Raw genomic sequence first — 224,353 nt, forward strand, 5'->3', positions numbered from 1 at the left:
GGATCCATCAGGGCATGCAGTGGCAGCAGCGGGCGACGGAGCAGCAGGATCCGCTGCTCGGCGGCGAATACTGGCTGAAGGCCGCGAGCCTGTACAGCATCGCCGGTTACCCGCACCTGAAGGGCGACGAGCTGGCCGAACAGGCGGAGATGCTCGCCAACCGCGCTTACGAAGAGGCGGCGCTGCTTCTGCCGTATCAGCTGAAAGAGCTGGAGTTTCGCATTGAAGGCGGCGCCAGCGTCACCGGCTTCCTGCACATGCCGGAGAAGGGCGAAGCGCCGTTCCCGACGGTGCTGATGTGCGGCAGCCTCGACACGCTGCAGACCGACTACCACCGCCTGTTCCGCGACTACCTGGCGCCGTACGGCATCGCCATGCTGACGCTCGATATGCCGTCGATCGGCTCCTCCTGCAAGTGGAAGCTGACGCAGGACTCCAGCTACCTGCACCAGCAGGTGCTGATCCAGCTGGCCTCGGTGCCGTGGGTGGATCATCAGCGGGTGAGCGCCTTCGGCTTCCGCTTCGGCGCCAATGTGGCGGTGCGGCTGGCTTATCTGGAGCCGCAGCGGCTGCGCGGCGTAGCCTGCCTGGGGCCGGTGGTGCATCGCCTGCTGTGTGACAGCAGCACCCAGCTGAACGTGCCGGACATGTATATGGACGTGCTGGCCAGCCGCATGGGCATGGCCAACGCTTCCGACAACGTGCTGAAGGTGGAGCTGAACAGCTACTCGCTGAAAATGCAGGGGCTGCTGGGGCGCCGTTGCCCGACGCCGATGATCTCCGGCTACTGGGAGCGCGATACGCTCAGCCCGAAAGAGGAGTCGCAGCTGATCGTCACCTCCTCGGTGAGCGGCAAGCTGGTCGCCATCCCGCGCACCCCGGTTTACGACAGCTTCCACCGGGCGCTGCTGCAGATGTCCGGTTGGCTGAGGGACAAAATGCGTTAATTAGTTGCTAAATTTTAACAGTTTGTTAAAAAGAGTGGTCTACATTGAGGAGGTTAGAGAATGACGTTACCGAGTGGTCACCCTAAAAGCCGACTAATGAAACGTTTTGCCAGCTTGGGGCCGTACCTGCGTGAAGGGCAATGTGAAAACGACCGTTTTTTCTTTGATTGTTTGGCCGTCTGCGTCAATGTAAAGCCCGCTCCGGAGAAGCGCGAGTTCTGGGGCTGGTGGATGGAGCTGCAGGCGGAAGAGGCGCGCTTCACCTATTCCTACCAATTCGGCCTGTTCGACAAGGAAGGCGACTGGACGGCGCAAAACATTAAGGATGATGAAGTGAGCGCCAAGCTGGAAGACACCCTGCGCGACTTCCATCGCCGCCTGGGCGAGCTGCTGGCGACCATGGAACTGGGGCTGGAACCCGCCGACGATTTCAAAGAAAAACTGATCAAACTCTCCGCCTGACCCCGTTTGACCACGTATTGTGCTGATTTCGCGTTGTGCCTGTTGGCATAACGCGTCTCTCCTGTTACAAAGACCTTTGCACTCTTCTTCTCATCATTACACACGGCAGAAATACTATGAACGGCAGCCAGACATTGGTTGTGAAATTGGGCACCAGCGTGTTGACCGGCGGATCGCTGCGTCTGAACCGCGCCCACATCGTCGAATTGGTGCGCCAATGTGCGCAGCAACACGCCGCGGGCCACCGCATTGTCATCGTCACTTCCGGCGCCATCGCCGCCGGGCGCGAACACCTGGGCTACCCCGAGCTGCCCGCCACCATCGCTTCCAAGCAGCTGCTGGCAGCGGTGGGGCAGAGCCGGCTGATCCAGCTGTGGGAACAGCTGTTCTCCATTTACGGTATCCACGTCGGGCAGATGCTGCTGACGCGCGCCGATCTGGAAGACCGCGAGCGCTTCCTCAACGCGCGCGACACCATGACGGCGCTGCTGGACAACCGCATCGTGCCGGTAATCAATGAGAACGACGCCGTCGCCACCGCCGAAATCAAGGTGGGCGACAACGATAACCTGTCGGCGCTGGCGGCCATTCTGGCCGGGGCCGACAAACTGCTGCTGCTGACCGATCAGCAGGGCCTCTACACCGCCGATCCGCGCAACAACCCGCAGGCCGAACTGATCCGTGAAGTGCACGGCATCGACGACGCGCTGCGCGCCATCGCCGGCGACAGCGTCTCCGGTCTGGGCACCGGCGGCATGGGCACCAAGCTGCAGGCGGCCGACGTGGCCTGCCGCGCCGGCATCGACGTGGTGATCGCCGCGGGCAGCAAGCCGGGCGTGGTGGCGGACGTGATCGAAGGCAAACCGGTGGGCACCCGTTTCCACGCGTTGGAAACCCCGCTGGAAAACCGCAAGCGCTGGATCTTTGGCGCGCCACCGGCCGGTGAGATCACCGTCGACGACGGCGCGGTGGAAGCGATGATGGCGCGCGGCAGCTCGCTGTTGCCAAAGGGCATCCGCGAAGTGAAGGGCGACTTCTCGCGCGGCGAAGTGATCCGTATCCGCAACCTGATGGGGCGCGATCTGGCGCACGGCGTCAGCCGCTACAACAGCGACGCGATGCGCATGATCGCCGGGCACCACTCGCAGGAAATCAGCGAGATCCTCGGTTATGAATACGGTCCGGTGGCAGTGCACCGCGACGATATGATTGTCAGTTAAGGAGAGAGCATGCTGGAGCAGATGGGGAAGGCCGCCAAGCAGGCCTCCTGGCAGCTGGCGGTACTGAGCACGGCGAAGAAGAATCAGGTGCTGTCGGTGATGGCCGACAGGCTGGAAGCCAACAGTGAAGCGATCCTGCTGGCGAATGAACAAGACATGGCGCAGGCGCGCGCCACCGGCATGAGCGAAGCGCTGCTCGATCGCCTGTTGCTGACCCCGGCGCGGCTGGCGGCGATCGCCAACGACGTGCGCCAGGTGTGCCGCCTGAACGATCCGGTCGGCCACGTGCTGGACGGCAACCTGCTGGACAGCGGGCTGAAGCTGGAGCGCCGGCGGGTGCCGCTCGGCGTGATCGGCGTGATTTACGAGGCGCGGCCGAACGTCACCATCGACGTCGCCAGCCTGTGCCTGAAAACCGGCAACGCAGTGATCCTGCGCGGCGGTAAAGAGACGCATAACACCAACCAGGCGACGGTGAAAGTGATCCAGCAGGCGTTGGAACAGTGTGGCCTGCCGGCGGCGGCGGTGCAGGCGATCGACAGCCCGGATCGCGCGCTGGTGAACGAACTGCTGCGCCTGGATCGCTACGTCGACATGCTGATCCCGCGCGGCGGCGCCGGCCTGCACAAGCTGTGCCGCGAGCAATCGACCATCCCGGTGATCACCGGCGGCATCGGCGTGTGCCACACCTACGTGGATGCCGATGTCGACTTCGACAAGGCGCTGACGGTGATTGAAAACGCCAAGATCCAGCGCCCAAGCGCCTGTAACTCGCTGGAGACGCTGCTGGTGAACCGCAGCATCGCCGCCGAGTTCCTGCCGGCGCTGAGCGCCAAAATGGCGGCGGCGGGCGTGACGCTGCACGCGGCGGAAAACGCGCTGCCGCTGCTGCAGGGCGGCCCGGCGACGGTGGTGCCGGTGAACGCGGAGGATTACGACGACGAATGGCTGTCGCTGGATCTGAACGTATCGCTGGTGGACGATATCGATCAGGCCATCGACCACATCCGCACTCACGGCACCAACCACTCCGACGCGATCCTCACCCGCTCGCTGAGCAGCGCCGAGCACTTCGTGCGCGCGGTGGACTCCTCGGCGGTGTACGTCAACGCCAGCACCCGCTTCACCGACGGCGGCCAGTTCGGCCTGGGCGCGGAAGTGGCGGTGAGCACCCAGAAACTGCACGCCCGCGGCCCGATGGGCCTGGACGCGCTGACCACCTACAAGTGGATCGGCTACGGCGACGATCTGGTGCGCAGCTAAGGCCGCATTGCGGTCATAAAGAGGTCAGGGCGCAGCGGGCTGCGCCCTGATTGTTTTTGGAAAAGGGGGACTGCACGACAGTCTGGTTGCTTGCAAAACAACCAAACGCCCCGGCGGCTATTGACTCATTTCGCGCGCAGGTCTACCTTGTTCAACGCACTTCCGGCTTGCCCCGCAGGCCCGGCTCGATGCCGATATAGCTCAGTTGGTAGAGCAGCGCATTCGTAATGCGAAGGTCGTAGGTTCGACTCCTATTATCGGCACCATTTCAAGTTTCACTGCCTTCCTTAGTAAAAATACGCAGCACTGGCGTCTGCAACGCTTGCGGTTGATATTTCTGCTTATCGCTATGTGGCAATATGCTGCAAGGTATAATACAAACGTGTTTGTTTAATCATTCACACAACCAGCAAGCGTCGTAAGCAGAATAATACGTTGCTACGGTTGAACCTCACCGTCTTTTCTTATCTGGGAAAAGACATTATCGCCAATGTTAAATCACTGGCTTATTTATAAAGTGAGGTTGTTATGCGTGGATGTTTGATTTCAAGAACGAAGGACTTTAACTTTAATGGTCAACGTTATAGGGTTTTTATTGCTCATGACAAGCAAGCGCATGGCGATTTAAAAGCGCTTTACTTTCTCGATGCCAATACTCAATTCTCCAAGCTGACCGAACGCCATCAGAGTAGAAACAACGACAATATTCTTTATGTGGGCATCGGCTATCAGGATGGGGTGGATATACTAAAAGCAAGAACCCGCGACTATACGGTTCCCTCTGATGATAAAGAGTTTATTGACGGTGGCGGAGCGCCGGCATTTTATCAGTTTATCACCGCATGCGTTAAGCCCTGGGTTGAGTCACGCTACTCAATCAATACAGACAAACAAACGCTGGCAGGTCATTCACATGGCGGGCATTTTGTACTTTATACGCTGTTGAACCATCCTGACGCGTTTCAAAATTATCTAGCGGCCAGTCCATCGATCTGGTGGGGGAATGGGGCGTTGCTTCCTGATGGCAAGTTAACAATCGCTGAAAGCGTTAATAAAATAACCCTGATGATTGGCGAGTATGAAGAAAAGGTTCATCCGCAAAGTAATGAAACTGAAAGAGGGCGGGTGACCAGAATTAATGCAACACCCAAATTGCGAGTCAGGCATCTGGCAAAAAAACTGATCGAAGATGAGCAACGCTGTGATTTTATTTTCTGCTCAGGGCGTCGTCACCAAGGGGTCATCAAGGATTATGCACTGATGGCGAATGCGATTGCGGCGCATAATACTCAAAGTGATGGGCTTTAGCGTCGTGATATAATCATTTTTTGAACACCTGCAAGTGAGCTGCTATTAATCGTCTGCAGGCATTCACCAGGGAAACTAAAAATTATAACGATATGCCGATATCAGGCAATGAAAATCTGTTTTAACCTTATCTCTTACAATGACGGCTGCGGGATAATTTTCGCTCATCTATTATGCCGACGAGCTCCTGCGAGCGTGCGTGTTTTTTTGAGCCGAAACCGAGTATCTGTAGCCTCACTTTCCATGCATCCCCCTGCTTATCCTTTCGCCGGTTAAACAACCGTTTAATTAATCGCTGTTATAATTACCCCTGTTGAGCCTTGATGGATGAATGTTTTCCTCCTCAAGCATTGCGATGCGGCGCTCTGTGGAGCGGCATCCGTTTTTAGGCATGCCGGTGGTTCGGTGAGAAGTTAGGAGAAGTGAACTATGAGCAGAAAAGACAAGCTCGCGGCGGCCCTGTTGGCCATCTTCCTGGGCGGACTGGGCATTCACAAGTTTTACTTAGGGATGAAGTGGTGGGGGCTGTTCTACCTGCTGTTCTGCTGGACGGGGATCCCATCGATTGTCGGCTTTATCGAAGGCATTATTTATCTGTTCCAATCGGAAGAGAAGTTCAACCAGAAATACAATCCTGGTCTGATTTAAGGTTTTTTTGACGGCGCTTCCTGTTGCGGGAAGCGCCGTTTTTTATTCCGTTACTGTTTCTTCATCATCATCTTGCCGCGCATCTCTTTGCTCATCATTTTATTCGAGCTGGAGATCACGCAGTTATATTGCTTGCCTTGGTTAATGATCATAAAGGTGCTGACCGGATTTTTAAAATCCTTGTCGATGGTGAAATAAATATAGGCCTGCGGTAGTGCAGCCGGTTTAAAGGCGCCGAAGGCATACATATCCGCCAGGCCCAGCGCAGAGAGATCGACCGTCAGCTCCATGGGTTTCATGGAATCCGGCGATGGGAACATCGACTTGGCCGACATCATCATAGTGCTGCTGTTGATGGTGTAATCGGTTTTGACCTTCATGCCCATATATTTCGATTCCGGCATGGAAAGTTCTTTTTGGCAGGCGGCGTCGTGCTGCGGCGCCGGGCTGCCGTTTTCCATCACGGCGTGCACGTGTTCCAGCATCACTTCCGCGTTGCCGGTGGTAGGCTGCGCATCGGCAGCGTAAGCCGCGCCGCTGAAGGCGGCTACAGAGGTAAGGATAATGCCCGTAACGATTTTCATTGTCGGTCTCCGGAATGCTAATAATGATATTAATTGCGGTGTGTAGCCTATTGGCCTGATAAAACGCAAAGTGACCCGTTCCGTGGAGATAAAATATCCTCGGAATATTGCTGGAAAAGAGTTTTTCTTCCTCGCGGTAAGCAAGGTGGTGTTAATTTTTTAAGCGCCTGTCTGATTTTTTATTCGGTATTTTTTCCTGCATATAAATAGTATGTCTAAACATAGTCAATGTTTAGAATATGTACAAATTATTGCGATTTTTTTCCTCGTTACGCTTTCTGTTTCTTAAGCGAGCAATAAATATTTATTGAGATACAGAGGGTTATGTTTTTATGTTGGAATCACGCAGTGAAGCATTATTTATGTGATCTTCATAGTCACAGAAATAACGCTGAAATTATTACCTTTCTATTTAACGGCTAATTATTCATGGCATAGGCTTCAACCCCACTAACCGCCTGAGCTAGAATCAGGCGGTTTTCTCTTCGAAAAGGATATCGCCATGGCCGCCTGGGCGCTTTTGATCGTCGGTTGGTTATTGATTTGGCAGGATCACTCGGTTTGGGGTGTGCTGTGCATCGCGCTGTTTGCCGTGCTGCAATGGGCGAAGCGCGCCGCTAAAAGCGGGCAAGAACCCGAAGAGGCGACAGAGTGGCGTAAGACCGACTGGCGTTCGCAGCCGATTGAGATGGCGCACGCCGGCGACAGCGACCGGCAGATTGGCGGCGTGGGGGAACTGGGCATGGGCGGCCCCAGCTTTTGGACGCTGCTGCTGCGCGACGGGGCGATTGTGCATGGCGCCTGTGCCGCGCCGCAGGACGTGGACGATGGCAAGCTGCGCCTGATACCGACCCGCAGCCGCGAGGGAGAGGAGCTGACGGTATACGAGCCCGCCGCCCGGGCGATGTATGCGCTGCCTGCGTTGACCGATCGCGAGCTGGGAGCCTTGGCCGCCGGTTCCGTTGAGGCGTTGGTGCGGCTGCGGGCGACGTGTCGGCAGGTGGAAGCCACGCCGTTGCACCTTGTGCGCGGTCTGTGGGTGCCGCAGTGGGTAGCGGATCCGGCGGATCGGCTGGAGATCACGTTGCCCAGCGGCCGCGTGCTGGCGGCGCGCGCGATGTTGCCGGCGGATCTGCGCCAGGCGGACGATCCTGCCGCGCTGCTGCACACGCCGCCTTATGAACTGTTGTTGGATAACAGGCCGACCGATCGCTTCGTGCGCGATCTCGAACGCGTGGCGGAATCCCCGTCGGGTGACGGTTTGAGCGTCGGCGGCTGCCAGTTCCGCGGCGAGCATATCGTCGATGGCCTATACCATCTCTACTTCGCCGGCGAGTGGTTCAGCCTGCTCTCTTATGCGCATAAACCGGCGGGCGGGCGCGGTTCGGACACCACCTTTTTCGTCGAGCGGGTCGAGCCGCAAGACGGCGGGGTGTTTGTGATTGAATGGGATGCCTACAGCGTGGGGCCAGGCGGGCGTGAGCCGCGCGTGCCGGCCCCGCCGGTATTGGTTATCGCGGTAAGTTGGCAGGAAACGCCGCTGCAGTTGCCAACGGCCAACAACCGCGTGACCGTGCGTTTGCCCAACGCCACGGCGTAAGGCTTAGGGCAGCACCCTGACTTCGCCGTCGTGCAAGGTCAGCACCGCGATCGGGCTGCCGGAGAAGCACTCCCTAAAGATCCAGTCGCTGGGCCGAAACGCCGCCGCAGGCAGCCCGGCCTGCCACTCCTCCCACTGCGGGGCCGGCCGATCCGGCGGCAACAAGAAGGTGACCAGCCAACCGGCTTCGCAGTGCACCCTTTGGCCGCTCGGGCGGGTAAAGGTGTGCGCGCTCGCCAGCTCCATCACCGGCGGTAAAACCTCGAAGGCGATGATCGGCACGCCGGCTACGCTCTGTGGCTGAGGAAAACGCACGGCGGTCACGCCGTTCATCGTGATAGGGCTGTCTTCGGTGCCGGGCAGGCGTGGATCCTGGCGGTTTACCCAACTGCCTTTCGGCAGCGTCGTTTCACCGAACGGCTTTGCCTCGTCGAGCGTCAGGTAGCTGCGTTGATTCCAACGAGCTTCCGCCCGCTGGCTCTTGATGTCCTGGATGGCAATGTCGATCAGCATCAGCGCGAACGCCACCGGGTAGATCGCCAGCGCCGAGGCCAACAGATAGCCGCCCCAGGAGAGCGGCGGTCGCGGTCGGCCGCAGCGGGCGGCGATGTAGCGCCGGCCCCACCAGGCGATCAGGATGCCGGCGAGCAGCAGGGCCAACAACAGCGCCAGCAATCCTGCGGCGCCGGCGCCATAGCCTAACAGCATGGCAAGTTCCTTCTGTTCATGGCGTAGTGGAACGATAGCGAACGAAGTAGGGCAGTGGCGGGGTCTTCCCGTCATCGCCATAGTGGCTTTCCGGTTCGATCACGGTTTGGCGTGCGTCGTCGCGCCCGTTGTAGCGGTACTCCAACGGCTGTCGGTAGCGCACGTCGGATGAGCGCAGATCGAAAATCAGCGAAAGACGCGCATCGCCGTTATCCGTTTGGGAGACCAGCTTGTCGTTGCCCGCCCACAGCTGATACAGCGATTTATCGCCGTTTTCCAACAGTACCGCCAACTGCCCGTCGGATTGATAACGCAGGAGCTGATACAGCCCTCTGTCCAGCGTTTGGGCGATCAGGTAGATGCCGCCATCCGGAGCCTGCGCGCTTTCCTTCACGCGCACCGTTAGCCAATGCAGTTCGGCCACCTCGCCGGTTTTGCCGTTAACGGCGATGTGCAGGGCGCCGGAACCGAGCACCGGGTTCATCCAGAACAGCACGCGATCGCCATCAACGGCGGTAAAGATCTCGGGCATGGATTTGCGCTTACCGGCGGCGTTAGCCGTCGGTGAGTCCTCCTCGCCGCGCTCAAAGCCCAGCAGCTGCCGCGCGTCCAGCTGTGCCGGCAGATCCAGCGTTTGCCGCCAATGGGCGCCAAAGTCCGGGCTGTAGAATACGCCTTCGGTGCTGATGAAATACAGCGCGCGTTGCCCCGGCAGCGCCACCAGTTTGCCGCCGATAAAGGAAGGCAGGTTGTCGTCACCCTCCGGCCAGGGGATCAGCGCCCCGAGGGTGCCACGTTGCACATCGACCAGCCGGCGCCCTTTGGACAGAAAAAGCACGCACTCCTGCTCGACGCAAACTGCATCGTAGATCAACTCGTCGAGTTGCCCCAGCATCTGCAACCCCTTCGGGCCGGTGAATAACACCTGGCTGAGGTAGTTTGCCGCCCAGCCGTAAAAGCTATTGTAAGCCCCGCGTTCGCTCCTTTTGCTGATGAGCAGCAGAGCGCCGTTCTGCGCCGGGTAGCTGTGGATGAGATCGTAACGGGCTATCGTCGGCAACGCCTCGTCGCTCTGGGTCCATTGCCACTGCGCATAGCGTTGTTCAGGGGCGAGGAAATAGACGCCCAGCGCGCTGGCCAAAAACAGCGTCAGGATAATAAGGGGTCTTTTATAAAGCGCTAGCGTCATCATTTCAGCTCCGTCACCTGTTCCTGCCGCCATAGCCTGCGGCGCAGATTGCGCAGGTATTTGAACGTCTTAAACGTGCGGTGCTGTTCAAAAGCGTAGAGGCGGCAGATCTGGGCGAAGCCCTCGATCAGCAGCGCCAGGCCGCTGACCATCAGCATCATCAGCAGCAGAATCGGCGGCAACTCACTGCCGAGGCGCTTCAGGGTCCAGGCATCCAGGTAAAAGCCCGCTGGGGTATCGGCGTTATCCCACACGATCAGACCGAGCATCAAACACATCATGATCGCGCCCAGGATGAAAACGACACGCGCGCTCAGGTTAAGGCCGGCTTCGGTGAAGTAGCGATTGCCGCCGATGAGATAGGTTTGGTGGTCGCGATGATTGATGATCCCACGTACCGTAGGCAACTCGGGGACGGTGTCGTTCTCGCAGTACAACACCTGCAGCGGATCGCCCTTAGCGATGAAAAGCGGATGCTGCCGACGAAATACCGGATGCAGTTTGGTCGTGGGGACGTTGAGCGCGCGGGTCGTCACCGCGAAGTGCGTCTCGTTCTGACGCCACGCGTAAGTGTCCAAATACTGCACCTGCCGCGGGATCTCATAGTGGCGAAGTTCGTAGCTCAGGGCGTTGACCGTCTCGATGCCGGAGGCCTCGACGCCGTCAGGAAGGGGAAGTGCGGTCTGCAGCGGTGCGGTCGTCGGCACGGCGTCTTTGCGGACGGCCCGGTATCTGATGCCGGGGATTTTCAGGCTGAGCGAATCGGGCGGCGTGACGTCTTGCCCCAGCAGCACGCGATCCAGCGCCCGGAGCAGGCGCCTGCGGCCGCGGTGCCCGATCAGCAGAAGCTCCGAACCGACGAACAGCACTATGCCGATGCCGATAAGGCCGGCGATGATGGCGATAAAGAACAGGACAATGGTCAGCCAGGAGTCTTCCCGGTCCATGATGAAAAAGGCGGCCGGGAAGCCACCGGCCAGCGCCGCGCCCAGCACCAGCAGGGCGAAGTATTTCAGCTTGTATTTAAGCGTTCTGTCGGGTTCCAGCCGGCCTTTCGTGCCGTGCAGCAGCCAGTGCAGCCAGTAGCTGCCGTCACGCAGGCGGTGAGCGCCGATCTTCACCCGATCGCCGGCGGCGAGCGTGGCCAGCAGATTTTCGCTGTCGCTGAAGTCGTCACGGTAAAAAAAGAACGTCTGGCCGGAGGCGATGATCCTCACCAGATTGTCGGGCGCCGTCTGTTGGCTGGCGCATTGTTCGACGGTCACATTAAAAAATTGGGTTTGCATGTCATTCCCTGTCAGCGGGCGTGGCCCGAAAATTCATCCCTGGCGCCGGGTATTCAGCGTTTTTTCATCAATGGCAGCATGCGCACCAGCGCATTGTCCTTGACGATGTAGTGATGGAACAGCGCGGCGGCGGCATGCAGGCCGATCAGCCAGTAGCCGAATAAGGCCAGCGTTTTATGCCAGCCGATAATCATCCGCGCCTGCGGCCGATCGGCCACGTCGGTGAACGGCATCGACAGGCCGAACAGATACCACTCCTTGCCGCCCAGATAGCGCGAATACACCCCCAGCACTGGCAGCGTCAGCAGCAGCAGATAAATCAGGGTATGCGTCAGGTGCGCCATGCCGGTTTGCCACTTCGGCGGTTTGGGCACGATGGCGGGCGAGGCGTGGCGCCGACGCAGGAGCAGGCGGGCCAGCATCAGCACAAACACCGTCACGCCGCTGCTGAAGTGGGTGACAACCAGCGCGTACCACGGTGCGCTGCCCGGTTCGGCAAAGCCCCGCAGCTCGATGGTGACGCAGGTGATGACCAGCAGGATCGCCACCAGCCAGTGCAGGCGAATTTGCCACGGCATGTAGGTGTTCTGCACCGGGTTACCTTTTGATGTTAAAGGGTCTGTGCGCCGATGGTAACGAAATGTTACATCGGAGGAAAGCGCGTGCGCGCAATTTAGGCAAAACGCCAGGCTCAACTCACTTATTAAGCGATTGGTTTAGTGGGGTATGCGCCAGGCGGTAGAGGGGCATCGTAAGTTGAGAAGCTAATGGACGACAGTTTCAGAGGCTGGCAGCTTATTAAGCGATGAAGCGGATTACGCCGCAGCCCTCGCTGCGGCGCCTGGGATCAGTTCAATTTGGCCTTGGCGAAATCGCTGCCGTTCACGTCCACCACGTAGCCGCTCAGGTTGCTGCGGGTGGCGTAGAATACTTTGCCGGTGGCCAGCGGCAGCCACGGCGCCTGTTTGGCGAAGATCACCTGCGCCTGTTGGTACAGCTTGGCGCGCGCCTGCGGCTGGTTCTCCTGGATCGCCTGCTGGATCAGCCGGTCGTAATCCTTATCGCACCAGCGCGCCACGTTGGCGCCGCTCTGCACCCCGGCACAGCCGAGCAGGGTGGCGAAGTTGTCCGGATCGCCGTTGTCCGATACCCAGCCGTACAGCGCGCTCTGCTGCTCGCCTTTGCGCAGCCCGGCCAGATACTGGCCCCACTCCCAGGTGACGATCTTGGCCTTCACGCCCACCTTCGCCCAGTCGCTCTGGATCATCTCGGCGATGCGCTTCGAGTTCGGGTTGTAAGGGCGCTGTACCGGCATCGACCAGATGTCGGTCTCAAAGCCCTGCTCCAGCCCGGCTTGCTTCAGCAGCTCGCGCGCCTTCTGCGGATCGTAGGCGTACTCCGGCAGTTTATCGTTGTAGCCCAGCATGCCCGGCGGCAGCAGCGAATTGGCCGGCGTGCCGCTGTCTTTGAACACCGCGGCGACGATCGCTTTCTTGTCCACCGCATAGCTCAACGCCTGGCGCACCAGCAGGTTGTCGAACGGTTTTTTCTGGGTGTTGAACGCCAGATAGCCGACGTTCAGCCCGGTAATGTCGTGCAACTGCAGGTTGCCGTCGGCCTTGATGGCGGCGAACTGTTCCGGCAGCGGCGCGGGGATGATCTGGCATTCGTTGGTTTTCAGCTTGGCCAGCCGGGTTTGCGGATCCGGCGTGATGGAGAAGATGAGGTGCTTGCTGGCCACTTCGCCCTGCCAGTAGTGCGGGTTGGCGATGTAGCGGATCAGCGAATCCTGCTTGTACTGTTGCAGCGCAAACGGCCCGGTGCCGATCGGCCAGTTGTCGACGTATTCCGGCGTGCCCTTTTTCAGCATCGCGTCGGCGTACTCGGCGGACAGGATCGAGGCGAAATCCATCGCCCAGTCGGCGACGAAGGCGGCGTTGGGCTGGCTCAGCGTGAAGCGCACGTGGTGTTCGTCCACCGCTTCCACCTTGGTGATCAGCTTATCCAGACCCATGTCGGTGAAGTATTCATAGTTGCCGCCGGAGACCTTGTGATACGGGTTGGCCGGATCCTTCTGCCGCATCACGGTGAACACCACGTCTTCGGCGTTGAAGTCGCGCGTTGGGGTGAAGTATTTGTTGCTGTTGAATTTTACCCCCTGGCGCAGGGTAAAGGTGTAGGTCTTGCCGTCCGGGCTGACGCTCCACTCGGTGGCCAGCGACGGGGCGGGCGTTTTATCGCTTTCGCGCAGCGTCACCAAGCGGTTGTACAGCACCTGCGAGGTGGCGATAAAGGTCGGCCCGGAGCTGGAGAGCTGCGGGTTGAACGATTCCGGCGAGGCAACGGTGCAGTACACCAGCGCATCGGAAGCGGCCAGCGCGCCGCCCGCCGACAGCAGGCCGCAGCCGGCCAGCACCAGCGCGGCGATTGGGTGTTTTAAAAACGTCAAGGCAAGATCCTCAGGTGGAGTGGGCCGTTACCGGCGAATTGATTTAACTATAGATAACGGATGGCGAGACCGGGAACAAGCGTCTCACCTGCGCATTCTGTGCGCCCCGCGTTGCCTGCCTTTACGGCGTAGATCTACACTGCGGAACAATCAGTCACTCGCAAGGATTTCCCGATGAGCCACTTTCGCCCTGTCGCCCTCGAACACGCCAGCCGCCTGCTGAACCACGGCCCGACGGTTTTGATCACCAGCCGCAGCCGCGACGGCGCCAAACGCAACGTGATGGCCGCCGCCTGGTCGATGCCGGTGGAGTTCAGCCCGCCGCGCATCGCCATCGTGGTGGACAAAGGGGCGCACAGCCGGCAAATGATCGAGGAGAGCGGCGCATTCGGCATTTGCGTGCCGGCGGCCATGTTCATCGACGCCACCTACGCGGTCGGCAGCGTATCCGGGCTGGATGACGACAAGTTCGCCCGCTTTCACATCGCCGCAGCGCCGAGCGCTACGCTGCAGGTGCCGCTGATCGAACAGGGGTGCGTGGCGTGGCTGGAGTGCCGCTTATTGCCGGAAAGCGGCGCGCAGGAAAAATACGACACCTGCTTCGGCGAGGTGTTGAGCGCGGCGGCGGACGAGCGGGTGTTCCAGCAAGGGCGCTGGAACTTCACCGCCGCCAATGCGGATCTGCACACCATTCATCATCTGGGGGCGGGCAACTTCGTGCGTAGCGGCGAGACGCTGCGGGCCAAACCGCTTTAATCGGCCTCGCGCCCACGCTCGGCATCATAGCGCTCGCGGGCGGCGTCCAGCTCGGGGAAATGGTATTCCGCCCAGCGGTCCAGCGCCGTCAGCGTCTCGACCAGCGAGCAGGCGACGGCGCTGAGCCGATATTCCACATGTGCCTGATTTTTTTCACTTAAATCCAGCCGCTCGAGCAGCCCGTTGCGTTCCAACTGGCGCAGCGTTTGCGTCAGCACCTTCTGCGAAATGCCGTCGATGCGGCGCAGCAGTTCGCCGTTGCGCATTGGCCGCTGCGCCAGCGCAGGCAGGATCAACATCACCCACTTGCCGGAAATCAGCGCCAGCGCATCGCGCGCGGAGCACTTGCTCGAATAGACGTCGCCGGGATAAGCCATTGGGGGTTACCTTCAGGTGCGTAATTGCCAAGGGGGCGATAAAGCCACAGCATAGCAGCACCACCTTACAACGGGAGAAACAGGATGAACGTGCTGATTGTGCTGGCTCACCCCGAGCCGCATTCCTTCAATGCCCATTTGGCCGAACAGGCGCGGCAGGCCTGCCTGGCGCAGGGGCATCAGGTGAAGACGGTCGATTTGTATCAGGAGGGATTTGATCCGCGCGAGAGCGCCGGCCATTACCCCAGCAGAAAGCAGGCGGACAGATTTGATGCGATGCAGGAGCAGCGCCATCACTGGACGACTCAGGCGCTGCCGGCGGAGATCCGGCGGCATATCGAGCTGCTGCACTGGGCGGATACGCTGGTGTTGCAGTTTCCTTTCTGGTGGTTCGGCGCGCCGGCCATCATCAAAGGCTGGATGGATCGGGTGTTCGTTTACGGCGGGATCTACGACAGCCGCCACCGCCATGAGAACGGCGTAATGCGCGGCAAACGGGCGCTGCTGACCGTCACCGCCGGCGCTTCCGCACAGGCCTGCGCGCCGAACGGGCGTGACGGCGATATGCGGCTGATGCTGTGGCCCATCATGCATGCGTTGCACTATATTGGCTTTAGCGTGCTGGAGCCGTTCCTGGTCTATGGCGTGCGCGGCGGGTTGGCGGGCGAGGCTCTGCAGGCGCAAAATGCCGCGTTGGCGAAGGTGACGCAGGCGTACCGGGACGGTTTGAAGGCGTTTTCCGCCTGGCCGGTGGTGCCGTTCAACCGCAATGAAGATTTTGACGCCGATCTGGCGCTGAAGCCCGGCGCGCCGGTCTACAGTCCGTTCGTGCGGCATTGCGATCCGGATTAGAATCCGGCCTTCAGCAGTTCCTCGCGCAAATCGTCGATAATCGCCGGTTCGATGTCGGGGAACTGCTGCTGAATATCGGCGATGGCTTCGGCCACGCTCGGGCCGGCGAAGGTGCCGGAGAAGGGCAGCAGCGGCAGGTTCGCGTCGCTGTCCGGCAGTTCGCCGCGGATGGTGCCGGTGATCATGCCCGCTTTTTTTTCCGCCGTGAGGTCGTACTCCCCCACGCTTTTGTCGATCGTTTTCATTGGCCGCCTCGCTGTCGGTGAGTGTTTACCCTGTCTGTTAAAGCATAGTGTTTCAGGCAATGAATACCAATCAATGTATATAATATTAATATAAAACAAGGTGATGCGCGTTTTGTCGTTTGACGTTCGCCGGGGGCCGGCGCTATGCTCTTGGCGCTAAAGGAACCTTCCTCACTGACAGGGACAGACGACATGAAAAGACTGAAAAGCGCGGCGCTGTTGTTGCCGCTGTTGGCGCTCAGCGCCTGCACCCATCACCTCAGCAGCGCCGAGCTGCATGCCAAGCACTACATTTATCAAACCCGCGACGATTTCGATCCGCAATTCCGCACCGATGTGAACGGCAGTATTAAGAACGCCGTGCCGATGTTCGAACAGTTCTACCAGCTGGGGAAAAAGGATCGCGCGGCAGGCGTGGCGCGCAGCGAGGCGCAGAAAAAGGCCGACTATCTGGCCAGCCCGGAATTCCAGCAGAACATGGAACACAAAACCATTTTCATCAACCGCACTTACAGCGGCGCCGACAACCCTAAACGCCGCCAGGTGTTCTCGCAGGAAGCGGTAGGCGCGTACTGGGACGGTTACGAAGGGCGCTGAACATAATCCCTCACAAATATACCCGTCATACTTGAAGCTGCATCTGTGTTGACTGCGAGCGCTCACCCCAGTCACTTACTTGAGTAAGCTCCTGGGGACTCCCGCTCTTGCCGCCGTGATGCAACTCCAATTATTTAGGGTATAGAAGGTAATAAAAACTGGTCTTCTGGCGGTTATTTGATTATAAAAACCGCCGCTAAGGACGATGTTCATAGATGAAACCAGGAGTGTTTATGTTGGCAAAAGTTAAGCGTTCGTTCGCCGCCGCCGTCGTATTGATGTTGGCGCTGCCCGCGGTTCAGGCCGCGGATTACCGCGCGGGCGAGCAATATACCCGGCTGGATAAGCCGGTGGCCGCCGCGCCGGCGGTGGTGGAGTTCTTCTCCTTCTACTGCGGCCCTTGCTATCAGTTCGCCGAAACCTACCGCGTAGGCGGCACCGTGGCGCAGGCGCTGCCCGCCGGTGAGAAAGTCACCAAATATCACGTCAGCCTGATGGGCAAACTGGGCAATGAGCTGACCGAAGCCTGGGCGGTGGCGACGGTGCTGGGCGTGGAAGACAAGATTGAAGGGGCGATGTTCGACGCGGTGCAGAAACAGCGCGCCGTCAACAGCGCCGACGATATTCAGCGGGTGTTCACGGCGGCCGGCATCGATGCTGCCACCTATGAAAACGCGCGCCACAGCCTGCTGGTCAAAGGGTTGATCGCCAAGCAGAATGAAGCGGTGAAAGCGTTTGACGTGCGCGGCACCCCGTCGTTCTACGTGGCCGGCCAATACAAGATAGACAATGCCGGCATGGCCGCCACCAGTGTTGAAGGCTACGCCAAAGAGTACGCGGCGGTGGTGCGTTACCTGTTGGACAAACAGCCGTAAACCGGGCCGTTAGGGCCCGGTGTCAGCCGCCGGGTCTATTTCGCCGCGGGTAAATCCAGCGCCTGACGCAGCTCATCACGGGCTTGCCGATACTGCTGCTGGAAATCCTGCTGTTGCGAAAGCTGCTGGCTGATCACGCTGCCGGCGATGCGGCCCATCTCGATATCGGAAGGGTAGTGGATCCCCGCCACCACCCGGTTGTCGCCATATTGCCAGGCGCGCGTCATGATGGCGGCGCGCTTCTCCGGCACCATGTTGGCCAGGGTGATGCCCATCAGCGTGCCCAGCGTGGTGTGGCCGGAAGGCCAGGAGCCGGAGCTGGAGCGCTTGACGATCGGCTCGATGCGGCTGTCCAGCATATGCGGGCGCGGGCGCTTCCAGAAATCTTTCGCCGGATCGACCACCGCCGCTTCGGTCGCTACGATGCGATCGAAGAAAGCGCTCACGGCCGGCAACGCTTTGGCGTTGAACTTCGGCCCCATCACATTGCTGTACACCCAGACGTTCTCTTCCGCATCCGCCTTGGCCTGGCTGGCCATTTCCGGCGTGCGTTTTTGCTGCATGTCGAGGACTTCCCGCAGTTCGCGCTGGGTCTGCGCCGAGTCGTTGGCCGGCGGCGGCGGCAGGATGTGGGTCAGATCCACCTGCTGCGCGGTGGTGAACGGTTGGGCTTCCTCTGCCGCCTGCGCATGGAACGCGGCCAGGGCGCTGGTGGTAAACAAACACAGCGCTAAAACAGATTTTTGCAATGATTTCATCGGGTCATGTCCAGGGTGTCAACGTGAAGGGGGAGCAGCCTGTATCTTTGGCGAGGCCTGTGAAGATGAGATGACGATTTCGTGACGGATTGATGACGACACGCCGGGCGAACTGTGATCGCGGCGCCAAATCCCCCGCTCGCCATTGATTGTGTGTTAACGGATTGTTATGGTGATTTTCTGTTCAACGGCGCAGCGCCGCCGGCGTTTGAAGGGAGAGATCATGACGGCATTGGCAACGCTCCGCGACGCCGGCTTCGAAGAGTGGCTGGGCAAAATCAACACCGCCTGCGGCAGGTTCTGCGCGAAAACGCTGGGGCCGGGTTTCAGCGGGGCGATGCAGGAGTTCCGCGCCCATGCGCTGCGTCTGAGCGTGGTCGACGTGGCCCAGGCCCGGCTGTATCGCACGCCGCGTGAAATCGCCCGCAGCGACGGCGCGCACTTTTTTACCGTCTTCCAGCTGCGCGGCAGCGCGTTGATGGAGCAGGGCGATCGCCAAACGATGCTCTCTCCCGGCGACATGACGCTGATCGACGCCTCACAGCCCAGCAGCTTCACCTTCCAGCGCGATTCGCGCCAAATCTCTTTGCTACTGCCGCGCGGCTGCCTGCCGCTGCCGCCGCCCTGCGCGCAGCGTCTGGGGGCGGAGCTGAGCGCGGTGCGCCTTAGCCGCCAGCTGGTGCTGAGCAGCATGCAGGATCCTCAGCTCGCCGCGGCGGAAAGCGAGGCGGTGCTGAATGCGCTGGCGGCGCTGCTGCGCCCGGCTCTGGCGCTCGAACAGGCGCGGCCGGAAGGGCAGCACCCGGTCTTTGACAAGGCGCTGGCGCTGATCGACAGGCATATTCAGTCGGCGCAGCTGCGTCCTGAGTGGGTAGCGGCCGAGCTGGGGGTATCGTTACGCAGCCTGTATCGGCTGTTCGCCCGTCAGGGGCTGGTGGTGGCGCAGTACATCAGGAACCGCAGGCTGGATCTGTGCGCGCAGGCGCTGCGCAGCGCCGCCGGGCAGGAAAAGCTGGCCGGCATTGGTCTTGACTGGGGCTTCGCCGATCACAGCCATTTCTCGACCGCTTTCAAGCAGCGTTTCGGCATGTCGCCGAGCGAGTACCGTCGGCAGTATCAATAAGTCAGGGCGCGGGCCAGGCCCGCGCCGCTGCACTCAATAGCGGATGCAGACCGATTTCGACTCGGTGTAGGCATCCAGCCAATCCGGGCCGAAATCGCGGCCGCTGCCCGACTGTTTGAACCCGCCGAACGGCATGTTTGGGTCGATCAGCGTATGGGTGTTGACCCACACGGTGCCGGCCTGAATGCGCGGCGTCAGCGCCATCGCCTGCTGCAGGCTGGTGGTCCACAGGCTGGCGGTCAGCCCGAAGTCGGTGTCATTGGCCTTGCTCAGCGCCTCTTCGGCGCTCGCCACCCGGATCAGGTTGACCACCGGGCCGAACACTTCCTCGCGCGTCAGGTTCAGCCGATCGTCCGGGTTGATCACCAGCGTCGGCGGAATGTAGAAGCCGTTGGCGTCCGGCCCGGCCGCGCCGCCGATAAGCTCGGCGTTTTTCGCCCGGGCGTCGTCCAGGTAGGCCGCCACCTTGTTGCGGTGCGCGAGCGACACCAGCGGGTTGATTTGCGCGCCGGTATCCATCCCCGGCCCGACCGACAGCGATTTCACCGCCTGTTCGAATCCGGCCACCAGCCGATCATAAATCGGTGCTTCAATATAAATTCGCGAGCTGGCGGCGCACACCTGCCCTTGGTTGAGGAAACTGCCGAGCATCAGGCCTTCGATCACCTGCTGCGGATCGGCATCTTTCAGCACGATGGCCGGGTTTTTGCCGCCCAGCTCCAGCGTCACGCGGGTCAGGCGATCCGCCGCCGCGCGCGCGATGCTTTTGCCCACCGGCGTGGAGCCGGTAAAGCTGACTTTGGCGATCAGCGGATGTTCGGTCAGCGCCTTGCCGCACACGGTGCCGCGGCCGGTGACCACGTTGAACACGCCCGGCGGCACGCCGGCTTCGCTCGCCAGTTCGGCGATGCGCAGCAGGGTGAGCGGGGTGGTTTCCGACGGCTTGATGACGATGGAGCAGCCCGCCGCCAGCGCCGGCATCACTTTCCACATGCCGATCATCAGCGGGAAGTTCCAGGGCACGATGCCGGCGACCACGCCGATCGGCTCTTTGCGGGTATAAACCTGATATTTGGCGCCCGGCGGCATCGGAATGGAGACGTCCAGCGTCTGGCCGGTGATTTTGGTCGCCAGCCCGGCGGTGTAACGCATCCAGTTCAGGGTGCTGCCGACTTCGAAAGCGCGGGCGATGTTGATGGATTTGCCCTGCTCCAGGGTTTCGAGCTGCGCCAGCTCTTCGGCGTGCTGCTCCACCAGATCGGCGAAGCGCAGCAGGATGCGTTCGCGCTCTACCGGCAGACGCTGCGCCCAGACGCCTTCGCTGAAGGCTTTGTGGGCGGACTGCACCGCCAGCGCGACGTCGTGTTCGTTGGCGTCGGCGGTGGTGGCGATCTGCTGCCCATTGGCGGGGTTATACACCGCCAGGCGGCCTTCCGCAGCGGACGCGCGCCACTGGCCGTCGATATACAGCCCATGCTGACGATCGAGAAAACGCGACACGCTATCCAGCACGGCTACGGTATTGTCAGACATACATCCTCCGATCAGGCTCATCAGGTTATCGTTAACCCTGAGAGTCTAGATCAGCGGTAAAGCGGCGGCTTTGCTCTGCCTGACATTCGATTTGTCCTGCGTGTCATTTTGCCGTGACGGAACAGTAAACCGCGGCCGGCGGGCGCCGGCCGGGAAGGATTACGAACTCAGGGTTGCCAGACGGGTGGCGAAACCGAGGAACAGCAGGCCGATCAGGCCATTGCCGAGCTTCGCCAGGCCTTTCTTGTGGTTGAAGAAATGCGCCAGCATCGCGCCGGAGAAGATCAGCGTGCTCATGTAGATAAAGCTGACGGCTTCGAGGATCAGCGCCAGAATGGTGAACGACAGCCCGGTGTGCGCGTAGTTGAAATCGATGAACTGCACGAAGAACGACACGTAAAACAGAATAGCTTTCGGGTTGGTCAGGCTCAGCGTCAGCGATTTGCGCAGAATGCTGTTGCCGCCCTCAATCTGTTGCTGTTGCGCCTGCGCCTTCTGCACGAAGGTGGCGTAGAGGATTTTTGCGCCAAGGAACAGCAGGTAAATCGCGCCGAGAAAACGCACCAGAGTAAACAGGAACGGCGTGGTGCGGATCAGCGAAGCCACGCCGATATAGGCGCAAAAGATCAGGATCGCATCGCCGATAAACACGCCCAGCGCCGCGGTATAGCCGGCGCGCACGCCGCGCGATATGCCGGTTTTCAGCACGTACAGCGTATTCGGCCCCGGCAGAATGATGATGAAGACCACCCCGGCCAAATAGGTCCATAAATTCAGGACGCCAAAACTCTCTAACACAATAACCTCTCCATGCGCGCAACTAACAGGCAGAAACACTGGCCACGCCCGTGGCCGGCCGCGATCCTAACGCCGTGCAACCGGGTTGGCAACGTAATAAACTTCATGTTGTTGGTGAAAAATTGTCGAAAGATTGTTGAAAACGTCGGCGACGAATTAAAAAGCAAGAGTCGGCGTGTTTCGCCAACGGCCCGTCACTATGCTGGTTAACATCGAAACCGCAGTGAGGAACGGATGATGAAAAACGTAATCGACAGCGCCGATCCGCGCTGGCTGGCGATTGTCAGCCGCGACAAGCACGCCGACGGCCGCTTTATCTACGCGGTGAAAACCACCGGCGTGTATTGCTCGCCTTCCTGCCCGTCACGCCAACCGAATCGGCAAAACGTGGAGCTGTTTGACGACGCGGAGCAGGCGGAGGCGGCGGGCTATCGGCCCTGCAAACGCTGCCGGCAGGGGCTGACGCCGCTGACGGAACAGCATGCGCGGCAGATAGCTGAGGCCTGCCGCTATATCGAGCAGGCGGAAAAAGCGCCGTCGCTGCAGACGCTGGCGCGCCACGTCGGGTTGAGCCAATACCATTTCCACCGGCTGTTCAAAGCGATCACCGGCCTGACGCCGAAAGGCTACGCCGACGCGCAGCGCAGCCAACGCTTACGCGCCGGTCTTACGCAGCGCAGCCAACGCTTACGCGCCGGTCTTACGCAGCGGGAAACGGTGACCGACGCGATCTTCGACGCCGGTTATGGCGCCAACGGCCGCTTCTACCAGCAGGCCAACGCCGCGTTGGGCATGACGCCGAAGGCCTATCGGGCGGGCGGCAAAGGCATGCGCATCCATTTCGCCGTCGGGCGCTGTTCGCTGGGCGAGATCCTGGCGGCCCAGAGCGAGGTGGGCATCTGCGCCATTCTGCTGGGGGACGATGCGCAGCAGCTGGTGCAGGATCTGCAGGACAAATTCCCCAACGCCGAGCTGATCGGCGGCGACGCGCAGTATGAAGCGCTGATGGCGCAGGTGGTGGGCCTGATTGAAGCGCCGGAGAACGGGTTGGCGCTGCCGCTGGATATTCGTGGCACCGCGTTTCAACAGCGGGTCTGGCGGGCGCTGCAGGCGATACCGGTCGGCGAAACCGTCAGCTATGCCGATATCGCTCGGCGCATTGGGGCGCCCAAAGCGGTGCGCGCGGTAGCCGGCGCCTGCGCCGCCAACATGCTGGCGGTGGCGATCCCCTGCCACCGGGTGGTGCGCAACGACGGCGCCTTGTCCGGCTATCGCTGGGGCGTCGAGCGCAAGAAAGCCTTGCTGGAAAAAGAGGCGCAGCGATGAGCGGCGCGCTGGCGGCGCGGCTGGCCGAATTGGACTGGGCGGCAATTGAACGTGAACTCGATGCGCAGGGCTGCGCGCGGCTGCCCGGCGTGTTCAGCCATGACCTGTGCCGCGAGCTGGCGGCGCTCTACCCGCAGGATGCGCACTTCCGCAGCCGCATCGTGATGGCGAAGCACGGTTTTGGCCGCGGCGAATACCGCTATTTCGCCTATCCGTTGCCGCCGCCGGTGGCCGAAGCGCGCGGCCTGATGTATGCGCGGCTGGCGCCGGTGGCCAACCGCTGGAACGCCTTATTGGGCCTGACGGCGCGCTATCCCGCCGAACATGAGGTTTACCTGGCCGAATGCCACCGGGCCGGCCAACGGCGACCGACGCCGCTGCTGTTGCGCTACGAAACGGGGGATTACAACTGCCTGCATCAGGATCTGTACGGCGAGCGGGTATTTCCGCTGCAGGTGGCGTTTTTGCTCTCCGCCCCCGAACGGGATTTCACCGGCGGCGAATTCGTGCTGACCGAACAGCGGCCGCGGATGCAGAGCCGGCCGGAGGTGGTGCCGCTGCAGCAGGGCGATGCAGTAGTGTTCGCCGTGCATCACCGGCCGGTAGCGGGAGTGAAAGGCTACTATCGGGTCAATCTGCGCCACGGCGTCAGCCGGATACGCACCGGCCAACGCCACACGCTGGGGGTAATCTTTCACGACGCGCTATAGCTTGCGCGCCAGCAGGGTGGCGAAGCGCAGCGAGATGCGGTTGCCGGCGGCGTCGGTTTTGTGCAGTTGGCCGACGTCTTCGTTGTATTTGAGGATCTCCCAGTCGCGATAATAATGCTTCAGCTCACCCGGGCTGAAGGTGAACGGGAACGGCAGCGGGCAGGGATAATCCTCGGTATCCATCGCCGCCACGATCAGGTTATGGCCGCCGCGCACGGTGCTGTCCTGCATGTCTTGCACGATATGCGGGATCTGCTGCCGTTCGAGGAACATCAAGACCACGGTGGACAGGATAAAGTCGTATTCGCCGCTGAAGCGGTGGGTGTTGAGATCCTGCACCCCGGCGCTCAGGCGGGTTAATTGCTCGGCGTCGACGATCTGGTTGAGGCGGGCTATCGACGGCGCATGCTTGTCCCAGGCGGTGACATCGAAACCTTTCAGATTGAGGTAGAGCGAATTGCGCCCGCCGCCGCAGCCCAGATCCAGCGCCTTGCCCGGCGCGATGCGCGCCGCCGCCTCAACCACTTCGGAGTGAGTGCGCGTCAGTTCGTATTTCTTGTGGTAGTAATCTTCCGGCGTGCAGTAAAACGCCAGCCGGCAGGTCATGTCGTCCGAAAAGGAAACGATGCGATGCCACTGTTGGGGGGCGATAAACGGCGGCTGGCTTTCAGGGCTGAACTGCCAGGTCTCGGTGGTGGCGCCGTCTTCGGTCATCATGGCGAACGTCAGGCTGCCGCTCAGCACGGTGAGCTTCGCCCAGGTGCCGCTCTGGGTGTTGTGGCGCTGACGAAAGGCTTCCGGCAGCGTTTCGCTGTTCCATTCCGGCAGGGTTTTATAGCAAAGCAACTGCTGCTCCATAGGGGGCTCCTCTGGCTGGGCAAGCAAAGTGATTTATATGATGTATATAAAATACATCTTTATCGATCGTTTGAACATAGCAGCCTGAAGGAAAGGCGCGGGGAGATCTTTATACTGGATTGTGCGCGGCGGCTGGGCTAATTTCAGTGCTGTTCATGTCATCACGTTCAGGGAAAAGATGCCGATACGCCGTTTATGCCACCCGAAGCCCCTCCGTTTGCTGAGCCTGGCCGCGCTGCTGGCGCTGGCGGGCTGTACCAGCAAAACCACCACCACCTCGCCGGCGGCGCGCCCCGCCGACGTCAAAGCGCGACTGATGACGCTGATCCCGGCCAATGCCGGCGATCGTCAGGGTTGGGCCACCGATATCACCGCCGCGTTTGCCGCGCAGGGCATCGAGCCGAGCGATGAGAACCTGTGCTCGGTGCTGGCGGTGACCGAACAAGAGTCGACGTTCCAGGCTAACCCGCAGGTGCCGGGGCTGCCGAAGATCGCCTGGAAAGAGATCGACCGCCGCGCCGATCAGATGCACATCCCTAACTTTTTGGTGCATACCGCGTTGAAGATCTCGTCGTCGAACGGCCAGAGCTACAGCGAGCGCCTGGATAAGGTGCGCACCGAAAAGGATCTGAGCGATATCTTCGATGACATGATCGACCGCGTGCCGATGGGGCAGAAGCTGTTCGGTCATTTGAACCCGGTTCATACCGGAGGCCCGATGCAGGTGAGCGTCGCCTTCGCCGAGGCGCATGCCAAAGGGTATCCTTATCCGGTTGACGGTTCGATTCGGCGCGAAGTCTTCAGCCGACGCGGCGGCATGTACTTCGGCATTATGCATTTGCTGGGGTACCCGGCCGACTATAGCCGGCCAATCTACCGCTTCGCCGACTTCAACGCCGGCTGGTATGCCAGCCGCAACGCGGCGTTCCAAAACGCGGTCAGCCGGGCGAGCGCCATTCCGCTGGCGCTGGACGGCGATCTGATCGACTTTGGCAGCGACAAGCCCGGCTCCACCGAGCTGGCGGTGCGCACGCTCGGCAAGCGCCTGAACATGAGCGACAGCGCCATTCGCCGGGCGCTGGAGAAAGGCGACACGGCCGGCTTTGCCGATACCGACCTGTATAAGAAGGTCTATGCGCTGGCGGGCGGCAAGCTGCCGCGCGAGATGCTGCCGGGCATCCAACTGGAAAGCCCGAAAATCACCCGTAAGTTGACTACCGCCTGGTTCGCCAAGCGGGTGGATGAACGCCGCCAGCGCTGCATGGCGCGCGCCGGCGGTTAACCCTAAAGAAAACGCCGCCGGTGGCCTGAGTCACCGGCGGCGCGATCGCGCATCAGGCGCTGCGGCGCGGGTTGGTCAGGCCGAAGTTAAAGCTGTTGCAACGGTTGCAGAACTCTTTCATCACCGGCGGCGTGTCCATCATCGGCACTTTCACCTCGATAAACGCCAGCCTATCCTGCCGCGAGGCGTGTTCCAGGGCCATTTCCAGCTGTTGCGTGGTTTCCACCGCCACGCTGAACGGCTGCGATCGAGTATTCAGCACCGCCGGCAGTTTGGCGTAGTCCCACGGGCTGATGTCGTTGTAGGACGAGCTTTCGCCGAGGATATAGCGTTCGATGGTGTAGCCGTCGTTATTGATCAGGAAGATGATCGGCTTTTGCTCGCAGCGCAGCAGGGTGGACACTTCCTGCGCGGTCAACTGGAAAGAGCCGTCGCCGATGAACAGCAGGTGGCGGCGTTCAGGGGCCGCCATCAGAGTGCCGAGCAGCGCCGGCAGGGTATAGCCGATTGAGCCCCAAATCGGTTGGTTGACCACCTTGACGCCGTCCGGCATGCGCATGCCGCCGATGGCCGCGCCGGAGGTGCCGTTTTCCACCACCACCACGTCATCCGCCCGGATGAAGCGTTGGATGCGCCGCCACAGATAGGCCTGGTCGATAGGCGCGTCGCTCGGCGTCGCCAGCTTCTCATGTGGGCTGGCCAACGGCGCCAGGGGCTGCGCCGGCGCGTCTTCGCTCAGATCCAACAGCGCCTGCAGCAGATCCGCCGTCGACACCGCCGGGTAGGAGGTGTTGTCCAGCTTCATTGAGAACGGTTGGATGTCCACCTGAGCGGCGGCGGGAATGTGCTGGGAGAAATAGCCGGTGGTGGAATCCACCAAACGCACGCCGAAGCTCAGCACGCAGTCCGAGTGGGCCATGTGTTCATACAGTTCGGGGCGCGACAGATTGCCGCTGTAGCCGCCCATCCAACCGGCGGTGTTTTCCGGGATAATGCATTTGGCGGTGGGCATATTGGTCAGCGGAATGGCGAAGCGGTGAGCGACCGCGATGACCAACTGCTGCAACTGGTAGCGATCCACCATTTGATCGACCAACATGATTGGGCGCTGGGCGCGTTTGATTTTGGTTAACAGCGCCATCGCCGCTAATTGCACATTGTATTTATCGCTGGCCGGTAATTGCGGTGCCGTCGCCGCCGCGGCGATTTCAATTTCCACATCGCAAATATCCGACGGCAGCTGTAAATACACCGGTTTCTTCTCTATCCAGGCGCGGGAAATAACGCGTGGGATTTCTTGTGCGGCATTTTCCGGTGTAATCAAGGCTTGCGCAACGGTGAATTGTTTAAAGCAGTTCATGACGTTGTCGAAATTGCCATCGCCCAGGGTATGGTGCAAGAGCTGGTGATTTTTCATCGCATGCAGCGGCGGCGTGCCGGCGATGCAGATAACCGGCGAAGATTCGGCATAGGCCCCGGCGATGCCGGACAGCGCGGCCAGATCGCCGACGCCGTAGGTGACGATCAGCGCGCCGGCGCCTTTCATGCGGGCGTAACCGTCGGCGGCGTAGGAGGCGTTCAATTCATTGCAGTTGCCGACAAACGCCAGCCGCTCGTCGTTTTCCAGCAGCTCCAGCAGGCTGAGGTTATAGTCGCCGGGCACGCCGTAAATACGATCGACGTTCAGGGCGTGAAGCTGTTGCAGAATGAATGACCCGATAGTTATTTTCATTGATTGCTCCGAATTATTTATCTTTATTTTGTCAGGCGAAAATCAGCAAAAATAAATTGCTGGCGATGTTGTGTCGTTAGCATTAACAGTTATTTAAAGTGTCGGCTTGTTCAAGACAGACGTGGCAGCCGTTGAATAGGCGGTTTGTATTCGGCGCTTTACGCGATTGAATAATGTATAAATAGTGTGGTTATTATGCAGGTGGACAGTGCGGTATTTTTCCCTGGCGGTATATCGACAGAAAAATGGCGGCGTATTGGCATTTATCATGATGCAGGGCGAAGCATCCGGTACTTTTGAGGTCGCGTTAAATCCCATCGGGTGGCGTAACGCTCTTTTGCTGGTAAAGAAAGGCAGAAGCCGGCGCAAAGAGGCATTTTGGTGATCCGCCGCACGCTTATTTCATGAAACCATCGCGCAACCAATCAAAAACAAAAAATTAACAATGTCGCTTTTTTATTCGCGTCGTGTTGTCAGTTTTACTTTACGGGGCTGCAATGCGCGCCGCCTCGGGCCGGCGTAAACAAGCGTCGTTACGGGCGCTAATATAACGTGGCGACCATCACATTCCGTGGAGCCGATACGTAAACTTTTCTCTACGTGCGCCTGGATGGCGTATACCTACCAAAGGGCCTGCGTCCCAGCGGGGCTCGTCTGAGGGGGAAATAGCCATGAAAAGCTATCGACGTGTGCTGGTGCTGATCCACGACGAGCGTGATGGGTTGCCGTTGCTGCGCCAAACGGCGGCGATGGTGCATGGGCTGCCTGTCGCCATCACCGTCGGCCACCTGAACGCCGACTATGCCGAGCTGGAGTACGGCAGCGATGCGTTAATCAAGGATCGCCAGGCGCAGGAGGTGATCGCCGCCAAGGCGATGCTGAGCCGGCTGGTGCGCGCCGTCGATGCGCCGGTGGCGGTGAAGCAGATCGTTACCATTCGCCGCTTTAAGGACGTGAGCGATTTTATTCACCAGGCCGGCATCGATTTGGTGGTGGTCGGGCACCAAAACCGCCTGTTTGGCCTTTATTCCTCGTATTCTCTGGCGTTCGTGAACCGCCTCGATGTCGATGTGTTGGTCAAGCACCTGGCCCGCGAGTAGCGAACGACAAAGCGGACTTTTCCCACGGTTTTGCCGTCCGAAAGGCGCTAACATGCAGATGTCGGTGCAACCCGTTATAAACCAATGCGAATTTTCCGATGCTAAGCTTAACCAAGGCGAAACGGGCGTTGGATAAATTGGATACAGCTTGATCTTGCCTGGGCTATCGGTAAAAATCTTCGGCCGTATTTTTACAGGAGCTTTACCATGTTTCTCAAACGGACTCTGTTGGCATGTTCTCTGGCGTTGATATTTCCTGCACTGCCTTCTTACGCTGAGGTTAGTACAGAAAGTGGCAATACCGCGCAGGCCGAAAAACCGGGTCTATGGCAGCGCTTTACCCATAACGTGTCGGAGACCTGGAACAATTCGCCGAACCACGATCTCTATATTCCGGCCATCACCTGGCATAACCGTTGGACTTACGATGACGAACATATCGATAAGTACAACGAGCGCCCGTGGGGCGCCGGTTACGGCATCTCCCGCTACGACAGCGATGGTGACTGGCACGGCATCTACATCATGGCGTTCAAGGATTCCTTCAACAAGTGGGAGCCGATCGGCGGCTACGCCTACGAGAAGATCTGGCGTCCGTTGGATGACAAGGATTTCCGCCTGGGGCTGGGTTTCACCGCCAGCGTCACCGCGCGCGATAACTGGAAATATATCCCTATCCCGGCGCCGCTGCCGCTGGCTTCTATCGGCTATCAGCGGCTGACGTTCCAGGCGACCTACATTCCCGGCACCTATAACAACGGCAACGTGTTCTTCGCCTGGCTGCGCTGGCAGTTCTAAACTTCCTGAATTCCGAAAAACGGCGCGGCGGCGAGATAAAAGGAACTTGTCGCCGCAGGCGGCGTCGGAGAGGTATCCCGGCGCGCTGCGCCGATTGCATGCCGTTCTTACAGGAGTTTTATCACTATGATCACCAAACATCGTTTACTGCTGGCTTTGGCGCTGTCCGCGACCCTGGCCAGCGGCGCCACCCAGGCCGCCGGTCTGATGGATTCTCTCAGCAGCGCGGCGGGCGAACTGAGCAAGTCTGGCGGCGAAAGCGGCGGCGGCATGTCGCTCTCCTCGTTGACCGGCCTGCTGAACGGCGGCGACAAGGCGTTAAGCTCCAGCAGCATGACCAACGCCGCCGGCATCCTGCAGTACTGTGTGAAAAACAACGTGCTGTCGGCTAACGGCGCCGAAGGGGTGAAAGATCAGTTGCTCAGCAAACTGGGCATCACCAGCACTGAAAACGCCAAGAGCCAGGATTATCAGCAGGGCCTGGGCGGCTTGCTGCAGACCGGTGAAGGCAAGAGCCTGGATCTCAACAGCCTGGGCACCTCGCAGATCACCGAGAAGGTGAAGCAAAAAGCCTGCGATCTGGTGCTGAAACAGGGCAAATCCTTTATTTCATGATCAACCCACGGCGGAGCGTTCCGCCGTGGGTATTTTGCATAAGCTGGAAAAATGAAAAAAACGTTGATGCTTTCCCTGCTGGCAGGGATGACGATGTTGCAGGGGTGTTCCGTGAAATCCAACGATGCGCCGCCACCGCCGCAGGTGAAACCGATCGGCATGGCGAACCCGGCCGACGTGTATTGCACCAAAATCGGCGGCAAGCTGAACGCCAAAGAAAACGCGGCGGGCCAGTATTCGACCTGTACGCTGCCGAATGGGCAGGAAATTGAAAGTTGGGAGCTGTTCCGCCGCGATCACCCGGTGAAAAAGTAACCTCTGCGGCGCCGGCGACTCTGCCCGGTGCCCGATCAGAATTGCCGATCGCCTATCGACTGCAGCTGCAGGCTGCCGTCCTTTTGCAGCGATAACGGTATGCGCCAATCGCTCCGTTTATCCAGGTTGAACGGCCTGGAGCGGAACATGCAGCCGGTCTTGATGTTCTTGATTTTCATCACGTGTTCCGCATCCGCATTCATTTTAACCTCGAAGCTGCCGGCGGCCGGAATAAAGACTTCCGCCAGCTGCTGCGGCGCGGCGGGCGTTTCCATTTTGACCAACACCGCGAAATCGTTGCCTTGATTGTCCAGCGTCAGCCGATGCAGGCCGGTTGCGGGCAGGCCGGTCGGCTGATGCAGATAGCCGGCTGACGCGGGCCAGGGTTGCCCGGCATTATCGTGCAGCGGCCCGCCGCATTGCTCACGTGCTTCGCGCTGCGGCATTTCGCGCTTGATGGCGCGGTTGTAATCGGTGGGGGCGGCGAGGCTGAATTCGTCGTCATACTGGTGGGTGAGCAGATAGCGCTTGACGCCGAGCACCCCGAGGGCGACCAGCATGAAGAACAGAAATACCCTCAGGCGATTTTTAAAAATCAGCCCAAACAGCTTCCCGGGTAATTGAAACAGCCACCTTGCGATCGTCAATAACATCGTTTTCCCTTTACGCCCAAGCCGTTACGTCTGCGGTAACTTCGCTTGCCTCAGTATAGCCAAAGCGTTGCCACCGGGCGGCATGCGCCATGAAATTCCTGTTTTTTTATCCTAAACCTTCTTCCAACAGCAACAGCAGCAAGAAGCCGGCAAAGAACATCGCGGCGGCGAACGGGGTTTCCTTTCCGCCTTCATGCGCTTCGACCAGCAGCTCTTCGGTCACCAGGTAGAGCAGGGCGATCAGGCCAAAGGCCAGAAAGGCGGTCAGCCAAAATGCGCCCAGCATGGCCACCGGCGCCCCCAGCAGGCCGCCGATGGGCAACAGCAGCGCCAGGCCGACTATCGCCGCCATGACGCGCAGCCGCCTGCCGAGAAAGTCTTGCAAATCGCCGACGATCGACAATCCCAGGAACAGCACTTCCAGCGTTAACGCCAGCGTCAACAGCAGGCCGGCTTTGGCGCCGGCCGCGAAGGCAATGCCCAGCACCAGCCCATCGATAAAGATATCGACGCCGACCGCGGCGATAAAACCGACCGGCCCCTGCGCTTTTTCGCCCAGCCGCCGAACCAGCAACATTAACAGCACCCCCACAGCGCCGCCCAGCAACACGGCCACAGGCGACTGCTGTTTGAGATCGGGCAAGATTTCGGTGGCGGCGGCGGCGAACACGATGCCAGCGGTAAAGTGATGGATGACGCGCATCGCGGCGTCGCCGGGGCGGCGATAGAGCGCCACCGCTGCGCCGACGACGGTGGCTGCGGCGGGAAACAGCGTATAAAGCACGGCGGAAGTCATCGCGTCATAATCCCTTATCTGTGATGTCACTTTCAGTCTAGACGAGCGCCGCCGCTTGAGTGTTGCCAAAAAAGTGTTTGTTCGATTATGTACGTTTGTGTACATTTATGATCACTTTAGCATCACCGGATTGACATGATGTCCAAACTGTTACCGAATGAGCGCCATCAGGCCATTCTCGACACGCTCCGCCAACAGGGGCGAGTGCTGGCTCTGGAGATGGCGCAGCGGCTGAATACCACCGAAGCGACCATCCGCCGCGATCTGCGTCAGCTGGCGGCGCAAAATCTGTGCAAACGCATCTATGGCGGTGCGCTGGCGCCGACGCCGGCCGAAGGCCCCGTTGCGGCGCGCATTGCCCTCAGCGGTGATGAGAAGCTGGCGCTGGCGCAGACCGCGCTGGGGGTGATCGGCGAAGAACAGCTGATCTTCCTCGATGCCGGCAGCACCCACCTGTATCTGGCGGATCTGTTGCCGCGCGATCGGCGTTTGACGGTGGTAACCAATGCGTTGAGCATCGCCGGCAAAATGCTGGAACGGCCGGGGATCCGCACCATCCTGATCGGCGGCGAACTGGATGCGCAGGTCGGCGGCTGCGTGGACGCCAAGGCGGCGGAAGAGATCGACGGATTTCATTTCGATCTGGTGTTCACCGGCATTTGCGCCTACGACCCGGCCGGCGGCTTCTCCGCGTTGAGTTACCAGGACGCCACGTTCAAAAAGCGGTTGCTGACGCGCGCCGGCAGCGTGGCGGTGCTGTGCACCCGCGACAAACTCAATACCTACGCCCCTTACCCCTTCCTGCCCGCCGGGCGGGTGGATCATCTGGTGACGGCGCGCGGTGCGCACCCGCAGCTTGAGCAGCAGGTGGCGCAGGGCGGCGGCCAGATCTGGCACAGCGATTTATCGACCGGAGAATGATGATGAAAATAGCCCATGTTGCCCTGTGGACCCGTGACATCGACGCGCAGCTGGCGTTCTGGCAGCGCTATTTCAACGGTGAAGCGGGGGAGGAGTACGTCAGCCGCAATCGGCCGGGGTTCGTTTCCCGCTTCGTCAGCCTGGCGGCCGGGCCGACGCTGGAGATCATGCGCGTGCCGACGTTGCTGCCGGCGCAGGCGCAGGAGGAGCGGGTGGGCTGGGCGCACATCGCGCTGTCGCTGGGGGATGAGCGGCAGGTCGATCGGTTGGCGCAGCGCGCACGGCAGGAGGGCATCTTGCTGTCCGCACCGCGCTGGACCGGCGACGGCTTCTACGAGGCGGTCATTCGCGATCCGGACGGCAACGCGATCGAAATCACCGCCTGATTACTCTTCTTCAATGCTGGCGAACTGCTCACCCAGATAGTCGAGCAGCAGCCGCACCGCCGGCAGCAGGCCGCGGCGCGACGGGTAGACCGCGTGCACCACGCCGCCCTGCGGCTGCCAGCCAGGCAACAGTTGCACCAGCTCGCCGCGCAGCATGTCGTCGCGCATCATCATCGCCGGCAGTTGTACGATGCCGGCGCCGGCGATGGCGGCGGTGCGCAGCATCAGCATGTCGTCGGTGACCAGCCGCGGCGAGTGCTCCCACTCCACCCGTTCACCCTGTGGGCCGGTCAGCCGCCATTGGTGCTGAGCGCGCGCCGGGCCGAGATCGAGCGTCGGGTATTTACGCAGGTCTTCCGGCGTTTGCGCCGGCCCGAGGGTGCGCACCAGCGCCGGGCTGGCGGCGACGCACCAGGTGCGCTGCGCGAGGATCTTCAGCACCAGATCGCTGTCCTCCAGCGGCGGCGGCCGCACGCGGATCGCCAGATCCAACCCTTCCCCCACCACGTCCACCCGGCGGTTGGTGGCCTCCAGATGCACCGTCACCTTGGGATAATCGGCCATAAAGGCTGCCACCATGCTGCCGACGCGAGTGTGCAGGATCGCCACCGGGCAGGACATGCGCACCGTGCCGCAGGGCTCGGCGCGCGTCTGTTCGATCGCCTGCTGCGCGGCTTCCGCTTCCACCAGCATCGCCTTGCAGTGCGCGTAATAGGTTTGGCCGAGTTCGGTCACCGAGAAGCGCCGCGTCGAGCGCTGGATCAGGCGCACGCCCAGCCGCTCTTCCAGCAGCGCCACGCGGCGGCTGAGTTTGGATTTGGGAATGCCCAGCGCCCGGCCGGCGGGGGCGAATCCCTGGTGATCGACCACGCTGGCGAAGAAAAACAGGTCGTTCAGATCGGTCAGCATTGCATCCCTTATCGTTCTACCAGTAGAACGCTGAGTGTACATCTTGCCTACTACTGCAGCAAACCCCGGCGGATTAAACTTCTGACATCAACTTAAGGCCGTGAGGTCTGAAACGGGAGTTCAAGATGAAAAAAATCCTCGGTATTCACAACAGCCCGGAAGCACATTGGGTCGGTAACGGTTTCCTGGTGAATTCGCTGTTCTCTTATAACGATTTGGGAGCGGAAATGAGCCCGTTCCTGCTGCTGGATCACGCAGCGCCAACCAAATTCCGCTCCGCCTCCGGCACCCGTGGCGTGGGTCAGCACCCGCATCGCGGGTTTGAAACGGTGACCATCGTCTATCAGGGCGAAGTGGAACACCGCGACTCGACCGGCAGCGGCGGGGTGATTGGCCCCGGCGACGTCCAGTGGATGACCGCCGCCTCCGGCATTCTGCACGAAGAGTTCCATTCACGGGACTTCTCGCGCAAGGGCGGCACCATGGAAATGGTGCAGCTGTGGGTCAACCTGCCGGCCAAGGACAAAATGGCCGAGCCGGGCTATCAGACGCTGCTGAACGCCGATATTCCGGTGGTTCCTCTGGCGGACGGCGCAGGGCAGGTGCGGGTGATCGCCGGTGACTTTGGCGGGCACGCCGGCCCGGCGCGCACCTTCAGCCCGCTTAACGTGTGGGACATGAAGCTGAATGCCGGCCATACCACCACGCTGACGGTGAAAGAAGGCCATACGCTGGCGCTGGTGATGCTGCACGGCGCGATCCTGGTTAACGGTAAAGACGTGGTGCGCGAAACCCAAATGGTGCGTTTCGACCGGGCGGGGGATTCGATCACCATCGAAGCCAACAACGACGTCGCGCTGTTGGTGCTGAGCGGCGAACCGATCGATGAGCCTATCGTCGGCTACGGCCCGTTCGTCATGAACAGCGACGCGGAAATCCAGCAGGCGTTCCGCGATTTCAACAGCGGCAAGTTCGGCAGCATGAACGCCGAAGCGAGCGCCGGTTGAACCTTGGCGCCTGGGGCGGACCGTGTTCCCCGGCTCAGGCGCTACACTTAAACCTCAACGCCCCTCCCTGCGGCGGGGCGTTTCATCCGCAACATCAACCCCACAGGAGTAAAACCATGACTGCAAATTACAAGCGCCTCGACAAAGACCAGGCCGCCGTATTGCTGGTGGATCATCAGGCAGGGCTGCTTTCGCTGGTGCGTGATATCGATCCCGATCGGTTTAAAAACAACGTGCTGGCGCTGGGTGATTTAGCGAAGTACTTCAACCTGCCGACCATTCTTACCACCAGTTTCGAAAACGGCCCCAACGGCCCGCTGGTGCCGGAACTGAAAGCCCAATTCCCCGATGCTCCCTTCATTCCTCGCCCTGGCCAGATCAACGCCTGGGACAACGACGATTTCGTCAAGGCGGTAAAAGCCACCGGCCGCAAGCAGCTGATCATCGCCGGCGTAGTGACCGAAGTGTGCGTGGCATTCCCGGCGCTGTCGGCGCTCAATGAAGGTTTCGAGGTCTTTGTGGTGACCGACGCCTCCGGCACCTTCAATGAGCTGACGCGTCAGTCGGCCTGGAGCCGCATGGAGGCCGCCGGCGCGCAGCTGATGACCTGGTTCGGCGTCGCCTGCGAGCTGCACCGCGACTGGCGCAACGACATCGAAGGCCTGGGCACGCTGTTCTCCAACCATATCCCGGACTACCGCAATCTGATGACCAGCTACAACACGCTGACGAACGGCAAGTAACGCGACGGCCCTTTACCCAACCTTTTGCCTCTCATCACGTTAAGCGCGTGTAAGCAAAGCGCAGCGGGGCGAAAAGGTAGCGAAAAGCGGCTTTCTCATGTGCCGGGGGCGGGGTAGCGTAATCCCGAACCCGGCAAATGAGGCTAACTCAATGAAACAAGTAATCAAGATCCTGGCGCTGCCCTGCATGGGCATGGCGCTGTTGTTCAGCGCGAGCGCGATGTCTGCCCCCGAGGCGCCTGCGGCCAAAGCGTTGCCGCCTGTGGCGGATGAACCGATGCGCATGCCGCCTTTCCCGGGCGGGCACCCGCCCAAGCCGGGGTTCTGCCGCGGCGGCGAGCTGTTCTGCGCCACCTCGGCCAGCGACAATCCGGTGGAAACCATCAACAAACTGACGGCGGTGATCCCGGCGGGCAGCGCCAAACATTACGAAGTGCGCGTCGCGGTGGTGGCGGTGCCTGACGCACCGCCCGGGCCTTAACACGCCCCGTCATCCCGCTCTGGCTTGGGCGCACCAGGCGCGTTAGGCTAAGGCGAGCATTTTTCGGGAGGCGGGATGACCCCTTTATCACAGCTGCCTTATCTGCAGCCCGGCGATCGCGCGTTGTTGTTCGACGGCGAATGCAACCTGTGTCATGGGCTGGTGAGATACCTTGTTCGCGCCGATCGGCAGCGGCGCATTCTGTTGGCGACGGTGCAATCCGTCGAAGGGCAGGCGATCCTGCAGGCGCTGGGATTGCCGACCGACCGTTTCGATTCCGTGGTCTATGTGGAACAGGGGCGCTGTTGGCTGCGTTCGGCGGCGTTGTTTCGGGCGCTGCGCCAAGTGGGATGGCCGTACCGCGCGCTGGCGCTGGCGCGTTGCTTGCCGCCGCGACTGGCGGACAAGATCTACGATGCGGTCGCCGGCAATCGCTACCGGCTGTTTGGCCGCAACGACGGCAGCGGCCTGCCGGGTGCCGACCAGCCCGGGCGCTATCTGCCTCGGCGGCGGGAGCCGCCGGCCTGAGCTTTACGCTTCTTTACCATCCAACCGCTTGAAATATCAGCACTCCAGCTCCATATAATGGGGCATTCAGCCAACAAGGAGCGCGTATGGGAATCAGTGAAGAAGAGCACATCCGCCGTTTGACCCAAGAGAAAAACGACATGGGCAATACGGCGAAATGGGTGGCGATCGTTTCCGCCGTCTACTTTGCCTTGATGGTGTTTTATGGCCATCCAACCGGCGTATTGGCGATGTCGGGCGCGGTATTCATTGTCTCTACCGCCACCTGGTTGAAAAAGCGCCAGAAGGTCAAATCTTACCGCATGGCGTTGGCCAAAATCAGCGACGATCAGCCCTGATAGTCGCAGCGCTTTAGCGTATACACCAGGCTCGGCGCCGCGCCGGGCACGTCATCCAGTGTATCCACCCGCTGCATGCCGATCTTTTCCAGCACTCGCCACGACGCCTGATTCTCCGCACGCACAATGGCGGAAATCTCCTCCAGCGCCAATCCGGCAAAACCGTATTGCAGCGATGCCCGCGCCATCTCGGTGGCCAATCCCATGCCCCAAACGCGAGTATCGAAGCGATAGCCGAGGTTCACGGTGCGCTGCGCCCCGAGCGGTTTCCGGGACAATCCGCCAAAGCCGATAATCCAATCCGGCCGTTCGCGCAGAGCGATCGCCCAGGAACCGTAACCGTGTTGTTGCCACCCGGAAATCCTCTCTTGCAGCGCCGCTGCGGCCTGCGCTTCGCTGGTGAGTGGACCGGCGGGATTGAAACGCTGCGTTTGCGGATCGCCGAAGATGGCGTAGAAACGCGCGAGATCCGCCATCACCGGTGGGCGCATCTGCAGGCGTTCGCTGAAGAAAGGAGTGGAAGGATTAAAGCTTGTCATCGTTTCTCTCTGCTGGATAAATGAACAGTGTTCACTGTAGACCAGAATGGCGAAACGGGAAATCCCCCTCTGCGGGTGAGAGGGGGCGAAGGGAATTACAGGAAGGAGTCGTCGTCGTCGCTGTAATCGTCGTCGGCGTAGTCCGTGTCGTCCTGATAGTTGGCGTTCTGGAAGCCGTTGTCCTGGTTGAGGAAGCTGCCGCCATCGCCGTTGTTGAAGGTATCCAGGTTGTTGGAGGCGTCGAAATTGCGCATTGCGCTGTCGTCCAGCGGCGCCGGGGTTTCCTCGATAATATTTACGATTTCCTGTGGTTGCGAATGGCGGAACATGCCGGTCAGCATGTCGGCCAATACCACGCCACCGGCGACGCCCGCCGCCGTTTGCAAGGCGCCTCCCAGGAAGCCGCCGGCGCGTGAAGGCGCCGCCTGCTGCGGTGGGGCATAGGCCGGTTGCTGCGGCTGCTGCGCGTTGTTCCAGGCCGCCGTATTTTGCTGCTGCGCCTGATACTGTTCGCGCGGGCTTGGCGTACTGCGGCTGCCGCCGCCGAACAAGCCGGCCAGGAAGCCGCCGCTGCTCTGCTGGCCGTTGGCGGTTTGCTGCAGCTGCGCCACCTGGGCCTCCAGCTCTTTGACCCGCTGATCCATCTGCTTGAGCGCCGCTTCCTGAATAATCATCGCCTGCGCCATGTAATAAGGGGCGGAAGGCTGCTCGCGAATATGCTGGTTGATTTGCTGCTCTGCCTGGAGATCCCGTGGGCCCGTCTTGGTCTCGGCTTCTTTCAGGCGGCCAAACAGACCATCGATAAGGCGTTGTTCTTCGGATTGCATAGGAGTACCTCAGGAGATAAATAACGGTGCTGGATGATCACTATCATCGGTATCAATTACCCTAGCGCGTTTACATGAACCAATAAATAAATGGCGGGTAAACCTGCCTATGAATTTGTTACCAATTGCGGCAGCGGGATCAGCATCACCAGCTTCAGACCGGCGTGCTCCGCCGGATGGAAGGTGAGTTGGCGATAGCGCAGCGCGCCTCGCTGAGGATGCTCGAACGCTCTTTCGCCGCCTTCGCGCGCCATGACGTCATGTTGCTTCCACCAGTGATTAAAGTCCGCGCTGTTGTGCGTCATGTTGCGCACGAAGGCGCGCATCTCTTCGGTATTTTGATGATGGCTGGTCTCGGCGCGAAATTCGGCCACCACGCGGCGCGCGCGCTCTTCCCAATCGCTGACCAGCGTTTTCGCCAACGGGTGGAAGAACATGAAGTGCAGCAGGTTGGGGCTGTTGGCCACATCCAGCCAGCCGCTGAACAGCGCCGCCGCCTGCGGGTTCCAGGCGACGACGTTCCAGCTCACGTCCAGCAGATAGCAGGGCACCGTCATCTGATGCACGCTTTGCAGCACCGCGTCATTGGCGGTTTCTCGGTGCGCTTCCTGCTCGGGGTCGGCGATACGCGCCAGGGTAAACAGGTAGTGGCGTTCGGCCGGGCCGAGCCGCAGCGCTTTGGCGATGCGCGCCAGCGTGAAAGGGGAAATGGACACCTCGCGGCCCTGTTCGATCCAGGTATACCAGGTGGCGCTGATGCCGCTGATTTGCGCCAGCTCTTCGCGGCGCAGGCCGCTGGTGCGGCGGCGCGAAGAGCTGGGCAGGCCGATCATTTCCGGCGTGATGCGTTCGCGGTGCGCGCGCAGAAACGCGCCGAGGGCTTTTGGCCCGGATAAGGCTTCTGATGACATAGCATGGTACCTATTTATACCAGGATAACTGCTCATATTGTACCCGTATAGTAGCCTGATTATAGTAGCCGAAAGCCTTCAGGCACAGGCGCAAGCCGGATAATAACAGGAGCAAACATGAGCAACAGCAACAGCCATAACAATGCGGTAGACCGGCAGTTCGGCGAGCAGGCCAACGCCTATTTAACCAGCGCGGTGCATGCGCAGGGCAAGGATTTGCAACGTCTGGCGCAGTTACTGGCGCCGCACGCCGAAGCGCGCTTGCTCGATCTGGGCTGTGGCGCCGGGCATGCCAGCTTCACCGCGGCGGCCAGCGTAGCGCAGGTGGTGGCCTACGATCTGTCGGCGCAAATGTTGGCGGTGGTGAAGCAGGCGGCGGCGGAAAAAGGCCTGAACAACATTCAGCAGCAGCAGGGCGTGGCGGAGTCTTTGCCGTTTGAGGATGCCAGTTTCGATCTGGTCATCAGCCGCTATTCGGCGCACCACTGGCGCGATGTCGGTCAGGCGCTGCGCGAGGTCAGGCGGGTACTCAAACCGGGCGGCAGCGCGATCTTTATGGACGTGGTCTCGCCAGGGCACCCGCTGCTGGATATCTACCTGCAAACCGTGGAAGTGCTGCGCGACACCTCGCACGTGCGCAACTATGCGCCGGGCGAGTGGCTGACGTTGCTGACCGAGGCCGGGCTGGTGGTACGCGAGGTGACGTCGGATCGATTGACGCTGGAGTTCGGCAGTTGGGTGGCGCGTATGCGCACGCCGGCGCATTTCGTCACCGCGATCCGCGCGCTGCAGCAAAGCGTGTCGCAGGAGGTGGCGGAGCATTTCGCCATCCAGCCGGACGGCTCCTTTACCAGCGATATCATGATGTTTGAAGTGACGAAGGGCTGAAAGCAACGGGGCAGCCGATGAAGGCTGCCCCGTGAAACGCGATCGACTGCGATACGCTTATTTTTTGTCTTCCAGCAGGCAGCGGTAGATCAGGCCGCCGATAATGCCGCCGACCAGCGGCACCAGCCAGAACACCCACAGCTGCTGCAGCGCCCAGGTGCCCTGGAAGATCGCTACGCCGGTGCTGCGCGCCGGGTTGACGGAGGTGTTGGTCACCGGGATGCTGATCAGGTGGATCAGCGTCAGCGTCAGGCCGATAGCCAGCGGGGCAAAGCCTGCCGGCGCGCGCTTGTCGGTCACGCCATGAATAACGATCAGGAAGAAGGCGGTCAGCACCAGCTCAATCACGATTGCGGCTTGCAGAGAGTAACCGCCCGGTGAGTGTTCGCCGTAACCGTTGGAGGCGAAACCGCCTGCCGTGGCGTCGAAACCGGCTTTGCCGCTGGCGATCAAATACAGCACCGACGCTGCGGCGATACCGCCGATCACCTGTGCGATAACGTAAGGGATCACGTCTTTCGCCGCGAAACGGCCGCCGGCGAATAAGCCGACGGTGACCGCCGGGTTAAAATGCCCGCCGGAAATATGGCCGACGGCATAGGCCATCGTCACTACGGTCAGACCGAAAGCGAGCGCGACGCCGAGGAAACCAATACCCAGCTGTGGGAATGCCGCTGCCAATACTGCGCTACCACAACCACCAAACACCAACCAAAATGTGCCAAAAAATTCAGCAAAAAGTCGCTTTGACATAGATTCCATCCTGCGGAATAGACTAACGGGCGTTAGCACTAAAAACTATAGAACAGCTTTTTAAGTTCATGCAGATATTCTATAGAATTTTCTTAATGCACCTTGAATAACGGCGGTATTAAATCCCTGACATTTTATTTTGTCTATGAGAAAAACACCGTTTTTCGCCGTGTTGACGCGCGTTTGCCGATTTTTTTATCTTTGCTATAAGAATTTACCCTAAGCAAAACGGCGGGCTATTTCCGGGCGGTTTTTTCCAGCGGCTTTCTCCATTCAATACGCTCAGGTTAATTGCTAATTTCTATTTGCCAGCCAACCTTATTGCCTGATGTGCATTTGACGAATTGCCTATTGTCATCTAAGTGTCATGCTAAATTAATATCGTCTTCTGCCTGACAACGCTTCATTTAACCTCGGGTAAAAAATATGAAAATAAAATCGCTCTCCCTGCTGTTGGCTTCACTGTTTCCGGTATTGGCTCACGCTGCCGACATTGAGGTGGCGCGTTATGTGGTCGGCTTCCCCGGCGGGGAACGCGTCGCCTATCAGGGGGCGTTCGCCAAGCATTTCCCGCAGGGATTGCCGGTAGGGATCGGCTCCGGATTGATGTTCAACAAGAAGCAGGGCGACGATTTGGTGCTGACGACGCTGACCGATCGCGGCCCGAATGCCGATGCCCCGGCGGTGGGCAAGCAAGAAGCCAAAATTTTCGCCAACCCGCAATTCGTGCCTCTGTTGATGGACATTCGTATCGGCGGCGGCAAGGCCGTGGCCGAGAATGCACGGCCCTTGCATGACGAAAAAGGGCCGATTAGCGGGCTGCCGTTGCCGGGCGAGCTAATTGGCTCCACAAATGAAGTGGCGTTGAATGACGTGTTGCAGCCGCTGTCCGGCGATCGCCGCGGGTTGGATACCGAAGGCATTACCGGTGACGGCAACGGTGGCTATTGGCTGTGCGATGAGTACGGCCCGTTTCTGATCCATGTTGACGGCAACGGTAAAATTCTCGCCAAATACGGCCCAACGCCGCAGGCCGGTGAGCAGGCGGTGGCGAGCGGGTTACCGAACATCTTGAAATGGCGCCAGCCTAACCGCGGTTTTGAGGGGCTGACCCGGATGCCGGATGGGCGCATTCTGGCGGCGGTGCAGAGCACGCTGGATGTCGATGGCAAAAGCAAAAACAAGGCGCAGTTTACCCGGCTGGTGAGTTTCGATCCGCGCAGTGGCAAAACCGCCATGTACGGCTATCCCATCGATATCGACAGTTATAAAAAAGCCAAAGACGCCAAAATTGGCGATGTCGTGGCGTTGGACAACCAGCGCATCCTGTTGATTGAACAGGGAACCGGTAAAGATAAGTCGATGATCAACAAGATCTATCTGGTGGATCTCGCGCAGGCCAGCGATCTGAGCGCGTTTGACGGCCAGGGTAAAGCGCTGGAGTTCGACGATGCGAAAGATCTGGCTAAACGCGGCGTGAAGCTGGCGCAGAAACGGGAAGTGGCGGATCTGCGTCAGTTGGGCTGGCGCCAGGAGAAAGCGGAAGGGTTGGCGCTGATCGACGATCGCACGCTGGCGGTGATCAATGACAACGATTTCGGCTTGCAGGCCACGCTGGTGGATGCGTCGCCAAAGAGCAAGAAAATCGGCGACTATCAGCTGGAGAAAGGAGGGCGGTTGAGCCTCGACGGTGACAAAACCGACGCCCACATCGAATTGCGCCCTCTGGAGCAGCCGGAATCGCTGAGTGAGCTCTGGGTGCTCACCTTGCCGCAATCCTTGAAGTGACCGATATCGGGGGCGATTGCGCCCCCGTCAGACCGTTGACAAAGGAGGGAAAAACGTGGTTTTTCCTCCTTTGTGGCCATCAGTCGAAAATCAATAAATTGATTTTCCTTGTTTTTTTATCCGCTGCTCTCTGCAAACCCGGTAATGGCATGAGGTTTGTCATCAATCTCACATTGGGGGCGATTGCGCCCCCGTTTGATTCAGGCTTGCGCGTGCCGCTGCGGCGCTTTGCCGCGCGAGATGCTCTCCCACGCCGCCACCACCACCATGATCAGCGTCGTCAGGCCATTGACCATCAGCAGGTCGGTTAAATAGGCGATCGGGGCCAATACCGCCAGCGCCAGCAGCCCGACCAGATGCGACAGCGGGAAGCGGCGATACACCAGCCGTTTGTACAGCGCGTTGGCGAACAGGTAAATCGCCGGGCCGAGCAGCAGCACCGCCGCCGTGGCGTGTTGGATGCGGCCGTCGGGATGGGCGATCACCAGCTCGTTGGCCACGGCGCAGACGATGATCGCCCCCACCAGCGCGACGTGCACATAATGGAAATAAGCGCCCAGCTGGCCGGGATTTTCCGCCTGGCTGATGGCGTGGCTGCCGGCTTTGCTGCTGGTGTCGAAGTAAACCCACCACATCGCCAGGCTGCCGAGAAAGGCCACCAGCGAAGCGATGAGCACCGGCAGGCTCCAGCTTTCCATTTCGCTCAGGGTGGCGCCGGTGATCAGAATGGTTTCCCCCAGCGCCACGATCACGAACAGCTGGCAGCGCTCCGCCAGATGGTGGCCTTCGATGGTCCATTCGCTGCTGCTGTCCGAGCGCCCCAGCACCGGCAGGCGAAAACCGAACATCGGCGAGACGTATTCGCACAAGACGGCGATCGCCCACAGCGCCAGGCGAGCATGGCCTTCCGCCAGCCCGCCGGCGATCCAGAAGACGGCGGAGATGCACAGCCAGCCGAGAATGCGGCGAAAGTTATGTTTTAACGGATGATCGGGCGCCAGCAGGCGCAATACCGTGGCGGAGCGCCCGACCTGAATGGCGACGTAGAACAGGGCGAAGATCAGACCGCGTTCGCCAAACGCCTGCGGCAACGCGGCGGCGGCGAACAGCCCCAGCAGCATGATCGCGAACAGCAACAGGCGGATCTGGCGGGTATCCGGATTGAACCAGTTGGTGACCCAGGCGGTGTATTGCCAGGCCAGCCAGACGGCGAACCACAGCAGCAGGGTTTCCAGCGCGCCGGTCAGCGTCAGGTGATGCAACAGATAGTGGGAAAGTTGGGTCACGGCGAAAACGTAGATCAGATCGAACAGCAGCTCGGAAAATGAGACCGACGCGCCCTGACCGTCACGCACGCGCAGCAGGTTTTGCGACATAAGCGTTCTTCCTTAAAAGGGTAAGCCACAAAATTCAGCGTAGCTCAGCGCGCTCCGGCGGGTAAAAAATCTTAAATAGACGCGGCGCGCATTCTTTATCACGCGCCGTCTTTAATTGTTCATCAAATAGGGGTAAGGTGAAGCCTATAAAGTCATTCTCGCCTGAAAATACACACCCGCTCTCACTTCCTCCTTATTCTCCTCACAATGATTGATGTTCTTTACGTTGCATGACGTCCGTTTTCATTGGCTAGCGGATAATTAACATCACTGACAACGAGCGAATAAACAAGAACACCTGGAGTCAATCATGAAATTTATCCCAAGCATCGCAGCCGTATTGATCGCCGCCGCTTCATTTTCCACTTTCGCCGCGCCGCTGTCGTCGGTAAAACAGGTCAACAGCGAGCAGGCCGCCAATCTGCAAAGCCTCGGCGTCGTGTCGGTTTCCGGCGTTAGCGGCTCACCGCATGACGCCATCACCGCCCTGAAAGAAAAAGCCGCGGCGGACGGCGCCAGTCATTATCGCATTATCGGTCTGGACACCCCCGGGGACTCCAGCAACTGGCGCGGCAATGCGGAAATTTATCGCTAAGCGTTAGCTTTTTACCCTCTGGCCGCGGCAACGCGGCCAAAAAAATAAACGGTCGCAATAATTATCTGAACGGTCGGCGCATAAACCGCTTATTCTCAGATCATTATTGCGACCGTTTTTCTTTGCGCGCCGCTGACAAGGTTGCATTTTATTACAACTGTGTCCGCCGCTTTCGGAATCATGTTAATGATTACTTAAGAAATTCGGCTCACATTGAGGGCTTAACCCAAGGAGGCCTCAATGTTAAATGCGACCCGACTGCAACTGATGAATCACTTCGCTTACCTGCAGCAATTTATGGCTTCACCGCGCACCGTCGGTACGCTGGCGCCTTCTTCCCCGTGGCTGTGTCAGGCGATGCTGAATCAGGTTGAATGGACCCGGGCGCTGTCGATCGCGGAACTGGGCGCGGCGGACGGCGTGCTGACCAAACGCATTCTGGGGCGGATGCGCGCCGATGCGGCGCTGGAGGCCTTCGAGATCCAACCCCATTTCGTGCATCGGCTGCGCGGGATTGACGATCGGCGGCTGCAGGTGATGGGCCATTCGGCGACCCGGATGGCCACGGATTACGACGTGGTGTTTTCCTGCCTGCCGCTGCTGTCGATCCCGGTCAGGATCAGCGTGCGCATTCTTCAGCAGGCCCGGCAGCGGCTGCTGGCGCGCAACGGCACGCTGGTGCTGTTCCAATACAGCCACCTGTCGGAAAAATTGCTGTCGCGCTATTTTCACTGGAAGCGCCTGCGGGTGGTGCGCAACTTCCCGCCGGCGCTGGTGTATGTCTGTACGCCGCGTTAGCTACAGTTTTTTCTCCATCACCACCACCTCTTCGTCATGCTGCCGCCGGCGCTCCAGAGGTTGCCAACCCCAGCCGGCGTACAGCGCTTCCGATTTGTCGGTAATGAGATGCAGAACCGAGTGATGGCGCTGCCGCGCCGCCTCGACGATGGCCATTTCAAGACGGCGGGCGATGCCCTTGCGGCGGTGATCGGGATGCACGAAGACGCCGGCCAGCCACGGGGTGAGATCCTGGCGCTGATGGTCGTCGCTGGGCCATAGGCTGGCCATGCCCACCGGACGATCGCCGTCGATCATCATCAGCGTCAGGTGGTCGTCGCCCGGTCGGCTGCATTGGGCGAAACGCAGCTGGGTGCGCTCCAGCGAGCCGCCGCGCTGTGAACCCCACTGGCCGAATGCCCAGGCGGCGCACACATCGGCAAACTGCGGGCAATCCGACAGCGGAATGATGCGTTGAGTCATGGAGGTCTCCCGGTTTTTAGCTGTTTCCCCGTTCTATTTAACCGATTTCCCCGCCATTTTTTTAACTTTTTAAAGCCGTTATTTTAGCGGTTTCGCCGTGTTTGCCGCACACCCGGCGCCGTTTCCCGGATTTCTTTTGGCAATGGCGGCGCGGGATTGCAAGTGCTAATGAGAGTGATTATCATGCGCACATTATTTCCCCCTTTCGGCTCAATCATGCGCAATTTCCTCATTTTACTGCTGCTTTCTCTGTGGTTCGGCGTGTTCTCCGCCCAGGCGAAGACGGTGACCGATATCACCGGCCGTCAGGTTGTGGTGCCGGACAATCCGCAGCGCATCGTGGTGGGGGAGAGCCGCATGTTGTATACGCTGGCGCTGCTGGAGCCGGGCAACCCGGCGCAGCGCATCGTCGGCTGGCCGGCGGATCTGGCGCGTTTCGATGCGCAAAGCTGGCAGCTTTATACGCAGCAGTTTCCGCAGATAGCCCAGATCCCCGTCATCAGCGGCAATAACTTTCGCCAGGTCAATGTCGAAAGCCTGCTGCAGCTGAAACCGGATCTGGTGATCCTGGCGCGCTATGCGCGTGAAGACGGCGACAACGATCGGTTGGTTTCTGCGTTGAACAAGGCCGGCGTGGCGGTGATCTACGTCGATCTGCGCATCGATCTGCTGAACAACACCGTGCCGAGCGTACGGCTGCTGGGCGACGTGCTCAATCGCCAGCAGCGCGCTGAGCAGTTCATCGCGTTTTATCAGCAGCATATGGCTGTGATTCAGCAGCGGCTGGCGGGCTATCAGGGGCCGAAGCCCAAAGTGATGCTGCACCTGCATCTGGGGCGGCGCGACACCTGCTGCACCACCGCCGCGCATGGCAACCTTGGCGATCTGCTGACCTTCGCCGGCGGCGACAACATCGCCAACGCCAGCGTCAAAGGGGTGTATGGCGAGCTGAACCCGGAAACCATTCTGAGCGCCAATCCCGACGTGTACCTCGCCACCGGCATGGCCGGGCCGCAGGGCAAACGGCTGTCCGATCTTCGCCTCGGGCCGCAGGTCAGCCGCCAAGAGGCCGCCGACAGCTTCCGCCGGCTGATCGCCAAACAGCCGATGCTGACCAACCTGCAGGCGGTGAAAAACCACCGCGCCTGGAGCGTCTGGCACAACTTTTACCTCAGCCCGTACCACGTGGTGCTGGTCGAGGTGTTCGCCAAAGCGTTTTACCCGGATCTGTTCGCCGACATCAACCCGCAGCAGACCTTCCAACAGCTTTATCAGCAGTTTTTGCCGTTACCTTTTTCAGGGACCTATTGGAGTCAGTTAGATAATGAATAACAACAAACGCGGTTGGTGGTGCGCATTGCCGTTGGCGGCCTGCGCGACATCGCCGACGTGGGCGGCGGAAAAAACCGCGTCGCAGGAAGAAAGCCTGGTGGTGATCGGCCGCAAAGACGTCGACGGCGTGCAGAGCTATCAGCCGTTGACGAGCGTCACCGGCACCCGCAGCGAAACCAATCTGCTGAACGTGCCGCAGGCGATCGACGTGGTGCCGCAGCAGGTGATTGCCGATCAGGCGGTCAGCAGCCTGGATGAAGCGCTGTACAACGTCAGCGGCATTACCCAGGCCAACACGCTGGGTGGCACCCAGGACGCAGTAATGAAACGCGGTTTCGGCGACAACCGCGACGGCTCCATTCTGCGCGACGGCGTGCGCTCGGTGCAGGCGCGCAACTTCACGCCGACCACCGAGCGGGTAGAGGTGCTCAAGGGGCCGGCTTCGATGCTGTACGGCATGGGGGAACCGGGCGGCATGATCAACATGATCACCAAAAAACCCCAGCTGCAGCAGCGCACTCATGTGGAAGGCTGGGGCAGCAGCTTCAACGGCGGCGGCGGTCAGCTCGACGTTACCGGGCCGCTCGGCACGTCGGGCTTCGCCTATCGCATGATCGTCGATCACGATGAAACCGACTACTGGCGCAACTTCGGCCGCAACCGCCAGACGGTGATCGCGCCCTCGCTGATGTGGTATGGCGAGAACACCACCGTGCGGCTGGCCTACGAGCATATGGAATATCTGGTGCCGTTCGATCGCGGCACCATTATCGATTCGCGCACTGGCAAACCGGTGAATACGCCGCGCGATCGCCGTTTCGACGAAGCCTATAACGCCACCCGCGGCGATCAGGACAGCGTCACTCTGCAGATCGATCAAACGCTCAACGAGCGCTGGAAAAGCTCGCTGACCTACGCCTACAGCCGCAACAGCTACAGCGACAATCAGGCGCGCGCCACGGCGCTGAACCCGGTGACCGGCGTATTGAGCCGCCAGGCCGACTCGACCGCCCATGCCGTCAGCCACGCCAATGCGGTGCAGCTGACGCTCAATGGTGACGTGGATTGGGGCAGCATCAACCACCAGATGCTGTTCGGCTTCGATTTTGAAGATAACCGTACCTACCGCGGCGACATGATCCGCGGCAAAAAGAACAGCGATTTCAATATCTATCATCCGGTATACGGCCTGATGCCACCCTCGACCGCGGTCAGCGCCAAAGACAGCGATCAGCGGGAAAATCTCACCAGCTACGGCTGGTTTATGCAGGATTCCATCCAACTGACCGATAAATGGCTGGTGATGGGCGGGCTGCGCTACGACGCTTTCGACGTCTATGCCGGCAAGGGGCGGCCGTTCCAGACCAACACCGACAGTTCGGACGGCAAGCTGGTGCCGCGCGCCGGGGTGGTGTACAAGCTGACGCCTTACGTGTCGCTGTACAGCAGCTATACCGAGTCGTTCAAGCCTAACTCCTCCATCGCCACCCAAATTGGTTCGCTGCCGCCGGAACAGGGCAAGTCGTGGGAAGTCGGCGGCAAGCTGGCGCTGCCGAACGGCGTCACCGGCACGCTGGCGCTGTTCGACATCACCAAGCGCAACGTCATGGTCAATGAGCTGGTGGAGGGCGAAACCGTGACGCGCACCGCCGGGCGCGTGCGTTCGCAGGGCGTGGAGCTGGACGTGGCCGGTAACCTCACCGACTCGCTGAGCCTGATCGGTTCCTATGCGTATACCGACGCGCGCGTGGTGGACGATCCGGACAACAAGGGCAAAGAGATGACCAACGTGGCGCGCCATACCGCCTCGCTGTTCCTGACCCAGAACCTGGGCAGCCCCGGCCTGTACAGCGGCGATGAGATGCGTATCGGCGCCGGTGCGCGCTACGTGGGCCGCCGCCCGGGCGATGCCGCCAACAGCTTCAATCTGGATAATTACACCGTTGCCGATGCGTTCGCCGCTTACACCATGCCGATCAACGGCTATCGGGTGAAATGGCAGCTGAACGTGAAGAACCTGTTCGATAAAACCTATTACCCGTCCAGCGGCGGCAATTTGCGCGTGGCGGTGGGGGAACCGCGTGAGGTGGTGCTGCGCGGCAGTATCGATTTCTGAGCCGCGGGCGGTGAAATTTGCTTAAATAACCGCCCCAACGTTAAGGAGAACCCATGAGCCTGCAAATTCGTTTGGCGCAGCAGCGGGATATCGCGCATCTGATGGCGGTTGAACGCTCGGCGGCGCAGCTGTTTCGCCAGCAGCCGGCGTGGCGCTTTATCGCCGAAGGCGAGGTGATGAGCCCGCAACAGCACGCCGCGTTTATCGCCGAACGCCGTGAATGGCTGGCCGAAAGCGACAACGGCGAGTGCGCCGGTTTTATCGCCGTGCAGGCTCAGGGGGAAGACTGGCATATCGCCGAATTGTCGGTCGCCGGCGCCTGGCAACGGCAGGGCGTCGGCCGCCGCCTGATCGGGGCGGTGGCGGAAGAAGCCAAACGCCAGGGCGCCGCTCGCCTGACGCTCACCACCTTCATTGACGTGCCGTGGAATGCGCCTTATTACCGGCGGCTGGGGTTCCGGCCGCTCGACGACGCGCGGCTCACGGCCGCCTTGCGGCGGCATCTGGATGAGGATCTGGCGCACGGCTTTGCCGCTGGCAGTCGCTGTGCCATGGAATTTACACTATCGTAAATATTGAAATACAGAGTGGGCGGGGTATGATGCTGCCACCACGCCATCGCACCCGCTCGGTATTTTGGTATGCAATGCACTCAAGTCACCGCATAAGGGACAACCCGTAATGACACAAACCCTGTTCATGATAGGCGCTCGCGGAGCCGGCAAGACCACGGTAGGCAGCGCATTGGCGCTGGCGTTGGGCTATCAGTTCGTCGATACCGATCTGTTTATGCAGCAGGCGGCGCAGATGAGCGTGGCGGAAATGGTCGAGCGCGAGGGCTGGCTGGGGTTTCGTCGCCGCGAGACCATCGCGTTGCAAACCGTGACCAAGCCGTCAACTATAGTTGCCACCGGCGGCGGGGCGATCCTGGCGGAGGAAAACCGCCAGTTTATGCGCCAGCATGGCACCGTTATCTACCTGCGCGCGCCGGCCAGCGTGTTGGCGCAGCGGTTGGAAGAGTACCCGGAAGATGCGCAGCGCCCGACGCTCACCGGCAGGCCGATCGCCGAAGAGATGCTCGAGGTGCTGGCCGCGCGTGAAGCGCTGTATCAGGATGCCGCGCATTACGTGATGGACGGCGCCGCCGATCCGCAACGGGTGGTGGAGCAAATCCTCGCGGTGCTGCCGCGTGAGACGGTGAAATAACCTTTTCTTCTCTTCGGGCGCTGGGCGCCCGTTTTCCTATTCCGTTTGCCGAGCGGCCGCAAAGTACGCCCCGGGCGTGACGCCGAAGCGGCGGCGAAAGGCGGCGATGTAGGCGCTGACGTTGTCGTAGCCGCAGGCGTCGGCCACCTCGGCGACCGCGGCGCCGCGTGATAATCCCTCCAGTGAACGCAATACCCGCGCCTGCTGGCGCCACAGCGCGAAGCTGATGCCGGTTTCCTGCACAAAGCGGCGGCTCAGGGTGCGCGGGCTGAGCCCGGCCCAGTCGGCCCAGTCGCGCTGGCTGCGCAGGCTGGCGGGATCGTTCAGCAGCGCCCGGGCGATGTTCAGCAACCGGGCGTCCTGCGGCAGCGGCAATTGCAACGGCGCGCGGCTTGCCGTGTGCATTTCATCCAGCAGCACCTGCAGCAGCCGCCGTTGCGGCGCACTCAGTGGGCCGGCGGGGAACTGCGCGATGCGCTCCACCAGGGCCTGCAACAGCGCAGAGGCCGTGAACAGCTGCGGCTGCGGCGGCATTTCCGGCACGCTGTCCACCGGCAGATACAGACTCCAGCCCACTACGTCGCCACAGGCCAGCGCCTGATGGGCGCATCCCGGCGGCAGCCAGCCCAGCGCACCGCCGGTGATCGCCCACTGCCGACCCGGGAGTTCCAACGCCAGCATGCCGCGCGTCAAGAGATAGATCTGGCCGCCTTCGTGCCGGTGCCAGGGCGTCAGGTGCTTTTTTTCATGCTGAAGGCGTTGGCTGTGGATCTGCATCATGTTGGCCGTTTAACGTTATTGAAAGTCTTGATGTGGTTATTATGCCATCGCCTGGCCGGGATAGGATCGCCATTCACCCTATTTCGGAGAAACGTGATGACTCAACTTACCCCACTGAGCCTGGTGCTCGATACGCTGCAGCAGGTCGTCGCCAGCCCGGAGCATCGGCCGACGCAGCTTGCCGCCCGTTTTAGCGCAGACTACCGCCAGCAGGTGGATGGCAAGGTGCTGAACTTCGAGCAGTTTGAGCAACATATGGCGCTGCTGAAACGGCAAACCCGCCGCATGACGCTGAGCGTGATCGCGGCGGCGGAGCAGGGCGAGGCGGTGCTGACCCACCATCTGGTCGAGGTGGAAAAGCGCGATGGCTCTTGCAGCCGCGTGCGGGTGCTGGCGCACTTCACCGTGCGTGAAGGCCGCATTTGCGCCTGCGACGAACTGACCGAGCTGTTGGCGGGCGCACCCGGCGATCGCGATCTTGGCTCGCGCGTGTCGGAATGAGGGCGGCTGCTATACTTGCTACTGTGTGAAACACACGGGAGAACGGCATGCGCGAAAATGATCAACCCGCTTATCCACGGAGCGCCCGCGTCGTAGAGGTGTTTCGGGGCGACCCGAACCTGCATCTGCGCCGTTTTGAAGTGCGCACCGACGACATTGAGCCGAATACGCTGCTCAGTGAACATGAAACCGAGCAGGAAGCGCTCGACGCCAAGCACCGCTATGAAGACGAGGCGCTAGAGCTCTGACCTGCAGCCCAGCGGAAACCGGCGCCAGGCCGGTTTCCTGTTTATCCCCGCCCTAACACATATTTCCCAGAACAATATTGATAATGATAATCATTTATGTGATTTTTATCGCCCCTATTGGGTGTTTCACTTCTGGGAAAAGAGATGTCCAATTCCGAGTTGCAGGCGCTGTTTTTGCGCCATATGCGGCCGCTGCAAGCCTATTTGAACGCCAAACTGCGTGACCCTCAGCTGGCCGCGGATTTGGCGCAGGAAAGTTTTACCCGTCTTACCGAGCAGTATCCGCAGGGTAACATTCTCGATATCGAGGCCTACCTGTATAAAACCGCCAAAAATCTGATGCTCGACCATCTGCGGCAGCAGCAGCGGCGGCAAACCGAAGCGGTAGAAGACGACATTCTGGCGCAGTACCCCTCCGGCGAACCGGCGCTCGAACAGCGGGCGATCGATGGCCAACTGCTGCAGCTGTTGCAACAGGCGTTGGCGGGCATGCCGCCGCGCACGCAGCAGATTTTCCGCCTTAACCGGCTCGATGGCTTGACCCAGGCGCAGGTGGCGACGCAGCTGGGGGTGTCGCTCAGCACGGTGGAGAAACACTTGGCCAGCGCGCTGGAGCGGCTGATGGCGCGGATGGGCGAACAATAATGGCAATTTTTTTACGGGTTTATCCGCCCTCAGACGTCTTAACCTATAACCAGAAAAAACAGGGGTCTACGTCATCATGAAACCGTTAACCGCACAGGTGCGACAGCAGGCGGCGGCCTGGGCCGTATGCCTGGCCGAAGGGGCGCTGCCCGACGATCGGCGGCAAGCGCTGGACGCCTGGCTGGCCGATGATCCGCAGCACCCGGCGGCGCTGCGTCAGGCTCGCCTGCTTTGGGCGACGCTGGGGCAGCTGCCGCCAGAGCAGCGGCAGGCGCTACAGCCGCAGGTGGCGGCGCTGAAAACGCCCTCTCGCCATCGATGGCCCCGCTGGGCGGTGGCGGCTGCGGTGGCGATCGCCGTTTCCTTCGGCGTTTATCGCGGGCCGGATCTGTGGAGCGGCCTGCAGGCGGATTATCAAACCGTTCGCGGCGAGGTGCGCGAAGTCGCGCTACCGGACGGCAGCCGGGTGGCGCTGGACAGCGGCAGCGCGATCGCGCTGGCGTATTCTGCAGACGAGCGCAAGGTGCGGCTGCTGCGCGGTACCGCCTATTTTATCGTCGCGCCGCTGGGCGGGTCGGAACGTCGCCCGTTCAGGGTGGAGGCGGAAAACGGCGTTACGCAGGCGCTGGGCACCGAGTTCAGCGTGGCGCGCACCGGGCAGGGCGTAGACGTCAGCGTGCATCAGCACAGCGTGCGGGTGACGCTCGAGCGCGGCGAGCGCTCGCTGGTGGTCGCGCAACGTCAGGCGGCGCATTACCGCAGCGGCCTGCTGTGGCTGACGAGGCAAACGGCCGGCGATGACGCCTGGCGGCGCGGCTGGCTGGTGATCGACCGCCAACCGCTGACGCAGGCGCTCGCGCAGCTCAATCGCTATCGCGAAACCCGCATCGTGGCGGTCAATCCCGCGCTAAGAGCGCGCACGGTGAGCGGCGTGTTCGCGCTCAATAAACTCGACGACGGCGTCGGCGCCATTCGTCAGGAACTCTCCGCCCGCCAACTGAATCTCCCCGGCATCACATTGCTTTACTGAGCGGCTAAAGGCGGGCCGGGATGCCCGTTTCGCCGCTATTTTCACTTTCTGTAAAAAATCTTTACGGGTTTTTGCCTCCCGGAACGTCCTTATGTTTAAACGAGATTGATTTCCATTATCACTTAGTTTGGCATTCTTTCGGGTGGAACACACACGCATGTTTATTCACAAGGGAACCACGCCGGCCGGCCGATTGGCCACGGCGGTACGCGCCGCGCTGGCGGCGATGATGCTGACTCAGCCGGCGGTAGCGCTCACCGCCCAGGCTGATGCGAGCAGCGCGCAGGCCGCACAGCAAAAGAATTTCAACATTGCGGCGCAGCCGCTGCAGAGCGCCATGTTGCGCTTCGCCGAGCAGGCCGATATGCAGGTATTTTTCGACGAGGTGAAGCTCGACGGCATGCAGGCGGCGGCGCTGAACGGCAGCATGAGCGTTGAACAGGGCCTGCGGCGCTTGATTGGCAACAATCCGGTGGCTTTCCGCCTGCAGCCGCAGGGGCAGATCGTATTGAGCCGGTTGCCAGCGGCAAACGGCGACGGTGGCGCGCTGGCGCTGGATAGCCTGACGGTGTTGGGCGCCGGCGGCATCAACGCCAACGATTGGGTTTACGACGAACCGCGCTCGGTCAGCGTCATCAGCCGCGAACAGATGGATAACCGCCCGGCGCGACACGCGGCCGATATTCTGGAGCAGACGACGGGGGCCTATTCCAGCGTCAGCCAGCAAGATCCGGCGCTGTCGGTCAACATCCGCGGCATACAAGACTATGGCCGGGTGAACATGAACATCGACGGCATGCGGCAGAATTTTCAAAAGAGCGGCCATGGCCAGCGTAACGGCACCATGTACATCGATTCCGAGCTGCTGTCCGGCGTGACCATCGACAAGGGCACCTCCGGCGGCATGGGCAGCGCCGGTACGCTCGGCGGTATCGCCACCTTCAATACCGTCAGCGCGAGCGATTTCCTGGCGCCGGGCAAAGAGCTGGGCGGCAAGCTGCACGCCAGCACCGGCGATAACGGCACCCACTTCATCGGCAGCGGCATACTGGCATTGGGCAACGAAACCGGCGATATCCTGCTGGCCGCCAGTGAACGCCACCTCGGCGACTATTGGCCCGGCAACAAGGGCGATATCGGCAACATTCGCATCAATAACGACACCGGCAATTACGATCGCTACGCCGAGAGCATCAAGAACAACAAAATCCCCGACACAAATTACCGCATGCACTCGCGGCTGGCCAAGGTGGGCTGGAACCTGCCCGCCAATCAGCGCCTGCAGCTGAGCTATCTGCAGACCCAGACTGCGTCGCCGATCGCCGGCACCTTGACCAACCTGGGCACCCGCCCGCCCTATGAACTGGGCTGGAAGCGCACCGGTTACAGCGACGTGATGGCGCGCAATGCGGCGTTCGACTACAGCCTGGCGCCGGAAGGCGTCAACTGGCTCGATTTTCAGGCCAAGCTGTATTACGTCGATACTCAGGACGACAGCGACACCTACAGCACCAGTACGCTGCTGGACAACGGCTACGCGACGCGCACTCGTCTGCGTACCTATGGCGCGCAGGCGCAAAACACCTCGCGCTTCAGCCTGGCGCCGGGGCACGACTTCCGCGCCAACTACGGGCTGGAGTTCTATTACGACAAAGCGACCAGCGACTCTTCCCGCCAAGGCATGGAAGGGGTGACGCCGGCCGGCAACCGTTCGGTAGCCAGCCTGTTCGCCAACCTGACCTACGACTACGACGGCTGGCTGACGCTGGAGGGCGGGCTACGTTACGACCGCTATCGCCTGCGCGGCCAGACCGGCCTGAGCTATCCGGATTTGGCTAAGGATGGGCAACGCTACACGATTGACAATCCTTGCAAAGCGCTGCGTCTGACTGGTTGTTCAACCACCACCCGCGAGGATTGGGACGTGGATCGCGATCAGGGCAAACTGTCGCCGACGCTGGCGGTGGCGGTGCGCCCCGGCGTGGAGTGGCTGGAGCTGTATTCCACCTACGGCAAATCCTGGCGGCCGCCGGCGATCACCGAAACGCTGACCAACGGCAGCGCGCACAGTACCTCCACGCAATACCCCAACCCGTTCCTGCAGGCCGAACGCTCGCGCGCCTGGGAAGTCGGGTTCAACGTGCAGCAGCCGGATCTGTGGTTTGAGGGCGATCGGCTGGTGGCCAAGGTGGCCTACTTCGACACCAAAGTGGATAACTACATCAACCTGGCGATAGACCGCAATAAACCGGGGCTGGTGCAGCCGAGCATCGGCAATGCCGCTTACGTCAACAACCTGTCGAAAACCCGCTTCCGCGGGCTGGAGTACCAGCTCAACTATGACGCCGGGGTGTTCTACGCCGACCTGACCTACACCCACATGATCGGCAAAAACGAGTTCTGCTCGAACAAAGCCTGGCTGGGAGGACGCCTGCGCTATGGCGACGGTTCGCGCCGCGGCAACTTCTATGTTGAACCGGATGCCGCGTCCAATGATGCCGTCACGTGCGACGGGGGCTCGCAGTTCGGCACTGCCGCCTATCTGCCGGGCGATCGCGGCTCGGTCACGCTGGGCGGCCGCGCTTTCGATCGCAAGCTGGACGCCGGGGTGACCGTGCGCTTCGCGCCGGGCTATCAGGACAGTTCGGTGCCGTCCAACTACCCGTACCTGGCCGACTGGCCGAAGTACACCCTGTTCGATCTGTATGCCAGCTACAAGCTGACCGACAGCCTGACGCTGCGCGGCTCGGTGGAGAACCTGACCAACCGCGCCTACGTCGTCAGCTACGGCGAGACGCTGGCCAACACGCTGGGGCGCGGCCGCACCGTGCAGGGCGGGGTGGAATACCGTTTTTAAGCAGTAAAAGGGCGTTGCTCATTCTTGAGCACAAGGGCGGCCTCGCAAGGGGCGCCATTCATCAATGGAGATAGAGAAATGGCATTTTCAGTCAACTATGACAGCAGCTTCGGCAGCTACAGCATCCATAACTATCTGAACGAGTGGGCGTCGTCATTTGGCGATATCAACCACACCAACGGTAACGTCACCGACTCCAACAGCGGCGGCTTCTATGGCGGCAGCCTGTCCGGCAGCCAATACGCCGTGACCAGCACCGCCAACAACGTTACCTCGTTCGTGGCGGGCGGCAACCTGACCTACACCTTGTTCAATGCCCCGGCGCACACCCTGTACGGCCAGCTGGATTCGCTGTCGTTCGGCGACGGCCTGAACGGCGGCGGCTCCACGCCGTACAACATCCAGGTGCCTGACGTCAGCTTCGGCGGCCTGAACCTCAGCAGCCTGCAGGCGCAGGGCCACGATGGCGTGGTGCACCAGGTGGTGTACGGCCTGATGTCCGGCGATACCGGCGCGCTGGAAACCGCGCTGAACGGCATCCTCGACGACTACGGCCTGAGCGTCAATTCCACCTTCGATCAGGTGGCGGCGGCGACGGCGGTGGGCGTGCAGCATGCCGACAGCCCGGAACTGCTGGCGGCCTGATCGCGGCCGTTTGCCCGCCGGCGCCGCGCGCCCCGGCGGGCATTTTCTCGTTTTTAGCCGATGGAAAACGCCATGAAAAACGCCGTCAGGCGCGGAGAAGTGATGAGCGTGCTGGCCGCATACCGGCGCGGATTTTGGGGCATCGCGCTGTTTACCGCGGTGATCAACCTGCTGATGCTGGCCCCGGCGCTGTACATGCTGCAGGTCTACGATCGCGTGTTGCCGTCGGGCAACCGCATGACGCTGGCGATGCTGACCCTGATGGTGGTCGGCCTTTACCTGTTTATGGGGCTGCTGGAGTGGGTCCGCAGTCAGGTGGTGATCCGCCTCGGCGCCCAGATGGATATGCGCCTGAATCAGCGGGTCTACGACGCCGCCTTCGAAACCAATCTGAAAACCGGCAACCCGCTGGCGGGACAGGCGCTGAACGATCTGACCAACCTGCGCCAGTTCGCCACCGGCAATGCGCTGTTTGCGTTCTTCGATGCGCCCTGGTTCCCGGTTTATCTGCTGGTGGTGTTTCTGCTCCACCCCTGGCTTGGCGCGTTGGCCAGCGCCGGGGTAATCGTGCTGGTGCTGCTGGCCTGGCTCAATCAGCGGGTGTCGCAGGCGCCGCTCGCAGAGGCCGGCCGGGTCGCGCTGAGCGCCACGCAGCAGGCCAACGGCAACCTGCGCAACGCCGAAGCCATTGCCGCCATGGGGATGCTGACCGACTTGCGCCTGCGTTGGTTGCGGCAGCATCAGCAGTTCCTGCTGTTGCAGAACCGCGCCAGCGAGAAAATCGCCGCCGTCACCGCCTGGTCGAAAACCGTGCGGCTGGCGCTGCAGTCGCTGATGTTGGGCTGCGGCGCGCTGCTGGCGGTCAACGGCGACATTACGCCGGGCATGATGATCGCCGGATCGATCCTGATCGGCAGGGTGCTGGGGCCGATCGATCAGCTGATCGGCGCCTGGAAGCAGTGGTCGTCGGCGCGCCAGTCCCTGCAGCGGCTGGAGGTGATGCTGGCCGCCAACCCGCCGCAGGCGGCGAGCCTGCCGCTGCCGGCCCCCAATGGCACCTTGACCGTGAATCAGCTGGCCGCCAGCGCGCCCGGCGGGAGCGCACCGGTATTGCACGGCGTCAGTTTTCGTCTGGAGGCCGGTGAGGTACTGGGCGTCATTGGCGCATCCGGCTCCGGCAAAACGCTGCTGATGCGCCAACTGGTCGGCGCGTTGACGCCGCTCAGCGGCGACGTGCGGCTGGACGGCGCGGATATCCGGCAGTGGGATAAACAGCAGCTGGGGCCGCATATCGGCTATTTGCCACAGGATATCCAGCTGTTCGCCGGTACCCTGACGGAAAACATCGCCCGCTTTGGCCAGGTTGACGCCGAGAAGGTGGTGGCCGCCGCCGCGCTGGCCGGCGTGCACCAATTGATACTGCATTTGCCCAAAGGGTATGAAACTGAGCTGGGTGAGGGCGGCAGCGGCCTGTCCGGCGGCCAGCGTCAGCGCGTGGCGCTGGCGCGCGCGCTGTACGGTTCTCCGGCGTTGGTAGTGCTGGATGAACCGAATGCCAACCTCGATCGTGAAGGGGAAGAGGCGCTGCAGCGGGCGATCGAAGCGTTGAAGGCGCGCGGCACCACCATCGTGTTAGTGACTCACAAACCGGCGATCCTGGCGACCACCGACAAATTGCTGGTGCTGGCCGCTGGCCAGGTGCAGCACTTCGGCCCCAGTGACGCCATCCTGAAAAAGTTGCCTGGTTTTGCGCCCGCTGCCGTACCGGCCAACGTCGGCCGCAGCAGCGGTGGCTTCAACGTCAACTACGCCAACTTTGCCAAAACGGCCAGCGGTGAACGAAAAGTATGAGCAATCAGAGTGTGATCCCCGGCGATATCGACGCCCTTTCCCGGCAGTTCGACGAAGGGCGCCATCTGCGGCTCGGCGGCTGGCTGGTGCTGTTGGGGTTTGGCGGTTTCCTGCTGTGGGGGCTGTTGGCGCCGCTGGACAAAGGCGTACCGGTCTCCGGCAGCGTGGTGGTGGCCGGTAACCGCAAGGCGGTACAGCACCCGAGCGGCGGCGTGGTGTCGCAAATTCAGGTGCATGAAGGCGACCGGGTTCACGCCGGGCAGGTGCTGCTGCTGATGGATACCGTCGACAGCCGCACCCAGCGCGATGCGCTGCGCAGCCAGCAGTTGAGCAACGCCGCGCAGCGGGCGCGGCTGCAGGCCGAGCGCGACGGCCTGCAGGCGATCGCTTTCCCGGCATTGCTGCAAGCGCGGCGGGAGGAGCCGGAGGTGATGTCGTTGATGCTGTTGCAACAGCAGCTGTTCACCAGCCGCCGTGCGGCGTTGCAGAGCGAGCTGGCGGCGATCGCGGAGAGCATCGCCGGATCGCAGGCGATGCTGGAGGGGATCCGGCAGTCTTACGCCAGCAAACAGCGGCAAAAGGCCATGTTGCAGGAGCAGCTGGGCGGCATGCGCAAGCTGGCGGCGCAGGGGTATGTGGCGCGCAACCGGCTGTTGGATCTGGAAGGACAGTATGCGCAGATTGACGGCCAGGCATCCGAGGATACCGGCAATATCGGCCGCCTGGGGCGCCAGATCCTGGAGCTGAAGCTGCGGGCGATCCAGAGGCGGGAAGAGTATCAGAAAGAGGTCAGCAGCCAGCTGGCCGAGGTGCGGATGAAGCTGGACGAACTGGATAACCGCCTGGCCAAGGCGGAGGCCGATCTGGGCCATACGCAGGTGAAAGCGCCGGTGGCGGGCACCGTGGTGGGGCTGAGCGTGTTCACCGAAGGCGGCGTGATCGGCGCCGGTCAGCAGCTGATGGAGATCGTGCCCAGCGATCGGGGGCTGCAGGTGGAGGCGCGTATCCCGGTCGAGCTGATCGACAAGGTGCAGGTGGGATTGCCGGTCGAGCTGTTGTTCTCGGCGTTTAACCAAAGCACCACGCCGCGCGTCGAGGGCGAGGTGACGCTGGTCGGGGCCGATCGCCTGACCGACGAGAAAAGCGGCGCGCCCTATTACAGCGTGCGCGCCAAGGTCAGCGAAGCGGGGCTGCAACGCCTGAACGGGTTGGAGATCCGCCCGGGGATGCCGGTCGAAGGCTTCATCCGCACCGGCGAGCGTTCGATGATGAACTACCTGTTTAAACCGCTGACCGATCGCCTTCATCTGGCGCTGACGGAAGAGTGAGCATGTCGGTTTCGCCGCTGCCTTTCGCCGCGCCCGGCGCTGCCATGCCCTGGCGCCGTTGTCTGGTGCTGGTGCTGGCGCTGCATCTGCTGGGCGCGGCGTTGTTCTGGCCCTGGCGGGACAAGGCTGAGCCGCAGTGGGTGCCGCCGCCTGCGGCCATGGTGGTGATGGCCGCCGCACCGCAGGCTCCGGCTGAGGTAAAACAACCGCCGGGGCAAAGGACGCCTCCGCCTCAGGTTGAACCGCCGGCGCCCCCGGAGCCGTTGCCGGCGGTGAAAGTGCCTGAAGCCGCGCGGCCGAACATCGCCGTACCGCCGAAGCAGAAAAAACCGCCCAAACCGGTGAAGAAAAACCCGCCGCCCCGCACGCCGCCGCAGGAGAGAACGATCGCGCCGCCGAAGGTTCAGGAGCAAAGCGTCGGTGCGCCGCCGCCGGGCCGGGCGGATAAAACCGCCGCGCCGCAAACTCGCCTGACGCCCTATGCGCAGGCGGGGGAGGACAACTGGCGCAGCCGCATCAGCGGCCGCCTGAATCGCTTTAAACGTTACCCCAAAGACGCATTGCGGCTAAAGCGCCAGGGCGTCGGGCAGGTGCGTTTCACGTTGGACAGGCAGGGCCATGTGCTGGCGGTGACGCTGGTCAGCAGCGCCGGGCTGCCGTCGCTGGATCGCGAAATCCAGGCGCTGGTCAAACGCGCTTCGCCGCTGCCCACGCCGCCGGCGGATGCCTACGTCAACGGCACGGTGGAATTGACGTTGCCGATCGATTTCAGTTTGCGCGGCGCGGGTTTTTGACGCGGTGGTTTCATGCCGACGCCTGGGCGTTGTGCACGGTAACCTTTGCCTCTGCGCCGCGATCGCATTTCGCGCGAAAAACCAGTGACAGATCAACCGCAATCCCCCAATATGGATTTTCCATCAAGATGATTACGCGGGTGCCAGTCTATGCTGAAAGTGAATGAGTATTTTGCCGGAAAAGTGAAGTCTATCGGTTTTGACAGTAGCAGCATCGGTCTTACCAGCGTGGGCGTGATGGAAGAGGGCGAATACACCTTCTCCACCGCGCAGCCGGAAGAAATGACGGTGATCACCGGGGCGCTGAAAGTGCTGCTGCCGGGCGCGCCGGACTGGCAGGTGTTTACGCCGGGCGAGAAGTTCTTCGTGCCGGGGCACAGCGAGTTCAACCTGCAGGTGGCCGACGCGACCGCCTATCTGTGCCGCTATCTGAGCAAATAAATTTTGTTCGTTAGGGGAACGCAGGGCTCAGCGGATGCTGGGCCCTGGTCGTTTCTGAGGCGGGATTAACGCTGGGCTTCGCCGCCGAGCGCTTCGATGGTGTTTTTGATCAACGCCGCCAGCTCGCTGGTCATCAGGATAAAGTCGGCGTCAAAGCGCTGGGCGAAGTCATCGCGATCGATATCGTCGTTCTGCTCGCGCAGCGTGTCGGCGAACTTCAGGCGCTTGAGCGAGCCGTCGTCCGACAGCATCAGCTGAATGCGCTCCTGCCAATCCACCGCCAGCTTGGTCACCAGTTTGCCGGCTTCGATGTGCACCGCGATTTCGTCGCTGATCAGATTCTGTTTTTTGCAGCGGATCACGCCGCCTTCTTCCAGAATCGCTTTCAATTCCGCTTCATCCTGAATGGCGAAGCCGGCCGGCATCTCGCCGGAACGCACCCATTCGGTCAGCGTCAGTTCGATCGGGCTTTCCATCGTCAGCGGCACCACCGGCAGCGAACCGAGGCTTTTGCGCAGCAGCGCCAGCGTATCTTCGGCGCGTTTGGCGCTGGCGGCATCGACCATGATCAGATCGTTGACGGTGTCGATCCACATGAAAGTCTGGTTGAAGCGGCTGAATGCGCGCGGCAGCAGGCTGTGCAGCACTTCATCCTTCAACGCGTCCTTCTCGGTTTTCTTCAGTTTGCGGTGTTGTTCCGCCTCCAGGCGCTCAATCTTGGCCTGCAGCTCTTGCTTGATGACCGGCGACGGCAGGATTTTCTCTTCCTTGCGCGCGCAGATGACGATTTGGCCGTTGACCGCGTGCGTCAATGCATCGCTGTGCGAACCCATCGGGGAGACCCAGCCGGTCTTCGCCATGTCCTGGCTGCCGCACGGCGTGAAGGCGAACGCGCTGAGTTGTTTTTCCATTTCATCCGCGTTTAACGCCACTTCGCGGCTCAAACGGTAAACCATCAAATTCTTAAACCACAGCATAATGTTATCCCTGGCTGGGCGTGCGTTCGGCACGCTGATTCGTCAAAAGCAGGGCGGCATGATAACGAATTGACGCTGAAAAATCGCCCCATTCTCTCTGAATTGCGTCGCTTTACGCAGCGAGAAAGGATGCGACGGAGGGTGGGAAACAGGTGATTCATTCGCGCGCTTACATTAGGCTGTGGCAACGCTGCGCGGCATCGAGGAGAAAAATACGTGCGCATTGGCATCGATTTGGGTGGAACGAAAATTGAAGTGATTGCGTTGGCGGACGACGGGCGGGAGCTGTTTCGCCATCGTATCGCCACGCCGCGCCATGACTACCGGCAAACTCTGGCGGCGATCGCCGGGCTGGTGAAACTGGCCGAGGATCATACCGGCGAACAGGGATCGGTCGGGATCGGCATTCCCGGCACGCTGTCGCCGTTTACCGGGCGGGTGAAAAACGCCAACTCGGTATGGCTCAACGGCCAACCGTTGGACAAGGATCTGTCGGCGCTGTTGGCGCGCGAGGTGCGTATCGCCAACGACGCCAACTGCCTGGCGGTGTCGGAAGCTACCGACGGCGCAGGCGCCGGCGCGCAAACCGTGTTTGCGGTCATTATCGGCACCGGCTGCGGCGCCGGCGTGGCGCTGAACAGCCAGGCGCATGCCGGCGGCAACGGCATCGCCGGTGAATGGGGGCACAATCCGCTGCCGTGGCAGGATGACGATGAGCTGCGTTACGCCCGCGAAGTGCCGTGTTACTGCGGCAAGCCGGGTTGCATCGAAACCTTTGTTTCCGGCACCGGTTTCGCCACCGACTATGCGCGCCTGAGCGGCAATGCGCTGCAAGGGCATGAGATCATGGCGCTGAGCGAGCGGGGCGATGCGTTGGCGGAGCAGGCGATTGGCCGCTACGAAATGCGGCTGGCGAAATCGCTGGCGCACGTGATCAACATGCTGGATCCGGATGTGGTGGTGCTCGGCGGCGGTATGAGCAACGTGGATCGTCTGTATCGCACGGTGCCGCAACTGGTGAAAGGCTGGGTGTTCGGCGGCGAGTGTGAAACGCCGATCCGCAAGGCCGTTCACGGCGACTCCAGCGGCGTGCGCGGTGCGGCCTGGCTGTGGCCGCAACAGCAGGGCTAAGCGTTGCAACAAAGCGCGAGGCTGCTCGCGCTTTAAACCCTTCACTGTACAAAAACTGGACGGCGCTTTATGCTTTAGCTAACTTAGCTAAGGAGGACGCGTATGCCGATTCAGGCCAATATGCACGAAGCCAAATCCAATCTGAGCCAGTTGGCGGACAGAGCCGCGGAGGGAGAAACCGTGATTATTGCAAAAGCAGGGAAGCCGTACGTACAGCTGGTCGCCATCAAGGGGGAAGCGCGCCGCCCTGGCGCCGCCAAGGGCAGGTTCACCGTGCCGGCGGATTTCAACGCCGGGGATGCGGCCATTGCGGCGTTGTTTGAGGGCGATGAATGAAGCGCCTGTTGCTGGATACCCACGCGTTGCTGTGGTGGCTGATCGACGACGCCTGCCTGGGCGTGAACGCCAAAAGGCAGATCGCCGATCCGGGCAATGCGGTGTACGTCAGCGCGGCCAGCATTTGGGAGATCTCGATCAAGCAGGCGCTGGGCAAACTGGCGCTGCCGGAAGACATCTTTGCGATCATCGAGGCCGAGGATTTTCTGTCGTTGCCGATGGACGCCTTTCACTGCCAACAGGCCGGGCAGCTGCCGCCCTATCATCAGGATCCTTTCGATCGCATGCTGATCGCACAGGCGCAGGCCGAGGGGCTGACGCTGATCTCCGCCGACGCGGTGTTTCCGCAGTACGGCGTGCGGGTGGCGGACGCCCGCCGTTAAGCCGGCTTTTCCTCGCTTTCGCTGCGCACCCGTTCGATATGAATGGTCAGAAACATCATCTCTTCCGTGGTGAGTTGATGCTGATAGTGCTTTTCGATGTGGCGGTTGATCTTACCGGCGCAGGCGAATGACTCGGGGTACTTCTCTTTCACCACCTGATACAGCGAATCGTCGTCGCTGTCGACGTAGTTTTTCCCCAGCAGCCGTTGGGCGAAAAATTTCAAGTGGGTGACGAACCGGTGGTAGCTCAGGGATTCCTCGTTGTAATCAAAGCGGAAATGGTACTTGACCAGGTTGAGGATCTCTTGCATCACGCGGGTAATGTGCAGCGTGTTGTGCATCTCGTCGTTAAGCTGAGCGTTGACCAGGTGCAGGGCGATAAATCCGGCTTCGTCCTCCGGCAACACGGTATCCAGCCGCTGTGCGATCAGGGCCAGCGCCTCCAGCCCGACGGCGAATTCGGCCGGATAGAGTTTTTTAATCTCCCACAGCAGCGCATTCTTGATATCCAGCCCTTGCGCATGGCGCTGCAGGGCGAAGTGGATGTGATCGGTCAGCGTGATGTAGACGATGTTATGCAGCTTGCCCGGCAGGCGTTCGCGGGCGAGGGTGATGATTCTGTCGGCGGTGGTGACGCAGGCCAATGGGATCTCGGCGAGCAGCTCTTTATAGCGCTCGGCGATTTCTCCGCCGTTATGGGTGAAGACCTTTTCGATCAGGCTTTCGTCCAGCGTATCGCCGGGCTTCTTTTTAAAGCCGATTCCTTTTCCCATCACCACCGTCTCTGCCTGACGGTCGTCCAGCGTAATCACCACGTTATTATTGAGTATTTTAGCGATTTTCATGGTTTTTCCCGGTGTTTCAGCATCCTGAAAACGAAAAAACCTGACGCCCGGAAGCGATCCCGGGCGTCAGGTTTTGCCTGTATTTTATCTTTCTGCCCTGCGGCCTGAGCGGCGGAGGGGATACAGTAACAATCCTGTTATGCTGGCATAATAACCCGTGCCTGCCGCGGCTCAACGCTTTTCACCGCGGAGTGCCGCCGCGGTCACACTTCTGCGCCGCAAGCCGCGGGATCATTCCAGCCTGAAGTGCGCTTCCAGCCGGCTGACGCCGAGCCCGTTGACCTTTTTCACCTTGATCTGCACTGGAATGCGTTCTTTCATCGCCTCGACGTGGCTGATCACGCCGATGGTTTTGCCGGAGGCGTTCAGGCTGTCCAGCGCATCCAGCGCGGTGTCGAGGGTTTCGGCGTCCAGCGTGCCGAAGCCTTCATCGAGGAACAGCGAGTCGATGCTGGTTTTATGGCTGACCAGATCGGACAACGCCAGCGCCAACGCCAGGCTGACCAGGAAGCTCTCGCCGCCGGACAGGGTGCGGGTATCGCGCAGCGCGTCCGCCTGCCAGGTGTCCACCACCTGCAGCTCCAGCGCGTCGCTGGTTTTGCGCTGCAGCAGGTAGCGCCCGTGCAGCCGGCCGAGCTGCCGGTTGGCCAGATAGACCAGATGATCGAGCGTCAGCCCCTGAGCGAAACGGCGGAACTTGTCGCCTTCTTTCGAGCCGATCAGCTGGTTGAGGTAGCTCCAGTCGTCGTAGTCTTGCTGGCTGCGGGCGATTTGCTCGAACAGCGCCTGTTGATTGAGACGACGGGCGGCGTCGCTTTCCAGCTGGTTGCGCAGTTCGCCCTGGCTCAGCTGCAGCGCCTTCAACTGCTGTGCCAGCTCGGCCAGCGATTGAGTGAGCGCATCGATATCCGCATTGGCCTCATCCAGCCCTTCAGGACGGCACTGCCGATGCTGCTCCAGCGTTTGCGTCGCCTGTGTCAGCAGGGCGGCGGCCTCCACCTGCCGCTGTTGCAGCCGCTCTTTGCGCTGCTGCAATTCGCGACGCAGGGCGTCGTCCAGCAGCGCGGCGGCGAAGGCGGTTTCATCGGCGAACTCGCTGTCGGCCAGCGCCTGCTGCCACTGCTGCTGCGCCTGCTGCAGCCGCTCCTGCATCTGGGTGAGCTGTTGTTGCAGCCCGGCCTGCTGGCCGGCCAGGCGTTCGCGCAGTTCCTGCGCCTTTTGCCACTGCTCGGCGGCCTGAACGCTGGCCTGTTCGCAGGCGATTTGTTTGGCGCGCAGCTGTTCGCGCACCTGAGCCACCTGCTGTTCGCCGAACAGCGCCAGCCGCTGCGCACGTCGTTCAGCGAGGGTTTTCTCGCCTTCTTGCCAGCGTTGTTGCAGCTCTTGCTGCTGTTGCAGGCTGTCGGCGTGGGCTTTATGCAGCAGCGTAAAGCGTTCTTCGAGCAACGCCAGCTGTTGCTGCGTCTGCTGCTGCTGCGCTTGCAGAGCGGTGAGCGCGTCTTTCGCCTGCTGTACCGCCTGCGCCGCCTGTTCATGCTGCTGCAGCGCCTGTTGCCCGCACCGCTCTTCGTCGTCGCAGCCGTTCAGCCAGGCGCTGAGTTGCTCGCCATCCGCCAACGTAAAGTCGAACGCCAGCGGTGCGCTGAGCTGCCGCCACTGCTGCTGTTGGGCAGCCAGCTGCTGTTCATCCTGCGCGATGGTTTGCTGTTGGCGCTGTTGTTGTTCCTGCAGGCCTTCGCAGCGGGTACGCAGCTCGGTGCCCTGGGTTTGCAGTTTCTCGGCGAGGGTACGCATCTCGACCAAACGCTGTTCCGTGGCCGAAGGCTGCACCGCCTGATACTGCTCTACCGCCGGATGGCTGGTGGAACCGCACAGCGGGCAGGGGGCACCGTTCTGCAGCAGGGCGCGCTCCGCCTCCAGACTGACGATGCGTTTTTCCAGTTCGTGGATCCGCTCCACTTCCTGCAGCTGCGCCTTGTGCTGTTTGAATTGCTGACGCGCGTTCTCCAGCTGTTGTTGCAACCCGGCGAGCTGCGTTTGCCGCTCGGCATGCTCCGCCTGTTGCCGGGCCAGACGCTCGCGAGTCTGACGGTGAAGGGATGTCAGAGTAAACAGCTGCTGGCGCGTTGGGCGCAGGTCTGCCAGGGCGCTCAGGCGCTGGCGCAGCGGGGCCAGCGGCGTTTTCGCCTCCAGTGCCTGCTGCTGTTGCTGTTGAACGGCCAGCGCTTCGCTCAGCGCGCTCAGTTGCTGCTGATGCTGTGCGGCCTGCGTCGTCAGTTGGTGGCGTTGGACGGTGAGTTGCTCCAGCGCGGTCTGTTGTTTAGCGCACTGCTGCGCGGCGGCATCGCCGGCCTGTCGCCGCTCGGCCTGGGTCGATAGCAGTTGGGCTATTTGGTGATCGAGCGGGGCGACCTGCTCGTCGATCAGCTGTTGCTGTTGCCGCATATGCTCGGCATGGGTTTGCTGCGCCTGGCGGGTTTTCTCCACCGCCTGCTGCAGCGGCGCCAACTGAGCCGAGTGTTGTTCCTGTTGCTGCGTCAGCTGAGCTGCCTGCTGTTGTATCGTTTGCAGCTCGGCGCGGCAGCGATCGCGTTCGCCGCGCAGCGGCCGCAATTTCTCGGCCGGTTCGCTGAGCGCCAGCCGCTGCAGCTGCGGGGCGGCCTCGGCCTGCTCGCGCTGGGCGGTTTCCAGCCGCAGCTGACCCTCGCTTTGCTGTTGCCGGAGGCGTTGCCATTGCTGCAGCCAGCTCAGCGCCTGTTGCTGTTGCTGGGTTTGCTCGCCGAGGGTGATTTCCTGCGCGCTCAGCGCCGTCAGCTGTTCGCTCAAGGAGTGGCGCTGCTCGTCGTTCAGCAGCTCGATGCCGCTGGCGCGCTGGTGCAACCCATCCAGGTCGGTTTTGGCCAGCTTGTGCGACTCGAACACCTGTTCGGACAGTCGCCCGTAGATTTCGGTGCCGGTCAGCTCTTCCAACAGCTCGGCGCGATCGTTGGCGTCGGCGTTGAGGAACGCGGCGAACTGCCCCTGAGACAGCATCATCGATTTGGTGAAGCGGCCGAAGTCCAGCCCGGTGATGGCAGCGGTGATCTCCAGCTTGTCGCGCACCTTATCCGCCAGGATCTTGCCGTCCTCGCGGCGCGCCAGTTCGACCTTCGGCGCCTGCAAATTGCCGTCCGGCGCATTTTTGGCGCGGCGCTGGCTCCAGAAGGCGCGATAGCCGACGCCCTTGACCTCGAATTCGACCTCCGCCAGCGATTCGGCGGTGTGGCGGGTCATCAGTTCATTCTGGCTCGGCGTGACGTTGAGGCGCGGCGTCTGGTGGTACAGCGCCAGGCAGATGGCGTCCAGCAGGGTGGTTTTGCCTGCGCCGGTCGGGCCGGTAATGGCGAACAGGCCGTTGCTGGCGAACGGCTCGGCGGTGAAGTCAATTTTCCATTCGCCCTGCAGCGAATTGAGGTTTTTTAACCGCAGGCTGAGGATCTTCATGGGTTGGTCTCCTCTGCGTTGTGCTGCACTGCATCGACCACCTGGCGGAACATCTGGCGCATCCGCCGTTGGCGCGCTTCGGGCATGTCGGCCTCCTGCGCCAGGCGCCGTTCGAACACCTCGTTGACGCTCAGCTCGTTCAGCGTTTCTTTGTCCTGCTGCGCGATCGCCTGGCGGCGTTGCTCTTTGCTGCGCCGCAGCAGCACCACTTCCACCGGCAGCTCATCCGCCATCAGCTGGATGCGGCGTTGGATATCGCTGAGGTAGTCCTGCGTCGCCACTTCGATATCCAGCCACACCGGCAGCTCGCCGGCATAGTCGGCAAATTGTTGCAGCTGCCGTTCGATCTCGGCCAGATCGCCTTTGATCAGCTGCATGGGCTGGAACTGCGGGATCGTTAAAGCGTCTACCTGCTGCAGGGCGCCGTCGGCGAAATCGACCAGGAAGACGCTTTTGGCTTTGCCCAGTTCATCGAAGCTGAGCGGGATCGGCGAGCCGCTATAGCGAATATGTTCCGACTTGGCGACGTTCTGCGCGCGGTGAATGTGGCCGAGCGCGATGTAATCGGCGGGCGGGAAGGCCTGTGCCGGGAAGGCGTCGAGGGTGCCGATATAGATGTCGCGCACCGAGTCGGAGGTGGTGACGCCGACGGTGGTCAGGTGGCCGGTGGCGACGATCGGCAGCGGCAAGCCCAGCTGGTTGCGGCGCTCGCAGGCCGCCTGATACAGCGTCTGATAATGTTCGGCGATGGCTTCCTGCAGCGCCTGCTGTTTCTGTACGCCGGATTCGCCGGCGCGGCTGGTGAGCAGATCGCGCGGCCGCAGGAACGGAATGGCGCACAGCACCGCGCCCGGCTGGCCGTCGCGCCGGTTCAGCACCACGATTTGCTGTTCCGGGGCGCCTTGCGCGCTGGCGATCACCGTGGTGTTCAGGCAGGAGAGCAGCTCCCGCGATTCGTTCAGCGTCGCTACCGAGTCGTGGTTGCCGCCCAGCACCACCAACTGGCAGCCGGTGCGCTGCAGTTCCACCACGAAGCGGTTGTACAGCTCGCGGGCATAGCTGGGCGGTGAGCCGGTATCGAACAGATCCCCGGCGACGATCAGCGCATCCACCTGTTGCTGTTCGATCTGTTCGATCAGCCAGTTCAGAAAAGCCTGGTGCTCGGCGGCGCGGCTTTTGGTGAAAAAGTACTGGCCAAGGTGCCAGTCAGAGGTGTGGATCAGGCGCATGACACTCCCGGATGCAAAGATAATGGCGATGATTATAAAGGCCGCGGCGGCGGCTGTCCTGGCGCAATGATGATGACAACCGGATGATTTTTCTTTACTGCGGGAAATAATCGCTATGCTTACTGCCTATAACAGCCGGTTTTTTTCATAAAAGTGTCACAAAACTGACGCATAATGGCGCCCGAAAAGTCGCTAACACATTGGCAGGATTGACGATGGCAAGACGCATACTGGTGGTGGAAGACGAAGCGCCGATCCGTGAGATGGTGTGCTTTGTGTTGGAACAAAATGGTTACCAACCGTTGGAAGCCGAGGATTATGACAGCGCCGTGACGCGTCTGTCTGAGCCGTTCCCTGATTTGGTGTTGCTTGACTGGATGTTGCCCGGGGGTTCCGGCATTCAGTTTATCAAACATATGAAGCGCGAAGCGCTGACCCGCGATATCCCGGTGATGATGTTGACCGCGCGCGGCGAAGAAGAAGACCGGGTGCGCGGCCTGGAAGTGGGGGCGGATGATTACATCACCAAGCCGTTCTCGCCCAAGGAGCTGGTGGCGCGCATCAAGGCGGTCATGCGCCGCATTTCACCGATGGCGGTGGAGGAGGTGATTGAAATGCAAGGGCTGAGCCTGGACCCGTCCTCCCACCGCGTGATGGCGAACGATCAGGCGCTGGACATGGGGCCGACCGAGTTCAAGCTGCTGCACTTCTTTATGACCCACCCGGAGCGGGTTTATAGCCGTGAGCAGTTGCTTAATCACGTCTGGGGCACTAACGTTTATGTGGAAGACCGTACCGTTGACGTGCATATCCGTCGGCTCCGCAAGGCGTTAGAAACCAGTGGGCATGATAAAATGGTTCAAACCGTTCGGGGCACCGGCTACCGGTTCTCAACGCGCTACTGATCGCGCTGCGCTGGAGAATATGCCGTGTTAGAACGTCTGTCGTGGAAGAGGCTGGCTCTGGAGCTGGCTCTTTTTTGTTTGCCCGCCTTACTGCTGGGGCTGATTTTCGGTTATCTGCCCTGGTTCCTGCTGGCCTCCGCGCTGGCTGCGCTGGTGTGGAATTTCTACAACCAGCTCAAACTCTCCCATTGGCTGTGGATCGACCGCAGCATGACGCCGCCGCCCGGCCGCTGGAGCTGGGAGCCGCTGTTTTATGGCCTGTATCAGATGCAGCAGCGCAACCGCCGCCGCCGGCGCGAGCTGGCGCTGCTTATCAAGCGCTTTCGCAGCGGAGCCGAATCGCTGCCTGACGCGGTGGTGATGACCACCGTCGAGGGCAACATCTTCTGGTGCAACGGGCTGGCGCAGCATCTGCTCGGCTTCCGCTGGCCGGAAGACAACGGCCAGCACATCCTTAACCTGCTGCGTTATCCGGAATTCAGCCACTATCTGCAACAGCAGGAGTTTTCGCGTCCGCTGACGCTGCAGTTGAACAACGAACACTACGTCGAATTCCGCGTGATGCCGTATTCCGAAGGGCAGTTGCTGATGGTGGCGCGCGACGTCACCCAGATGCGCCAGCTGGAGGGCGCGCGGCGCAACTTCTTCGCCAACGTCAGCCATGAGCTGCGCACGCCGCTGACGGTGCTGCAGGGCTACCTGGAGATGATGGGCGACGAAGAGCAGGACGGTTCGCTGCGCAGCAAGGCGCTCAGCACCATGCAAGAGCAGACCCGCCGGATGGACGGGCTGGTCAAGCAACTGCTGACGCTGTCGCGCATCGAGGCGGCGCCCAATGTCGACATGAACGAGCGGGTGGATATCCCGCTGATGCTGCGGGTGTTGCAGCGCGAGGCGCAATCGCTGAGCGGCGGCAATCATGAGATCACCTTCCGGGTTAACGAGCAGCTCAACGTGTTCGGCAATGAAGACCAGTTGCGCAGCGCGGTGTCTAACCTGGTGTACAACGCGGTCAACCACACGCCGAAGGGCACCCATATCGAAGTGAGCTGGCAACAGACGGCGCAGGGCGCGCAGTTCCAGGTCAGCGACAACGGGCCGGGCATCGCCGCCGAACACCTTCCGCGCCTGACCGAGCGTTTTTACCGCGTCGACAAGGCCCGCTCGCGCCAGACCGGCGGCAGCGGGCTGGGGCTGGCGATCGTCAAGCACGCGCTCAGCCATCACGACGCGCGGCTGGAGATCCTCAGCGAACCGGGGATCGGCACCCGCTTTATCTTTACCTTGCCCAATCGGTTGATTGTTCCCGCCGCTTTATCAGAGAATGCGGTGAAAAATTAACGCGAGACACCGGTATGACCCGAATAACCCGAGGGCTGTTGCTTTGCCTGGCGCTGCTGGCCGGACGCGGCGCGCTGGCGCAGCCTGACGGCATGTTGGCGGGCAACCTGTCCAGCGTCGGTTCCGACACGCTGGCGAATCTGATGGCGCTGTGGGCGCAGGATTTCAGCCAGCATTATCCCAACGTCAACCTGCAGATCCAGGCCGCCGGCTCCTCGACCGCGCCGACCGCCTTGGCCGCGGGCGCCGCGCAGCTCGGCCCGATGAGCCGGCCGATGAAGGCGGCCGAGATCTCGGCATTCGAACACCGTTACGGCTATGCGCCGCTGGCGGTGCCGGTAGCGGTGGATGCGCTGGTGGTATTGGTGCATCAGGATAATCCGCTGCGCGGCCTCAACCTGCGGCAGCTCGACCGCATTTTCTCCGCCACCCGGCGCTGCGGCGAAAGCCAGCCGCTGACGCGCTGGGGCGAGCTGGGTCTGCGCGGCGACTGGGCGTCGCGTTCGCTGCAGCGCTTTGGCCGCAACTCGGCGTCCGGCACCTATGGCTACTTCAAACTGCGCGCGCTGTGCGGCGGCGATTTCATGCCGCGCGTCAATGAGCTGCCCGGCTCGGCCTCGGTGGTGCAGGCGGTGGCCGGTTCGCTCAACGGCATCGGCTACGCCAGCATCGGCTTTCGCGCCAGCGGCGTGCGGCTGCTGCCATTGGCGGAATCGGGAGAGGACTATGTCGCGCCTACCGCCGCCAACGTGCGCAACGATCGCTACCCGCTGTCGCGCTATCTGTATATCTACATCAACAAAGCCCCCCATCAACCGCTGGAGCCACTGACCGCCGCGTTCCTCGATCGCGTGCTGTCGACACCAGGCCAAAGCCTGGTCAACCACGACGGCTATCTGCCGCTGCCGCCGGCCACCCTGCAGAAGACCCGTCAGGCGCTGGGGTTGCCACCGCTCGCGCCGGTCATGGCGCAATAAGCGACAAAAAACGGCGTAATTTTCACCTTTTTTTATGGCGAAACGAAGCTCATACCACGCGAAAATCGGCTTTTTATTGGCGATTTCGAGCGGTAAAGCGATATATGCTTCACGTTTTGTGAATTCATTGTTCAAAAATGATACAAATCATGTAGTGTATATTTATTGATAGCCAATATGATCGACTGGTGGCTAAAGTTTATATGGTCGATAGCTCTGCTTTTCGCCGTGCGTCTTGCCTTGAAGCGCTATAAACGTTTACCTTAGCCTTCGTTGTCGGATTAAACCTCCATTTTTATAACTCCTAAAATTTTGCCCATCTTTATGAGCGGCCACTTTCGAATAGGGACATAAACGCCGGATCGACTGCGTTTAGGGTGCTTATTTGGCGCGGCGACGATCGGGCATGCCGGCAACCGGGTGGGGCGTCACGCCACCACGCTATCGGACCCTTTTTTTATTTGAACAGGCAACACGACATCGTATGAGTCATCGTTTAACGTCAAAAGATATCCTGGCACTGGGCTTTATGACCTTTGCCTTATTCGTCGGGGCCGGGAACATCATCTTCCCGCCGATGGTCGGTTTGCAGTCCGGTGAACACGTCTGGACTGCGGCGCTGGGCTTCCTGATCACCGCCGTGGGCCTGCCGGTCATCACCGTCATCGCGCTGGCGCGCGTCGGCGGCGGCATCGACGCCCTCAGTTCGCCAATCGGCCGCGGCGCCGGCTTGCTGCTGGCGACCGTCTGCTACCTGGCCGTCGGCCCGTTGTTCGCGACGCCGCGTACCGCCACCGTGTCCTTCGAAGTGGGCATCGCCCCGCTGACCGGCGACGGCGCCATGCCGCTGTTCATCTACAGCCTGGTGTACTTCGCGCTGGTGATCGGCATCTCTCTGTATCCGGGCCGCCTGCTCGATACCGTCGGCCATGTGCTGGCGCCGCTGAAGATCGTCGCGCTGGCCGTACTGGGCATCGCCGCGCTGCTGTGGCCTGCCGGTGCGCCGATTCCGGCGACGACGGCTTATCAGAGCGTGCCTTTCTCCTCCGGCTTCGTTAACGGCTATCTGACCATGGATACGCTGGGCGCGCTGGTGTTCGGCATCGTTATCGTCAACGCGGCGCGTTCGCGCGGCGTGAAAGACGCCGGTTTGTTGACCCGCTACACCATTCTGGCCGGTTTGATCGCCGGCGTGGGCCTGACGCTGGTGTACCTGAGCCTGTTCAAACTGGGTTCCGGCAGCGGCGCGCTGGTGCCGGACGCCACCAACGGCGCGGTGATCCTGCACGCTTACGTTCAGAACACCTTTGGCGGCCTCGGCAGCTTCTTCCTGGCGGCGCTGATCTTCATCGCCTGCATGGTGACCGCGGTGGGCCTGACCTGCGCCTGCGCCGAGTTCTTCGCGCAATACCTGCCGTTCTCGTACAAGACGCTGGTGTTTATTCTGGGCCTGTTCTCGATGGTGGTATCCAACCTCGGCCTGAGCCACCTGATCCAGATCTCCATTCCGGTGCTGACCGCGATTTACCCGCCGTGCATCGTGCTGGTGGTGCTGAGCTTCACCCTGCGTTGGTGGCACAGCGCGCCGCGCATCATCGCGCCGGTGATGCTTGTCAGCCTGTTGTTTGGTATCCTTGACGCGGTGAAAGCGTCCAGCTTCCAGCAGCTGCTGCCGGCCTGGACCACTCACCTGCCGCTGGCGGAGCAGGGGTTGGCATGGTTGCCGCCTTCGCTGCTGATGCTGGCGCTGGTCGCGATTTATGATCGGGTGTGCACGCGTTCCCAAGTGACCGCGCACTGATAATCCCCCGGCTTAATCTAGGGCCACGGACATGTCCGTGGCTTTTTTACGTTTAAAACTATGGGTCATTTTCATGCAACAACAGTCACCCACCACTGTCCCCGACAATAAGCTGAAACGCGGCCTCAGTACGCGTCATATCCGCTTTATGGCGTTGGGGTCGGCCATCGGCACCGGCTTGTTCTACGGCTCGGCGGACGCCATCAAAATGGCCGGCCCGAGCGTGCTGCTGGCTTACCTGATCGGCGGCATCGTGGCCTTCATCATCATGCGTGCACTGGGGGAGATGTCGGTCAACAACCCACAGGCCAGTTCGTTTTCCCGCTACGCGCAGGACTACCTCGGCCCGATGGCGGGTTACATCACCGGCTGGACCTACTGCTTTGAGATCCTGATCGTCGCCATCGCCGACGTGACCGCCTTCGGCATTTATATGGGGGTCTGGTTCCCGGAAGTGCCGCACTGGATCTGGGTGCTGAGCGTGGTGCTGATCATCGGCGCCATCAACCTGATGAGCGTCAAGGTGTTCGGCGAGCTCGAGTTCTGGTTCTCGTTCTTCAAGGTTGCCACCATCATCATCATGATCGCGGCCGGCATCGGCATCATCATCTGGGGCATCGGCAACGGCGGGCAACCGACCGGCATTCATAACCTGTGGTCGAACGGCGGCTTCTTCAGCAACGGCTTTATCGGCATGATCCTGTCGCTGCAGCTGGTGATGTTCGCTTACGGCGGCATTGAAATCATCGGCATCACCGCCGGCGAAGCCAAGGATCCGAAAAAATCGATTCCGAAAGCCATCAACTCGGTGCCGTGGCGCATTCTGGTGTTCTACGTCGGCACGCTGTTCGTCATCATGTCTATCTACCCGTGGAACCAGGTGGGCACCAACGGCAGCCCGTTCGTGCTGACTTTCCAGCATATGGGCATCACCGTGGCGGCGGGCATCCTCAACTTCGTGGTGATCACCGCTTCGCTGTCGGCGATCAACAGCGACGTGTTCGGCGTCGGCCGCATGCTGCACGGCATGGCCGAGCAGGGCCATGCGCCGAAGATGTTCAGCAAGGTGTCGAAACGCGGCATTCCCTGGGTGACGGTGGTCGTGATGATGCTGGCGCTACTGCTGGCGGTATACCTCAACTACATCATGCCGGAGAGCGTGTTCCTGGTGATCGCCTCCCTGGCGACTTTCGCCACCGTGTGGGTGTGGATCATGATCCTGTTCTCGCAAATCGCCTTCCGCCGCAGCCTGAGCAAAGAGCAGGTGAAGCAGCTGGCGTTCCCGCTGCGCGGCGGGGTGTTTACCTCGGTGCTGGCGATCGTGTTCCTGGTGTTCATCATCGGCCTGATCGGCTACTTCCCGACCACGCGCGTCTCGCTGTACGCCGGCCTGGTCTGGGTGGTGTTGCTGCTGGCGGGGTACTGGTTCAAGGTCAACCGTCAGAAAAAACGCGCGCTGCTGGCGACGCAGCAAGACTAAATGGAAAAACACCGGCTGAGGCCGGTGTTTTTTTAGCGTTTGTCTTCCGCTTCCTCATCCCCGGCGGCGCGCGCTTCGATGCGTATGCCGCCGTCGTTCAGGCGTTCCTCCTCTTCCTCGCCGGCGCAGCGCGCCAGCACTTCGCGAATGTCCTGCAGGTTGCTGCTGAGGGCGCTCAGCGAAGGTTGCAGATTGCGGGGCATGTGGCTTTCATCCAGCAAAGCGTTGTGCAGGCAGCCGATAAACAGCAGGGTGGCCATCAGGGTAAACAGCCGATGACGTATCCGTTTCAGCAAGGGCTTTCCCTCTCGGTGGTGAAGGTGAGGGCGCATTAACGCCGTTTTCGCCGGGGAAAAGAAGGGGATGGAGATATCTGCTGGCAATTGAAAGCGAATAATTACCAGCAGACACAGTTACGTCAGCCGACGTCAGGAAGCGTTCGCGCTTTGTCGCAGCATGCCGCGCATGTCGTTGCCGGTCGGCGTCTGATGCACGCGCAGGCCGAACTCGTCGATCACCGCCAGGATATGGTCGAAAATATCCGCCTGAATGCTTTCGTACTCCGCCCAGACCGTGGTGTTGGTGAAGGCGTAGATTTCCAGCGGCAGGCCTTCCGGCGTCGGCGCCAGCTGGCGCACCATCAGCGTCATGTTTTGGTGAATGCGTGGGTGAGCGCGCAGGTAGGCTTCCAGATAGGCGCGCAGCGTGCCGAGGTTGGTCAGGCGGCGGCCGTTGAGCGGCGAGGCCAGATCGACGGCGATCTCCTGGTTGTGCTGGCTCAGCTCCTGGATCTTAACGTTCAGGTAGCTGTGCAGCAGCGGGTTGCGCTGCAGGCGGCGCTGTTCCTCTTCCGACAGGAAGTGCACGCTGCCGGTGTCGATATTCAAACTGCGCTTGATGCGGCGCCCGCCGGATTCCGACATCGAACGCCAGTTTTTGAACGAGTCGGAGATCAGTGCGTAGGTCGGTATGGTGGTGACGGTGTTGTCCCAGTTACGCACTTTGACCGTGGTCAGGCCGATGTCGGTGACCGCGCCATCGGCGCCGTATTTCGGCATTTCCAGCCAGTCGCCGATCTTCAGCATATCGTTGGCGGAGAGCTGGATGCCGGCCACCAGCCCGAGGATCGGATCCTTGAACACCAACATCAAAACCGCGGTCATGGCACCCAGGCCACTGAGCAGCAGCAGCGGCGATTTGCCCATCAGCAGCGAGACGATCATGATGCCGATCAGGATCGCCGCCACCAGTTTCAGGCCCTGGAAAATGCCGCGCAGCGGCAGCTGATTGGAGATCGGACTTTGGCGCAGCAGCGCTAGCAGCGTATCCAGCAACGAGAACAGCGACAGCAGGGTGAAGGCGAGGATCCACACCTGCGCGGCGGTAACGATCACCGCCTGGGTCTGGCTGCCGCTCTGCAGCCACAGCGTCGCCTGGATGCTGATGATCACCCCTTGCAGCAGCAGCGCCACGCGCTGGAACAGTTTGTATTGGGTGATGGCCTGTTGCCAGACGCGTTGCGACTGCTGGCCGCGGCGCTGAAGGGCGGCCAACACCACCCGGTGCAGCACCAGGTGGATCACTACCGAGATCAGGACGATCAACCCCAAGACCATCAACAGCGACATCACTCCGCCGAATTCCAACCCAAATTGTTCCAGCCAGCGCGTTATCTGTTGTTGCATTACCGCTCCTTAAAAAATGCGCAAAAAATATCCTGTATGCTCAAAACGCGTTAGCCTAAGGGGTAACGTGCAGGATTTGTGCCTGTTTACCTTTTTTTACATCGGGTTAGCGTTATTTTTCGGTCTCCGCCCCCCGGCTCATCCCCGGGTTTTGCGGTCAGAGAGGAGGGGGAGTTGCACTTAACGTGGCATTGTTCGCTTCTTGAAGAACGCCGTCGATTTCGTTTGGTACAGCAGGAGAACAGTATGCTTAACGCCTGGCATCAACCGGTTCCGCCTTTTGTGGTGAAGCAAGGGCAACGTTTGGATATCACGCTGTGGTTACAAGGGGATGAACTGCCGGAACGGGTGTTTTTGCGCGCCGAACCGGACAACGAAGAGTGGCTGCTGGTGATGAAAGCGCAGCGTCACGAGGGGATGCGGCGCTACCAGGCCAGCCTGACGCTGAATGAGGGCGAGCCGACGCGGCGATACTGCTTCAAGCTGCTGTGGGCCGATCGCCAGCAGTGGTTCGGGCCGCAGGGCTGGTCGCCAACGCCGCCGGGCCAACTGGCGCAATTCGCCGTCGACGAGCCTGACAACGGCCCTGAGTGGGTGGCGGATCAGCTGTTCTACCAGATTTTCCCCGATCGCTTCGCCAGCAGCGGCGGCGAGCACGGCATCCAGAGCGGCAGCTATCGCCATCATGCGGCCGGCGCCGAGGTGATTCGGCGCGACTGGCAGCATCCGCTGGAGGACAGCCACGCCGCCTCGACCTTTTACGGCGGCGATCTGGACGGCATCAGCGGCAAACTGCCGTACCTGCAGCAGCTGGGCGTGACGGCGTTGTACCTGAACCCGATTTTTACCGCGCCGAGCGTGCATAAGTACGATACCGAGGACTATTACCAGGTCGATCCGCACTTCGGCGGCAACGCGGCGCTGCAGCGTTTGCGAGTAAGCACTCACAAGGTAGGCATGAAACTGGTGCTGGATGGGGTATTCAACCACACCGGCGATTCGCACCCGTGGTTTGACCGCCATCGTCAGGGCGAAAACGGCGCCTGTCACCACCCCGATTCGCCGTATCGCGGCTGGTTCAACTTCTACCCGGACGGCCGCGCGCTCGATTGGAAGGGCAACGCCAGCCTGCCGAAGCTCAACTTCGCCGAGCCGCAGGTGGCGGAAGCGATTTATCAGGGGGAAGGCAGCGTGGTGCGTCACTGGCTGCGCCCGCCGTACAGCATCGACGGCTGGCGGCTGGACGTGGTGCATATGCTGGGGGAGAACGGCGGCGCTGCCGGCAATCTGCGCCACCTGGCGGGCATCTATCAGGCGGTGAAGCAGGAGAATCCGCAGGCCTATGTCTTGGGCGAGCACTTCGGCGACGCGCGCCGCTGGCTGCACGCCGGAGTGGAGGATGCGGCGATGAACTACATGGGATTCGCGCTGCCGGTGCGGGCGTTTTTAGCGGGGCTGGACGTGGCCTACCACCCGGTGCGGCTGGACGCAGCCGGGTGCGCGCAGTGGATGGACGGTTACCGCGCCGGGCTGCCGCACAGCCGCCAGCTGATCCAGTTCAACCAGCTGGACAGCCACGATACCGCGCGTTTCCTCACGCTGTTGCAGGGGAACGCGGCGCGCATGCAGATGGCGGCGGTGTGGCTGCTGAGCTGGATCGGTGTGCCTTGCCTCTATTATGGCGATGAGATTGGGTTGGACGGCGGCAACGATCCGTTCTGCCGCAAGCCGTTCCCGTGGGACGTCGGCGACTGGGATCGGCCGCTGCTGGCGCTGTTCCAGCGCATGGCGGTGCTGCGTAAACAGAGCCTGGCGCTGCGTCGCGGCGGCTGTCAGGTGCTGTACGCCAGCGGAGAAACGCTGGTGTTCGTGCGCCTGTATCAGCAGGAGCAGGTGCTGGTGGCGCTGCAGCGTGACGGCAGCGGCCAGGCGCAGCTGCCGCACAACCCGCTGTTGGCCCGCGGCCCGTGGCGGCGTGTGGAAGGGCGGGGAGAGTTGAGCGAAACGGTCGGCGGGCTGCGCCTGCAGCTGGCGGAAGAATCGGCCACCGTGTGGCGCTGTGAAGGCTAAGGGAACTGGGGGGGCCGAAGGGCCCCCGCGATTAAGGTGAGTGGGCGTTTACATCAGTAACCGACCGCGGAGCCTGCCGGGCGACGCACGTCGTTGGCGCCGTACAGGTAACCTTCGCGCACTTTGCCGGAAACCGCCGAATCGTTGCCGGAGTTGGCCGGGCTGACGCCCGCCGCGCCCGGCAAACCGACCAGAATCAGTTCGGCGGCGCCCCACGGCGTTTGTTCGACCATCTTATAGCCCATGCCGCTCAGCAGTTTTAGCGTATCGGCGGAAACGCCGCGCTGTTCGTAGTACACCTCATCCGGCAGCCATTGGTGATGGATGCGCGGCGCGTCCACCGCTTCCTGCGGCGCCATGCCGTGGTCGATCACGTTCAACGCGGTCTGCAGGGTGATGGTGATGATGCGCGAACCGCCAGGCGAGCCCAGCACCATAAAGATCTTGTTGTCCTTGGTCACCAGCGTCGGGCTCATTGACGATAGTGGGCGCTTACCGGGGGCAATACTGTTGGCGGTGCCTTGCACCAGCCCGTACAGGTTTTTCTCGCCCACTTTGACCGTAAAATCGTCCATCTCATCGTTGAGGAAGAAGCCGGTGCCCGGTGCGATCACCACGGCGCCGAAGCGGCCGTTGACGGTATAGGTGGTGGAGACCGCGTTGCCGTCATGGTCGACGATCGAATAGTGGGTGGTTTCCGGCTTCTCATGCGGTTCCATGCCGGGCTGCACGTTTTCCGACGGCGTGGCCTTGTCCGCGACGATTTTCTTGCGGATCTGCTCGGCGTAGCTCTTGCTCACCAGCCGGTCGATCGGGTTCTTGATGAATTCCGGGTCGCCGAGGTAGGTGTTGCGGTCCATGTAGGCATGGCGCATCGCCTCGGTCATGGTATGAATGGCCGCCGCCGAGTTGAAGCCCATGCTTTTCAGGTCATAGCCTTCCACCACGTTGAGGATTTCGCACAGCGTCACGCCGCCGGAGCTGGGAGGCGGCGCCGACACGAACTTGTAGCCGCGATAGCTGCAGGTGATCGGTGGGGTTTCGGTGACTTTATAGTTGGCGAAGTCGGCCGCCGTCAAAATGCCGCCGCCCTGTTTGGCCGCCGCCTCTACCGCCTGCGGGATCTTGCCTTTGTAGAAGGCGTCGGTCCCCCCTTTGGCGATGGCTTCCAGCGTATTGGCCAGATCGGTTTGCACCAGTTTGTCCCCCGGCTGCAGCGGGCTGCCGTCCGGGCGCAGGAAGATTTTGGCCGACTCGGGATCCTGTTTGAAGCGTGCAACGGTGGTGTCGAGAATATCGGTATCAGCGCGGGTCAGCACAAAGCCTTCGCGCGCCAGCTTGATCGCCGGCGCAAGCACCTGTTCGCGGCTCAGTTTGCCGTACTTCTCGCGCGCGGTTTCCATCCCCAGCACGGTGCCTGGCACGCCCGCCGCCAGATAGCCGTACAGGCTGGCGTCTTTCTTCACCTTGCCGTCGGCGTCCAGATACATGTTGGCGCTGGCCGCCGCCGGCGCGGTTTCGCGGAAGTTGATGAAGGTATCGGTGCCGTTCGCCAGGTGGACGGTCATAAAGCCGCCGCCCCCGATGTTGCCGCAGCAGGGGTTCACCACCGCCTGCGCGTAGCCGACCGCCACGGCGGCGTCGATGGCGTTGCCGCCCATCTTCAGGATATCCACCCCGACCTGCGAAGCGAGATGCTGCGAGGTGACCACCATGCCGTTTTTGGCCTCCACCGCCGGATTGGACGCCGCATGCAGGCTGCCGCTGACCAGCAGCGCCGCCATGGTCAGGGGTTTGCTCCATTTCTGTAAAAACATAGTTATTCCTACCCTGTCAGTTTTTTATTGTGTTGTGTTTGCTTGGCTGTTGTTCACTTGCAAAGCGCGAGCCAGCGTTATTGATAGTAGTCGCAGATGGGCGCACGCGCGGCGAGCAGGGTGGGAAATGTGAGCGGAAACAGGGAAATAAAGCACTGAAGGCGGGCGTATTGCCCCAAAAAGGGGCATAAAAAAAACCGGCCGCGGAGGCCGGTTGATTCACTATCAGGCTGAAATTACAGCTTGGCAGCGTTTTCAGACAGGTATTTTGCCACGCCGTCTGGGGAAGCGCCCATACCTGCTTTGCCTTTTTCCCACTGAGCCGGGCACACTTCACCGTGCTCTTCGTGGAATTGCAGCGCGTCAACAGTACGGATCATTTCGTCGATGTTACGGCCGATTGGCAGGTCGTTAACAACCTGAGCACGCACGATGCCGTCTTTGTCGATCAGGAAGGAGCCGCGCAGCGCAACGCCGGCTTCCGGGTGTTCGATGCCGTAAGCTTTCTGGATTTCACGCTTAACGTCAGCAACCATTGCGTATTTCACTTCACCGATGCCGCCTTTGTCGACAGGGGTTTTACGCCATGCGTTGTGAACGAATTCTGAGTCGAAGGAAACGCCAACCACTTCAACGCCACGCTTCTGGAACTCTTCATAGCGGTGATCGAAAGCGATCAGCTCGGAAGGGCATACGAAGGTGAAGTCCATTGGCCAGAAGAACAGGACGGCCGGTTTGCCGTTCAGGTGCTTCTTCAGGTTGAAGTTTTCAACGATTTCGCCGCTACCCAGTACGGCAGCTGCAGTGAAGTCAGGGGCTTGACGAGTTACCAGGACCATAATTACTCCTGTAATAGGTGTTAAAGGGTGGATGTAAAAACAAGGGCCAGTATAGGGGCCGCGACGTGGTGAATAAAGGGCAAAAGACCAATCGATGAGATAGCTTTTACCTATTAAATTCATTAATTAAATTTGACAGGCTTTAAAAATAACCTTTTCCCACAAAAGGGCAAGCGGCAAAACGTAAATTCTTGCAAGGCGCTGCAATTTCAAACGCTTGGGCTTGACCTCACAGCGTTTTTTCCTTCGCCTGCTGCATCATTTGCGGATAAAACTGCCAGAATTGTGTTTCAAGCTGATGATAATGCCGCTCGACGTCGGCGAACGAGCCGGCCAGGGCATCGAGGCGCGGACGGCGGCTGGCCATGCCCTGCAATACCCGGGCGATGAACGGCAATTCGGCGTAGCGTTCCAGCCAGCGTTCCGGCCACAGATAGCCGTTCAGGTTCTGAAAACGCGGCGGCGTGAGCGGCAGGTAAGGTTCGATCTGGCTGCGGGCTTCCTGGGTAAACTGGTGCAGGTCGCGTGAAGGCTCCAACTGCTGCCAGTGGCGCGCCAGAAAATGGTCCCACACCACGTCGAGGGTAATTGGCGCTACGCGGCGGTAGGGGGCGCTGAAATAGTCGCGGCAGGCTTTCACCTGCGGCAGGCTGTCGGTCAGCACGTCGACGCGGCGGTGCATCATGATGCCGGCCACCACGTCGGGCTGGTAGTCGGCGGCGGGATTGCCGCGCACGAAATCGGCCAGCAGGTTGCCCAGCAGCGAGCTGTCCGCCAGCATGGCCAGGTGAAGATGAGCGAGAAAATTCATCCCTCAACTATACCCGAAGTCAGGCAAATCCTCCTTATTTCTTGCCGCTGACCGCCCCCGGCTTTAGACTAGGCCGCCTGTTTTTTACCAACCAGCCTTAAATTGAAGAAGTGAATACCCATGCGCGTCGCTGATTTTTCGTTTGAACTTCCCGAATCCCTGATTGCCCACTATCCCCAGGCCGAGCGCAGCGCATGCCGCCTGCTGCAGCTGGACGGGCCGAGCGGGGCGCTGACGCACGGCGTATTCACCGATCTGCTGGACAAGCTGGAAGCCGGCGACCTGCTGGTGTTCAACAATACCCGCGTGATCCCGGCGCGCATGTTCGGCCGCAAGGTCAGCGGCGGCAAGATTGAAGTGCTGGTGGAGCGCGTGCTGGACGACCATCGCGTGCTGGCGCACGTGCGCGCGTCGAAAGCGCCCAAGCCGGGCGCCGAGCTGCTGCTGGGTGATGACGAGAGCATCGCCGCCACCATGGTGGCGCGCCACGAGACGCTGTTCGAGCTGCGCTTCAACGACGAACGCGATGTCTTCACCCTTCTCAACGCGGCCGGCCATATGCCGCTGCCGCCTTATATCGCTCGCCCGGATGAGGACGCCGACCGCGAACTGTATCAGACGGTCTACAGCGAGAAGCCGGGCGCGGTCGCCGCGCCGACCGCCGGTCTGCACTTCGACGAACCGCTGCTGGCGGCGCTGCGCGCCAAGGGCGTGGAAATGGCGTTCGTGACGCTGCACGTCGGCGCCGGCACCTTCCAGCCGGTGCGCGTGGAAACCATCGAAGATCACGTGATGCACGCCGAATACGCCGAAGTGCCGCAGGACGTGGTCGATGCGGTGCTGGCCTGCAAAGCGCGCGGCAAGCGCGTCGTGGCAGTGGGCACCACCTCGGTGCGTTCGCTGGAAAGCGCCGCGGCGGCCAGCAAAGAGGCGCTGATTGCGCCGTTCTTCGGCGACACCAGCATCTTTATCTATCCGGGTTACCACTATCAGGTGATCGACGCGCTGGTGACCAACTTCCACCTGCCGGAGTCCACCCTGATCATGCTGGTGTCGGCTTTCGCCGGCTACAAAAATACCATGAACGCCTATCAGCAGGCGGTGGCTGAGCAGTATCGCTTTTTCAGCTACGGCGATGCGATGTTCATCAGCCGTAATCCGCAGGCGGAAAACGAGTCCGTCGGCGGTTAATTTCCCGGGCTGCGCCCACGGCGCGGCCCCGTTTCAACGACATCAGACTGTTTCTCTGATGCTGGAGGCTTTGTGAAGTACGAACTACAAACTACCGATGGCCGCGCACGCCGCGGCCGCCTGATTTTCGACCGCGGCGTAGTGGAAACCCCGGCCTTTATGCCGGTCGGTACCTACGGCACGGTCAAGGGCATGACGCCGGAAGAAGTGAAAGAGACCGGCGCGCAGATCCTGCTGGGCAACACCTTCCACCTGTGGCTGCGCCCTGGCCAGGAGATCATGAAGCTGCACGGCGATCTGCACGATTTCATGCAGTGGCCGGGCCCGATCCTCACCGACTCCGGCGGTTTCCAGGTGTTCAGCCTGGGGGCGATGCGCAAGATCAAAGAGGAAGGCGTGTACTTCCGCAACCCGATCAACGGCGACAAGGTGTTCCTGAGCCCGGAAAAATCGATGGAAATCCAGTATGACCTGGGTTCCGACATCGTGATGATCTTCGATGAATGTACGCCGTACCCGGCCGACTGGGACTACGCCAAGCGTTCGATGGAAATGTCGCTGCGTTGGGCGCAGCGCAGCCGCCAGCGTTTCGACGAGCTGGAAAATAAAAATGCGCTGTTCGGCATCATTCAGGGCGGCGTTTACGAAGATTTACGTGATGTTTCAGTAAAAGGGCTGGTGGATATCGGCTTTGATGGGTACGCTGTGGGCGGCTTGGCTGTAGGCGAGCCGAAAGAGGATATGCATCGCATTCTTGAACACGTTTGCCCGCAAATTCCGGAAGATAAGCCACGCTATTTGATGGGCGTCGGCAAGCCGGAAGATTTGGTGGAAGGCGTGCGCCGCGGCATCGACATGTTCGACTGCGTCATGCCGACCCGCAACGCCCGCAACGGCCATTTGTTCGTGACTGACGGTGTGGTAAAAATCCGTAATGCCAAGCACAAGGATGATACTTCTCCGCTGGATAAAGACTGTGATTGCTACACGTGTCGCCATTACAGCCGCGCCTACTTGCACCATCTCGACCGTTGCAACGAAATATTGGGTGCTCGACTGAACACAATTCATAACCTGCGTCACTACCAGCGCCTGATGGCGGGTTTACGCCAGGCTATCGAAGAGGGTAAATTAGAGCAGTTTGTTGCGGATTTCTATGGTCGGATCGGCAAGCCGATTCCGCCTTTAAACGCTTGATCTAATAATTGATAACTTAATGAGGGAATTTCAATGAGCTTTTTCATTTCTGACGCCGTCGCATCCGCAGGGGCTCCGGCTCAGGGAAGCCCGTACTCTCTGATCATTATGCTGGTGGTGTTCGGCCTGATCTTCTACTTCATGATCCTGCGCCCACAGCAGAAGCGCGCGAAAGATCACAAGAAGCTGATGGACTCCATCGGTAAGGGCGACGAAGTGCTGACCACCGGCGGCCTGATCGGTCGCGTGACCAAAGTGGCCGACACCGGCATCATCGCCATCGCGCTGAACGACACCACGGAAGTGATGATCAAGCGTGACTTCGTGGCGGCCGTTCTGCCGAAAGGTACCATGAAGGCCCTGTAATCTTTTTTCCCGAAGGGAATTGCCGTGCTAAACCGTTATCCTTTGTGGAAGTATCTGATGTTGATCGTCGTGATCCTCGTCGGTCTGCTTTATGCGCTTCCCAACATCTACGGTGAGGATCCGGCCGTACAAATCACTGGCGCGCGCGGCGTCGCCGCCAGTGAAACTACGCTGGACCAGGTCCGTACCGTATTAGAAAAAGACAACATCGCGAGCAAGTCGATTGCGCTGGAAAATGGCGCCATCCTGGCTCGCTTTAAAGATCCTGACGTTCAGCTGCGCGCCCGCGAAGCGCTGGTGACCGAGCTGGGTGACAAATTCGTCGTGGCGCTGAACCTGGCGCCGGCTACGCCGACCTGGCTGGCCATGCTGGGCGCAGAGCCGATGAAACTCGGTCTGGACCTGCGCGGCGGCGTGCACTTCCTGATGGAAGTGGACATGGACACCGCGTTGAGCAAGCTGCAGGAACAGACCATGGATACCCTGCGCAGCGAGCTGCGCGAGAAGGGCATTCCTTACGCGTCTATCCGCAAGCTGGACAACAACGGCGTGGAAGTTCGCTTCCGCGACGATGTGGCCCGTGACCAGGCCATCAGCTATATCGGCCCGCGTCAGCGCGATCTGGTGCTGTCCGCCAATGGCGCCAACACCATGAAAGCCAGCCTGACGGACGCCCGTCTGAGCGAAGCGCGCGAATACGCCGTACAGCAGAACATCACTATCCTGCGTAACCGCGTCAACCAGCTCGGCGTCGCCGAACCGCTGGTGCAGCGCCAGGGATCCGACCGCATCGTGGTTGAGTTGCCGGGCATTCAGGACACCGCGCGCGCCAAAGAAATTCTGGGCGCCACCGCGACGCTGGAATTCCGTCTGGTGAACACCAATGCGGACGCCACCGCGGCGGCCAACGGCCGCGTGCCGGGCGATTCCGAGGTGAAATACACCCGCGACGGCCAGCCGATCGTGTTGTACAAGCGCGTGATCCTGACCGGTGACCACATCACCGACTCCACCTCGAGCACCGACGAATACAACCAGCCGCAGGTTAACATCTCGCTGGACAGCGCCGGCGGCACGTCGATGTCCAACTTCACCAAGGACAACATCGGCAAACCGATGGCGACCCTGTTCGTGGAGTACAAGGACAGCGGCAAGAAAGACGCCAACGGCCGTGCGGTGCTGGTGAAACAGGAAGAAGTGATCAACGTGGCGAACATTCAGTCGCGTCTGGGCAACAGCTTCCGCATCACCGGCATCGGCAACCCGAACGAAGCGCGTCAGCTTTCGCTGCTGCTGCGTGCGGGTGCGCTGATTGCGCCGATTCAGATCGTTGAAGAGCGCACCATCGGTCCAACCTTGGGTCAGCAGAACATCACCCAAGGTCTGGAAGCCTGTCTGTGGGGCCTGGTGGCGTCCATCGTCTTCATGGTGGTCTGGTACCGTAAGTTCGGCGTGATCGCCACCACGGCGCTGGTCGCTAACCTGGTGTTGATCGTCGGCGTGATGTCCCTGTTGCCGGGGGCGACGCTGACCATGCCGGGCATTGCCGGGATCGTGTTGACGCTGGCGGTGGCGGTCGACGCCAACGTACTGATTAACGAACGTATCAAGGAGGAACTGAAGAACGGCCGGTCCGTTCAGCAGGCGATCCATGAGGGCTATAAAGGCGCGTTCTCCAGTATCGTCGACGCCAACATCACCACCCTGATCACCGCGGTCATCCTGTACGCAGTCGGCACCGGTTCGATCAAGGGCTTTGCGATCACTACCGCTATCGGTGTGGCGACGTCCATGTTCACCGCGATTGTCGGTACCCGTGCCATCGTCAACCTGCTTTACGGCGGCAAACGCATTAACAAGCTGTCTATCTGAGGAGTGCGTTGTGGCACAGGATTATACTGTTGAGCAACTCAACTACGGCCGTAAAGTCTACGACTTTATGCGCTGGGACTACGTGGCTTTCGGCATCTCGTTGGTGCTGTTGGTCGCGTCGATCGCCACCATGTCGGTGCGCGGCTTTAACTGGGGTCTGGATTTCACCGGCGGTACGGTGATTGAAATCAACCTGGAGAAGCCGGCTAACCTCGACCTGATGCGCGATACGCTGGAGAAGGCCGGGTTCCAGGATCCGATTATCCAGAACTTCGGCAGCAGCCGCGACGTGATGGTGCGCATGCCACCGGCGACCGGCACCGCAGGCCAGGAACTGGGCAATAAGGTGATCGGCGTGATCAACGACTCGGTGGATAAAAACGCCACCGTGAAGCGCATTGAGTTCGTCGGCCCGAGCGTGGGCAGCGAGCTGGCGCAAACCGGCGGCATGGCGCTGCTGGTGGCGTTGATCTGTATCCTGATCTACGTCGGCTTCCGCTTCGAATGGCGCCTGGCGCTGGGGGCGGTTATCGCGCTGGCGCACGACGTGATCATCACGCTGGGCGTGCTGTCGCTGTTCCACATCGAGATTGACCTGACCATCGTCGCGTCCCTGATGTCGGTTATCGGTTACTCGCTGAACGACAGCATCGTGGTCTCCGACCGTATTCGTGAGAACTTCCGCAAGATCCGCCGCGGCACGCCTTACGAGATCATGAACGTGTCGTTGACCCAGACGCTGAGCCGTACGCTGATGACTTCCGGGACCACCCTGATGGTGGTGCTGATGCTGTACATCTTCGGTGGCGCGATGCTGCAAGGCTTCTCGCTGGCGATGCTGATCGGCGTGTCGATCGGTACCGTTTCCTCTATCTACGTCGCGTCCGCGCTGGCGTTGAAGCTGGGCATGAAACGCGAACACATGCTGCAGCAAAAAGTGGAAAAAGAGGGCGCGGATCAGCCTTCGATTCTGCCTTAACCGCCGCAGTATTCAGCGAAATGAGAAGGAGCGCCCATCGGCGCTCCTTTTTTTTGCCTCGGATTTCAGTGTTGCTGCACCACCGCCGGCTGGGCGGTGGCTACCAGGCTGTGCAGACGGATATAGCCCAGCTGTTCCGGCGTCAGGCCGCTGAAGCGCAGCTCGAAGTCCTGCCCGGGTTTCGGCAGCAGCGAGTCGGCGCTGGCGATCGGTTGCGACATCGCCTCGGCGGTCAGCGGCCGGCCGGTGGCCGCGTCCAGTTGGCCCCATTCCACCACCGCTTTAAACGGCGGCAGCGTGGCCTGTGAGAGGATGCGCACATGCAGCTGCGCCTGGGCACCGTTGGCTTCGCTCTTGATGTGGCTCAGCGAAACGCTCAGTTCGCCGATGCCGCTTTGCAAACGGGCGGCGCTCCGCGCCGCCGGCAGCAGGTAGACGCCGTTGTCGGAGTGCTGATTGAGCTGGTTTTGCCGCTCCAGCGCAGTGGTTTGGTCAGTCAGCACGCTCACTTTCTGGTTCAGCGCGGCGACCTGATGGCGCAGCTGGGGCACGGCAGCGTTGTGCGCGCAGCCCGTCAGCAAAATGGCGGCGGCGAGCAGGGCGATTTTAGGGTAACAGGTTGTCATGACGGCGATTTCCTATGCTGAGTCTCCTGCTATCAAGCTTAGTCCGCATGGCGGTGAAAGTCATATCGCTGTCGCCTTCCCGCCGCCTGTCGCAACAAATGGCCGCCGCCCTTTGTTGTGGCTGCACTTCGGGTTAAACTGCATTTATCTATAAAAAACGTTTATCAGGACGTGTTATGCATTGCCCTTTCTGCGCCGCCGTTGATACCAAAGTCATTGATTCCCGCCTGGTGGGGGACGGTTCGCAAGTACGCCGTCGTCGCCAGTGTCTGGTATGCAATGAACGCTTCACCACCTTCGAGGTGGCCGAGCTGGTGATGCCGCGAGTGATTAAAAGCGATGAGGTGCGCGAGCCGTTCAACGAAGACAAACTGCGCCGCGGCATGCTGAAAGCGCTGGAAAAGCGCCCGGTCAGCTCGGACGACGTGGAAAACGCCCTTAACCATATCAAATCCCAACTGCGCGCCACCGGCGAACGCGAAGTGCCGACCAAACTGGTGGGCAATCTGGTGATGGACGCGCTGAAGAAGCTGGATAAGGTCGCCTATATTCGCTTTGCGTCGGTGTACCGCAGCTTCGAAGACGTGCGCGAGTTCGGCGAAGAGATTGCCCGCCTGCAAGACTAAAGGATCTTTCATGCATCACGACGAATTTTACATGGCGCGCGCCTTCGAACTGGCGCGGCTGGGGCGTTTCACCACCGCGCCCAATCCGAACGTCGGCTGCGTTATCGTGCGCGACGGCGAAATTGTCGGTGAAGGCTATCATCTGCGCGCCGGCGAGCCGCACGCGGAAGTGCACGCGCTGCGCATGGCGGGCGACAAGGCGCGCGGCGCCACCGCCTATGTGACGCTCGAGCCGTGCAGCCATCACGGCCGCACGCCTCCCTGCGCCGATGCGCTGGTGGCCGCTGGCGTGACACGGGTGGTCGCGGCGATGCAAGATCCCAATCCTCAGGTGGCGGGGCGCGGCTTGTACAAGCTGCAGCAAGCCGGCGTCGAAGTACGTCATGGCCTGATGCTGGCCGAGGCCGAAGCGGTCAACCTGGGCTTCCTCAAACGCATGCGCACCGGTTTTCCCTATGTGCAACTGAAGCTGGGCGCGTCGCTGGACGGCCGCACGGCGATGGCCTCCGGCGAAAGCCAGTGGATCACCTCACCCGAAGCGCGTCAGGACGTGCAGCGACTGCGTGCGCAGAGCGCCGCCATTCTCAGCACCAGCGCCACCGTGCTGGCGGACGATCCGTCGCTGACGGTGCGTTGGGATGAGCTGGATGCCGAGACCCAGCGCCTCTATCCGCGCGAAAATCTGCGTCAGCCGCTGCGCATCCTGCTCGACAGCCAAAATCGCATCACCCCGCAGCATCGCGTGGTGCAGCAGCCGGGCGCCACCTGGCTGGCGCGGCTGCAGGCGGATGAACAGGCCTGGCCGCAAGACGTTGAGCAGTTTATCTGCCCGGCGCACGGCGGCGGCGTCGATCTGGTGGTGATGATGATGCTGTTGGCCAAGCGCCAGGTGAATTCAATCTGGGTGGAGGCGGGGGCGACGCTGGCCGGCGCGCTGCTGCAGGCCGGCCTGGTGGATGAGCTCATTTTGTACATCGCGCCAAAACTGTTGGGCGATAATGGCCGCGGCCTGTGTCATTTGCCGGGCCTTGAGCGTCTGGCCGACGCACCGGAATTTGTCTTTAGCGACGTGCGCCAGGTTGGCCCCGATCTGCGTTTGCGCCTGCGGGCGAAACACTGAATCTCGCGCCCGCGCGCCGGTTTTACAAAAGCGCCGCGCAGGCGATGAAAGAATATGATAGAATCCGCCCCCCTGCGGGGTATTGAACCCATTTTTAAGGAAAGCCCATGAAAGTTATCGAAGGTGTTGTTGCTACTCCAAATGCCCGTGTGGCGATCGCAATTGCACGTTTTAACAATTTCATCAACGACAGCCTGCTGGAAGGCGCCATCGACGCGCTGAAACGCATTGGTCAGGTTGCTGACGACAACATCACCGTTGTCTGGGTCCCGGGCGCTTACGAGCTGCCGCTGACGGCGAGCGTATTGGCCAAAACCGGCAAATACGACGCGGTTATCGCGCTGGGCACCGTTATCCGTGGGGGCACCGCGCACTTCGAATATGTGGCGGGCGAAGCCAGCTCCGGCATCGGCAACGTTGCGATGAATGCCGAAATCCCGGTTGCCTTTGGCGTGCTGACTACCGAAAGCATCGAACAAGCGATCGAACGCGCCGGCACCAAAGCGGGCAACAAGGGCGCTGAAGCCGCGTTGACCGCACTTGAAATGATTAATGTTATCAAAGCTATTAAAGCCTGAATTTAGTTAAGGGGAATTCCGTGAAACCTGCTGCTCGTCGCCGCGCTCGTGAGTGCGCTGTTCAAGCGCTTTACTCTTGGCAGTTGTCTAAAAACGACCTTGCCGATGTTGAACACCAGTTCCTGACGGAGCAGGATGTCAAAGATGTTGACGTCGCCTATTTTCGCGAGTTGCTGTCCGGCGCGGCAGTGAATGCAGGTATGCTGGACGAACTGATGGCGCCTTACCTGTCGCGTCAGCTCGAAGAGCTGGGCCAGGTGGAACGCGCGGTGCTGCGCGTCGCGCTGTTTGAACTGAAAATGCGCGAGGATGTCCCTTACAAGGTGGCGATCAACGAAGCGATCGAGCTGGCGAAAACCTTCGGCGCGGAAGACAGCCACAAGTTTGTGAACGGGGTGCTGGATAAAGTGGCGCCAACCCTTCGCAAGAAAAAGTAAAAACATTAAGGCCGGCATTCCCGGCCTTAATTTCTTCTAGTGGAATATCGATATGGCATGCGGCGAATTTGACCTCATTGCCCGCTATTTTGACCGGTTTAAGCGCGTGCGCCGGGATGTACAGTTGGGCATTGGAGATGACTGCGCACTGCTGGCAGTGCCGGAAAAACAGCTGGTGGCCGTCAGTACCGATACGTTGGTCGCGGGCATTCACTTCCTGCCGGACATCGATCCGGCCGATCTCGGGTATAAAGCGCTGGCGGTCAATCTGAGCGATCTGGCGGCGATGGGCGCCGATCCGGCGTGGCTCTCGCTGGCCCTGACGCTGCCGGAGGTGAACGAACCCTGGCTGAAGGCGTTCAGCGACAGCCTGTTCGATCAACTCAATTATTACGGCATGCAGCTGATCGGCGGCGATACCACGCGCGGCCCGCTGAGCATGACCTTGACCATTCAGGGGCTGATCCCGGCCGGCCGGGCGTTGAGCCGCAGCGGCGCGCGCATCGGCGACTGGATCTATGTGACCGGCACGCTGGGCGACAGCGCCGCCGGTTTGGCGATCCTGCAGGATCGCCTGGCGGTGACGGATAGCGCGGCGCGCGATTATCTGGTCGCTCGCCATCTGCGTCCGCAGCCGCGGGTGCTGCAGGGGCAGGCGCTGCGCGATCTGGCCAGCTCGGCAATCGATCTTTCCGACGGCCTGATTTCCGATCTGAAGCACATCCTGAAGGCCAGCGACTGCGGCGCGCGCATCGTGCTGGACGAGCTGCCGATGTCGCAGGCGCTGAGCAGCCATGCTGATGCCGAACAGGCGCTGCGTTGGGCGCTGGCGGGCGGCGAAGACTACGAGCTGTGCTTCACCGTGCCGGAGATCAACCGCGGCGCGCTGGACGTGGCGCTGAGCCACCTCGGGGCCGATTACACCTGTATCGGCCAGATTGGCCCGCTGTCTGAAGGCATTCGCTATTACCGCAACGACGAGGCGGTGGTGCTGGACTGGGCCGGGTTCGATCATTTCAACGCGGAGCCGGGCACCCATGGATGAAGCCAAGCGTCGGCTGCGGATGAGCAATCCGTGGCACCTGCTGGCCACCGGTTTCGGCAGCGGTTTGTCGCCGGTGATGCCGGGCACCATGGGATCGCTGGCGGCGATCCCGTTCTGGCTGCTGCTGATCCAACTGCCGTGGCAGCTCTACTCGCTGACGGTGATGTTCAGCATTTGCATCGGCGTCTATATTTGCCACCGCACGGCAAAAGACATGAAGGTGCACGATCACGGCAGCATCGTCTGGGATGAGTTCGTCGGCATGTGGATCACACTGATGGCGCTGCCGGTCAACGATTGGCGCTGGGTCGCCGCCGGTTTCGTCATCTTTCGCATTCTGGATATGTGGAAGCCGTGGCCGATCCGCTGGTTTGACCGCAACGTGCATGGCGGCATGGGCATCATGGTCGACGATATCATCGCCGGCGTGCTGTCTGCGGGCATCATCTACCTGATTGGGCACCACTGGCCGATCGGGCTGTTCTGACAGCCGGGCGCGGTTCTTCGCGCCCGCTTTTCTTATTCAAATCCCGTCACCCGATGCGGCACGTAAGCCGTTTCCAACTCCGCCACCTCTTGCGGCGACAAACTCAAATCGACCGCGGCAATGGCGTCGTCCAACTGTTCGCTGCGTGACGCGCCAACGATCGGCGCGCTGACCGCCGGCTTGTTCAGCAGCCAGGCCAGCGCGATCTGCGCGCGTGGCACGCCGCGTTCCTCCGCCAGGCTGGCGACGCGCTCGGCGATAATGGCGTCGATGCCTTCGGTTTCATCGTACAGGCTCTTGCCGAACTGGTCCGAGACCAGGCGGGCGGTGGTTTCGCCCCAGGGGCGGGTCAGGCGGCCGCGCGCCAGCGGGCTCCACGGCAGTACGGCGATGCCTTCGGCGGCGCACAGCGGGTGCATCTCGCGCTCTTCTTCGCGCTGGATCAGGTTGTATTGATCCTGCATGCTGACGAAGCGCGTCCAGCCGTGCAGATCGGCGGTATACAGCGCCTTGGCGAACTGCCAGGCGTACATGGAAGAGGCGCCGATGTAACGCGCCTTACCGGCTTTCACCACGTCGTGCAGCGCTTCCAGCGTCTCTTCCAGCGGCGTTTCGTAATCCCAGCGATGGATTTGCAGCAAATCGACATAGTCGGTGCCGAGACGGCGCAGGCTGTCGTCGATGGACTGCATGATCTTGGCGCGCGACAAACCGCGCTCCAGGTTGCTCAGCGGGAAATAAACCTTGGTGGCGATCACCACCTCCTCGCGGCGTGCATAGTCGCGCAGCGCCCGGCCGAGGATCTCCTCGCTGCTGCCGTCGGAATAGCTGTTGGCGGTGTCGAAAAAGTTGATGCCGGCTTCCAGCGCCTGTTTCAACAGTGGGCGGCTGCTTTCTTCCGGCAGCGTCCAGGCGTGATTGCCGCGGCTCGGCTCGCCGTAGGTCATGCAACCCAGGCAGATGCGCGAGACGTTCAGATCGGTGTTGCCCAGTTTGAGATACTTCATGCTTGCCTCCCATTCACAGCTCAGACAGTAACTGTAGCGCGGATCCCGGAGGGCGGAAATGAAAACGCCCCCGAAGGCGGAGGCGTTTTATCAGGCGCGAGTGGCGAATTACTGCGCCAGCCAGGTTTCGATTTGGCGCTGAATGCCGGCGGCGTCCAGCCCCAGATCGGCGCGCAGTTCTTCCTGGGTGCCCTGTGAGACGAAGCTGTCCGGCAGGCCGAGGTTCAGCACCGGCACCGGACGGCGTTTGGCCATCAGCAGTTCGTTGACGCCGCTGCCGGCGCCGCCCATGATGGCGTTCTCTTCCAGCGTGACCAGCGTTTCATGGCTGGCGGCCAGTTCGAGCACCAGCTGCTCGTCCAGCGGTTTGACGAAGCGCATGTCGACCAGCGTGGCGTTGAGCGCTTCCGCCGCCGCAGCGGCCTCCGGCAGCAGGGTGCCGAAGTTGAGAATGGCGATCTTTTCCCCCTGGCGGCGCACCACGCCTTTGCCGATCGGCAGCAGGCTGAGCGGCTCCAGCGCAGCGCCGGTGCCGGTGCCGCGCGGATAGCGCACGGCGCTCGGGCCGTCGTTGTAGTGATAGCCGGTATACAGCATCTGGCGGCATTCATTTTCGTCGCTCGGCGTCATGATCACCATGGTCGGGATGCAGCGCATGAACGACAGATCGAACGCCCCCTGGTGGGTCTGGCCGTCGGCGCCTACGATGCCGCCGCGATCGATGGCGAACATCACCGGCAGGTTTTGGATCGCCACGTCATGGATCAGCTGATCGTAGGCGCGTTGCAGGAAGGTGGAATAGATCGCCACCACCGGCTTGTAGCCGCCGATCGCCAGCCCGGCGGCGAAGGTGACCGCGTGCTGCTCGGCGATCGCCACATCGAAATATTGCTGCGGATAGTCGCGCGAGAACTGCACCATGCCGGAACCTTCGCGCATCGCCGGCGTGATCGCCATCAGTGAGCTGTCTTTGGCGGCGGTTTCACACAGCCAGTCGCCGAAGATTTTCGAATAGGTCGGCAGACCGCCGGCGCTTTTCGGCAGCGTGCCGCTGGCGGGATCGAACTTCGGCACCGCGTGGAAGCTGATCGGATCCTTCTCCGCCGGCGCGTAACCGCGGCCTTTCTTGGTCATGATGTGCAACAGCTGCGGGCCTTTCAGATCGCGCATGTTTTTCAACGTGGCGACCAGGCCTTGTACGTCGTGCCCGTCTACCGGGCCGATGTAGTTGAAGCCCAGCTCTTCGAACAGCGTACCCGGCACTACCATGCCTTTCAGGTGCTCTTCGGTGCGTTTCACCAGCTCCTTGATCGGCGGCACGCCGGCCAGCACTTTTTTGCCGCCTTCGCGCAGGGTGGAGTAAAGCTTGCCGGACAGCAGCTGTGCCAGATGGTTGTTCAGCGCGCCGACGTTTTCCGAGATCGACATCTCGTTGTCGTTCAGCACCACCAGCATGTCCGGATTGATGTCGCCGGCGTGGTTCATCGCTTCGAACGCCATGCCGGCGGTGATGGCGCCATCGCCGATCACGCACACCGTGCGGCGGCCTTTGCCTTCACGCTCTGCCGCCACCGCCATACCGAGGCCGGCGCTGATCGAGGTTGACGAATGGCCGACCGACAGCACGTCGTATTCGCTTTCGGCGCGCCACGGGAAGGGGTGCAACCCGTTCTTTTGCCGGATAGTGGCGATCCGGTCGCGGCGGCCGGTCAGGATTTTGTGCGGGTAGGCCTGGTGGCCGACGTCCCACACCAGATGATCGAACGGCGTGTTGTAGACGAAATGCAACGCCACCGTCAGTTCGACGGTACCCAGCCCGGAGGCAAAGTGGCCGCTGGAGCGACTGACGCTGTTCAGCAGATATTGCCGCAGCTCATCGCACAGCTTCGGCAAGCTCTCTTTGGGCAGTGAGCGGAGTTCCTCGGGGTTTTCCGCTAGCGCCAGGGTTGGGTATTTGGCTATATCAAGACTCATTCGATACTCATATCAGAGGAGTTAACGTCACACGTTAATTGTCGCGTTCAATAATGAAGCTGGCTAACGCTCGCAATGGCGCTGTGTTATAAGATTGCGCTGCCAAAGTGTCTAATGCAGCTAATGCTTCCTGATAGAGATCCCACGCTTTTGCTTTCGCGCTGTCAAGCCCGAGTAACGCCGGGTAGGTACTCTTTCCGTGTTGTTGGTCCGCTCCCTGGCGCTTGCCGATCTTTTCAGTCTCGCCGACAACGTCCAAAATGTCATCCTGCACCTGGAACGCCAGGCCGACCGCAGCGGCGTAACGATCCAACTGCGGCAGCGCCGCTCGTCCTGCTTCGCCGGCGCTCAGCGCGCCCAGACGCACCGCGGCACGGATCAACGCACCGGTTTTGTGGCGGTGGATCTGCTCCAGCGCCTGCAGATCGACACGCTTGCCTTCGGCCTCCAGATCCAGCGATTGGCCGCCGCACATGCCGGCGACGCCGCTGGCTGCCGCCAGTTCGGAGACCATCGCCAGCCGATCGCGCAGCGCCACGTCGGGCATTTCGGCATCGGCCAGGATCGAAAACGCCAGCGTTTGCAGCGCATCGCCGGCCAGGATCGCGTTGGCTTCGCCGAATTTAATGTGGCAGGTCGGCTGGCCGCGGCGCAGATCGTCGTCGTCCATCGCCGGCAGATCGTCGTGGATCAGCGAGTAGGCGTGAATGCATTCCACCGCCGCCGCCGGCGCGTCCAGGTTGGTCAGCGATACGCCGAACATCTGGCCGGTGGTGTACACCAGGAACGGGCGCAGGCGCTTGCCGCCCAGTAAGGCGCCATGACGCATCGCCGCCACCATGTTGCCGTTGTTGAACGGCAGCGGGGCGATGAAATCCAGCAGCGCGCGATCGGCGCGCCGGCGGAAAATCTGCAGTTGATCGGCAAAAGCGGCCGATGGGACGATCTCAGACATGTCGGTTACTCGGTATCCGGTGTGAAAGGCGCCAACGCCGCGTCGTCGGCGCTGTCGTTAAGGAGGATCTGCACACGCTGTTCCGCCTGTTGCAGTTTCTGCTGGCCTTGACGCGCCAGCTGCACGCCGCGTTCGAATTCGTTCAGCGCGTCTTCCAGCGGCAGTTCGCCCGACTCCAGACGCGTCACGATGCTTTCCAGCTCGCCGAGGGCGCTTTCAAAGCTGGCTGTTTGCTCTGTACTGGCTGATTGTGCTGGTTTTTTCGGCATAATTTTCTTTTTACGTCATCATGTGAACCGTGGCGCCAGAGCCTATCCTAGCGGATCTTGATTAGCAAATCATGGCGCTCATGTGTGGTTTTGTGCGCAGAGCACGGCGATATGGTGATATACTCCGCGCCGTAATTCTTATCTGACAACAAAGACCGCCATGAAGTTTATCATTAAATTGTTCCCGGAAATCACCATCAAGAGCCAATCTGTGCGCTTGCGCTTTATCAAGATTCTCTCGACCAATATTCGCAACGTCCTGAAGCAGTATGATGAAACGCTGGCGGTCGTCCGTCACTGGGATCATATCGAAGTTCGCGCCAAAGATGAAAACCAGCGGCCGGTCATCGCCGACGCGCTGACGCGCATTCCCGGTATCCACCATATTCTGGAAGTGGAAGATCGCGCTTATACCGATATCCACCACATCTTCGAGCAGACGCTGGAAGCCTACCGCGCCCAGCTGGAAGGCAAAACCTTCTGCGTGCGCGTCAAGCGCCGCGGCAAGCAGGCGTTCAACTCGCAGGACGTGGAGCGCTACGTCGGCGGCGGTCTGAACCAGCATATCGACAGCGCGCGCGTTAACCTGACCCGCCCGCAGGTCACGGTAAACCTTGAGATCGAAGACGACAAGCTGATGCTGGTTAAACGCCGCCTCGAAGGCATCGGTGGTTACCCGGTCGGCACTCAGGAAGACGTGATGTCGCTGATTTCCGGCGGTTTCGACTCGGGCGTGTCCAGCTATATGCTGATGCGTCGCGGCTGCCGCGTGCACTTCTGCTTCTTTAACCTGGGCGGCGCCGCGCATGAGATTGGCGTGAAGCAGGTGGCGCACTATCTGTGGAACCGTTTCGCCAGCTCGCACAAGGTGCGCTTCGTCGCTATCGACTTCGAGCCGGTGGTGGGCGAGATCCTGGAGAAAGTCGACGACGGCCAGATGGGCGTGGTGCTCAAGCGCATGATGGTGCGCGCCGCTTCGCAAGTGGCCGAACGCTACGGCGTGCAGGCGCTGGTAACCGGTGAAGCGCTGGGGCAGGTGTCCAGCCAGACGCTGACCAACCTGCGCTTGATCGACAATGCGTCCGATACGCTGATCCTGCGTCCGCTGATCTCGCACGATAAAGAGCACATCATCAAACTGGCGCGTGAAATCGGCACCGAAGACTTCGCCAAAACCATGCCGGAATACTGCGGCGTGATTTCGAAGAGCCCGACGGTAAAAGCCGTCAAGGCCAAGATTGAAGAGGAAGAAAGCCACTTCGATTTCAGCATTCTCGATCGGGTGGTGAGCGAGGCGAAGAACGTCGATATTCGCTCCATCGCCGAGCAGGCGCAGGAGCAGGTGACCGAAGTGGAAACCGTCGCGGCCTTCGGCGCCGACGAGGTGATCCTGGATATCCGTTCCAACGACGAGCAGGAAGAGAAGCCGTTGCAGCTGGAACAGGTTGAAGTGAAAGCGCTGCCGTTCTATAAGCTGAGCACCCAGTTCGGCGATCTGGATCAGAGCAAAACCTATCTGCTGTACTGCGAGCGCGGCGTAATGAGCCGCCTGCAGGCGCTGTACCTGCTGGAGCAGGGCTTCAGCAACGTGAAGGTTTATCGCCCGTAACGCGGGCAGCGGCGTAAATGAGAGGGGCTGAACCGGTGTTCAGCCCTTTTTTTATCGGCAAGCCGCTCAGTCGCGGAAATCGTACATCCCAGGGATCAGCACCAGCTGCGCGGCGATCTCCGCCGCTTTGGCCTTGCCGAGCAGCAGGTCTATCAGCTTCAGTGCAAACTCCATCGCGGTGCCCGGCCCCTGGCTGGTGAGCAGGTTGACGCGCGCGTCGTACACCACGCGGCGCTCCATCCATTTATCCGCCGGTATCCGATCTTTCAAACCTGGGAAACCGGTCATGTTGCCGATCGGGAACAGATCGTGGTGCTGCAACACCAGCGCTGGGGCCGCGCAGATGGCGGCGACGATGTGGCCCTGCAGATGCATCTGCCGCACTTTTTCCACCAGCAGCGGACTGTCGCGGAAGCATTCCGCCCCCTGCAGGCCGCCGGGCAGCACGATGGCGTCGAAAGGCTCATCGACGATCGCCACCAGCGGCGCGTCGGCCAGCAGCTTGACGCCGCGCGAACAAACGATAGTCAGCTCGCCGTCGCCGGCGACGCTGGCGGTAGTGACTTTAACGCCCGCCCGCACCAGCAGATCGATGGTGGTGACGGCTTCGGTTTCTTCGCTACCAGGTGCCAGGCAGACCAGCGCCGATACGCTCATATTCATTTTCCTTTCGTTTAATCAATTCAAACAGCCGCGCATTCTCCGGCAGCGTGAGGCCGTGGCTGCGCGCGCGGCGCAGCAGGTAGCCGGTGATGTAGTCGATCTCGGTATGCCGCTGGCTGCGGATATCCTGCAGCATCGACGAAACGTTGTCGGCGGTGCTGTGGATCACGTCCATCACGTATTGCATCAGGCCTTCGCAGGAGGTGTGGTAACCCTCCATGGCCATCACGCTGGCGACTTCACGACACAGCGCTTCGATCTGCTCCGGGTAGCGCTGCAGATCGCCGTTGCGGCAGCCGTACAGCGCCGTCAGCGGGTTGATCACGCAGTTGACCGCCAGCTTGCGCCAGTTGGCCGAGGCGATGTTGTTGTGCCAGGCGACGTCGGGCAGCGCCTGATGCAGCACTTCTGCCAGGTGGCTGAGGTGCTGGGCGGCCGGTGAGGTGGGGCCGATGTGGGTGATGCCGGTGGCGACGTGGATAATGGTGCTGCCTTCGTGGCGCGCGGCGTGGGTGGTGGTGCCCTGCAAGATGGGCTGGCCGTTCGGCGGCAGCTCTTCCTGAGTGCCCATGCCGTTGTGCAGCAGCAAGATGGCGCAGCGGGGGCTCAGCTTCGGCAACAGCGCGCTGACCGCGCTGGATACCTGCCAGGCTTTCAGCGTCACCAGCAGCAGCTCGCTTTGCGCGAGGTGCTCCGGATCGTTGGTGGGCAAATTGCGATTAAACGAGACGCCTTCCGGCTCTATCACGTTCACGGCGCAAAAAGGCTGCGGCACTCTTAGCCATCCCTGTACATCGTGGCCCTGCTGATACAGCCGGGAGAGCCACAGTTGTCCGAGCGCGCCGCAACCAAGAATGGTTATTTTCATTCAGTCTCCTTGGAAACACGGGAATACCGCTCAATTACCGTGATCTAACTATAGGCTTTATGGCAGCCTGAAGCGCTATCCCTGCGTGCGTTCAGCAGATTTTGTCTGAGGCGGCAAAGCGGTTATCATGCTCGGCATCAAAATCGCCTAAGCTATTAGGCACTCATTCAGGAGGAAGAAGTATGCCATCTTTCGACATCGTTTCCGAAATTGATATGCAGGAAGTGCGTAACGCCGTTGAGAACGCCACCCGCGATCTCGGCACCCGCTGGGATTTTCGCAACGTGCCGGCCAGCTTTGAGCTAAACGAGAAGAATCAAAGCATCAAGGTTGCCACCGAGTCTGATTTCCAGGTGCAGCAGCTGCTCGACATTCTGCGCGAAAAACTGAGCAAGCGCAGCATCGACGGCGCCGCGCTGGAGATCCCGGAAGAGTTTACCCACAGCGGTAAAACCTACAGCGTGGAAGCCAAGCTGAAGCAGGGGATTGAAACCAGCGTGGCGAAGAAAATCGTCAAGCTGATCAAAGACAGCAAGCTGAAGGTGCAGGCGCAGATCCAGGGCGAAGAAGTGCGGGTGACCGGCAAGTCACGCGACGACTTGCAGAGCGTGATGGCGCTGGTGCGCGGCGGCGATCTGGGCCAGCCGTTCCAGTTCAAGAACTTCCGCGATTAATCTCGACGGGGCCGGCATTGCCGGCCCTGATTTTTTACAGCGAATTGACCAGCGCTTCCAACTGACCGCGATTGGTCTGCTTGGTATCCACCTTGACGTAGGCGCTGCGCTCTTCCGGCACGACGATCGCCTCGGCCACGCCGGGCTGCGCCTTCAGGCGGCTTTCCAGCGCTGAATCCTTCACCGCCAGTTCCGACAGCGTAATGCGCAGGCTGCTGACATACGGCGGCTCTTTCATGGTGCTGCTGACCAGGAACCAGACGGCGGCCAATACCGCGCCGGCGATAAACACCAAGCCTGCCCCCTGCAAACCGTACAGCCAGCCGCCGAGGCTGCCGCCGATCGCCACGCCGATAAACTGGCTGGTGGAGTACACCCCCATCGCGGTGCCCTTGTAGCCGGCCGGCGATTCTTTGCTGATCAGCGAAGGCAGGATGGCTTCCATCACGTTGAAGGCCATAAAGAACAGCTGCACGCCGGCGATGATGCCCCATAGATGAGCGCCGGAGAGCCACAGCAGCACTTCGGCGCAGAACAGTACCGCCACGCAGCCCATAAACACCTGCTTCATGCGGCGATATTTCTCGGCATAGATAATGAACGGCACCACGGCGGCGAACGACACCAGCATGGTCACCAAGTAGACGATCCAGTGTTCGCTGGCCGCCAGCCCGGCTTTTTCCATCGCCAGCGGCAGCGCCACGAAGCTCGACATCAGCAGAATGTGCAGACACATGATGCCGAAGTTGAGTTTCAACAGGCGCGAGTTGCTCAGCACTTTGCGGAAGCTGCCGCGCACGATGCTGGACTCGCGGTTCAGCAGATGGGTGTCGGCGGAAGGCACCACTGCCAGGGTGATGACGATGCCGGCCAGCGCCAGCACGGCGATCATCCAGAACAGCGCGTGCAAGCCCAAGGCGTGAGTGATGATAGGGCCCAGAACCATGGCGATGGCGAAGGTGATGCCGAAGCTGACGCCGATAAACGCCATCGCTTTGGTGCGGTTCTGCTCGCGGGTCAGATCGGAGAGCAGCGCCATTACCGCGGCGGCGATGGCGCCGGAGCCTTGCAACGCGCGGCCGAGGATCACGCCCCAGATAGAGTCAGTGACGGCGGCGATCACGCTGCCGAGGGCAAAGATCAGCAGGCCGCCGACGATCAGCGGCTTGCGGCCGATGCGATCGGACACCAGGCCGAACGGGATCTGAAACACCGCCTGCGCCAGGCCGTAAATGCCGATGGCGATACCGATCAGCGCTTCGCTGGCGCCGTTGAGCGCCATGCCGTAGGTGGTCAACACCGGCAATACCATAAACATGCCGAGCATGCGCAGGGAGAACACGGTGCCCAATCCCCAGGTGGCGCGGCGCTCCTGCGGGGTCATTGAATTATCGTTCACGTCAAACCTCGGTAAAAACCATGCCATCAGACGTTGAGACAGCGCCTGATGGCATGATTTCTGTAAAGCTGCGTCATTTTAGTGTGCAGGGCAGGGGGGGTAAATCGAATGTTGTTTAACAGATATTACAGTTTGGCCGCTTTTCGGCGTGACAAATAAAATGGGCCGCATACGCGGCCCATTGACAGATGATTTGGCTTACCAAACGTAGGTCACCAGCGCTTCAGGCGCCGCCGTGGCGCTGAAGTCGATCGACATCATCACGCTCAGCGAGGTGATGGCGACGATGGAGAACACGAACAGTTTACGCGCCCAGACGCTGTCGTTTTCGGTTTTGTAACCGCGCAGCGCCATGCCCAGCCACCATACGCTCACCGCCGCAGCGACGATCAGGTATTTGTAGCCGGCGTAGCCCACCAGGGTCAGCATCAGCGTGGCGATCATAAACGCCAGGATGTAGACCGTGATGTGGTTCTTGGCGACGGAAATGCCTTTCACCACCGGCAGCACCGGAATGTTGGCCGCCTGGTAATCTTTAAAGCGGAAGATAGCGATCGCATAAGAATGCGGCATCTGCCACAGGCTAAAGATAGCCAGCAGGATCAACGCACCGGCGTCGAACTCGTTGGTGACCGCGCAGTAACCGATAACCGGCGGCGCGGCACCCGACAAGCTGCCGATCAGCGTGCCGTAGACCGAGTGGCGCTTCATGTACAGGCTGTAAACGCCGACATAAACCACGAAGCCCATCACCGCCAGCCACATGGCCAGCGGGTTGGCCGCGATATACAGCAACGCGAAGCCCACAATACCCAACGCGGTCGCATAAACCAGGGTGACACTCGGCGCGATCAGGCCTTTTACCAGCACCCGATTCTTCGTTCTCTCCATCTTCTTGTCGATGTCGCGGTCGATGTAGTTGTTAAACACACAGCCCGACGCGACCACCAACGAGACACCCACCAGGGTGGCGAGAAACAGGGGATAGTCGATGCTCCCTTTGGAAGCGAGCAGGAATCCCCCAACGACAGAAATTAAATTGCCGAAAATAATTCCTGGTTTAGTGACTTGCAGGTATTGCTTAATCATCACGTGCAGCTCAGCTCTTAATCGACCATCATATTGATGTTGAGGTTGTACATAATCCAGAGTGAACCTACAACAACGATACCGATGATCATAGCGGTGAACAGCAATGCCACCAGGTTCCAGCGCTCTTCCGATGAGGTGTTCATGTGCAGGAAGTAAACCAGGTGAACAATCACCTGGATAACCGCCATACCGACAACAACCGCCAGGATGGTGGAATGAGAGGCAGTGCCGTTCATTACCATCGCAAATGGAATTACCGTCAGGATGATCGACAGGATAAAGCCGATCAGGTATGACTTCACGCTGCCGTGGCTTGCGCCGCCGTGAGAGGTTTCATGGGATGAATGGCTCATTACATAACCCCCAGCAGGTAGACAACGGTAAATACGCAGATCCAGACCACGTCCAGGAAGTGCCAGAACAGGCTCAGGCACATCAGGCGGGTTTTGTTGGTCGCGGTCAGGCCGAACTTGCTCACCTGAATCATCAGCACGATGATCCAAATCAGGCCGGAAGTCACGTGCAGACCGTGGGTGCCGACCAGCGCGAAGAAGCTGGACAGGAACGCGCTGCGATCCGGACCGAAGCCTTCGGCGATCAGGTGATGGAATTCATAGATTTCCATCGCCACGAAGCCCAGACCGAACAGGAAGGTCAGGAACAGCCAGGTGTTTACACCGCCAACTTTACCCTTGTTCATGGCGATCATCGCCATGCCGTAGGTGATGGAGCTGAATAACAGCAGGAAAGTTTCGACCAAGACAAACTTCAGGTCGAAGATGTCTTTGCCAGAGGGACCGCCGGCGGTCCCGTTCACCAGGACTGCATAAGTCGCGAACAAGCTCGCAAACAAAATACAGTCGCTCATCAGGTAGATCCAGAATCCGAAGACCTTGGTCTCACCCGCATCGTGGTGCCCATGCTCTGCATGGGCTGCGTTATGATTGGTCAGAGTTTCAGTTGACATGGTTCACGCCTGCTTTACGGATTTGTTCGTAGTGTTGGTTCTCAATGCGCTCGATTTCATCAACCTGCACATAGTAGTCAACATCGTGATCGAAGCTCTTGCCGATCCAGACGACGATCATACCGATGAAACCGGCCAGAGCCATCCACCAGATTTCCCAAATCATTGCGAAACCGAATACCAGGCTGAAGAAGGCGATGATAACGCCGGCGCCGGTGTTCTTAGGCATATGAATCGGTTCGTACTTAGCCGGTTTCTTATAGGCTTCGCCTTTTTCTTTCATGTCCCAGAACTCATCACGGTCATGAATCTGCGGCACTACGGCAAAGTTATAGAACGGCGGTGGAGAAGACGTTGACCACTCCAGAGTACGAGCGCCCCATGGGTCACCGGTCAGATCGCGGTTCTGTTCGCGGTCACGGATACTGACGAAGATCTGGGTCAGCTGGCACAAGATGCCGCAGGCGATCAGCGCCGCACCGCCGGCTGCAACCAGCAGCAGAGGGTGGAACTCAGGGTTAATGTTCTGGCTGATACGACGGGTCATGCCCATAAAGCCCAATGCGTACAGCGGCATGAAGGCGGTGAAGAAGCCGATGATCCAGAACCAGAACGCGCGGATGCCCCATTTTTCGTTCAGCGTGAAGCCGAAGGATTTCGGGAACCAGTAGGTCAGGCCCGCGAAGCAACCGAACACCACGCCGCCGATGATGACGTTGTGGAAGTGCGCGATCAGGAACAGGCTGTTGTGCAGCACGAAGTTCGCGCCCGGCACCGCCAGCAGAACGCCGGTCATACCACCCACGGAGAAGGTGATGATGAAGCCAACGGTCCACAGCATTGCGGAGTTGAGCTTGATGCGGCCCTGATACATGGTGAACAGCCAGTTGAAGATTTTCACCCCGGTCGGGATGGAAATGATCATGGTGGCGATACCGAAGAAGGCGTTAACGTTCGCGCCGGACCCCATGGTGAAGAAGTGGTGCAGCCAGACGATGAACGACAGAACGGTGATCGCGATAGTTGCCCATACCAGTGAGGTATAGCCGAACAGGCGTTTTCTGGAGAAGGTCGCGGTGACTTCGGAGAACACGCCGAACACCGGCAGAACCAGAATGTACACCTCTGGGTGACCCCAGGCCCAAATCAGGTTGATGTACATCATCATGTTGCCGCCCATATCATTGGTGAAGAAATGGGTGCCCAGATAGCGATCCAGGGTCAGCAGCGCGATGGTGACGGTCAGAATTGGGAAAGAAACGATGATCAGGACGTTGGTACACAGCGCCGCCCAGGTGAACACCGGCATCTTCATCATAGGCATGCCAGGGGCACGCATCTTCAGAATGGTGGCGAAGAAGTTCACGCCGGTCAGCAGGGTACCCAGACCGGAAATCTGCAGACTCCAGATCCAGTAATCGACCCCGACGCCAGGACTGTACTCTTTACCCGACAGCGGCGGATACGCCAGCCAACCGGTCTGAGCGAATTCACCGACCCCCAGGGAGATGTTGATCAGCACAACGCCCACCACGAAGAACCAGAAGCTCAGGGAGTTCAGGAACGGGAAGGCGACGTCGCGCGCGCCGATTTGCAGCGGCACCACGACGTTCATCAGGCCGACCACGAAAGGCATCGCCATGAAGAAGATCATGATGACGCCGTGCGCGGTGAAGATCTGGTCGTAGTGGTGCGGCGGCAGGAATCCGGCTTCGCCGGCGGACGCCAACGCCTGCTGGCTACGCATCATGATGGCGTCGGCGAAGCCGCGCAGCAGCATGACCATCGCCACGACGATATACATGATACCAATTTTTTTATGGTCGACCGAAGTCAGCCATTCGCTCCACAGCCACTTCCATTTGCCGAAATAGGTCAGCAGCGCCAGCACTGCCAGGCCCCCGACGATAATTGCGGCTACGGTGACCATGATGATCGGTTCGTGGTACGGAACCGCATCAAGTGTTAATTTTCCCAACATCAGTTATTCCTCGGCTCCGGCGTGAGCAGCATGTTCACCCATGTCCATACCTTGGCTCATGTCCATGCCTTCGTGCGCGCCAGCGCCCTTGTGCATATCCATGTCGCCCATGAATTTGGCAATTGTTTCTTTGAACAAATTCGGTTTGACAGCGGCAAAGTACTCGACCGGGTTGTTTTCACTCGGCTCTGCCAGTTTGTTAAAGTCGTCGGTGGTGTTCAGGTTTTTAGGCGATGCCTTCACCTTGGCCACCCACTGATCGAAGTCGCCTTCGGTCGGGGTAACGATCGCGGTGAATTTCATACCGGAGAAGCCTGCGCCGCTGTAGCTGCTGGAGATGCCCTTGTAGGCACCGGCTTCGTTGCCGATCAGGTGCAGTTTGGTCTGCATGCCGGCCATCGCATAAATCTGTCCACCCAACTGCGGGATAAAGAACGAGTTCATTACCGAGTTAGAGGTGATCTTGAATTCGACTGGAACATCTTTCGGGAAAGCCAGCTCATTAACGGTCGCAATGCCTTGTTCCGGATAGATGAACAGCCATTTCCAGTCGAGCGACACCACTTCGATTGTCATCGGCTTCTTGTCGGTGACAATCGGCTTGAACGGATCGAGTTCGTGGGTAGTCTTCCAGGTAATGGTGCCAAGGATGGCGATGATAATGATAGGAATGGTCCAGACGACCGCTTCGATCTTGTTGGAGTGGGCCCAGTTCGGACTGTACTTGGCGTCTTTGTTGGAAGCGCGATACTTCCAGGCAAAGGCGAACGCCATGAAGATAACTGGCACCACCACGATCAACATCAACGCGATTGCAGTGATAATCAGTGTCCGTTGCTCAACACCAATTGCTCCTTTGGGATTCATCAAAACCATATCGCAGCCACTGAGCAATACAGTGCCTGCAATTAATGACAGCATCCCAATACTTTTATTGTATTTCTTAAGTCTCATCTAACGACCTCAATAACAAAGGCTCAATTGTCGTTTCATGTGTGCGGGCATTTTACGGGAAGGTTGCAGTACTGTAAACATGCTTAAGGGAGTGTCAGCGGCTTGTTGACACTTTCTGTTAAGGGGGTCACAGATGTAACCCTGCGTGACAATTTACCAATGACAACAACGCGTTGGCACGCTGAATCGTGACGAGCAGTCCGTATGTTAAGGAAAACTAAAGGTATGATGAATCTGGCGAAGAAATGCGCGGCGGGGAAATACGCAGAAAAGGTTTATTTAATGTAAAATAATTGTGTCTTAAAGGTGAATTTAATTTTATTTCCGAGCGCCGCAGTCGGATAAAAAAATAATTTTCTCGCTGATTATCTTTTTTTAACGAAATAAATACACCCCCGGATCGCTTTTTTTTCGGCCGGCAAAATCGCCGGCCGGTCGGGTTACGCCAAACGAGCGCGGCGCAGCGCCAGATAATCCAGCATGCTGCCCATCGCGACGCCGAGCAGGCTCAATGCGGCGCCGATCTGCAGCAGCCGGTCGGCCAACAGCGGCGCCTGCGTCCAGTCGAGCGCATTGGCGATCAGCAGCAGCAACCACAGCCCCAGCAGCGAGCAGCCCAGCGTCAGCAGGCGCAGCGCCCAGCGGTAAGCCTGGGTAAACGCGGTGCGCGGCATAAAGTCGCCATGCTGCTGGGTGTGTTCCAGCGTCTGGCGGCAGACGCCGAGCAACAGCAAGCCCGGCAGCGCGGCGGCGATCGAGAACAGATAGAACAGCGGCCAGCCATGGGCTTCGACGAACCAGCCGGCGATCGGGCCGACATAAACGCGGCCCACGGCGGACAGCGCCGACAGCAGCGCGAACTGGGTGGCGGAGAACGAACGGTTGCACAGCGTCATCAGCAGTGCGACGAAGGCCGCGGTGCCCATGCCGCCGCACAGGTTTTCAAGGAAGATGGCGCTGCCCATGGTGAGCAGGTTCTTGTCGGTCACCGCCAGGATCCAATAGCCGAGATTGGAGACCGCCTGCAGGACGCCGAACAGCATCAGGGCGCGGAACAGGGTGAGACGCTGCATCAGCACGCCGCCGAACAGAGCGCCGACGATGGTGGCGAACAGCCCGAGGGTTTTGTTCACCAGCCCCACTTCGCCGGCGTCGAATCCCACGCCGCGGATCAGGAAGGTGGTGCTCAGGCTGCCGGCGAAGGCGTCGCCCATTTTGTACATCACGATCAGCAGCAGGATCAGCCAGGCGTTGTTGCGGCCGAAGAAATCGCGCAGCGGCGCGACGACCGCCTGTTCCATGGTGCGCGGCGCCGGGATGCTTTCATCCGGCTCCGGCGCCATCAGCGTGGCGGCCACGCCGATCAGCATCAATCCGGCCATCAGCCAGTAGGTGGCTTGCCAGCCGAAATAGCGATCCGCCAGCCACAGCGCCAGGCCGCCGGAAACCAGCATCGCCAGCCGATAACCCAGCACCGATATCGCCGCGCCCGCGCCGCGTTCTTCGGCTTTCAGCAGGTCGGTTTTATAGGCGTCGAACACGATATCTTGCGAGGCGGAGCAGAACGCCACCAGCACCGCCAACGCCGCCAGCCACCACAGGTGCTGCGCGGGTTGCATAAAGCCCATCGCGACTATCGCCGCCACCAGCAGCAGCTGGCTGATCAGCAGCCAACCGCGCCGCCGCCCGAGGAACGGCGGGGTATAGCGGTCCATGAAGGGCGACCAGAGGAATTTGAAGACGTAGGCCTGACCCACCAGCGAGAAGATGCCGATGGTTTTCAGATCGATGTTTTCGACGGTCATCCAGGCTTGCAGCGTGCCGGAGGTCAATGCCAGCGGCAGACCCGACGCGAAGCCCAGCAGCAGCAGAATGGCGGAGTTACGCTGGGTGAAGATGTTCAGATAGTGTTTCGACATGAGTTCCCTGTCTGCGCCGCCCGATCCGCCGGGCGGCGCCAGGCGCGCCGATTAGCGCGCGTTTTGCTTGATAAAGTCGTTGACGCTGGTGTCCTGCGCCATGTCGGCGATCACGTCGCCCAGCACGGAGTTGACGGCGTCGGTGATCTTGTCGTTGGTCGCCGTGAAGGCGCCCTGCACGTTATAGGTCGAGCGGTAGTTTTTCACCTGCTTGTTGCCGTTCTTCGCCTGGGCGATGATCGAGATGTCGGCTTTGGTGGTGATGTTGTAGCGCAGGTTGCCTTCGGATACGTCCGCGTACAGATTATTGACGACCACCTGCAGCGCGACCGGGCCGTCGGCGCCAATCATGTAACCGCGGGCGCCCATTTGTTTCTCCAGCACTTCCTGCAGCAGGAAACGCAGATCGCGCGACGGCGTCAGCGTGACCAGTTGGCCGTCGCGGTTCACCTTGGCCAGCGCCTGATCGGTGCGCTGATCCGCGCCGTTGATGCTGATGGTGATGCCCTGCAGGGTCGGATCCTGCTGCGGCAGAACGATTTTCGGCGTGACGTTCAGGGTGTTGCTGCTGGTCGCGCAGCCGGCCAGCAGCAGGGCGGTCAGCAAAGGAAGACAAAGTTTCTTTAACATGTTTTCTGTCTCATTCTCGATGGATTTAGCAATAATCAGAGCGGGATAGCCGACAACGAATTGCCGACATCATAGCATCGCCGCCGTGCGGTGGAAGCGCGGAAGGCGCCTGAGTGACAAATTTTTACCTGCCGTTGATAAAAACACGCTTTTTTGGCCCGCTCAATCGGATAATCCCCCAAGCGGCGGGGATGACGCTCATCCTCTGACCGCAGAAAAGAGAAATTTGTCCAGGCGATGGTCTAAACGGGGGAAAACCGGCTAATATTGAACTAGATGGGCACGGTCCTCTGCCGGTGTTGTAAGGAGATCCTATGATTCGCGAGCAAATAGAAGCAAAGTTAAGGGCGGCGTTTGAGCCCGCGTATCTGGAAGTCGTTGATGAAAGCTATCGTCATAACGTTCCGGCGGGTTCAGAAAGTCATTTCAAAGTGGTATTGGTCAGCGATCGCTTCGTCGGCGAACGGTTTTTGACGCGTCACCGCTCCATCTACGGGGTATTGTCGGAAGAGTTGGCCGATGGCGTACACGCGCTGGCGCTGCACACCTATACGCTCAAAGAGTGGGAAGGGTTGCAGGATACCGTGCCGGCCTCGCCGCCGTGCCGCGGCGCCGGGACGCTGGCCTGAGGGGGAAATTTTCAGGTATCAGTGGAACTTTGCCCTCGAATTAGGGTATTACTACTGACGAATTTTGAAACGGCCTGCGGGCCGTTTCTGTTTTTGACGACGACACGGCCGATGCGCAATATGGCCAACGTTCGGTCTGTTTTGGCGGCCTTTTGGCGATCGAATCGACAAAAGTGTGATTTTTAGCGCGCCTGCGCCGCCTAGCTTTCCTCGACTCGCCATGCATGCGCCGCTATAATGTCGCGTCTTATTTTTCCGGAATGGTTTCGGGACGCTTCTGTCATCAGGGAACTCGGTTCTTATTTGTAGCCGTCCTGGTTCTTGGAACGGAGTTGACCGAGCACTGTGATTTTTTTGAGGTAACAAGATGCAAGTTTCAGTAGAAACCACTCAAGGCCTTGGGCGCCGTCTCTCTATTACTGTACCGGCTGATACTATCAAGCAGGCGGTGAAGAAAGAGCTGATCAACGCAGCGAAAAGCGTGCGTATCGACGGCTTCCGCAAAGGCAAAGTGCCGATGAACATCGTGGAACAGCGTTACGGCGCCTCTGTTCGTCAGGACGTGCTGGGCGAAGCGATGCAGCGCAGCTTCGTTGACGCGATCATCAAAGAAAAGATTAATCCGGCCGGCGCACCAAACTACGTGCCGGGCGAGTACAAAGAAGGTGAAGACTTCACTTTCGCCGTTGAATTCGAAGTGTATCCAGAAGTTGAGCTGAAAGGCCTGGAAAACATCGAAGTTGAAAAACCAGTAGTGGAAGTGAACGACGAAGACGTCGACGCGATGCTGGACACTCTGCGCAAGCAGCAGGCGACCTGGAAAGAAACCGATCGCGCGGCGGAAGCTGAAGATCGCGTGACCGTTGACTTCACCGGTTCTATCGACGGTGAAGAGTTCGAAGGCGGCAAAGCGTCCGACTTCGTGCTGGCAATGGGCCAGGGCCGCATGATCCCAGGCTTCGAAGAAGGTCTGGTCGGTCACAAAGCGGGCGAAGAGTTCTCCATCGACGTGAACTTCCCGGAAGACTACCACGCGGAAAACCTGAAGGGCAAAGCGGCCAAATTCGCTATCGTGCTGAAGAAAGTTGAAGAGCGCGAGCTGCCTGAACTGACCGAAGAGTTCATCAAGCGTTTCGGCGTGGCGGACGGTTCCGTTGCCGGTCTGCGCACCGAAGTTCGCAAGAACATGGAGCGCGAGCTGAAAGGCGCCGTGCGTAACCGCATCAAGTCTCAGGCGATCGAAGGCCTGGTGAGCGCGAACGAAATCGACGTGCCTGCTGCGCTGATCGACGGCGAAATCGACGTGCTGCGTCGTCAGGCTGCACAGCGTTTCGGCGGCAACGAGAAGCAAGCGCTGGAACTGCCACGCGAGCTGTTCGAAGAGCAAGCCAAACGCCGCGTAGTGGTTGGCCTGCTGCTGGGCGAAGTGATCAGCACCAACGATCTGAAAGCTGACGAAGACCGCGTGAAGACGCTGATCGAAGAAATGGCCTCCGCCTACGAAGATCCGAGCGAAGTCATTGAGTTCTACAGCAAAAACAAAGAGCTGATGAACAACATGCGCAACGTGGCTCTGGAAGAGCAAGCGGTTGAAGCCCTGCTGGCAAAAGCGAAAGTGACTGAAAAAGCCACTACCTTCAGCGAGCTGATGAACCAAACTCAACAGGCGTAATGCCTGCGTGCCGGGCGCGATGAACGGCGCCCCCGGTTTCGCCTGGCGAACCGGCGCACGATGAAAAAGCCCGCAACCTCAGGTTGCGGGCTTTTCTTTTTGCCACGTTGCTGATTAATCTCAGGTTAAGCGGGGCAATATGCACTATATTTACCCTGTTGCCTGGGGAACTGGCTGGCATGATAACGGTCAGAATAACGGCATCGTTTCCGGCGCGCGGAGAAAATCGGCCTCTGGGCTTGAAATCGCGCCGGGCTCCCCCAATCTGTAAAGAATAATTCTGGGGCTGTTTGCCAAAGTGCGCGGGATGAAATAACCGTCGGGTACGTGTGGCGCGGGTCGAATGCTTGAGCATAGTCATCATGGCCGTTCTCAAGTAGAATCGGCGTATTAGGGTGACACCCTGGCCGCCAAGGCAATTTCTATTAGGAGACGGTAATGTCATACAGTGGCGAACGAGATCAATTTGCACCGAACATGGCGCTGGTGCCGATGGTGGTAGAGCAGACTTCACGCGGGGAGCGTTCTTACGACATCTATTCCCGCCTGCTGAAAGAGCGCATCATTTTCCTGACCGGCCAGGTGGAAGATCACATGGCCAACCTGATCGTGGCGCAAATGCTGTTCCTCGAAGCGGAAAGCCCGGAAAAAGACATTTTCCTCTACATCAACTCGCCGGGCGGGGTGATCACCGCGGGCATGTCGATTTACGACACCATGAAGTTCATCAAGCCGGACGTCAGCACCATCTGTATGGGGCAGGCGTGCTCGATGGGCTCCTTCCTGCTGACCGCGGGCGCCAAAGGCAAACGTTTCTGCCTGCCGAACTCGCGCGTGATGATTCACCAGCCGCTGGGCGGCTACCAGGGCCAGGCGACGGACATCGAAATCCACGCGCGTGAAATCCTCAAGGTGAAAGCGCGCATGAATGAACTGATGGCCGAGCATACCGGCCAGCCGCTGGAGCAGATCGAGCGCGATACCGAGCGCGATCGCTTTATGACCGCGGAAGAAGCCGTGGAATACGGCCTGGTTGACAGCATTCTGACACACCGCAGCTAGAACCACGCGGCGCCGATGGACTATAGTAATCAGAGTGGGCAGGGGCTCGCTCTGTTGTAGCCCCCCGGCGTTCCCGATATGAGTTTGGGCGCACTGCCGCCGTGATTTTCCTGCGGGACAAGACTAAAGAAGAGGTTTGACTGATGACAGATAAGCGCAAAGACGGTTCAGGAAAGCTGCTGTACTGCTCTTTTTGCGGCAAAAGCCAGCATGAAGTGCGTAAGCTGATTGCCGGGCCGTCAGTGTATATCTGCGATGAATGTGTCGATCTGTGTAACGACATTATTCGCGAAGAGATTAAAGAAGTTGCCCCGCATCGTGAGCGCAGTGCGCTGCCGACGCCGCACGAAATCCGCCACCACCTGGATGACTATGTCATCGGTCAGGAGCAGGCGAAGAAAGTGCTGGCGGTTGCGGTGTACAACCACTACAAACGCCTGCGCAACGGCGATACCAGCAACGGTATCGAGTTGGGCAAGAGCAACATCTTGCTGATTGGCCCAACCGGTAGCGGCAAGACTCTGCTGGCGGAAACGCTGGCGCGCTTCCTGGACGTGCCGTTCACCATGGCCGACGCCACCACGCTGACCGAAGCCGGTTACGTGGGCGAGGACGTGGAAAATATTATCCAGAAGCTGTTGCAAAAATGTGACTATGACGTGCAGAAAGCGCAGCGCGGCATCGTTTATATCGATGAAATCGATAAGATTTCCCGCAAGTCCGACAACCCGTCTATCACGCGTGACGTTTCGGGTGAAGGCGTGCAGCAGGCGCTGCTGAAGCTGATTGAAGGCACCATCGCCGCGGTTCCGCCGCAGGGCGGGCGCAAGCATCCGCAGCAGGAGTTCCTGCAGGTCGATACCTCCAAGATCCTGTTTATCTGCGGCGGCGCATTTGCCGGCCTGGATAAGGTGATCGGCCAGCGCGTCAACACCGGCTCCGGCATCGGCTTCGGCGCGACCGTCAAGGGCGAGTCCGAGAAGGCCACCGAAGGCGAACTGTTGCTGCAGGCCGAACCGGAAGACCTGATCAAGTTCGGTCTGATCCCTGAGTTCATCGGCCGTCTGCCGGTGGTGGCGACCCTGAGCGAGCTGAGCGAAGACGCGCTGATTCAGATCCTGAAAGAGCCGAAGAACGCTCTGACCAAGCAGTATCAGGCGCTGTTCAACCTGGAAGGCGTGGAGCTGGAGTTCCGTGACGAAGCGCTGAACGCCATCGCCAAGAAAGCCATGGCGCGCAAAACCGGCGCCCGCGGCCTGCGTTCCATCGTGGAAGGCGCGCTGCTCGATACCATGTACGATCTGCCGTCGATGGACAGCGTGGACAAAGTGGTGATCGACGAGTCGGTGATCGCCGGTCAATCCAAACCGCTGCTGATTTACGGCAAGCCGGAAGCCCAGGCGTCTGGCGAATAATTAGCCAGTTAAACCAGCGCGTTATCAGCAAAATGGGGGATTTCATCCCCCATTTCTTTTTCCTGCATTCTTGCCGTTGAATGTAAGAGATTCATCCCCATATACTCATTAACCAGATTTTATGAAACGTTAGATGCTTGCGTCTCATGAGATTCCCCCTCAACCTGGCGGAAATTAAACTAAGAGAGAGCTCTATGAACCCTGAGCGTTCCGAACGCATTGAAATCCCCGTTTTGCCATTGCGCGACGTGGTGGTTTATCCGCACATGGTGATCCCGTTATTTGTTGGCCGGGAAAAATCGATTCGGTGCCTCGAAGCCGCAATGGATCACGATAAGAAGATCATGCTGGTGGCACAGAAAGAGGCCTCAACGGATGAACCTGGCATTAACGACTTGTTCTCGGTTGGCACCGTAGCGTCGATCCTGCAGATGCTGAAGCTGCCGGACGGCACGGTAAAAGTGCTGGTCGAGGGGCTGCAGCGCGCACGCATCACTACGCTGTCCGACAGCGGTGAGCATTTTGCCGCGCAGGCGGAATACCTTGAATCGCCGGCTATCGACGAGCGCGAGCAGGAAGTGCTGGTGCGCACCGCGATCAATCAGTTTGAAGGCTATATCAAACTGAACAAAAAAATCCCGCCGGAGGTGCTGACGTCACTGAACAGCATCGACGACGCCGCGCGCCTGGCGGACACCATCGCCGCCCACATGCCGCTGAAACTCAGCGACAAACAGTCGGTGCTCGAGATGTCCGACATCACCGAGCGTCTGGAATACCTGATGGCGATGATGGAGTCGGAGATCGACCTGCTGCAGGTTGAGAAACGCATCCGCAACCGCGTCAAGAAGCAGATGGAGAAGAGCCAGCGCGAGTACTATCTGAATGAGCAGATGAAGGCGATTCAGAAAGAACTGGGCGAGATGGACGACGCGCCGGACGAGCACGAAGCGCTGAAGCGCAAGATCGATGCGGCGAAAATGCCGAAAGAGGCGCGCGAGAAAACCGAAGCGGAACTGCAAAAGCTGAAGATGATGTCGCCGATGTCGGCGGAAGCGACCGTGGTACGCGGCTACATCGACTGGATGCTTCAGGTGCCGTGGAACGCGCGCAGCAAGGTGAAAAAAGACCTGGTCAAGGCGCAGGAAGTGCTCGATACCGATCACTACGGCCTGGAGCGCGTCAAGGATCGCATCCTCGAGTACCTCGCGGTGCAGAGCCGCGTCAGCAAAATCAAAGGGCCTATCCTGTGTCTGGTTGGGCCGCCGGGCGTGGGTAAAACCTCGCTGGGGCAGTCGATCGCCAAAGCGACCGGGCGCCAGTACGTGCGCATGGCGTTAGGCGGCGTGCGTGACGAAGCGGAAATCCGCGGTCACCGCCGTACCTACATCGGATCGATGCCGGGCAAACTGATCCAGAAAATGGCCAAGGTTGGGGTGAAGAACCCGCTGTTCCTGCTGGATGAGATCGACAAGATGTCTTCCGACATGCGCGGCGATCCGGCTTCCGCTCTGCTGGAGGTGCTGGATCCGGAACAGAACGTGGCGTTCAACGACCACTACCTGGAAGTGGATTACGATCTGTCCGACGTGATGTTCGTCGCCACCTCCAACTCGATGAACATCCCTGCGCCGCTGCTGGACCGTATGGAAGTGATCCGTCTGTCGGGTTATACCGAGGACGAAAAGCTCAACATCGCCAAACAGCACCTGCTGCCGAAGCAGCTTGAGCGCAACGCGCTGAAAAAAGGCGAGCTGACGGTCGACGACAGCGCCATCATCGGCATCATTCGCTTCTACACCCGCGAAGCCGGGGTGCGCAGCCTGGAGCGTGAAATCTCTAAACTGTGCCGTAAAGCGGTGAAAACGCTGCTGATGGATAAGAAGCGCAAGCACATCGAGATCAACGGCGACAACCTGAAGGACTACCTGGGCGTGCAGCGCGTCGATTACGGCCGTGCGGATACCGAAAACCGCGTGGGCGAAGTCACCGGGCTGGCGTGGACGGAAGTGGGCGGCGATCTGCTGACCATCGAAACCGCCTGCGTGCCGGGCAAAGGCAAGCTGACTTACACCGGCTCTCTGGGTGAAGTGATGCAGGAATCGATTCAGGCGGCGCTGACCGTGGTGCGCGCGCGCGCGGAGAAATTGGGCATCAACGCCGATTTCTACGAGAAGCGCGACATCCACGTGCACGTGCCGGAAGGGGCGACGCCGAAAGACGGCCCAAGCGCCGGTATCGCGATGTGCACCGCGCTGGTCTCCTGCCTGACCGGCAACCCGGTACGCGCCGATGTGGCGATGACCGGCGAGATCACGCTGCGCGGCCAGGTGTTGCCGATCGGCGGCCTGAAAGAGAAGCTGTTGGCGGCGCATCGCGGCGGCATCAAAACCGTGCTGATCCCTTACGAGAACAAGCGCGATCTGGAAGAGATCCCGGACAATGTCATCGCCGATCTGGAGATTCATCCGGTGCAGCGAATCGATGAAGTTTTGAACATTGCGTTGCAAAACCCGGCCTTCGGCGCACTGCCGGTAGCGGCAAAATAGTGACGAATCGCAAAAACCATTGATAAAACTTATACTGGCAAGCCATTTCGGACTTGCCAGTATTTTTTTGTACCGCTAAGTTAGATCTCTGTCGGCCCACGTTTTGCCACCCAGTCGGTGGCTTGCCAAGGTTCGATGGGATTGATATAACAGCTGCGCTGTCGCAACCGTAGGGATTTTTCGGTGCGACGATAGAATTCTAGAGGGGATGATAGAGTGAATAAGTCACAACTGATCGACAAGATTGCCGCAGGTGCTGATATTTCCAAAGCGGCAGCTGGACGTGCTTTAGACGCAGTAATCGCTTCCGTTACCGACTCTCTGAAAGCTGGGGATGACGTGGCTCTGGTTGGTTTCGGTTCCTTCACCGTGCGTGAACGTTCGGCTCGTACCGGCCGTAACCCGCAAACCGGTAAAGAAATCAAGATCGCGGCAGCCAAAGTGCCGGCCTTCCGTGCAGGGAAAGCGCTGAAAGACGCTGTAAACTGATTTGGCGTCTAACCGTTTAGCGTAACAGGGTTTTGTAATAAACAATCACCTGACGCAGCGGTGCTGGTAAGGTAAGATACAAGGCGCATCGGACTGATGCGCTTTTTTTATTTTTGTCGCAGGGAACGCGCCTGCACAAGGGTTGTTAATCCACATCACAGCGGAGTGTTGTCACACTATGATGGACAATTTACGCGCGGCTGCCAATCACGTCGTGCTCAAAATCATCCTGGCCCTGATCATCCTGTCATTCGTCCTGACCGGGGTGGGTAACTACCTGATCGGCGGCTCCGGCGATTATGCTGCGAAAGTAAATGGTCAGACGATCGAACGCGCTCAGCTGGAACAGGCTTTCCAAAGCGAGCGTAGCCGCATGCAGCAGCAGCTGGGTGACCAGTTCTCTGCGCTGGCCGGCAACGAAGGCTACATGCAGCAGATGCGCCGTCAGGTGTTGTCCCAGTTGATCGACAACATGCTGCTCGACCAATACGCCAAGAAGCTGGGCCTGGCGGTCAGCGACGATCAGATCAAGGACGCCATCCGCAAGGCGCCTTATTTCCAAACCAACGGCCAATTCGATAACGCCAAGTACCTCGACCTGATCGGCCGTATGGGCTACACCGCCGACAACTTCGCGCAGTCGATGCGTCAGCAGCTGGTCAATCAGCAGCTGATCCAGGCCTTCGGCGAATCCGGCTTCGTGCTGCCGTCCGAATCGCAAGCCATGGCGGCGTTGGTGCTGCAGGAGCGCGACGTGCGTCTGGCGACTATCGATCTGAAGGCGCTGCAGGCGAAACAGAGCGCCGGCGACGACGAACTGAAGGCGTATTACGATCAGAACAAGAACAGCTTCATCGCCCCGGAGCAGGTGAAGGTGAGCTATATCCCGCTGGACGCCGCGTCCATGCAGGATAAGGTGACAGTGAGCGAAGAGGACATCAGCGCTTACTACGACCAGCACAAGAGCAGCTACGGCCAGCCGGAGCGTAAAAACTACAGCGTGATCCAGCTGAAAACCGAGGCGGAAGCCAATGCGGCGCTGGACGAGCTGAAGAAGGGCGCCGATTTCGCCACGCTGGCGAAAGAAAAATCCACCGACATCATCTCACGCCGTACCGGCGGTGAACTGGGTTGGCTGGAGCCGGAAACCACCGCCGACGAGCTGAAGCAGGCTAACCTGACTGAAAAAGGGCAGCTGTCCGGCGTGGTGAAATCTTCCGTCGGCTACCTGATCGTGCGTTTGAACGACATCGAACCAGAGAAACTGAAGCCGCTGAGCGAAGTGCATGACGCTATCGCCAAGCAGGTGAAGCAGGAGAAAGCGGTAGATGCGTATTACGCGCTGCAGCAGAAGGTGAGCGAAGCGGCGACCAGCGACAACGAATCCCTGGCCTCGGCTGAAGAAGCGGCGGGCGTGAAAGCGGCGCAAACCGACTGGTTCACCCGCGACAATATCCCTGCGGCGCTGAACTTCAAGCCGGTGGTGCAGGCGATCTTCGACGGTTCGCTGATCGGCGAGAACGGCGCGCCGGGCAGTAACTCCGACGTGATCACCGTAGACGGCGACCGCGCCTTCGTGGTGCGCGTGAGCGGCCACAAGCCGGAAGGCATCGAGCCGTTCGACCAGGTAAAAGACCGCGTGGCGGATCTGGTGAAACGCAACAAGGCGGTGCAGGAAGCGAAACTGCAGGGTGAGAAGCTGCTGGTTGAGCTGAAGCAGGGCAAGGGCGACGAGGCGATGAAAGCCGCCGGCCTGAGCTTTGGCGCCGTGCAGAAGATGGCGCGCGCGCCGGAAGACAGCCAGCTGGTGGAGAGCGTGTTCGCGCTGCCGCACCCGCAGGACGGCAAACCGGTGTACGGCATGTCGCAGGATCGCCAGGACAACGTGGTGCTGATCGCACTCGATGCGGTGAAGCCAGGCACGCTGCCGGAAGACGAAATGAAAACCTTCGTCGGCAAGATGGAAGAGGGCGCGACCGGCGTTTCCTTCGATTCGTTGCTGGCGAGCCTGCGTAAAGAAGCCAAAATTAAAATGGGCGCCGCTGAGCAACAGCCGCAGTAATCGCCGCATTTTTCTGCAACGCAGTGCAACAAACAAAGGCCGCTTTCGCGGCCTTTTCCACATCTGATATCCGCCGATTGCTGAATATCCGCCGCCGCGGCAAGGTAGCCGTGCTGTCACACACAAGGAGGATACAGCATGCAACATACAGAGAAAAAAACGTTATCAGGTTACCGTCATCACGTTAAAGCCGCGCTGGCCGCGCTGTTGTTATGCCTGGCGGTGCCGGCCGCCGCGGCGGATAAAGCCGATGCGCCGGCGCCGATGCTCTCAACCCCGACGAGCAATGGCGGGCAACAGGCGATGACCAAGGCGGCCGAAGAGACGGCGGTCAGCATCAATCAGGCCACCGCCGAACAGCTCGCAGCGGCTTTGAGCGGTGTCGGTCTGAAGAAGGCGGAAGGCATTGTGCGCTATCGCGAACAGAACGGGCCATTCACCCAGGTTGAGCAACTGCAGGAGGTGCCGGGCATCGGACCGGCGCTGTTCGAGAAGAACCGCACTCGGCTGAAAATGTGATCCCGGTCGCGGCTGCGCGGCAAAATGCCGCTGAGGCAATGGCGACTCTGCTACATTTTACAGGTCTTACCAGTTTGGCGCGTTGACCAAACGGGCGAGGGAGCCCACGCGGCTCCCTCTTTCTGTAATCACCAGGCAGGAGCGATCGTTCCCTATGCAAACCTTTATCAAAGTTCGCGGTTATCACCTTGATGTCTACCAGCACGTTAACAATGCCCGCTATCTGGAGTTTCTGGAGGAGGCGCGCTGGGAGTGGCTGGAAAACGAGGCAGGGTTCCGCTGGATGACGGAAAACAACATCGCTTTCATCGTGGTGAACATCAATATCAATTACCGCAGCCCGGCGGTATTGGGGGATAAACTGCGCATCGACAGCCAGATGGTGCAGCTCAACGGCAAAAGCGGGGTACTGAGCCAGAAGGTGACGCAGGATCCGGCGGGGACGCCGGTGGCCGACGCGCTGCTGACTTTCGTGTGCGTCGATCTGAAAACGCAGCGGGCGCTGCCGATTGAAGGGGAATTGCGCGAGCACCTGGAAGCGCTCACGCCCAAATAACATTCGCAGTCAGCTCACCGGCGGCGGCTGCCGCCGTCGCTGCCTCAGGCCAGACCGGCCTTCTGTTTCAACGCCGCCATCACTTCCGCCTGGTTGGCGCGATACTGCGTCAGGCCATTGGCGCGCAGGTTGCAGGCGGCGCATTCGCCGCAGCCGTCACCCTTGATGCCGTTGTAGCAGGTCAGCGTATCCTGACGCACCCGATCCAGCTGCTGGTAATAGTCCGCCAGTGCCCAGGTTTCGGCCTTGTTCAGCCACATCAACGGCGTTTCGAAGCGGATATCGCGGGCGATGCCCAACACCACCGCCTGGTTCAGCGCTTTGACGAACTCGTCGCGGCAATCCGGGTAGCCGGAGAAGTCGGTTTCACACACGCCGGTGATCACCGCCTCCGCTTCCACCTGGTAGGCGTAGATCGCCGCCAGCGTCAGGAACAGGATGTTGCGGCCCGGCACGAAGGTGCTCGGCAGCGCGTTTTTCTGGTTGGGATCGTAGGCGGGAACCGGAATATTGTCGCGAGTCAGGCTGCTGATGGCCAGCTCATTGAGCAACGTCACGTCCAGCACCTTGTGCGCCTTGGCGCCGAGGGCCTCCGACAGCTCCTGAGCGACTTCAATTTCGGCGCGATGGCGCTGGCCGTAATCGAACGTGACGCAGTGAACTTCGTCATACTGTTGCAATGCCTGGATCAAGCAGGTCGTGGAGTCTTGTCCACCGCTGAAAACGACAACCGCGCGCTTCATAAAATCACCTTTTTGGGCTTTGGCCATTCCCGATACACATTCGGGCGGCAGGATAAAAATTGCGTTGCGGCGACAATAGTAGCAGAAAGGGCCGTCAGGCGCAGGGCGGTTCGGCTCCGGTCGGTGCCTCATCCACCGGCGGCGGCAGCCACGCCTGGCAAAAATCGAACCAGCCATGGGCGGTCAGCGTCACGCCATGCATACGCGGCGGCGCGCTGATCTGATACTGGTAGTGGAACAGCGGCGTGATGATGGCGGCGGCCATCAGCTGTTGATAATAGGCCTGCAGCCGTTCGAAGCGCAGTGGCTGCGCCTGCAGCTGTTGGATCTCCCGCAGCGTCTCCTGCTGCTGCTGCCAGCGGCTTGCCGTCAGGATACCGCGCCACAGCGAATCCTGCCGCAGCCAGCTCTCCAGCGTCGCCTCAGGCGCCTCGCCGATCAGGTTGTCTGCCAGCAGCAGGTCGGCCTGGGCGATTTGCGCCTCGCTTTGCCAGCGCTTGCCGGCGTAGTAACGCACTTCCAGCTCGCAGCCGTGCTGCGCGAGCAGCCGCTGTAGCGCGACCGTCACCGTTTGCAGCTCGACCGGCGGCCGATACAGCAATGTTAGCCGAGCGGGCAGCGGGACATCTTCTTCAATCCGTTGGCTGGGGATGCGCCAGCCGGGCAGCATTTCATGGCTGGGGGTGATCACGCTGTTGGGGATCGGCAGATGGCTGAGCAGGCCGGACTGCTGGATCAGCATCAGCAGCTTTTGCCCCTGGGCTTCGCTCAGCACGCCGTGGCGCAGGTTCAGCGCCAGATAACACCAGCCCAGGCTCATGCTGCGCTGCACCGGCCGGGCCTGCGCCAAATCGTCTTGCTGACCGATGGTGATGCGCACCGGATGCCGGCAGCTGGCGTCGGCGCCGGTGATGGGCAGATCGGGCGTGATCCAGTATTCGATGGTGTCCAGATACGGATGCTGCAGATGGTAACCGGCATGCTGTTCCAGCCTCACCAACTGCGGTTCATTCAACGCCAGTTTAAATGGGCCGGCGCCGATGGCCGGCAGTTCGGGGTGCGTCATCAGACAAGGCAGCTCCGCCAGCCGGTGTGCCAGCCAATAGTCCGGCAGGTGCAGGTCGAACTGAATGCACAGCGGATGCGGCAGGCTGACGTTCGCGACGCTGCTCAGGCTGGGTTGGCTGCGCGGATGGCCCAGCAGTTTTTCCAGCGTTTGCAGCAGTTGCTGGCCGGTCAACGGTTCGCCGTTGTGCCAGCGCAGCTGGCTACGCAAAAAGAATCGCCAGCGCAGGCCGCCATCGCTTATCTGCCAGTGGTGCGCCAGATCGGGCTGCGGCTCCGGGTTACCGGTCATCAGGCGCGTCAGCCCGGCGTGCAGGGTCGACACCAGATGTTGCTCGGCGCGGCCGGTCAGCGTGAGCGGATCGAGCGCCTCCAGCGTACGGTAATAGGGAATGCGCAGCGTCGGGCTGCCGGCCTGCCATTGCCCGCCGAGGTGCGGGCTGAGCAGATCCTGCAGGTGTTGCGGATCGAGCTGCGCCATCTCCAGCGCCCCCTGATGATTGCCCTGTTGCAACAGCTGCTGCAACAGCTGCGCGCGCAGCTCATCCGGTGTTTTCAGGCAGCGCAGGCTGGCGCGTTTGCCGCGGCCGGGCTGCGAATGCCAGCTCAGCCAGCCCTGATCCTGCAGCTGCTGCACCAGCGTGCGGGCATGGCGTTCGCTGCAGTAGAACATTGCCGCCAGCTCGCCGATGGTCACGGCGACCGGCGCGTTGCCGAGCTGTTGATACAGGCGTTGATATTGGCTGAGACGGTGAACCAGGCGCATGAGCAGAAATCCGGAACAGTTTTCCCAAATTGTTCACTATTACTTCCGCAAATACCATCCCATACTGCACTGATTGTAATCGCGTTCACATTCATGAGGTCTTTATGTATCGCCTGGCGGCTTTCGATATGGACGGCACGCTGTTGATGCCGGATCACCGGGTTGGCCCGGAAACGCTGGCGGTGCTGAACCAGCTGGTGGAGCGGGAGATGGTGGTGACGTTCGCCACCGGGCGGCACTACCTTGATGCGCAACCGATCATGGCGCAGCTGGGGCTGCAGGGCTATCTGATCACCGGCAACGGCACGCGGGTGTATGACAACCGTGGCCAACAGCTGCACGCCACCGATCTGCCGGCGGCGGTCGCCGAAGAGGTGCTGCATCATCATTGGCGCACCCGCGCCAGTATGCACGTGTTCCGCGACGAAGGTTGGCTGACCGAATTCCCCGTGCCGGAAGAGATGCTGCGGGCGCATCACCTGAGCGGTTTTCGTTTTCAGCAGGCCGACGTGCGCCGCCTGCCGGCGTTCGGCAACAGCAAGGTGTGTTTTGTCGCGCCGCACGAGGAGTTGCTGGCATTGCAGGTACAGCTGCGGGCGCAGCTGGGCGGTGAGGCAGACCTATGCTTTTCCGCCTACGACTGCCTGGAGGTGCTGCCGCTCGGTTGCAACAAAGGCACGGCGCTGGACCGACTGAGTCGCCATCTGGGGCTGACGATGGCCGACTGCATGGCGTTCGGCGACGCGATGAACGACAAAGAGATGCTGGGGGCGGTGGGACACGGCGTGGTGATGGGCAACGCCCTGCCGCAGCTGAAATCCCTGCTGCCGCAGCTGCCGGTTATCGGCCATTGCCAACAACAGGCGGTGGCCCACTATTTACAACATTGGCTGCGTTCACCTTGCCTCACCTATTCCCCCGAAGAATGAGGTTCTCCTTACAGCCGGCCGGGTATGACTACCCGGCTTTTTTTTACCCGAAGCCTGGCGTTACAAATTTGCCAGCTGCGCCAGATACGCCTGCAGATCGCCGATGTTGTTGCTGACCCATTCCGGGTTGTAATAGGTATCCAGGTAACGCTCGCCGCTGTCGCACAGCAGGGTGACGATCGACCCTTGCTCGCCGTTTTCCCGCATCTGTTTCGCCAGCTGCAGCGCACCCCAGACGTTGGTGCCGGTGGAGGCGCCGACCTTGCGGCCGAGCACGCCTTCCAGCCAGTGAATGGTGGCGATGCTGGCGGCATCCGGCACCCGCAGCATGTTGTCGACCACCGACGGGATGAACGACGGCTCGGCGCGCGGGCGGCCGATGCCTTCGATACGGCTGCCGCAGCTGCCGATCAGGGTGCGATCGCCGTGGTGGAAGCAGTCATAGAACACCGAGTTTTCCGGATCGACCACCGTCAATTGGGTGTCGTGCCCCTGATAGCGGATATAACGCCCCAGCGTGGCGGAGGTGCCGCCGGTGCCGGCGCTCATCACGATGTGTTTCGGCACCGGGAAGGGTTCGCGCGCCATCTGGCGGAAGATGCTGTCGGCGATGTTGTTGTTGCCGCGCCAGTCGGTGGCGCGTTCGGCGTAAGTGAACTGATCCATATAGTGGCCGTTCAGCTCTTTCGCCAGCTGTTCGGAGGCGGCGTAGATCTGGGCGGCGTGATCGACGAAGTGACAGCGGCCGCCGTAAAAGGCGATCTGTTCCACCTTGCGGCGCGCGGTGCAGGACGGCATCACTGCGATGAACGGCAGGCCGATCAGGCGAGCGAAGTAGGCTTCGGACACCGCCGTGCTGCCGGAAGAGGCCTCGATGATGGTGGTGTTCTCGGTGATCCAGCCGTTGCACAGGCCATAAAGGAACAGCGAGCGCGCCAGACGGTGTTTCAGGCTGCCGGTCGGGTGGGTGCTCTCATCCTTCAGATACAGGCAGATGCCGGGAAACGCCGGCAGGTTCAGGCGAATCAGGTGCGTATCGGCGGAGCGCTGAAAATCCGCTTCTATTTCACCGATAGCATATTTTACCCAAGAGTTTGTCATGATTTGGCCTCAGAATAGGGGGCTGATTTATGGCGTAGCATAGCCTGTCGGCAGGAAAAAAGGATTGCCATTTTCCCTGTTTAATCGCCTAATGGGAGAAAAATTTTCTCCAGGTGGCCGCTATGTTAGATAAAACAGACCGTAAGCTGCTGTGCATGCTGCAGCAAGATTGCACCCAGTCGCTGCAGGCGCTGGCCGATGCGGTTAATTTGACCTCTACGCCGTGCTGGAAGCGCCTGAAACGTCTGGAAGACGAAGGCTATATCCGCGGCCGGGTGGCCTTGTTGGATAACGAAAAGCTTGGCTTGGGGCTGACGGCGTTCGTACTGATCAAGACCCAACAGCACAGCAGCGAGTGGTATCAGGCGTTTGTGCAGCTGACCAGCCAAATGCCCGAGGTGCTGGCGTTCTACCGTATGGCGGGAGAGTACGACTACCTGATGCAGGTCGAAGTGGCGGACATGAAAAGCTACGACGGTTTTTACAAGCGCCTGGTGAACGGCGTGCCGGGCCTTATTGACGTCACCTCGAGCTTTGCCATGGAAAAAATCAAATACACCACCGCGCTGCCGGTGCCGGAGTGAAAAGTTCACCGGACGAGCGGCTCAACGGTGGTATCCTGCTCCGTTGAAGCGGAAAAAGAGACAAACCTCATAAAACCCTGGAATCAAACTGCGTGAGATTATTTGCACAAATCGGCTGGTACTTCCGCCGGGAGTGGCGCCGCTACCTGGGCGCGGTGGTATTGCTTATCGTCATCGCCATCCTGCAACTGCTGCCGCCTAAACTGGTCGGCATCATCGTGGACGGCGTCACCGAAAAACAGATGTCTACCGGCGTGCTGTTGGCCTGGCTTGGGCTGATGATCGGCACTGCGATCGTCGTTTACCTGCTGCGCTATGTGTGGCGGGTGCTGCTGTTCGGCGCTTCCTACCAGCTGGCGGTCGAGCTGCGCGAAAACTTTTACCGTCAGCTCAGTCGGCAGAACCCGGCGTTCTACCTGCGCCACCGCACCGGCGATCTGATGGCGCGCGCCACCAACGACGTGGATCGCGTGGTGTTCGCCGCCGGTGAAGGCGTGCTGACGCTGGTGGATTCGCTGGTGATGGGGTTGGTGGTGCTGGTGGTGATGAGCACCCAAATCAGCTGGCAGCTGACGGTGTTGGCGTTAATCCCGATGCCGCTGATGGCGATCGCCATCAAATATTACGGCGATCAGCTGCACCAGCGCTTTAAATCGGCGCAGGCGGCGTTTTCCAGCCTCAACGATCAGGCGCAGGAAAGCATGACCAGCATCCGCATGATCAAGGCCTTCGGGTTGGAGGATCACCAATCCAACCGCTTCGCCGACGTCGCGGCGCAGACCGGCGCCAAGAACATGCACGTGGCGCGGGTGGATGCGCGCTTCGATCCGACCATTTATATCGCCATCGGCGCCTCTAACCTGCTGGCCATCGGCGGCGGCAGCTGGATGGTGGTGAACGGTTCGCTGACGCTCGGGCAACTGACCAGCTTTGTGATGTACCTCGGCCTGATGATCTGGCCGATGCTGGCGCTGGCCTGGATGTTCAACATCGTCGAGCGCGGCAGCGCGGCCTACAGCCGTATCCGCAGCCTGCTCGACGAGGCGCCGGCGGTGCAGGACGGCCCGCAGGCGTTGCCGGCCGGGCGCGGCGTGCTGGAGGTGGATATCCGCGCGTTCCACTACCCGGAAAACCCGCACCCGGCGCTGCATGACCTGGCGCTGACGTTGAAGCCGGGGCAGATGCTGGGGCTGTGCGGGCCGACCGGGGCCGGTAAGTCGACATTACTGTCGCTGATCCAGCGTCAGTTCGACGTCGACCAAGGGCAGATCCGCTATCACGGCCTGCCGCTTCCGCAGGTCAGGCTCGACGACTGGCGTTCGCGGCTGTCGGTGGTGAGCCAGACGCCGTTCCTGTTCTCCGATACCGTGGCGAACAACATCGCGCTGGGCCAGCCGGGGGCGACGCAGGCGCAGATTGAACAGGCGGCGCGGCTGGCCAGCGTCCATGAGGACATTCTGCGGCTGCCGCAGGGCTATGACACCGAAGTGGGCGAACGCGGCGTGATGCTGTCGGGCGGCCAGAAACAGCGCATCTCCATCGCGCGCGCGTTGCTGCTGGATGCGGAGATCCTGATCCTCGACGATGCGTTGTCGGCGGTGGACGGCCGTACCGAGCACCAGATCCTGCACAACCTGCGCAGCTGGGGGCAAGATCGCACGGTGATCATCAGCGCGCACCGGCTGTCGGCATTGACCGAAGCCAGCGAAATCCTGGTGATGCAGCACGGCGGCGTGGCGCAGCGCGGCGATCCGGCGGCGCTGGCGGCGCAGCCGGGCTGGTATCGCGATATGTACCGTTATCAGCAGCTGGAAGCGGCGCTGGACGAAGCGCCGGAAAACGGCGAGGAGGCGTTGGCCGATGAATAAAGTGCAAAAGCTGTGGCCGACGCTGAAGCGGCTACTGGCCTACGGCTCGCCGTACCGCAAACCGCTGGGGGTGGCGGTGCTGATGCTGTGGGTGGCGGCGGCGGCGGAAGTCGCCGGGCCGATCCTGGTCAGCTATTTTATCGATAATTACGTCGCCAAAGGGCAACTGCCGCTGATGATTGTCGGCGGGCTGGCGGCGGCTTACATTCTGCTGGAGCTGCTGGCGGCGGCGCTGCACTACTTCCAGGCGCTGTTGTTCAACCAGGCGGCGGTAGGCGTGGTGCAGCGGCTGCGTACCGACGTGATGGACGCCGCGCTGCGCCAGCCGCTCAGCGCCTTCGACACCCAACCGGTCGGGCAATTGATCTCGCGCGTCACCAACGACACCGAAGTGATCAAGGACCTGTACGTGATGGTGGTCTCCACGGTGCTGAAAAGCGCCGCGCTGATCGGCGCCATGCTGGTGGCGATGTTCAGCCTCGACTGGCGCATGGCGTTAGTGGCTATCTGCATCTTCCCGGCGGTGTTCGTGGTGATGGGCATCTATCAATATTACAGCACGCCGATTGTGCGCCGGGTGCGCAGTTATCTGGCGGACATCAACGACGGTTTCAACGAAGTGATCAACGGCATGGGCGTGATCCAGCAATTCCGCCAGCAGGTGCGCTTCGGCGAACGCATGAGCGCCGCCAGCCAATCGCACTATCTCGCGCGCATGCAGACGCTGCGGCTCGACGGTTTTCTTCTGCGGCCGCTGCTCAGTCTGTTTTCGGCGCTGGTGCTGTGCGGTTTGCTGATGTTGTTCGGCTTCAGCGGCGAAGGCGTGATTGGCGTCGGCGTGCTCTATGCCTTCATCAACTACCTGGGGCGTTTGAACGAACCGCTGATCGAGTTGACGTCACAACAGTCGATCCTGCAGCAGGCGGTGGTGGCCGGCGAACGTATTTTCGAACTGATGGATCGCAGCCAGCAAAGCTACGGCGCAGACGATCGTCCGTTGGCCAGCGGCAGCATCGACATCACCGATCTGAGCTTCGCCTACCGTGCGGATAAAAAGGTGCTGCAGCATATTTCGCTGGCGGTGCCCTCACGCGGCTTCGTGGCGCTGGTCGGCCATACCGGCAGCGGCAAGAGCACGCTGGCTAACCTGCTGATGGGCTATTACCCGGTCAGCGAAGGGGAAGTGCGTCTCGACGGCCGTCCGCTCTCCAGCCTGTCGCACCGCACGCTGCGCCAGGGCGTGGCGATGGTGCAACAGGATCCGGTGGTGATCGCCGATTCGGTGCTGGCCAACGTGACGCTGGGGCGCAACATCGATGAAGAAGCCGTCTGGCGGGCGCTGGAAACGGTGCAGCTGGCGAGTCTGGTGCGCGGCTTCCCACAGGGTATCCATACCCGGCTGGGGGAGCAGGGCAATAACCTGTCGGTCGGGCAGAAACAGCTGCTGGCGATGGCGCGGGTATTGGTGCAGGCGCCGCAGATCCTGATCCTCGATGAGGCGACCGCCAATATCGACTCGGGCACCGAGCAGGCTATCCAGCGGGCGCTGCGCGTGATCCGCGAGCACACCACGCTGGTGGTGATCGCTCACCGCCTCTCGACGATCGTCGATGCCGATTCTATTCTGGTGCTGCATCGCGGCCAGGCGGTGGAGCAGGGCAACCATCAACAGCTGCTGGCGCAGCAGGGGCGCTACTACCAGATGTATCAGCTGCAGCTGGCGGGCGAGCAGTTGGCGGAAGCGGTGCGCGACGAGAGCCAACCCGCCTGATCCCACGGGCCGCGATCGCGGCCCTTATTTTTCCCAACGCACCACAAGCAGGCAACTCCGCCAGGCTACGCCCCCTTTCTGCACTTTTTCGACGCGACGCGCACCAAATCAGTGCGCATTATTTAACCCATTCAAGGTATCGGTACTGCACCACGCCGCGGCGGCGCCCGCGTGCCCGCTAATCCGCTGAATCGCCATGCAAAATAAAATTTGGCACAGCCCTTGCTACATATGAGGCGTACCGGGGTGAGTTTGGGCTTAATTCGTGGAGAGGCAATATGAAGCTGGTGACCGTGGTAATCAAACCGTTCAAGCTGGAGGACGTGCGCGAGGCCTTGTCCTCCGTGGGCATTCAGGGGTTGACCGTAACCGAAGTGAAGGGCTTTGGCCGCCAGAAAGGGCACGCCGAGCTGTATCGCGGCGCCGAATATAACGTCAACTTCCTGCCCAAGGTCAAAATCGATATCGCCATCGCCGACGATCAGTTGGATGAAGTGGTTGATGTCATTAGCAAAGCCGCCTACACCGGCAAAATCGGCGACGGCAAAATTTTCGTTGCCGAATTGCAACGCGTGATCCGTATTCGCACCGGCGAAACCGACGAATCGGCACTGTAACCGCGAACTCAGTTAAGTGATGGGGATGATTGATAATGAAAAGACTGTTATCCATGTTGGGCCTGAGTTCGGTAACACTGGTTCCTTCTTTGGCCCTGGCCGCCCCGGCGGTCGCCGATAAGGCCGACAACGCCTTTATGATGATCTGCACCGCGTTGGTGCTGTTCATGACGCTGCCCGGCATCGCGCTGTTTTACGGCGGCCTGCTGCGTGGCAAAAACGTGCTGTCGATGCTGACGCAGGTCACCGTCACCTTCGCGCTGGTCTGCGTGCTGTGGGTGCTGTATGGCTACAGCCTGGCGTTCAGCGAAGGCAATGCGGTGTTCGGCGGATTCCAGACGGCGATGCTGAAAGGCATCGGCATCGACAGCGTCACCGGCAGCATCAGCCAGATGATCCACGTCGCTTTCCAGGCCTCCTTCGCCTGCATTACCGTGGCGCTGGTGGTGGGGGGCTTCGCCGAACGCATTCGCTTCTCGGCGGTGCTGATCTTCGCGATCCTGTGGTTCACCCTGTCTTACCTGCCGATCGCACACATGGTGTGGGGCGGTGGCTATCTGGCCACCGACGGTGCGCTGGACTTCGCCGGCGGCACCGTGGTGCACATCAACGCCGCCAGCGCCGGGCTGATCGGCGCCTATCTGCTCGGCAAACGCGCCGGCTTCGGTAAAGAGGCGTTCAAACCGCATAACCTGCCGATGGTGTTTACCGGCGCGTCCATCTTGTATATCGGCTGGTTCGGCTTTAACGCCGGTTCCGCCAGCGCGGCTAACGGCATCGCGGCCTTGGCATTCCTGAACACTGTGGTGGCTACTGCGGGCGCCATTCTGTCCTGGACCTTCGCCGAGTGGGTGCTGCGCGGTAAGCCTTCGCTGTTGGGCGCCTGCTCCGGCATGATCGCCGGGCTGGTTGCCGTTACGCCGGCGGCGGGCACCGTGGGCGTGGGCGGCGCGTTGATCATCGGCCTGGTGGGGGGCGTCGCCGGCCTGTGGGGCGTAGTGACGTTGAAAAAATGGCTGAAAGTGGACGACACCTGCGACGTGTTCGGCGTGCACGGCGTGTGCGGCATCGTCGGCTGTCTGCTGACCGGCGTGTTCACCGCTTCTTCCCTCGGCGGCACCGGCTATGCCGAAGGGGTGACGATGGGGCATCAGGTGTGGATCCAACTGCTGAGCGTCGTGATTACGCTGGTGTGGTCAAGCGTCGCCGCCTTTATCGCCTTCAAGATCGCGGGCGCGATGGTGGGGCTGAGAGTGCCGGAAGAGCAGGAGCGCGAAGGGTTGGACGTCAACAGCCACGGCGAGAGCGCCTACAACCAGTAAGACTCGAAGCAGGGCAGTGCGCTAAATACGAAAATAATGATGAAGCAAAAAGGGGCGATGGAAACATCGCCCCTTTCTTTATGCCGCAAATCAGGCGTCGCGTTGGCGAATCACCCCTTCCTGTACGGTGGTGGCGACCAGCACGCCGTCGCGGGTGTAGATCTGGCCGCGCACAAAGCCGCGTGCGCCGGAGGCGGAGGAGCTTTCCACCGCGTACAGCAGCCAATCATCCATGCGGAACGGGCGGTGGAACCACATCGAATGGTCGATGGTGGCCACCTGCATGCCCGGCTCGAGGAAGCCGACGCCGTGCGGCTGTAGCGCCGTCGGCAGGAAGTTAAAGTCCGATGCGTAGCCCAGCAGATATTGGTGGATGCGCGCATCGTCCGGCATGCTGCCGTTGGCGCGGAACCACACGTAGCGATGCGGTTCTTCCACGCTGCCCTTCAACGGGTTGTGGAATTTCACCGGGCGCATTTCGATCGGCTTCTGACCGATAAATTTTTCGCGTACTTTGGTCGGCAGCATCGGCGCCAGCTTCTGAGCAATCTCTGATTCGGACAGCAGCCCTTCCGGCGGCGGCACGTCTGGCATCTGGTTCTGGTGCTCGAAACCTTCTTCCGGGCTCTGGAAGGAGGCGGTCATATAGAAGATAGGTTTGCCGTGCTGGATGGCGCTGACGCGACGGGCGCTGAAGCTGTTGCCGTCGCGCAGGGTTTCCACGTCGTAAACGATCGGCTTGCTGCTGTCGCCCGGGCGCAGGAAGTAGCTGTGGAACGAGTGCACGCTGCGCTCGTCCGGCACCGTCTGTTTGGCGGCGTACAGCGCCTGGCCGACCACTTGCCCGCCGAACACCTGACGCAGCCCCAGATCTTCGCTTTGGCCGCGGAACAGCCCTTCTTCGATTTTCTCCAGATCCAACAGATCGAGGAGGTTTTGCAATGCCTGGCTCATAAAATTGTTACCTTTCTAATAATCATTTTGCGCAGTGTGCGGAATATCACGGCGCGGCGTCAATATCTTGCGTTAAAGGGCCGATGAGAATGCTCTTAATAGTGAGCGCATTGGGCTGGCTAAGTGATTAATAGGCGGGGCAAAGTGGATTTATCAGTGTTTTGTGCTAAGTTTAATGAGTGAGGTGGTGAAAGCCACCAACGTGTTGATAATAAAAAAGGAGACCGATCCATGAAACTCTGGCAAATCGTAGGCGGTGCCGCAGCACTGACGATCACGCTGGCAGGATGCGCGCAAAAGAGTGCTGATGTGCCTACACCGGCGGCCGGCAACCCGGCGGCTGCGCAAACGCAGATTCAGGGGCCGGCGGTGACAGGTTCGGTTAATATACGTCAGCGCATTGCGCTGCCGCCGGACGCCGTACTGACTGTCACCCTCTCTGATGCCTCGCTGGCGGATGCGCCGTCCAAAGTGATTGCACAGCGCGCGATACGTACCGAAGGGCAACAAGCGCCGTTCAACTTTACGCTGCCGTACAACCCGTCTGATATCCAACCGAATGCGCGCATCATTCTGAGCGCGGCGGTGACGGTCAACGGGCGACTGATGTTCATTACCGACACGATCCAGGAAGTGGTTAACCGCAACGGCACCCGCGCCGATCTGCTGCTGGTTCCGGTGCAGGGCGTGCCGATGCAGGCTGCGCCAAGCGCGATGCAGTAATTCTGCTGCGGTACGGCAAGACCCAATCAACAGCCTTTGCGCTTCGGCCAAAGGCTGTTTTGTTTTACCAGCGCCAGCCGTAGCGATCGAAATCGACCGTGCTGTGCGGGCCGAAAATAATCCCCTCCGCCAGCAATGCCTGCCGTTGCCGTTGAAAATCCTCCCCCTGTTGCGAGATTTGCCCGTGCCGGTTGATTACGCGGTGCCACGGCAGCGTGCTGCCTTCCGGCAAACGCCGCAGCACGCCGCCGACCTGACGCGCGGCGCGCGGCGAACCGGCCAGACGGGCGACTTCACCGTAGGTGGTGACTTTGCCGTACGGAATAGCGGCCACGATATGGAATACCCGCTGGCTGAAAGAGGCGTCTTCTGGTTGCATGTTGCAGTTCCTGCGCGAGTCAAAACCCAGGCGGAGAGTGTGCCACAATGCAGGTGGGCAAGAAAACAGCGGTTGGCCCCGGTTGGCTTGCTATTTGATGGGGCATCGCCGATAATGCCCACCGCTTCGGAGTACAGAAGCCGTCAATGGGGGCCCTGTTGGTTCTCCCGCAACACTAACTTGTGAACTCGGTCAGGTCCGGAAGGAAGCAGCCGCAGCAGGTGACGTGTGTGCCGGGATGTAGCTGGCAGGGTCCCCACCCATTTGCGTCCCGCAAAACGCTCTTCCCCGTTATTCATCAAGTCGATACGCTGAACAGGCGTTACTTTCACGTCGCGATCGCGAAGCGTGTCCTCTGCACCGTTTTAGCCTTTATCCCCCTGATAGAAATGTATTGTTGCCAACAGATCCGATGACGGCGAAAAAATAACGCGTATACCGCCATTTGTGGGACAAATAAGGATGGAGAGATGGGGAAAATTCTTAAAGTTGCGCACCTGTTGGGATGACGTTAGTATTGTTTTTTCTCTGTGCGAAAAAACTATCCGCGCTTAGCGGCGGTCGTCGAACTGGCTCAATAAGTTTAAATAATAACCCGTGTGCGCTGTCAGGCTAAACATGATTTATATCATTGATAAAGATATTACATTTAATACTGAAAACGGTTCATTGAAAAGTTTAAAGAAGGGGCGGGAAGTTTTCTTATCCAGCGTCAATGCCAGAGTATTCAAATGCTTGCTTGAACACGGCCATGAGACGGTGAGTCGCGAGACGCTGTTGCAGCAGGTTTGGACCGATCACGGCTTGAGCGCCTCTTCCGCGACGTTAAATCAATATATCAGCCTGACCCGACGCGCATTGACGTCTGTCGGTTTCAACGAGCGCCTCATCGTTACCCTATCCAAAAAGGGGTATAGACTTAATCGAATAATACCTGTCGACCGACTGCGGATTGATTTACCCGAGCCTCATCAGCTTGCCGATGCCTCAGTGACGTTGGCGTCACCTGCCGCAACGACAAAAAACACCCATCACTATTTTTTTATTCTGCTGCGCAGTTTATCGATCGTCGTACCCTTATCTTTTCTGGCGCTGTGTTTCATCTATTACAAGCACCATCGCGACAGTGAAAAGAAGCAGGTATTGTCCTACGTCGGCACGGTGAACGGTTGCCCGATCTACTATGCCGGCCATTTTTTGGCGAATCACCAGGACGGCTACTTGCAGTTTCTGGTCAGGAAAGATTTGTATGGCCGGCATTGCCGATCCGGCGAGGTCGTCATTACCAAGGTTAACCGTTCTCAAAATGCCAATGAAGACAGCGGACGCCAGTTTATCGCCAAATGCACGAAGGACAGTGCGGCTGTTTTGCATAACTGTGAGAGCGAGTACATTCGGGCATGGAAAAAAAGTTAAATATTCTGTCAGCCACGCTGGTCGGCCTGTGCGTGTTGACCGGCAGCGTGATGTATTCCCTGATACGCAGCCATCATGACTTCAGTGATTTTTCCTGTGAAGCGAACGCCACGTTCAATTATTTCAATTCACTGGACGCGCAGGCGGCCCATAACGACATTCAGCTGTCGCTGAAAATAAACTACATCTTTTTGTCCGGCGATAAGGGCGTGATGGTCCTGTCGGGGTTAGCCAACGACGGTGAAAAGAAATACTTCGTCAATCGGCGGGTTAACTTCAGCTATGTTTCGCAGGGGAGTTTTTATCGCTTTCAGTATGGCGAGGTCAACTATTCGCCGCGTGATACCTTGCCGGAAGAGATTTATACCTACTTTTTCAGCAATGAGTCGACGTTTTATCATATTCGCAGCATTGATAAAAACACGTTGATGTTTAGTAATGCCTATTCGCCGATGTTCTTATGCAATATTGAATCCTGACGTTTACTTTATTGCCCCTCCGATAAAGATGTATTTTATTTGCCGTTTATAGCGTTCCGCCGTCTTTTTAGCGCACAACTAATAACATGAGTTATTATCGGTCATTGTCTATTTTTCGCATCACTAATCGAATTTAATGGCGGTTCACTTATTTTATAAATTCTTCTATCACCATGTTTTTAAATGACTTAATGGCTTTAGGTTTGTGTTGTTTTGTTAGATTAATTTTATATTGTTTATTTTAAATAAATAAGTTGCATGAATATTTTTAACATGATTAATTGAGCCGGCTCTTAACACGGCGAATCACTTATTTGCGTTGAAAATGCATCTGCCGCATGCGTGCAAAGGTAATGGCACAGGGAGCCTTTGGACTTCATTAAACTGATAGGCGAGAGATGGACATACATAGCATTGCCCTGAACGAGACTCTGTTGGAAAATGAGTTGGTGATCTTAAACAACAATGAAAAGACGCTGTTATTTAAAAAAGAGAATGTGCTCATCGAAATGACCGAATTGCAGCGGCGTTTCATGCTGTGCCTGTTGAGTGGCATCTATAAGAAAAATGACATTATTCGCGCAGTCTGGTTCTGCAACCATGAGACCATCAGCGACAATAACTATTATCAAATGATATTCCAATGCCGCGCTTTGCTCTCCCGCCACGGTATTCCGGGCGAGGTGATCAAAACCATTCCCCGATTTGGCGTGATGCTGAGTTTCCAGGCCTGCGAACGCGCGAATACGCGGGAGCAATGCTTGGCACCGGCGGCTAATAAACAGCGGCGAACGTGGCTGGACGCCGTGAATTATAAAGTGGCGCTGGCCATCACGCTGCTGTTTTCCGTGGCGATGGTGTTGGGCATTTCCGCTTAGCGTTGGCGCCGTTGAATAACCGGGGGGCCAGTGAGCAAGCGGTTGATAGACTTTTTTATTCTACTTTTCTTCCTGGCTAATTTGACGTTCATGCTTTCTCAGGTGTGGCGAATGATAACCGTGAATAACGAACCCGTTGAGCCGCACCTTGAAAGTGGGCGTGAGCAAGTGCGCCATGGCGTCTTTCCCCAGGAAGATGACATCGAGAAAATTAACGACGCACACTGGTTTGGCCGCTATCAGGCGGCGAAAAGCGGCGAAAAGGCGCGCGGGTATAAGGTCGGCGAGTGGGCGATCGGCGCCGAGCTGCTGGCTAACGCGCCGGAGGCCGCGGCGCTCGGCAAGATAACCGGTCTGCTGTTCAGTGATAACGCCGAAAAAAGCCTGGTTATCGTGGAACATGGCGGTAAGCAAACCGGGTATGGCGTTGGCGATCGGCTGGTCGGCAGCAATGCCGTTATCGTGCGGATATTAAAAAACAAAATACTGCTCGATGAAAACGGTTATTACGCCGCGCTGACGTTTAAAGAGTAGCCGGCGCGCCGCTTCGGCGTGGGGTGTTTTACAGCATAAGGCAATACTGTGATGACGCATTTTATTTTTCGTTCCCGCGCAGGCTGGAGCGCCGGTTTATGGCGCGCGTTAGCGGCGGTGGCCGTCATGATTGCCCTGGGGGGCCTGGCGCATGCGGAGCAATTCTCCGCCAATTTCAAAGGCACGGACATTCAGGAATTTATCAATACGGTCAGTAAAAACCTGAGCAAGACCATCATTATCGATCCGGCGGTGAAAGGTAAGGTTACGGTGCGCAGCTACGAACAGCTCAACGAGAAGCAATATTACCAGTTCTTTCTCAATGTGCTGGACGTCTACGGCTATACGGTCATCGGCATGCCCAACAATGTCCTGAAGGTGATCGCCGCCAAAGAGGGAAAAAGAGCCGCGCTGTCGCAAAGCGGCGGCGAGGCGATTGCTGAAGGGGATGAAGTAGTGATGCGCGTGGTGCCGCTGCGCAATATCGCGGCCAAAGACGTTTCGCCGATCTTGCGCCAGCTTAACGACAGCATCGGCGTGGGCAGCGTGGCGCATTACGAGCAGGGCAATGCGCTGTTGATCACCGGCCGAGCCGGGGTAGTCAACGGCCTGCTCGACCTTGTCAGGGAGATGGATCAGGACGACGGCAATCAGGTTGAGACCTTCGCGCTGAAGCATGCGGCGGCGCCGGAGATTGCGCGGATGGTGAACGAACTGTTTCGCGAAGAGGGTAAACGGCGTATGGCCGGGGCAGGCTCGCTGCGGCTGGTGGCGGATGAGCGCACCAACAGCGTGATGATCGCCGGGGACGATCGGGCCCGCGAACACGCCAAAGAACTGATTGAGCAGTTGGATAACAAGAGTGTCACCCAAGGCAATACCCAGGTCATTCCGCTCAAATACGCCAAGGCGCAGAGCCTGGTCGAGGTGCTGACCGGCGTGAGCGCGGGCCTGCAAAACGAGAAAGAGAGCGCCGCCGCCAACGTGGCGCTGTTGAAAAATGTGGTGATCAAGGCCGATGAGCAGACCAATGCGCTGATCATCACCGCCGCGCCGGACGTGATGCGCGATCTGGAGGCGGTGGTCGCCAAGCTGGATGTACGGCGCGCGCAGGTGCTGGTCGAAGCGGTGATCGTCGAGGTGCAGGATGGGCAGGGGCTGAACATCGGCGTGCAGTGGGCCAACAAATACGGCGGCGGCACGCAGTTCGCCGGCCAGGCGCCCGGCATCTCGGCGGGGTTCGAAAACGGCATGAGCGATGTGTTCGGCAAGGCCAACGGCCTGATGACCGGTTTCTACAGCGGCAACTGGGGCGTATTGCTGTCCGCCATCGCCAGCAACAACCAAAACAATATCCTGGCTACGCCGAGCATCGTTACGCTCGATAACGCCGAGGCGGAGTTCAGCGTCGGCCAGGATGTACCGATCCTCACCGGTTCGCAAACCACCAACAGCGATAACGTCTTCAATACCGTGTCGCGCAAAACGGTGGGCATCAAGCTCAAGGTCAAACCGCAGATCAATCAGGGCCAGTCCGTGCTGATGCAGATCGAGCAGGAGGTCTCCAGCGTTGCCGACAGCGCCGGCGCTACGCCGGATTCGCTGGGGGCGACCTTCAATATCCGCACGGTCAACAATACGGTGCTGGTGGACAGCGGTGAGACCGTGGTGGTGGGCGGGCTGCTGGACAAGTCCAACTCGGAGCTGGAGAGCAGCGTGCCGATCCTGGGCAAGATCCCGCTGGTGGGGGCGCTGTTTCGCTCGAACGCCACCAAAGCGAGCAAGCGTAATTTGATGCTGTTTATCCGCCCGACCATCATTCGCAGCTCCGAGGGGTATGCCCGGCAGAGCCAGCGCAAGTTAGGCAAGTTCGACGCCGAGCAGCAGGACGATCGTGAGCTGAATAACGCACTGCGCAGCGAGATCGCCGGCGATAAGAAGGCGATCGACAATCGGGCGTTCCTCGCCACCGTCGCGCGTATCGAGGCGTTTTATTCGCGCGGAGCGCGCCCGTGAAGCCCCGTTCTGTGGGGCCGCGGCTGCCTTTTGGCTGGGCGCGGCAGCATGGCGTGCTGGCCGTCGACGGGCAGAGCGGCATCCAACTGTATTGTCACCCCGAGACCCGCCAGGCCGCGTTGATGGAGGCGTACCGCTGCCTGCCCGGTGAGCCGACGCTGGCCCGGCTGGACACGGAGGCCTTTGAACAACGGCTGGTGGCGCACTATCAGCGGGAAAGCGGCCAGGCGCAGAAAATGATCGACGATCTGGGCGGCGAACTGGATTTCTATGCGTTGGCGGAAGAGCTGCCGCAGCAGCAAGACCTGTTGGACGAACAGGACGATGCGCCGATTATCCGCCTGATTAACGCCTTGCTGAGTGAGGCGATCAAAGAGCGCGCCTCCGATATTCACATCGAAACCTACGAGAGCGAGCTGGTGATCCGTTTTCGTATTGACGGCGCGCTGCGCCGCATTCTGGCGCCGCAGCGCAAGTTGGCGGCGCTGCTGGTGTCGCGCATCAAGGTCATGTCGAAGCTGGATATCGCCGAGAAGCGCGTGCCGCAGGATGGGCGCATGGCGCTGAAGGTTGGCGGGCGGGCGATCGACGTGCGGGTGTCGGTGATGCCGGCCAGCCACGGCGAGCGCGTGGTCATGCGCCTGTTGGATAAACAGGGCGTGCGGCTCGAACTGCCCAGCCTGGGCATGGCGGCGGCGCACCAACAGGCGTTGCTGCGCCTGATCCGCCAGCCGCACGGCATTATTCTGGTCACCGGCCCGACCGGTTCGGGCAAGAGCACCACGCTTTATACCTTGCTGAACCAGATCAATGACGAACAGCGCAACATCATGACGATCGAAGATCCCGTCGAGTATGAACTGGCCGGCATCGCGCAGACGCAGGTGAACCCCAAAGTGGACATGACCTTCGCGCGCGGGCTGCGCGCGCTGCTGCGTCAGGATCCCGATGTGGTGTTGATCGGCGAGATCCGCGACGGTGAAACGGCGCAGATCGCGGTGCAGGCCTCATTGACCGGACATCTGGTGCTGTCGACCCTGCATACCAACACGGCGATCGGCGCCGTGACCCGGCTGCGGGACATGGGCGTTGAACCGTTTTTGCTTTCCAGCTCGCTGAGCGGCGTGTTGGCGCAGCGCCTGGTGCGCCGGCTTTGTCCGCACTGTCGCGAGCCTTATGCGCTGCCTGACGCGCAGCGGCGCCAACTGGGGCTGGCGTCGACGCGGGCGCTGACCTGCTGGCGCCCGATAGGATGCGAGGCCTGCGGCGGGCAGGGCTATCGCGGCCGAATCGGTTTGCATGAACTGTTGGTGCTGGATGAACCGATGCGCAGGGCAATCCACCGTAGCGACGGTGAGCTGGACATCGCCAGGCTGGCCGGGGAGCGCTATCAGCCGCTGCGCCAGGATGGGATCGCCAAAATGTGCGCCGGAGAGACCAGCCTGGAAGAAGTGTTGCGGGTGACGCGCGAAGGGGATGGCGATGAAGTTTGATTATCGCGCCTGCGATCGTGAGGGGCGCGCCCGGCGTGGCGTGTTGGAGGCGGATTCTCTGCGCCAGGCCCGCGATCGGCTGCGTGAGAAGGGGTGGCAGGTGCTGGCGGTGCAGGCGCGCAGGCGATCCGCTCTTGCCGGCCTGCTCGCCGGCCGTTGGATGGGCGGCGTGAGCAGCGGCGATCTGGCGCTGCTCACCCGGCAACTGGCGACGCTGCTGTCTGCCGCGCTGCCGCTGGAAGAGGCGCTGATGGCGGTGGCGCGGCAAACGGAGAAAAAAGGCCTGCAGGCGGCGTTGACTCAGGTGAGGCAGCGCATTCTGGAGGGTTTCCCGCTGGCGCAGGCGCTGGGGCAGTATCCGCAGATTTTTGACCGTCTCTATTGCGCCATGGTGGCGGCCGGTGAGATTGCCGGCCATCTGGGGCCGGTGCTGGAACGGCTGGCTGACTATGTCGAACAGCGCCAGCACATGAAGAACAAGATCGTGCAGGCGTTGGTGTACCCGATGGTGCTGACGGTGGTGGCGATTGGCGTGGTGGCTATCTTGCTGACGGCAGTGGTGCCGAAGGTGATCGAACAGTTTGTGCATATGAAGCAGACCTTGCCGCTGTCGACCCGGATGCTGCTTGGCGCCAGCGACGGATTGCGCCAATGGGGGGCGGCGGTGTTGATGGCGGCGCTGGCGGGCTTTGGCGCTTTCCGTTATCGCCTGCGGGATCCGGCGCGGCGCGCACGCTGGCATGCGTTCATCCTGCGGCTGCCGGTGGTCGGCAAACTGTCGCTGGCGGTGAATACCGCGCGCTACGCCAAAACGCTGAGCATTTTGAACGCCAGCGCCGTGCCGTTGCTGGAGGCGATGCGCATCAGCGCCGGCGTGTTGGGTAACGAGGCTGCCCGTGAGCGCCTGCTGGCGGCGATGGAGCGGGTGCGAGAGGGGGAAGGATTGTCGCCGTCGCTTGAAGGCACCGCGCTGTTCTCGCCGATGATGCGACACATGATCATGTCCGGCGAGCGCAGCGGCGAACTGGACATGATGCTCGAACGGGCGGCGGCGATGCAGCAGGAGGCCTTCAGCCGGCAAATCACGCTGGCGCTGGGGCTGTTTGAGCCTTTATTGGTGATCGCGATGGCCGGTTCGGTGCTGTTTATCATTCTGGCCATCCTGCAGCCGATATTGCAGCTCAATAATATGGTCGGCTAATCATGCCATTAATGGAGAGTAAAGTGAGTCATATCAGCAATATGCGCAGGTCCCGGCAGCGTGGGTTCACGCTGCTGGAAATCATGGTGGTGATCGTCATTCTGGGGCTGTTGGCCAGCCTGACCATCCCAAGCCTGATGGGTAACAAGGAGAAGGCCGATCGGCAAAAGGCCGCCAGCGATATCGTCGCGCTGGAGAACGCGCTGGATATGTACAAGCTGGATAACGGCCGTTATCCCAGCGCGGAGCAGGGGCTGGCGGCGCTGGTGACCCGGCCGACGCTGGCACCGATCCCAAGGAATTATCCCGAAGACGGTTATATCCGCCGCTTGCCGCAAGACCCCTGGGGGCAAGCGTATCGTCTGCGCAACCCGGGGCGCCATGGCAAGCTGGATGTGTTCACGCTGGGGCCGGACGGTGTCGCCGATACCGATGATGACATCGGTAACTGGGTGGCCGACGCGCCATGAGGCGCATACGCGGTTTTACGCTGCTGGAGACCATGTTGGTATTGCTGCTGCTGGGGGTGACTAGCGGCCTGGTGATGCTGAGTTTTCCGGCGGATGAGAAGCCGTTGGCGCAGCAGGGAGAGCGATTGAGCCATTGGCTGAATGCCCTCGCCGAGCGGGCCGAGCGCGAAGGGGTGAGGTATGGCGTGGCGTTCGATGACGGCGGTTGGCGCAGCGTCGCCGAAGCGGGGCGGGAGAGCCGGGAGCAGTACGCTCTGCCGGACGGCGTCGCGCTGCGGCTGAGCGTTGAAGGGCAAACCGTCGCGCTCGCCGCAGAGGCGGCGCTGCCACAGGTGTGGCTGTATCCGGGGGGCGAAACCACGGCGTTCAGCGTGGAGCTATCCCAGGGCAAGTGTCTGTGGCGATTGCAGGCGCCCGGTTACTTTGTATTTGAAACGACGGACATTCGTTGCGATGACGCGGAAAATGAGACGCCAGCAGGGCATGACGCTGCTGGAAGTGATGGTGGCCATGATGATCTTCGCCATCGGCTGTCTGGCGCTGATCAACAGCACCGGCGGCCAGGTGCGTAGCCTGAGCGCGATCGAAGCCAAGACCGTGGCGCTGTGGGTGGCGGACAACCAGCTGACGCTGCTGCAGCTCGAGCCCCGCCCACCGACGCTCGCCTGGCATTCGGGCACCACGGTAATGGCCGGTGAAACCTGGCACTGGCGCTATCGCGGGCGGGAGACCAGCGACGCCGGGATGCGGGCGATCGCGATTGAAGTCAGGCGCGACCCGCAGGATCGCAATGCGCTGGTGGAGATGCTCACCTACAGGGCGTTGTTGTGAAGCGCGCTTTGCAACGGGGTTTTACGCTGGTGGAAATGCTGTTGGCCATCGCCCTGTTCGCCATGCTGTCGCTCACCGCATTGACGGTCTTCAGAGGCGTGCTGAAAAACGACGAAATCACCCAGCGCAAATCGACGCAGTTGACCCAGCTGCAACGGGCGCTGGCGATCGTCGAGCGCGATTTGACGCAGGCGCAGGCGCGCGCGCCGACCGGCGATAAACGCTGGCCGGCGGCGCCGGAGTTTGCGGTGCTGCAGACGGCGGGAGAGGAAGGCGGCGATTTTCAGCTGTTGCTGATCCGAAACGGCTGGCCGAACCCCCAGGCCCGATTGCCGCGAGCCACGCAGGAGCGGGTGGCGTATCGCTACCGGCAGGGGCGGCTCGAACGCCTCAGTTACCCGAATTTGAGCAGCCCGCAGGCGGCGGCGCGCAGCGTGCTGCTGCTGTCTGAGGTGACGCGGTTCCAATTGCGTTTTTACCGGCAGGGCGAATGGTTGACGGCCTGGCGCGCCGGCGGGCTGCTGCCGCAGGCGGTGGAAATCGCCATCGACACCCCCGCGCTGGGGGAAGTCCGGCGCATCGTCACGTTGCCCGCTGCGAGGCCACTATGAATAAACAACGCGGTATGGCGCTGTTGATGGTGTTGCTGATGATGTCGCTGATGGCGATCGTGGCGGTCAATATCAACGATAACTGGCAGCGTTCGCTGGTGCGCACCCAGTCTCAGCAGGATCGACTGAGGGCGAAATGGTTGCTGCTGGGCGGCGAGAGCTACGCCCGGCAGCGGCTGCAGCAGGCGGGAGAGCAGCGGAAGGCGTGGGGGGCATCAGGGGTGACCTTCAGCATGCGCACCGAAGAGGGGGAAGTGGCGATACGTCTGCGCCGCGTTGACGCCTGTTTCAACCTCAACGCCCTGATCCGCGTCGCCGGCCCGGCGGATGTCGGCGATAGCGAGGGGGGCCCCCCCAATAAGGAGAGGCGAATATTCATGCTGCTATTGAACAATCAGGGGATCGCCGCTGCCCAGGCGGGCGCGATTGCCGATGCGATCGTCGCCAGAGCCTATGGCGAAGGATATCTGATGGGGGATGTCAGCGAGCTGCGGGAGCTGGCCGGCATCGACCGCGAGCTTTATCTGCGTCTTGCGCCGCTGCTTTGTGCGGCGCCGGATGCCGAGCTGCGCCTCAATCCGGACGCCGTGAACGACGCTCAGCTGCCGCTGCTGCGGGCGATGTTGATGAACGCGCTGAGCGATGAGCGGCTGCTGGCGCTGCTGGCGGCCCGTCCGCCGCAGGGCTGGCAGACGCTGGCGTTTTTGTCGCAGGAAAAAGCGCTGCAGGCGCTGGGCGAGGATGGCCTTGGCGAGCGACTTATTTTCGACGATAACCGCTGGATTGCGCAGCTGCAGCTTAGGCTGAACGACGGGCGCTATCGGCTGGTCAGCGCGTTGCAGCCGGGCCCGTCAGGCGTCACGGTCAGCGGACGTCGGTTCGACAGAGGGGAAGGGTAAACGATGGCGAACACCATCCTGCTTATCGCGCTGGACGATGATGCGATGGCCGATGTGCGCTGGGGCCGCGTCGGCGAGACGCGCTGCCGCTTTGCCGCCCGCCTCGATCTGGCCGAAGGCGGTAGTGAGTTGGCGGCCATGGCGCAGGGCAGCCGGGTCGTGGTGCTGGTGCCTGCCCGTCATGTGGTGCTGAGACAAACGACATTCCAGGGCAAGGCCCGGCAGGCGACGCCGCTGGCGCTGGCGTACTCCCATGAGACCGGGTTGTTGACCGATGTCGAGCAGATGCATTGGGCGGTGCTGGGCAAGGTGCAGCGTGATTTCACTATCGCCGGCGTTGCGCTGGCGCAGATGCAAGGGTGGGTTGATAGCCTCAACGCCTGCGGCATTCGCGTCGATGCCCTGCTGCCCGACGTGCTGGCGTTGCCGTTGCCGAACCAATGCAGCGCACTGCGCTGGCGCGGACACTGGCTGCTCCGAACGGGGGGCATGCAGGGCATGCAGTTGCCCGATGCCTGGGGGGACAGCGTCCCGTGGCCGACGCCGGATTGGTGTCTGCACAGTGGCGGAGAGGTGCCGGCGGGCTGGGAAACGGCGCGTATCGATGAGGATCCGCTGTGGCGATTGGCGGAAGAGGCCTGGAACAGCACATCCACGCTGTTGCAGGGGCGTTTCAAACCGGGCGTGCGCTGGCCGCGCCGTCTGCCCGATAAGACCGCCTGCGCGATGCTGCTGCTCAGCGGTTCGCTGCTGGTGGGGGGCTTGCATCACCAATTGAAGGCCAGACAGAGCGAAAGCCAGATAACGGCGCTGACTCAGCGCCTGCTGCCGAGTGGCGAGACAGCGCCGGCGTTCGCCGAACGGGCGGCGCAAACGTGGGCACGGCGTATGCAAGACACCCTGAATGCGCCGCAGCTGTTCAGGCTGTTGCCCTACGCGGCCGAGGCGCTTGCTGTCTGGGAACCTCCGCAGTTGCAGGCGCTGGCTTTCGACGCTGCCGACGATCGTTTGGTGGTGACGGTAAACAGAAACGACGCGCCGCTGCCGGCGCCGGTCAACGACGGTGGCGTCAGCATGACGTTCAGCGAGGGAAGCGCGCCTAACCAGGCGATCCTGACGGTGAGAGGTGAGCGATGAACATCGGTTGGCGCGATAAGGCGCTGCGGCGGGCAGTGCTGTTAAGCCTGTTGATGCTGATGGCCTGCGGCTACTGCCTGTATCAATTTTCACAGGCGCAAAAAAACGCACAACGGCTGGCGGCGCTGCGGGAGCAGGCGCGCGTCATCCAACAATTGCAGGCGCGTTTGCCGCAGAGCGCCGCCGCGCGCGAGCAACTGCCGGAGCGACTGCGACAGAGTGCGCTGGCATATCGCATCGCCATCGCCGAACTGACGGAAAGTGAAGCGGATGTGCGGGTCACGCTGCCTCCCGTGCCATTTGAACGCCTGTTGCCGTGGCTGGCCGCCCTGCAACGCGAGCACGGGATCCGCGTGCTCTCACTCGCCGCAGAACGTGCGGGGCAGGCGCCGGGCGTGGTGCAAATCAGCCAACTGCGGGTAACGGCGCAACCGGGATGTCACCCACGCGACGACAATAGAGGATCCAGAGAGCCATGCTATCCGCAATAAACGCAGTGGCCGATGAACACTGGCTGCTATTTAGCGCCGTGTTGAGCCTGTGCATCGGCAGTTTTATCAATGTGGTCGTTTATCGGCTGCCTGTCATGCTTGAGCGCGAAATGGAAATGGCGCAGGCCGAACGATTTAATCTCTTTTTGCCGCGTTCATTCTGCCCGTGTTGCACAATGAAAATACCGGCGCTCGATAATATTCCTTTATTAAGTTGGCTGCTGTTGCGCGGTCGCTGTCGTTATTGTCGCACGCCTATTTCCATCCGTTATCCACTGGTGGAGCTATTGCTGATGCTAATGGGAATAACGCTGGCCTGGCGCGTCGGCATCGGTGTGGATTGGTTTTTCATGTTGGCGTTTGCTGCATTGCTGCTGGCCTTGGCGGCGATCGACAGCGAGCGTCAGCTGTTGCCGGATTGCCTGACGTTGTCGCTGCTGTGGGCCGGGCTGTTGTGGCATTGCCTGGCGCACCCGGCATTTTTGCCGACGGCGGTCATCGGCGCGCTGGCGGGGTATTTGACGCTGTGGCTGCTGTATTGGGGATTTCGTCTCGCGACCGGCCGCGAGGGGCTGGGATACGGCGATTTTAAACTGCTGGCGGCGCTCGGCGCCTGGGGCGGCTATGCCGTTTTGCCGTCGATTCTGCTGTTTGCCGCCACCGGCAGCCTGCTGTGGCTGCTGCTGCGGGTGTGGCGCGGCGGCGATGGGGCGCAGCCCCTGCCTTTTGGCCCGGGTTTGGCGGCGGCGGGCGCCGGCGCGGTAGCCTGCCAGTGGCTTGCGCTACCGCTGGCGGGTTAACGGAGCTGGGCTAAAAACGGCGCCAGCGTTCGGTTGAGTCCGCTGCACTTCTCTTGCAACGGCGTGGCGTCGGCCTCCAGCTGCGCGGCGACGTTTTTGCCTGCATCAAGCAACTGGGTGCGATTAAGTGCCGGCGCCCAGCCTTTTCTCTCCGCCGCCTGCAACGCCGCCGCCGCGAGTGGGTCGTTGGCCGGGATATCGGCGCGGTTGCAGCGTTCTCTCAGAAACTGGCCGGCGCCGACCAGCGATGACAGCTGGTCGCGCTGGATGGCGGCGTCAGGGACCGATTTGGCGGCGTGCTGACAGCCGGATAACAGCAGGCATGCCATGAACGCCGTGGCGATGTTTTTCAATGTCACGTTATTTTCCCTGTGGAATTAATTGGCGCGGTGTCGGTATTTTCTTGCGCCGCATGGCGGCGCTTTACGAGGTCAGGAATATTTTAACCCTTTATCATGCGGTTTAATATTCTGACGGCATTAGGTTTTATTATTTTAATGCATTCTAAGTGCCGGGCGTTCAGGGCTTCTACTTATTATTCCTCTCGCGGTATCGCCGCATCTCTTTGAGTTTCTTCTCACTCAGTTGGAATCCAATAAATTTAACTGGAGTCGTAATGAAATTATCCAAAATCGCCCTGATGATGGCAGCGCTCACTGCCTCCTCGGCCGCCTGGTCGCACGGTTATATCGAAGTGCCCGAGAGCCGCGCCTACAAGTGCAAGCTGGGCAGCAACACCGACTGCGGCCGAGCGCAGTGGGAACCGCAGAGCGTCGAGCAGGTTTCCGGCTTCCCTGGCGGCGCGACGCCGCGCGACGGCCAGCTGGCCAGCGGCGGGGTGGGCGGTTTCGAGCCGCTGGATCGTCAGGGCGTCAACGTCTGGGCGTTGAACACCATGAAACCGGGACCGCAGACGTTCACCTGGTACCACACCGCCAAGCACAAAACCAATAACTGGCGTTATTACATCACCAAACAAGACTGGGACGTGAATAAGCCGCTGTCGCGCGAGGCTTTCGAAAAAGAGCCGTTCTGTGAAGTCGATGGCCATGCTCAGGCGCCAAAAGATCGCGAAGTGCACCAGTGCGTGGTGCCGGAGAGAACCGGCTATCAGGTGATTTATGGCGTGTGGGAAATCAATGACACGGTGAACAGCTTCTATCAGGTGGTTGACGTCAACTTCGAGGACGACGGCGTCGTGTCCGAATGGCGCAAGCAGCTGCAAGGCTCTCTCACCGGCAAAAACCTGCAGGTTGGCGACAAGGTGATCGCCCGTTTCTTTGATGCGGACGGTGAAGTGCTGACGATGAAAACCGAGCTGGCGATTGACAGTGAGGCGCTGACCGACAAAAACCGCTGGAGCCACGCGTTGGCCAGCAAGATCAACGCCGAACAGAAAGCGGTGCGTGCCGGGGTGAAAGACGGTAAAGGCAACGTCAATCCGGTGTTTGGCAATAATGCGGTCTTTGCCAAACAAGGCAGCACGATGAAGAGCGTGGTGATCTCCTATGAGGAAGAAACGCCGACTATCACCGAAGAGATCCGCATCGGCAACCTGTCCAGCACCAAGATCAAGGACGGTAAAGCTCAGCTGACCTTCAATGCCGAGGTTAAAGGCAAATTGACCGTTGAAGCGCGCGTTTACGATCACGGCCAGACGGAAAAAGGCTACGTGAAAGAGACGCTGGAAGACGCCAGCCAGCCGCTGACCGTCGCGCTGAACAACGTCAGCGAGGGCCATCACATGCTGAAAGTGATCGCCAGCAACGACAATGGGCAGAGCATTCAGCCGGATATCGAAAACTTCAATCTGGAAGCTGAATCCACCGGCGGTGGCGGCAATGGCGACTACAACTTCGTCTTCCCGAACGCGCTGAGTAAATACACCGCCGGCACCACGGTGCTGCAACCGAAAGACGGCAAGGTTTATCAGTGCAAACCTTTCCCTTACAGCGGTTACTGCATGCAGTGGAACAGCGGCGCGACTCAGTTTGAGCCGGGCGTGGGATCCAACTGGCAGGACGCCTGGGTCGTGAAAAAGTAAGTGCGCATCGGATAGTCAAGCGGCCAATGATGGCCGCTTTTAAAGGAGCTTTATGTCACACGAACCTGCCCGTTACGATCTTTTCAGTCGGTTACTGCATTGGGGCATTGCCGCCGTGATGATCTACGTCATGATCGTGGGTTATTCACTGCATTTTATGACGGATGCGCGCATCTTCGCCTTTTTCTCCGTGACCAATATGTCGTTGGCCTTGGTGCTGACACCGCTGATGGCGGCGCGCTTTATCTGGCGTTTTTTCCGGCCTAAAGTGCCTTATGGCGATATGCTGCAAGGGCGCGAGAAGGGGTTGGTGCATTTGCTGCACGAAATATTCTACCTGCTGATTTTCGTGGTGTTGCTGAGCGGATTTCTCATGCTGGAGCACGGCTTTGCGGTTTTCGGCGCGATCGATTTCCCCCGTCCGATTGCGAATCTTGAGGTTAATCGTTTCTTTTTCGCCGTGCACCGTTATTCATGCATCGCGCTGTCGGCCATGATTGTGCTGCACATCGCGGCGGTGATTAAGCATCACTGTTTCGCCCGGCGGGCGATTTTGCGCCGCATGCTCTGAGCCTGGCGGTGATGGATCACGCCGCCCGGCGCGGCGGCGTGGCAGCGATGGCCTCAGGGATATTCGCCGCGATGTGCACCACACAGGCAATGTGAGGCGAGCGTCTTCACGCGTGAATAGCGTTAAGGCGTAATACCCCGGGCATTAACCGAGAATTGTTGCTATTTATTATTAACGGCAAAGATGAGTGTAATTAACATTTCGTTGTCAATAGGAAAATGACCTATTCAACTTGAACATTGAAGCCGATAAAAGCATCGGCTCAACGCGTTGGGGGCTGATTATCTGACATATTTCCAAACGGAGGTGGGGATTTTGTCATACAGCTTGTTCATGGTCAGCTCCGCCAAACGATGATCGGCGGCTGAGTAAAACAGCTCCAGTTCATCATCGGAAAGCTCGTACTTATTTTTTTCAATAACACGTTCGAGAGTATCAATCGTGGTGCATTTACGTAAACGCATCAGATAGTCGGTTTTAGTCATGGTGGCCTTTTAGTTTAATAACCGTAAAATAGCTCGGGAATAATTATCCCCTAAGTTTTCATTGTCGTACAGATGTCCTCTCCTGAGAACATTCTGAATAATCTCGCCTTGGTTTTTTGCCAGCGGCGCAGGTCGGAATCATTGATACCGTAGCTGCTGAACAGCGTATAGGTATCGTCGAGATATTCCTCGACTAACTCCGACAAATCGGATTCGTCCATGTATTTAATTTTATAACTCATCACAAACGAAGCGATATGTTCGATCAACTCATTAAGCTGAAGGTTGACGGAGGATGTCGGATCGTTGACCCACCCGTGGTGGCTGTCTCCCAGGGTGGCGATACCTTCATCATACAAATTTTCGCACAAGAATTTGAGTTGAGCAATGTCGTGTCGCTTAGGCGAATACTCATCCATATCATCCCCTCCGTAAGTCTTAATGGCGGTGTTGATAACACTATGTGAGTAAGCTGATTTACATCATGAACGGAGGCAGCTTAACGGTGGTTAAATAAACTTCCCGTAAAATGAATATAAATCATTTTTTCGCGTTTGGCCTGCAGTTATTACGTAAACTTACAATTCATCCGCGGTTGATGGGCGTGAGTTATCAATGATGTCGAAGATTAAACCCCGTTGCGCCACACGGAACCGGACGCTATCGCTGATCGTGTCTTCGCTGTTGATATCCAGGCAAGCATTAAAAATGCCCCACTTATAGCGATAACTCATTGAATAATCGCTGTCACCTTGTTGCACTATATCAAGTATTTCTAATGAATCTTCGGCATAGCGTGCGCTTTCAGAATAAAAACTGAGTCCGCTGGTCAGCGACGGCACTAACTCCGCAATATTGTCATTAATCACTTTCTTTAATTTTTTAACAGAAAGTGCGTTGACGTCCTGGTTACAGGCAAGGGTAACAAGCATTAATCTCGGCCAACAACAATGTTATCTGCTCATCTTACTCCTTTTCCACTCGCGCCGGTAAATTTTTCGATTTACCGCTGTTTTTTTACCTTCCGCCAACATTTGCGTCGAACGGGAATATCCCTGAGTTTGATAAGGGGGCGAGGGGGGGACCTGCTGCGCGACGAGCTGTTACGTTCCGTTGCATTAATGAGTCCGGCAACGCTTGAGACATACCATTAATTGTGATGTTATATTGTAACTATAAATCTGCTGCTTTGGTTATTCCCTTGATTCCCACTTCGCAAAATGACGCCGCGTCGTCACTGAATTCGTTGTTCACCACCTCCGCGGCCGTGCGCTGTGTGGGCGCTATCGTTTTGTTGACTCTGCTGTGGCTCGGCATTTTTTGGGCGGTGTCGCTGCCATGATTTCATTACGTCAGCTGGCGATAGGCTATGGCGCCACGCCGCTTTTCCCGCCGCTGAGCGGGCAGTTTAGCGCCGGTTCGTTAACCGCGGTGGTGGGCGTCAACGGGGCAGGGAAATCGACGTTGCTGAAAACGCTCGCCGGTTTGTTGCCGCCCTTGGCGGGTCGCCTGGACTTTAGCGGTGAAAAGCCGCCGCGCAAGGCTTATTTACCGCAGCAGGCGGAGCTGGATCGGCAATTCCCGATCGCGGTGAGCGATCTGGTGGCGATGGGATGTTGGCCGCAAAGCGGCATGTTCGGCGGTATGAATCAGCGTGCGGCGAGCCAGGTTAATGAGGCGCTGGCGAGCGTCGGCATGAGCGCGCTGGCGCACAGTCCGGTGGGCGAGCTCTCCGGCGGCCAGCTGCAGCGGGTGCTGTTTGCGCGCCTGCTGGTCCAACAGGCGCCGTTGATCCTGCTGGATGAACCCTTCACCGGCATCGACAGCGCCACTACGCAGATCCTGCTGCAGGTGATCGCGCAGCTGCACCAGCAGGGGAGAACGGTGATCGCCGTCCTGCATGACATGTCGATGGTCGCCGAGCATTTTCCGCAGGTGCTGTTGCTGACCCCGCAGGCGTGTCATTGGGGCGCGGCCGAGCGCGTGCTGGAACAGGTGCCGCGGTATCTCGCCGCCGAACGGCAGCCGAGCCTGCGGGTGGTGGCGCCATGATGCTGTTGCATGGGCTTATCGACCCTTTTCTCTCTTTCGGTTTTATGCGTCGCGCATTGATGGCGTGTCTGGCGCTGTCGCTCAGCGCCGCCCCGCTGGGGGTGTTTCTGTTGCTGCGCCGCATGAGCCTGGTGGGGGATGCATTGTCCCACGCGGTGTTGCCCGGCGCGGCAATCGGTTATCTGATTTCCGGCATGTCGCTGGTGGCCATGGGCGTGGGCGGCTTTATCGCCGGGCTGGCGGTGGCGATGTTGTCCGGCCTGGTGAGCCGCCGCACGCCGTTAAAAGAGGACGCCAGCTTCGCCGGATTCTATCTGGGGTCGCTGGCGCTCGGGGTCACGTTGGTCTCGCTGCGCGGTTCCAGCGTGGATCTGCTGCACGTGCTGTTCGGTTCGATTCTGGCGGTGGATGCGCAGGCGATGCTGATGGTCGGTGCGATCGCCACGGTGTCGCTGCTGGCGCTGGCGGCGCTGTACCGCGCGTTGGTAATCGAGTCCTTCGACGTCACTTTCCTGCGCGTTAACGCGCCGCGCCGGTTGGCGCTGATCCACGGCCTGTTTTTGGCGCTGGTGGTGGTCAATCTGGTGGCGGGGTTCCAGATCCTCGGCACCCTGATGTCGGTGGGGCTGATGATGCTGCCCGCCGCCAGCGCACGCTTCTGGGCGCGCAATCTGCCGCAGACGCTGGCGGTGGCGATGGGCATCGGCGCGCTGTCCAGCCTGACTGGGCTGGTGTGGTCCTACTACGCTTCGCTGCCTGCCGGTCCGGCGATCGTTCTCAGCGCCAGCGTCATCTTCTTTGTCTCGATCCTGTTTGGAACGCGTGGAGGCATTTACGCCTTTGCGCGCCGTTGAGAAGTGCCATTTGCAAGGAGAAAATATGAAACGTTTACCTATATCGCTGGCGGTCGCTGCTCTGCTGGCCAGCCCATTGGCGATGGCGAAGACCGTCGACGCCGTCGCCAGCTTTTCCATTCTGGGAGATATCGTTAAACAGGTGGGGGGCGATCACGTCAAGGTCAGCACGCTGGTGGGGCCGGATGGCGATCCGCACAGTTTCGAGCCTTCGCCGCAGGACGGCAAGAAGCTGGCTCAGGCTGATGTGGTGTTCGTCAGCGGCCTGGGGCTGGAAGGGTGGATCGATCGCCTGGTCAGCGCTTCGGGTTATAAAGGGCAGGTGATCACCGCTTCACAGGGGATCAACACCCGCCAGATGGAGGAGGACGGCAAACCGATTACCGATCCCCACGCCTGGAACAGCATGAAAAACGGCGTGCAGTACGCCACCAACGTGATGAACGCCCTGATCGCCGCCGATCCCGAGGATGCCAACTATTTTCGCCAGCGCGGCGCCGAATACATTCAGCAGTTGCAAAAGCTGGATCTGTGGGCCAAAACCCAGTTCGCCGCTGTGCCGCCGCAGAAACGTAAGGTGCTCACCAGCCATGATGCCTTTGGTTACTTTGGGCAAGAGTATGGCGTCACCTTCCTTGCGCCGGTCGGATTTTCCACCGAGGCCGAAGCCAGCGCCAGCGATGTGGCCGGCCTGATCAAACAAATCAAACAGGAAAAAGTTAACGCTTACTTTATCGAAAACCAGACCGATCCGCGGCTGGTGAAACAGATTGCCGCCGCCACCGGCGCCAAGGCGGGCGGCGAGCTGTACCCTGAAGCGCTCTCGCGCGTGGGCGGCCCGGCGGCCACCTATGAGCAGGCGTTCAAGCACAATGTCGACGCGCTGCTGAGCAGCATGAAGTAATCTCCGCCCCCGCTTGCCGGCGGGGGCAGCTTGTAGGCACTTTCTCGCCATAAAAAAAGCCCCGTTGAGCAGCAACGGGGCTTTGCGACAGATGGCACTTTGGAGTTAACGCTTTTTCTTACGTCCCTGTACCGCTTTGAATCGCGGATTGCTTTTACAGATCACATAGATGCGGCCACGACGACGCACGACTTTGCAATCCGGGTGGCGATTTTTCGCCGAACGCAATGAACTCAATACCTGCATGGGGGTTCCTTGTTACTTATTGCCGATAAAGCGGCCAAAGCGCTGCTGGAAGCGCGCCGTGCTGCCTTCTTTGGAATAGTCTTTCTGCTTGCCGGTGTAATACGGATGCGAAGCGGAAGAGACGTCGAGGGTGACATACGGCCAGCTTTCGCCGTCCAGTTCGATGGTGCGATCGGTTTTGATGGTCGATCCCACTTTGAAGTAGGCGTTGGCGCTGACATCGTGGAACACCACGGTGCGATAATCGGGATGGATGCCGGGTTTCATAATGGCTCTCTCGTGTAATGTTATACTATAACAACAATTATGCGCCGACCGGGCATCACGATCAAGCGTAAATTGCACACACGAGTGAATTAATGAGAACGGTTTGCATTAAGCAACTGAAGCAAAAGAAAAAGGCCGCATGCGCGGCCTTTTCGATTATCGGGTAGAAATCTCTTCACTGAACGATCAGTGATGCTCTACCGGGTGGCTGTGTTCCAGGTCTTCGTTCTTCTTGCTGAAGCGGCGGCGAACCACCACGAAGAACACCGGTACGAAGAAGATCGCCAATACGGTCGCGGTGATCATCCCGCCCATTACGCCGGTACCTACCGCGTTCTGTGCGCCGGAGCCTGCGCCGCTGCTGATAACCAGCGGCAGAACCCCGAGGATGAAGGCCAGGGACGTCATCAGAATTGGACGCAGACGCATACGCACCGCTTCCAACGTCGCTTCGATCAGACCTTTGCCTTCTTTCTCCATCAGATCCTTGGCGAATTCCACGATCAGGATGGCGTTCTTCGCCGATAGACCGATGGTGGTCAACAGCCCCACCTGGAAGTACACGTCGTTATTCATGCCGCGCATCGTCGCGGCCAACAACGCACCGATAACCCCCAGCGGCAATACCAGCATGACCGAGAACGGTACGGACCAGCTTTCATACAGCGCCGCCAGACACAGGAACACCACCAGAATCGAGATGGCGTACAGCGCCGGCGCCTGGTTGCCCGACAGACGTTCCTGATAGGACATGCCGGTCCAGTCGTAACCGATGCCGCTTGGCAGTTTGGACGCCAGCTGTTCCATCAGGTTCATCGCTTCACCGGTACTCTTGCCCGGTGCAGCCTGGCCCAGAATTTCCATCGACGGCAAGCCGTTATAGCGTTCCAGACGCGGTGAGCCGTATTCCCATTTCGCCGAAGAGAAGGCGGAGAATGGCACCATCTGGCCGCTGGTACCGCGCACGTACCACTTGTTGATGTCTTCCGGCAGCATACGGAACGGCGCGTCTGCCTGTACATACACCTTCTTCACACGACCGCGGTCGATGAAGTCGTTGACGTACGAACCGCCCAGTGCGGTGCTCAGCGTGCTGTTGATGGTGGTGATGCTGACGCCCAGCGCCTTGGCTTTCTCCTGATCGACGATCAGTTTGAACTGCGGCGTATCTTCCAGGCCGTTCGGGCGCACGCCCACCAGCACGTCCGGATGCTGAGCAACCATGCCCAACAGCTGGTTACGCGCTTCGGTCAGTTTCTCGTGCCCCAGGCCGCCCTGGTCAATCAGCTCGAAGTCGAAGCCGGTTGCGGTACCGAGTTCGATGATCGCCGGCAGGTTGAACGGGAACACCAGGCCTTCTTTAATCTGCGAGAAGGCGCCCATGGCGCGACCCGCGATCGCTTCCACCTTGTTCCCGGCCCCTGGACGCTCACCCCAGTCTTTCAGGCTGACGAATGCCAGGCCGTTGTTCTGGCCGTTACCGTTGAAGCCGAAGCCCGCGACGGTAAACACCGAAACCACGTTGTCCTTTTCCTTGTTCAGGAAGTAGTCGGAGACTTCTTCCAGCACTTTGTTGGTACGGGACTCGGTGGCACCGGCAGGCAACTGCACCATGGTCAACAGGATGCCCTGATCTTCGTCCGGCAGGAACGAGGAAGGCAGGCGCAGGAACAGCAGGCCCATGCCAACCACGATCAGCAGGTAGATGATCAGGTAGCGACCGGTGCTGCGCAGGATGTTGCCCACGCTGTCGGTATAGTGATGCGTGCTCTTCTCGAACATGCGGTTAAACCAGCCGAAGAAGCCTGTTTTAACCCCGTGATCGCCTTTTGGGATCGGTTTGAGCATGGTGGCGCACAGCGCCGGCGTCAGGATCAAGGCCACCAGCACCGACAGCGCCATCGCGGACACGATGGTGATCGAGAACTGGCGATAGATAGCGCCGGTTGAACCGCCGAAGAACGCCATCGGCACGAATACCGCCGACAGCACCATGGCGATACCCACCAGCGCGCCCTGGATCTGGCCCATCGATTTACGGGTAGCTTCTTTCGGCGGCAGCCCCTCTTCGGACATAACGCGCTCGACGTTTTCCACCACCACGATGGCGTCATCCACCAGCAGGCCGATCGCCAACACCATGCCGAACATCGTCAGGGTGTTTATCGAGAAGCCGAACGCCGCGAGGATCGCAAAGGTCCCCAGCAACACCACCGGCACCGCGATGGTTGGGATCAGCGTCGCGCGGAAGTTCTGCAGGAACAGATACATCACCAGGAATACCAGGATGATGGCTTCGATCAGCGTTTTCACCACTTCGTTGATAGAGATCTTAACGAATGGGGTGGTGTCGTACGGATAAACCACTTTCATCCCTTGCGGGAAGAATGGCGCCATCTTGGCCAGCTCGTCTTTCACACCTTTGGCGGTGTTCAAGGCGTTGGCGCCGGTCGCCAGTTTGATACCCAGGCCGGCGGCAGGCTTGCCGTTATAACGCGCGGTAACGGCATAGCTCTCCGCGCCGCGCTCGATGTGAGCGACGTCGCGCAGGCGCACCTGGGAACCGTCGGTATTGACCTTCAGCAGGATCTTGCCGAACTCTTCCGGCGAAGTCAGACGGGTCTGCGCGATGATCGAGGCGTTCAACTGCTGCCCCGGCACCGGCGGCAGGCCGCCCAGCTGGCCTGCGGCGATCTGGTTGTTCTGCTCGGTGATGGCGGAGGTCACATCCGTGGTCGTCAGCTGGTAGTTGTTCAGCTTGTTCGGATCCAGCCAGATACGCATCGCGTACTGGGCACCGAACAGCTGCACTTCACCCACGCCGGACGAACGGCTGATCGGGTCCTTGATGTTGGACGCCACGTAGTCCGCAATATCGTCCTGAGTCATGTTCGGATCGTCGGAAACGAAGCCGGCCACCATCAGGAAGCTGCTGCTGGATTTTTCTACTTTCAGGCCCTGCTGCTGAACTTCTTGCGGCAGCAGCGGGGTGGCCAACGACAGTTTGTTCTGGACCTGAACCTGCGCGATGTCAGGATCGGTGCCGGACTCAAACGTCAGGGTAATGGTGACGCTACCAGAGGAATCACTGGTGGAGGACATGTACATCAGGTTATCGATACCATTCATGTTCTGTTCGATAATCTGTGTGACGGTATCCTGCACCGTTTTGGCATCTGCGCCCGGGTAGTTGGCGGAAATACTCACCGCCGGCGGTGCAATAGTGGGATACTGCGCGATTGGCAGTTTCATTATTGCAAGCACCCCCGCCAACATGACGATGATGGCGATTACCCAGGCGAAAATTGGGCGGTCTATAAAGAACTTAGCCATGTATTACAGGCTCCTTTTTATGACTTCTGCGCTTCAGACTGCGGCTGTTTTTGCGCCTGAGTGTCAACTTCCTGCACTTTTACCTGCGCGCCCGGATGCACTTTCATCAGGCCGGTGACGATGACGCGATCGCCGGCTTTCAGGCCATCGGTAACCAGCCATTTGTCGCCAATCGCCTGGTCCGCCTTCAGCGTGCGCAGCTCAACTTTGTTGTCTGCCCCTACCACCAACGCCGTCGCGTCGCCGCGCGGGTTGCGGGTGACGCCCTGTTGAGGCACCAGCAATGCATCGCTGCGTACGCCTTCGTCCAGACGGGCGCGCACGAACATGCCAGGCAACAGCGTATCGTTCGGGTTAGGGAACAGGGCGCGAATGGTGATGGAGCCGGTGGTCTCATCGACGGTGACGTCGGAGAACTCCAGCGTGCCTTCCTGCGCGTATTCGGTGCCGTTTTCCAGCATCAGTTTCACTTTGGCCTTGCCGTTTTCCTGCTTCAGCGCGCCGCTGGCCAGTTCTTGCTTCAGGCGCAGGAAGTCGGTGCTCGACTGGGTGACGTCGACATACATCGGATCCAACTGCTGCACGGTGGACAGGGCGGTTGCCTGGCCGTTGCTGACCAGCGCGCCTTCGGTCACGGCGGATTTGCCGATGCGGCCGGAGATCGGAGAGGTCACCTTGGTGTACGCCAGGTTGATGCGCGCGGTTTCCACGGCGGCCTTGGCGGCCACCACGGCGGCATCCGCTTGCTGCAGCGTGGACACGGCGTTGTCATAGTCCTGCTTGCTGATGTAGCTGGTGCCCAGCAATGGCTTGTAGCGGTTTACCGTCACGCGTGCGATGGAAGCGCTGGCCTGCGCTTTGGCCAAATCGCCTTTCGCGCTGTCGTAGCTGGCCTGATAGGTCGCGGGATCGATTTGGTACAGAGACGTCCCGGCCTTGATATCGCTGCCTTCAACGAAGTTACGCTTCAGGATGATGCCGCTGACCTGAGGGCGAACTTCGGCGATGCGATACGCAGCGGTGCGGCCAGGAAGATCGGTAGTGATATTGAGAGGCTCGGCCTTCAAAGTGACTACGCCCACTTCAGGAGCCTGCTGTTGGGCGCCTTGCTGTTGGGTTTCTTTATCGTTACATCCTGTTAGCACTAAGCTGCCTGAAAGCATCAGAACGGCCGCCAGAGGCGTTAACCCTCTGTTTTTGTTCATAGAAAAACCTCAAGTGTCCGATTTCAAAATGATCAATGGATCACAAGCTTTAAAACCCATTGCTGCGTTAATTATATGTGCGTGCTATGGTACATACATTCGCGAATGTATGTAAATCACACTCCCCCTAAATAACAATGCCATGGCACGAAAAACCAAACAGCAGGCGCAAGAAACCCGGCAGCAAATCCTCGATGCTGCGGTGAGAGAGTTCTCTGAACGTGGCGTTGCTGCAACGTCACTGACAGATATTGCCACCGCTGCCGGGGTTACGCGTGGAGCCATTTACTGGCACTTCAAAAATAAGGTAGACCTGTTTAATGAAGTTTGGGAATCTACCGAGCCGAAAATTGACCAGCTCGAAACAGAGTATCAGGCAAAGTTTCCCGATAATCCACTGCGGGTTATCCGGGAAATTCTGATTTACATTCTGACGTCTACGGTTGAAGACGGCCGCAGGCGGGCGTTGATGGAGATTATATTCCACAAATGCGAGTTTGTCGGTGAAATGATGCCGCTGCTGGATTCGCGCAAGGTGTTGTACCTCGCCGGCTACGAACGCATCGAAGCGGTGCTGTATAACTGCATTCACCACGAGCAATTGCCCGCCGATTTGCATACCCGCCGTGCGGCGATCATCCTGCGCGGTTATATCACCGGCCTGATGGAAAACTGGCTGTTTATGCCGGAAAGTTTCGATCTGCGGGCCGAAGCCGAAGCGCTGGTCGATGCGTTTTTGGAGATGCTGCAGTTTTGCCCCACCTTGCGCCTCAACCCCGACGTCGACCGCCTTCCTTTATAAGGAGAGATTTCATGTCATCAGTTGTTCTCATCGCCAACGGCGCCGCCTATGGCCATGAATCCTTGTTCAATGCGCTGCGGTTGGCCATCGCGCTGAAAGAGCAGCAAAGCAATCTCGACCTGCGGCTGTTTCTGATGTCCGACGCGGTGGTGGCCGGGCTGGCAGGACAGCAGCCGCACGAAGGATACCATCTGCAGCAGATGCTGGAGATCCTCACCGCGCAGCAGGTGCCGGTCAAGCTGTGCAAGACCTGCGCCGACGCGCGCGGCGTCAGCCGCTTGCCGCTGGCGGACGGCGTGGAGATCGGCACGCTGGTCGAACTGGCGCAGTGGACGCTGGCGGCGGAGAAAGTGCTCACTTTCTGATTTCGCGACAACGGGACATCATCGGCAACGTTTTTGTTGTTCGTTGCCCGCCGGCGATCGTGATAATCTTCAGGCTTCTTAACCGATCCGAAGCTAAATCATGCATCGCTGGTTGACTCTGCCCTCTCTGACGCCGCGCTCGTTTGTCGGCGCATGCCGGCGGCGCATCGCCGCCGCGACACTCCTTTTCCTGATTTGCGCGCTGAGCTCGCCGGTGCAGGCGGCGCTGAACGGCGATTTGCCGCAGCGCAGCGAAGTGCAAAGCCAGCTGGAAGCGCTGAGCAAGCAAAAAGCCCTGACGCCGGTCGAAAAGCTGTCCCAACAGGATTTAACCCGCACGCTGGAGCTGCTGGACGCCATCGAGCGCAATCGGCAGGACGCCGCGCAGCTTAAACAGCAGGTGCAGCAGGCGCCGGCGAAGCTCAATCAGGTGACCGCCGAACTGGATGCGCTGAAGCAGCCGGTAGACAATGCGGCGGCGCGCGCCGCGCTGTTGCCGCTGTCGCTGCGTCAGCTGGAAAGCCGGCTGTATCAAACGCTCGACGAGCTGCAAAGCGCGCAGGAGAGCCTCTCTACTTACAACAGCCAACTGGTGTCGCTGCAAACCCAGCCTGAACGAGTACAAAGCACCATGTACGCCGCTTCGCAGCGCCTGCAGGAGATCCGCAGCCAGCTCAGCGGCCAGACGCCGGGGCAAGATTCGCTGCGCAACAGCCAGCAGGTGATGCTGACCACCGAGCAGGCGTTGCTCAACGCGCAGCTGGAGCTGCAGCGCAAAAGTCTGGAAGCCAATACCACGCTGCAGGATCTGCTGCAAAAACAGCGTGATTACACCACGGCGCATATCGACGCGCTGGATCGCTCGGTACAGTTGCTGCAGGAGATCGTCAACAGCAAACGTTTGACGCTGTCTGAAAAGACCGCCAAAGAGGCGCAGAACCCGGAAGACGCCACCGATATTCAGCACGATCAGCTGGTCAGCAAGCAACTGGACGTCAACCGCCAGCTGAGCCAGCGGCTGATCGCCGCCACCGAAGAGAGCAACACCCTGTTCCAGCAGAACATTCGGGTCAAAAACTGGCTCGACCGCGGGCTGCAGGCGGAGCGTAACCTGAAAGAACAGATCCAGGTGCTGAAGGGCAGCCTGGTGCTGTCGCGCATCCTGTATCAGCAGCAGCAGAGCCTGCCGCAGGGCACGCTGTTGGCGGATATGGACACGCGCATCGCCGATTTGCGGCTGGAGCAGTTCGATATCAATCAGCAACGCGACGATCTGTTCAAGGGAGAGGATTACATCAACCAGCTGGTGGCCGAAAGCAAGGAAAAGGCCGGCCCGGAGGTGATCGACGCGTTAAACGAGATCGTCGATATGCGCCGTGAACTGCTGGATCAGCTGAACAAGCAGCTCAGCAACCAGCTGTCGCTGTCGATCAACCTGCAGATCAATCAGCAGCAGCTGACCAGCGTTTACGGTTCGCTGCAAGATACGCTGACCCAGCAGATTTTCTGGGTCAACAGCAACAAGCCGGTCGATCTGGCGTGGCTGAAGGCGATGCCGGAGGCGGTGCGCGATCAGATTGCCGGGCTCGATCTCAAATTCGACGGCGGCAAGCTGGTGCAGGGCGGGCTGAATGCGCTGGTGTTCCTGATCCCGATGCTGTTGGCGATCGGGGTATTGCGCTGGCGCTACCGGCTGATCGACGGCCATTTGCAAAAGCTGGCCAACGACGTGGGGCAACTTAAGCGCGACGGCCAACTGCACACGCCGAAGGCCATCGCGCTGACCTTGCTGAAAGTGTTGCCCGGCGCCGCGTTACTCCTCGGCGTCGGTTTCTGGATGTATCGCGCGGATTTCGGCATCAGCGACTTTATATGGGCATTGTCGCAGCAGCTGGCGCTGTCGTGGCTGGTGTTCGGCTTCAGCTATCGCATGCTGAAACCGGGCGGCATCGCCGAGCGGCATTTCAACTTCGGCGCCAACCTGTGCGCGCATTACCGCCGTCAGACGCTGCGGCTGGGGTTGGCGCTGCAGCCGTTGATCTTCTGGTCGGTATTGGGCGAGAAAGCGCCGCTGCGTCTGGTGGAAGACGTGATCGGCCAGATCGTGGTGATGTTGACGCTGGCGCTGCTTACGGTGCTGGTGTTCCCGCTGTGCCGCGACAGCTGGCGTGAAAAAGGCTCGCATGCCGTGCGGCTGGTGGTGGTCACCGCGCTGGCCGCCACGCCGCTGATCCTGCTGGGGCTGATGTTCGCCGGCTACTTCTATACCACGCTGCGGCTGGCCAGCCGCTGGATAGACAGCCTGTATCTGTTTTTCCTGTGGAATATCGTATACCTGACCGCGCTGCGCGGCCTGAGCGTGGCGGCGCGGCGTCTGGCTTACCGGCGCGCGTTGGCGCGGCGGCAAAACGTGGCGAAAGAAGGAGCCGAAGGCGGCGAACCGGTGGTGGAAGAGCCGCCGCTGGCGCTCGATCAGATCAACCAGCAGTCGCTGCGCCTGACCACCCTGGTGCTGTTCGCCATCTTCGCCAGCGCCTTCTACGCCATTTGGTCGGATCTGGTGACGGTCATCGCTTATCTGGACAGCATCACGCTGTGGCATTACACCAGCACCGTGGCGGGCAGCAGCGTGTCGCAGGCGGTGACGCTGGGCAACATGATGGTGGCGATCGCCGCAGTGATTGTCGCCTACGTGCTCACCCGCAACTTGCCCGGTTTGCTGGAGGTGGTGGTGCTGTCGCGGCTGCAACTGCGGCAGGGGGCGTCTTATGCCATCACCACCGTGCTCACTTACCTGATTACCGCCGTGGGCGCCGTGGTTGCGCTGGGATCGCTGGGCGTATCCTGGGACAAACTGCAATGGCTGGCCGCTGGTCTGACGGTCGGGCTGGGCTTCGGCCTGCAAGAGATCTTCGCCAACTTCGTCTCCGGCCTGATCATTCTGTTCGAACGCCCGATCCGCATCGGCGATACCATCACCATCGGCACCTTCTCCGGTTCGGTCAGCAAGATCCGCATTCGCGCCACCACCATTACCGACTTCGATCGCAAAGAGGTGATCATTCCGAACAAGGCGTTCGTCACCGAGCGTCTGATCAACTGGTCGCTGTCCGATACCATCACCCGCGTGCTGATCAAGGTCGGCGTGGCCTACGGCTCCGATCTCGACAAGGTGAAAAAGGTGCTACTGCAGGCGGCGCACGACAACCCGCGGGTCATGACCGATCCCGAACCGCAGGTGTTCTTCCTCAACTTCGGCGCCAGCACGCTGGATCACGAACTGCGGCTCTATGTGCGGGAACTGCGCGATCGCAGCTACACGGTGGACGAACTGAATCGCTCAATCGACCGCTTGTGCCGGGAAAACGGCATCGACATCGCCTTCAATCAGCTGGAGGTGTATCTGCATAACCAGCAGGGCAATGAAGTGCAGGAAGTGAAAAGAACGCTGTCGCCGGACGACGGCGGCCAGACGGCGGCGGATAAGCAATGAGAGGCGAAAGGGACAGCGGCGCTGTCCCCGGTTACTGTCCGGCAGGCAGATAGGGAGAGGTGACGCCGGCGCGCTGCAGCTTTTCCTGATAATCCCGTTTGACGATATCCAGCGCCGCCAGCGCGGTGGCCGGATCGATCTCGTTGCATTCCAGCAGGTAAATCAAGTCTACCGCCAGCTGCAGTTCGGGTGAGGCGTTTTCCAGAGACATAGCACCTGCGCTTATTTAATTAATGGGATGAATAACTCGGGTATCGGCAGAGTATAGTGAACCCGGCGCGCAACCGGGGAATAATCATTAAAATATTGTGATAAATCTTCAAAAACCGTTTTCTTTGCGCTCGATATTGCGCTCGATGCGCGCCAACGCCTGACGACAGCGCATCAGCCGCCCCTCCAGCGCCGCCAGCTCGTGCTGCAGCTTTTGCTGGGCCGCCAGCGTGGTCTGGCGCCCCAGCAGGCTTTCCCGATCCTGAATCATGGCGATCAGCCGGCGTTCGTAATCCTGATGCTCGGCCAGCTTGTGGTAGAGATCGACCTCGGGGGCTTCCTTCGGCTGATTCTTGCGCCGCAGCGCCTGGGTCGCCAGCTCGCGCTGCAGGGCGGCGATCTGAGCCACCAGTTTTTCGGCCAGAAAGGCCACCTGGCTGGCGCGGCTGTCGTTAGCGGCGTTTTGCAGCTGGGCGAAGTTTTTCTCCACTTCGGCCAAGTAGTCGCGCAGCCGCGTGCCGCGGTTGGCGAACAGGGCGGCGTCGAACCGCGCCTGCGGGATCGGGGCGTCGCCGCGCGGGCTGACTTCGGCCGCCAGCGCCGCAATCTGCTGTGCCAACACCTGTAATAGACGCTGAGTGCTCACATAAGCTCCCTCTTGATTTCAACAGGCGTAAGCTTGCCCGCGAAGCCGTCCTGAAACAAGCGCCGCATGCATATTCCGCCGGCGCGGCGCCGATGCTACAGTAAGCCGCAACCGATTGAGGAGCGAAGAACCGCATGACGCGTGGGTTATTGATCATTTTGGGCTGGTTGGCGGTGGTGCTGGCGACGTTGGGCGTGGTGTTGCCGCTGTTGCCGACCACGCCGTTCCTGCTGTTGGCCGCCTGGTGCTTCGCCCGCTCCTCGCCGCGCTTTCATCACTGGCTGCTGTACCGTTCCTGGTTTGGCCCTTATCTGCGCCATTGGCAGCAGCATCGCGCGCTGCCGCCGGGGGCGAAGTGGAAAGCGGTGCTGGTGATCGTGCTGACCTTCGCCTGTTCGCTGTGGCTGGTGAAAATCTGGTGGGTGCGCGGGCTGTTGCTGCTGATGTTGGCCATTTTGCTGACCTTTATGCTGCGCCTGCCGGTTATTGATCTGCCGCAACAAAAACAGCGCTGATTGTACCTTAAACTCCTCAATAGCTTTCAAGCCGCAGCCAGGCGACAAACGCAGGCATCCCCGGGAGCTTACTTAGGTAAGTAATGCGTGCGGTCAACAACGCTGCGGGTTGAAAGATGCAGGGGAGAGTTGCATTTGTCCGCCAGTTTGCATAGATTTGGGCGTTTTCGTGCGCGGATCGCCTGCCATTTTTTCTCCGGTGTGTTTCACCCGGGGGCGGCGGGTGAGCGGCGCGCCGGTTTTCAGGCAGTTTTATCAGGCAACAATTATGACCGCTACTGCGCAGCAGCTTCAGTTTATTAAAGACAGTATCAAAACCATCCCGGATTATCCGAAGCCGGGCATCCTGTTCCGCGACGTGACCAGCCTGCTGGAAAACCCGTTGGCCTACGCCGCCAGCATCGAGCTGCTGGTTGAGCGCTATCGCGAAGCGGGCGTGACCAAGGTGGTGGGTACCGAAGCGCGTGGTTTCCTGTTCGGCGCGCCCGTCGCGTTAGCGTTGGGCGTCGGTTTCGTGCCGGTGCGCAAACCGGGCAAACTGCCGCGCGCCACGCTCAGCGAAAGCTATGAGCTGGAGTACGGCACCGACAAGCTGGAGATCCACACCGACGCCATCACCGCGGGCGACAAAGTGCTGGTGGTGGACGATCTGCTGGCGACCGGCGGCACCATTGAAGCGACCACCAAACTGATCCGCCGTCTGGGCGGTGAAGTGAAAGACGCCGCGTTCATCATCAACCTGCCGGATCTGGGCGGAGAAGCGCGTCTGAACAAGCTGGGCATCGACTGCTACTGCCTGGTGGACTTCGCCGGTCATTGATGCGGCATCGCCCCTTGGGCACAACGGCCTCGCGGATTGCCGCGGGGCTGTGTTAGCATGACCCTCCAGATTACTCGACTTCTCCGGTATTAATGAGCTATCAGGTTCTCGCCCGTAAGTGGCGCCCTCAAACGTTCGCAGACGTGGTCGGCCAGGAACATGTCCTGACCGCGCTGGCCAACGGCCTCTCGCTGGGGCGGATCCATCACGCCTATCTGTTCTCGGGCACGCGCGGCGTGGGGAAAACCACCATCGCCCGCTTGCTGGCCAAAGGCCTGAACTGTGAAACCGGCATCACCGCCACGCCGTGCGGCCAATGCGACAACTGCCGCGAGATCGAGCAGGGGCGCTTCGTCGATCTGATCGAGATCGACGCCGCTTCCCGAACCAAGGTGGAAGATACCCGCGATCTGCTGGACAACGTCCAGTACGCGCCGGCGCGCGGCCGCTTCAAGGTCTACCTGATCGATGAAGTGCACATGCTCTCGCGCCACAGCTTCAACGCGTTGCTGAAGACGCTGGAAGAGCCGCCGCCGCACGTCAAATTCCTGTTGGCCACCACCGATCCGCAAAAATTGCCGGTGACCATTCTTTCCCGCTGCCTGCAGTTTCACCTCAAAGCGCTGGACGTCGATCAGATCCGCCAGCAGCTGGAAACTGTGCTGACGGCGGAGCAGATCACCAGCGACGCCCGCGCGCTGCAGCTGCTGGCGCGCGCCGCCGACGGCAGCATGCGCGATGCGCTGAGCCTGACCGATCAGGCGATCGCCATGGGGCAGGGGCAGGTGACGGCCGCAACCGTCAGCCAGATGCTCGGCACGCTCGATGACGAGCAGCCGCTGGCGATCCTCGAAGCGCTGGTCAGCGCCGACGGTGAAAAGGTGATGGTGCAGGTCGCGCAGGCCGCTTCGCGCGGCGTGGATTGGGAAAACCTGCTGGTGGAGACGCTGGCGTTGCTGCATCGCATTGCGATGGTGCAACTGCTGCCTTCGATGCTCGACAACCACTACGCCGCCGTGGAACAACGGCTGCGCGAGCTGGCGCGCACCCTGCCGCCGGCCGATGTGCAACTCTATTATCAGACGCTGTTGGTGGGCCGCAAAGAGCTGGCCTATGCGCCGGATCGCCGCATGGGGGTTGAGATGACCCTGCTGCGCGCGCTGGCGTTTCACCCGAAAGCGGTGATCCCGGAGCCGGTGGCGTTGGTGCAGACCGCGCCGGCGCCGATGGCGCAGCCGCAGCAGGCCGCATCGCCACAGCCGCCGCAGTTTCAGGACGCGCCGCCGCCGCTAGGGCAGCCGGCCGCGCCGCAGCGACAATCATCGACTCCTTTACCGGATGCCACCGCCCAGCTGTTGAAAGCGCGGTCCCAGCTGCAACGGCAGCAGGGAGCATCCACACCAAAAAAGAATGAGCCGGCGGCGCCAGGAATAGCGCGGCCGGCAAACTCGGCGCTGGGGCGTTTGGCTTCCGTGACCGAGCGCAGCCAGCAGCGCCTGGCGGAGAAGAAGGTGCCGGAAAAACCGGCGAAACCGGAAGCCTATCGTTGGCGCGCGCAGACCGAGCCCGAGGCGGCGCCGGAACCGCTGGCGACGCCGAAAGCGCTGCGCACGGCGTTGGAGCACGAGAAAACGCCGGAGCTGGCCGCCAAGCTGGTGGTGGAGTCGCTGGAGCGCGACGCCTGGGCGGCGGAAATCGATAAGCTGAAGATCCCGAAACTGGTGCAGCAGCTGGCGTTGAACGCCTTCAAGCAGCAGCCGGAGCCGGGCAAGATTAGCCTCCATCTGCGGTCTTCGCAGCGCCATCTGAATTCGCCTTCGGCGCAGAAGACGCTGGCCGACGCGCTCGGTGAGCTGTACGGCGGTCCGATCGAGCTGACCGTGGTGGAGGACGATAATCCGGCGGAGCGCACCCCGCTGGAATGGCGACAAGCCATCTATGAGGAAAAGCTGGCGCAGGCGCGCCAGTCCATCGAAGCGGATACCAACATTCAGACGCTGCGCCGATTCTTCGACGCGGATCTGGATGAAGAGAGTATTCGCCCCCTTTAAACGCTGCGCGATGTGCGCGGCCCTAGCGACGAGAGACGACTATGTTTGGTAAAGGCGGTCTGGGCAACCTGATGAAGCAAGCCCAGCAAATGCAAGAAAAAATGCAGCAGATGCAGGAAGAAGTCGCCAAATTGGAAGTGACCGGCGAATCTGGCGCCGGCCTGGTGAAAGTCACCATCAATGGCGCGCACAACTGCCGCCGCGTGGAAATCGATCCAAGCCTGATGGAAGACGACAAAGAGATGCTGGAAGATCTGATCGCCGCTGCGTTTAACGACGCCGCGCGCCGCATCGAAGAGACCCAGAAAGAGAAAATGGCCTCCGTCTCCAGCGGCATGCAGTTGCCGCCTGGCTTCAAGATGCCGTTCTGATGCAAACCAGCCCGCTCCTTGAATCCCTGATGGAGGCGCTGCGCTGCCTGCCGGGCGTCGGCCCGAAATCGGCGCAGCGCATGGCGTTTCAGCTGCTGCAGCGCGATCGCAGCGGCGGCATGCGCCTGGCGCAGGCGTTGACGCGCGCGATGTCGGAGATCGGCCACTGCGCCGATTGCCGCACCTTCACCGAGCAGGACGTTTGCACCATCTGCGCCAATCCGCGTCGTCAGCAAAACGGCCAGATTTGCGTGGTGGAAAGCCCGGCGGATATCCACGCCATCGAGCAGACCGGCCAGTTCGCCGGGCGCTACTTTGTGCTGATGGGCCATCTGTCGCCGCTGGACGGCATCGGGCCGGGCGATATCGGTCTGGATCGCCTGGAGCAACGGCTGGAAAAGGAAAGCATCACCGAAGTGATCCTCGCCACCAACCCGACGGTGGAAGGGGAAGCGACCGCCAACTACATCGCCGAGATGTGTGGCCAGTATGGCGTGCTCGCCAGCCGCATCGCCCACGGCGTGCCGGTGGGCGGCGAGCTGGAGATGGTCGACGGCACCACGCTGTCGCATTCGCTGGCGGGACGCCACGCCATCAAGTTCTGATGTTTTCCCGGATGGGGCCGCCCGGCCCCATTGTTTTTTGCCAAAAATTTCCCGCCGTCCGCTTGAAAAACAAGACCCTGACCCTCATCTGATCTTCATTGTTCGATTTTGGTAGCCATTGTCTTTGAGGTAATCAATGAGTATGAAAGGTCAAGAAACCCGCGGGTTCCAGTCTGAAGTAAAACAGCTGCTTCATTTGATGATCCATTCGCTGTACTCCAACAAAGAAATTTTCCTGCGCGAGCTGATTTCCAACGCCTCTGACGCCGCCGACAAGCTGCGCTTCCGCGCTCTGTCCGCGCCGGAGCTGTATGCCGGCGATGGCGAGCTGCGCGTGCGTTTGTCCTTCGATAAAGAGCAGCGCACCCTGACCATTGCCGACAACGGCATCGGTATGCGCCGCGAAGAAGTGATCGAAAACCTCGGCACCATCGCCAAATCGGGCACCAAAGCGTTCCTGGAATCCATCGGTTCCGACCAGGCGAAAGACAGCCAACTGATCGGCCAATTCGGCGTTGGTTTCTACTCGGCGTTCATCGTGGCGGACAAAGTGACCGTGCGCACCCGCGCGGCCGGCGCCGCCGATGACGAGGGCGTGTTCTGGGAGTCCGCCGGTGAAGGCGACTACACCATCGCCGACATCACCAAAGAGACCCGCGGCACCGAAATCACCCTGCATCTGCGCGAAGGCGAAGATGAGTACCTCGACGCCTGGCGCCTGCGCTCGGTGATCGGCAAATATTCCGATCACATCGCCTTGCCGGTAGAGATCGAAAGCAAAAACGAAGAAGACGATACCGTCACCTGGGAGAAGATCAACAAGGCGCAGGCCCTGTGGACCCGCAGCAAGGCTGACGTGACCGACGAAGAGTACAAAGAGTTCTACAAGCACATCGCCCACGATTTCACCGATCCGCTGAGCTGGAGCCACAATCGGGTGGAAGGCAAGCAGGAATATACCAGCCTGCTGTATATCCCGGCGCAGGCGCCGTGGGACATGTGGAACCGCGATCACAAGCACGGCCTGAAGCTGTACGTGCAGCGCGTGTTCATCATGGACGACGCCGAGCAGTTCATGCCGAACTATCTGCGCTTCGTGCGCGGCCTGATCGATTCCAACGATCTGCCGCTGAACGTATCGCGCGAGATCCTGCAAGACAGCCGCGTGACGCAGAACCTGCGCGGCGCGCTGACCAAGCGCGTGCTGCAGATGCTGGATAAGCTGGCCAAAGACGACGCCGAAGGCTACCAGAAATTCTGGCAGCAGTTCGGTCTGGTGCTGAAAGAAGGCCCGGCGGAAGATAACGGCAACCAGGAAGCGATCGCCAAACTGCTGCGCTTCGCCACCACCCATGGCGACAGCTCGGCGCAGACCGTGTCGCTGGAAGAGTACGTCGGCCGCATGGCGGAAGGGCAGGAAAAGATTTACTACATCACCGCCGACAGCTACGCCGCCGCCAAGAGCAGCCCGCATCTGGAGCTGTTCCGCAAGAAAGGTATCGAAGTGCTGCTGTTGTCCGATCGCATCGACGAGTGGATGATGAGCTACCTGACCGAGTTCGACGGCAAGCCGTTCCAGTCGGTCAGCAAGGCGGATGAAACGCTGGATAAACTGGCGGATGAAACCGAAGAGCAGAAGGCGGCCGAGAAGCAGTTGGAACCGTTCATCGAACGCGTGAAAACCCTGCTGGGCGACCGCGTGAAGGATGTGCGTCTGACGCACCGCCTGACCGATACGCCGGCGATCGTGGTGACCGACGCCGACGAGATGAGCACCCAGATGGCCAAGCTGTTCGCCGCTGCGGGCCAGCAGGCGCCGGAAGTGAAGTACATTTTCGAGCTTAATCCTGAGCATGCGTTGGTCAAACGCGCATCCGACGTGGGCGATAACGAACATTTCGCCGAGTGGATCGACCTGCTTTTGGATCAGGCGCTGTTGGCTGAACGCGGCACGCTGGAGGATCCGAACCTGTTCATCCGCCGCATGAACAAGTTGCTGTCCGCCTGAAGTTGATTATATGCGCCCTTAACGGCACCGTTAGGGGCGCATTTCCGGTTTTTCCCCGCATTTTCCCCTCTTTTGTTCGCTTGAATTTTTGCATGTTCCGCAATCGATTTCCTTCGCGCGCCTTGAGCCTGCCCCCCCTGAAATGGTATCGTTGAGCGTTTTCGCAATTTTATAAAAACTACATAGCAAGGGGATTTACGCAATGCGTATCATTCTGCTGGGCGCTCCGGGCGCTGGTAAAGGTACTCAGGCTCAATTCATCATGGAGAAATACGGCATTCCGCAAATCTCCACCGGTGATATGTTGCGCGCAGCCGTGAAGGCCGGCAGTGAACTGGGCAAGCAGGCGAAAGAGATCATGGACGCCGGCAAGCTGGTGACCGATGAGCTGGTGATCGCGCTGGTCAAAGAGCGCATCGCTCAGGAAGATTGCCGCAAGGGCTTCCTGTTGGACGGCTTCCCGCGCACCATTCCGCAGGCTGACGCGATGAAAGAAGCCGGCATCAACGTGGACTTCGTGCTGGAGTTCGACGTGCCGGACGAGCTGATCGTTGACCGCATCGTTGGCCGCCGCGTGCACGCGCCGTCCGGCCGCGTATACCACGTGAAGTTCAATCCGCCGCAGGTGGAAGGCAAAGACGACGTGACCGGCGAAGAGCTGACCACGCGCAAGGACGATCAGGAAGAGACCGTGCGCAAGCGCCTGGTGGAATACCATCAGATGACCGCGCCGCTGATCTCTTACTACAGCAAAGAAGCGGCAGCGGGCAACACCCAATACCGCAAAATCGACGGCACCCGCAAGGTGGCCGAAGTGAGCGCAGAGCTGGCGACTATCCTCGGTTGATAGCAAGCTGGCTGTGCATGACGCCGGGCCTGTGGCCCGGCGTTTTTTTTGCCGTTTTCCCGTTAAATTGTGATCGCGGCGGCTTGTTGCGGCCGTGCCCGTTAATCGCCCGCGCCAAATGGCGTATAACAAGCCTGCGTTTTCACCCTCAGCAGGGAGCCGGGCATGCTCAGACAAACCAATCTTCTGGCGGAAGCCACCGCGCGCCAGATCGTCCAGCGGGCGATGGGTATCATCAGCCATTCCGTCAACGTGATGGACAGCAACGGTGTGATCATCGCCTCCGGCAACCCGCAGCGCCTGTTCCAGCGCCATGAAGGCGCGGTGCTGGCGCTGGCCGAGAACCGGGTGGTGGAAATCGACCGCGCCACTGCCGAGCACCTGAAGGGCGTGCGGCCCGGCATCAACCTGCCGTTTAGCTTTCGCAATCAGCGGGTGGGAGTGATCGGCATTTCCGGCGAGCCGGCCGAGGTGCGCGCCTACGCCGAGTTGGTCAAAATGGCGGCGGAGATGATGGTGGAGCAGGCGGCGCTGCTGGATCAGCACCAGTGGGAAAAACGCTACCGGGAAGAGCTGGCGAACCAGCTGTTGCAGCCGCAGCCGAACACGGCGTCGCTGGAAGCGATGGCGGCGTATCTGGGATTGGATCTGCGCCAGGCGCGCATCGTCTGGATCGTCGAGCTGCAAGAGGCGCAGCCGCACCTGCTGCGCGAACTGCTGGCTGAGCTGGAGGCCACCCAGCGCGATGCGTTGATCGCCATTACCGGCTTCAATGAAATGACCCTGCTGCGCCCGGCCAGCATGGCGCAAGGCGAGTGGAGCCTGAAGCTGGAGCGCCAACAGGCGCAGCGTTTGCAAAACCAGCTAAAGCACCGCTTTCGGGTGCGGCTGATCGTCGGCGGTTTCTACGACGATCCACAAAGCGCCTACCGCTCCAGCCTGACCGCGCGCGCCACCCAGGCGATGGCGCAGCGCCTGAAATTGCGCCACGCCACGCTGTTCTACCACGACTATCCGCTGCCGTCGCTGCTGTGCGATCTCGGGGAGGACTGGCGAGCGCAAGAGCTGGGGCGTCCCTGGCGGACGCTGGGCGAACAGGATGAAAAAGGCGTGCTGCGCGCCACGCTGCGCCACTATTTTTCGCAGAATTGTGATCAGACGCAGGCCGCCGCGCAGCTGCATATTCACGTCAATACCCTGCGCTATCGCCTGCAGCGCATCGAAGCCATAACCGGCATGAAAATCAATCAATTAACTGACTCTCTGCGGTTGTATATCGGCATGCTGATGCACGACTGAGTTGTGCCAACCCACAAATTCCGCGCCGTTCCTTCGGCGATTTTTTGTTGTTTCCCCTCAGGCCAACGCCGGGCGCGCGGGATATGTTGGCCTGCACATCAACCACGGAGAAAACAACAATGACAACCGTATCCACTCTGGGGGCGCTGGTGGCGTTAGCCGTCGCCATCGTCCTGATTCTACGCAAGGTTCCACCGGCTTACGGCATGATTGCCGGCGCGCTGGCGGGCGGGCTGTGCGGCGGCGCCGATCTGGTGCAGACCGTGACGCTGATGATCGGCGGGGCGCAGGGCATCACCAACGCCGTGATGCGCATTCTGGCGGCGGGGGTATTGGCCGGGGTGCTGATCGAATCCGGCGCGGCGCACACCATCGCCGAAACTATCGTACGCAAGGTGGGCGAAACCCGCGCGCTGCTGGCGCTGGCGGTGGCTACACTGATCCTGACGGCGGTGGGGGTGTTTATCGACGTGGCGGTGATCACCGTCGCGCCGATCGCGCTGTCGATCGCCCAAAAGGCCGGCATTTCTCGTGCGGCGATCCTGCTGGCGATGATCGGCGGCGGCAAGGCCGGCAACGTGATGTCGCCCAACCCGAACACCATCGCGGCGGCGGACAACTTCCACGTGCCGCTCACCTCGGTGATGATGGCCGGCATCGTGCCGGGGCTGTGCGGCCTGGTGGTGGCCTATCTGCTGGCGCGTCGCCTGAGCGATAAAGGTAGCAGGGTGATGGCTGAAGAGCTGACTCAGCATGCCGAAGGGGCGCGGCCGGGCTTCGCTGCGGCGATCAGCGCGCCGCTGGTGGCGATCCTGCTGCTGTCGCTGCGGCCGATCGCCGGTATCGCCGTCGATCCGCTGATCGCACTGCCGGCCGGTGGTTTGGTGGGCGCGCTGCTGATGGGGCGCATTCGTCAGTGCAATCAGTTTATGGTCTCCGGCCTGTCGCGCATGGCGCCGGTGGCGATCATGCTGCTCGGCACCGGCACGCTGGCGGGCATTATCGCCAACTCGGGGCTGAAGGATGTCTTGATTACCGGTTTGACGCACACCGGGCTGCCGGCCTGGCTGCTGGCGCCGCTGTCCGGCGCGCTGATGTCGATGGCGACCGCGTCGACCACCGCCGGCACCGCCGTCGCCTCCGGGGTGTTCAGCTCCACGCTGCTTGAGCTGGGGGTGAGCGGATTGGCCGGCGCGGCGATGATCCATGCGGGCGCCACGGTGCTGGATCACCTGCCGCACGGCAGCTTCTTCCACGCCACCGGCGGCAGCGTCAATATGGCGGTGCACGAGCGGCTCAAACTGTTGCCGTATGAAACGCTGGTGGGGTTCACCATCGCGGCAATCTCGGCGCTGATGTTTGGCGTATTTAACCTGGCGGGATAAGGAACAGTGATGAAAACGCTGAAAAAAGTGGTTATTGCCCCGGATTCTTTCAAAGAGAGCCTGAGCGCGCTCGGCGTCGCCGACGCCATCGAGCGGGGATTCCGTCAGATTTACCCGCAGGCGCACTACGTGAAGCTGCCGATGGCGGACGGCGGTGAAGGCACGGTGGAGTCGATGGTGGCGGCCACCGGCGGTGAAATCGTTCAGGTGACGGTCACCGGGCCGCTGGGGGAGCCGGTGCAGGGGTTCTATGGCCTGCTGGGCGACGGCGAAACCGCAGTGATTGAAATGGCCGCCGCTTCCGGGCTGCACCTGGCGCCGCCCAACCGGCGCGATCCGCGCATCACCACCAGTTACGGCACCGGCGAACTGATGCTGGCGGCGCTGGAGCGCGGCGTGAAGGCGATCATTCTCGGCATCGGCGGCAGCGCCACCAACGACGGCGGCGCCGGGATGATGCAGGCGCTGGGCGTGAAGTTGCTGGATAAGGATCGCCGGCCGCTGCCGGTGGGCGGGGCGGCGTTGGCGCAGCTGGCGCATCTTGATCTCGCCGGGCTGGATGCGCGTTGGCAACGGGTGAGCGTGACCGCCGCCTGCGACGTCGATAACCCGCTGTGCGGCGCAAAGGGCGCCTCGGCGGTGTTCGGGCCGCAGAAGGGGGCGACGCCGGAGATGGTGGCGCAGCTCGATGCGGCGCTGCATCACTATGGCGAACTGCTGGAACGGGAAACCGGCCGCGCCGTGCTCACCCAGCCGGGCGCGGGCGCGGCGGGCGGCATGGGGGCGGCGCTGCTCGGCATGCTCGACGCGCGCTTGCGACCGGGCATCGAGATCGTCACCGAAACCCTGCGCCTGGATGAGGCGGTGCGCGATGCCGATCTGGTGATTACCGGCGAAGGGCGGCTGGACAGCCAGTCGATCCACGGCAAAACGCCGATCGGCGTGGCGCGGGTGGCCAAGCGCCACGGGGTGCCGGTGATCGCCATCGCCGGCAGCCTGACGCCGGATTATTCGGTGGTGCATCAACACGGCATCGATGCGGCGTTTTCGGTACTCGATCGCATCGTGACGCTGGAAGACGCGCTGGCGAGCGCCGATCGCAATCTGCAGGTGACGGCGCGCAACGTGGCGGCGGTATGGCAACTGGCGCAAGGGGGAAGCCCACAGGCATAGCCTGTTGCTGTTATCGGTTTCGATGCAGGACTTTTCCGTTACAATAGCCGGCATTAATGGCTGCTGACATCCCGACCCAGAACGGAATGCCGGCCGGAAAGGAAATGAGGGGAACTGAGATGAAGCAAGAGAAACACGGCGTATTGCTGGTGAACCTGGGCACGCCAGATGCGCCGACCTCGTCGGCGGTCAAACGCTATCTGAAGGAATTCCTCAGTGACGATCGCGTGGTCGACACGGCGCCGCTGATCTGGTGGCCGATCCTCAACGGCGCGATCTTGCCGATCCGTTCGCCGCGCGTGGCTAAACTCTATCAGTCGGTGTGGATGGAAGAGGGTTCGCCGCTGCTGGTGTACAGCCGCCGCCAACAGCGGGCGCTGGCGGCGCGCATGCCGAATACGCCGGTGGAGCTGGGCATGAGCTACGGTTCGCCGAGCCTGGCGGAAGCCATCGACAAGCTGCTGGCGCAGGGCGTGACCAACCTGGTGGTGCTGCCGCTCTATCCGCAATATTCCTGTTCCACCAGCGCGGCGGTATGGGATGGCGTGGCGCGGGTGCTGAAAGGCTATCGCCGCTTGCCTTCTGTGGCCTTCATTCGCGATTACGCCGAACACCCGGCCTATATCGCCGCGCTGCAACAAAGCGTGGAGCGCTCGTTCGCCGAGCACGGCCAGCCGGATCGGCTGGTGCTGTCGTTCCACGGCATCCCCAAACGTTATGCGCGGCTGGGCGACGACTACCCGCAGCGCTGCGAGGATACGCTGCGTGCGCTGAGCGCCACGCTGCCGCTGGCGCCGGAGCGGGTGATGATGACGTACCAATCGCGCTTCGGCCGCGAGCCTTGGCTGACGCCGTATACCGATGAGACCCTAAAAGGGCTGCCGGCGCAGGGCGTGAAGCACATTCAGCTGATCTGCCCCGGTTTCTCGGCGGACTGCCTGGAAACGCTGGAAGAGATTAAAGAGCAGAACCGCGAGATCTTCCTTAAGGCCGGCGGCGAGAAGTTTGAATACATCTCAGCGTTGAACGACGAGCCGGCGCATATTGACATGATGCAGCAACTGGTGGCGCAGCGTCTGTAATCATCCATAATCTGTCTATTAGATGCATCGTGATCGGGCGGGGATGTGTTAACATTCTCCGCTTGTTAAACCGCCACCACCACCAATCACATGAAATTTCCTGGTAAACGCAAGTCCAAACACTATTTCCCGGTGAGCGCCCGCGATCCGCTTCTGCAGCAGGCCCAGCCCGAAAGTGAAATCAGCACCTCGTATATCGTCGGCATCGACCAGACGCTGGTGGATATCGAGGCGAAAGTGGACGACGCTTTTGTCCAGCGCTACGGCCTGAGCCTGGGCCACTCTCTGGTGATCGAAGATGACGTCGCCGAGGCGCTGTATCAGGAATTGAATGAAAACAACCTGGTCACCCATCAGTTCGCCGGCGGCACCATCGGCAACACCATGCACAACTATTCGGTGCTGGCGGACGATCGCTCGGTGCTGCTCGGCGTGATGTGCAGCAACGTGAAAATCGGCAGCTACGCCTACCGTTATCTGTGCAATACCTCCAGCCGCACCGATCTTAACTATCTGCAGGGCGTTGACGGCGCCATCGGCCGCTGTTTCACGCTGATCGGCGAAAGCGGCGAGCGCACCTTCGCCATCAACCCCGGCCAGATGAACCAGCTGCGCCCGGAAAGCATCCCTGAAGAGGTGATCGCCGGCGCGTCGGCGCTGGTGCTGAGCTCTTATCTGGTGCGCTGCAAGGAAGGGGAGCCGATAAAGGACGCGACCTTGCAGGCGATCAAATACGCTAAAAAGCACGATGTGCCGGTGGTGCTGACCCTGGGCACCAAGTACGTGATCGCCGACAACCCGCAGTGGTGGCGCGACTTCCTGAAGGAAAACGTGACGATTCTGGCGATGAACGAAGACGAAGCGCTGGAGCTGACCGGGCTGAGCGATCCGCTGACCGCCTCGGACATGGCGCTAGAGTGGGTGGATCTGGTGCTGTGCACCGCCGGGCCGAACGGCCTGTATATGGCGGGCTACACCGAAGAGGCCAACAAGCGTCAGACCCAGCACCCGCTGTTGCCGGGGCATATCGCCGAGTTCAACCGCTACGAGTTCAGCCGCGCCATGCGTCGCGAACACTGTGAGCATCCGCTGCGCGTTTACTCGCACATCGCGCCGTATATGGGCGGGCCGGAGAAGATCATGAACACCAACGGCGCCGGCGACGGCGCGCTGTCGGCGTTGCTGCACGATATTGCCGCCAACGGTTATCACCGCCACAACGTGCCGAACTCGAGCAAGCACGTGCGCAGTTACCTGACATACTCTTCGTTGGCGCAGGTGTGCAAATACGCCAACCGCGTCAGCTACCAGGTGTTGAACCAGCATTCGCCGCGTCTCACTCGTGGCCTGCCGGAGCGCGAAGACAGCCTGGAAGAGTCCTATTGGGAGCGTTAACCCGCTGAAAAAGAAAAGGTCCGGCATGCCGGACCTTTTTTTGTGCGCGGTGCCTCAGATCGGGCAGCCCCCCATTTTTTCTTCTTCGCTCAGGGTATCCAGCTGCAGGATGTTCAGCATGCTGTTAGCGATCTCCCGTTCACCCATCACCACCTGATTGGCGCCGCGATCGGTGATGTAGGCCACCTCGTCGTCGTAGTGGGCGCGGGCGATGATCTCGATGTTCGGCCGCTTGGCGCGCGCCGAGGCGACGATCTCGCCGGCCTCATAGCCGTTGGGGATGGTCAGCAGCAGCCAGCGCGCGCAGTCGAGCCGCGCCAGATCCATCACTTCCGGATTGGCGGCGTTGCCCAGCACCGTCTTGATGCCCTGTTCGCGCAGCGCTTCCACCCGCGGGCGGGAGTTCTCGATCACCACCAGCGGAATGCCCGCCTCGGCCAGTTTGCCGCCCAGCAGGCTGCCGACGCGGCCGTAGCCGACCACCAGCGCATGGTTGCACATGTCCACCGGGATCTGCTTCTCTTCTTCCACCGCCTCTTCGAGAATTTGCTCTTCGATGGTTTCGGTTTTGGCCAGATAGCGCTCCAGCAGGGTGAACAGCAGCGGGTTGAGCATGATCGACAAAATGGCGCCGGCCAGCACCAGATTGCGCCCGTGTTCCGACATCATGCCCAGCGCGATGCCGAGGCCCGCCAGAATAAAGGCGAACTCGCCGATCTGCGCCAGGCTGGCGGAGATGGTCAGCGCGGTGCGCTTGGAGTGGCCGAACATTTTCACCAGCAGGAACGCGGCGGCGGATTTGCCGAACACGATGATCGCCAGCGTCGCCAGCACCGCCAGCGGTTCGTTAATCACGATCATCGGATCGAACAGCATGCCAACCGAGACGAAGAACAGCACCGCGAACGCGTCGCGCAGCGGCAGGGTGTCGTGCGCCGCGCGGTGGCTCAGCTCGGACTCGTTCAGCACCATGCCGGCGAAGAAGGCGCCCAGCGCGAAGGAGACGTCGAACAGCTTCACCGCGCCGTAGGCGATGCCGAGCGCCAGCGCCAATACCGCCAGGGTGAACAGCTCGCGCGAGCCGGTGCTGGCGGTTTTCGACAGGATCCACGGCACCAGGCGGCGGCCGACCACGATCATCAACGCAATGAAGGCGATGACCTTACCGATGGTCAGCGCCAGCTCCATCAGCAGCTGACCGCTGCTGGCGTTGTCGTTGCCCAGCATGTTGCCGAAGGCCGGCAGTAATACCAGCGTCAGCACCATCGCCAAATCTTCGACGATCAGCCAGCCGATGGCGATTTGCCCGCGCTGGCTGTCGATCAATTGCCTCTCCTCCAGCGCGCGCAACAGCACCACGGTGCTTGCGGTGGAGAGACAGAGGCCGAACACCAGGCCGGAGATCAGATCCCAGCCGAGCAGCTTGGACAGCCCCATGCCGAGCAGGGTAGCGACGGCTATCTGCGCCACGGCGCCGGGTATGGCGATAGATTTTACTGCGAGGAGGTCTTTCAAAGAGAAGTGCAGGCCAACACCGAACATCAACAGGATAACGCCGATTTCCGCCAGTTCCGGCGCCAGTGAGGTATCGGCGACGAAACCGGGGGTGAACGGGCCGGCGAGCACCCCTGCGGCCAGATATCCCACCAGGGGTGAGATGCGCAGGCGGTTCGCCAGCATACCGAGGAGGAAGGCGAGTACTAACCCTCCGACGATGGTGGTGATGAGCGGTGTTGAATTATGCATCCATACTCCTTCTGGCTATGCATCGCGGCACGGGAGAAACGCAACAAAGTTACGAAAAGATACATTTAGTTTATTGCATTTGTTCGCGGCTTGCTTGGCTAATTTGGTCTTTTTTGTAAAAAAGCAGAGGATTTCGCTTAAGGCGCGTCAATGAGGGGGTTTTGTGCCAGATAAACCAAATAACATTGATTTATCCGTAGGATAACCCGGATGAATAAATACTTTCATCCGGGCAGTTCGCGGGGTTATTGCGGTTTATGCTCCATATTGGGCAGTAGCGCGGTAATAATGCCGATCAGCGGCAGGAAAGCACAGATTTGGTAGACCAGCTTGATACTGGTCAAATCCGCGACATAACCAAGAACTGCCGCGCCTAACCCGCCCATACCGAAAGCAAAACCGAAGAATAAACCGGAAACCATGCCGACTTTACCGGGGATCAGCTCCTGTGCGTAGACCAGGATGGCGGAGAACGCTGAGGCGAGAATAACCCCGATGATCACCGTCAAAATGCCGGTCCAGTACAGGGATGCATGGGGTAAAATAAGCGTAAATGGCGCTGCACCAAGTATTGAGCCCCAAATAACGTATTTTCTCCCTATCTTGTCGCCAAGGGGCCCGCCGATGATGGTTCCAGCGGCCACCGCAAACAGGAAGGCGAACAGGTGAATTTGCGCATTCTGCACCGAAACGCCGAACTTATGTATCAGATAAAAGGTGTAATAGCTGCTGATACTGGCCAGATAGAAGTATTTAGAGAAAATCAGCACCAGCAGAATGCCCAGCGAGTAGGCGACGGTACGTTTTGGCAGCGGTTTCAGCATTGCGGGGCTTTTCGGCTGCCCTTTCGCCGCCCGATGCTGATGTTGGTACCACTTGCTGACCTGCAGCAATACCACGATCGCCAGCAGCGCCGCCAGCGTGAACCAGGCGACGTTGCCTTTGCCGTAAGGCGCGATGATCAGCGCGGCCAGCAGCGGGCCGAGCGAGCTGCCGAAGTTGCCGCCGACCTGGAACAGCGACTGCGCCAGGCCGTGTCGTCCGCCGGAGGCCATGCGCGCCACGCGCGAGGATTCCGGGTGGAATACCGATGAGCCGGTGCCCACCAGCGCCGCCGCCAGCAGCACCAGCGGGAAGGTGTTCGCCACCGACAGCAGCAGCAGGCCGGACAGGGTAAAGCCCATGCCGATAGGCAGCGAGTAAGGCTGCGGGTGTTTATCGGTGTAATAGCCGATCAGCGGTTGCAGCAGGGAAGCCGTTAGCTGATAGGTCAGGGTGATCATACCGATCTGCACGAAGCTGAGGTGGAAATCGGCTTGCAGGATCGGATAAATCGCCAGGATCAGCGACTGGATCATATCGTTGAGCAGGTGAGACACGCTGATGGCGCCAAGGATGGAGAAAGCGGTCCTCTTTACCGTACTGCCCTTGGCGGGCGGCATCGCGCTTTGGCTACTGTCGGTCATATTATTATTAGCCTGATAAGTTGTTGAGCACAGAGATGACATCTTAGGCAGGGCGTTCAATTTTTACCATATCTGAAATAATCAGACTCACATCGCAAAAAATTGAAATCAGCTGTCATTAATTCGCGCTACAATTTCGCCCTCATCATAAAAGCCATTTAATACACGGAGATCCGCCATGCGTTTTTCGCTGAAAACCACCGCATGCGCGTTGGCCGTATCCCTGACGCTGCTGTCGGGGGCCGCCAGTGCCTGGGAAAAGGATAAGACCTACGCCATCACCATTCTGCATACCAACGATCATCACGGTCACTTCTGGCAGAACGATCACGGTGAATACGGTCTGGGCGCGCAGAAAACGCTGGTGGACGGCATTCGCCGCGAAGTGGCTGCGCAGGGCGGCAGCCTGCTGTTGCTGTCCGGCGGCGATATCAACACCGGCGTGCCGGAATCGGATTTGCAGGACGCCGAGCCGGACTTCCGCGGCATGAACCTGGTGGGCTATGACGCGATGGCGATCGGCAACCACGAATTCGACAACCCACTGAGCGTGCTGCGCCAGCAGGAGAAGTGGGCGACCTTCCCGCTCTTGTCCGCCAACATCTACCAGAAAAGCACAGGCCAGCGCCTGTTCAAGCCTTACGCCTTGTTCGACAAGCAGGGTATCAAGATTGCCGTGATCGGCCTGACGACCGACGACACCGCCAAGATAGGCAATCCGGAGTACTTCACCGACATGGAGTTCCGCGTGCCGGCGCAGGAAGCGAAGCAGGTGGTGGAGCAACTGCGCAAGGACGAGAAGCCGGACGTGATCATCGCCGCCACCCATATGGGGCACTACGACAACGGCGAGCATGGCTCTAACGCGCCGGGCGACGTGGAGATGGCGCGCAGCCTGCCGGCGGGATATCTCGACATGATCGTCGGCGGCCACTCGCAGGATCCGGTGTGCATGGCCGGTGACAACCGCAAACAGGCGGATTATGTGCCGGGCACGCCATGCTCGCCGGATCGTCAGAACGGCACCTGGATCGTGCAGGCGCACGAGTGGGGCAAATACGTCGGGCGCGCCGATTTCGAATTCCGCAACGGCGAGCTGAAGCTGGTGCATTATCAGCTGATCCCGGTGAACCTGAAGAAGAAGGTGGAGAAAGCCGACGGCACCAGCGAGCGGGTGTACTACACCCAGCAGATTGCGGAAGATCCGACCATGATGAAGCTGCTGACGCCGTTCCAGGATAAGGGCAAGGCGCAGCTGGGCGTGAAGATCGGCAGCGTCAACGGCAAGCTTGAAGGCGATCGCAGCAAGGTGCGTTTCGTGCAGACCAACCTGGCGCGGGTGATGCTGGCGGCGCAGAGGGAGCGCGCCGACGCCGACTTCGCCGTGATGAGCGGTGGCGGGGTGCGCGATTCGATTGAAAGCGGCGATATCACCTACAAGAACGTGCTCAAGGTGCAGCCGTTCGGCAACACGCTGGTGCATGTCGATATGAAAGGGCGCGAGGTTGAACAGTATCTGGCGGTGGTGGCCAACATGAAGCCGGATTCCGGCGCCTATGCCCAGTTCGCCAACGTCAGTCTGGTGGCGGACGGCAAGGGCGTCAGCGAGGTGAAGATCAACGGCCAGCCGCTGCAGGCGGATAAAACTTACCGCATGGCGACGCTGAACTTCAACGCGCTGGGCGGCGACGGCTATCCGAAGCTGGACGGGCTGCCGAGCTACGTCAACACCGGCTTTATCGATGCCGAAGTGCTGAAGCAGTACATCGAGAAACACTCGCCGCTGGATGCGGCGGCCTACGAGCCGAAGGGCGAAATCGTCTATCGCTAGAGGCGCCGCGGAACGGCGCTCTCGCTTGTCGCGGGGGCGCCGTTCCCCCCCTCGCTTTTCTCCTCTGCATCAACGCCTTTTGTCAGCGTTGCCGTTTTAAACGGCGTCTTACTTCCTTCTCTCCATATACGCCCTCGGCGGGCAGCCCGCCATATTCTTGAAAAAAGTGGCGAAGGCGCTGTCGCTGGAAAACGCCAGCCGACCGGCGACGTCGGATTGGCTCATCCCTGCGGCCAGCATCTCTATCGCTTTGATCAGGCGCCATTGCTGACGCCATTGTTGATAACCGAGCCCGGTTTCACGGCGGAAAATCCGGCTGATGGTTTTCTCGGAAGCGCCGCTATAGCGCGATAGCTCGTGCAGCGGCGGAAGCATGTCCAGATTGGCCAGATGGCGCAGGCGGCGGTCGCTGGGCAGCGGCAGCAGCGTCAGTTCGCGCGGCGCGGCGGCGATCTCGTCCAGGCAGACCGCCAGAATATTGGCGTAAGGCCCATGCTGCCAGTCGGTGTCGAAGGCGGCGAACGCGATGCGTTCCAACACCTCGCGCAGCAGCGGCGAGGCTGTCAGTACGGCAAGCTGCGCAGGCAGACAGGCATAGCGATCGGCGTCGAGATAAAGCGAACGGTAACCGACGACGCCGTTGACCTGAACGCGGTGAGCCACCTGCGGCGGGATCCAGGCGACTCTGCCCGGCGGCAGCATGCAGATGCTTTGGTTGAGCGTGATGCGCATGCTGCCTTGCTGACAGAACAGCAACTGCCCCCTGTCATGCCAATGCGTGCCCGAGTCGTGCTGCGCCAGTTCGGCGGCGATCCCGAGCACCCCGTTGTCGAGCGTATCCGGATTAAAACTGTCCTGCGCCTGAAGCCACGCCATAGTCTGTCCGATTTTGTAAATTTATTGTCTTTTATATTGTAATCGGCGCTGGGACCAGATGCTACCTTGTGCAGCCTATTCTTGGCTACAGGATCTGTTATGCAACGTAAACTGACGCTGACGTTGGCGACGTCGATGATGATGTTTCCCCAGGTGGTGGAGACCATCTACAGCCCGGCATTGACGCACATTGCGCACGGTTTCCGGGTCAGTGCGGAAATGGCGGCGCAAACGCTCTCTTGTTACTTTTTCGCCTTTGCGCTGGGCGTGGTGGTATGGGGACGGATGTGCGACGTCATCGGACGCCGTCCCACCATTTTGGCCGGGCTGACGCTCTATCTGCTGGCTTCTCTCGTTGCGCTGTTCAGCGGCAGCTTCAGCGTACTGCTGGCCGCGCGGGTGCTGGCCGCCTTTGGCGCGGCGGTCGGTTCGGTCGGGACGCAAACGGCGATTCGCGATCGCTTCGACGGTTATGAATTGGCGCGGGTGTTCTCGGTGATGGGGATCGCCATGGCGATCAGCCCGGCGGTTGGCGTGTTGAGCGGCGCAGTGCTGACTCACTATTGGGGCTATCAGGGGGTGTTCGGCGGTTTGGCGCTGTTGGCGGCGCTGTTGCTGGGCTATGCCGGTTGGCAACTGCCGGAGACGCGTCCGCAACAGGTGGTGAAGAATTCATTTTTCGGCACGCTGGGGCGGATGGTCAAGGACGGGGATATTTGGCTCAGCGCGCTGTTGGTGGCGTTGTTCAATATTTGCATGTTCAGCTATTACCAGCTGGCGCCATTCCACTTCTCGGCGTTGGCGCTGCCGGCACAGTGGTTCGGTTATACCGGTTTGGTGTTGGCGGCCGGGGTGGGCATCGGCGCGGCGATCAACAAGTTTTTGATCGGCAAGCACTGGCTGTTCCCCGCGCTGTTGATGCTGGCCTGCGGATTATCGCTGACCGGCGGCCTGCTGGTACTGCTGCTGGAAGGGAGCTTGTGGTTCGTTCTGCCGATGATGCTGGTGGTGATGGCGTACGGTATCGCCATTCCCAATATTCTGGCGCGCGCGCTGCGCCATTATAAAGACTGCATGGGCACCGCCGGCGCCATCCTTGGCCTGATGTATTACCTGATGCTCGGCGGTGGCTTGGTGTTGGCGGGGCTGTCGCAGCACCTGGGCGCCGTGCTGTCGCTCTGCAGCCTCTGCGTGCTGCTGTTGGCGTGGCGGGTGGTGCACAACGAGCGTCGTTTGGCGATGCTTGAGAGTGAAAACGCCTGACGGCTATATGCTGGCCGGTTCACTCAGGTGGCCTGCCAGCAACTGGTGAATGCCGGCTATCACGGCGTCGCGCTGCGTGGTGATATACATATGCCCGCCGGCAAAAGTGCGCTGCTGAAAGTCGCCTTGCGCGATCCGGCGCCAGTCGAGCAAATCCTGCCGATCGATCAGCTCGTCGTTTTCACCATAGAACATCGCCAGCGGGGCGGGGTAACCCGGTTGCGCAGGGAAAAGCAATTGGCTGGACAGCATCAGATCGGCACGGATCAGCGGCAGATAGTAATCGAGTAGCGCGCTGTCGTCGATGAGCGACGCATCCAGACCCTCGCCGGCACATAGCGCGTTCAACAAAGCGGCACGCGGCATTCTCAGCAACGAACTGTGGCGCGCCAGGAAGGGCGATGAACTGGCGGAAATGATCAACTGCAGCGGCGGCTGAGGCAGCGCCATCGCTAACGCCAGCGCAACCCGTCCGCCAAGACTGTGGCCGAAAAAGATCAGCGGTTTGTCCTGCAGTGGCTGCAGTGCCGGCATCAGTTGATTGATGAGTGATTGGGGGTGACAGAGCGGCGCTTCGTTTGCCCGCTCCTCTCGACCGGGGTATTGCACGGCATAGAGTTCGATGTCCTGATGCAACGAGGGGCTCCACCCCTGAAAGGCAGTGGCGCCGGCGCCGGCGTGGGGAAAAGCGATCAGCCGCAGGCTGCCCTGGCGCCCCGGCGTCAGCGGTTTCAAGCTGCGTGGGGCGTTGGGGAAGTGGGTGCAATGCATGGCGAAATCCGTATTTTCAGGAGACCAAGGAAGCCTGAGCTTCCTTGGCGTTAAGGAACGCATTCAGTTGATGGCGTTCCACAATTCATCGAAGATCGGCGTGAACAGCGTAGATTTCAGATAGTCTGAACCCGATGAACCGCCAGTACCTTTCCGCTGCCCGATAGTACGTTCCACCAGTTTCACATGGCGATAACGCCACTCCTGCAGCAGTGAATCCAAATCCAGCAGTTGATTGAGCAGCAGCGACTCGCAGCTCGAACGCGTCAGCGATTGCCTGATGATGTCGTCGAAGCCCCGCGCCGTCTGATTGGGCTGGTCATTGAGACGCATCAGATGGCCGCGTATTGCCTGCCATAGTGAAACCGGTTGGATGATAGCCGCCAATCGGCGCTGTGCCTCTTCATCACCCTGATACTGCTGTAGTTTTTTCGGATTTTCTTTGCCGAGCAGCGCTTCTATGCCGGCGAACTGGTAGGATTGAAAACCGCTGGCGGTGCCGAGATAGCTGCGAAAACGCTGGAATTCGTGAAACTTCAGCGTGCAAATCACGGCGATCTGATTCACCACGGTTTGGGTAATGGCATTGACGCGCGTCATCGTTTCGATCGCCGCCGGTATATCTCCTTCTTCGATCTGCGCGATCGCCAGATGAAGCTCATCGATCAACTGCTTGAACCAGAGCTCGTAGGTTTGATGAGTGATGATAAACAAGTTTTCATTGCGGTGTTCCGCAGACGGCGAGGCTGGCTGTTGCAGCGACAGCAACTGGTTTAGCTGCAGATAGCTGGCGTAATTCATGATGTCACTTTCCCTGTAGAAAACGAAAATAAGATGGGCCGGCTGGGAAGGGCATCCCCGCTCAGATCCGGCAGTTGAAGGGTCAGAAAATAGTGTCCCGCCGTGGCCTGCGCGGGAACCTGAATCAGCTCGGTCACGGAGGCGTATTTGCGCCCTTCTTGCGGCCTGTCGGGGGCCTCAAGCCCCCAAAAACGGCGATGATTGTCCATGCGTCCGCCGTCGTATAGCCGGTCGATTGATGGAATATCCACCAACAGATGCTGGACACCGAGTTCGACGATGCGCGCCAGGGCTTGATGGCTGAAGTAGGGGGCGCAGGCCGCGGCGCGGAAATCGCTCGGCGCCTCGGTTGCTATCACCAAAGCCTGCAGGTAGTCGCCCGACAACGGCGCCAACGCGTCATCGAGTGCCGCCCGGGTAATCAGCCAATCTTCAGAGGCAGCGCTGGCGTTATAGCTCTCTGCAGTTGCGTCCGCTCGCTGCGGCCTGACGCGAATCAGGGTGGCGGCGATGAACGGTTCAAGCGGCAAATCCGCCACGTTGTGCGTTTCAGGAAGAATATGGCCGATGCATTCGGTGTGTGTGCCGTGGCAGTGCGGCACCAGGCTGATGCGCTCGGCGTTGCAGACCCCGCCATGACGCACGCTGGCGACGGTATCGCCGTAACTCAGCGGCGCCGAGTCGGCGGGAGCCACGCCATAAAGGTTGGTTGGGTTATCGGCGAAGTCCAGCCTGGCCGAGAGCCGCAGCGGCTCTCGGTGGTCAAGGTGATGACAACGCCCTTGGTGGTACACCTCAATGCGTTTCATCGGCGGCCTCGGCAGTTTTGCTCAAGGCCAGCGCGGTGAGTTCGCGGATCTGACTGTGCATGATGAATTCGCGGATAGTCAGCGAGACGCCCATCTGTTGACGAATGGCGTGCAGCAGCTGCGGGATCTGCAGTGAATTTCCACCCAGGCTGAAGAAGCTGTCGCAGACGCTGATCTGCGTCTGTGACAAGACTTGTTGCCAGATATGCTGCATGGCGCTTTCCGCCTCGTTGGCCGCAGGCGTGTAGTCCGCTTCCGAAGCCGAATAGCGGATTTCCGGTGCCGGTAACCGACGAATGTCGATTTTGTTGTTGTTGGTGAGCGGGAAGGCCGACAGCACCACAAAACCGGACGGGATCATGATATTCGGCAAACGGGCTTTCAGCGCCGCGCGCACCGCTTTTTCATTCAGCTCTGCTCCCGGCGTTAACTGCAGGTAGCTGACGATGCGGGCTTGCTGGTCTTCACCGACAATTAAACTGAGCGATCGCTCGATATTGTCGAGAGACGATAAACTGAGATCGATTTCGCTCAACTCGATGCGGTGACCGCGAATTTTGACCTGGTGATCGTTCCGGCCGAGATACTCCAGCTGCCCCTGTCGATTAAAACGCACAATGTCGCCGGTGCGGTACATATAGCGCTCGGCGCCGAACGCCTGACGCCGTAGAAAGACCTTATCGCTCAGCGTCGGGTTGCGCCAATACCCCGGCGATACCCCTGCGCCGCCCAGCCACAGCTCACCAAATGCGCCGCTTGGCAGCGGGTTGCCGGCCTGATCCATGACCAGAACCTCAGTCGCCTGGATCGGCGTGCCGATACAGTCGCTTGCGCCTTCGTGAGTCAGATCGGCGCAGGTCGACCAGATGGTGGTTTCCGTCGGGCCATACACCTGCAGCACCCGTGTCGCGATGCGTCGCAATTGCGTCAACAGGGCCGCCGGCATTTTCTCGCCGCCGCATAGCACGGTCAGGGGGCGTTGGCTCGCCGCCGGCAGGTGGTGGACGATGGTACTCCAGACGGTAGGTGTCGCTTGAATCACGCTGGGCTGCTGTCGCTCGATAAAGTGATACAGCTTGACCGGATCCATGGCGGTTTCTCGTGGACACAGCGTGACGTGCGCGCCGCCGGCCAGCGAGCAGAACAGTTCCAACCCAAAAATATCGAAACTGATGCTGGTCAGGCTGAGCACCTTATCGCGCGCGCTCAGCGCCAGCCGCCCGACGAAGTCGTTGGTGAAATTGTTCAGGTTGCCATGCGTGATCATCACCCCTTTGGGGTTACCGGTTGAGCCTGAGGTGTACATGATATAGGCCAGCGTATCGTCGGCTGGGATCGGCAACGCGTCGGCCGCTGCAGGATGAGAAACCAGCGAGTCGAAACCGACGGCGGGACTGGCCCAACCTTGCTCTGGCTCACCATCGGTCACCAGCAACCGGGCTTGCGCGTTCTCGATCATGTAGCTCACGCGGTCGGCCGGGTAGTGTACGTCAATCGGCACGTAGTGTTTGCCGGCTCTCAGCACGCCGAGCAGGAGCACGGCGACGTGGCAACTTTTCTCCATCATGACGCCGACCGAGAAAGGCCGGCTGTCGATGCGCAGCAAGGCATGCGCGACGCGTTCAGACTGCGCCCACAGCTGACGGTAGCTGTACTGATGCCGTTCGCAGCTGACGGCGAGGCTGTCAGGCTGGGTATGTGCCAACCGGCCAATTTGCACCAGCAGCGAGTCACGTGAGCCTGCGTCCGCGTTGACGGCCAACTGTTGCAGCCAATGTTGTTCCCGTTCGCATAGCGGGTTGAGGGCAAGCTGCGCCGTATTGGCCGGCAGGGTGAGCAGTTGTTGCAGCGTTTGCTGATAGTTGTCCAACAGCATCTGCATGCTGGCGGGATAAAACAGTTCGCTGGCGTAATCGAGTTCGATGGCGACGGCGCCTTGTTCCACACTGAAGTTCCAGGTCATATCGAACATCGAGAAGCCCGATGAAAGCGGCAAGCGATGCAGCGTGCAATCGCGCAGGTTTTGTTGGCATACGTCGCCGGCGTTCTGCAGGATCGCCATGATTTGGAATAACGGATTTTTGTTCGACATCCGCTCGTATTCGATCTGGTGCAAGATCCGGTCGAAGGAGAGCTGCTGATGCTGGTAGGCGCCGATGCAGGTTTCCATCATGTTACCGATCAGCCCGGCGAGGGTGTCCTGTTCGCTCAGTTGGATACGCAGCGGAACGGTATTGACATGGAAGCCGCTGACTTGCGCCTGATCCAGGTTGTCCCGCGCTGCGATGGCGGTGCCGATGACGATATCCTGCTGCTGAGTATAACGGCTGAGCAGCAAACTTAATGCCGTGCAGAGCAAGGCGAAAGGCGTGGCGCCCAGCGCTTTGCCCCGTGACGCCAGCAGATCGGCGACGTCGGGCTGCAGCTGATAATGGATGCGTTCTCCGGCGTGCGTCGGCATTAGCGGGCGCGGCTTATCCAGCGGGAAGTCCAGTTCGCGGCAGCCTTGCAGCTGCTGTTGCCAGTAAGCGGCATCCGCCGGTGCAGGTGACGCGATGCCGCTGTTAACGATATCGATGGTTTGGATCTGCGGCTGCGGTGCGTCGAAGCCGTTGTGATTGTCGAGCTCGTTATAGCGCTGCCACAGATCGTTAAGGATCAGTTGTTCGCTCCAGGCGTCGGTAATAATGTTGTGTTTTACCCAAATCAAAACATGGTGCTGCTGCTGATACTGTACCAGCCGAAGCGCCAGTGGCGGCCGAGCGGTGATGTCGAAAGGCGTAGCACACAGTTGGCGCACCCACTTTTCTGCCGACTGCGTTTGGCCGTCCACCCAGTGGTCGGCAAGGCGAATCGGAGCATGCGGTTCTGCCAACTGATAGGCGACACCGTCGGTTTCGGTGAAACGAGTGCGCAGGCTTTCATGTTTTTCATAAATAAAATTGATCGCCTGCTCAAAGCGCCCCAGATCGAGCGGGCCCTGGATGTCTATCGCTAGCGGCAGGTTGTAACTGCAGTCGTCAGGATTCAATGCGCTCAGGTACCAAAGCAGGTTCTGCTGTGGGCTGAGCGGCGCGCGGCGTTCGTCGCAGATCGCGATGGCGCGCTCCGCGGCAACGGCCTTATTCTCGATATATTCGGCCAGTTTGCGCACCGTATTGTGGCGGAACAGATCGGCGATGCTCAGGTGGCAGCAAAGATCGCGTGCGACGAGCGCGACGATTTTGCTCATGGTCAGCGAGTGCGCGCCCAGGTTGATGAACTCCTGGGTGACGTCGGCTTGCGGACAGCCGATCGCGTTGGCCACGATGCGCTCGAGAATAGCCTCCGTTTCGGTTTCCGGCGGCGTCAAGCGCTCATTGCGCTCATCCAACGGCCAGTTTTCCAACTGTTGGCGGGCGATCTTGCCATTGATGGTCAGCGGCAGCGCCGGCAAGAAAATAAAGACGCTGGGGATCGCGGCGGGATGGAGCAGTGTGACCAACGCGTGTCGCAGCGCGTCGATCGTCAGCTCAGGCGAAGCGGGTTGCACGAAGGCGGCGAGAATTTTGCCCGAGGGCTGGCTGCGAGCGACCACGCAGGCGCTTTCAACCAGTGGATGACTGCGGACGGCGCTTTCCACTTCTCCCATCTCGATGCGCACTCCGCGTATCTTCACCTGGTGATCGCGGCGGCCGACGAAAATAATGTTGCCCTGTTCGTCCCATTTGGCGATGTCGCCGGTTCGATAAAGACGCTCTTCGGCCGCCATATACGGCAGCCGACAGATAATGAACTTCTCTGCGCTCAGCGCCTCTTGATGCAGGTAACCGTGCGCCAGGCCGCTGCCGGCGATGCACAGTTCGCCCTCAAAACCGACCGGCAGTGGATTATGGTGGGGATCAAGGATGTGGCAACGGTAGTTTTTCAGCGGTTTGCCAATGCAGTTCCAGGGAACGCCGGGACGATACTCGCACAGCGAAGTGGCAATGGAAGCCTCGGTCGGCCCGTAACCGTTGCACAATCGGGTGCGTTCGGCCCACCAGGCAACGACGTCCGCAGGCGGGGCATCTCCCATGACGATCATCGTCCGCAGTCCCGGCCACATTTCGCGGGGCAACAATTCCAGAATTGCCGGCGTAATAGTGATATGGCCGATATCGTGTTGAGTCAGATAGTCGTGCAGCGCGCCGACATCGGTATGCAGCTCCGAGGGCGCAAGATAAAGCGTCGCGCCGCTGACTAACGCGCCATAGACGTCCCAGCCGAAGGCGTCGAAACCCAGCGAGGCGATGGCCAGCACGCGGCTGCCTTGCGCCAGTCCAATGAAATCGCGGTGGTTTTGCGCCACGTTGCTCAGGCCTTCACGCCCGATCATGACGCCTTTGGGCTTGCCTGTCGTCCCGGAGGTATAGCAGACGTAGGCCAGAGCGTCTCGCGATTGAGGGAGTTGCTCCGCATGGATGTTCAGCGAACGGTAATCAATGCTTGATGGCGCAATGCATGGCGCGTCGCCGGAGTGCAACGGCGAGTCGGCCAAAATCAGCGCGGGCTGTACGTCGTCAAGAATGCTTTGATTGCGCGCCGCTGGCGCCTGCGGGTCGAGCAGTACATAGGTTTTATTGCTTTTCAGTATCCCCAACAGCACGATCAGCAGCGTCGCTGACTTGTCCATCGAGACGGCGACGACCGAACTGGCGGCGCCGCTGTGTTCAAGCAGCCAACAGGCAAACTGATCCGAGGCGCGATCGATTTCTCCATAGCTGTATGTCTGGCCATCGGCATGCAGCGCGGCCTGTTGCGGATGAGCGGCGGCGGCGTGGCGGAACAAAGCGATGACGTCGTGCGCCAGGAGCTCGGCATCGTCGGTTGCGTTGAATTGGCTCAGGCGATGTAACGTGTGAGGTTGAGTAACAATGGGCGCGGCGATGGGATCGGCCGGATCTGCCAATAGCGCGTCAAGATAGTCGGTGAACGCGTTGAAACGCATGTCGTCGCCATACAGGGTAAGCTGAGTGCCGTCACCGCAAGCCGCTACGTCGACCATCACTCGTGGCTGGGCATAGCGTCCCTGTTTGAGCGCGCCGGTTTCATTAAAGAAGAAATGTTGCAGCTGTGCGGGGGACGTGATGTCCGCTACCGGCACCGTATGGAAGTCGGCGCCGGGTTGCCAGGTGAGATGGCAGAGATCGCTGCCGCAACGTCCCTGCATCTGATCGCCAAGACGTTCCATCAGCAATGCGGTCAATTCGCGCATGCGCGTCGGTGATTCGGCATAGTATTTACGCGCCAAGCGGTAGGGAAGTTCTTGTACCGGCGGTATACCGCCACGCGACAGCTCGACCACAATGTCGACAAGCCTTTCCTGCAGCAGGGGAAGTTGGGCGTCAGCGGCCATATCCGACAGCGCATCGCACAGATAAGCGGCCTGGCCGGCGGAGCTAAAGTACAGAGAGAAGTGTTCTTGGTTTTGCAGGGTGTCAATGTCGTTAATATTTTTTTTATTGGTTGCGAGCGTCAGCAGATTTTTTCCCTGCTGTTGCAGTCGTCGTATTGTTTCAGCGTTATTTTCAGTGGTGATAATAAGGTCGAGCTTTTCGGTTGGGCGGTGTTCGAGACTGATAAAGCTAACCTGATGGCCGTATTCCTGGATTTCGTCGGTTAATAATTTACCGCAGGCGCTGTCGCCGAAATAGCCAATATGAAGTAATTCCATTTTTGCTTCCTGAGAATAATGGTTTCCCTTGCGGAATATCAAAGGTGCTGGATTTTTATACCGGTTAATTAGATTTTTGCATGCAGCGCATCGGCGATAGGCAAATCAGCCAGAATGCCCGATTTATTCAGCGCCACCAACATTTGCTCCGTGACGATATTATTGGTTTCCCACGGTTTAACATGCGTTGCTGGATAAGTGTCTGCGATGATGTCGATAATTTCCGCTTCTGTCAGTCCGAGTTGGCGCAACATGCAGGCGCTGAAATCTTTGGCGATAGCGTCGGTTGCGTAGCCTTCCAGGAAAGCCAAAATCGGTTGTTGCAACGCTTGCTTGGTGACCGCGTCGCTGTGGCGCCAGATATGGCTCAGCACCTGCTGTGAGAAGCGGGCATGGCGGCCTTCATCCGCAACGTGATCTTTCATCACCAGATAGAAAGTCGGGAAGATATCTTCGTTGTTGATCACATCGATCAGATCGGTCGTCAGCGCCTGCTCCGACAGGGACACGCAAACCAGTCGCAGCAGCTCGCGCAGCCGTTCGTCGCCCATTGCCAACGATTGCGCCAGGGCATAGGAGGCCTCGGTATCTTTTGGCATCGGCAGCGGCGCAATGGACGTCATCTGCTCTACCTGATTGATCAGATCCAGCGCCACCAGGGCGTGATAGGACTCATCCACGACCACGGTCAGCGCGTCTAAGCGCATTTCAAGCGGAAAGTCTACGCCGACTGCGTTTTTGTAGAGCTTGTAACTGGAATCATTGATGATATCCAACTCGATGTTGGCGATGCCATTCAGGTAATGGTAGAGGGTTTGTACCTGAATATAGCGCAATGCTTGTTCACCGAGCGCGGCAACGCGCGGATGGAGGCACAGCGGCAGACGTTCGAGGGGGAAGAAAAGGGTTGATTGGCTGTCCTGTTCGTTGAGAAGGCGACGCGGGCGGGAGCGGACAATCGCGGCGCGATCCCATTTTTTCAACGTGGTTTCAATGAGGCTCATCGGTTAATCCTTATTAATAGAGTTCTATTTCAATATCCGATTGTGAATAGGCGCAGCAGGCCAGAATAATATTCTCTTCTAACTCCTCTTCGCATAAGGCACTCTGTTTTTCATGGCGTATATTTCCGCTGATTAGAAGTAATTTGCAACAGCCGCACCTCCCCTTTCGGCATAGGTTGGGAATGTCGATATTTAATCTTTCAAAGTTTTCAAGCAGCGACGTTTCAGGACAAAAGTCACCGATGCCCGCGCCATCAAAAATAACTTGATGGCCATCGGGCCCTGTATTTGCAGACATGGCGTGTTATTCCCTATGGAAGTCAGTGAGTGAGATCACATTTTAAAATTCATATAAGTAAATTGTTATTAATAATAGGTTGTGAGTTTTAATGGGGAGTAACGATAGCTTTGGCTTTGTTTATTGTCAACACGACACATTAAAAACATTAACATTATATTAAAGGTTGTTTCACATAATATAGTTCATATTCAAACTTTATTGCCTGGATTGTTTAGCAATTCTTATTATTGCTTGTTTTATAATATCAATAGGCAAAAATCGTTGTTCAGTGAATGGAAAACAGGACGTCGCCGCCTTCCAATGATAGCCTGAGCGACAATTTGGTTTTGATAACGCAAACAGGAAGATGACATGTTGAAAACCGCAGGCTGGCTGCTGCCCGCCATCGTGGCGCTGGCGGGGTGTTCGTCATCCGGCGAACGTCATGGACAAACCCTCAGCCAGGCGCTGGCGGCCCTCGGCCAAGACAAGGCGTTGGTCGGGGCGTCGAACGGCGTGATGGTGCGCGATGCCGACAGCGGCAAGGTGCTGTATCAGGCGCACGCGGAGCAGCGTTTGGCGCCGGCTTCCAACATGAAGGTCTTCACTTCTCTGGCGGCGTTCGGCGTGCTGGGGGCGGATTACCGGTTTGAAACCCGGCTGCTGACCACCGGCGAGCAGCGCGGCGACACGTTGCGGGGAGATCTCTATCTGCAGGGCAGCGGCGATCCGACGCTGCATCCGGACGATCTCGACACCTTCGCCGCGGCGCTGGCGCAGCGCGGCATCCGTCATATACAGGGGCGGTTGTTGCTGGACGCCGGCGCCTTCGATCAAACGCCATTCGGTGCCGGCTGGAGCTGGGACGATGAACCCTTCGCCTTCGCAGCGCCGATCTCGGCGCTGAACTACGCCTTTACCCCCGGCGGCGATATCAACGTGGTGCAGGTGGATGTGCGGCCGGGCGCTCGCGCCGGCGCGCCGGGACGGGCGAGCTTCTATCCCGCCAATGACGCGGTGACGCTGGTCAATCGCACCACCACCGGCAGTGACACCGCGCTGACGTACGAGCGCCGGCCGGGCAGCAACCGGATCGTGGTCAGCGGCACCATCGCCGCGCAGGCGGAGGCCAGCTCGCGATTGATTACCGTCGATCAACCGGCCCTCGTCGTCGGCGCTTTATTGCAACATGCTCTGCGCGCGCACGGCATCACCCTGCGCGGCAACGCTGAAGAGGGCGTGACGCCGGCCGGCGCACAGCTGCTGGCGAAAAAAACCTCGCCGCCGCTCTCCCGCCTGGTCGTTACCTTCCTGAAAGTGTCCAATAACGGCTACGGCGAGATATTGACCAAGGCGATGGGCCGCAAGACGCAGGACAAAGGGGATTGGGCCGCCGGCCTTCAGGCGATAAACGGATTTGTGCAAAGCCAGGGCATCGCGGCCGACGCGTATCGCCAGGTGGACGGTTCAGGGCTGTCGCGCATGAACCAGATCACGCCGCAACAGCTGACGACGCTGCTGCTGGCGGCCAGAAAACAGCCGTGGTTCGCCGACTGGTATCGCGCCTTGCCCGTTGCGGGCGAGCCGGGGTTGCTGGTGGGCGGCACGCTGCGTAACCGCATGGTGAAAAGCGCGGCGGCGGGGCGCGCTCACGCCAAGAGCGGTTCCATGACCGGCGTATCGTCGCTCAGCGGCTATGTCGATTCGGCGACCGGGCGGCCGCTGGCGTTCGCCATCATCAGCAATAACTATCTGGTGCCCGGCGCGCAGGTGAAGGCACTGGAGGACCGCCTGGTGGAAACGCTGGCGGCCTGTGACGCCACGGTGGTGTGCCGCTGAGTACGCGGCGTCAGTCGCGTTTGGCGATGTCGGCGAAGCTGCCGGCCAGCAGGCGGCACAGATCGGCGGCGGCCAGCTCGATATCCAGCCCGCGTTTGCCGCCGGAAACGTAAATGGTAGCGAACGCTTGCGCCGGGCTGTCGATCACCGTCGGCAGCCGTTTTTTCTGCCCCAGCGGGCTGATGCCGCCCACCAGATACCCGGTGACGCGCTGCGCCAGCTGCGGATCGGCCATCTCGGCCTTTTTGGCGCCGAGGGCGCGGGCAACCTTTTTCAGATCCAACTGGGTTGCGACCGGCGTGACCGCCACCGCCAGGTGTTTGGCGTCGCCGTTCAGCGCCACCAGCAAGGTTTTGTAAACCCGATCGGCATCCAGCCCCAGCTTTCTCACCGCCTCATCGCCGAAGTTGGTTTCGTCGCTGTCGTGGTGATAAGGATGGAGGGTGAAGGCGACCTTTTGTTTCTCAAGCAGAACGACTGCGGGCGTCATGATGTGTTGTCCAAAATGTCCCCGGTGGGGAAAGGGTGATAACCAGCCTTAAAAATACAAAAATCCAACCAGCCCGGCAACCTGAGCGGCTGTTACATAAAGCGGGTTGCCAAGATATTCACCGGGTTGCTACCCTGTTTACTGTAACCGTTAACACGGTTGCTATGCGTATAACTAGAATACAAGAAATTCCTCTTTGACTGGCCAATAGCGATATTGGCCACTTTTTTACCCCTGCGGCTGCAGCATCGCCGGCAGGTTATCCTCGCCATACAGGTGCAATGCGCCAACCGCCACCACATAGTCTCCGGCCGGCAGCGCCTCCAGCTGACGCCGCCAGTCGCGATTGCGTTGATGCATCAGCACGTCGTAAAGCCCGGCGCTGAAGGTGGCCGGCAGCGTGTCCAGCGTGCCGCGCGGTTTGGCGTCCAGCCACCAGCTCACCATGGTTTGCAGCAGCCGCGCGTTGGTATGCCAGTGCTCCAGCGTATCGCGCAGCAGCGCGATGCCGCCTTCCGGCAGCTGTTCCAGCAGCGCCAACTGCTGCTGCGCCCCCTCGAGTTCGATCACCGGTTTGTCCTGCGCTCTGGCGGCCTGCAGCAGCTGATAATCTACGCCGTACTCTGCGCGCAGCCCCAGACGCTGAGCCTGCCGCGCCTGCATCATCAGCGCCACCTGCCAGCCGGGCAGGGTGGCGAAGGCGTGCGGATCGGCGCCCAATTCGTGGCACAGCGCCAGCAGCTGTTGATATTCTTCGGCGGACAGGCGCTGTTCCAGCGCCGGCTGCAGCTCGGCGTGGTCGAAAGGCGAGGCGGAATCGGTGATATCGGCTTCGACGATCAGCGCGTCGGCCTGTTGCAGCCGGGCGGCCAGCCGGGGCGGCAGCGGCGACATATCGACGGTGCCCATATGGATGCTGCCCACCAGATGGAGCCGACGCTCGCCCGGCAGAGTGATGTCCAGCGCCGGATAAGCGTAACTTTTGGGCGAGATCAGGCCGAGAAAGGCGGCGAGGCGGCGTAACAGTTGACCCATACGGCGTGGCTCCTGAATAACGGGTGCGCGTTTTCGCGTGCAAGGCGAGGGAAAATCGTCATTCATGCTAAACGCTATCCGCCGCGCAGGGAAGCCCGGAAAACAGCGGGGCGCCTTGACGGCGCCCCGGAGCTTACTTCCTGGGTTTAAAACGCAGCAGCCGGTTGGCGTTGCTGACTACGGTAATCGATGACAGCGCCATCGCCGCGCCCGCCACCACCGGGCTGAGCAGCGTGCCGGTCAGCGGGTAGAGCACGCCGGCGGCGATCGGAATGCCCAGCGTATTGTAGATAAAGGCGCCGAACAGGTTCTGCTTCATGTTGCGCAGCGTGGCCTTCGACAGTTCCACCGCATCCGCCACCCCGTGCAGGCTGTGACGCATCAGGGTGATGGCGGCGGTCTCGATGGCGATGTCGCTGCCGCCGCCCATCGCGATGCCCACGTCGGCCTGCGCCAGCGCCGGGGCGTCGTTGATGCCGTCGCCGACCATCGCCACGCGTTGGCCCTGCGCCTGCAGCTGTTTGATCGCCGCCGCTTTGCCGTCCGGCAGCACGCCGGCAATCACCCGATCGATACCGGCCTCTTTGGCGATGGCGTTGGCGGTCACCGGGTTGTCGCCGGTCAGCATCACCAGCTGATATCCCTGCTGGTGCAGGCGCTGCAGCGCCGCTACGCTGTCCTCGCGCAGCGGATCGCGAATGGCGAACAGCGCAGCCGGTTTACCGTCAACGGCCAGCAGCACCGGCGTCACGCCGCGTTCGGCCTGGGAGCGCATCGGCGCCTCCAGTTCGTCGGCCGCGACCTGATGTTGTTTCAGCAGCGCGGCGTTGCCCAGCAGCACCTGCACGCCATCGATCTCCCCGCTGACGCCGGCGCCGCGCAGGGTGCGGAACTGCGCCACCTGCGGCAGCGTTTGCCCGGCGGCGCGTTCCATGATGGCGCGCGCCAGCGGGTGATTGGAGCCTTGTTCCAGCGCGGCGGCCCAGCCGAGCGCCTGCTGTTCGCTGACCTGATTGAAGGTCAGGATCTCCACCACCTGCGGTTTCCCTTCCGTCAGGGTGCCGGTTTTATCGAACACCAGGGTATCCAACTGGCTGGCCTGCTGCAGGGCGTCGGCGTCGCGCACCAGCACGCCGAATTCCGCCGCGCGGCCCACGCCGGAGATGATCGACATCGGCGTCGCCAATCCCAACGCACATGGGCAGGCGATGATCAGCACCGTGGTGGCGATCACCAGCGTATAGACCAGCTGCGGCTGCGGACCAAAGAAGTACCACACCGCCGCGCTGAACAGGGCGATCGCCACCACCGCCGGCACGAACACCGCCGAGACGCGGTCGGCCAACTGGCCAATCGCCGGCTTACTGCTCTGCGCCTGACGTACCAGCTTAATGATGCGCGCCAGCGTGGTTTGGCTGCCGATGGCGGCGGCGCGGAACAGCACGCTGCCGTCGTCGACTACCGTCCCGGCATGCACCGTGTCGCCGGGGCCTTTTTGCTGCGGCACCGCTTCGCCGGTCAGCATCGCTTCATCGAGCCAGACTTCGCCCTGCACGATTTCACCGTCGACCGGCACGCGATCGCCGGTGGTCAGCCGCAGCGTCATGCCGAGCTGCACCTCCGCCAGCGGAATATCGCGCTCGCCGTCGTCAGTCACCAGCCGCGCGGTGGGCGGCGTCAGATCGAGCAGCCGCTCCAGCGCCTGCGAAGAACGCTGGCGGGCGCGCTGTTCCAGCGCATGGCCGAGGTTGATCAAACCGATGATCATCGCGCTGGCCTCGTAATAGAGGTGACGCGCCTCCATCGGGAAGAAATCGGGCCAAATGTTGACGGCGATCGAATAGAGCCAGGCGGCGCCGGTGCCGAGCGCCACCAGGGTATCCATGGTGGCGCTGCCGTTCATCAATGCGCGCCAGGCGTTGCGGTAGAAGTGCCCGCCGGCGAACACCATCACCGCCAGGGTAATGACGCCGACCAGCAGCCAGGGGCGCTGGGTTTCCGGCGTCAGCGTCATGCTGCCGCCGAACAGCCCCCAGGCCATCAGTGGGATACCCAACGCCAGCCCCAGCGCCGCCTGCCAGCTAAAGCGCTTCATGTTGGCGCGTGCGGTCTGTTGCTGACGTTCGCGGCGTTCGGTTTCGTCCTGAATCATCTCGGCGCCGTAGCCGGCTTTTTCCACCGCCGCCACCAGCGCCTGCGCATCGGCAGCGCCGGTCACCAGCGCGCTGCGCTCCGCCAGGTTGACGCGCGCATGCTCCACGCCGGGAACGCTTTGCAGCGCCTGCTGCACCTTATTGACGCAGCTGGCGCAGGTCATGCCGCTGAGCAGCAGCTGTACGCTGTCGTCCGCGCTGTCGGTTGCCGGAAGAGAAGGCTGCGCCGCTGGCTGAACGTCCGGCAACGAAGGTGTTGCGTCAGTCAACGGCTCAGTTTTTGGGACGACGGCGCCCGCCACGCTGGCGTGATAACCGGCATGTTCCACCGCGGCGATCAGCGCCTGCGGATCGGCATCGCCGTACACTTTCGCGTTGTCGATCTCGACGTCGGCGGCGAACACCCCCGGCACCGCTTCCAGCGCCTTGCGGGTGCTGCCGACGCAGTGCATGCAGCTCAGGCCGCTCAGCTGTAATTCGGTGTCGGCGCGCGGCGCGACTTCTGCCTGATAACCGGCGGCGATCACGCTGTCGATCAGCGCGCTGTCCGGCGCTTCGCCGGTCACTTTGGCGTAATGGACGTTAACCTCCGCCTGTTCGACATCGCTGCGGCTTTCCAGGGCTTTTTTCACCCGCTGCGCGCAGTTCATGCAGGACAGCCCCTGCAATGCCAGCATAGTGGTGTGTGACATGATTGAACTCCTTGCGTAAAGGCGGTGTTTAAAGGTTGACCGCCGGACCTGTTTTCACTAAGAATGGAGCTTAAACCTTCCAGCAAGGGTAAGGTCAAGGAGGGAAAGTGAATATTAGCGACGTCGCGAAAAAAACCGGTTTAACCAGCAAGACGATTCGTTTTTACGAAGAGAAAGCGTTGATTACCGCCCCGATCCGCAGCGACAACGGTTACCGCCACTATTCCGCCAAGCATGTCGACGAGCTGACGCTGCTGCGTCAGGCGCGGCAGGTGGGCTTCAACCTGGACGAGTGCCGCGAGCTGGTAGCGTTGTTCAACGATCCGGCCCGCCACAGCGCCGACGTGAAGGCGCGCACGCTGCAGAAGGTGGCGGAGATCGAAAAGCACATCAGCGAGCTGGGAAACATGCGCCAGCGCCTGTTGACGCTGGCGGAACAATGCCCGGGCGACGAGGGGGCGGAGTGCCCCATCATCAATAACCTGGCGGGGTGTTGTCGTTCTAATTAACGGCTGATGGCGCGGATCACCAGCGTGACCCCTTCCACCGCCACCACTTCCACTTCGGTGCCGGCGGGCAGATCTTCCGCCGCCTGCGCGCGCCAGCTGCTGTCACCGATATTAATGCGCCCCATGCCGTTGTGCATCGGCTCCGTCAGCGTGGCGCGGGTGCCGATCAACTGACGGTTGCGCTGGTTGAGCACCGGCGAACCGCCGGATGCGGCCGCCGGGCGGCGACGCAGCCAGTACCACCACAGATAGGCGACGACGACGGTCAGGACGGCGAAGATCACGCCTTGCCATTCCCAGGAAAGCGGTGGCAGCAGCCAGATCAAGGCGCCGACCAACAGCGCCGCCACGCCGCTCCACAGCAGGTAGCCGCCGGCGCCGAGCATTTCCGCCGCCAGCAACACGCCCCCGAGGGAGAGCCAGAACCACAGCGGATTCGCCGCGATCAGTTCGAGCATGATTATTTGCCTTTGCTTTCTTTCAGCAGTTCGGTAATGCCGCCGATCGAGCCGAGCAGGCTGCTGGCGTCCAGCGGCATCATCACCACCTTGCTGTTGTTGGAGGAACCGATCTTCTGCAGCGCATCGGTGTATTTCTGCGCCACGAAGTAGTTCACCGCCTGAATGTTGCCGCTGGCGATGGCGTCGGACACCAACTGGGTGGCGCGCGCCTCGGCCTCGGCGGCGCGTTCACGCGCTTCCGCCTGCAGGAACGCCGACTGGCGTTCGCCCTCGGCCTTCAGGATCTGCGATTGCTTCTCCCCTTCGGCGCGCAGAATGGCCGCCTGACGCACCCCCTCCGCCTCCAGGATGTCGGCGCGCTTGGTGCGCTCGGCCTTCATCTGGGCGTTCATCGAGGCGATCAGTTCCGCCGGCGGCCGCACGTCGCGGATCTCGATACGGGTGATTTTCACCCCCCAAGGGTTGGTCGCTTCATCGACGATGTGCAACAGGCGGCTGTTGATGCTGTCGCGCTGCGACAGCATTTCGTCCAGCTCCATCGAGCCGAGCACGGTGCGGAAGTTGGTCATGGTCAGGTTGACGATCGCCTGTTCGAGGTTGCTGACCTCGTAGGCGGCGCGCGCCGGATCGACCACCTGGATAAAGCACACCGCGTCGATGGCGACGTTGGCGTTATCGCGGGAAATCACCTCTTGGGAAGGGATGTCCAGCACCTGCTCCATCATGTTGATTTTGCGGCCGATGCGGTCCATGAACGGCACCACCAGGTTCAGGCCCGGCATCAGCGTTTTGGTGTAGCGGCCGAAGCGTTCTACCGTCCATTGGAACCCCTGCGGCACAATTTTGACGCCGGCGAACACCACAATCAGCGCGACGACGATCACGATGGGAATAAAAGTAAGCATGCAAACCTCCTGTCAGACATATGTAAACAGATATTACGACAGCGCCGGAAAAATGCCTACTGATACCGCGACTTAATCCAGGGCACCGACCAAACCCGCGATCAGCGGATCCCGCGTCTGGAACAGAGTGTTGTCACGACAAGTGTGGCACAGCTGAAAAATAAGTATGCCTAAATGGCATGATTTCAATAATTTTTATTCATTTCATGATGTTGCTCGCCTTGGCTAGAGTAAAAACACCCCCGTGTTTACCGTCAAAAATTTGTCATTTTCATTTGCGACTATGCTTTTTGAAATGACATTTCGGCCAAGGATTGTTATGGATTCGCTCAGTGTTGATGAACTCGCCCAGAAGAACGATCGCTGGTATCGCATTGTGGAGGAGATGTTGGCGGAAGCCGGCGTCGCCATCAACGGCCCGCGCGCCTGGGATATCCGGGTGCATAACCCGGCGCTGTTCAAACGCATTTTGCAGGAAGGCTCGCTCGGCTTCGGCGAAAGCTATATGGACGGCTGGTGGGAGTGCGAACGGCTGGACATGCTGTTCACCCGCATTCTGCAGGCCGGCGTCGATGAACGGCTGCCGAAAAGCCTGAGCGACATCGCGCGCATCGCCTATGCCCGGCTGTTCAATCGCCAATCGCGCAAGCGTGCCTGGCAGGTGGGCAAAGAGCACTACGACATCGGCAACGACCTGTTCCGGGCGATGCTCGATCCTTATATGCAATACTCCTGCGGCTACTGGAAAGAGGCGCAGACGCTGGAGCAGGCGCAGCAGGCCAAGCTCAGGATGATCTGCGAAAAACTGCAGTTGAAACCGGGCATGACGCTGCTGGATATCGGCTGCGGCTGGGGCGGATTGGCGCAGTTTGCGGCGCAAAACTACGGCGTCTCGGTGCACGGCGTGACCATTTCGGCCGAGCAGCAGAAGCTGGCGCAGGAACGCTGCGCCGGGCTGGACGTCGAGATCTTGCTGCAGGATTACCGCGATCTGGATCGGCAGTTTGATCGCATCGTGTCGGTCGGCATGTTCGAGCACGTCGGGCCGAAAAACTATGAGACCTACTTCAGCGTCGCGGCGCGCAACCTGAAGCCCGATGGTCTGTTCCTGCTGCACACTATCGGTTCCAATCAGACCGATCTCAACGTCGATGCCTGGATAGACAAATACATCTTCCCCAACGGCTGCCTGCCTTCGGTGCGGCATATCGCCGAGGCCAGCGAAGGGCGTTTCGTGATGGAGGATTGGCACAACTTTGGCGCCGATTACGATCGCACGCTGATGGCCTGGCTGGAGAATTTCAAACGAGCGTGGCCGGATCTGATGGGCGGTTATTCCGAGCGCTTCGAACGCATGTTCACCTATTACCTGAACGCCTGCGCCGGCGCGTTCCGTTCGCGCAACATTCAGCTGTGGCAGGTGTTGTTCAGCCCGGCGGGCGTGGAGGGCGGGGTGCGGGTCTATCGCTAATCCCCGTCATATTTCAAGCTGGCTGCACGTTCGAGCCCTGGTCGCTTAGTTATCTAAGCGCCCAGGGCTTCTCACATTTGCCGCCTGGATGCAGCTTCAAGTATGACGGATATCAGTACAGCAGGGAGTACAGCTGGCGGCGATATTTAGCGGCCAGCGCGTCGCCGGTGCCGAGCGCGGCCAGAATGTCCATCAGGGTTTTGCGCGCGCTGCCGTTGGCGGCGGCCAGATCTTTCTTCAGATGCCCCATCAGCAGTTCCAGCGCTTCTTCGTTACGCCCGACCTGATGCAGTTGCAGCGCCAGCTGCACCGCCAGTTCGACGTTGTCCGGCTGCTGCTGCACCTGCTGTTGCAGCTGTTGGATTTCCGGCGTGTCCGCCGCCTGCTTCAACAATTCAATCTGCGCCACCAGACCTTGATAGCGGGTATCGCGATCCTGCAGCGGGATGGTCGCCAGCACCGCTTCAGCGTCTTCGCTGCGGCTGAGCGCGATCTGAGTTTCGGCCAGCGTCAGGCCGATGTCGCTGCGCTGTTGGCTGCTCTGCCAGGCGTCTTTCAGCAGCGGCAGCGCTTCGGCGGCGTTGCCGGCGGCCAGCAGCTCCTGCGCCTGTGCCAGTTTCAGATCTTCTTCCTTCGGCAGGAAACGCTGCAGCAAATCGCGGATCGCTTCTTCCGGCTGCGGGCCCTGGAAGCCGTCGACCGGCTGACCGTCTTTGAACAGGTAGACCGTCGGAATGGAACGCAGCCCGAATTGCGAGGCGATCATCTGTTCGGCGTCGCAGTCCACCTTGGCCAGAATGAACTGACCGGCGTATTCCGCCGCCAGCTTGTCCAGCACCGGCGTGAGCTGCAGGCAGTGTTGGCTGCGCTCGGACCAGAAGTAGAACAGCACCGGTGTGGACATCGATTGTTCCAGCGTCTGGTGCAGGTTAGTTTCGTTAATATCAACAACAGCTTGAGCTAGCATCTTTTTTCTCTCTGATCGTGCGGAGCCATGGGGTGTAGATGGGGGCGCGCCGCCATTCTTCAACCCCGTCGGGCGAATTAAGCGTTGCTGCGCAGCAGCCAATCCAGACAGCGGCCCGGCAAAATGCGGCGCAGCACGCTCATCGCGTGCGCCAGCAGGGTGACCGGATAGCGCAGTTTGGCGCGCGGGCTTTCCAGCGCGTGGCGCAGTTTGGGCAGAATGGCCTCCGGCGGCAGCGTCAGGCGCTTGGCGATGCCGGGATTGTGCACCGGTTTGTCGCTCTGCGCCTGGTTGACGTTCTGGCTAAAGTGGGTGGAGATCGGCCCCGGTTCGATCAGGCTGACCTGAATGCCGCTGCCGTGCAGCTCCATGCGCAGCGCGTCCGACCAGGCTTCCAGCGCGAACTTGCTGGCGGCGTAGGCGCCGCGCCCGGCGCTGGAGACCAGGCCCATCACCGAGCTGGTCTGAATAATGCGCCCTTCGCCGTGCGGCAACATCGCGGGCAACAACAGCTGGGTCAGTTGGTGGGTACCGAACAGGTTGGTGGCGAACTGCCGTTCCAGCTGGCTGCGCGAAATGCGGCTGAGCGGGCCGTAAACGCCGAAACCGCCGTTATTGAACAGACCGTACAGTCGGCCGTCGGTCAGCGCGATCACCTCGGCGGCGGCGCGCTCGACGCTGGCACTGTCGTCCAGATCCAGCTCGATGCCTTCCAGCCCGAGCTGGCGCATGTTTTCCACGTCCTGCGGCTTGCGGCAGGCGGCCAGCACCCGGTAGCCGCGGTTGCGCAGATCCTGCGCCGCAATCAAGCCAATCCCGCTGGAACAGCCGGTTATCAATACCGCTTTTTGCATAACTTTACCTAGTGTACGACCCTAATTTAGTGAGACTCATGCTTTACTAGAGGCTCCAGGCGCTCCGCCATCCAGGTGGCGATAAACGGCTGGGCGTCCCCATTGGGGTGCAATCCGTCATCCTGCATCCATTCCGGCTTCACCACCACCTGTTCCATATAGAACGGCAGCAGCGGAATGTTGAACTGCTTGGCCAGTGCCGGGTAGACGGCGCCGAACGCTTCAGTATAGCGGCGGCCGTAGTTCGGCGGGATGCGGATCTGCATCAGCAGCGGCTGCGCGCCGGCCTGCTGCACCAACGTGATGATTTGGCCGAGATCGCGCTGTACGTCCTGCGCCGGGAAGCCGCGCAGGCCGTCGTTGGCGCCCAGCTCGATCAGCACCCAGCGCGGCTGATGCTGTTTCAGCAGCGCGGGCAGACGCGCCAGCCCCTGCGCGGCGGTGTCGCCGCTGATGCTGGCGTTGACCAGCTGCGGCGCACCCGGTTTTTTCTGCCACTGTTCGGCCAACAGCGTCGGCCACGCCCGCTCGATCGGCAGGCGGTAACCGGCGCTTAAACTGTCGCCTAAAATCAACAAGGTATCGGCGGCGGCAGCGCGTAAACTGAATAATCCCAACAGCAAAAGGAAGGGAAGATGCCAGCGGAAAACGTTCTTGAAGTTCATCATCTTAGTAAACACGTTGGTCAGGGTGAGCATCAGCTCACCATCCTTACCGGAGTCGAGCTGCTTGTCAAACCCGCGCAGACGATCGCCCTGATCGGCGAATCCGGATCGGGGAAATCGACCTTGCTGGGCATTTTGGCCGGGCTGGATGACGGCAGCGAAGGCGAGGTGCGCTTGCTCGGCGAGTCGCTGACCGCGCTGGACGAAGAGGGGCGCGCCGCGCTGCGCGCCAGGAATGTCGGCTTCGTGTTTCAGTCGTTCATGCTGGTGCCGACGCTGAACGCGCTGGAGAACGTGCAACTGCCGGCGCTGTTGCGCGGCGAGAGCGACAGACAGAGCCGCGAGCAGGCGGTGCAGCTGCTCGAGCAGTTGGGGCTGGGGAAACGGCTCGATCACCTGCCGGCGCAGCTGTCCGGCGGCGAGCAGCAGCGCGTGGCGCTGGCGCGCGCCTTCAGCGGCCGACCGCGGGTGCTGTTCGCCGATGAACCGACCGGCAACCTCGATCGTCAGACCGGCGATCGCATCGCCGACCTGCTGTTTTCCCTCAACCGCGATTTTGACACCACCCTGATCCTGGTGACCCATGACGAAACCCTGGCGGCGCGCTGCCAGCGGCGGCTGCGGCTGCGCGAAGGCAAGCTGTGGGAGGAAGCATGATCTGGCGCTGGTTCTGGCGCGAATGGCGCTCGCCGTCGCTGCTGATCGTGTGGCTGGCGCTGACGCTCTCCGTCGCCTGCGTGCTGGCGCTGGGCAGCATCAGCGATCGCATGGACAAAGGGCTCAGCCAGCAGAGCCGCGATTTTATCGCCGGCGATCGGGTGCTGCGCAGCGCGCATCCGGTGCCGGAAGGCTGGCTGCTGGACGCGCAGCAACAAGGGCTGAAGGTGAGCCGTCAGCTGTCGTTCACCACCATGACCTATGCCGGCGATCGGCCGCAGCTGGCGGACGTGAAAGCCACCGATTTGGCCTATCCGCTGTACGGCAAGCTGGAAACGCGCCCGGCCAACATCCAGCCCGAACCGGGCAGCGTGCTGGTGGCGCCGCGTTTGCTGGCGCTGCTGAACGTGAAAGTGGGGGATTCGCTGGAGGTGGGCGACACCACGCTGCGCATCGCCGGTGAAATCATTCAGGAGCCGGACGCCGGTTTCAATCCATTCCAGACCGCGCCGCGCATCATGATCAACCTGGCGGACGTCGATAAGACCGGCGCGGTGCAGCCGGGCAGCCGCCTGACCTACCGCTACATGTTCGCCGGCGCCGAGCCGGATATTCAGCGTTACGAAGAACGGCTGACGCCGCAGTTGACGCCGGATCAGCGCTGGTTCGGGCTGCAGGAGTCCGGCAGCGCGCTCGGCAAGTCGCTGCAGCGCTCCCAACAGTTCCTGCTGTTGTCGGCCCTGCTGACGCTGCTGTTGTCGATCGCCGCCGTGGCGGTGGCGATGAGCCACTATTGCCGCAGCCGCTACGATCTGATCGCGGTGCTGAAAACCCTTGGCGCCGGGCGCGGCGCGCTGCGCAAATTGATCGTCGGCCAGTGGCTGGCGGTGATGGCGCTGGCGGCGGTGTGCGGCGGGGCGATCGGGCTGGCGTTCGAGGCGCTGTTGATTCGCCTGCTGAAGCCGGTGTTGCCGGCCGCGTTGCCCGCCGCCGGCGTCTGGCCGTGGCTGTGGGCGCTCGGTGCGCTGGTGCTGATTTCGCTGCTGGTCGGGTTGCGGCCGTATCGCCAGTTGCTGGCCACCCAGCCGCTGCGGGTGCTGCGTCGCGATGTGGCAGCCAACGTCTGGCCGCTGCGCTACTTCCTGCCGGTGACGGCGGCGATCGTGGTCGCGTTGTTGGTGTTGCTGATGGGAGCCAGCACGTTGCTGTGGGCGATCCTGGCGGGCATGGCGGTGCTGGCGCTGCTGCTGGGCGGTATAGGGTGGGGCAGCCTGCTGCTGTTGCGCCGCATCACGCTCAAGAGTCTGGCGCTGCGGCTGGCGGTCAACCGCCTGCTGCATCAGCCGTGGGTGACCATCAGCCAGTTGGCGGCGTTCTCGCTGTCGTTCATGCTGTTGGCGCTGCTGTTGGTGCTGCGCGGCGATCTGCTCGAACGCTGGCAGCAACAGCTGCCGCCGGACAGCCCGAACTATTTCCTGCTCAACATGACCGAGGCGCAGGTGCCGCAGGTGAAAACCTTCCTGCAGCAGCACCAGATCAAACCGGAAACCTATTACCCGATCGTCCGGGTGCGCCTGACCGAGATAAACCAGCAGGTGGCGACCGAACGGGTGCATGAGGACGATCCGGGCGGCGAGGCGGTGAACCGTGAGCTGAACCTGACCTGGCTGGCCGAGCTGCCGGATCACAATCCGTTGGTGGCGGGCAATTGGCCGCCGAAAAGCGGCGAAGTCTCGATGGATGAAGGCATCGCCGGGCGGCTGAAGATCAAGCTGGGCGACACGCTGACCTTCAGCGGCGATACCCAGGCGTTCAGCGCCAAAGTCACCAGCCTGCGCCAGGTGGATTGGGAAAGCCTGAAGCCGAACTTTTACTTTATCTTCCCGCCGGGCGCGCTGGACGGCCAGCCACAGACCTGGCTCACCAGCTTCCGCTACGACGGCGATGGCCGGATGTTGACCCAGCTCAACCGCCAGTTCCCAACGCTCAGCCTGCTGGACATCGGCGCGATCCTGAAACAGGTCGGCGGCGTGCTGCAACAGGTCAGCCGCGCGCTGGAGGTGATGGTGGTGCTGGTGGTGCTGTGCGGCGGCCTGCTGCTGCTGGCGCAGGTGCAGGTCGGCATGCGTCAGCGGCGGCAGGAGCTGGTGGTCTATCGCACGCTGGGCGCCGGTAAACGGCTGCTGCGCCGCACGCTGTGGTGCGAGTTTGCCCTGCTGGGGCTGGTGGCGGGCATCGCGGCGGCGGTGGGGGCCGAGGCGGCGCTGTGGCTGCTACAAAGCCGGGTGTTCGACTTCCCGTGGACGCCGACGCCGGTGCTGTGGTGGGCGCTGCCGCTGGCCAGCGCGCTGCTGCTGTCGCTGTGCGGCGGCTGGCTGGGCGTGCGCTTGCTGCGCGGCCGGGCGCTGTTCCTCAGTTATGATGGCTGATCTGGCGATCGCAGGCCCGTTGCCGCCAAGCGTGGCCGGGCCTGCCGATTTTCTTTCGCGCGTCACTGGCGCAATTCCTCTTCATGCCCATTCATTGTGAAATCGATTACATTTATGTCATATCGATACGTTTGCCATTGGTCATCGGTGTAGCGGATAGTTGGCTGACCTCGCCTGTTTTACGCATTGATTTAGAGGGTTACGCATGTATTAAGTGAATTCATCCGCCATAAAAAACGGCCTAAAAAGATTTAATGGAATGTAACCGTTTTCACTAATGTGATCGCACTCACTTATCTCCGACGCATTGCCTCCTATCATGTCGCACACTGATGACCGTTTTCTCCTGGAGGCTGTATGAGCGATACCGTCAAAGTGACACCGGCGGAGAAAAGCCCGACTCATGTCGGCATGACTTTTTTCGTCTGTTTTTTAGCCGCCTTGGCCGGCCTGCTGTTCGGTCTTGATATCGGCGTGATCGCCGGCGCCCTGCCGTTTATTACCGATACTTTTCAGATCACCAGCTCTCAGCAGGAGTGGGTGGTCAGCTCAATGATGTTTGGCGCCGCCGTCGGCGCCATCGGCAGCGGCTGGATGAACTTCCGGCTGGGGCGCAAATACAGTTTGATGATCGGCGCAATCCTCTTCGTGGCGGGATCGCTGTGTTCTGCGTTCGCTCCCAACGTGGAGGTGTTGATCGTTTCACGTATTCTGCTGGGATTGGCGGTGGGGATCGCTTCTTATACCGCGCCGATTTATCTTTCTGAAATCGCGCCGGAGAAAATCCGCGGCAGCATGATCTCGATGTATCAATTGATGATCACCATCGGCATTCTGGCCGCTTACCTGTCTGATACGGCATTCAGCTATACCGGCGCCTGGCGCTGGATGTTGGGCGTCATCACCATCCCGGCCGGGCTGTTGTTGGTCGGCGTGTTCTTTTTGCCTGACAGCCCGCGGTGGTTGGCCTCGCGTAATCGCCATGAGCAAGCGCGTCAGGTGTTGGAGAAGCTGCGCGACAGCAGTGCCCAGGCGCAGTATGAGCTGAATGAAATTCGTGAAAGCCTCAAACTGAAGCAAAGCGGTTGGGCGTTGTTCAAAGGCAATAAAAATTTCCGCCGCGCGGTTTTCCTTGGCATTCTTCTTCAGGTGATGCAGCAGTTTACCGGGATGAACGTCACCATGTATTACGCGCCGAAGATTTTCGGTCTGGCGGGCTTCGCCAGTACGGAACAGCAGATGTGGGGCACGGTGATCGTCGGTCTGGTCAACGTGCTGGCCACCTTTATCGCTATTGGGCTGGTTGACCGCTGGGGCCGCAAGCCCACTTTGATCCTTGGGTTTATCGTGATGGCCGTCGGCATGGGGGCGCTGGGCACCATGATGAACATCGGCATGAACTCGGCGGCGGAGCAATATTTCGCCATCGTCATGCTGCTGATGTTTATCGTCGGTTTTGCCATGAGCGCCGGCCCGCTGATTTGGGTGCTGTGCTCAGAGATCCAGCCATTGAAAGGCCGCGATTTCGGCATCACCTGTTCCACCGCCACTAACTGGATAGCCAATATGATCGTGGGGGCGACGTTCCTGACCATGCTGAATTCGTTGGGCAGCGCTCACACCTTTTGGGTTTACGCGGGGCTTAACGTGCTGTTTGTTTTCATCACGCTGGCGCTGATCCCGGAAACCAAAAATATTTCACTGGAACACATTGAGCGCAATCTGATGGCCGGCAAACCGTTGCGTAATATCGGCTCGCGTTGATCTTTGCGGCAATAAAAAAGGTTCAGCCTGGGCTGAACCTTCTTCTTTTCGGCGGTGTAAACCGTTAAGCCAGCTTCTGCTGTGCCCAGGCCAGCCCGCTTTGGTATTCGCCCGGCAGCAGCGGCGCCAGCGCCTGCAGCGCCTGACGCAGATCGGCGGCGCTCGGGTCGTTCAGATTGAGGTGGCCGACCTTGCGGCCCGGGCGCACCTCTTTCTCATACCAGTGCAGATGCACCAGCGGCAGCGACAGCCACTGTTCGTTGACGGCGGTGCCGATCAGGTTGACCATCACCGACGGCGTGCTCACCACCGGCTGCGGCAGCGGCAGGCCGAGGATGGCGCGCAGGTGCAGCTCGAACTGGCTGATGGATGCGCCGTTTTGCGTCCAGTGGCCGCTGTTGTGCACGCGCGGCGCCAGTTCGTTGATCAACAGCCGATCGCCGACGATAAAGCACTCCATCGCCATCACGCCGACGTAGTTCAGCTCGTTCAGGATCGCCGCCAGCATCTGCTCGGCCTGTTGCTGCAGCGCCGGATTGGGCTGCGGCAGCGCCACGCTGGTGCGCAGGATGCCGTCTTCATGCAGGTTGTGGGTCAGCGGGTAGAAGACCGAACGGCCGTCGTGGCCGCGCGCGCCCACCAGCGACACTTCGCCGGAGAAATTGATGCCTTGCTCGACGATGCACTCGCCATAGGCATCGGCCGGCAGTTCGGCTTCCTGCCCCGGACGCAGGCGCCACTGGCCGCGGCCGTCATAGCCGCCGACCCGGCGTTTGACGATCGCCAGCTCGCCCAGCGCAGCGAACACCTGCGGCCATTCGGCGGCGCTCGCCAGCAGCTGCCACGGCGCGGTCGCCAGGCCGAGCTGATCGAGCAGCTGCTTTTGCGTCAGGCGATCCGCCAAACGCGGGAAGATGTCGCGGTTGACGAAGGCGCTGTGAGTCGCCAGTTCGCGCGTCAGCGCGGTTTCCGGCCAGCGTTCAATCTCGGCGGTAATGACGCTGTTCTGATACGGCACCGCCTCAGGTTCGGCATCGATGCCGACAGGGTAGACGGCGATGCCCAGCGGTTCGCCGGCCTGGCGCAGCATGCGCCCCAGCTGACCGTTGCCCAATACGCAAACCGGCTTCATGCGTCCTCCCGCGGATCGGGGTGGTTCAAAACGTCTTCAGTCTGCGCCTGACGCCAGTCCGCCAAACGCTGCGCCAGGGCGGCATCGTGCAGCGCCAGGATCTGCATCGCCAGCAGCCCGGCGTTGGCGGCGCCGGCTTTGCCGATCGCCAGCGTCCCCACCGGAATGCCGCGCGGCATCTGCACGATGGAGTAGAGGCTGTCCACGCCGCTCAGCGCGGCGCTTTGCACCGGCACACCCAGCACCGGCACCAGCGTTTTCGCCGCCAGCATGCCCGGCAGATGCGCGGCACCGCCGGCGCCGGCGATGATCACGTCAAAGCCGTTGGCGGCAGCCTGCTCGGCGAAGCTGAACAGCTTGTCCGGCGTGCGGTGAGCGGAAACGACTTCGACATGGAAGGGGACATCGAGCTGGGTCAGGACTTCGGCGGCGAACTGCATGGTGGCCCAGTCACTTTTCGATCCCATTACAATTGCGATTTTAGCCCCGGCATTGGCGGCTGAAGCGGCGTTGGCTCCCATGGGTGTAAGGCTCCTGTGATTTGTCTGGCGTCGGCTGAGGGCCGAATGAGGGCGTAGAGCATACCATGAGCGCACGGTAAGGAAAACGGTTGCGTCGCCGGTTTTCACCGGCGAAAGCGCGAATTTTCACCCGCGTGCCAGTGCGGAACTCAGAACGGGAATTGGATCAGCTCGACGGCGTCGGCGCTGACTTTGATCATCGATCCTTCGACGTGCCAGGCGCCCAGCACCGCGCGATGGGCTTCGCCGTTGCTCAACGCCAGCCGATGCACCGCCGGGCGATGGGTATGGCCGTGGATCATCCAGTGCACATCGTGGCGCAGCATCGTTTGCTCGACCGCCTGCGGGTTGACGTCCATGATGGCGTCCGACTTGTACTGGTTGGATTGCTGGCTGCGGGCGCGCATCTTGGCGGCGATCTTCAGTCGCCAGCGCAGCGGCAGCGCGAGGAACAGTTTTTGAATCAGCGGGTTGTGCACTTTACGGCGGAATTGCTGATAGGCTTGATCGTCGGTGCACAGGGTGTCGCCGTGCAGGATCAGGATCCTGCGGCCGTACAGCTCCAGCACTTTTTCTTCCGGCAGCAGCTGCATGCCGCTGGCGCGGGCGAAGCGCTTGCCGAGCAGAAAATCGCGGTTGCCGTGGATGAAATAGCAGGGCACGCCGGCCTGTTGCAGCGCTTTCAGCGCCGCGGCGATCTCCGCGTGCAGCGGCTCGGGATCGTCGTCGCCGATCCAGGCTTCAAACAGGTCGCCGAGGATGTACAGCGCGTCGGCGTGCACCGCTTCGCGCCGTAAAAAACGCAGAAAACCGGCAGTGATTGCCGGTTCCTGTGCGCACAAGTGCAGATCTGCGATGAACAGCGTACTCATGCAGCCGCGATTACTCGCTGACGGTCACGCTGTTGATCACCACGTCTTCTACCGGTACGTCCTGGTGCATGCCGCTGCGGCCGGTTTTCACGCCTTTGATCTTGTTGACCACGTCCATGCCTTCAACCACTTCAGCAAACACGCAGTAGCCCCAGCCCTGCACGTTTTCGCCGCGGAAGTTCAGGAAGTCGTTGTCAGCCACGTTGATGAAGAACTGTGCGGTGGCGGAGTGCGGATCGTTGGTGCGCGCCATTGCCAGGGTGCCGATGGTGTTTTTCAAACCGTTGTTGGCTTCGTTCTTGATGGCCGCGTTGGTCGCTTTCTGGTTCATGCCCGGCTCGAAACCGCCGCCCTGGATCATGAAGCCGTTGATCACACGGTGGAAGATGGTGTTGTCGTAGAAACCGGCGCGGCAGTAGTTCAGGAAGTTTTCAACGGTAACCGGCGCTTTGTCAGCAAAGGTCTTGATAACGATATCGCCGTGATTGGTGTGGAAAGTAACCATAGTTTTAATCCTAACAAGGTGAAGTGAGACGTCACGTAAAGCGAGTGAACATTCAGACCGCCCTTATAACATATCCGCCCCAGCGAGTCAGCAGCGGCTCAACCGCGCACTGTCTGTGGTAATTGTATTTGTGTTATATTATAACATTTGCGCCGGCCGGCGAATTTTGCGCTTTTTCTTCGCGTGAAGTCAGCAAAGCATGGCCTTAACCTTGCAATAGATCAGGCTTCAGGTTTCAATACGCTACCGGGCGTTAAACCTGAAGCCCGGTTATCTTTTTTGTTATCACGCACACCACGGAATCTCCCGATGCTAAAGATTTTTAATACCCTGAGTCGTCAAAAAGAGGAATTCAAACCCATTCATGCCGGGAAAGTGGGCATGTACGTGTGCGGGGTAACCATCTATGACCTGTGTCACATCGGCCACGGTCGTACCTTTGTCGCTTTCGACGTGGTGGCGCGTTACCTGCGCTATCTCGGCTATTCGCTGAACTACGTGCGCAACGTCACCGACGTGGACGACAAAATCATCCGCCGCGCGGCGGAAAATCATGAGACCTGCGACCAGTTGACCGAACGCATGCTGGCGGAAATGCATGCTGACTTCGACGCGTTGCTGATCGATCGCCCGGACAGCGAACCGCGCGCGACCCAACACATCGCCGAGATCATTGAGATCACCCAGCGCCTGATCGATCGCGATCACGCCTATGTGGCCAGCAACGGCGACGTGATGTTCTCCATCGACAGCGATCCGCAGTACGGGCTGCTGTCGCGCCAGGATCTGGAGCAGCTGCAGGCCGGCGCGCGCGTGGAGATCGACGACGTTAAGCGCAACCCGATGGACTTCGTGCTGTGGAAAATGTCCAAGCCGGGCGAGCCGAGCTGGCAGTCGCCGTGGGGGCCGGGCCGTCCGGGCTGGCACATCGAATGCTCCGCCATGAACTGCAAACAGCTGGGTACCCACTTCGACATCCACGGCGGCGGTTCCGATCTGATGTTCCCGCACCACGAGAACGAGATCGCGCAGTCGAGCTGCGCCCACGACGGCCCGTACGTCAATTATTGGATGCACTCCGGCATGGTGATGATCGACAAAGAGAAGATGTCCAAATCGCTGGATAACTTCTTCACCATTCGCGACGTGCTCGGCCATTACGATGCGGAGACGGTGCGTTACTTCCTGATGTCCGGCCACTATCGCAGCCAGCTGAACTACAGTGAAGAGAATCTCAAGCAGGCGCGCACCGCGCTGGAGCGCCTCTATACCGCGCTGCGCGGCACCGACGCCAATGCCGCGCCGGCCGGCGGCGAGGCGTTCGAAGCCCGCTTCCGCGAAGCGATGGACGACGACTTCAACACCCCGGAAGCCTACTCGGCGCTGTTCGATCTGGCGCGCGAGGTTAACCGCCTGAAGGGGGAAGACATGGCGGCGGCCAGCGGCATGGCGGCGGAACTGCGCAAGCTGGCGAACGTGCTTGGCCTGCTGCAGCAGGAGCCGGAGCAGTTCCTGCAAGGGGGCGCACAGGTTGACGACGGTGAAGTGGCGGAGATCGAAGCGCTGATCAAACAGCGTAACGAAGCGCGCGCCGCCAAGGACTGGGCGCTGGCGGATGCCGCGCGTGATCGCTTGAACGAGATGAACATCGTGCTGGAAGACGGCCCGCAGGGCACCACCTGGCGCCGTAAGTAATCCGGCAGAAGGAAACAAAAAAGGCGCTGAATTCAGCGCCTTTTTCTATGGCTGCGGGTTAGGGTTTAACCATGACCTTGCCGCCGCCGAACTCCACCACCTGATCGGCGACGATCTTGCAGCGCTTGCGGGTTTCGACCTTACCGTCGACTTTCACCTGCCCTTCGGCGATGACTTCTTTGGCGGCGCCGCCGCTTTCACACCAGCCCTGGAACTTCAGCAGATCGCACAGTTCGACATGGGGATGATTGTCCAGATTGAAAATTTCCATACTGCCTTACTTATTTAGGTTGAACGTCGTGATATTCCTCGCAGGCCTGCAAGGTATTTTGGATCAGTGTAGCCACGGTCATCGGGCCAACGCCACCCGGCACCGGGGTGATGTAGGCGGCGCGCTCGCTGGCGGCGTCGAAATCGACGTCGCCCACCACTTTACCGCTTTCCAGGCGGTTGATGCCGACGTCCACTACGATGGCGCCCGGTTTGATCCAGTCGCCCGGAATGAAGCCCGGTTTGCCGACCGCCACCACCAGCAGATCGGCGTTCTCGACGTGATGACGCAGATTCTTGGTGAAGCGGTGGGTGACGGTGGTGGTGCAGCCGGCCAGCAGCAGCTCCATGCTCATCGGGCGGCCGACGATGTTGGACGCGCCGACCACCACGGCGTTCAGGCCGTAGGTATCGATGTTATAACGCTCCAGCAGGGTGACGATGCCGCGCGGCGTGCATGGGCGCAGCTTGGGCGCGCGCTGGCACAGGCGGCCGACGTTGTACGGGTGGAAGCCGTCGACGTCTTTGTCCGGATGGATGCGTTCCAGCACCTTGACGTTATCGATGCCGGCCGGCAACGGCAGCTGCACCAGAATACCGTCGATTTCCTCATCGGCGTTCAGCTGGTCGATCAACGCCAGCAGCTCGGCTTCACTGGTGGCAGCGGGCAGGTCGTAGGAGCGGGAGAGGAAGCCGACTTCATCGCAGGCGCGGCGCTTGCTGGCGACGTAAATTTGCGAAGCCGGATTCTCGCCGACCAGCACAACCGCCAGCCCTGGCGCGCGCTTGCCGGCCGCCAGACGTTGTTTCACTTGCTCAGCCACTTCGTTTCTAACCTGCTGCGCAATCGTTTTACCATCAATAATCTTTGCTGACATCAGTGTGGAAATCCATCAATTAAGAAAAGCGGGGATGCCGCTATTCTGGCAGAAGCTGAGCGCGCTGTCAGGCGCAGAATCACCCTCGCCGCCGTTGGCGAGACCGATTTACGCTTTTTTTATGCCGGCTTCAGGAACCTCTACGCCATTTTTACCGGCATTTGCATACGCTGGGGCCATACACAGGGCGAAAGAGGGCAGGATCATGAGAGCGATAACCCGGCTTTATCCGTTGCATCATCAGCCTGATCGGCAACCGGCGCAGCCTAAGCACGTTGGCGAGACGGTGTTCGATTCTTCGCTGCATCCGGCGGACAGTGAGCAACTCAACGCGCTGCATCAGCTTTGTCAGCACCAGGCGACGCCGTCGTGGCGGGCGCGCCTGAGCGCCCTGTGGCGGAAGCTGTGCGCATGAACGGCAGCGCATGGGTAGGGTGCGCGCTATTGCTGGCTTGGGCGCCGTGGAGCCAGGCTTCTTTAAACAGCGCACGCCCTGACTCCGCTCCGGGGAAAAGAGGGGAGGCGACCTGCAACATGCAGGTGGTTGAGCATGCCGATTGGGGCGACATTACGGCGGTCGTTCAGTCCGTGCGCCTTTGCCTGCGGCGGGGCGATGGGCGGCAAGGGGCCGGACGCACGCCAGGCGATACCGCTGTCGGCCTGGCGCAACGCAGCATAGCGCGGGCCGCCGCACGGGCGCTGGCGGAAAAAACGCCATAAAGCACCGTCGCCGCCGTAACGTCATGAAAAGGCATTGACTCGCTAACCTCTGACCGTATAATCGCAACCCGCAACCACAGGTTGCCGCATCTCAATGCGCCCTTAGCTCAGTTGGATAGAGCAACGGCCTTCTAAGCCGTAGGTCATAGGTTCGAATCCTATAGGGCGTGCCATTAAGTATCAATGAGTTACGCCTTTCATCCCGTCTTTCCAATTTCATCATGGGACAGATTTGGGACTAAACCTCCGAAAATCGCATCAATTTGCCTCGCATGCTCAGTGAGATGGTTCGGTGTAAGGTGAGCGTATCGCTGTACCATTTCGATGCTCACCCAGCCGGTCTATTCTCCAAAGCTCAGCTTTTCGACGGTCGTGCAATTTCTGCGCTTGGCGAGTGATTAGGTATCCGGCCGCGGCGCCGCTGTTCCACCGGTGAAAACTCCTATTTCTCCCTCCCACGTTTATTCGCTGACGATGGTTCACTTCCCGCACCGGGCTCTCCGGTCGGGGAGTGAGTTCAGCACGCGCCGTACGTTGCAGCAATAAAAGACATTAATAACCTCAATGGGTTAGGAGTTTTCTCGGTAACCCTGCAATTTGTAAAGGATTGATCGTTTTCAACGATCGGTAGGATCTTATTGATCTGCACAACCAATTATCTTTGCTGCACGGTCGCCGTTAAGATCGGGCAGGATATTATTCGGCGGTAACTCTTTATTCATCCGGTGAATACCACGTAGCGCTCGACAATTTATCAGGATAAAACCCCCGTACTCAGCCATGACGAGAACGTCTGCTAATCGCCCGCTTTCCCGCGATAACGAGATTGACGGTTCAGGGAGCACGGCAGAGAGAACGGCGTTTTCTCCCTGCAGCCTTCTCGGGTTTTCGAACCGTGGCGCAGCGCTATTTTTATCCTCACGGACTCTTTCGGCCCTGCAGCGGCCTTTTGTATTTTTCTGAGGCGACGAACCATGAATGCCCATCGCACCACCGGCAAACGCCCCGCATCCCCGCTGGCCACACTCCCCGATCGCCGGGTGCCCAATGCGCTTTTGCACCGGGATAGCGTGCAACGCATTCTCGTCATCAAGCTGCGCCACTTTGGCGACGTCCTGTTGATGACGCCGGTGCTCAGCACATTGCGCGTCAACTACCCCAATGCGCTGATCGATGTGCTGGTCTATGACGGCACCGAGGCGATGCTGGCCGGCAATCAGGATGTTTATCTGGCCTTTACCGTGGATCGAGAGCTCAAGCGCCAAGGGCTGAAAGCGCAATACCGCGGCGAATATGCGTTATGGAACAGCCTGCGGACCGGCCATTACGATCTGGTGATCAACCTCTCCGATCAGTGGCGGGCGGCGTTGTATTGCCGTTTTCTCAAACCGACCTTCAGTCTGGGGTTTCGCTACCCCAAACGCGACAATCGACTCTGGCGGGCCTGCCATTCGCTACTGGTCGACGTTGCCGGCCCGGCGCAGCACACCGTGCTGAATAATCTCAGCATTCTGGCGCCACTGGCCTTGCCCACGACAATCACGCAGGTGACGCAGGCCTGGCGGCAATCTGATGTGGATGACGTTGACCGGCTCAGTCGACGCCATCACCTGACCGATTTTGTGCTGATACAGCCGACCGCACGCTGGGCTTTCAAGACCTGGACGGTGGACGGATTCAGCGCCGTGATTAACCACCTGACCGCCCAGGGCAGAACGGTGGTGCTCACCGGCGGACGCACGCAAGATGAAGCCGCCATGATAAGCGCCATTATGGCCCGCTGCCTGTTACCGCGGCGGGTGATTAATCTGGCCGGGCGTCTGGAACTGCCGGAGCTCGCGGTGTTGATTGACCGGGCGCGGCTGTTTATCGGGGTCGATTCGGTGCCGATGCACATGGCCGCCGCGCTGAATACGCCCTCGGTGGTGCTGTTCGGGCCCAGCGACCTCACGCGATGGTCCCCGTGGCAGGCGCCCCACACGTTGCTGTGGGCCGGAGACTATCGTCCGCTGCCCGCCCCGGACGCCGTTGACACCAACACCTGCGAGCGTTACCTCGCGGCCATCCCGGCCGGCGATGTGATACAGGCGGTTAACAGGCAACTGGCATCCCTCGTCGGGTCTGCGCAGCGTTAATCCTGCGCGGCCTTCCACCGTGTTTTTTCTCTTATCAATGAGTACGTCACGATGCTATTCAACTCAGCAGTTTCCTCGTCGATACAAACGCCCCTTCAGCAACGGTTGTTTGCATTTACCGCCTTTTTGCTGGGAGCCTCCCTCCCGACCTCCAATCCCCTGATGAATATCTCACTGGGGCTGGTTGTCGTCTGTCTGCTCTGGCTGCGCGATATCCGGCCGTGGGCTGCACTGGTTTGTCATCCCCTGGTTTGGTTGCCGGCCCTGATATTTGCGCTGCTGGCGTTGTCATTGCTGACGCATGCTCACGCCTACGGCCCCAAAATGGTCGGCAAATACCAAAAATTGCTGTATGTCCTGCCGCTGGCGCTGTTCTTTCTGGCCGACTCGCGGCTGATGACGCAATTTGTCCGCGGCTTTTTGTGGGCCAATGCCGCGATATTGGCCATCAGCTTCATGAGCGGGCTTGGCCATGTCACATTGGGCGGGCTGAACCCCGACAACCCTACGGTGTTTAAGCTGCAAATCACCCAAAACGTGTTTATGGCGCTGGCGGCGCTGGTCTGGTTGTCGCGTGCTTTTGCCTGTAGCGGAAAACGGCGCTGGGGGTATGCGGGACTGGTGTTGTTGGCGACGGTTAATGTTCTGCTGATGGTGCAGGGGCGTACCGGGTATGTGGCATTGGCCGTTGGCATGGGTATCTGGTTATTGCTTACCCTCCGGCGCAAGCAGCAAGTGGCCGTGCTCGCCTGCGGCATACTGGCTGTCGTGATGCTGGTCATGACCCCCAATCGCGCCATGGAGCGCCTGACGCTGGGCGTCCAGCAAATTCAGGGGTGCGTTTTCGCCCCGGCCCAAACGGCTTATGCGGCCTGCGACAACTCCATGGGGCAACGCACCGCCTTCGCCCGCGAAGCCCTGCGACTGATAAAGCAATCCCCGCTGCTGGGCAACGGCGCCGGCAGCTTTTGGTACGGCAATCCATCCACCGGCTATGGCGTGCATAATCCGCACAATGAATACCTGTTGGAAACGGTGCAGAGCGGTTTGCTGGGATTGATGGTGTTCCTCACCTGGATGTGGAGTTGCTACCGCGTCGCCTGGCGCTTGCCGCCGGCGCGCCGAAATCTGTTCGTTGCGGTGCTCAGCAGCTACATGGCCTGCCATCTGTTCAATTCATTCCTGCTGGACTCGTCCGAAGGGCACCTGTTTGTCATTATCGCCGCCTTGCTGGCCGGGCTTTCCCTCACCACTCCGCCGTCTCTTCATGCAGACTTGCCTCAACCCCAGATGCGATAGGGGGTTGAAGTGCTTCGAAAATACGCGCTTGATCGCGGCGCTCAGCGCTCCTCCGCGCATCGGTGAAAAGCCAGCGGCCGACTGGTTCGCTCACAACGGCCGCCTCGGCGTTAACGCCGGGGCGGCACGGTTGCGGATGGCTTTTTTCCCTTCCGACGCAGTTTGCTGTGGGCGGAATTACTCTTTTTGCGCCATCACCTTCGCCCGGAACGCCGGACCGGCCACGGCGGTGCGCTCATCGCGGGCCAGCCAGCGGTAGGCGGTCGCGCCGAGGAAGACGCCGATAAACCAGCTGAAGTTGGCCACTTGGTGCAGGGCCGGAATAAAGCTGATGATCAGGCCAATGGCCACCGACGGCAGCAGCGCGGCAATGGCTTTCGGGTTAAAACCGTTGCGGTACCAGTATTTGCCTTTCGGGGTGTCATCAAACAGATCGTCCACGGATACCTGGCCGCGTTTGATCAGATAAAAATCGGCGATCAGGATGCCGAACAGCGGGCCAATAAAGGCGCCCAGCACGTCGAGGGTGTAGTGGATAAGCTCCGGCGAGTTAAACAAATTCCACGGCGTCAGCAGAATCGACCCAACGGCGGCAATCATCCCGCCGGTGCGGAAGCTGATTTTCTGCGGCGAACAGTTCGAAAAGTCAAAGGCCGGCGAGACGAAATTGGCCACGATATTGATGCCAATGGTGGCGGTGATCATCGTCAGCAGGCCAATGGCGACCGCCAGATCGTTTCCAATGCGGCTGACGGTTTCAATCGGGTCGGTGATCATGTGGCCAAACAGCGATTGTGTACCGGAAACAATCACTACGGTGACGATGGAGAACAGCAGGAAGTTGAACGGCAGGCCCCAGCGGTTGCCGCGGCGGATCTCGCCCATGTTTTTGCCGTAGCGGGAGAAATCGCCGAAGTTGAGCAGCGGCCCGGAGAAGTAGGAGACCACCAGCGCGGTGGCGGTGATCATTTGCCAGGTCTGCTCCCCGGCGGTCAGCGATTTGCTGGCCAGGGTAAAGGAAATCCCGTCAAAACCGGTCTTGTATACAATCCAGCCCGCCAGCGCCAGCATCACCACATAGACTGCCGGCCCGGCGATATCGATGAAGCGCTTAATGGCGTTCATGCCGTGCCAAAAGACCATCGCCTGCAGCAGCCACATGGTGGCGAAGCATAGCCAGCCCAGGAGCGACAGGCCGAGGAAGCCGCTTCCGGTGAGCGTGGACAGCGACGGCCAGAACTTGAGCAGCACCAGCATCAGGGCGTTGGCCGCAAGGTAGGTCTGGATCCCATACCAGGCGAAAGCGATAAGCCCGCGGATCACCGCCGGGATATTGGCGCCAAAGACGCCAAACGCCTGGCGGCAGATGACTGCATAGGGCACGCCGGCCATTTGGCTTGGCTTCGCCACCAGGTTGGCGCACAGCTGTACGATGCAAATGCCGATCAGCAG

Annotated in this window: 216 protein-coding genes, 2 tRNA genes, 1 other RNA gene, 1 pseudogene and 1 other annotated feature (2 of these 221 running past the window's edge); of the genes and pseudogenes, 133 read left to right on the forward strand and 87 right to left on the reverse strand. The window is 60.3% G+C overall.

Annotated elements, in window-relative coordinates:
• From frsA to ACJ8J1_RS10480, 7 genes are all read left to right on the forward strand, one after another.
• Positions 1 to 947: the 3' portion of an esterase FrsA gene (frsA, locus tag ACJ8J1_RS10450; protein ID WP_033641980.1), read on the forward strand. 301 nt of this gene lie to the left of the window's left edge; the window shows 947 of its 1,248 coding nt (coding positions 302–1,248); its start codon lies off the left edge, out of view; its stop codon occupies positions 945 to 947.
• Positions 948 to 1,007: 60 nt separating this feature from the next.
• Entirely contained in the window at positions 1,008 to 1,409 is a 402-nt protein-coding gene (gene crl, locus ACJ8J1_RS10455; RefSeq protein ID WP_033641981.1) for a sigma factor-binding protein Crl, read from the forward strand.
• A 116-nt stretch (positions 1,410 to 1,525) separates the two neighbouring features.
• Positions 1,526 to 2,629, forward strand: coding sequence for a glutamate 5-kinase (gene proB, locus ACJ8J1_RS10460; RefSeq protein ID WP_033641982.1), 1,104 nt, complete (start codon positions 1,526 to 1,528; stop codon positions 2,627 to 2,629).
• Between the two features lie 9 nt (positions 2,630 to 2,638).
• The gene (gene proA, locus ACJ8J1_RS10465; RefSeq protein WP_033641983.1) at positions 2,639 to 3,892 is read left to right on the forward strand and encodes a glutamate-5-semialdehyde dehydrogenase; all 1,254 of its coding nucleotides are present in this window, start codon (positions 2,639 to 2,641) and stop codon (positions 3,890 to 3,892) included.
• 190 nt (positions 3,893 to 4,082) lie between these two features.
• A tRNA-Thr gene (locus tag ACJ8J1_RS10470) sits at positions 4,083 to 4,158 on the forward strand.
• A gap of 262 nt (positions 4,159 to 4,420) precedes the next feature.
• Positions 4,421 to 5,200 carry an alpha/beta hydrolase gene (locus ACJ8J1_RS10475; protein WP_033641984.1) on the forward strand — a complete coding sequence of 260 codons (780 nt, stop codon included), beginning with the start codon at positions 4,421 to 4,423 and terminating at the stop codon, positions 5,198 to 5,200.
• Positions 5,201 to 5,629: 429 nt separating this feature from the next.
• A complete protein-coding gene (locus ACJ8J1_RS10480) occupies positions 5,630 to 5,848 on the forward strand; it encodes a TM2 domain-containing protein (RefSeq protein ID WP_033641985.1) in 219 nt (72 codons plus the stop codon).
• 50 nt (positions 5,849 to 5,898) lie between these two features.
• On the opposite strand, the gene ACJ8J1_RS10485 is transcribed toward ACJ8J1_RS10480, so the two are convergent.
• Positions 5,899 to 6,432, reverse strand: a complete 534-nt coding sequence (locus ACJ8J1_RS10485; protein ID WP_033641986.1) for a hypothetical protein — start codon at positions 6,430 to 6,432, stop codon at positions 5,899 to 5,901.
• 502 nt (positions 6,433 to 6,934) lie between these two features.
• Between ACJ8J1_RS10485 and ACJ8J1_RS10490 the strand changes: the two genes are divergently transcribed.
• Positions 6,935 to 8,032, forward strand: a complete 1,098-nt coding sequence (locus ACJ8J1_RS10490) for a hypothetical protein (RefSeq protein WP_033641987.1) — start codon at positions 6,935 to 6,937, stop codon at positions 8,030 to 8,032.
• Positions 8,033 to 8,035: 3 nt separating this feature from the next.
• Here the strand turns inward: ACJ8J1_RS10490 and ACJ8J1_RS10495 are convergent, their stop codons facing one another.
• From ACJ8J1_RS10495 to ACJ8J1_RS10515, 5 genes are all read right to left on the reverse strand, one after another.
• A complete protein-coding gene (locus ACJ8J1_RS10495) occupies positions 8,036 to 8,740 on the reverse strand; it encodes a hypothetical protein (RefSeq protein WP_033641988.1) in 705 nt (234 codons plus the stop codon).
• 16 nt (positions 8,741 to 8,756) lie between these two features.
• Entirely contained in the window at positions 8,757 to 9,932 is a 1,176-nt protein-coding gene (locus ACJ8J1_RS10500; RefSeq protein ID WP_033641989.1) for a hypothetical protein, read from the reverse strand.
• Positions 9,929 to 11,215 (reverse strand): hypothetical protein, encoded by a 1,287-nt coding sequence (locus ACJ8J1_RS10505; protein WP_033641990.1) that lies wholly within the window; start codon positions 11,213 to 11,215, stop codon positions 9,929 to 9,931. Before ACJ8J1_RS10505 ends, ACJ8J1_RS10500 begins: the two co-directional genes overlap by 4 nt.
• A gap of 53 nt (positions 11,216 to 11,268) precedes the next feature.
• Positions 11,269 to 11,793 (reverse strand): cytochrome b561, encoded by a 525-nt coding sequence (cybB, locus tag ACJ8J1_RS10510; RefSeq protein ID WP_033644201.1) that lies wholly within the window; start codon positions 11,791 to 11,793, stop codon positions 11,269 to 11,271.
• A 269-nt stretch (positions 11,794 to 12,062) separates the two neighbouring features.
• On the reverse strand, positions 12,063 to 13,664 hold the full coding sequence (locus ACJ8J1_RS10515) for an ABC transporter substrate-binding protein (RefSeq protein WP_033641991.1): 1,602 nt from the start codon (positions 13,662 to 13,664) through the stop codon (positions 12,063 to 12,065).
• Positions 13,665 to 13,838: 174 nt separating this feature from the next.
• Here ACJ8J1_RS10515 and ACJ8J1_RS10520 point away from each other — a divergent pair, with 174 nt between their 5' ends.
• Entirely contained in the window at positions 13,839 to 14,420 is a 582-nt protein-coding gene (locus ACJ8J1_RS10520) for a flavin reductase family protein (RefSeq protein ID WP_033641194.1), read from the forward strand.
• Here the strand turns inward: ACJ8J1_RS10520 and ACJ8J1_RS10525 are convergent.
• Entirely contained in the window at positions 14,417 to 14,797 is a 381-nt protein-coding gene (locus tag ACJ8J1_RS10525; RefSeq protein ID WP_033641992.1) for a winged helix-turn-helix transcriptional regulator, read from the reverse strand. The genes ACJ8J1_RS10520 and ACJ8J1_RS10525 overlap by 4 nt on opposite strands.
• Positions 14,798 to 14,881: 84 nt before the next feature.
• Here ACJ8J1_RS10525 and ACJ8J1_RS10530 point away from each other — a divergent pair, with 84 nt between their 5' ends.
• Positions 14,882 to 15,649 (forward strand): NAD(P)H-dependent oxidoreductase, encoded by a 768-nt coding sequence (locus ACJ8J1_RS10530; RefSeq protein WP_033641994.1) that lies wholly within the window; start codon positions 14,882 to 14,884, stop codon positions 15,647 to 15,649.
• On the opposite strand, the gene ACJ8J1_RS10535 is transcribed toward ACJ8J1_RS10530, so the two are convergent.
• Positions 15,646 to 15,894: a hypothetical protein gene (locus tag ACJ8J1_RS10535; protein ID WP_033641995.1), complete on the reverse strand. Its 249-nt coding sequence runs from the start codon at positions 15,892 to 15,894 to the stop codon at positions 15,646 to 15,648. The genes ACJ8J1_RS10530 and ACJ8J1_RS10535 overlap by 4 nt on opposite strands.
• 192 nt (positions 15,895 to 16,086) lie before the next feature.
• Here ACJ8J1_RS10535 and ACJ8J1_RS10540 point away from each other — a divergent pair, with 192 nt between their 5' ends.
• Together ACJ8J1_RS10540 and ACJ8J1_RS10545 are read left to right on the forward strand one after the other, a co-directional pair.
• Complete coding sequence (locus ACJ8J1_RS10540) at positions 16,087 to 16,491, forward strand: Exc2 family lipoprotein (protein ID WP_033641996.1); 405 nt, start codon at positions 16,087 to 16,089, stop codon at positions 16,489 to 16,491.
• Positions 16,492 to 16,724: 233 nt separating this feature from the next.
• Complete coding sequence (locus tag ACJ8J1_RS10545) at positions 16,725 to 17,366, forward strand: DsbA family protein (protein ID WP_033641997.1); 642 nt, start codon at positions 16,725 to 16,727, stop codon at positions 17,364 to 17,366.
• Between the two features lie 35 nt (positions 17,367 to 17,401).
• Here the strand turns inward: ACJ8J1_RS10545 and ACJ8J1_RS10550 are convergent, their stop codons facing one another.
• Complete coding sequence (locus tag ACJ8J1_RS10550) at positions 17,402 to 18,124, reverse strand: acid phosphatase (protein WP_033641998.1); 723 nt, start codon at positions 18,122 to 18,124, stop codon at positions 17,402 to 17,404.
• A gap of 223 nt (positions 18,125 to 18,347) precedes the next feature.
• Between ACJ8J1_RS10550 and feaR the strand changes: the two genes are divergently transcribed.
• Complete coding sequence (gene feaR / locus ACJ8J1_RS10555; RefSeq protein ID WP_033644202.1) at positions 18,348 to 19,247, forward strand: transcriptional regulator FeaR; 900 nt, start codon at positions 18,348 to 18,350, stop codon at positions 19,245 to 19,247.
• 33 nt (positions 19,248 to 19,280) lie between these two features.
• Here the strand turns inward: feaR and ACJ8J1_RS10560 are convergent, their stop codons facing one another.
• Together ACJ8J1_RS10560 and leuE are read right to left on the reverse strand one after the other, a co-directional pair.
• Positions 19,281 to 20,780, reverse strand: coding sequence for an aldehyde dehydrogenase family protein (locus ACJ8J1_RS10560; protein ID WP_016928934.1), 1,500 nt, complete (start codon positions 20,778 to 20,780; stop codon positions 19,281 to 19,283).
• A gap of 159 nt (positions 20,781 to 20,939) precedes the next feature.
• Positions 20,940 to 21,578 (reverse strand): leucine efflux protein LeuE, encoded by a 639-nt coding sequence (gene leuE / locus ACJ8J1_RS10565; protein ID WP_033641999.1) that lies wholly within the window; start codon positions 21,576 to 21,578, stop codon positions 20,940 to 20,942.
• A gap of 237 nt (positions 21,579 to 21,815) precedes the next feature.
• Between leuE and ada the strand changes: the two genes are divergently transcribed.
• Together ada and ACJ8J1_RS10575 are read left to right on the forward strand one after the other, a co-directional pair.
• Positions 21,816 to 22,904: a bifunctional DNA-binding transcriptional regulator/O6-methylguanine-DNA methyltransferase Ada gene (gene ada, locus ACJ8J1_RS10570; protein ID WP_033642000.1), complete on the forward strand. Its 1,089-nt coding sequence runs from the start codon at positions 21,816 to 21,818 to the stop codon at positions 22,902 to 22,904.
• Complete coding sequence (locus ACJ8J1_RS10575) at positions 22,901 to 23,614, forward strand: 2OG-Fe(II) oxygenase (RefSeq protein ID WP_033642001.1); 714 nt, start codon at positions 22,901 to 22,903, stop codon at positions 23,612 to 23,614. The genes ada and ACJ8J1_RS10575 overlap by 4 nt, the downstream gene beginning before the upstream one ends.
• Here ACJ8J1_RS10575 and tehB read toward each other — a convergent pair.
• The gene (tehB, locus tag ACJ8J1_RS10580; protein WP_033642002.1) at positions 23,609 to 24,472 is read right to left on the reverse strand and encodes an SAM-dependent methyltransferase TehB; all 864 of its coding nucleotides are present in this window, start codon (positions 24,470 to 24,472) and stop codon (positions 23,609 to 23,611) included. The two genes, ACJ8J1_RS10575 and tehB, sit on opposite strands and share 6 nt — an antisense overlap.
• A 178-nt stretch (positions 24,473 to 24,650) precedes the next feature.
• Here tehB and ACJ8J1_RS10585 point away from each other — a divergent pair, with 178 nt between their 5' ends.
• Positions 24,651 to 25,754: a DUF1615 domain-containing protein gene (locus tag ACJ8J1_RS10585; RefSeq protein WP_042783757.1), complete on the forward strand. Its 1,104-nt coding sequence runs from the start codon at positions 24,651 to 24,653 to the stop codon at positions 25,752 to 25,754.
• A gap of 52 nt (positions 25,755 to 25,806) precedes the next feature.
• On the opposite strand, the gene ACJ8J1_RS10590 is transcribed toward ACJ8J1_RS10585, so the two are convergent.
• On the reverse strand, positions 25,807 to 27,486 hold the full coding sequence (locus ACJ8J1_RS10590; protein WP_033642005.1) for an alpha-keto acid decarboxylase family protein: 1,680 nt from the start codon (positions 27,484 to 27,486) through the stop codon (positions 25,807 to 25,809).
• A 671-nt stretch (positions 27,487 to 28,157) separates the two neighbouring features.
• Between ACJ8J1_RS10590 and ACJ8J1_RS10595 the strand changes: the two genes are divergently transcribed.
• The 4 genes from ACJ8J1_RS10595 (at position 28,158) to ACJ8J1_RS10610 (ending at position 30,314) form a co-directional block, all read left to right on the forward strand.
• Positions 28,158 to 28,586, forward strand: coding sequence for a hypothetical protein (locus tag ACJ8J1_RS10595; protein ID WP_033642006.1), 429 nt, complete (start codon positions 28,158 to 28,160; stop codon positions 28,584 to 28,586).
• Between the two features lie 207 nt (positions 28,587 to 28,793).
• Complete coding sequence (gene pagP / locus ACJ8J1_RS10600) at positions 28,794 to 29,384, forward strand: lipid IV(A) palmitoyltransferase PagP (RefSeq protein ID WP_033642007.1); 591 nt, start codon at positions 28,794 to 28,796, stop codon at positions 29,382 to 29,384.
• 126 nt (positions 29,385 to 29,510) lie between these two features.
• The gene (locus tag ACJ8J1_RS10605) at positions 29,511 to 29,999 is read left to right on the forward strand and encodes a DUF2501 domain-containing protein (RefSeq protein ID WP_033642008.1); all 489 of its coding nucleotides are present in this window, start codon (positions 29,511 to 29,513) and stop codon (positions 29,997 to 29,999) included.
• A gap of 51 nt (positions 30,000 to 30,050) precedes the next feature.
• Complete coding sequence (locus tag ACJ8J1_RS10610) at positions 30,051 to 30,314, forward strand: putative hemolysin (RefSeq protein ID WP_019454261.1); 264 nt, start codon at positions 30,051 to 30,053, stop codon at positions 30,312 to 30,314.
• A gap of 35 nt (positions 30,315 to 30,349) precedes the next feature.
• Here the strand turns inward: ACJ8J1_RS10610 and ACJ8J1_RS10615 are convergent, their stop codons facing one another.
• Both ACJ8J1_RS10615 and ACJ8J1_RS10620 read right to left on the reverse strand, forming a co-directional pair.
• On the reverse strand, positions 30,350 to 30,967 hold the full coding sequence (locus ACJ8J1_RS10615; RefSeq protein ID WP_033642009.1) for a hypothetical protein: 618 nt from the start codon (positions 30,965 to 30,967) through the stop codon (positions 30,350 to 30,352).
• Between the two features lie 106 nt (positions 30,968 to 31,073).
• The gene (locus ACJ8J1_RS10620; RefSeq protein ID WP_033642010.1) at positions 31,074 to 31,763 is read right to left on the reverse strand and encodes a hypothetical protein; all 690 of its coding nucleotides are present in this window, start codon (positions 31,761 to 31,763) and stop codon (positions 31,074 to 31,076) included.
• Between the two features lie 138 nt (positions 31,764 to 31,901).
• Between ACJ8J1_RS10620 and ACJ8J1_RS10625 the strand changes: the two genes are divergently transcribed.
• The gene (locus tag ACJ8J1_RS10625; RefSeq protein ID WP_033642011.1) at positions 31,902 to 32,684 is read left to right on the forward strand and encodes a DeoR/GlpR family DNA-binding transcription regulator; all 783 of its coding nucleotides are present in this window, start codon (positions 31,902 to 31,904) and stop codon (positions 32,682 to 32,684) included.
• 2 nt (positions 32,685 to 32,686) lie between these two features.
• A complete protein-coding gene (locus tag ACJ8J1_RS10630) occupies positions 32,687 to 33,070 on the forward strand; it encodes a VOC family protein (protein WP_033642012.1) in 384 nt (127 codons plus the stop codon).
• On the opposite strand, the gene ACJ8J1_RS10635 is transcribed toward ACJ8J1_RS10630, so the two are convergent.
• Positions 33,071 to 33,979, reverse strand: coding sequence for a LysR family transcriptional regulator (locus ACJ8J1_RS10635; protein WP_033642013.1), 909 nt, complete (start codon positions 33,977 to 33,979; stop codon positions 33,071 to 33,073). It abuts the gene before it with no gap.
• Positions 33,980 to 34,104: 125 nt separating this feature from the next.
• Between ACJ8J1_RS10635 and ACJ8J1_RS10640 the strand changes: the two genes are divergently transcribed.
• From ACJ8J1_RS10640 to ACJ8J1_RS10660, 5 genes are all read left to right on the forward strand, one after another.
• Positions 34,105 to 34,986, forward strand: a complete 882-nt coding sequence (locus tag ACJ8J1_RS10640) for a pirin family protein (protein ID WP_033642014.1) — start codon at positions 34,105 to 34,107, stop codon at positions 34,984 to 34,986.
• Between the two features lie 116 nt (positions 34,987 to 35,102).
• Positions 35,103 to 35,729 (forward strand): isochorismate family cysteine hydrolase YcaC, encoded by a 627-nt coding sequence (gene ycaC / locus ACJ8J1_RS10645; protein ID WP_004928476.1) that lies wholly within the window; start codon positions 35,103 to 35,105, stop codon positions 35,727 to 35,729.
• A 151-nt stretch (positions 35,730 to 35,880) separates the two neighbouring features.
• Positions 35,881 to 36,210, forward strand: coding sequence for a hypothetical protein (locus ACJ8J1_RS10650; protein ID WP_033642015.1), 330 nt, complete (start codon positions 35,881 to 35,883; stop codon positions 36,208 to 36,210).
• A gap of 75 nt (positions 36,211 to 36,285) precedes the next feature.
• Entirely contained in the window at positions 36,286 to 36,738 is a 453-nt protein-coding gene (locus tag ACJ8J1_RS10655; protein ID WP_033642016.1) for a thiol-disulfide oxidoreductase DCC family protein, read from the forward strand.
• 86 nt (positions 36,739 to 36,824) lie between these two features.
• Positions 36,825 to 37,076, forward strand: coding sequence for a hypothetical protein (locus ACJ8J1_RS10660; RefSeq protein WP_033642017.1), 252 nt, complete (start codon positions 36,825 to 36,827; stop codon positions 37,074 to 37,076).
• On the opposite strand, the gene ACJ8J1_RS10665 is transcribed toward ACJ8J1_RS10660, so the two are convergent.
• The 3 genes from ACJ8J1_RS10665 to ACJ8J1_RS10675 form a co-directional block, all read right to left on the reverse strand.
• Positions 37,067 to 37,615 (reverse strand): GNAT family N-acetyltransferase, encoded by a 549-nt coding sequence (locus ACJ8J1_RS10665; RefSeq protein WP_033642018.1) that lies wholly within the window; start codon positions 37,613 to 37,615, stop codon positions 37,067 to 37,069. The two genes, ACJ8J1_RS10660 and ACJ8J1_RS10665, sit on opposite strands and share 10 nt — an antisense overlap.
• Positions 37,616 to 37,710: 95 nt before the next feature.
• Positions 37,711 to 38,442, reverse strand: a complete 732-nt coding sequence (locus ACJ8J1_RS10670; RefSeq protein ID WP_033642019.1) for a DUF2076 domain-containing protein — start codon at positions 38,440 to 38,442, stop codon at positions 37,711 to 37,713.
• Between the two features lie 107 nt (positions 38,443 to 38,549).
• A complete protein-coding gene (locus tag ACJ8J1_RS10675) occupies positions 38,550 to 39,353 on the reverse strand; it encodes a helix-turn-helix transcriptional regulator (RefSeq protein WP_033642020.1) in 804 nt (267 codons plus the stop codon).
• 117 nt (positions 39,354 to 39,470) lie between these two features.
• Here ACJ8J1_RS10675 and ACJ8J1_RS10680 point away from each other — a divergent pair, with 117 nt between their 5' ends.
• A complete protein-coding gene (locus ACJ8J1_RS10680) occupies positions 39,471 to 40,241 on the forward strand; it encodes a class I SAM-dependent methyltransferase (RefSeq protein ID WP_033642022.1) in 771 nt (256 codons plus the stop codon).
• 57 nt (positions 40,242 to 40,298) lie between these two features.
• Here ACJ8J1_RS10680 and aqpZ read toward each other — a convergent pair whose 3' ends face one another.
• Entirely contained in the window at positions 40,299 to 40,994 is a 696-nt protein-coding gene (gene aqpZ / locus ACJ8J1_RS10685; protein ID WP_033642023.1) for an aquaporin Z, read from the reverse strand.
• Between the two features lie 426 nt (positions 40,995 to 41,420).
• On the opposite strand from aqpZ, the gene ACJ8J1_RS10690 reads away from it, so the two are divergent.
• A complete protein-coding gene (locus tag ACJ8J1_RS10690) occupies positions 41,421 to 42,782 on the forward strand; it encodes an esterase-like activity of phytase family protein (protein ID WP_442520340.1) in 1,362 nt (453 codons plus the stop codon).
• A gap of 200 nt (positions 42,783 to 42,982) precedes the next feature.
• Here the strand turns inward: ACJ8J1_RS10690 and ACJ8J1_RS10695 are convergent, their stop codons facing one another.
• Positions 42,983 to 44,158 carry a low temperature requirement protein A gene (locus ACJ8J1_RS10695; RefSeq protein WP_033642025.1) on the reverse strand — a complete coding sequence of 392 codons (1,176 nt, stop codon included), beginning with the start codon at positions 44,156 to 44,158 and terminating at the stop codon, positions 42,983 to 42,985.
• Positions 44,159 to 44,468: 310 nt separating this feature from the next.
• Between ACJ8J1_RS10695 and ACJ8J1_RS10700 the strand changes: the two genes are divergently transcribed.
• The gene (locus ACJ8J1_RS10700; protein ID WP_033642026.1) at positions 44,469 to 44,753 is read left to right on the forward strand and encodes a YdgH/BhsA/McbA-like domain containing protein; all 285 of its coding nucleotides are present in this window, start codon (positions 44,469 to 44,471) and stop codon (positions 44,751 to 44,753) included.
• Between the two features lie 240 nt (positions 44,754 to 44,993).
• Entirely contained in the window at positions 44,994 to 45,551 is a 558-nt protein-coding gene (locus tag ACJ8J1_RS10705) for a class I SAM-dependent methyltransferase (RefSeq protein WP_033642027.1), read from the forward strand.
• On the opposite strand, the gene ACJ8J1_RS10710 is transcribed toward ACJ8J1_RS10705, so the two are convergent.
• Positions 45,552 to 46,013 (reverse strand): GNAT family N-acetyltransferase, encoded by a 462-nt coding sequence (locus ACJ8J1_RS10710; RefSeq protein WP_033642028.1) that lies wholly within the window; start codon positions 46,011 to 46,013, stop codon positions 45,552 to 45,554.
• A gap of 216 nt (positions 46,014 to 46,229) precedes the next feature.
• On the opposite strand from ACJ8J1_RS10710, the gene ACJ8J1_RS10715 reads away from it, so the two are divergent.
• The 4 genes from ACJ8J1_RS10715 (at position 46,230) to aroL (ending at position 50,667) form a co-directional block, all read left to right on the forward strand.
• The gene (locus ACJ8J1_RS10715) at positions 46,230 to 47,345 is read left to right on the forward strand and encodes an ABC transporter substrate-binding protein (protein ID WP_033642029.1); all 1,116 of its coding nucleotides are present in this window, start codon (positions 46,230 to 46,232) and stop codon (positions 47,343 to 47,345) included.
• On the forward strand, positions 47,338 to 49,461 hold the full coding sequence (locus ACJ8J1_RS10720; protein ID WP_033642030.1) for a TonB-dependent siderophore receptor: 2,124 nt from the start codon (positions 47,338 to 47,340) through the stop codon (positions 49,459 to 49,461). Before ACJ8J1_RS10715 ends, ACJ8J1_RS10720 begins: the two co-directional genes overlap by 8 nt.
• A gap of 53 nt (positions 49,462 to 49,514) precedes the next feature.
• Positions 49,515 to 50,033, forward strand: a complete 519-nt coding sequence (locus ACJ8J1_RS10725; protein ID WP_033642031.1) for a GNAT family N-acetyltransferase — start codon at positions 49,515 to 49,517, stop codon at positions 50,031 to 50,033.
• 109 nt (positions 50,034 to 50,142) lie between these two features.
• Positions 50,143 to 50,667: a shikimate kinase AroL gene (aroL, locus tag ACJ8J1_RS10730; RefSeq protein WP_033642032.1), complete on the forward strand. Its 525-nt coding sequence runs from the start codon at positions 50,143 to 50,145 to the stop codon at positions 50,665 to 50,667.
• A gap of 36 nt (positions 50,668 to 50,703) precedes the next feature.
• On the opposite strand, the gene ACJ8J1_RS10735 is transcribed toward aroL, so the two are convergent.
• Positions 50,704 to 51,447, reverse strand: coding sequence for a helix-turn-helix domain-containing protein (locus ACJ8J1_RS10735; protein WP_033642033.1), 744 nt, complete (start codon positions 51,445 to 51,447; stop codon positions 50,704 to 50,706).
• Between the two features lie 96 nt (positions 51,448 to 51,543).
• Between ACJ8J1_RS10735 and ACJ8J1_RS10740 the strand changes: the two genes are divergently transcribed.
• The 10 genes from ACJ8J1_RS10740 (at position 51,544) to ppnP (ending at position 61,787) form a co-directional block, all read left to right on the forward strand.
• A complete protein-coding gene (locus ACJ8J1_RS10740; protein ID WP_033642034.1) occupies positions 51,544 to 51,948 on the forward strand; it encodes a nuclear transport factor 2 family protein in 405 nt (134 codons plus the stop codon).
• Positions 51,949 to 51,995: 47 nt separating this feature from the next.
• Positions 51,996 to 52,196: a YaiA family protein gene (locus ACJ8J1_RS10745; protein ID WP_004940491.1), complete on the forward strand. Its 201-nt coding sequence runs from the start codon at positions 51,996 to 51,998 to the stop codon at positions 52,194 to 52,196.
• Positions 52,197 to 52,340: 144 nt separating this feature from the next.
• Complete coding sequence (locus tag ACJ8J1_RS10750; protein ID WP_033642035.1) at positions 52,341 to 52,841, forward strand: RNA polymerase sigma factor; 501 nt, start codon at positions 52,341 to 52,343, stop codon at positions 52,839 to 52,841.
• Positions 52,842 to 52,917: 76 nt separating this feature from the next.
• Positions 52,918 to 53,871 carry a FecR family protein gene (locus ACJ8J1_RS10755; RefSeq protein ID WP_033642036.1) on the forward strand — a complete coding sequence of 318 codons (954 nt, stop codon included), beginning with the start codon at positions 52,918 to 52,920 and terminating at the stop codon, positions 53,869 to 53,871.
• Between the two features lie 157 nt (positions 53,872 to 54,028).
• Positions 54,029 to 56,728: a TonB-dependent receptor gene (locus tag ACJ8J1_RS10760; RefSeq protein WP_033642037.1), complete on the forward strand. Its 2,700-nt coding sequence runs from the start codon at positions 54,029 to 54,031 to the stop codon at positions 56,726 to 56,728.
• Between the two features lie 78 nt (positions 56,729 to 56,806).
• Positions 56,807 to 57,373, forward strand: coding sequence for a heme acquisition protein HasA (locus ACJ8J1_RS10765; protein ID WP_033642038.1), 567 nt, complete (start codon positions 56,807 to 56,809; stop codon positions 57,371 to 57,373).
• A 72-nt stretch (positions 57,374 to 57,445) separates the two neighbouring features.
• Complete coding sequence (locus tag ACJ8J1_RS10770; protein WP_047572472.1) at positions 57,446 to 59,224, forward strand: type I secretion system permease/ATPase; 1,779 nt, start codon at positions 57,446 to 57,448, stop codon at positions 59,222 to 59,224.
• The gene (locus ACJ8J1_RS10775) at positions 59,221 to 60,552 is read left to right on the forward strand and encodes an HlyD family type I secretion periplasmic adaptor subunit (RefSeq protein WP_033642040.1); all 1,332 of its coding nucleotides are present in this window, start codon (positions 59,221 to 59,223) and stop codon (positions 60,550 to 60,552) included. The genes ACJ8J1_RS10770 and ACJ8J1_RS10775 overlap by 4 nt, the downstream gene beginning before the upstream one ends.
• Positions 60,553 to 60,554: 2 nt before the next feature.
• Complete coding sequence (locus ACJ8J1_RS10780; protein ID WP_033642041.1) at positions 60,555 to 61,346, forward strand: energy transducer TonB; 792 nt, start codon at positions 60,555 to 60,557, stop codon at positions 61,344 to 61,346.
• Between the two features lie 150 nt (positions 61,347 to 61,496).
• Positions 61,497 to 61,787: a pyrimidine/purine nucleoside phosphorylase gene (ppnP, locus tag ACJ8J1_RS10785; RefSeq protein ID WP_004940463.1), complete on the forward strand. Its 291-nt coding sequence runs from the start codon at positions 61,497 to 61,499 to the stop codon at positions 61,785 to 61,787.
• 65 nt (positions 61,788 to 61,852) lie between these two features.
• Here ppnP and rdgC read toward each other — a convergent pair whose 3' ends face one another.
• Positions 61,853 to 62,764 carry a recombination-associated protein RdgC gene (rdgC, locus tag ACJ8J1_RS10790; protein ID WP_004940461.1) on the reverse strand — a complete coding sequence of 304 codons (912 nt, stop codon included), beginning with the start codon at positions 62,762 to 62,764 and terminating at the stop codon, positions 61,853 to 61,855.
• Between the two features lie 216 nt (positions 62,765 to 62,980).
• Between rdgC and mak the strand changes: the two genes are divergently transcribed.
• The 3 genes from mak (at position 62,981) to ACJ8J1_RS10805 (ending at position 64,614) form a co-directional block, all read left to right on the forward strand.
• Positions 62,981 to 63,895 carry a fructokinase gene (gene mak / locus ACJ8J1_RS10795; RefSeq protein WP_033642042.1) on the forward strand — a complete coding sequence of 305 codons (915 nt, stop codon included), beginning with the start codon at positions 62,981 to 62,983 and terminating at the stop codon, positions 63,893 to 63,895.
• A 102-nt stretch (positions 63,896 to 63,997) separates the two neighbouring features.
• Complete coding sequence (locus tag ACJ8J1_RS10800; protein ID WP_004940455.1) at positions 63,998 to 64,231, forward strand: type II toxin-antitoxin system Phd/YefM family antitoxin; 234 nt, start codon at positions 63,998 to 64,000, stop codon at positions 64,229 to 64,231.
• Complete coding sequence (locus ACJ8J1_RS10805; RefSeq protein ID WP_033642043.1) at positions 64,228 to 64,614, forward strand: type II toxin-antitoxin system VapC family toxin; 387 nt, start codon at positions 64,228 to 64,230, stop codon at positions 64,612 to 64,614. The genes ACJ8J1_RS10800 and ACJ8J1_RS10805 overlap by 4 nt, the downstream gene beginning before the upstream one ends.
• Here the strand turns inward: ACJ8J1_RS10805 and licT are convergent.
• The 3 genes from licT to sbcD form a co-directional block, all read right to left on the reverse strand.
• Entirely contained in the window at positions 64,611 to 65,459 is an 849-nt protein-coding gene (gene licT / locus ACJ8J1_RS10810) for a BglG family transcription antiterminator LicT (protein WP_033642044.1), read from the reverse strand. The genes ACJ8J1_RS10805 and licT overlap by 4 nt on opposite strands.
• 231 nt (positions 65,460 to 65,690) lie before the next feature.
• On the reverse strand, positions 65,691 to 68,942 hold the full coding sequence (sbcC, locus tag ACJ8J1_RS10815; RefSeq protein WP_033642045.1) for an exonuclease subunit SbcC: 3,252 nt from the start codon (positions 68,940 to 68,942) through the stop codon (positions 65,691 to 65,693).
• Entirely contained in the window at positions 68,939 to 70,171 is a 1,233-nt protein-coding gene (gene sbcD, locus ACJ8J1_RS10820) for an exonuclease subunit SbcD (RefSeq protein WP_033642046.1), read from the reverse strand. The genes sbcC and sbcD overlap by 4 nt, the downstream gene beginning before the upstream one ends.
• A gap of 215 nt (positions 70,172 to 70,386) precedes the next feature.
• Here sbcD and phoB point away from each other — a divergent pair, with 215 nt between their 5' ends.
• From phoB to proY, 5 genes are all read left to right on the forward strand, one after another.
• Positions 70,387 to 71,076 carry a phosphate response regulator transcription factor PhoB gene (gene phoB, locus ACJ8J1_RS10825; protein ID WP_004940438.1) on the forward strand — a complete coding sequence of 230 codons (690 nt, stop codon included), beginning with the start codon at positions 70,387 to 70,389 and terminating at the stop codon, positions 71,074 to 71,076.
• Positions 71,077 to 71,100: 24 nt separating this feature from the next.
• A complete protein-coding gene (gene phoR, locus ACJ8J1_RS10830; protein WP_033642047.1) occupies positions 71,101 to 72,417 on the forward strand; it encodes a phosphate regulon sensor histidine kinase PhoR in 1,317 nt (438 codons plus the stop codon).
• A 14-nt stretch (positions 72,418 to 72,431) separates the two neighbouring features.
• A complete protein-coding gene (locus ACJ8J1_RS10835) occupies positions 72,432 to 73,394 on the forward strand; it encodes a PstS family phosphate ABC transporter substrate-binding protein (RefSeq protein WP_033642048.1) in 963 nt (320 codons plus the stop codon).
• Positions 73,395 to 73,878: 484 nt separating this feature from the next.
• A complete protein-coding gene (brnQ, locus tag ACJ8J1_RS10840) occupies positions 73,879 to 75,195 on the forward strand; it encodes a branched-chain amino acid transport system II carrier protein (RefSeq protein ID WP_021504688.1) in 1,317 nt (438 codons plus the stop codon).
• Between the two features lie 73 nt (positions 75,196 to 75,268).
• Positions 75,269 to 76,675, forward strand: coding sequence for a proline-specific permease ProY (proY, locus tag ACJ8J1_RS10845; protein ID WP_033644203.1), 1,407 nt, complete (start codon positions 75,269 to 75,271; stop codon positions 76,673 to 76,675).
• A gap of 32 nt (positions 76,676 to 76,707) precedes the next feature.
• On the opposite strand, the gene ACJ8J1_RS10850 is transcribed toward proY, so the two are convergent.
• Positions 76,708 to 76,971 (reverse strand): hypothetical protein, encoded by a 264-nt coding sequence (locus ACJ8J1_RS10850; RefSeq protein ID WP_033642049.1) that lies wholly within the window; start codon positions 76,969 to 76,971, stop codon positions 76,708 to 76,710.
• A gap of 132 nt (positions 76,972 to 77,103) precedes the next feature.
• The gene (locus ACJ8J1_RS10855; protein WP_033642051.1) at positions 77,104 to 78,360 is read right to left on the reverse strand and encodes a mechanosensitive ion channel family protein; all 1,257 of its coding nucleotides are present in this window, start codon (positions 78,358 to 78,360) and stop codon (positions 77,104 to 77,106) included.
• Between the two features lie 246 nt (positions 78,361 to 78,606).
• Between ACJ8J1_RS10855 and malZ the strand changes: the two genes are divergently transcribed.
• Positions 78,607 to 80,430, forward strand: coding sequence for a maltodextrin glucosidase (gene malZ / locus ACJ8J1_RS10860; protein ID WP_033642052.1), 1,824 nt, complete (start codon positions 78,607 to 78,609; stop codon positions 80,428 to 80,430).
• A gap of 53 nt (positions 80,431 to 80,483) precedes the next feature.
• Here the strand turns inward: malZ and ggt are convergent, their stop codons facing one another.
• The 3 genes from ggt to ACJ8J1_RS10875 all read right to left on the reverse strand — a co-directional run bounded on the left by ggt (position 80,484) and on the right by ACJ8J1_RS10875 (position 83,897).
• On the reverse strand, positions 80,484 to 82,247 hold the full coding sequence (ggt, locus tag ACJ8J1_RS10865; RefSeq protein ID WP_033642053.1) for a gamma-glutamyltransferase: 1,764 nt from the start codon (positions 82,245 to 82,247) through the stop codon (positions 80,484 to 80,486).
• A gap of 236 nt (positions 82,248 to 82,483) precedes the next feature.
• Complete coding sequence (locus tag ACJ8J1_RS10870) at positions 82,484 to 83,086, reverse strand: peroxiredoxin C (protein WP_004940403.1); 603 nt, start codon at positions 83,084 to 83,086, stop codon at positions 82,484 to 82,486.
• Between the two features lie 229 nt (positions 83,087 to 83,315).
• The gene (locus tag ACJ8J1_RS10875) at positions 83,316 to 83,897 is read right to left on the reverse strand and encodes an ACP phosphodiesterase (RefSeq protein WP_025301748.1); all 582 of its coding nucleotides are present in this window, start codon (positions 83,895 to 83,897) and stop codon (positions 83,316 to 83,318) included.
• 120 nt (positions 83,898 to 84,017) lie between these two features.
• Here ACJ8J1_RS10875 and queA point away from each other — a divergent pair, with 120 nt between their 5' ends.
• The 5 genes from queA (at position 84,018) to secF (ending at position 89,502) form a co-directional block, all read left to right on the forward strand.
• On the forward strand, positions 84,018 to 85,088 hold the full coding sequence (gene queA / locus ACJ8J1_RS10880; RefSeq protein WP_033642054.1) for a tRNA preQ1(34) S-adenosylmethionine ribosyltransferase-isomerase QueA: 1,071 nt from the start codon (positions 84,018 to 84,020) through the stop codon (positions 85,086 to 85,088).
• Between the two features lie 72 nt (positions 85,089 to 85,160).
• Entirely contained in the window at positions 85,161 to 86,285 is a 1,125-nt protein-coding gene (gene tgt, locus ACJ8J1_RS10885; RefSeq protein WP_016928877.1) for a tRNA guanosine(34) transglycosylase Tgt, read from the forward strand.
• Between the two features lie 33 nt (positions 86,286 to 86,318).
• On the forward strand, positions 86,319 to 86,651 hold the full coding sequence (gene yajC / locus ACJ8J1_RS10890) for a preprotein translocase subunit YajC (protein WP_004940391.1): 333 nt from the start codon (positions 86,319 to 86,321) through the stop codon (positions 86,649 to 86,651).
• A 24-nt stretch (positions 86,652 to 86,675) separates the two neighbouring features.
• On the forward strand, positions 86,676 to 88,523 hold the full coding sequence (gene secD, locus ACJ8J1_RS10895; protein ID WP_071991633.1) for a protein translocase subunit SecD: 1,848 nt from the start codon (positions 86,676 to 86,678) through the stop codon (positions 88,521 to 88,523).
• Between the two features lie 10 nt (positions 88,524 to 88,533).
• Positions 88,534 to 89,502, forward strand: coding sequence for a protein translocase subunit SecF (gene secF, locus ACJ8J1_RS10900; protein WP_019454209.1), 969 nt, complete (start codon positions 88,534 to 88,536; stop codon positions 89,500 to 89,502).
• A gap of 65 nt (positions 89,503 to 89,567) precedes the next feature.
• On the opposite strand, the gene ACJ8J1_RS10905 is transcribed toward secF, so the two are convergent.
• A complete protein-coding gene (locus tag ACJ8J1_RS10905) occupies positions 89,568 to 90,128 on the reverse strand; it encodes a DUF3251 domain-containing protein (RefSeq protein ID WP_033642056.1) in 561 nt (186 codons plus the stop codon).
• A gap of 176 nt (positions 90,129 to 90,304) precedes the next feature.
• Here ACJ8J1_RS10905 and nrdR point away from each other — a divergent pair, with 176 nt between their 5' ends.
• The 6 genes from nrdR (at position 90,305) to pgpA (ending at position 94,421) form a co-directional block, all read left to right on the forward strand.
• Complete coding sequence (gene nrdR / locus ACJ8J1_RS10910) at positions 90,305 to 90,754, forward strand: transcriptional regulator NrdR (RefSeq protein WP_004940387.1); 450 nt, start codon at positions 90,305 to 90,307, stop codon at positions 90,752 to 90,754.
• Between the two features lie 10 nt (positions 90,755 to 90,764).
• On the forward strand, positions 90,765 to 91,874 hold the full coding sequence (gene ribD, locus ACJ8J1_RS10915; RefSeq protein ID WP_033642057.1) for a bifunctional diaminohydroxyphosphoribosylaminopyrimidine deaminase/5-amino-6-(5-phosphoribosylamino)uracil reductase RibD: 1,110 nt from the start codon (positions 90,765 to 90,767) through the stop codon (positions 91,872 to 91,874).
• Positions 91,875 to 91,981: 107 nt separating this feature from the next.
• Positions 91,982 to 92,452, forward strand: coding sequence for a 6,7-dimethyl-8-ribityllumazine synthase (ribH, locus tag ACJ8J1_RS10920; protein ID WP_004940385.1), 471 nt, complete (start codon positions 91,982 to 91,984; stop codon positions 92,450 to 92,452).
• Positions 92,453 to 92,472: 20 nt separating this feature from the next.
• Entirely contained in the window at positions 92,473 to 92,889 is a 417-nt protein-coding gene (gene nusB, locus ACJ8J1_RS10925) for a transcription antitermination factor NusB (RefSeq protein WP_004940384.1), read from the forward strand.
• A gap of 52 nt (positions 92,890 to 92,941) precedes the next feature.
• Positions 92,942 to 93,934, forward strand: a complete 993-nt coding sequence (gene thiL, locus ACJ8J1_RS10930) for a thiamine-phosphate kinase (RefSeq protein WP_033642058.1) — start codon at positions 92,942 to 92,944, stop codon at positions 93,932 to 93,934.
• The gene (gene pgpA / locus ACJ8J1_RS10935) at positions 93,927 to 94,421 is read left to right on the forward strand and encodes a phosphatidylglycerophosphatase A (protein WP_033634010.1); all 495 of its coding nucleotides are present in this window, start codon (positions 93,927 to 93,929) and stop codon (positions 94,419 to 94,421) included. Before thiL ends, pgpA begins: the two co-directional genes overlap by 8 nt.
• 32 nt (positions 94,422 to 94,453) lie before the next feature.
• Here pgpA and ACJ8J1_RS10940 read toward each other — a convergent pair whose 3' ends face one another.
• From ACJ8J1_RS10940 to xseB, 4 genes are all read right to left on the reverse strand, one after another.
• On the reverse strand, positions 94,454 to 95,428 hold the full coding sequence (locus ACJ8J1_RS10940) for an aldo/keto reductase (RefSeq protein ID WP_033642059.1): 975 nt from the start codon (positions 95,426 to 95,428) through the stop codon (positions 94,454 to 94,456).
• Positions 95,429 to 95,536: 108 nt separating this feature from the next.
• On the reverse strand, positions 95,537 to 97,402 hold the full coding sequence (dxs, locus tag ACJ8J1_RS10945) for a 1-deoxy-D-xylulose-5-phosphate synthase (RefSeq protein WP_033642060.1): 1,866 nt from the start codon (positions 97,400 to 97,402) through the stop codon (positions 95,537 to 95,539).
• 34 nt (positions 97,403 to 97,436) lie between these two features.
• Positions 97,437 to 98,357, reverse strand: a complete 921-nt coding sequence (ispA, locus tag ACJ8J1_RS10950) for a (2E,6E)-farnesyl diphosphate synthase (RefSeq protein ID WP_033642061.1) — start codon at positions 98,355 to 98,357, stop codon at positions 97,437 to 97,439.
• Positions 98,358 to 98,362: 5 nt separating this feature from the next.
• Complete coding sequence (gene xseB, locus ACJ8J1_RS10955) at positions 98,363 to 98,626, reverse strand: exodeoxyribonuclease VII small subunit (RefSeq protein WP_033642062.1); 264 nt, start codon at positions 98,624 to 98,626, stop codon at positions 98,363 to 98,365.
• Positions 98,627 to 98,786: 160 nt separating this feature from the next.
• On the opposite strand from xseB, the gene thiI reads away from it, so the two are divergent.
• Positions 98,787 to 100,235 (forward strand): tRNA uracil 4-sulfurtransferase ThiI, encoded by a 1,449-nt coding sequence (gene thiI / locus ACJ8J1_RS10960; protein ID WP_033642063.1) that lies wholly within the window; start codon positions 98,787 to 98,789, stop codon positions 100,233 to 100,235.
• A gap of 66 nt (positions 100,236 to 100,301) precedes the next feature.
• On the opposite strand, the gene yajL is transcribed toward thiI, so the two are convergent.
• Entirely contained in the window at positions 100,302 to 100,892 is a 591-nt protein-coding gene (gene yajL, locus ACJ8J1_RS10965) for a protein deglycase YajL (protein WP_033642064.1), read from the reverse strand.
• A complete protein-coding gene (gene panE, locus ACJ8J1_RS10970; RefSeq protein WP_033642065.1) occupies positions 100,855 to 101,766 on the reverse strand; it encodes a 2-dehydropantoate 2-reductase in 912 nt (303 codons plus the stop codon). Before panE ends, yajL begins: the two co-directional genes overlap by 38 nt.
• Before the next feature lie 182 nt (positions 101,767 to 101,948).
• On the opposite strand from panE, the gene ACJ8J1_RS10975 reads away from it, so the two are divergent.
• Positions 101,949 to 102,440, forward strand: coding sequence for a YajQ family cyclic di-GMP-binding protein (locus ACJ8J1_RS10975; RefSeq protein WP_004940373.1), 492 nt, complete (start codon positions 101,949 to 101,951; stop codon positions 102,438 to 102,440).
• 34 nt (positions 102,441 to 102,474) lie between these two features.
• Here the strand turns inward: ACJ8J1_RS10975 and ACJ8J1_RS10980 are convergent, their stop codons facing one another.
• From ACJ8J1_RS10980 to ACJ8J1_RS11015, 8 genes are all read right to left on the reverse strand, one after another.
• A complete protein-coding gene (locus ACJ8J1_RS10980; RefSeq protein ID WP_025301760.1) occupies positions 102,475 to 103,839 on the reverse strand; it encodes an MFS transporter in 1,365 nt (454 codons plus the stop codon).
• Between the two features lie 198 nt (positions 103,840 to 104,037).
• Positions 104,038 to 104,928 (reverse strand): heme o synthase, encoded by an 891-nt coding sequence (gene cyoE, locus ACJ8J1_RS10985; RefSeq protein WP_025301761.1) that lies wholly within the window; start codon positions 104,926 to 104,928, stop codon positions 104,038 to 104,040.
• A gap of 17 nt (positions 104,929 to 104,945) precedes the next feature.
• Complete coding sequence (locus ACJ8J1_RS10990; protein ID WP_004940369.1) at positions 104,946 to 105,284, reverse strand: cytochrome o ubiquinol oxidase subunit IV; 339 nt, start codon at positions 105,282 to 105,284, stop codon at positions 104,946 to 104,948.
• A complete protein-coding gene (locus ACJ8J1_RS10995; protein ID WP_004940367.1) occupies positions 105,284 to 105,898 on the reverse strand; it encodes a cytochrome o ubiquinol oxidase subunit III in 615 nt (204 codons plus the stop codon). The genes ACJ8J1_RS10990 and ACJ8J1_RS10995 overlap by 1 nt, the downstream gene beginning before the upstream one ends.
• Entirely contained in the window at positions 105,888 to 107,879 is a 1,992-nt protein-coding gene (cyoB, locus tag ACJ8J1_RS11000) for a cytochrome o ubiquinol oxidase subunit I (RefSeq protein ID WP_033642067.1), read from the reverse strand. The genes ACJ8J1_RS10995 and cyoB overlap by 11 nt, the downstream gene beginning before the upstream one ends.
• A 3-nt stretch (positions 107,880 to 107,882) precedes the next feature.
• Positions 107,883 to 108,833 carry a cytochrome o ubiquinol oxidase subunit II gene (gene cyoA, locus ACJ8J1_RS11005; protein WP_033642069.1) on the reverse strand — a complete coding sequence of 317 codons (951 nt, stop codon included), beginning with the start codon at positions 108,831 to 108,833 and terminating at the stop codon, positions 107,883 to 107,885.
• A gap of 440 nt (positions 108,834 to 109,273) precedes the next feature.
• The gene (ampG, locus tag ACJ8J1_RS11010) at positions 109,274 to 110,752 is read right to left on the reverse strand and encodes a muropeptide MFS transporter AmpG (RefSeq protein ID WP_033642070.1); all 1,479 of its coding nucleotides are present in this window, start codon (positions 110,750 to 110,752) and stop codon (positions 109,274 to 109,276) included.
• A gap of 51 nt (positions 110,753 to 110,803) precedes the next feature.
• Entirely contained in the window at positions 110,804 to 111,382 is a 579-nt protein-coding gene (locus ACJ8J1_RS11015; RefSeq protein ID WP_033642071.1) for a lipoprotein, read from the reverse strand.
• Between the two features lie 314 nt (positions 111,383 to 111,696).
• Between ACJ8J1_RS11015 and bolA the strand changes: the two genes are divergently transcribed.
• From bolA to ACJ8J1_RS11060, 9 genes are all read left to right on the forward strand, one after another.
• Positions 111,697 to 112,011 (forward strand): transcriptional regulator BolA, encoded by a 315-nt coding sequence (gene bolA, locus ACJ8J1_RS11020; protein WP_004940361.1) that lies wholly within the window; start codon positions 111,697 to 111,699, stop codon positions 112,009 to 112,011.
• A gap of 367 nt (positions 112,012 to 112,378) precedes the next feature.
• On the forward strand, positions 112,379 to 113,683 hold the full coding sequence (gene tig / locus ACJ8J1_RS11025; RefSeq protein WP_031300019.1) for a trigger factor: 1,305 nt from the start codon (positions 112,379 to 112,381) through the stop codon (positions 113,681 to 113,683).
• A 438-nt stretch (positions 113,684 to 114,121) separates the two neighbouring features.
• Positions 114,122 to 114,745 carry an ATP-dependent Clp endopeptidase proteolytic subunit ClpP gene (gene clpP / locus ACJ8J1_RS11030; protein WP_103682133.1) on the forward strand — a complete coding sequence of 208 codons (624 nt, stop codon included), beginning with the start codon at positions 114,122 to 114,124 and terminating at the stop codon, positions 114,743 to 114,745.
• 143 nt (positions 114,746 to 114,888) lie between these two features.
• Positions 114,889 to 116,160, forward strand: a complete 1,272-nt coding sequence (clpX, locus tag ACJ8J1_RS11035; RefSeq protein ID WP_004940354.1) for an ATP-dependent protease ATP-binding subunit ClpX — start codon at positions 114,889 to 114,891, stop codon at positions 116,158 to 116,160.
• 194 nt (positions 116,161 to 116,354) lie between these two features.
• Complete coding sequence (gene lon, locus ACJ8J1_RS11040) at positions 116,355 to 118,709, forward strand: endopeptidase La (RefSeq protein ID WP_019454189.1); 2,355 nt, start codon at positions 116,355 to 116,357, stop codon at positions 118,707 to 118,709.
• A gap of 216 nt (positions 118,710 to 118,925) precedes the next feature.
• Positions 118,926 to 119,198 (forward strand): nucleoid-associated protein HU-beta, encoded by a 273-nt coding sequence (gene hupB / locus ACJ8J1_RS11045; protein ID WP_004940351.1) that lies wholly within the window; start codon positions 118,926 to 118,928, stop codon positions 119,196 to 119,198.
• A gap of 178 nt (positions 119,199 to 119,376) precedes the next feature.
• Complete coding sequence (ppiD, locus tag ACJ8J1_RS11050; protein WP_103682132.1) at positions 119,377 to 121,260, forward strand: peptidylprolyl isomerase; 1,884 nt, start codon at positions 119,377 to 119,379, stop codon at positions 121,258 to 121,260.
• Between the two features lie 138 nt (positions 121,261 to 121,398).
• Entirely contained in the window at positions 121,399 to 121,779 is a 381-nt protein-coding gene (locus ACJ8J1_RS11055) for a ComEA family DNA-binding protein (RefSeq protein ID WP_033642074.1), read from the forward strand.
• 154 nt (positions 121,780 to 121,933) lie between these two features.
• Entirely contained in the window at positions 121,934 to 122,335 is a 402-nt protein-coding gene (locus tag ACJ8J1_RS11060; protein WP_033642075.1) for an acyl-CoA thioesterase, read from the forward strand.
• Between the two features lie 44 nt (positions 122,336 to 122,379).
• Here the strand turns inward: ACJ8J1_RS11060 and queC are convergent, their stop codons facing one another.
• Together queC and ACJ8J1_RS11070 are read right to left on the reverse strand one after the other, a co-directional pair.
• Positions 122,380 to 123,078: a 7-cyano-7-deazaguanine synthase QueC gene (queC, locus tag ACJ8J1_RS11065; protein WP_033644204.1), complete on the reverse strand. Its 699-nt coding sequence runs from the start codon at positions 123,076 to 123,078 to the stop codon at positions 122,380 to 122,382.
• Positions 123,079 to 123,172: 94 nt separating this feature from the next.
• On the reverse strand, positions 123,173 to 124,909 hold the full coding sequence (locus tag ACJ8J1_RS11070; RefSeq protein ID WP_103682131.1) for an SgrR family transcriptional regulator: 1,737 nt from the start codon (positions 124,907 to 124,909) through the stop codon (positions 123,173 to 123,175).
• 104 nt (positions 124,910 to 125,013) lie between these two features.
• On the opposite strand from ACJ8J1_RS11070, the gene cof reads away from it, so the two are divergent.
• Positions 125,014 to 125,838 carry an HMP-PP phosphatase gene (gene cof, locus ACJ8J1_RS11075; RefSeq protein ID WP_103101569.1) on the forward strand — a complete coding sequence of 275 codons (825 nt, stop codon included), beginning with the start codon at positions 125,014 to 125,016 and terminating at the stop codon, positions 125,836 to 125,838.
• A gap of 60 nt (positions 125,839 to 125,898) precedes the next feature.
• Here cof and ACJ8J1_RS11080 read toward each other — a convergent pair whose 3' ends face one another.
• Positions 125,899 to 126,939: a PLP-dependent cysteine synthase family protein gene (locus ACJ8J1_RS11080; protein WP_442520341.1), complete on the reverse strand. Its 1,041-nt coding sequence runs from the start codon at positions 126,937 to 126,939 to the stop codon at positions 125,899 to 125,901.
• A gap of 122 nt (positions 126,940 to 127,061) precedes the next feature.
• Between ACJ8J1_RS11080 and ACJ8J1_RS11085 the strand changes: the two genes are divergently transcribed.
• The 5 genes from ACJ8J1_RS11085 to amtB all read left to right on the forward strand — a co-directional run bounded on the left by ACJ8J1_RS11085 (position 127,062) and on the right by amtB (position 133,101).
• Positions 127,062 to 127,523 (forward strand): Lrp/AsnC family transcriptional regulator, encoded by a 462-nt coding sequence (locus tag ACJ8J1_RS11085; protein WP_004940330.1) that lies wholly within the window; start codon positions 127,062 to 127,064, stop codon positions 127,521 to 127,523.
• A 92-nt stretch (positions 127,524 to 127,615) separates the two neighbouring features.
• Positions 127,616 to 129,391, forward strand: coding sequence for a multidrug efflux ABC transporter permease/ATP-binding subunit SmdA (gene smdA / locus ACJ8J1_RS11090; RefSeq protein ID WP_047572448.1), 1,776 nt, complete (start codon positions 127,616 to 127,618; stop codon positions 129,389 to 129,391).
• Positions 129,384 to 131,162, forward strand: a complete 1,779-nt coding sequence (gene smdB / locus ACJ8J1_RS11095; RefSeq protein WP_033651091.1) for a multidrug efflux ABC transporter permease/ATP-binding subunit SmdB — start codon at positions 129,384 to 129,386, stop codon at positions 131,160 to 131,162. Before smdA ends, smdB begins: the two co-directional genes overlap by 8 nt.
• A 278-nt stretch (positions 131,163 to 131,440) precedes the next feature.
• A complete protein-coding gene (glnK, locus tag ACJ8J1_RS11100; protein WP_004940327.1) occupies positions 131,441 to 131,779 on the forward strand; it encodes a P-II family nitrogen regulator in 339 nt (112 codons plus the stop codon).
• Between the two features lie 35 nt (positions 131,780 to 131,814).
• Positions 131,815 to 133,101 (forward strand): ammonium transporter AmtB, encoded by a 1,287-nt coding sequence (gene amtB, locus ACJ8J1_RS11105; RefSeq protein WP_033651092.1) that lies wholly within the window; start codon positions 131,815 to 131,817, stop codon positions 133,099 to 133,101.
• A 90-nt stretch (positions 133,102 to 133,191) separates the two neighbouring features.
• Here the strand turns inward: amtB and tesB are convergent, their stop codons facing one another.
• Complete coding sequence (tesB, locus tag ACJ8J1_RS11110; protein ID WP_033642086.1) at positions 133,192 to 134,055, reverse strand: acyl-CoA thioesterase II; 864 nt, start codon at positions 134,053 to 134,055, stop codon at positions 133,192 to 133,194.
• Positions 134,056 to 134,286: 231 nt separating this feature from the next.
• Between tesB and ACJ8J1_RS11115 the strand changes: the two genes are divergently transcribed.
• The gene (locus ACJ8J1_RS11115; protein WP_033642087.1) at positions 134,287 to 134,778 is read left to right on the forward strand and encodes a YbaY family lipoprotein; all 492 of its coding nucleotides are present in this window, start codon (positions 134,287 to 134,289) and stop codon (positions 134,776 to 134,778) included.
• A 64-nt stretch (positions 134,779 to 134,842) separates the two neighbouring features.
• Here ACJ8J1_RS11115 and ACJ8J1_RS11120 read toward each other — a convergent pair whose 3' ends face one another.
• A complete protein-coding gene (locus ACJ8J1_RS11120; protein ID WP_033642088.1) occupies positions 134,843 to 135,157 on the reverse strand; it encodes an MGMT family protein in 315 nt (104 codons plus the stop codon).
• A gap of 156 nt (positions 135,158 to 135,313) precedes the next feature.
• On the opposite strand from ACJ8J1_RS11120, the gene ffs reads away from it, so the two are divergent.
• The 16 genes from ffs to ACJ8J1_RS11200 all read left to right on the forward strand — a co-directional run bounded on the left by ffs (position 135,314) and on the right by ACJ8J1_RS11200 (position 148,413).
• An RNA gene (ffs, locus tag ACJ8J1_RS11125) (signal recognition particle sRNA small type) lies at positions 135,314 to 135,410 on the forward strand.
• Positions 135,411 to 135,775: 365 nt separating this feature from the next.
• Positions 135,776 to 136,573, forward strand: a complete 798-nt coding sequence (locus tag ACJ8J1_RS11130) for a winged helix-turn-helix domain-containing protein (protein ID WP_060659866.1) — start codon at positions 135,776 to 135,778, stop codon at positions 136,571 to 136,573.
• The gene (locus ACJ8J1_RS11135) at positions 136,558 to 137,052 is read left to right on the forward strand and encodes a FidL-like protein (protein ID WP_033642090.1); all 495 of its coding nucleotides are present in this window, start codon (positions 136,558 to 136,560) and stop codon (positions 137,050 to 137,052) included. Before ACJ8J1_RS11130 ends, ACJ8J1_RS11135 begins: the two co-directional genes overlap by 16 nt.
• A 434-nt stretch (positions 137,053 to 137,486) precedes the next feature.
• Complete coding sequence (locus ACJ8J1_RS11140; RefSeq protein WP_226772955.1) at positions 137,487 to 137,930, forward strand: winged helix-turn-helix domain-containing protein; 444 nt, start codon at positions 137,487 to 137,489, stop codon at positions 137,928 to 137,930.
• Between the two features lie 30 nt (positions 137,931 to 137,960).
• Entirely contained in the window at positions 137,961 to 138,464 is a 504-nt protein-coding gene (locus ACJ8J1_RS11145) for a type II secretion system protein N (protein ID WP_042783791.1), read from the forward strand.
• Between the two features lie 126 nt (positions 138,465 to 138,590).
• Positions 138,591 to 140,480: a type II secretion system secretin GspD gene (gspD, locus tag ACJ8J1_RS11150; RefSeq protein WP_060660846.1), complete on the forward strand. Its 1,890-nt coding sequence runs from the start codon at positions 138,591 to 138,593 to the stop codon at positions 140,478 to 140,480.
• Positions 140,477 to 141,973 (forward strand): type II secretion system ATPase GspE, encoded by a 1,497-nt coding sequence (gspE, locus tag ACJ8J1_RS11155; RefSeq protein ID WP_046688364.1) that lies wholly within the window; start codon positions 140,477 to 140,479, stop codon positions 141,971 to 141,973. The genes gspD and gspE overlap by 4 nt, the downstream gene beginning before the upstream one ends.
• Positions 141,963 to 143,174 carry a type II secretion system inner membrane protein GspF gene (gene gspF / locus ACJ8J1_RS11160; RefSeq protein WP_103682160.1) on the forward strand — a complete coding sequence of 404 codons (1,212 nt, stop codon included), beginning with the start codon at positions 141,963 to 141,965 and terminating at the stop codon, positions 143,172 to 143,174. Before gspE ends, gspF begins: the two co-directional genes overlap by 11 nt.
• 41 nt (positions 143,175 to 143,215) lie before the next feature.
• The gene (gene gspG, locus ACJ8J1_RS11165; protein WP_033644207.1) at positions 143,216 to 143,644 is read left to right on the forward strand and encodes a type II secretion system major pseudopilin GspG; all 429 of its coding nucleotides are present in this window, start codon (positions 143,216 to 143,218) and stop codon (positions 143,642 to 143,644) included.
• Positions 143,641 to 144,216 (forward strand): prepilin-type N-terminal cleavage/methylation domain-containing protein, encoded by a 576-nt coding sequence (locus ACJ8J1_RS11170; RefSeq protein WP_069100187.1) that lies wholly within the window; start codon positions 143,641 to 143,643, stop codon positions 144,214 to 144,216. Before gspG ends, ACJ8J1_RS11170 begins: the two co-directional genes overlap by 4 nt.
• On the forward strand, positions 144,110 to 144,475 hold the full coding sequence (gspI, locus tag ACJ8J1_RS11175; protein WP_072022489.1) for a type II secretion system minor pseudopilin GspI: 366 nt from the start codon (positions 144,110 to 144,112) through the stop codon (positions 144,473 to 144,475). Before ACJ8J1_RS11170 ends, gspI begins: the two co-directional genes overlap by 107 nt.
• Positions 144,472 to 145,086: a type II secretion system minor pseudopilin GspJ gene (gene gspJ, locus ACJ8J1_RS11180; RefSeq protein WP_042783795.1), complete on the forward strand. Its 615-nt coding sequence runs from the start codon at positions 144,472 to 144,474 to the stop codon at positions 145,084 to 145,086. The genes gspI and gspJ overlap by 4 nt, the downstream gene beginning before the upstream one ends.
• Entirely contained in the window at positions 145,083 to 145,985 is a 903-nt protein-coding gene (gene gspK / locus ACJ8J1_RS11185) for a type II secretion system minor pseudopilin GspK (protein ID WP_103101565.1), read from the forward strand. Before gspJ ends, gspK begins: the two co-directional genes overlap by 4 nt.
• A gap of 3 nt (positions 145,986 to 145,988) precedes the next feature.
• Positions 145,989 to 147,122: a type II secretion system protein GspL gene (gene gspL, locus ACJ8J1_RS11190; RefSeq protein ID WP_060659861.1), complete on the forward strand. Its 1,134-nt coding sequence runs from the start codon at positions 145,989 to 145,991 to the stop codon at positions 147,120 to 147,122.
• On the forward strand, positions 147,119 to 147,613 hold the full coding sequence (gene gspM, locus ACJ8J1_RS11195) for a type II secretion system protein GspM (RefSeq protein WP_046688369.1): 495 nt from the start codon (positions 147,119 to 147,121) through the stop codon (positions 147,611 to 147,613). Before gspL ends, gspM begins: the two co-directional genes overlap by 4 nt.
• Positions 147,598 to 148,413, forward strand: coding sequence for a prepilin peptidase (locus ACJ8J1_RS11200; RefSeq protein ID WP_103682129.1), 816 nt, complete (start codon positions 147,598 to 147,600; stop codon positions 148,411 to 148,413). Before gspM ends, ACJ8J1_RS11200 begins: the two co-directional genes overlap by 16 nt.
• Here ACJ8J1_RS11200 and gspS read toward each other — a convergent pair.
• Positions 148,410 to 148,772: a type II secretion system pilot lipoprotein GspS gene (gspS, locus tag ACJ8J1_RS11205; RefSeq protein WP_103682128.1), complete on the reverse strand. Its 363-nt coding sequence runs from the start codon at positions 148,770 to 148,772 to the stop codon at positions 148,410 to 148,412. The two genes, ACJ8J1_RS11200 and gspS, sit on opposite strands and share 4 nt — an antisense overlap.
• Positions 148,773 to 149,029: 257 nt before the next feature.
• Between gspS and gbpA the strand changes: the two genes are divergently transcribed.
• On the forward strand, positions 149,030 to 150,457 hold the full coding sequence (gbpA, locus tag ACJ8J1_RS11210; protein WP_046688371.1) for an N-acetylglucosamine-binding protein GbpA: 1,428 nt from the start codon (positions 149,030 to 149,032) through the stop codon (positions 150,455 to 150,457).
• Between the two features lie 52 nt (positions 150,458 to 150,509).
• Positions 150,510 to 151,028 carry a cytochrome b gene (locus tag ACJ8J1_RS11215; protein ID WP_033651103.1) on the forward strand — a complete coding sequence of 173 codons (519 nt, stop codon included), beginning with the start codon at positions 150,510 to 150,512 and terminating at the stop codon, positions 151,026 to 151,028.
• Positions 151,029 to 151,309: 281 nt separating this feature from the next.
• On the opposite strand, the gene ACJ8J1_RS11220 is transcribed toward ACJ8J1_RS11215, so the two are convergent.
• The 3 genes from ACJ8J1_RS11220 to ACJ8J1_RS11230 form a co-directional block, all read right to left on the reverse strand.
• Positions 151,310 to 151,513 (reverse strand): HHA domain-containing protein, encoded by a 204-nt coding sequence (locus ACJ8J1_RS11220; protein ID WP_004940313.1) that lies wholly within the window; start codon positions 151,511 to 151,513, stop codon positions 151,310 to 151,312.
• A 50-nt stretch (positions 151,514 to 151,563) separates the two neighbouring features.
• Positions 151,564 to 151,932, reverse strand: a complete 369-nt coding sequence (gene tomB / locus ACJ8J1_RS11225) for an Hha toxicity modulator TomB (protein WP_004940312.1) — start codon at positions 151,930 to 151,932, stop codon at positions 151,564 to 151,566.
• A gap of 159 nt (positions 151,933 to 152,091) precedes the next feature.
• The gene (locus ACJ8J1_RS11230) at positions 152,092 to 152,445 is read right to left on the reverse strand and encodes a hypothetical protein (protein ID WP_033642103.1); all 354 of its coding nucleotides are present in this window, start codon (positions 152,443 to 152,445) and stop codon (positions 152,092 to 152,094) included.
• A gap of 406 nt (positions 152,446 to 152,851) precedes the next feature.
• On the opposite strand from ACJ8J1_RS11230, the gene ACJ8J1_RS11235 reads away from it, so the two are divergent.
• From ACJ8J1_RS11235 to ACJ8J1_RS11245, 3 genes are read left to right on the forward strand one after another with little or no spacing between them, the layout of a single operon-like run.
• Positions 152,852 to 153,565 carry a metal ABC transporter ATP-binding protein gene (locus tag ACJ8J1_RS11235; protein ID WP_033642104.1) on the forward strand — a complete coding sequence of 238 codons (714 nt, stop codon included), beginning with the start codon at positions 152,852 to 152,854 and terminating at the stop codon, positions 153,563 to 153,565.
• A complete protein-coding gene (locus ACJ8J1_RS11240; RefSeq protein ID WP_033642105.1) occupies positions 153,562 to 154,419 on the forward strand; it encodes a metal ABC transporter permease in 858 nt (285 codons plus the stop codon). Before ACJ8J1_RS11235 ends, ACJ8J1_RS11240 begins: the two co-directional genes overlap by 4 nt.
• A gap of 25 nt (positions 154,420 to 154,444) precedes the next feature.
• A complete protein-coding gene (locus tag ACJ8J1_RS11245; protein WP_033642106.1) occupies positions 154,445 to 155,323 on the forward strand; it encodes a metal ABC transporter substrate-binding protein in 879 nt (292 codons plus the stop codon).
• A 105-nt stretch (positions 155,324 to 155,428) separates the two neighbouring features.
• On the opposite strand, the gene ykgO is transcribed toward ACJ8J1_RS11245, so the two are convergent.
• The 4 genes from ykgO to sdeX all read right to left on the reverse strand — a co-directional run bounded on the left by ykgO (position 155,429) and on the right by sdeX (position 160,374).
• On the reverse strand, positions 155,429 to 155,569 hold the full coding sequence (gene ykgO / locus ACJ8J1_RS11250; RefSeq protein WP_004940304.1) for a type B 50S ribosomal protein L36: 141 nt from the start codon (positions 155,567 to 155,569) through the stop codon (positions 155,429 to 155,431).
• A gap of 12 nt (positions 155,570 to 155,581) precedes the next feature.
• Entirely contained in the window at positions 155,582 to 155,836 is a 255-nt protein-coding gene (locus ACJ8J1_RS11255) for a type B 50S ribosomal protein L31 (protein ID WP_004940303.1), read from the reverse strand.
• A 186-nt stretch (positions 155,837 to 156,022) separates the two neighbouring features.
• A complete protein-coding gene (sdeY, locus tag ACJ8J1_RS11260) occupies positions 156,023 to 159,169 on the reverse strand; it encodes a multidrug efflux RND transporter permease subunit SdeY (protein ID WP_033642107.1) in 3,147 nt (1,048 codons plus the stop codon).
• A gap of 17 nt (positions 159,170 to 159,186) precedes the next feature.
• Positions 159,187 to 160,374: a multidrug efflux RND transporter periplasmic adaptor subunit SdeX gene (sdeX, locus tag ACJ8J1_RS11265; protein WP_033642108.1), complete on the reverse strand. Its 1,188-nt coding sequence runs from the start codon at positions 160,372 to 160,374 to the stop codon at positions 159,187 to 159,189.
• Positions 160,375 to 160,516: 142 nt separating this feature from the next.
• Between sdeX and acrR the strand changes: the two genes are divergently transcribed.
• The 3 genes from acrR to mscK all read left to right on the forward strand — a co-directional run bounded on the left by acrR (position 160,517) and on the right by mscK (position 165,034).
• Complete coding sequence (gene acrR / locus ACJ8J1_RS11270) at positions 160,517 to 161,176, forward strand: multidrug efflux transporter transcriptional repressor AcrR (protein ID WP_033642109.1); 660 nt, start codon at positions 160,517 to 160,519, stop codon at positions 161,174 to 161,176.
• Positions 161,177 to 161,187: 11 nt separating this feature from the next.
• Entirely contained in the window at positions 161,188 to 161,541 is a 354-nt protein-coding gene (locus tag ACJ8J1_RS11275; protein WP_033642110.1) for a DsrE/DsrF/TusD sulfur relay family protein, read from the forward strand.
• A gap of 100 nt (positions 161,542 to 161,641) precedes the next feature.
• Positions 161,642 to 165,034, forward strand: coding sequence for a mechanosensitive channel MscK (gene mscK / locus ACJ8J1_RS11280; protein ID WP_033642111.1), 3,393 nt, complete (start codon positions 161,642 to 161,644; stop codon positions 165,032 to 165,034).
• A gap of 31 nt (positions 165,035 to 165,065) precedes the next feature.
• On the opposite strand, the gene rsmS is transcribed toward mscK, so the two are convergent.
• Both rsmS and priC read right to left on the reverse strand, forming a co-directional pair.
• Entirely contained in the window at positions 165,066 to 165,245 is a 180-nt protein-coding gene (gene rsmS, locus ACJ8J1_RS11285) for a pleiotropic regulatory protein RsmS (RefSeq protein ID WP_016928837.1), read from the reverse strand.
• A gap of 108 nt (positions 165,246 to 165,353) precedes the next feature.
• Positions 165,354 to 165,890, reverse strand: coding sequence for a primosomal replication protein PriC (priC, locus tag ACJ8J1_RS11290; protein WP_033642112.1), 537 nt, complete (start codon positions 165,888 to 165,890; stop codon positions 165,354 to 165,356).
• Between the two features lie 134 nt (positions 165,891 to 166,024).
• On the opposite strand from priC, the gene ACJ8J1_RS11295 reads away from it, so the two are divergent.
• From ACJ8J1_RS11295 to ACJ8J1_RS11350, 12 genes are all read left to right on the forward strand, one after another.
• Entirely contained in the window at positions 166,025 to 166,405 is a 381-nt protein-coding gene (locus ACJ8J1_RS11295) for a DUF454 family protein (protein WP_016928835.1), read from the forward strand.
• Between the two features lie 268 nt (positions 166,406 to 166,673).
• The gene (gene apt / locus ACJ8J1_RS11300) at positions 166,674 to 167,225 is read left to right on the forward strand and encodes an adenine phosphoribosyltransferase (protein ID WP_019454166.1); all 552 of its coding nucleotides are present in this window, start codon (positions 166,674 to 166,676) and stop codon (positions 167,223 to 167,225) included.
• A 92-nt stretch (positions 167,226 to 167,317) separates the two neighbouring features.
• Positions 167,318 to 169,276: a DNA polymerase III subunit gamma/tau gene (dnaX, locus tag ACJ8J1_RS11305; protein ID WP_033642113.1), complete on the forward strand. Its 1,959-nt coding sequence runs from the start codon at positions 167,318 to 167,320 to the stop codon at positions 169,274 to 169,276.
• Positions 168,609 to 168,673: a sequence feature (DnaX frameshifting element), on the forward strand. (Overlaps the previous gene by 65 nt.)
• 41 nt (positions 169,277 to 169,317) lie before the next feature.
• Complete coding sequence (locus tag ACJ8J1_RS11310) at positions 169,318 to 169,647, forward strand: YbaB/EbfC family nucleoid-associated protein (protein ID WP_004940264.1); 330 nt, start codon at positions 169,318 to 169,320, stop codon at positions 169,645 to 169,647.
• Positions 169,647 to 170,252 carry a recombination mediator RecR gene (gene recR, locus ACJ8J1_RS11315; protein WP_004940263.1) on the forward strand — a complete coding sequence of 202 codons (606 nt, stop codon included), beginning with the start codon at positions 169,647 to 169,649 and terminating at the stop codon, positions 170,250 to 170,252. The genes ACJ8J1_RS11310 and recR overlap by 1 nt, the downstream gene beginning before the upstream one ends.
• 142 nt (positions 170,253 to 170,394) lie before the next feature.
• On the forward strand, positions 170,395 to 172,260 hold the full coding sequence (htpG, locus tag ACJ8J1_RS11320) for a molecular chaperone HtpG (RefSeq protein ID WP_033642114.1): 1,866 nt from the start codon (positions 170,395 to 170,397) through the stop codon (positions 172,258 to 172,260).
• Positions 172,261 to 172,462: 202 nt separating this feature from the next.
• Positions 172,463 to 173,107 carry an adenylate kinase gene (gene adk / locus ACJ8J1_RS11325; RefSeq protein WP_004940261.1) on the forward strand — a complete coding sequence of 215 codons (645 nt, stop codon included), beginning with the start codon at positions 172,463 to 172,465 and terminating at the stop codon, positions 173,105 to 173,107.
• Positions 173,108 to 173,272: 165 nt separating this feature from the next.
• Positions 173,273 to 174,406: a sugar diacid recognition domain-containing protein gene (locus ACJ8J1_RS11330; protein ID WP_033642115.1), complete on the forward strand. Its 1,134-nt coding sequence runs from the start codon at positions 173,273 to 173,275 to the stop codon at positions 174,404 to 174,406.
• Between the two features lie 119 nt (positions 174,407 to 174,525).
• Complete coding sequence (locus ACJ8J1_RS11335) at positions 174,526 to 175,791, forward strand: GntP family permease (protein WP_033642116.1); 1,266 nt, start codon at positions 174,526 to 174,528, stop codon at positions 175,789 to 175,791.
• Between the two features lie 9 nt (positions 175,792 to 175,800).
• Entirely contained in the window at positions 175,801 to 176,964 is a 1,164-nt protein-coding gene (locus ACJ8J1_RS11340; protein ID WP_033642117.1) for a glycerate kinase, read from the forward strand.
• A gap of 119 nt (positions 176,965 to 177,083) precedes the next feature.
• Positions 177,084 to 178,046, forward strand: a complete 963-nt coding sequence (gene hemH, locus ACJ8J1_RS11345) for a ferrochelatase (RefSeq protein WP_004940253.1) — start codon at positions 177,084 to 177,086, stop codon at positions 178,044 to 178,046.
• A 90-nt stretch (positions 178,047 to 178,136) separates the two neighbouring features.
• A complete protein-coding gene (locus tag ACJ8J1_RS11350) occupies positions 178,137 to 179,441 on the forward strand; it encodes an inosine/guanosine kinase (protein ID WP_033642118.1) in 1,305 nt (434 codons plus the stop codon).
• 54 nt (positions 179,442 to 179,495) lie between these two features.
• On the opposite strand, the gene ybaL is transcribed toward ACJ8J1_RS11350, so the two are convergent.
• Positions 179,496 to 181,187, reverse strand: a complete 1,692-nt coding sequence (ybaL, locus tag ACJ8J1_RS11355) for a YbaL family putative K(+) efflux transporter (protein WP_025160055.1) — start codon at positions 181,185 to 181,187, stop codon at positions 179,496 to 179,498.
• A 245-nt stretch (positions 181,188 to 181,432) separates the two neighbouring features.
• Positions 181,433 to 182,653 (reverse strand): MFS transporter, encoded by a 1,221-nt coding sequence (locus ACJ8J1_RS11360; RefSeq protein WP_033642119.1) that lies wholly within the window; start codon positions 182,651 to 182,653, stop codon positions 181,433 to 181,435.
• 178 nt (positions 182,654 to 182,831) lie between these two features.
• Here ACJ8J1_RS11360 and ushA point away from each other — a divergent pair, with 178 nt between their 5' ends.
• Positions 182,832 to 184,484: a bifunctional UDP-sugar hydrolase/5'-nucleotidase UshA gene (ushA, locus tag ACJ8J1_RS11365; protein WP_033642120.1), complete on the forward strand. Its 1,653-nt coding sequence runs from the start codon at positions 182,832 to 182,834 to the stop codon at positions 184,482 to 184,484.
• Between the two features lie 108 nt (positions 184,485 to 184,592).
• On the opposite strand, the gene ACJ8J1_RS11370 is transcribed toward ushA, so the two are convergent.
• Positions 184,593 to 185,360, reverse strand: a complete 768-nt coding sequence (locus ACJ8J1_RS11370) for an AraC family transcriptional regulator (protein WP_033642122.1) — start codon at positions 185,358 to 185,360, stop codon at positions 184,593 to 184,595.
• Positions 185,361 to 185,459: 99 nt separating this feature from the next.
• Here ACJ8J1_RS11370 and ACJ8J1_RS11375 point away from each other — a divergent pair, with 99 nt between their 5' ends.
• On the forward strand, positions 185,460 to 186,623 hold the full coding sequence (locus ACJ8J1_RS11375; protein WP_033642123.1) for a multidrug effflux MFS transporter: 1,164 nt from the start codon (positions 185,460 to 185,462) through the stop codon (positions 186,621 to 186,623).
• 3 nt (positions 186,624 to 186,626) lie between these two features.
• Here the strand turns inward: ACJ8J1_RS11375 and ACJ8J1_RS11380 are convergent, their stop codons facing one another.
• The 6 genes from ACJ8J1_RS11380 to ACJ8J1_RS11405 all read right to left on the reverse strand — a co-directional run bounded on the left by ACJ8J1_RS11380 (position 186,627) and on the right by ACJ8J1_RS11405 (position 196,001).
• A complete protein-coding gene (locus ACJ8J1_RS11380) occupies positions 186,627 to 187,394 on the reverse strand; it encodes a thioesterase II family protein (RefSeq protein ID WP_033642124.1) in 768 nt (255 codons plus the stop codon).
• A 63-nt stretch (positions 187,395 to 187,457) separates the two neighbouring features.
• Positions 187,458 to 188,195 (reverse strand): tryptophan 2,3-dioxygenase family protein, encoded by a 738-nt coding sequence (locus tag ACJ8J1_RS11385; protein ID WP_033642125.1) that lies wholly within the window; start codon positions 188,193 to 188,195, stop codon positions 187,458 to 187,460.
• Complete coding sequence (locus ACJ8J1_RS11390) at positions 188,192 to 189,004, reverse strand: cyclase family protein (protein ID WP_050594404.1); 813 nt, start codon at positions 189,002 to 189,004, stop codon at positions 188,192 to 188,194. The genes ACJ8J1_RS11385 and ACJ8J1_RS11390 overlap by 4 nt, the downstream gene beginning before the upstream one ends.
• Positions 188,991 to 194,699 carry a non-ribosomal peptide synthetase gene (locus ACJ8J1_RS11395; protein ID WP_033642126.1) on the reverse strand — a complete coding sequence of 1,903 codons (5,709 nt, stop codon included), beginning with the start codon at positions 194,697 to 194,699 and terminating at the stop codon, positions 188,991 to 188,993. The genes ACJ8J1_RS11390 and ACJ8J1_RS11395 overlap by 14 nt, the downstream gene beginning before the upstream one ends.
• Before the next feature lie 68 nt (positions 194,700 to 194,767).
• Positions 194,768 to 195,703 carry a diiron oxygenase gene (locus tag ACJ8J1_RS11400; RefSeq protein WP_033642127.1) on the reverse strand — a complete coding sequence of 312 codons (936 nt, stop codon included), beginning with the start codon at positions 195,701 to 195,703 and terminating at the stop codon, positions 194,768 to 194,770.
• 13 nt (positions 195,704 to 195,716) lie between these two features.
• Positions 195,717 to 196,001, reverse strand: a complete 285-nt coding sequence (locus tag ACJ8J1_RS11405; RefSeq protein WP_071845084.1) for a 2Fe-2S iron-sulfur cluster-binding protein — start codon at positions 195,999 to 196,001, stop codon at positions 195,717 to 195,719.
• A gap of 354 nt (positions 196,002 to 196,355) precedes the next feature.
• Between ACJ8J1_RS11405 and dacB the strand changes: the two genes are divergently transcribed.
• A complete protein-coding gene (gene dacB / locus ACJ8J1_RS11410) occupies positions 196,356 to 197,822 on the forward strand; it encodes a D-alanyl-D-alanine carboxypeptidase/D-alanyl-D-alanine endopeptidase (RefSeq protein WP_033642129.1) in 1,467 nt (488 codons plus the stop codon).
• A 10-nt stretch (positions 197,823 to 197,832) separates the two neighbouring features.
• Here the strand turns inward: dacB and ybaK are convergent, their stop codons facing one another.
• From ybaK to copA, 3 genes are all read right to left on the reverse strand, one after another.
• Positions 197,833 to 198,312: a Cys-tRNA(Pro)/Cys-tRNA(Cys) deacylase YbaK gene (ybaK, locus tag ACJ8J1_RS11415; RefSeq protein ID WP_004940240.1), complete on the reverse strand. Its 480-nt coding sequence runs from the start codon at positions 198,310 to 198,312 to the stop codon at positions 197,833 to 197,835.
• Positions 198,313 to 198,540: 228 nt separating this feature from the next.
• Positions 198,541 to 199,347 carry a TraB/GumN family protein gene (locus ACJ8J1_RS11420; protein ID WP_033642130.1) on the reverse strand — a complete coding sequence of 269 codons (807 nt, stop codon included), beginning with the start codon at positions 199,345 to 199,347 and terminating at the stop codon, positions 198,541 to 198,543.
• 133 nt (positions 199,348 to 199,480) lie between these two features.
• Positions 199,481 to 202,192, reverse strand: coding sequence for a copper-exporting P-type ATPase CopA (copA, locus tag ACJ8J1_RS11425; protein ID WP_033642131.1), 2,712 nt, complete (start codon positions 202,190 to 202,192; stop codon positions 199,481 to 199,483).
• Between the two features lie 107 nt (positions 202,193 to 202,299).
• Between copA and cueR the strand changes: the two genes are divergently transcribed.
• Positions 202,300 to 202,701: a Cu(I)-responsive transcriptional regulator gene (cueR, locus tag ACJ8J1_RS11430; RefSeq protein ID WP_033642132.1), complete on the forward strand. Its 402-nt coding sequence runs from the start codon at positions 202,300 to 202,302 to the stop codon at positions 202,699 to 202,701.
• On the opposite strand, the gene ACJ8J1_RS11435 is transcribed toward cueR, so the two are convergent.
• Both ACJ8J1_RS11435 and ACJ8J1_RS11440 read right to left on the reverse strand, forming a co-directional pair.
• Entirely contained in the window at positions 202,698 to 203,159 is a 462-nt protein-coding gene (locus tag ACJ8J1_RS11435) for an NfeD family protein (RefSeq protein WP_033642133.1), read from the reverse strand. The genes cueR and ACJ8J1_RS11435 overlap by 4 nt on opposite strands.
• Before the next feature lie 2 nt (positions 203,160 to 203,161).
• On the reverse strand, positions 203,162 to 204,067 hold the full coding sequence (locus ACJ8J1_RS11440; RefSeq protein ID WP_004940203.1) for an SPFH domain-containing protein: 906 nt from the start codon (positions 204,065 to 204,067) through the stop codon (positions 203,162 to 203,164).
• Between the two features lie 319 nt (positions 204,068 to 204,386).
• Here ACJ8J1_RS11440 and cfa point away from each other — a divergent pair, with 319 nt between their 5' ends.
• Positions 204,387 to 205,538, forward strand: a complete 1,152-nt coding sequence (gene cfa, locus ACJ8J1_RS11445) for a cyclopropane fatty acyl phospholipid synthase (RefSeq protein WP_033642134.1) — start codon at positions 204,387 to 204,389, stop codon at positions 205,536 to 205,538.
• A gap of 112 nt (positions 205,539 to 205,650) precedes the next feature.
• On the opposite strand, the gene ACJ8J1_RS11450 is transcribed toward cfa, so the two are convergent.
• From ACJ8J1_RS11450 to tesA, 3 genes are all read right to left on the reverse strand, one after another.
• Positions 205,651 to 206,505, reverse strand: coding sequence for a co-chaperone YbbN (locus ACJ8J1_RS11450; protein ID WP_033642135.1), 855 nt, complete (start codon positions 206,503 to 206,505; stop codon positions 205,651 to 205,653).
• 77 nt (positions 206,506 to 206,582) lie between these two features.
• Entirely contained in the window at positions 206,583 to 207,359 is a 777-nt protein-coding gene (locus ACJ8J1_RS11455) for an SDR family oxidoreductase (RefSeq protein WP_004940195.1), read from the reverse strand.
• Positions 207,360 to 207,385: 26 nt separating this feature from the next.
• A complete protein-coding gene (gene tesA, locus ACJ8J1_RS11460; RefSeq protein ID WP_162472522.1) occupies positions 207,386 to 208,024 on the reverse strand; it encodes a multifunctional acyl-CoA thioesterase I/protease I/lysophospholipase L1 in 639 nt (212 codons plus the stop codon).
• Here tesA and ybbA point away from each other — a divergent pair.
• From ybbA to ACJ8J1_RS11475, 3 genes are all read left to right on the forward strand, one after another.
• Positions 207,995 to 208,681 carry a putative ABC transporter ATP-binding protein YbbA gene (ybbA, locus tag ACJ8J1_RS11465; protein ID WP_004940192.1) on the forward strand — a complete coding sequence of 229 codons (687 nt, stop codon included), beginning with the start codon at positions 207,995 to 207,997 and terminating at the stop codon, positions 208,679 to 208,681. The genes tesA and ybbA overlap by 30 nt on opposite strands.
• Complete coding sequence (ybbP, locus tag ACJ8J1_RS11470; RefSeq protein ID WP_442520342.1) at positions 208,678 to 211,110, forward strand: putative ABC transporter permease subunit YbbP; 2,433 nt, start codon at positions 208,678 to 208,680, stop codon at positions 211,108 to 211,110. Before ybbA ends, ybbP begins: the two co-directional genes overlap by 4 nt.
• 357 nt (positions 211,111 to 211,467) lie before the next feature.
• Complete coding sequence (locus ACJ8J1_RS11475; RefSeq protein WP_033642138.1) at positions 211,468 to 212,874, forward strand: sugar porter family MFS transporter; 1,407 nt, start codon at positions 211,468 to 211,470, stop codon at positions 212,872 to 212,874.
• Positions 212,875 to 212,938: 64 nt separating this feature from the next.
• Here the strand turns inward: ACJ8J1_RS11475 and purK are convergent, their stop codons facing one another.
• From purK to ppiB, 4 genes are all read right to left on the reverse strand, one after another.
• Positions 212,939 to 214,006 (reverse strand): 5-(carboxyamino)imidazole ribonucleotide synthase, encoded by a 1,068-nt coding sequence (gene purK / locus ACJ8J1_RS11480; protein ID WP_004940189.1) that lies wholly within the window; start codon positions 214,004 to 214,006, stop codon positions 212,939 to 212,941.
• Positions 214,003 to 214,527 (reverse strand): 5-(carboxyamino)imidazole ribonucleotide mutase, encoded by a 525-nt coding sequence (gene purE / locus ACJ8J1_RS11485; RefSeq protein WP_004940188.1) that lies wholly within the window; start codon positions 214,525 to 214,527, stop codon positions 214,003 to 214,005. The genes purK and purE overlap by 4 nt, the downstream gene beginning before the upstream one ends.
• A 149-nt stretch (positions 214,528 to 214,676) precedes the next feature.
• Positions 214,677 to 215,399, reverse strand: a complete 723-nt coding sequence (locus ACJ8J1_RS11490) for a UDP-2,3-diacylglucosamine diphosphatase (protein WP_033642139.1) — start codon at positions 215,397 to 215,399, stop codon at positions 214,677 to 214,679.
• A gap of 10 nt (positions 215,400 to 215,409) precedes the next feature.
• Entirely contained in the window at positions 215,410 to 215,904 is a 495-nt protein-coding gene (ppiB, locus tag ACJ8J1_RS11495; protein WP_016928800.1) for a peptidylprolyl isomerase B, read from the reverse strand.
• Between the two features lie 309 nt (positions 215,905 to 216,213).
• On the opposite strand from ppiB, the gene cysS reads away from it, so the two are divergent.
• Positions 216,214 to 217,599 (forward strand): cysteine--tRNA ligase, encoded by a 1,386-nt coding sequence (cysS, locus tag ACJ8J1_RS11500; protein ID WP_033642140.1) that lies wholly within the window; start codon positions 216,214 to 216,216, stop codon positions 217,597 to 217,599.
• 58 nt (positions 217,600 to 217,657) lie between these two features.
• Here cysS and ybcJ read toward each other — a convergent pair whose 3' ends face one another.
• Positions 217,658 to 217,870, reverse strand: a complete 213-nt coding sequence (gene ybcJ / locus ACJ8J1_RS11505; RefSeq protein ID WP_033642141.1) for a ribosome-associated protein YbcJ — start codon at positions 217,868 to 217,870, stop codon at positions 217,658 to 217,660.
• Between the two features lie 10 nt (positions 217,871 to 217,880).
• The gene (gene folD, locus ACJ8J1_RS11510; RefSeq protein WP_004940177.1) at positions 217,881 to 218,747 is read right to left on the reverse strand and encodes a bifunctional methylenetetrahydrofolate dehydrogenase/methenyltetrahydrofolate cyclohydrolase FolD; all 867 of its coding nucleotides are present in this window, start codon (positions 218,745 to 218,747) and stop codon (positions 217,881 to 217,883) included.
• Positions 218,748 to 218,952: 205 nt separating this feature from the next.
• Between folD and ACJ8J1_RS11515 the strand changes: the two genes are divergently transcribed.
• From ACJ8J1_RS11515 to ACJ8J1_RS11525, 3 genes are all read left to right on the forward strand, one after another.
• Positions 218,953 to 219,162 carry a hypothetical protein gene (locus ACJ8J1_RS11515; protein ID WP_033642142.1) on the forward strand — a complete coding sequence of 70 codons (210 nt, stop codon included), beginning with the start codon at positions 218,953 to 218,955 and terminating at the stop codon, positions 219,160 to 219,162.
• A complete protein-coding gene (locus tag ACJ8J1_RS11520; protein ID WP_050594405.1) occupies positions 219,159 to 219,467 on the forward strand; it encodes a hypothetical protein in 309 nt (102 codons plus the stop codon). The genes ACJ8J1_RS11515 and ACJ8J1_RS11520 overlap by 4 nt, the downstream gene beginning before the upstream one ends.
• 96 nt (positions 219,468 to 219,563) lie before the next feature.
• A tRNA-Arg gene (locus ACJ8J1_RS11525) sits at positions 219,564 to 219,640 on the forward strand.
• 24 nt (positions 219,641 to 219,664) lie between these two features.
• Here the strand turns inward: ACJ8J1_RS11525 and ACJ8J1_RS11530 are convergent.
• Positions 219,665 to 219,805: pseudogene (locus tag ACJ8J1_RS11530) on the reverse strand (integrase); the annotation flags it as partial.
• Between the two features lie 636 nt (positions 219,806 to 220,441).
• On the opposite strand from ACJ8J1_RS11530, the gene rfaQ reads away from it, so the two are divergent.
• Both rfaQ and ACJ8J1_RS11540 read left to right on the forward strand, forming a co-directional pair.
• Positions 220,442 to 221,602: a putative lipopolysaccharide heptosyltransferase III gene (rfaQ, locus tag ACJ8J1_RS11535; protein ID WP_033642143.1), complete on the forward strand. Its 1,161-nt coding sequence runs from the start codon at positions 220,442 to 220,444 to the stop codon at positions 221,600 to 221,602.
• 51 nt (positions 221,603 to 221,653) lie between these two features.
• Positions 221,654 to 222,901: an O-antigen ligase family protein gene (locus ACJ8J1_RS11540; protein WP_050594406.1), complete on the forward strand. Its 1,248-nt coding sequence runs from the start codon at positions 221,654 to 221,656 to the stop codon at positions 222,899 to 222,901.
• Positions 222,902 to 223,078: 177 nt separating this feature from the next.
• On the opposite strand, the gene ACJ8J1_RS11545 is transcribed toward ACJ8J1_RS11540, so the two are convergent.
• Positions 223,079 to 224,353, reverse strand: partial view of an NCS1 family nucleobase:cation symporter-1 gene (locus ACJ8J1_RS11545; protein ID WP_033642144.1) — the 3' portion only. The gene runs 222 nt beyond the window's last position; 1,275 of the gene's 1,497 nt are visible here — the last part of the coding sequence; the start codon falls outside the window, past its right edge — the gene reads right to left on this strand; it ends in the stop codon at positions 223,079 to 223,081.

The organism is Serratia sp. CY37869, assembly GCF_052168895.1.
Classification (GTDB): Bacteria; Pseudomonadota; Gammaproteobacteria; order Enterobacterales; family Enterobacteriaceae; genus Serratia; species Serratia ureilytica.

Coding starts and splice junctions, on each gene's coding strand:
- crl (WP_033641981.1), top strand. CDS start 1,008: ATGACGTTACCGAGTGGTCACCCTAAAAGCCGACTAATGAAACGTTTT.
- proB (WP_033641982.1), top strand. CDS start 1,526: ATGAACGGCAGCCAGACATTGGTTGTGAAATTGGGCACCAGCGTGTTG.
- proA (WP_033641983.1), top strand. CDS start 2,639: ATGCTGGAGCAGATGGGGAAGGCCGCCAAGCAGGCCTCCTGGCAGCTG.
- ACJ8J1_RS10475 (WP_033641984.1), top strand. CDS start 4,421: ATGCGTGGATGTTTGATTTCAAGAACGAAGGACTTTAACTTTAATGGT.
- ACJ8J1_RS10480 (WP_033641985.1), top strand. CDS start 5,630: ATGAGCAGAAAAGACAAGCTCGCGGCGGCCCTGTTGGCCATCTTCCTG.
- ACJ8J1_RS10485 (WP_033641986.1), bottom strand. CDS start 6,432: ATGAAAATCGTTACGGGCATTATCCTTACCTCTGTAGCCGCCTTCAGC.
- ACJ8J1_RS10490 (WP_033641987.1), top strand. CDS start 6,935: ATGGCCGCCTGGGCGCTTTTGATCGTCGGTTGGTTATTGATTTGGCAG.
- ACJ8J1_RS10495 (WP_033641988.1), bottom strand. CDS start 8,740: ATGCTGTTAGGCTATGGCGCCGGCGCCGCAGGATTGCTGGCGCTGTTG.
- ACJ8J1_RS10500 (WP_033641989.1), bottom strand. CDS start 9,932: ATGATGACGCTAGCGCTTTATAAAAGACCCCTTATTATCCTGACGCTG.
- ACJ8J1_RS10505 (WP_033641990.1), bottom strand. CDS start 11,215: ATGCAAACCCAATTTTTTAATGTGACCGTCGAACAATGCGCCAGCCAA.
- cybB (WP_033644201.1), bottom strand. CDS start 11,793: ATGCCGTGGCAAATTCGCCTGCACTGGCTGGTGGCGATCCTGCTGGTC.
- ACJ8J1_RS10520 (WP_033641194.1), top strand. CDS start 13,839: ATGAGCCACTTTCGCCCTGTCGCCCTCGAACACGCCAGCCGCCTGCTG.
- ACJ8J1_RS10525 (WP_033641992.1), bottom strand. CDS start 14,797: ATGGCTTATCCCGGCGACGTCTATTCGAGCAAGTGCTCCGCGCGCGAT.
- ACJ8J1_RS10530 (WP_033641994.1), top strand. CDS start 14,882: ATGAACGTGCTGATTGTGCTGGCTCACCCCGAGCCGCATTCCTTCAAT.
- ACJ8J1_RS10535 (WP_033641995.1), bottom strand. CDS start 15,894: ATGAAAACGATCGACAAAAGCGTGGGGGAGTACGACCTCACGGCGGAA.
- ACJ8J1_RS10540 (WP_033641996.1), top strand. CDS start 16,087: ATGAAAAGACTGAAAAGCGCGGCGCTGTTGTTGCCGCTGTTGGCGCTC.
- ACJ8J1_RS10545 (WP_033641997.1), top strand. CDS start 16,725: ATGTTGGCAAAAGTTAAGCGTTCGTTCGCCGCCGCCGTCGTATTGATG.
- ACJ8J1_RS10550 (WP_033641998.1), bottom strand. CDS start 18,124: ATGAAATCATTGCAAAAATCTGTTTTAGCGCTGTGTTTGTTTACCACC.
- feaR (WP_033644202.1), top strand. CDS start 18,348: ATGACGGCATTGGCAACGCTCCGCGACGCCGGCTTCGAAGAGTGGCTG.
- ACJ8J1_RS10560 (WP_016928934.1), bottom strand. CDS start 20,780: ATGTCTGACAATACCGTAGCCGTGCTGGATAGCGTGTCGCGTTTTCTC.
- ada (WP_033642000.1), top strand. CDS start 21,816: ATGAAAAACGTAATCGACAGCGCCGATCCGCGCTGGCTGGCGATTGTC.
- ACJ8J1_RS10575 (WP_033642001.1), top strand. CDS start 22,901: ATGAGCGGCGCGCTGGCGGCGCGGCTGGCCGAATTGGACTGGGCGGCA.
- tehB (WP_033642002.1), bottom strand. CDS start 24,472: ATGGAGCAGCAGTTGCTTTGCTATAAAACCCTGCCGGAATGGAACAGC.
- ACJ8J1_RS10585 (WP_042783757.1), top strand. CDS start 24,651: ATGCCGATACGCCGTTTATGCCACCCGAAGCCCCTCCGTTTGCTGAGC.
- ACJ8J1_RS10590 (WP_033642005.1), bottom strand. CDS start 27,486: ATGAAAATAACTATCGGGTCATTCATTCTGCAACAGCTTCACGCCCTG.
- ACJ8J1_RS10595 (WP_033642006.1), top strand. CDS start 28,158: ATGAAAAGCTATCGACGTGTGCTGGTGCTGATCCACGACGAGCGTGAT.
- pagP (WP_033642007.1), top strand. CDS start 28,794: ATGTTTCTCAAACGGACTCTGTTGGCATGTTCTCTGGCGTTGATATTT.
- ACJ8J1_RS10605 (WP_033642008.1), top strand. CDS start 29,511: ATGATCACCAAACATCGTTTACTGCTGGCTTTGGCGCTGTCCGCGACC.
- ACJ8J1_RS10610 (WP_019454261.1), top strand. CDS start 30,051: ATGAAAAAAACGTTGATGCTTTCCCTGCTGGCAGGGATGACGATGTTG.
- ACJ8J1_RS10615 (WP_033642009.1), bottom strand. CDS start 30,967: ATGTTATTGACGATCGCAAGGTGGCTGTTTCAATTACCCGGGAAGCTG.
- ACJ8J1_RS10620 (WP_033642010.1), bottom strand. CDS start 31,763: ATGACTTCCGCCGTGCTTTATACGCTGTTTCCCGCCGCAGCCACCGTC.
- ACJ8J1_RS10625 (WP_033642011.1), top strand. CDS start 31,902: ATGTCCAAACTGTTACCGAATGAGCGCCATCAGGCCATTCTCGACACG.
- ACJ8J1_RS10630 (WP_033642012.1), top strand. CDS start 32,687: ATGAAAATAGCCCATGTTGCCCTGTGGACCCGTGACATCGACGCGCAG.
- ACJ8J1_RS10635 (WP_033642013.1), bottom strand. CDS start 33,979: ATGCTGACCGATCTGAACGACCTGTTTTTCTTCGCCAGCGTGGTCGAT.
- ACJ8J1_RS10640 (WP_033642014.1), top strand. CDS start 34,105: ATGAAAAAAATCCTCGGTATTCACAACAGCCCGGAAGCACATTGGGTC.
- ycaC (WP_004928476.1), top strand. CDS start 35,103: ATGACTGCAAATTACAAGCGCCTCGACAAAGACCAGGCCGCCGTATTG.
- ACJ8J1_RS10650 (WP_033642015.1), top strand. CDS start 35,881: ATGAAACAAGTAATCAAGATCCTGGCGCTGCCCTGCATGGGCATGGCG.
- ACJ8J1_RS10655 (WP_033642016.1), top strand. CDS start 36,286: ATGACCCCTTTATCACAGCTGCCTTATCTGCAGCCCGGCGATCGCGCG.
- ACJ8J1_RS10660 (WP_033642017.1), top strand. CDS start 36,825: ATGGGAATCAGTGAAGAAGAGCACATCCGCCGTTTGACCCAAGAGAAA.
- ACJ8J1_RS10665 (WP_033642018.1), bottom strand. CDS start 37,615: ATGACAAGCTTTAATCCTTCCACTCCTTTCTTCAGCGAACGCCTGCAG.
- ACJ8J1_RS10670 (WP_033642019.1), bottom strand. CDS start 38,442: ATGCAATCCGAAGAACAACGCCTTATCGATGGTCTGTTTGGCCGCCTG.
- ACJ8J1_RS10675 (WP_033642020.1), bottom strand. CDS start 39,353: ATGTCATCAGAAGCCTTATCCGGGCCAAAAGCCCTCGGCGCGTTTCTG.
- ACJ8J1_RS10680 (WP_033642022.1), top strand. CDS start 39,471: ATGAGCAACAGCAACAGCCATAACAATGCGGTAGACCGGCAGTTCGGC.
- aqpZ (WP_033642023.1), bottom strand. CDS start 40,994: ATGTCAAAGCGACTTTTTGCTGAATTTTTTGGCACATTTTGGTTGGTG.
- ACJ8J1_RS10690 (WP_442520340.1), top strand. CDS start 41,421: ATGAAAATAAAATCGCTCTCCCTGCTGTTGGCTTCACTGTTTCCGGTA.
- ACJ8J1_RS10695 (WP_033642025.1), bottom strand. CDS start 44,158: ATGTCGCAAAACCTGCTGCGCGTGCGTGACGGTCAGGGCGCGTCGGTC.
- ACJ8J1_RS10700 (WP_033642026.1), top strand. CDS start 44,469: ATGAAATTTATCCCAAGCATCGCAGCCGTATTGATCGCCGCCGCTTCA.
- ACJ8J1_RS10705 (WP_033642027.1), top strand. CDS start 44,994: ATGTTAAATGCGACCCGACTGCAACTGATGAATCACTTCGCTTACCTG.
- ACJ8J1_RS10710 (WP_033642028.1), bottom strand. CDS start 46,013: ATGACTCAACGCATCATTCCGCTGTCGGATTGCCCGCAGTTTGCCGAT.
- ACJ8J1_RS10715 (WP_033642029.1), top strand. CDS start 46,230: ATGCGCAATTTCCTCATTTTACTGCTGCTTTCTCTGTGGTTCGGCGTG.
- ACJ8J1_RS10720 (WP_033642030.1), top strand. CDS start 47,338: ATGAATAACAACAAACGCGGTTGGTGGTGCGCATTGCCGTTGGCGGCC.
- ACJ8J1_RS10725 (WP_033642031.1), top strand. CDS start 49,515: ATGAGCCTGCAAATTCGTTTGGCGCAGCAGCGGGATATCGCGCATCTG.
- aroL (WP_033642032.1), top strand. CDS start 50,143: ATGACACAAACCCTGTTCATGATAGGCGCTCGCGGAGCCGGCAAGACC.
- ACJ8J1_RS10735 (WP_033642033.1), bottom strand. CDS start 51,447: ATGATGCAGATCCACAGCCAACGCCTTCAGCATGAAAAAAAGCACCTG.
- ACJ8J1_RS10740 (WP_033642034.1), top strand. CDS start 51,544: ATGACTCAACTTACCCCACTGAGCCTGGTGCTCGATACGCTGCAGCAG.
- ACJ8J1_RS10745 (WP_004940491.1), top strand. CDS start 51,996: ATGCGCGAAAATGATCAACCCGCTTATCCACGGAGCGCCCGCGTCGTA.
- ACJ8J1_RS10750 (WP_033642035.1), top strand. CDS start 52,341: ATGTCCAATTCCGAGTTGCAGGCGCTGTTTTTGCGCCATATGCGGCCG.
- ACJ8J1_RS10755 (WP_033642036.1), top strand. CDS start 52,918: ATGAAACCGTTAACCGCACAGGTGCGACAGCAGGCGGCGGCCTGGGCC.
- ACJ8J1_RS10760 (WP_033642037.1), top strand. CDS start 54,029: ATGTTTATTCACAAGGGAACCACGCCGGCCGGCCGATTGGCCACGGCG.
- ACJ8J1_RS10765 (WP_033642038.1), top strand. CDS start 56,807: ATGGCATTTTCAGTCAACTATGACAGCAGCTTCGGCAGCTACAGCATC.
- ACJ8J1_RS10770 (WP_047572472.1), top strand. CDS start 57,446: ATGAAAAACGCCGTCAGGCGCGGAGAAGTGATGAGCGTGCTGGCCGCA.
- ACJ8J1_RS10775 (WP_033642040.1), top strand. CDS start 59,221: ATGAGCAATCAGAGTGTGATCCCCGGCGATATCGACGCCCTTTCCCGG.
- ACJ8J1_RS10780 (WP_033642041.1), top strand. CDS start 60,555: ATGTCGGTTTCGCCGCTGCCTTTCGCCGCGCCCGGCGCTGCCATGCCC.
- ppnP (WP_004940463.1), top strand. CDS start 61,497: ATGCTGAAAGTGAATGAGTATTTTGCCGGAAAAGTGAAGTCTATCGGT.
- rdgC (WP_004940461.1), bottom strand. CDS start 62,764: ATGCTGTGGTTTAAGAATTTGATGGTTTACCGTTTGAGCCGCGAAGTG.
- ACJ8J1_RS10800 (WP_004940455.1), top strand. CDS start 63,998: ATGCCGATTCAGGCCAATATGCACGAAGCCAAATCCAATCTGAGCCAG.
- ACJ8J1_RS10805 (WP_033642043.1), top strand. CDS start 64,228: ATGAAGCGCCTGTTGCTGGATACCCACGCGTTGCTGTGGTGGCTGATC.
- licT (WP_033642044.1), bottom strand. CDS start 65,459: ATGAAAATCGCTAAAATACTCAATAATAACGTGGTGATTACGCTGGAC.
- sbcC (WP_033642045.1), bottom strand. CDS start 68,942: ATGAAGATCCTCAGCCTGCGGTTAAAAAACCTCAATTCGCTGCAGGGC.
- sbcD (WP_033642046.1), bottom strand. CDS start 70,171: ATGCGCCTGATCCACACCTCTGACTGGCACCTTGGCCAGTACTTTTTC.
- phoB (WP_004940438.1), top strand. CDS start 70,387: ATGGCAAGACGCATACTGGTGGTGGAAGACGAAGCGCCGATCCGTGAG.
- ACJ8J1_RS10835 (WP_033642048.1), top strand. CDS start 72,432: ATGACCCGAATAACCCGAGGGCTGTTGCTTTGCCTGGCGCTGCTGGCC.
- brnQ (WP_021504688.1), top strand. CDS start 73,879: ATGAGTCATCGTTTAACGTCAAAAGATATCCTGGCACTGGGCTTTATG.
- proY (WP_033644203.1), top strand. CDS start 75,269: ATGCAACAACAGTCACCCACCACTGTCCCCGACAATAAGCTGAAACGC.
- ACJ8J1_RS10855 (WP_033642051.1), bottom strand. CDS start 78,360: ATGCAACAACAGATAACGCGCTGGCTGGAACAATTTGGGTTGGAATTC.
- malZ (WP_033642052.1), top strand. CDS start 78,607: ATGCTTAACGCCTGGCATCAACCGGTTCCGCCTTTTGTGGTGAAGCAA.
- ggt (WP_033642053.1), bottom strand. CDS start 82,247: ATGTTTTTACAGAAATGGAGCAAACCCCTGACCATGGCGGCGCTGCTG.
- ACJ8J1_RS10870 (WP_004940403.1), bottom strand. CDS start 83,086: ATGGTCCTGGTAACTCGTCAAGCCCCTGACTTCACTGCAGCTGCCGTA.
- ACJ8J1_RS10875 (WP_025301748.1), bottom strand. CDS start 83,897: ATGAATTTTCTCGCTCATCTTCACCTGGCCATGCTGGCGGACAGCTCG.
- queA (WP_033642054.1), top strand. CDS start 84,018: ATGCGCGTCGCTGATTTTTCGTTTGAACTTCCCGAATCCCTGATTGCC.
- yajC (WP_004940391.1), top strand. CDS start 86,319: ATGAGCTTTTTCATTTCTGACGCCGTCGCATCCGCAGGGGCTCCGGCT.
- ACJ8J1_RS10905 (WP_033642056.1), bottom strand. CDS start 90,128: ATGACAACCTGTTACCCTAAAATCGCCCTGCTCGCCGCCGCCATTTTG.
- nrdR (WP_004940387.1), top strand. CDS start 90,305: ATGCATTGCCCTTTCTGCGCCGCCGTTGATACCAAAGTCATTGATTCC.
- ribD (WP_033642057.1), top strand. CDS start 90,765: ATGCATCACGACGAATTTTACATGGCGCGCGCCTTCGAACTGGCGCGG.
- ribH (WP_004940385.1), top strand. CDS start 91,982: ATGAAAGTTATCGAAGGTGTTGTTGCTACTCCAAATGCCCGTGTGGCG.
- thiL (WP_033642058.1), top strand. CDS start 92,942: ATGGCATGCGGCGAATTTGACCTCATTGCCCGCTATTTTGACCGGTTT.
- pgpA (WP_033634010.1), top strand. CDS start 93,927: ATGGATGAAGCCAAGCGTCGGCTGCGGATGAGCAATCCGTGGCACCTG.
- ACJ8J1_RS10940 (WP_033642059.1), bottom strand. CDS start 95,428: ATGAAGTATCTCAAACTGGGCAACACCGATCTGAACGTCTCGCGCATC.
- dxs (WP_033642060.1), bottom strand. CDS start 97,402: ATGAGTCTTGATATAGCCAAATACCCAACCCTGGCGCTAGCGGAAAAC.
- ispA (WP_033642061.1), bottom strand. CDS start 98,357: ATGTCTGAGATCGTCCCATCGGCCGCTTTTGCCGATCAACTGCAGATT.
- xseB (WP_033642062.1), bottom strand. CDS start 98,626: ATGCCGAAAAAACCAGCACAATCAGCCAGTACAGAGCAAACAGCCAGC.
- thiI (WP_033642063.1), top strand. CDS start 98,787: ATGAAGTTTATCATTAAATTGTTCCCGGAAATCACCATCAAGAGCCAA.
- yajL (WP_033642064.1), bottom strand. CDS start 100,892: ATGAGCGTATCGGCGCTGGTCTGCCTGGCACCTGGTAGCGAAGAAACC.
- panE (WP_033642065.1), bottom strand. CDS start 101,766: ATGAAAATAACCATTCTTGGTTGCGGCGCGCTCGGACAACTGTGGCTC.
- ACJ8J1_RS10975 (WP_004940373.1), top strand. CDS start 101,949: ATGCCATCTTTCGACATCGTTTCCGAAATTGATATGCAGGAAGTGCGT.
- cyoE (WP_025301761.1), bottom strand. CDS start 104,928: ATGATTAAGCAATACCTGCAAGTCACTAAACCAGGAATTATTTTCGGC.
- ACJ8J1_RS10990 (WP_004940369.1), bottom strand. CDS start 105,284: ATGAGCCATTCATCCCATGAAACCTCTCACGGCGGCGCAAGCCACGGC.
- ACJ8J1_RS10995 (WP_004940367.1), bottom strand. CDS start 105,898: ATGTCAACTGAAACTCTGACCAATCATAACGCAGCCCATGCAGAGCAT.
- cyoB (WP_033642067.1), bottom strand. CDS start 107,879: ATGTTGGGAAAATTAACACTTGATGCGGTTCCGTACCACGAACCGATC.
- cyoA (WP_033642069.1), bottom strand. CDS start 108,833: ATGAGACTTAAGAAATACAATAAAAGTATTGGGATGCTGTCATTAATT.
- ampG (WP_033642070.1), bottom strand. CDS start 110,752: ATGTCGAAACACTATCTGAACATCTTCACCCAGCGTAACTCCGCCATT.
- ACJ8J1_RS11015 (WP_033642071.1), bottom strand. CDS start 111,382: ATGTTAAAGAAACTTTGTCTTCCTTTGCTGACCGCCCTGCTGCTGGCC.
- bolA (WP_004940361.1), top strand. CDS start 111,697: ATGATTCGCGAGCAAATAGAAGCAAAGTTAAGGGCGGCGTTTGAGCCC.
- tig (WP_031300019.1), top strand. CDS start 112,379: ATGCAAGTTTCAGTAGAAACCACTCAAGGCCTTGGGCGCCGTCTCTCT.
- clpP (WP_103682133.1), top strand. CDS start 114,122: ATGTCATACAGTGGCGAACGAGATCAATTTGCACCGAACATGGCGCTG.
- clpX (WP_004940354.1), top strand. CDS start 114,889: ATGACAGATAAGCGCAAAGACGGTTCAGGAAAGCTGCTGTACTGCTCT.
- lon (WP_019454189.1), top strand. CDS start 116,355: ATGAACCCTGAGCGTTCCGAACGCATTGAAATCCCCGTTTTGCCATTG.
- ppiD (WP_103682132.1), top strand. CDS start 119,377: ATGATGGACAATTTACGCGCGGCTGCCAATCACGTCGTGCTCAAAATC.
- ACJ8J1_RS11055 (WP_033642074.1), top strand. CDS start 121,399: ATGCAACATACAGAGAAAAAAACGTTATCAGGTTACCGTCATCACGTT.
- ACJ8J1_RS11060 (WP_033642075.1), top strand. CDS start 121,934: ATGCAAACCTTTATCAAAGTTCGCGGTTATCACCTTGATGTCTACCAG.
- queC (WP_033644204.1), bottom strand. CDS start 123,078: ATGAAGCGCGCGGTTGTCGTTTTCAGCGGTGGACAAGACTCCACGACC.
- ACJ8J1_RS11070 (WP_103682131.1), bottom strand. CDS start 124,909: ATGCGCCTGGTTCACCGTCTCAGCCAATATCAACGCCTGTATCAACAG.
- cof (WP_103101569.1), top strand. CDS start 125,014: ATGTATCGCCTGGCGGCTTTCGATATGGACGGCACGCTGTTGATGCCG.
- ACJ8J1_RS11080 (WP_442520341.1), bottom strand. CDS start 126,939: ATGACAAACTCTTGGGTAAAATATGCTATCGGTGAAATAGAAGCGGAT.
- ACJ8J1_RS11085 (WP_004940330.1), top strand. CDS start 127,062: ATGTTAGATAAAACAGACCGTAAGCTGCTGTGCATGCTGCAGCAAGAT.
- smdB (WP_033651091.1), top strand. CDS start 129,384: ATGAATAAAGTGCAAAAGCTGTGGCCGACGCTGAAGCGGCTACTGGCC.
- glnK (WP_004940327.1), top strand. CDS start 131,441: ATGAAGCTGGTGACCGTGGTAATCAAACCGTTCAAGCTGGAGGACGTG.
- amtB (WP_033651092.1), top strand. CDS start 131,815: ATGAAAAGACTGTTATCCATGTTGGGCCTGAGTTCGGTAACACTGGTT.
- tesB (WP_033642086.1), bottom strand. CDS start 134,055: ATGAGCCAGGCATTGCAAAACCTCCTCGATCTGTTGGATCTGGAGAAA.
- ACJ8J1_RS11115 (WP_033642087.1), top strand. CDS start 134,287: ATGAAACTCTGGCAAATCGTAGGCGGTGCCGCAGCACTGACGATCACG.
- ACJ8J1_RS11120 (WP_033642088.1), bottom strand. CDS start 135,157: ATGCAACCAGAAGACGCCTCTTTCAGCCAGCGGGTATTCCATATCGTG.
- ACJ8J1_RS11130 (WP_060659866.1), top strand. CDS start 135,776: ATGATTTATATCATTGATAAAGATATTACATTTAATACTGAAAACGGT.
- ACJ8J1_RS11135 (WP_033642090.1), top strand. CDS start 136,558: ATGGAAAAAAAGTTAAATATTCTGTCAGCCACGCTGGTCGGCCTGTGC.
- gspD (WP_060660846.1), top strand. CDS start 138,591: ATGATTGCCCTGGGGGGCCTGGCGCATGCGGAGCAATTCTCCGCCAAT.
- gspF (WP_103682160.1), top strand. CDS start 141,963: ATGAAGTTTGATTATCGCGCCTGCGATCGTGAGGGGCGCGCCCGGCGT.
- gspG (WP_033644207.1), top strand. CDS start 143,216: ATGCGCAGGTCCCGGCAGCGTGGGTTCACGCTGCTGGAAATCATGGTG.
- ACJ8J1_RS11170 (WP_069100187.1), top strand. CDS start 143,641: ATGAGGCGCATACGCGGTTTTACGCTGCTGGAGACCATGTTGGTATTG.
- gspI (WP_072022489.1), top strand. CDS start 144,110: ATGAGACGCCAGCAGGGCATGACGCTGCTGGAAGTGATGGTGGCCATG.
- gspK (WP_103101565.1), top strand. CDS start 145,083: ATGAATAAACAACGCGGTATGGCGCTGTTGATGGTGTTGCTGATGATG.
- gspL (WP_060659861.1), top strand. CDS start 145,989: ATGGCGAACACCATCCTGCTTATCGCGCTGGACGATGATGCGATGGCC.
- gspM (WP_046688369.1), top strand. CDS start 147,119: ATGAACATCGGTTGGCGCGATAAGGCGCTGCGGCGGGCAGTGCTGTTA.
- ACJ8J1_RS11200 (WP_103682129.1), top strand. CDS start 147,598: ATGCTATCCGCAATAAACGCAGTGGCCGATGAACACTGGCTGCTATTT.
- gbpA (WP_046688371.1), top strand. CDS start 149,030: ATGAAATTATCCAAAATCGCCCTGATGATGGCAGCGCTCACTGCCTCC.
- ACJ8J1_RS11215 (WP_033651103.1), top strand. CDS start 150,510: ATGTCACACGAACCTGCCCGTTACGATCTTTTCAGTCGGTTACTGCAT.
- ACJ8J1_RS11220 (WP_004940313.1), bottom strand. CDS start 151,513: ATGACTAAAACCGACTATCTGATGCGTTTACGTAAATGCACCACGATT.
- tomB (WP_004940312.1), bottom strand. CDS start 151,932: ATGGATGAGTATTCGCCTAAGCGACACGACATTGCTCAACTCAAATTC.
- ACJ8J1_RS11230 (WP_033642103.1), bottom strand. CDS start 152,445: ATGCTTGTTACCCTTGCCTGTAACCAGGACGTCAACGCACTTTCTGTT.
- ACJ8J1_RS11235 (WP_033642104.1), top strand. CDS start 152,852: ATGATTTCATTACGTCAGCTGGCGATAGGCTATGGCGCCACGCCGCTT.
- ACJ8J1_RS11240 (WP_033642105.1), top strand. CDS start 153,562: ATGATGCTGTTGCATGGGCTTATCGACCCTTTTCTCTCTTTCGGTTTT.
- ACJ8J1_RS11245 (WP_033642106.1), top strand. CDS start 154,445: ATGAAACGTTTACCTATATCGCTGGCGGTCGCTGCTCTGCTGGCCAGC.
- ykgO (WP_004940304.1), bottom strand. CDS start 155,569: ATGCAGGTATTGAGTTCATTGCGTTCGGCGAAAAATCGCCACCCGGAT.
- ACJ8J1_RS11255 (WP_004940303.1), bottom strand. CDS start 155,836: ATGAAACCCGGCATCCATCCCGATTATCGCACCGTGGTGTTCCACGAT.
- sdeY (WP_033642107.1), bottom strand. CDS start 159,169: ATGGCTAAGTTCTTTATAGACCGCCCAATTTTCGCCTGGGTAATCGCC.
- sdeX (WP_033642108.1), bottom strand. CDS start 160,374: ATGAACAAAAACAGAGGGTTAACGCCTCTGGCGGCCGTTCTGATGCTT.
- acrR (WP_033642109.1), top strand. CDS start 160,517: ATGGCACGAAAAACCAAACAGCAGGCGCAAGAAACCCGGCAGCAAATC.
- ACJ8J1_RS11275 (WP_033642110.1), top strand. CDS start 161,188: ATGTCATCAGTTGTTCTCATCGCCAACGGCGCCGCCTATGGCCATGAA.
- mscK (WP_033642111.1), top strand. CDS start 161,642: ATGCATCGCTGGTTGACTCTGCCCTCTCTGACGCCGCGCTCGTTTGTC.
- rsmS (WP_016928837.1), bottom strand. CDS start 165,245: ATGTCTCTGGAAAACGCCTCACCCGAACTGCAGCTGGCGGTAGACTTG.
- ACJ8J1_RS11295 (WP_016928835.1), top strand. CDS start 166,025: ATGACGCGTGGGTTATTGATCATTTTGGGCTGGTTGGCGGTGGTGCTG.
- apt (WP_019454166.1), top strand. CDS start 166,674: ATGACCGCTACTGCGCAGCAGCTTCAGTTTATTAAAGACAGTATCAAA.
- dnaX (WP_033642113.1), top strand. CDS start 167,318: ATGAGCTATCAGGTTCTCGCCCGTAAGTGGCGCCCTCAAACGTTCGCA.
- ACJ8J1_RS11310 (WP_004940264.1), top strand. CDS start 169,318: ATGTTTGGTAAAGGCGGTCTGGGCAACCTGATGAAGCAAGCCCAGCAA.
- recR (WP_004940263.1), top strand. CDS start 169,647: ATGCAAACCAGCCCGCTCCTTGAATCCCTGATGGAGGCGCTGCGCTGC.
- htpG (WP_033642114.1), top strand. CDS start 170,395: ATGAAAGGTCAAGAAACCCGCGGGTTCCAGTCTGAAGTAAAACAGCTG.
- adk (WP_004940261.1), top strand. CDS start 172,463: ATGCGTATCATTCTGCTGGGCGCTCCGGGCGCTGGTAAAGGTACTCAG.
- ACJ8J1_RS11330 (WP_033642115.1), top strand. CDS start 173,273: ATGCTCAGACAAACCAATCTTCTGGCGGAAGCCACCGCGCGCCAGATC.
- ACJ8J1_RS11335 (WP_033642116.1), top strand. CDS start 174,526: ATGACAACCGTATCCACTCTGGGGGCGCTGGTGGCGTTAGCCGTCGCC.
- ACJ8J1_RS11340 (WP_033642117.1), top strand. CDS start 175,801: ATGAAAACGCTGAAAAAAGTGGTTATTGCCCCGGATTCTTTCAAAGAG.
- hemH (WP_004940253.1), top strand. CDS start 177,084: ATGAAGCAAGAGAAACACGGCGTATTGCTGGTGAACCTGGGCACGCCA.
- ACJ8J1_RS11350 (WP_033642118.1), top strand. CDS start 178,137: ATGAAATTTCCTGGTAAACGCAAGTCCAAACACTATTTCCCGGTGAGC.
- ybaL (WP_025160055.1), bottom strand. CDS start 181,187: ATGCATAATTCAACACCGCTCATCACCACCATCGTCGGAGGGTTAGTA.
- ACJ8J1_RS11360 (WP_033642119.1), bottom strand. CDS start 182,653: ATGACCGACAGTAGCCAAAGCGCGATGCCGCCCGCCAAGGGCAGTACG.
- ushA (WP_033642120.1), top strand. CDS start 182,832: ATGCGTTTTTCGCTGAAAACCACCGCATGCGCGTTGGCCGTATCCCTG.
- ACJ8J1_RS11370 (WP_033642122.1), bottom strand. CDS start 185,360: ATGGCGTGGCTTCAGGCGCAGGACAGTTTTAATCCGGATACGCTCGAC.
- ACJ8J1_RS11375 (WP_033642123.1), top strand. CDS start 185,460: ATGCAACGTAAACTGACGCTGACGTTGGCGACGTCGATGATGATGTTT.
- ACJ8J1_RS11380 (WP_033642124.1), bottom strand. CDS start 187,394: ATGCATTGCACCCACTTCCCCAACGCCCCACGCAGCTTGAAACCGCTG.
- ACJ8J1_RS11385 (WP_033642125.1), bottom strand. CDS start 188,195: ATGAATTACGCCAGCTATCTGCAGCTAAACCAGTTGCTGTCGCTGCAA.
- ACJ8J1_RS11390 (WP_050594404.1), bottom strand. CDS start 189,004: ATGAAACGCATTGAGGTGTACCACCAAGGGCGTTGTCATCACCTTGAC.
- ACJ8J1_RS11395 (WP_033642126.1), bottom strand. CDS start 194,699: ATGGAATTACTTCATATTGGCTATTTCGGCGACAGCGCCTGCGGTAAA.
- ACJ8J1_RS11400 (WP_033642127.1), bottom strand. CDS start 195,703: ATGAGCCTCATTGAAACCACGTTGAAAAAATGGGATCGCGCCGCGATT.
- ACJ8J1_RS11405 (WP_071845084.1), bottom strand. CDS start 196,001: ATGTCTGCAAATACAGGGCCCGATGGCCATCAAGTTATTTTTGATGGC.
- dacB (WP_033642129.1), top strand. CDS start 196,356: ATGTTGAAAACCGCAGGCTGGCTGCTGCCCGCCATCGTGGCGCTGGCG.
- ybaK (WP_004940240.1), bottom strand. CDS start 198,312: ATGACGCCCGCAGTCGTTCTGCTTGAGAAACAAAAGGTCGCCTTCACC.
- ACJ8J1_RS11420 (WP_033642130.1), bottom strand. CDS start 199,347: ATGGGTCAACTGTTACGCCGCCTCGCCGCCTTTCTCGGCCTGATCTCG.
- copA (WP_033642131.1), bottom strand. CDS start 202,192: ATGTCACACACCACTATGCTGGCATTGCAGGGGCTGTCCTGCATGAAC.
- ACJ8J1_RS11435 (WP_033642133.1), bottom strand. CDS start 203,159: ATGCTCGAACTGATCGCGGCGAATCCGCTGTGGTTCTGGCTCTCCCTC.
- ACJ8J1_RS11440 (WP_004940203.1), bottom strand. CDS start 204,067: ATGCTTACTTTTATTCCCATCGTGATCGTCGTCGCGCTGATTGTGGTG.
- cfa (WP_033642134.1), top strand. CDS start 204,387: ATGGATTCGCTCAGTGTTGATGAACTCGCCCAGAAGAACGATCGCTGG.
- ACJ8J1_RS11450 (WP_033642135.1), bottom strand. CDS start 206,505: ATGCTAGCTCAAGCTGTTGTTGATATTAACGAAACTAACCTGCACCAG.
- ACJ8J1_RS11455 (WP_004940195.1), bottom strand. CDS start 207,359: ATGCAAAAAGCGGTATTGATAACCGGCTGTTCCAGCGGGATTGGCTTG.
- ybbA (WP_004940192.1), top strand. CDS start 207,995: ATGCCAGCGGAAAACGTTCTTGAAGTTCATCATCTTAGTAAACACGTT.
- tesA (WP_162472522.1), bottom strand. CDS start 208,024: ATGAACTTCAAGAACGTTTTCCGCTGGCATCTTCCCTTCCTTTTGCTG.
- ybbP (WP_442520342.1), top strand. CDS start 208,678: ATGATCTGGCGCTGGTTCTGGCGCGAATGGCGCTCGCCGTCGCTGCTG.
- ACJ8J1_RS11475 (WP_033642138.1), top strand. CDS start 211,468: ATGAGCGATACCGTCAAAGTGACACCGGCGGAGAAAAGCCCGACTCAT.
- purK (WP_004940189.1), bottom strand. CDS start 214,006: ATGAAGCCGGTTTGCGTATTGGGCAACGGTCAGCTGGGGCGCATGCTG.
- purE (WP_004940188.1), bottom strand. CDS start 214,527: ATGGGAGCCAACGCCGCTTCAGCCGCCAATGCCGGGGCTAAAATCGCA.
- ACJ8J1_RS11490 (WP_033642139.1), bottom strand. CDS start 215,399: ATGAGTACGCTGTTCATCGCAGATCTGCACTTGTGCGCACAGGAACCG.
- ppiB (WP_016928800.1), bottom strand. CDS start 215,904: ATGGTTACTTTCCACACCAATCACGGCGATATCGTTATCAAGACCTTT.
- cysS (WP_033642140.1), top strand. CDS start 216,214: ATGCTAAAGATTTTTAATACCCTGAGTCGTCAAAAAGAGGAATTCAAA.
- ybcJ (WP_033642141.1), bottom strand. CDS start 217,870: ATGGAAATTTTCAATCTGGACAATCATCCCCATGTCGAACTGTGCGAT.
- folD (WP_004940177.1), bottom strand. CDS start 218,747: ATGTCAGCAAAGATTATTGATGGTAAAACGATTGCGCAGCAGGTTAGA.
- ACJ8J1_RS11515 (WP_033642142.1), top strand. CDS start 218,953: ATGAGAGCGATAACCCGGCTTTATCCGTTGCATCATCAGCCTGATCGG.
- ACJ8J1_RS11520 (WP_050594405.1), top strand. CDS start 219,159: ATGAACGGCAGCGCATGGGTAGGGTGCGCGCTATTGCTGGCTTGGGCG.
- rfaQ (WP_033642143.1), top strand. CDS start 220,442: ATGAATGCCCATCGCACCACCGGCAAACGCCCCGCATCCCCGCTGGCC.
- ACJ8J1_RS11540 (WP_050594406.1), top strand. CDS start 221,654: ATGCTATTCAACTCAGCAGTTTCCTCGTCGATACAAACGCCCCTTCAG.